This is a genomic window from Geodermatophilus sp. SMS 5-13 (assembly GCF_059428245.1).
Genome location: NZ_CP165729.1, coordinates 1,351,341 through 1,581,163, shown reverse-complemented (window position 1 = coordinate 1,581,163; position 229,823 = coordinate 1,351,341). Strand labels below are relative to the sequence as shown.

General features: G+C 74.5%; 205 protein-coding genes, 5 tRNA genes and 1 pseudogene (2 of these 211 cut by a window edge). 81 read left to right on the top strand and 130 right to left on the bottom strand.

What is annotated here, in order from left to right; genetic code table 11:
* The 6 genes from AB3388_RS07765 to lepA all read right to left on the bottom strand — a co-directional run.
* A protein-coding gene (locus AB3388_RS07765) for an FAD-binding oxidoreductase (RefSeq protein ID WP_495410185.1) crosses the window boundary here: on the bottom strand, nt 1-868 show its 5' portion. Its footprint begins 521 nt before the window's first position; the window shows 868 of its 1,389 coding nt (coding positions 1-868); it begins with the start codon at nt 866-868; its stop codon lies beyond the left edge, outside the window.
* A gap of 13 nt (nt 869-881) precedes the next feature.
* Entirely contained in the window at nt 882-4,451 is a 3,570-nt protein-coding gene (locus AB3388_RS07760) for an ATP-binding protein (RefSeq protein ID WP_495410184.1), read from the bottom strand.
* A gap of 322 nt (nt 4,452-4,773) precedes the next feature.
* The gene (locus tag AB3388_RS07755; RefSeq protein ID WP_495410183.1) at nt 4,774-6,513 is read right to left on the bottom strand and encodes an MFS transporter; all 1,740 of its coding nucleotides are present in this window, start codon (nt 6,511-6,513) and stop codon (nt 4,774-4,776) included.
* Complete coding sequence (locus AB3388_RS07750) at nt 6,482-7,168, bottom strand: LppX_LprAFG lipoprotein (RefSeq protein WP_495410182.1); 687 nt, start codon at nt 7,166-7,168, stop codon at nt 6,482-6,484. Before AB3388_RS07750 ends, AB3388_RS07755 begins: the two co-directional genes overlap by 32 nt.
* Before the next feature lie 65 nt (nt 7,169-7,233).
* Nucleotides 7,234-7,881 (bottom strand): MOSC domain-containing protein, encoded by a 648-nt coding sequence (locus tag AB3388_RS07745; protein ID WP_495410181.1) that lies wholly within the window; start codon nt 7,879-7,881, stop codon nt 7,234-7,236.
* Complete coding sequence (lepA, locus tag AB3388_RS07740) at nt 7,878-9,704, bottom strand: translation elongation factor 4 (RefSeq protein WP_495410180.1); 1,827 nt, start codon at nt 9,702-9,704, stop codon at nt 7,878-7,880. Before lepA ends, AB3388_RS07745 begins: the two co-directional genes overlap by 4 nt.
* Nucleotides 9,705-9,887: 183 nt before the next feature.
* Between lepA and rpsT the strand changes: the two genes are divergently transcribed.
* Nucleotides 9,888-10,154, top strand: coding sequence for a 30S ribosomal protein S20 (gene rpsT, locus AB3388_RS07735; protein ID WP_495410179.1), 267 nt, complete (start codon nt 9,888-9,890; stop codon nt 10,152-10,154).
* 88 nt (nt 10,155-10,242) lie between these two features.
* Here rpsT and holA read toward each other — a convergent pair whose 3' ends face one another.
* From holA to ndk, 22 genes and pseudogenes are all read right to left on the bottom strand, one after another.
* Nucleotides 10,243-11,244: a DNA polymerase III subunit delta gene (holA, locus tag AB3388_RS07730; protein WP_495410178.1), complete on the bottom strand. Its 1,002-nt coding sequence runs from the start codon at nt 11,242-11,244 to the stop codon at nt 10,243-10,245.
* A 361-nt stretch (nt 11,245-11,605) separates the two neighbouring features.
* Nucleotides 11,606-13,537: pseudogene (locus AB3388_RS07725) on the bottom strand (ComEC/Rec2 family competence protein); the annotation flags it as partial.
* A 110-nt stretch (nt 13,538-13,647) separates the two neighbouring features.
* Nucleotides 13,648-14,502 (bottom strand): helix-hairpin-helix domain-containing protein, encoded by an 855-nt coding sequence (locus AB3388_RS07720; protein WP_495410177.1) that lies wholly within the window; start codon nt 14,500-14,502, stop codon nt 13,648-13,650.
* A 138-nt stretch (nt 14,503-14,640) separates the two neighbouring features.
* Nucleotides 14,641-15,555, bottom strand: a complete 915-nt coding sequence (locus AB3388_RS07715; RefSeq protein ID WP_495410176.1) for a DegV family protein — start codon at nt 15,553-15,555, stop codon at nt 14,641-14,643.
* Nucleotides 15,556-15,622: 67 nt separating this feature from the next.
* Nucleotides 15,623-16,363 (bottom strand): histidine phosphatase family protein, encoded by a 741-nt coding sequence (locus tag AB3388_RS07710; RefSeq protein WP_495410175.1) that lies wholly within the window; start codon nt 16,361-16,363, stop codon nt 15,623-15,625.
* Nucleotides 16,360-16,872 (bottom strand): ribosome silencing factor, encoded by a 513-nt coding sequence (rsfS, locus tag AB3388_RS07705; RefSeq protein WP_495410174.1) that lies wholly within the window; start codon nt 16,870-16,872, stop codon nt 16,360-16,362. Before rsfS ends, AB3388_RS07710 begins: the two co-directional genes overlap by 4 nt.
* On the bottom strand, nt 16,869-17,636 hold the full coding sequence (nadD, locus tag AB3388_RS07700) for a nicotinate-nucleotide adenylyltransferase (RefSeq protein WP_495410173.1): 768 nt from the start codon (nt 17,634-17,636) through the stop codon (nt 16,869-16,871). Before nadD ends, rsfS begins: the two co-directional genes overlap by 4 nt.
* A 278-nt stretch (nt 17,637-17,914) precedes the next feature.
* Nucleotides 17,915-19,345, bottom strand: coding sequence for a vWA domain-containing protein (locus AB3388_RS07695; RefSeq protein WP_495410172.1), 1,431 nt, complete (start codon nt 19,343-19,345; stop codon nt 17,915-17,917).
* Nucleotides 19,345-20,232: an AAA family ATPase gene (locus tag AB3388_RS07690; protein ID WP_495410171.1), complete on the bottom strand. Its 888-nt coding sequence runs from the start codon at nt 20,230-20,232 to the stop codon at nt 19,345-19,347. Before AB3388_RS07690 ends, AB3388_RS07695 begins: the two co-directional genes overlap by 1 nt.
* 10 nt (nt 20,233-20,242) lie before the next feature.
* Nucleotides 20,243-21,496: a glutamate-5-semialdehyde dehydrogenase gene (locus AB3388_RS07685; RefSeq protein ID WP_495410170.1), complete on the bottom strand. Its 1,254-nt coding sequence runs from the start codon at nt 21,494-21,496 to the stop codon at nt 20,243-20,245.
* Nucleotides 21,497-21,527: 31 nt separating this feature from the next.
* Nucleotides 21,528-22,010 (bottom strand): peptide deformylase, encoded by a 483-nt coding sequence (gene def / locus AB3388_RS07680; RefSeq protein WP_495410169.1) that lies wholly within the window; start codon nt 22,008-22,010, stop codon nt 21,528-21,530.
* 13 nt (nt 22,011-22,023) lie between these two features.
* Complete coding sequence (gene proB / locus AB3388_RS07675; protein WP_495410168.1) at nt 22,024-23,145, bottom strand: glutamate 5-kinase; 1,122 nt, start codon at nt 23,143-23,145, stop codon at nt 22,024-22,026.
* Entirely contained in the window at nt 23,142-24,626 is a 1,485-nt protein-coding gene (gene obgE, locus AB3388_RS07670) for a GTPase ObgE (RefSeq protein ID WP_495410167.1), read from the bottom strand. Before obgE ends, proB begins: the two co-directional genes overlap by 4 nt.
* A gap of 81 nt (nt 24,627-24,707) precedes the next feature.
* The gene (rpmA, locus tag AB3388_RS07665) at nt 24,708-24,965 is read right to left on the bottom strand and encodes a 50S ribosomal protein L27 (RefSeq protein WP_179718686.1); all 258 of its coding nucleotides are present in this window, start codon (nt 24,963-24,965) and stop codon (nt 24,708-24,710) included.
* Nucleotides 24,966-24,972: 7 nt separating this feature from the next.
* A complete protein-coding gene (rplU, locus tag AB3388_RS07660; RefSeq protein ID WP_495410166.1) occupies nt 24,973-25,284 on the bottom strand; it encodes a 50S ribosomal protein L21 in 312 nt (103 codons plus the stop codon).
* Nucleotides 25,285-25,492: 208 nt separating this feature from the next.
* A complete protein-coding gene (locus AB3388_RS07655; protein ID WP_495410165.1) occupies nt 25,493-28,384 on the bottom strand; it encodes an Rne/Rng family ribonuclease in 2,892 nt (963 codons plus the stop codon).
* Nucleotides 28,385-28,672: 288 nt separating this feature from the next.
* Nucleotides 28,673-29,440, bottom strand: a complete 768-nt coding sequence (locus tag AB3388_RS07650) for a TIGR03936 family radical SAM-associated protein (RefSeq protein ID WP_495410164.1) — start codon at nt 29,438-29,440, stop codon at nt 28,673-28,675.
* On the bottom strand, nt 29,440-31,368 hold the full coding sequence (locus tag AB3388_RS07645; RefSeq protein ID WP_495410163.1) for a TIGR03960 family B12-binding radical SAM protein: 1,929 nt from the start codon (nt 31,366-31,368) through the stop codon (nt 29,440-29,442). Before AB3388_RS07645 ends, AB3388_RS07650 begins: the two co-directional genes overlap by 1 nt.
* A 164-nt stretch (nt 31,369-31,532) precedes the next feature.
* Entirely contained in the window at nt 31,533-32,366 is an 834-nt protein-coding gene (locus tag AB3388_RS07640) for an ABC transporter permease (RefSeq protein WP_495410162.1), read from the bottom strand.
* Nucleotides 32,363-33,142: an ABC transporter permease gene (locus AB3388_RS07635; RefSeq protein WP_495410161.1), complete on the bottom strand. Its 780-nt coding sequence runs from the start codon at nt 33,140-33,142 to the stop codon at nt 32,363-32,365. Before AB3388_RS07635 ends, AB3388_RS07640 begins: the two co-directional genes overlap by 4 nt.
* Nucleotide 33,143: 1 nt before the next feature.
* Entirely contained in the window at nt 33,144-34,103 is a 960-nt protein-coding gene (locus AB3388_RS07630; RefSeq protein WP_495410160.1) for an ABC transporter ATP-binding protein, read from the bottom strand.
* A gap of 58 nt (nt 34,104-34,161) precedes the next feature.
* Nucleotides 34,162-34,584 (bottom strand): nucleoside-diphosphate kinase, encoded by a 423-nt coding sequence (gene ndk, locus AB3388_RS07625; RefSeq protein ID WP_495410159.1) that lies wholly within the window; start codon nt 34,582-34,584, stop codon nt 34,162-34,164.
* A gap of 74 nt (nt 34,585-34,658) precedes the next feature.
* On the opposite strand from ndk, the gene AB3388_RS07620 reads away from it, so the two are divergent.
* Nucleotides 34,659-34,880 (top strand): helix-turn-helix domain-containing protein, encoded by a 222-nt coding sequence (locus AB3388_RS07620; RefSeq protein ID WP_495410158.1) that lies wholly within the window; start codon nt 34,659-34,661, stop codon nt 34,878-34,880.
* Nucleotide 34,881: 1 nt separating this feature from the next.
* A complete protein-coding gene (locus AB3388_RS07615; RefSeq protein WP_495410157.1) occupies nt 34,882-35,424 on the top strand; it encodes a Clp protease N-terminal domain-containing protein in 543 nt (180 codons plus the stop codon).
* 14 nt (nt 35,425-35,438) lie between these two features.
* On the opposite strand, the gene AB3388_RS07610 is transcribed toward AB3388_RS07615, so the two are convergent.
* The 3 genes from AB3388_RS07610 to folC form a co-directional block, all read right to left on the bottom strand.
* Nucleotides 35,439-36,506 carry a DUF3048 domain-containing protein gene (locus AB3388_RS07610; RefSeq protein ID WP_495410156.1) on the bottom strand — a complete coding sequence of 356 codons (1,068 nt, stop codon included), beginning with the start codon at nt 36,504-36,506 and terminating at the stop codon, nt 35,439-35,441.
* Between the two features lie 96 nt (nt 36,507-36,602).
* The gene (locus AB3388_RS07605) at nt 36,603-36,986 is read right to left on the bottom strand and encodes a DUF4233 domain-containing protein (RefSeq protein WP_495410155.1); all 384 of its coding nucleotides are present in this window, start codon (nt 36,984-36,986) and stop codon (nt 36,603-36,605) included.
* Nucleotides 36,983-38,338, bottom strand: coding sequence for a bifunctional tetrahydrofolate synthase/dihydrofolate synthase (gene folC, locus AB3388_RS07600; protein ID WP_495410154.1), 1,356 nt, complete (start codon nt 38,336-38,338; stop codon nt 36,983-36,985). Before folC ends, AB3388_RS07605 begins: the two co-directional genes overlap by 4 nt.
* 59 nt (nt 38,339-38,397) lie before the next feature.
* On the opposite strand from folC, the gene valS reads away from it, so the two are divergent.
* Both valS and AB3388_RS07590 read left to right on the top strand, forming a co-directional pair.
* Entirely contained in the window at nt 38,398-40,980 is a 2,583-nt protein-coding gene (gene valS, locus AB3388_RS07595) for a valine--tRNA ligase (RefSeq protein ID WP_495410153.1), read from the top strand.
* Nucleotides 40,981-41,139: 159 nt separating this feature from the next.
* A complete protein-coding gene (locus tag AB3388_RS07590; RefSeq protein WP_495410152.1) occupies nt 41,140-42,060 on the top strand; it encodes a DUF559 domain-containing protein in 921 nt (306 codons plus the stop codon).
* A 111-nt stretch (nt 42,061-42,171) separates the two neighbouring features.
* On the opposite strand, the gene clpX is transcribed toward AB3388_RS07590, so the two are convergent.
* The 5 genes from clpX to AB3388_RS07565 form a co-directional block, all read right to left on the bottom strand.
* Nucleotides 42,172-43,446 carry an ATP-dependent Clp protease ATP-binding subunit ClpX gene (gene clpX, locus AB3388_RS07585; protein WP_495410151.1) on the bottom strand — a complete coding sequence of 425 codons (1,275 nt, stop codon included), beginning with the start codon at nt 43,444-43,446 and terminating at the stop codon, nt 42,172-42,174.
* 288 nt (nt 43,447-43,734) lie between these two features.
* Complete coding sequence (locus tag AB3388_RS07580; RefSeq protein ID WP_495410150.1) at nt 43,735-44,361, bottom strand: ATP-dependent Clp protease proteolytic subunit; 627 nt, start codon at nt 44,359-44,361, stop codon at nt 43,735-43,737.
* A gap of 17 nt (nt 44,362-44,378) precedes the next feature.
* Nucleotides 44,379-45,014 (bottom strand): ATP-dependent Clp protease proteolytic subunit, encoded by a 636-nt coding sequence (locus tag AB3388_RS07575; RefSeq protein ID WP_495410149.1) that lies wholly within the window; start codon nt 45,012-45,014, stop codon nt 44,379-44,381.
* A gap of 264 nt (nt 45,015-45,278) precedes the next feature.
* Nucleotides 45,279-46,700, bottom strand: a complete 1,422-nt coding sequence (tig, locus tag AB3388_RS07570; protein ID WP_495410148.1) for a trigger factor — start codon at nt 46,698-46,700, stop codon at nt 45,279-45,281.
* A 137-nt stretch (nt 46,701-46,837) separates the two neighbouring features.
* A tRNA-Pro gene (locus AB3388_RS07565) sits at nt 46,838-46,911 on the bottom strand.
* A gap of 75 nt (nt 46,912-46,986) precedes the next feature.
* Between AB3388_RS07565 and AB3388_RS07560 the strand changes: the two genes are divergently transcribed.
* Together AB3388_RS07560 and AB3388_RS07555 are read left to right on the top strand one after the other, a co-directional pair.
* Nucleotides 46,987-48,630 (top strand): LuxR C-terminal-related transcriptional regulator, encoded by a 1,644-nt coding sequence (locus AB3388_RS07560; RefSeq protein WP_495410147.1) that lies wholly within the window; start codon nt 46,987-46,989, stop codon nt 48,628-48,630.
* 88 nt (nt 48,631-48,718) lie between these two features.
* The gene (locus tag AB3388_RS07555; protein WP_495410146.1) at nt 48,719-49,840 is read left to right on the top strand and encodes a flavin-containing monooxygenase; all 1,122 of its coding nucleotides are present in this window, start codon (nt 48,719-48,721) and stop codon (nt 49,838-49,840) included.
* A gap of 1 nt (nt 49,841) precedes the next feature.
* Here the strand turns inward: AB3388_RS07555 and AB3388_RS07550 are convergent, their stop codons facing one another.
* The gene (locus tag AB3388_RS07550) at nt 49,842-51,272 is read right to left on the bottom strand and encodes an amidase (protein WP_495410145.1); all 1,431 of its coding nucleotides are present in this window, start codon (nt 51,270-51,272) and stop codon (nt 49,842-49,844) included.
* A 55-nt stretch (nt 51,273-51,327) separates the two neighbouring features.
* Nucleotides 51,328-52,626 carry a nucleotide disphospho-sugar-binding domain-containing protein gene (locus tag AB3388_RS07545; protein ID WP_495410144.1) on the bottom strand — a complete coding sequence of 433 codons (1,299 nt, stop codon included), beginning with the start codon at nt 52,624-52,626 and terminating at the stop codon, nt 51,328-51,330.
* Nucleotides 52,627-52,744: 118 nt separating this feature from the next.
* On the opposite strand from AB3388_RS07545, the gene AB3388_RS07540 reads away from it, so the two are divergent.
* From AB3388_RS07540 to AB3388_RS07530, 3 genes are all read left to right on the top strand, one after another.
* On the top strand, nt 52,745-56,062 hold the full coding sequence (locus tag AB3388_RS07540) for an ATP-binding protein (protein WP_495410143.1): 3,318 nt from the start codon (nt 52,745-52,747) through the stop codon (nt 56,060-56,062).
* A 102-nt stretch (nt 56,063-56,164) separates the two neighbouring features.
* The gene (locus AB3388_RS07535; protein WP_495410142.1) at nt 56,165-56,758 is read left to right on the top strand and encodes a hypothetical protein; all 594 of its coding nucleotides are present in this window, start codon (nt 56,165-56,167) and stop codon (nt 56,756-56,758) included.
* Nucleotides 56,759-56,887: 129 nt separating this feature from the next.
* Nucleotides 56,888-56,961, top strand: a tRNA-Gly gene (locus tag AB3388_RS07530).
* Nucleotides 56,962-57,175: 214 nt separating this feature from the next.
* On the opposite strand, the gene AB3388_RS07525 is transcribed toward AB3388_RS07530, so the two are convergent.
* The gene (locus tag AB3388_RS07525) at nt 57,176-58,885 is read right to left on the bottom strand and encodes a putative bifunctional diguanylate cyclase/phosphodiesterase (RefSeq protein WP_495410141.1); all 1,710 of its coding nucleotides are present in this window, start codon (nt 58,883-58,885) and stop codon (nt 57,176-57,178) included.
* Between the two features lie 192 nt (nt 58,886-59,077).
* Between AB3388_RS07525 and AB3388_RS07520 the strand changes: the two genes are divergently transcribed.
* Complete coding sequence (locus AB3388_RS07520; RefSeq protein WP_495410140.1) at nt 59,078-60,442, top strand: aminotransferase class V-fold PLP-dependent enzyme; 1,365 nt, start codon at nt 59,078-59,080, stop codon at nt 60,440-60,442.
* A 316-nt stretch (nt 60,443-60,758) separates the two neighbouring features.
* On the opposite strand, the gene AB3388_RS07515 is transcribed toward AB3388_RS07520, so the two are convergent.
* Nucleotides 60,759-61,310 (bottom strand): response regulator, encoded by a 552-nt coding sequence (locus AB3388_RS07515; RefSeq protein WP_495410139.1) that lies wholly within the window; start codon nt 61,308-61,310, stop codon nt 60,759-60,761.
* Entirely contained in the window at nt 61,307-65,758 is a 4,452-nt protein-coding gene (locus tag AB3388_RS07510; RefSeq protein WP_495410138.1) for a HAMP domain-containing protein, read from the bottom strand. Before AB3388_RS07510 ends, AB3388_RS07515 begins: the two co-directional genes overlap by 4 nt.
* 88 nt (nt 65,759-65,846) lie before the next feature.
* On the opposite strand from AB3388_RS07510, the gene AB3388_RS07505 reads away from it, so the two are divergent.
* The gene (locus AB3388_RS07505) at nt 65,847-67,925 is read left to right on the top strand and encodes a SpoIIE family protein phosphatase (RefSeq protein WP_495410137.1); all 2,079 of its coding nucleotides are present in this window, start codon (nt 65,847-65,849) and stop codon (nt 67,923-67,925) included.
* An 84-nt stretch (nt 67,926-68,009) separates the two neighbouring features.
* On the opposite strand, the gene helR is transcribed toward AB3388_RS07505, so the two are convergent.
* From helR to ftsH, 9 genes are all read right to left on the bottom strand, one after another.
* Nucleotides 68,010-70,169 (bottom strand): RNA polymerase recycling motor ATPase HelR, encoded by a 2,160-nt coding sequence (helR, locus tag AB3388_RS07500; protein WP_495410136.1) that lies wholly within the window; start codon nt 70,167-70,169, stop codon nt 68,010-68,012.
* A 144-nt stretch (nt 70,170-70,313) separates the two neighbouring features.
* The gene (locus tag AB3388_RS07495) at nt 70,314-72,086 is read right to left on the bottom strand and encodes an AMP-binding protein (RefSeq protein ID WP_495410135.1); all 1,773 of its coding nucleotides are present in this window, start codon (nt 72,084-72,086) and stop codon (nt 70,314-70,316) included.
* A gap of 64 nt (nt 72,087-72,150) precedes the next feature.
* Nucleotides 72,151-74,922: a helix-turn-helix transcriptional regulator gene (locus tag AB3388_RS07490; RefSeq protein ID WP_495410134.1), complete on the bottom strand. Its 2,772-nt coding sequence runs from the start codon at nt 74,920-74,922 to the stop codon at nt 72,151-72,153.
* Between the two features lie 57 nt (nt 74,923-74,979).
* A complete protein-coding gene (locus AB3388_RS07485; RefSeq protein WP_495410133.1) occupies nt 74,980-75,966 on the bottom strand; it encodes a transaldolase family protein in 987 nt (328 codons plus the stop codon).
* A gap of 33 nt (nt 75,967-75,999) precedes the next feature.
* Nucleotides 76,000-76,512: a hypothetical protein gene (locus tag AB3388_RS07480; RefSeq protein ID WP_495410132.1), complete on the bottom strand. Its 513-nt coding sequence runs from the start codon at nt 76,510-76,512 to the stop codon at nt 76,000-76,002.
* Nucleotides 76,513-76,534: 22 nt separating this feature from the next.
* Nucleotides 76,535-77,788, bottom strand: a complete 1,254-nt coding sequence (locus tag AB3388_RS07475) for an epoxide hydrolase family protein (RefSeq protein WP_495410131.1) — start codon at nt 77,786-77,788, stop codon at nt 76,535-76,537.
* Nucleotides 77,789-77,827: 39 nt separating this feature from the next.
* Nucleotides 77,828-78,784, bottom strand: a complete 957-nt coding sequence (locus AB3388_RS07470; RefSeq protein ID WP_495410130.1) for a redoxin family protein — start codon at nt 78,782-78,784, stop codon at nt 77,828-77,830.
* Nucleotides 78,785-78,865: 81 nt separating this feature from the next.
* Nucleotides 78,866-79,912, bottom strand: coding sequence for a phosphogluconate dehydrogenase (NAD(+)-dependent, decarboxylating) (gnd, locus tag AB3388_RS07465; protein WP_495410129.1), 1,047 nt, complete (start codon nt 79,910-79,912; stop codon nt 78,866-78,868).
* A 15-nt stretch (nt 79,913-79,927) separates the two neighbouring features.
* Nucleotides 79,928-82,003, bottom strand: coding sequence for an ATP-dependent zinc metalloprotease FtsH (gene ftsH, locus AB3388_RS07460; protein WP_495410128.1), 2,076 nt, complete (start codon nt 82,001-82,003; stop codon nt 79,928-79,930).
* 169 nt (nt 82,004-82,172) lie between these two features.
* On the opposite strand from ftsH, the gene AB3388_RS07455 reads away from it, so the two are divergent.
* Complete coding sequence (locus AB3388_RS07455; protein ID WP_495410127.1) at nt 82,173-82,361, top strand: hypothetical protein; 189 nt, start codon at nt 82,173-82,175, stop codon at nt 82,359-82,361.
* A 42-nt stretch (nt 82,362-82,403) separates the two neighbouring features.
* Here the strand turns inward: AB3388_RS07455 and AB3388_RS07450 are convergent, their stop codons facing one another.
* Nucleotides 82,404-83,057, bottom strand: a complete 654-nt coding sequence (locus tag AB3388_RS07450; protein ID WP_495410126.1) for a TetR/AcrR family transcriptional regulator — start codon at nt 83,055-83,057, stop codon at nt 82,404-82,406.
* 116 nt (nt 83,058-83,173) lie between these two features.
* On the opposite strand from AB3388_RS07450, the gene AB3388_RS07445 reads away from it, so the two are divergent.
* From AB3388_RS07445 to AB3388_RS07425, 5 genes are all read left to right on the top strand, one after another.
* Nucleotides 83,174-84,625: an MFS transporter gene (locus tag AB3388_RS07445; RefSeq protein WP_495410125.1), complete on the top strand. Its 1,452-nt coding sequence runs from the start codon at nt 83,174-83,176 to the stop codon at nt 84,623-84,625.
* Between the two features lie 130 nt (nt 84,626-84,755).
* Nucleotides 84,756-84,995, top strand: a complete 240-nt coding sequence (locus AB3388_RS07440; protein WP_495410124.1) for a hypothetical protein — start codon at nt 84,756-84,758, stop codon at nt 84,993-84,995.
* A gap of 39 nt (nt 84,996-85,034) precedes the next feature.
* A complete protein-coding gene (locus AB3388_RS07435) occupies nt 85,035-85,889 on the top strand; it encodes an NAD(P)H-binding protein (RefSeq protein ID WP_495410123.1) in 855 nt (284 codons plus the stop codon).
* Nucleotides 85,890-86,028: 139 nt separating this feature from the next.
* Nucleotides 86,029-87,705 carry an FAD-dependent oxidoreductase gene (locus AB3388_RS07430; protein WP_495410122.1) on the top strand — a complete coding sequence of 559 codons (1,677 nt, stop codon included), beginning with the start codon at nt 86,029-86,031 and terminating at the stop codon, nt 87,703-87,705.
* A gap of 120 nt (nt 87,706-87,825) precedes the next feature.
* Nucleotides 87,826-88,011: a putative signal transducing protein gene (locus tag AB3388_RS07425; RefSeq protein WP_495410121.1), complete on the top strand. Its 186-nt coding sequence runs from the start codon at nt 87,826-87,828 to the stop codon at nt 88,009-88,011.
* Between the two features lie 230 nt (nt 88,012-88,241).
* On the opposite strand, the gene AB3388_RS07420 is transcribed toward AB3388_RS07425, so the two are convergent.
* On the bottom strand, nt 88,242-88,604 hold the full coding sequence (locus AB3388_RS07420; protein ID WP_495410120.1) for a hypothetical protein: 363 nt from the start codon (nt 88,602-88,604) through the stop codon (nt 88,242-88,244).
* Between the two features lie 183 nt (nt 88,605-88,787).
* On the opposite strand from AB3388_RS07420, the gene AB3388_RS07415 reads away from it, so the two are divergent.
* Nucleotides 88,788-89,207, top strand: coding sequence for a hypothetical protein (locus AB3388_RS07415; RefSeq protein ID WP_495410119.1), 420 nt, complete (start codon nt 88,788-88,790; stop codon nt 89,205-89,207).
* On the opposite strand, the gene AB3388_RS07410 is transcribed toward AB3388_RS07415, so the two are convergent.
* Nucleotides 89,191-90,201 (bottom strand): sigma-70 family RNA polymerase sigma factor, encoded by a 1,011-nt coding sequence (locus AB3388_RS07410; RefSeq protein WP_495410118.1) that lies wholly within the window; start codon nt 90,199-90,201, stop codon nt 89,191-89,193. The genes AB3388_RS07415 and AB3388_RS07410 overlap by 17 nt on opposite strands.
* Before the next feature lie 62 nt (nt 90,202-90,263).
* Nucleotides 90,264-91,877 carry a hypothetical protein gene (locus tag AB3388_RS07405; RefSeq protein ID WP_495410117.1) on the bottom strand — a complete coding sequence of 538 codons (1,614 nt, stop codon included), beginning with the start codon at nt 91,875-91,877 and terminating at the stop codon, nt 90,264-90,266.
* 252 nt (nt 91,878-92,129) lie between these two features.
* Between AB3388_RS07405 and AB3388_RS07400 the strand changes: the two genes are divergently transcribed.
* From AB3388_RS07400 to AB3388_RS07390, 3 genes are all read left to right on the top strand, one after another.
* A complete protein-coding gene (locus tag AB3388_RS07400; protein WP_495410116.1) occupies nt 92,130-93,443 on the top strand; it encodes a sensor histidine kinase in 1,314 nt (437 codons plus the stop codon).
* Complete coding sequence (locus AB3388_RS07395; protein ID WP_495410115.1) at nt 93,434-94,078, top strand: response regulator; 645 nt, start codon at nt 93,434-93,436, stop codon at nt 94,076-94,078. Before AB3388_RS07400 ends, AB3388_RS07395 begins: the two co-directional genes overlap by 10 nt.
* A gap of 154 nt (nt 94,079-94,232) precedes the next feature.
* Entirely contained in the window at nt 94,233-95,474 is a 1,242-nt protein-coding gene (locus AB3388_RS07390) for a GNAT family N-acetyltransferase (RefSeq protein WP_495410114.1), read from the top strand.
* A gap of 4 nt (nt 95,475-95,478) precedes the next feature.
* On the opposite strand, the gene AB3388_RS07385 is transcribed toward AB3388_RS07390, so the two are convergent.
* The 3 genes from AB3388_RS07385 to AB3388_RS07375 all read right to left on the bottom strand — a co-directional run bounded on the left by AB3388_RS07385 (nt 95,479) and on the right by AB3388_RS07375 (nt 98,454).
* Nucleotides 95,479-97,161 (bottom strand): S8 family serine peptidase, encoded by a 1,683-nt coding sequence (locus AB3388_RS07385; RefSeq protein WP_495410113.1) that lies wholly within the window; start codon nt 97,159-97,161, stop codon nt 95,479-95,481.
* A 217-nt stretch (nt 97,162-97,378) separates the two neighbouring features.
* Nucleotides 97,379-97,969 (bottom strand): DinB family protein, encoded by a 591-nt coding sequence (locus AB3388_RS07380; protein WP_495410112.1) that lies wholly within the window; start codon nt 97,967-97,969, stop codon nt 97,379-97,381.
* Nucleotides 97,966-98,454 carry a ribose-5-phosphate isomerase gene (locus tag AB3388_RS07375; RefSeq protein WP_495410111.1) on the bottom strand — a complete coding sequence of 163 codons (489 nt, stop codon included), beginning with the start codon at nt 98,452-98,454 and terminating at the stop codon, nt 97,966-97,968. Before AB3388_RS07375 ends, AB3388_RS07380 begins: the two co-directional genes overlap by 4 nt.
* Nucleotides 98,455-98,480: 26 nt before the next feature.
* Between AB3388_RS07375 and AB3388_RS07370 the strand changes: the two genes are divergently transcribed.
* A complete protein-coding gene (locus tag AB3388_RS07370; protein ID WP_495410110.1) occupies nt 98,481-99,146 on the top strand; it encodes a DUF429 domain-containing protein in 666 nt (221 codons plus the stop codon).
* A 35-nt stretch (nt 99,147-99,181) separates the two neighbouring features.
* On the opposite strand, the gene AB3388_RS07365 is transcribed toward AB3388_RS07370, so the two are convergent.
* Genes AB3388_RS07365 through AB3388_RS07355 form a run of 3 tightly spaced genes read right to left on the bottom strand, consistent with a single transcriptional unit; the run spans nt 99,182 to nt 101,400 of the window.
* Nucleotides 99,182-99,874, bottom strand: a complete 693-nt coding sequence (locus tag AB3388_RS07365) for a peptidoglycan-binding domain-containing protein (RefSeq protein WP_495410109.1) — start codon at nt 99,872-99,874, stop codon at nt 99,182-99,184.
* Nucleotides 99,875-99,927: 53 nt separating this feature from the next.
* Nucleotides 99,928-100,683, bottom strand: coding sequence for an SDR family oxidoreductase (locus AB3388_RS07360; protein ID WP_495410108.1), 756 nt, complete (start codon nt 100,681-100,683; stop codon nt 99,928-99,930).
* A gap of 54 nt (nt 100,684-100,737) precedes the next feature.
* A complete protein-coding gene (locus AB3388_RS07355; RefSeq protein WP_495410107.1) occupies nt 100,738-101,400 on the bottom strand; it encodes a mycothiol-dependent nitroreductase Rv2466c family protein in 663 nt (220 codons plus the stop codon).
* A 156-nt stretch (nt 101,401-101,556) separates the two neighbouring features.
* Between AB3388_RS07355 and pepN the strand changes: the two genes are divergently transcribed.
* The gene (gene pepN / locus AB3388_RS07350; RefSeq protein ID WP_495410106.1) at nt 101,557-104,106 is read left to right on the top strand and encodes an aminopeptidase N; all 2,550 of its coding nucleotides are present in this window, start codon (nt 101,557-101,559) and stop codon (nt 104,104-104,106) included.
* A 183-nt stretch (nt 104,107-104,289) separates the two neighbouring features.
* On the opposite strand, the gene AB3388_RS07345 is transcribed toward pepN, so the two are convergent.
* Together AB3388_RS07345 and ctaJ are read right to left on the bottom strand one after the other, a co-directional pair.
* The gene (locus AB3388_RS07345; RefSeq protein ID WP_495410105.1) at nt 104,290-104,748 is read right to left on the bottom strand and encodes a DUF5130 family protein; all 459 of its coding nucleotides are present in this window, start codon (nt 104,746-104,748) and stop codon (nt 104,290-104,292) included.
* A gap of 45 nt (nt 104,749-104,793) precedes the next feature.
* Nucleotides 104,794-105,105: an aa3-type cytochrome oxidase subunit CtaJ gene (gene ctaJ / locus AB3388_RS07340; RefSeq protein WP_495410104.1), complete on the bottom strand. Its 312-nt coding sequence runs from the start codon at nt 105,103-105,105 to the stop codon at nt 104,794-104,796.
* A gap of 101 nt (nt 105,106-105,206) precedes the next feature.
* Between ctaJ and kynU the strand changes: the two genes are divergently transcribed.
* Both kynU and AB3388_RS07330 read left to right on the top strand, forming a co-directional pair.
* Nucleotides 105,207-106,472, top strand: a complete 1,266-nt coding sequence (kynU, locus tag AB3388_RS07335) for a kynureninase (protein WP_495410103.1) — start codon at nt 105,207-105,209, stop codon at nt 106,470-106,472.
* A gap of 22 nt (nt 106,473-106,494) precedes the next feature.
* A complete protein-coding gene (locus tag AB3388_RS07330; RefSeq protein WP_495410102.1) occupies nt 106,495-107,733 on the top strand; it encodes an MFS transporter in 1,239 nt (412 codons plus the stop codon).
* A 1-nt stretch (nt 107,734) separates the two neighbouring features.
* On the opposite strand, the gene AB3388_RS07325 is transcribed toward AB3388_RS07330, so the two are convergent.
* Together AB3388_RS07325 and AB3388_RS07320 are read right to left on the bottom strand one after the other, a co-directional pair.
* Nucleotides 107,735-108,598, bottom strand: coding sequence for an SCO6745 family protein (locus AB3388_RS07325; RefSeq protein WP_495410101.1), 864 nt, complete (start codon nt 108,596-108,598; stop codon nt 107,735-107,737).
* A gap of 73 nt (nt 108,599-108,671) precedes the next feature.
* On the bottom strand, nt 108,672-109,163 hold the full coding sequence (locus tag AB3388_RS07320; protein WP_495411443.1) for an HNH endonuclease: 492 nt from the start codon (nt 109,161-109,163) through the stop codon (nt 108,672-108,674).
* A gap of 239 nt (nt 109,164-109,402) precedes the next feature.
* Between AB3388_RS07320 and AB3388_RS07315 the strand changes: the two genes are divergently transcribed.
* The 9 genes from AB3388_RS07315 (at nt 109,403) to AB3388_RS07275 (ending at nt 118,329) form a co-directional block, all read left to right on the top strand.
* Entirely contained in the window at nt 109,403-111,484 is a 2,082-nt protein-coding gene (locus AB3388_RS07315; RefSeq protein WP_495410100.1) for a prolyl oligopeptidase family serine peptidase, read from the top strand.
* 33 nt (nt 111,485-111,517) lie between these two features.
* Nucleotides 111,518-112,495 carry a mechanosensitive ion channel family protein gene (locus AB3388_RS07310; protein WP_495410099.1) on the top strand — a complete coding sequence of 326 codons (978 nt, stop codon included), beginning with the start codon at nt 111,518-111,520 and terminating at the stop codon, nt 112,493-112,495.
* Nucleotides 112,492-113,802, top strand: coding sequence for an MFS transporter (locus AB3388_RS07305; RefSeq protein ID WP_495410098.1), 1,311 nt, complete (start codon nt 112,492-112,494; stop codon nt 113,800-113,802). Before AB3388_RS07310 ends, AB3388_RS07305 begins: the two co-directional genes overlap by 4 nt.
* Nucleotides 113,799-114,233, top strand: a complete 435-nt coding sequence (locus AB3388_RS07300; RefSeq protein ID WP_495410097.1) for a globin — start codon at nt 113,799-113,801, stop codon at nt 114,231-114,233. Before AB3388_RS07305 ends, AB3388_RS07300 begins: the two co-directional genes overlap by 4 nt.
* The gene (locus AB3388_RS07295; RefSeq protein ID WP_495410096.1) at nt 114,234-115,793 is read left to right on the top strand and encodes a glycoside hydrolase family 13 protein; all 1,560 of its coding nucleotides are present in this window, start codon (nt 114,234-114,236) and stop codon (nt 115,791-115,793) included. It begins immediately after the preceding gene.
* 76 nt (nt 115,794-115,869) lie between these two features.
* The gene (locus tag AB3388_RS07290; RefSeq protein WP_495410095.1) at nt 115,870-116,436 is read left to right on the top strand and encodes a biotin transporter BioY; all 567 of its coding nucleotides are present in this window, start codon (nt 115,870-115,872) and stop codon (nt 116,434-116,436) included.
* Entirely contained in the window at nt 116,433-117,167 is a 735-nt protein-coding gene (locus AB3388_RS07285; protein WP_495410094.1) for an energy-coupling factor ABC transporter ATP-binding protein, read from the top strand. The genes AB3388_RS07290 and AB3388_RS07285 overlap by 4 nt, the downstream gene beginning before the upstream one ends.
* Entirely contained in the window at nt 117,164-117,805 is a 642-nt protein-coding gene (locus AB3388_RS07280) for an energy-coupling factor transporter transmembrane component T (protein ID WP_495410093.1), read from the top strand. Before AB3388_RS07285 ends, AB3388_RS07280 begins: the two co-directional genes overlap by 4 nt.
* Entirely contained in the window at nt 117,802-118,329 is a 528-nt protein-coding gene (locus AB3388_RS07275) for an MOSC domain-containing protein (RefSeq protein ID WP_495410092.1), read from the top strand. The genes AB3388_RS07280 and AB3388_RS07275 overlap by 4 nt, the downstream gene beginning before the upstream one ends.
* Here AB3388_RS07275 and AB3388_RS07270 read toward each other — a convergent pair.
* The 6 genes from AB3388_RS07270 to AB3388_RS07245 form a co-directional block, all read right to left on the bottom strand.
* On the bottom strand, nt 118,326-119,462 hold the full coding sequence (locus AB3388_RS07270) for a thiolase family protein (protein ID WP_495410091.1): 1,137 nt from the start codon (nt 119,460-119,462) through the stop codon (nt 118,326-118,328). The two genes, AB3388_RS07275 and AB3388_RS07270, sit on opposite strands and share 4 nt — an antisense overlap.
* Complete coding sequence (locus AB3388_RS07265; protein WP_495410090.1) at nt 119,459-120,478, bottom strand: AMP-binding protein; 1,020 nt, start codon at nt 120,476-120,478, stop codon at nt 119,459-119,461. The genes AB3388_RS07270 and AB3388_RS07265 overlap by 4 nt, the downstream gene beginning before the upstream one ends.
* 10 nt (nt 120,479-120,488) lie before the next feature.
* Nucleotides 120,489-120,905 (bottom strand): acyl-CoA thioesterase, encoded by a 417-nt coding sequence (locus AB3388_RS07260; RefSeq protein ID WP_495410089.1) that lies wholly within the window; start codon nt 120,903-120,905, stop codon nt 120,489-120,491.
* A gap of 128 nt (nt 120,906-121,033) precedes the next feature.
* Entirely contained in the window at nt 121,034-122,704 is a 1,671-nt protein-coding gene (gene ettA / locus AB3388_RS07255) for an energy-dependent translational throttle protein EttA (protein ID WP_495410088.1), read from the bottom strand.
* A 104-nt stretch (nt 122,705-122,808) separates the two neighbouring features.
* A complete protein-coding gene (gene ssb / locus AB3388_RS07250; protein ID WP_495410087.1) occupies nt 122,809-123,324 on the bottom strand; it encodes a single-stranded DNA-binding protein in 516 nt (171 codons plus the stop codon).
* Nucleotides 123,325-123,485: 161 nt separating this feature from the next.
* Nucleotides 123,486-124,310: a class I SAM-dependent methyltransferase gene (locus AB3388_RS07245; RefSeq protein WP_495410086.1), complete on the bottom strand. Its 825-nt coding sequence runs from the start codon at nt 124,308-124,310 to the stop codon at nt 123,486-123,488.
* 125 nt (nt 124,311-124,435) lie between these two features.
* On the opposite strand from AB3388_RS07245, the gene AB3388_RS07240 reads away from it, so the two are divergent.
* The 4 genes from AB3388_RS07240 (at nt 124,436) to AB3388_RS07225 (ending at nt 127,225) form a co-directional block, all read left to right on the top strand.
* Nucleotides 124,436-124,508, top strand: a tRNA-Arg gene (locus AB3388_RS07240).
* Nucleotides 124,509-124,631: 123 nt separating this feature from the next.
* Nucleotides 124,632-125,876 carry a glucose-1-phosphate adenylyltransferase gene (gene glgC / locus AB3388_RS07235; RefSeq protein WP_495410085.1) on the top strand — a complete coding sequence of 415 codons (1,245 nt, stop codon included), beginning with the start codon at nt 124,632-124,634 and terminating at the stop codon, nt 125,874-125,876.
* 118 nt (nt 125,877-125,994) lie between these two features.
* A complete protein-coding gene (locus AB3388_RS07230) occupies nt 125,995-126,675 on the top strand; it encodes a DUF4333 domain-containing protein (protein ID WP_495410084.1) in 681 nt (226 codons plus the stop codon).
* A 94-nt stretch (nt 126,676-126,769) separates the two neighbouring features.
* Nucleotides 126,770-127,225: a globin domain-containing protein gene (locus AB3388_RS07225; protein ID WP_495410083.1), complete on the top strand. Its 456-nt coding sequence runs from the start codon at nt 126,770-126,772 to the stop codon at nt 127,223-127,225.
* A 4-nt stretch (nt 127,226-127,229) separates the two neighbouring features.
* Here the strand turns inward: AB3388_RS07225 and AB3388_RS07220 are convergent, their stop codons facing one another.
* Complete coding sequence (locus tag AB3388_RS07220) at nt 127,230-128,264, bottom strand: LLM class flavin-dependent oxidoreductase (protein WP_495410082.1); 1,035 nt, start codon at nt 128,262-128,264, stop codon at nt 127,230-127,232.
* A gap of 211 nt (nt 128,265-128,475) precedes the next feature.
* On the opposite strand from AB3388_RS07220, the gene AB3388_RS07215 reads away from it, so the two are divergent.
* Nucleotides 128,476-130,509, top strand: coding sequence for a putative bifunctional diguanylate cyclase/phosphodiesterase (locus tag AB3388_RS07215; RefSeq protein ID WP_495410081.1), 2,034 nt, complete (start codon nt 128,476-128,478; stop codon nt 130,507-130,509).
* A gap of 6 nt (nt 130,510-130,515) precedes the next feature.
* On the opposite strand, the gene AB3388_RS07210 is transcribed toward AB3388_RS07215, so the two are convergent.
* Entirely contained in the window at nt 130,516-130,695 is a 180-nt protein-coding gene (locus AB3388_RS07210; RefSeq protein WP_495410080.1) for a DUF1272 domain-containing protein, read from the bottom strand.
* A gap of 11 nt (nt 130,696-130,706) precedes the next feature.
* On the bottom strand, nt 130,707-131,237 hold the full coding sequence (locus tag AB3388_RS07205; RefSeq protein WP_495410079.1) for a DinB family protein: 531 nt from the start codon (nt 131,235-131,237) through the stop codon (nt 130,707-130,709).
* Nucleotides 131,238-131,327: 90 nt separating this feature from the next.
* On the opposite strand from AB3388_RS07205, the gene AB3388_RS07200 reads away from it, so the two are divergent.
* The gene (locus AB3388_RS07200) at nt 131,328-131,987 is read left to right on the top strand and encodes a GNAT family N-acetyltransferase (RefSeq protein WP_495410078.1); all 660 of its coding nucleotides are present in this window, start codon (nt 131,328-131,330) and stop codon (nt 131,985-131,987) included.
* On the opposite strand, the gene AB3388_RS07195 is transcribed toward AB3388_RS07200, so the two are convergent.
* Entirely contained in the window at nt 131,984-132,784 is an 801-nt protein-coding gene (locus AB3388_RS07195) for an SGNH/GDSL hydrolase family protein (RefSeq protein WP_495410077.1), read from the bottom strand. The genes AB3388_RS07200 and AB3388_RS07195 overlap by 4 nt on opposite strands.
* Before the next feature lie 59 nt (nt 132,785-132,843).
* On the opposite strand from AB3388_RS07195, the gene AB3388_RS07190 reads away from it, so the two are divergent.
* The 4 genes from AB3388_RS07190 to AB3388_RS07175 all read left to right on the top strand — a co-directional run bounded on the left by AB3388_RS07190 (nt 132,844) and on the right by AB3388_RS07175 (nt 136,105).
* A complete protein-coding gene (locus tag AB3388_RS07190) occupies nt 132,844-133,629 on the top strand; it encodes a transglutaminase-like domain-containing protein (RefSeq protein WP_495410076.1) in 786 nt (261 codons plus the stop codon).
* Between the two features lie 402 nt (nt 133,630-134,031).
* On the top strand, nt 134,032-134,631 hold the full coding sequence (locus AB3388_RS07185) for a hypothetical protein (RefSeq protein ID WP_495410075.1): 600 nt from the start codon (nt 134,032-134,034) through the stop codon (nt 134,629-134,631).
* A gap of 333 nt (nt 134,632-134,964) precedes the next feature.
* Nucleotides 134,965-135,564, top strand: a complete 600-nt coding sequence (locus tag AB3388_RS07180) for a class I SAM-dependent methyltransferase (RefSeq protein WP_495410074.1) — start codon at nt 134,965-134,967, stop codon at nt 135,562-135,564.
* A 13-nt stretch (nt 135,565-135,577) separates the two neighbouring features.
* Entirely contained in the window at nt 135,578-136,105 is a 528-nt protein-coding gene (locus AB3388_RS07175; RefSeq protein WP_495410073.1) for an NUDIX domain-containing protein, read from the top strand.
* A gap of 3 nt (nt 136,106-136,108) precedes the next feature.
* On the opposite strand, the gene AB3388_RS07170 is transcribed toward AB3388_RS07175, so the two are convergent.
* Entirely contained in the window at nt 136,109-137,035 is a 927-nt protein-coding gene (locus tag AB3388_RS07170) for an NAD(+)/NADH kinase (RefSeq protein ID WP_495410072.1), read from the bottom strand.
* Between the two features lie 4 nt (nt 137,036-137,039).
* Nucleotides 137,040-138,464 carry a dihydrolipoyl dehydrogenase family protein gene (locus AB3388_RS07165; RefSeq protein ID WP_495410071.1) on the bottom strand — a complete coding sequence of 475 codons (1,425 nt, stop codon included), beginning with the start codon at nt 138,462-138,464 and terminating at the stop codon, nt 137,040-137,042.
* A gap of 35 nt (nt 138,465-138,499) precedes the next feature.
* Between AB3388_RS07165 and AB3388_RS07160 the strand changes: the two genes are divergently transcribed.
* The 9 genes from AB3388_RS07160 to AB3388_RS07120 all read left to right on the top strand — a co-directional run bounded on the left by AB3388_RS07160 (nt 138,500) and on the right by AB3388_RS07120 (nt 146,534).
* Entirely contained in the window at nt 138,500-139,009 is a 510-nt protein-coding gene (locus AB3388_RS07160; RefSeq protein WP_495410070.1) for a flavin reductase family protein, read from the top strand.
* 90 nt (nt 139,010-139,099) lie between these two features.
* A complete protein-coding gene (locus AB3388_RS07155; protein WP_495410069.1) occupies nt 139,100-139,612 on the top strand; it encodes a sigma-70 family RNA polymerase sigma factor in 513 nt (170 codons plus the stop codon).
* Nucleotides 139,596-140,681 (top strand): hypothetical protein, encoded by a 1,086-nt coding sequence (locus AB3388_RS07150; protein ID WP_495410068.1) that lies wholly within the window; start codon nt 139,596-139,598, stop codon nt 140,679-140,681. Before AB3388_RS07155 ends, AB3388_RS07150 begins: the two co-directional genes overlap by 17 nt.
* A gap of 2 nt (nt 140,682-140,683) precedes the next feature.
* Nucleotides 140,684-141,646 carry an ABC transporter ATP-binding protein gene (locus tag AB3388_RS07145; RefSeq protein WP_495410067.1) on the top strand — a complete coding sequence of 321 codons (963 nt, stop codon included), beginning with the start codon at nt 140,684-140,686 and terminating at the stop codon, nt 141,644-141,646.
* Between the two features lie 5 nt (nt 141,647-141,651).
* A complete protein-coding gene (locus tag AB3388_RS07140; protein ID WP_495411442.1) occupies nt 141,652-142,479 on the top strand; it encodes an ABC transporter permease subunit in 828 nt (275 codons plus the stop codon).
* Between the two features lie 16 nt (nt 142,480-142,495).
* Nucleotides 142,496-145,099: a bifunctional FO biosynthesis protein CofGH gene (locus AB3388_RS07135; protein WP_495410066.1), complete on the top strand. Its 2,604-nt coding sequence runs from the start codon at nt 142,496-142,498 to the stop codon at nt 145,097-145,099.
* Between the two features lie 147 nt (nt 145,100-145,246).
* On the top strand, nt 145,247-145,699 hold the full coding sequence (locus AB3388_RS07130) for a DUF7144 family membrane protein (protein WP_495410065.1): 453 nt from the start codon (nt 145,247-145,249) through the stop codon (nt 145,697-145,699).
* Nucleotides 145,696-146,103, top strand: a complete 408-nt coding sequence (locus AB3388_RS07125; RefSeq protein WP_495410064.1) for a nuclear transport factor 2 family protein — start codon at nt 145,696-145,698, stop codon at nt 146,101-146,103. Before AB3388_RS07130 ends, AB3388_RS07125 begins: the two co-directional genes overlap by 4 nt.
* An 8-nt stretch (nt 146,104-146,111) precedes the next feature.
* Nucleotides 146,112-146,534, top strand: a complete 423-nt coding sequence (locus AB3388_RS07120; RefSeq protein WP_495410063.1) for a cupin domain-containing protein — start codon at nt 146,112-146,114, stop codon at nt 146,532-146,534.
* 31 nt (nt 146,535-146,565) lie between these two features.
* On the opposite strand, the gene AB3388_RS07115 is transcribed toward AB3388_RS07120, so the two are convergent.
* The 4 genes from AB3388_RS07115 to AB3388_RS07100 form a co-directional block, all read right to left on the bottom strand.
* Entirely contained in the window at nt 146,566-147,111 is a 546-nt protein-coding gene (locus AB3388_RS07115; protein ID WP_495410062.1) for a hypothetical protein, read from the bottom strand.
* A gap of 4 nt (nt 147,112-147,115) precedes the next feature.
* Nucleotides 147,116-147,526 (bottom strand): hypothetical protein, encoded by a 411-nt coding sequence (locus AB3388_RS07110; protein WP_495410061.1) that lies wholly within the window; start codon nt 147,524-147,526, stop codon nt 147,116-147,118.
* Between the two features lie 375 nt (nt 147,527-147,901).
* Complete coding sequence (locus AB3388_RS07105; protein ID WP_495410060.1) at nt 147,902-148,477, bottom strand: cupredoxin domain-containing protein; 576 nt, start codon at nt 148,475-148,477, stop codon at nt 147,902-147,904.
* A 173-nt stretch (nt 148,478-148,650) separates the two neighbouring features.
* Complete coding sequence (locus AB3388_RS07100) at nt 148,651-149,499, bottom strand: formate/nitrite transporter family protein (protein ID WP_495410059.1); 849 nt, start codon at nt 149,497-149,499, stop codon at nt 148,651-148,653.
* 215 nt (nt 149,500-149,714) lie between these two features.
* Here AB3388_RS07100 and AB3388_RS07095 point away from each other — a divergent pair, with 215 nt between their 5' ends.
* Nucleotides 149,715-150,020, top strand: a complete 306-nt coding sequence (locus tag AB3388_RS07095; RefSeq protein ID WP_495410058.1) for a hypothetical protein — start codon at nt 149,715-149,717, stop codon at nt 150,018-150,020.
* A 45-nt stretch (nt 150,021-150,065) separates the two neighbouring features.
* Here the strand turns inward: AB3388_RS07095 and AB3388_RS07090 are convergent, their stop codons facing one another.
* Genes AB3388_RS07090 through AB3388_RS07060 form a run of 7 tightly spaced genes read right to left on the bottom strand, consistent with a single transcriptional unit; the run spans nt 150,066 to nt 159,071 of the window.
* Nucleotides 150,066-150,896 carry an HAD-IIA family hydrolase gene (locus AB3388_RS07090; RefSeq protein ID WP_495410057.1) on the bottom strand — a complete coding sequence of 277 codons (831 nt, stop codon included), beginning with the start codon at nt 150,894-150,896 and terminating at the stop codon, nt 150,066-150,068.
* On the bottom strand, nt 150,889-152,346 hold the full coding sequence (locus tag AB3388_RS07085; RefSeq protein ID WP_495410056.1) for a biotin carboxyl carrier protein: 1,458 nt from the start codon (nt 152,344-152,346) through the stop codon (nt 150,889-150,891). The genes AB3388_RS07090 and AB3388_RS07085 overlap by 8 nt, the downstream gene beginning before the upstream one ends.
* A complete protein-coding gene (locus AB3388_RS07080; RefSeq protein ID WP_495410055.1) occupies nt 152,346-153,695 on the bottom strand; it encodes an acetyl-CoA carboxylase biotin carboxylase subunit in 1,350 nt (449 codons plus the stop codon). Before AB3388_RS07080 ends, AB3388_RS07085 begins: the two co-directional genes overlap by 1 nt.
* On the bottom strand, nt 153,692-154,159 hold the full coding sequence (locus tag AB3388_RS07075) for an acetyl-CoA carboxylase biotin carboxyl carrier protein (protein ID WP_495410054.1): 468 nt from the start codon (nt 154,157-154,159) through the stop codon (nt 153,692-153,694). Before AB3388_RS07075 ends, AB3388_RS07080 begins: the two co-directional genes overlap by 4 nt.
* A gap of 1 nt (nt 154,160) precedes the next feature.
* Complete coding sequence (locus tag AB3388_RS07070; RefSeq protein ID WP_495410053.1) at nt 154,161-155,243, bottom strand: PEP/pyruvate-binding domain-containing protein; 1,083 nt, start codon at nt 155,241-155,243, stop codon at nt 154,161-154,163.
* On the bottom strand, nt 155,243-157,051 hold the full coding sequence (locus AB3388_RS07065; protein ID WP_495410052.1) for a PEP-utilizing enzyme: 1,809 nt from the start codon (nt 157,049-157,051) through the stop codon (nt 155,243-155,245). The genes AB3388_RS07070 and AB3388_RS07065 overlap by 1 nt, the downstream gene beginning before the upstream one ends.
* A gap of 19 nt (nt 157,052-157,070) precedes the next feature.
* A complete protein-coding gene (locus AB3388_RS07060; protein WP_495410051.1) occupies nt 157,071-159,071 on the bottom strand; it encodes an acetoacetate--CoA ligase in 2,001 nt (666 codons plus the stop codon).
* A 224-nt stretch (nt 159,072-159,295) separates the two neighbouring features.
* Here AB3388_RS07060 and AB3388_RS07055 point away from each other — a divergent pair, with 224 nt between their 5' ends.
* Together AB3388_RS07055 and AB3388_RS07050 are read left to right on the top strand one after the other, a co-directional pair.
* Nucleotides 159,296-161,296 carry a hypothetical protein gene (locus tag AB3388_RS07055; RefSeq protein WP_495410050.1) on the top strand — a complete coding sequence of 667 codons (2,001 nt, stop codon included), beginning with the start codon at nt 159,296-159,298 and terminating at the stop codon, nt 161,294-161,296.
* Nucleotides 161,297-161,414: 118 nt separating this feature from the next.
* Nucleotides 161,415-162,233: a helix-turn-helix domain-containing protein gene (locus AB3388_RS07050; RefSeq protein WP_495410049.1), complete on the top strand. Its 819-nt coding sequence runs from the start codon at nt 161,415-161,417 to the stop codon at nt 162,231-162,233.
* Nucleotides 162,234-162,240: 7 nt separating this feature from the next.
* Here the strand turns inward: AB3388_RS07050 and AB3388_RS07045 are convergent, their stop codons facing one another.
* Together AB3388_RS07045 and AB3388_RS07040 are read right to left on the bottom strand one after the other, a co-directional pair.
* Nucleotides 162,241-162,564: a DMT family transporter gene (locus AB3388_RS07045; RefSeq protein ID WP_495410048.1), complete on the bottom strand. Its 324-nt coding sequence runs from the start codon at nt 162,562-162,564 to the stop codon at nt 162,241-162,243.
* Between the two features lie 28 nt (nt 162,565-162,592).
* Entirely contained in the window at nt 162,593-163,924 is a 1,332-nt protein-coding gene (locus tag AB3388_RS07040; protein WP_495410047.1) for a hypothetical protein, read from the bottom strand.
* A gap of 82 nt (nt 163,925-164,006) precedes the next feature.
* On the opposite strand from AB3388_RS07040, the gene AB3388_RS07035 reads away from it, so the two are divergent.
* Nucleotides 164,007-164,654 carry an HAD family hydrolase gene (locus tag AB3388_RS07035; RefSeq protein WP_495410046.1) on the top strand — a complete coding sequence of 216 codons (648 nt, stop codon included), beginning with the start codon at nt 164,007-164,009 and terminating at the stop codon, nt 164,652-164,654.
* Between the two features lie 4 nt (nt 164,655-164,658).
* On the opposite strand, the gene AB3388_RS07030 is transcribed toward AB3388_RS07035, so the two are convergent.
* On the bottom strand, nt 164,659-165,144 hold the full coding sequence (locus AB3388_RS07030) for an SRPBCC family protein (RefSeq protein WP_495410045.1): 486 nt from the start codon (nt 165,142-165,144) through the stop codon (nt 164,659-164,661).
* Nucleotides 165,141-165,503 carry an ArsR/SmtB family transcription factor gene (locus AB3388_RS07025; protein WP_495410044.1) on the bottom strand — a complete coding sequence of 121 codons (363 nt, stop codon included), beginning with the start codon at nt 165,501-165,503 and terminating at the stop codon, nt 165,141-165,143. The genes AB3388_RS07030 and AB3388_RS07025 overlap by 4 nt, the downstream gene beginning before the upstream one ends.
* A gap of 102 nt (nt 165,504-165,605) precedes the next feature.
* Here AB3388_RS07025 and AB3388_RS07020 point away from each other — a divergent pair, with 102 nt between their 5' ends.
* The 4 genes from AB3388_RS07020 to AB3388_RS07005 are packed head-to-tail and all read left to right on the top strand — an operon-like array spanning nt 165,606 to nt 169,564.
* Nucleotides 165,606-167,291 carry a DUF885 domain-containing protein gene (locus AB3388_RS07020; RefSeq protein ID WP_495410043.1) on the top strand — a complete coding sequence of 562 codons (1,686 nt, stop codon included), beginning with the start codon at nt 165,606-165,608 and terminating at the stop codon, nt 167,289-167,291.
* A gap of 57 nt (nt 167,292-167,348) precedes the next feature.
* Nucleotides 167,349-168,200: a hypothetical protein gene (locus AB3388_RS07015; RefSeq protein ID WP_495410042.1), complete on the top strand. Its 852-nt coding sequence runs from the start codon at nt 167,349-167,351 to the stop codon at nt 168,198-168,200.
* Nucleotides 168,134-168,490 carry a hypothetical protein gene (locus AB3388_RS07010; protein WP_495410041.1) on the top strand — a complete coding sequence of 119 codons (357 nt, stop codon included), beginning with the start codon at nt 168,134-168,136 and terminating at the stop codon, nt 168,488-168,490. Before AB3388_RS07015 ends, AB3388_RS07010 begins: the two co-directional genes overlap by 67 nt.
* Nucleotides 168,491-168,550: 60 nt before the next feature.
* Entirely contained in the window at nt 168,551-169,564 is a 1,014-nt protein-coding gene (locus AB3388_RS07005) for an NADPH:quinone reductase (protein WP_495410040.1), read from the top strand.
* 32 nt (nt 169,565-169,596) lie between these two features.
* Here the strand turns inward: AB3388_RS07005 and AB3388_RS07000 are convergent, their stop codons facing one another.
* The 3 genes from AB3388_RS07000 to AB3388_RS06990 are packed head-to-tail and all read right to left on the bottom strand — an operon-like array spanning nt 169,597 to nt 174,401.
* The gene (locus AB3388_RS07000) at nt 169,597-170,754 is read right to left on the bottom strand and encodes an acyl-CoA dehydrogenase family protein (RefSeq protein WP_495410039.1); all 1,158 of its coding nucleotides are present in this window, start codon (nt 170,752-170,754) and stop codon (nt 169,597-169,599) included.
* Between the two features lie 4 nt (nt 170,755-170,758).
* Nucleotides 170,759-172,750 carry an acetyl/propionyl/methylcrotonyl-CoA carboxylase subunit alpha gene (locus tag AB3388_RS06995; protein ID WP_495410038.1) on the bottom strand — a complete coding sequence of 664 codons (1,992 nt, stop codon included), beginning with the start codon at nt 172,748-172,750 and terminating at the stop codon, nt 170,759-170,761.
* A gap of 49 nt (nt 172,751-172,799) precedes the next feature.
* Nucleotides 172,800-174,401 carry a carboxyl transferase domain-containing protein gene (locus tag AB3388_RS06990; protein WP_495410037.1) on the bottom strand — a complete coding sequence of 534 codons (1,602 nt, stop codon included), beginning with the start codon at nt 174,399-174,401 and terminating at the stop codon, nt 172,800-172,802.
* A gap of 100 nt (nt 174,402-174,501) precedes the next feature.
* On the opposite strand from AB3388_RS06990, the gene AB3388_RS06985 reads away from it, so the two are divergent.
* A complete protein-coding gene (locus AB3388_RS06985; protein ID WP_495410036.1) occupies nt 174,502-175,101 on the top strand; it encodes an SACE_7040 family transcriptional regulator in 600 nt (199 codons plus the stop codon).
* A gap of 76 nt (nt 175,102-175,177) precedes the next feature.
* Here the strand turns inward: AB3388_RS06985 and AB3388_RS06980 are convergent, their stop codons facing one another.
* Nucleotides 175,178-176,983, bottom strand: coding sequence for a hypothetical protein (locus AB3388_RS06980; RefSeq protein WP_495410035.1), 1,806 nt, complete (start codon nt 176,981-176,983; stop codon nt 175,178-175,180).
* A 140-nt stretch (nt 176,984-177,123) separates the two neighbouring features.
* Nucleotides 177,124-178,335 carry a hypothetical protein gene (locus tag AB3388_RS06975; RefSeq protein ID WP_495410034.1) on the bottom strand — a complete coding sequence of 404 codons (1,212 nt, stop codon included), beginning with the start codon at nt 178,333-178,335 and terminating at the stop codon, nt 177,124-177,126.
* 153 nt (nt 178,336-178,488) lie between these two features.
* On the opposite strand from AB3388_RS06975, the gene orn reads away from it, so the two are divergent.
* The gene (orn, locus tag AB3388_RS06970; RefSeq protein ID WP_495410033.1) at nt 178,489-179,157 is read left to right on the top strand and encodes an oligoribonuclease; all 669 of its coding nucleotides are present in this window, start codon (nt 178,489-178,491) and stop codon (nt 179,155-179,157) included.
* Nucleotides 179,158-179,216: 59 nt separating this feature from the next.
* Nucleotides 179,217-179,292, top strand: a tRNA-His gene (locus AB3388_RS06965).
* Between the two features lie 55 nt (nt 179,293-179,347).
* Here AB3388_RS06965 and AB3388_RS06960 read toward each other — a convergent pair.
* The 3 genes from AB3388_RS06960 to AB3388_RS06950 all read right to left on the bottom strand — a co-directional run bounded on the left by AB3388_RS06960 (nt 179,348) and on the right by AB3388_RS06950 (nt 181,697).
* The gene (locus AB3388_RS06960) at nt 179,348-180,700 is read right to left on the bottom strand and encodes an alpha/beta fold hydrolase (protein ID WP_495410032.1); all 1,353 of its coding nucleotides are present in this window, start codon (nt 180,698-180,700) and stop codon (nt 179,348-179,350) included.
* An 89-nt stretch (nt 180,701-180,789) separates the two neighbouring features.
* Nucleotides 180,790-181,230, bottom strand: coding sequence for a hypothetical protein (locus tag AB3388_RS06955; protein WP_495410031.1), 441 nt, complete (start codon nt 181,228-181,230; stop codon nt 180,790-180,792).
* 89 nt (nt 181,231-181,319) lie between these two features.
* Nucleotides 181,320-181,697: a hypothetical protein gene (locus AB3388_RS06950; protein ID WP_495410030.1), complete on the bottom strand. Its 378-nt coding sequence runs from the start codon at nt 181,695-181,697 to the stop codon at nt 181,320-181,322.
* Between the two features lie 129 nt (nt 181,698-181,826).
* Between AB3388_RS06950 and AB3388_RS06945 the strand changes: the two genes are divergently transcribed.
* From AB3388_RS06945 to AB3388_RS06930, 4 genes are all read left to right on the top strand, one after another.
* The gene (locus tag AB3388_RS06945) at nt 181,827-184,538 is read left to right on the top strand and encodes a helix-turn-helix transcriptional regulator (protein ID WP_495410029.1); all 2,712 of its coding nucleotides are present in this window, start codon (nt 181,827-181,829) and stop codon (nt 184,536-184,538) included.
* A 105-nt stretch (nt 184,539-184,643) separates the two neighbouring features.
* Nucleotides 184,644-185,306: a response regulator gene (locus AB3388_RS06940; protein ID WP_495410028.1), complete on the top strand. Its 663-nt coding sequence runs from the start codon at nt 184,644-184,646 to the stop codon at nt 185,304-185,306.
* Nucleotides 185,303-186,430 carry a sensor histidine kinase gene (locus AB3388_RS06935; RefSeq protein ID WP_495410027.1) on the top strand — a complete coding sequence of 376 codons (1,128 nt, stop codon included), beginning with the start codon at nt 185,303-185,305 and terminating at the stop codon, nt 186,428-186,430. The genes AB3388_RS06940 and AB3388_RS06935 overlap by 4 nt, the downstream gene beginning before the upstream one ends.
* A gap of 162 nt (nt 186,431-186,592) precedes the next feature.
* Nucleotides 186,593-187,111, top strand: a complete 519-nt coding sequence (locus tag AB3388_RS06930) for a hypothetical protein (RefSeq protein WP_495410026.1) — start codon at nt 186,593-186,595, stop codon at nt 187,109-187,111.
* Nucleotides 187,112-187,118: 7 nt separating this feature from the next.
* Here the strand turns inward: AB3388_RS06930 and AB3388_RS06925 are convergent, their stop codons facing one another.
* From AB3388_RS06925 to AB3388_RS06895, 7 genes are all read right to left on the bottom strand, one after another.
* Nucleotides 187,119-190,493, bottom strand: coding sequence for a pyruvate carboxylase (locus tag AB3388_RS06925; protein WP_495410025.1), 3,375 nt, complete (start codon nt 190,491-190,493; stop codon nt 187,119-187,121).
* Nucleotides 190,494-190,599: 106 nt separating this feature from the next.
* Nucleotides 190,600-191,361: an SDR family NAD(P)-dependent oxidoreductase gene (locus tag AB3388_RS06920; protein WP_495410024.1), complete on the bottom strand. Its 762-nt coding sequence runs from the start codon at nt 191,359-191,361 to the stop codon at nt 190,600-190,602.
* Between the two features lie 61 nt (nt 191,362-191,422).
* Nucleotides 191,423-192,424: a transketolase family protein gene (locus AB3388_RS06915; protein ID WP_495410023.1), complete on the bottom strand. Its 1,002-nt coding sequence runs from the start codon at nt 192,422-192,424 to the stop codon at nt 191,423-191,425.
* Complete coding sequence (locus AB3388_RS06910) at nt 192,421-193,296, bottom strand: transketolase (RefSeq protein WP_495410022.1); 876 nt, start codon at nt 193,294-193,296, stop codon at nt 192,421-192,423. Before AB3388_RS06910 ends, AB3388_RS06915 begins: the two co-directional genes overlap by 4 nt.
* A 20-nt stretch (nt 193,297-193,316) precedes the next feature.
* Entirely contained in the window at nt 193,317-194,747 is a 1,431-nt protein-coding gene (locus AB3388_RS06905; RefSeq protein ID WP_495410021.1) for an MFS transporter, read from the bottom strand.
* A gap of 169 nt (nt 194,748-194,916) precedes the next feature.
* The gene (locus AB3388_RS06900; RefSeq protein WP_495410020.1) at nt 194,917-195,579 is read right to left on the bottom strand and encodes a GntR family transcriptional regulator; all 663 of its coding nucleotides are present in this window, start codon (nt 195,577-195,579) and stop codon (nt 194,917-194,919) included.
* A 76-nt stretch (nt 195,580-195,655) separates the two neighbouring features.
* The gene (locus tag AB3388_RS06895) at nt 195,656-196,984 is read right to left on the bottom strand and encodes a methyl-accepting chemotaxis protein (protein ID WP_495410019.1); all 1,329 of its coding nucleotides are present in this window, start codon (nt 196,982-196,984) and stop codon (nt 195,656-195,658) included.
* Between the two features lie 202 nt (nt 196,985-197,186).
* Here AB3388_RS06895 and AB3388_RS06890 point away from each other — a divergent pair, with 202 nt between their 5' ends.
* Nucleotides 197,187-197,429 (top strand): hypothetical protein, encoded by a 243-nt coding sequence (locus tag AB3388_RS06890; protein WP_495410018.1) that lies wholly within the window; start codon nt 197,187-197,189, stop codon nt 197,427-197,429.
* A gap of 7 nt (nt 197,430-197,436) precedes the next feature.
* Here AB3388_RS06890 and AB3388_RS06885 read toward each other — a convergent pair whose 3' ends face one another.
* From AB3388_RS06885 to AB3388_RS06865, 5 genes are all read right to left on the bottom strand, one after another.
* The gene (locus AB3388_RS06885; protein WP_495410017.1) at nt 197,437-197,718 is read right to left on the bottom strand and encodes a ubiquitin-like small modifier protein 1; all 282 of its coding nucleotides are present in this window, start codon (nt 197,716-197,718) and stop codon (nt 197,437-197,439) included.
* Entirely contained in the window at nt 197,715-198,794 is a 1,080-nt protein-coding gene (locus AB3388_RS06880) for an exo-alpha-sialidase (RefSeq protein WP_495410016.1), read from the bottom strand. Before AB3388_RS06880 ends, AB3388_RS06885 begins: the two co-directional genes overlap by 4 nt.
* Nucleotides 198,795-198,912: 118 nt before the next feature.
* On the bottom strand, nt 198,913-199,431 hold the full coding sequence (locus AB3388_RS06875; protein WP_495410015.1) for a hypothetical protein: 519 nt from the start codon (nt 199,429-199,431) through the stop codon (nt 198,913-198,915).
* A gap of 57 nt (nt 199,432-199,488) precedes the next feature.
* Nucleotides 199,489-200,310: an N-acyl homoserine lactonase family protein gene (locus AB3388_RS06870; protein ID WP_495410014.1), complete on the bottom strand. Its 822-nt coding sequence runs from the start codon at nt 200,308-200,310 to the stop codon at nt 199,489-199,491.
* The gene (locus tag AB3388_RS06865; protein WP_495410013.1) at nt 200,307-201,506 is read right to left on the bottom strand and encodes a L,D-transpeptidase; all 1,200 of its coding nucleotides are present in this window, start codon (nt 201,504-201,506) and stop codon (nt 200,307-200,309) included. Before AB3388_RS06865 ends, AB3388_RS06870 begins: the two co-directional genes overlap by 4 nt.
* Before the next feature lie 181 nt (nt 201,507-201,687).
* On the opposite strand from AB3388_RS06865, the gene AB3388_RS06860 reads away from it, so the two are divergent.
* Nucleotides 201,688-201,763 (top strand) — tRNA-Lys (locus tag AB3388_RS06860).
* Nucleotides 201,764-201,909: 146 nt separating this feature from the next.
* Here AB3388_RS06860 and AB3388_RS06855 read toward each other — a convergent pair.
* The 5 genes from AB3388_RS06855 to AB3388_RS06835 all read right to left on the bottom strand — a co-directional run bounded on the left by AB3388_RS06855 (nt 201,910) and on the right by AB3388_RS06835 (nt 206,511).
* Nucleotides 201,910-202,455, bottom strand: coding sequence for a hypothetical protein (locus AB3388_RS06855; RefSeq protein ID WP_495410012.1), 546 nt, complete (start codon nt 202,453-202,455; stop codon nt 201,910-201,912).
* 318 nt (nt 202,456-202,773) lie between these two features.
* Complete coding sequence (locus AB3388_RS06850) at nt 202,774-204,237, bottom strand: ATP-binding protein (RefSeq protein WP_495410011.1); 1,464 nt, start codon at nt 204,235-204,237, stop codon at nt 202,774-202,776.
* 117 nt (nt 204,238-204,354) lie between these two features.
* Nucleotides 204,355-205,143, bottom strand: a complete 789-nt coding sequence (locus tag AB3388_RS06845) for a class I SAM-dependent methyltransferase (protein WP_495410010.1) — start codon at nt 205,141-205,143, stop codon at nt 204,355-204,357.
* A 19-nt stretch (nt 205,144-205,162) separates the two neighbouring features.
* Complete coding sequence (locus AB3388_RS06840) at nt 205,163-205,915, bottom strand: maleylpyruvate isomerase family mycothiol-dependent enzyme (protein WP_495410009.1); 753 nt, start codon at nt 205,913-205,915, stop codon at nt 205,163-205,165.
* Entirely contained in the window at nt 205,912-206,511 is a 600-nt protein-coding gene (locus AB3388_RS06835; protein WP_495410008.1) for a TetR/AcrR family transcriptional regulator, read from the bottom strand. The genes AB3388_RS06840 and AB3388_RS06835 overlap by 4 nt, the downstream gene beginning before the upstream one ends.
* Before the next feature lie 85 nt (nt 206,512-206,596).
* Here AB3388_RS06835 and AB3388_RS06830 point away from each other — a divergent pair, with 85 nt between their 5' ends.
* Complete coding sequence (locus tag AB3388_RS06830; protein WP_495410007.1) at nt 206,597-207,751, top strand: MFS transporter; 1,155 nt, start codon at nt 206,597-206,599, stop codon at nt 207,749-207,751.
* 58 nt (nt 207,752-207,809) lie between these two features.
* Here AB3388_RS06830 and AB3388_RS06825 read toward each other — a convergent pair whose 3' ends face one another.
* From AB3388_RS06825 to AB3388_RS06805, 5 genes are read right to left on the bottom strand one after another with little or no spacing between them, the layout of a single operon-like run.
* Entirely contained in the window at nt 207,810-209,066 is a 1,257-nt protein-coding gene (locus tag AB3388_RS06825; protein WP_495410006.1) for an ABC transporter substrate-binding protein, read from the bottom strand.
* A complete protein-coding gene (locus tag AB3388_RS06820) occupies nt 209,063-210,286 on the bottom strand; it encodes a branched-chain amino acid ABC transporter permease (protein ID WP_495410005.1) in 1,224 nt (407 codons plus the stop codon). Before AB3388_RS06820 ends, AB3388_RS06825 begins: the two co-directional genes overlap by 4 nt.
* Nucleotides 210,279-211,169, bottom strand: a complete 891-nt coding sequence (locus AB3388_RS06815) for a branched-chain amino acid ABC transporter permease (RefSeq protein ID WP_495410004.1) — start codon at nt 211,167-211,169, stop codon at nt 210,279-210,281. The genes AB3388_RS06820 and AB3388_RS06815 overlap by 8 nt, the downstream gene beginning before the upstream one ends.
* Nucleotides 211,166-212,095 carry an ABC transporter ATP-binding protein gene (locus AB3388_RS06810; protein WP_495410003.1) on the bottom strand — a complete coding sequence of 310 codons (930 nt, stop codon included), beginning with the start codon at nt 212,093-212,095 and terminating at the stop codon, nt 211,166-211,168. The genes AB3388_RS06815 and AB3388_RS06810 overlap by 4 nt, the downstream gene beginning before the upstream one ends.
* Entirely contained in the window at nt 212,092-212,880 is a 789-nt protein-coding gene (locus tag AB3388_RS06805) for an ABC transporter ATP-binding protein (protein WP_495410002.1), read from the bottom strand. Before AB3388_RS06805 ends, AB3388_RS06810 begins: the two co-directional genes overlap by 4 nt.
* 188 nt (nt 212,881-213,068) lie before the next feature.
* Here AB3388_RS06805 and AB3388_RS06800 point away from each other — a divergent pair, with 188 nt between their 5' ends.
* The gene (locus AB3388_RS06800) at nt 213,069-213,305 is read left to right on the top strand and encodes a hypothetical protein (protein ID WP_495410001.1); all 237 of its coding nucleotides are present in this window, start codon (nt 213,069-213,071) and stop codon (nt 213,303-213,305) included.
* 9 nt (nt 213,306-213,314) lie between these two features.
* On the opposite strand, the gene AB3388_RS06795 is transcribed toward AB3388_RS06800, so the two are convergent.
* A complete protein-coding gene (locus tag AB3388_RS06795) occupies nt 213,315-214,715 on the bottom strand; it encodes a L,D-transpeptidase family protein (protein ID WP_495410000.1) in 1,401 nt (466 codons plus the stop codon).
* Between the two features lie 162 nt (nt 214,716-214,877).
* Here AB3388_RS06795 and AB3388_RS06790 point away from each other — a divergent pair, with 162 nt between their 5' ends.
* Nucleotides 214,878-215,945, top strand: coding sequence for an NAD(P)-binding domain-containing protein (locus tag AB3388_RS06790; protein ID WP_495409999.1), 1,068 nt, complete (start codon nt 214,878-214,880; stop codon nt 215,943-215,945).
* Between the two features lie 7 nt (nt 215,946-215,952).
* Here the strand turns inward: AB3388_RS06790 and AB3388_RS06785 are convergent, their stop codons facing one another.
* On the bottom strand, nt 215,953-216,402 hold the full coding sequence (locus AB3388_RS06785) for a hypothetical protein (protein WP_495409998.1): 450 nt from the start codon (nt 216,400-216,402) through the stop codon (nt 215,953-215,955).
* Between the two features lies 1 nt (nt 216,403).
* Nucleotides 216,404-216,955: a DUF2231 domain-containing protein gene (locus AB3388_RS06780; RefSeq protein ID WP_495409997.1), complete on the bottom strand. Its 552-nt coding sequence runs from the start codon at nt 216,953-216,955 to the stop codon at nt 216,404-216,406.
* A 108-nt stretch (nt 216,956-217,063) separates the two neighbouring features.
* Between AB3388_RS06780 and AB3388_RS06775 the strand changes: the two genes are divergently transcribed.
* Both AB3388_RS06775 and AB3388_RS06770 read left to right on the top strand, forming a co-directional pair.
* Nucleotides 217,064-217,765, top strand: coding sequence for a helix-turn-helix transcriptional regulator (locus tag AB3388_RS06775; RefSeq protein WP_495409996.1), 702 nt, complete (start codon nt 217,064-217,066; stop codon nt 217,763-217,765).
* Between the two features lie 26 nt (nt 217,766-217,791).
* The gene (locus AB3388_RS06770; protein WP_495409995.1) at nt 217,792-218,136 is read left to right on the top strand and encodes a hypothetical protein; all 345 of its coding nucleotides are present in this window, start codon (nt 217,792-217,794) and stop codon (nt 218,134-218,136) included.
* A 29-nt stretch (nt 218,137-218,165) separates the two neighbouring features.
* On the opposite strand, the gene AB3388_RS06765 is transcribed toward AB3388_RS06770, so the two are convergent.
* Nucleotides 218,166-219,326: an MFS transporter gene (locus AB3388_RS06765; protein WP_495409994.1), complete on the bottom strand. Its 1,161-nt coding sequence runs from the start codon at nt 219,324-219,326 to the stop codon at nt 218,166-218,168.
* A gap of 22 nt (nt 219,327-219,348) precedes the next feature.
* On the opposite strand from AB3388_RS06765, the gene AB3388_RS06760 reads away from it, so the two are divergent.
* A complete protein-coding gene (locus AB3388_RS06760) occupies nt 219,349-219,873 on the top strand; it encodes a DUF488 domain-containing protein (protein ID WP_495409993.1) in 525 nt (174 codons plus the stop codon).
* A gap of 24 nt (nt 219,874-219,897) precedes the next feature.
* Here the strand turns inward: AB3388_RS06760 and pruA are convergent, their stop codons facing one another.
* Nucleotides 219,898-221,523 carry an L-glutamate gamma-semialdehyde dehydrogenase gene (gene pruA, locus AB3388_RS06755; RefSeq protein WP_495409992.1) on the bottom strand — a complete coding sequence of 542 codons (1,626 nt, stop codon included), beginning with the start codon at nt 221,521-221,523 and terminating at the stop codon, nt 219,898-219,900.
* Between the two features lie 6 nt (nt 221,524-221,529).
* Nucleotides 221,530-222,453 carry a proline dehydrogenase family protein gene (locus AB3388_RS06750; RefSeq protein ID WP_495411441.1) on the bottom strand — a complete coding sequence of 308 codons (924 nt, stop codon included), beginning with the start codon at nt 222,451-222,453 and terminating at the stop codon, nt 221,530-221,532.
* 127 nt (nt 222,454-222,580) lie between these two features.
* Here AB3388_RS06750 and AB3388_RS06745 point away from each other — a divergent pair, with 127 nt between their 5' ends.
* The 3 genes from AB3388_RS06745 to AB3388_RS06735 are packed head-to-tail and all read left to right on the top strand — an operon-like array spanning nt 222,581 to nt 226,661.
* Nucleotides 222,581-223,705 (top strand): helix-turn-helix domain-containing protein, encoded by a 1,125-nt coding sequence (locus AB3388_RS06745; RefSeq protein ID WP_495409991.1) that lies wholly within the window; start codon nt 222,581-222,583, stop codon nt 223,703-223,705.
* A gap of 26 nt (nt 223,706-223,731) precedes the next feature.
* Nucleotides 223,732-224,328, top strand: a complete 597-nt coding sequence (locus AB3388_RS06740) for a biliverdin-producing heme oxygenase (protein WP_495409990.1) — start codon at nt 223,732-223,734, stop codon at nt 224,326-224,328.
* A complete protein-coding gene (locus tag AB3388_RS06735) occupies nt 224,325-226,661 on the top strand; it encodes a SpoIIE family protein phosphatase (RefSeq protein WP_495409989.1) in 2,337 nt (778 codons plus the stop codon). The genes AB3388_RS06740 and AB3388_RS06735 overlap by 4 nt, the downstream gene beginning before the upstream one ends.
* Nucleotide 226,662: 1 nt before the next feature.
* Here AB3388_RS06735 and AB3388_RS06730 read toward each other — a convergent pair whose 3' ends face one another.
* The 3 genes from AB3388_RS06730 to AB3388_RS06720 form a co-directional block, all read right to left on the bottom strand.
* Nucleotides 226,663-226,941, bottom strand: coding sequence for a hypothetical protein (locus AB3388_RS06730; RefSeq protein WP_495409988.1), 279 nt, complete (start codon nt 226,939-226,941; stop codon nt 226,663-226,665).
* Between the two features lie 11 nt (nt 226,942-226,952).
* Nucleotides 226,953-227,732, bottom strand: coding sequence for an SDR family NAD(P)-dependent oxidoreductase (locus AB3388_RS06725; RefSeq protein ID WP_495409987.1), 780 nt, complete (start codon nt 227,730-227,732; stop codon nt 226,953-226,955).
* 78 nt (nt 227,733-227,810) lie between these two features.
* A complete protein-coding gene (locus AB3388_RS06720) occupies nt 227,811-228,662 on the bottom strand; it encodes a polysaccharide deacetylase family protein (protein WP_495409986.1) in 852 nt (283 codons plus the stop codon).
* Nucleotides 228,663-229,038: 376 nt separating this feature from the next.
* Between AB3388_RS06720 and AB3388_RS06715 the strand changes: the two genes are divergently transcribed.
* Nucleotides 229,039-229,823, top strand: partial view of a S8 family serine peptidase gene (locus AB3388_RS06715; RefSeq protein ID WP_495409985.1) — the 5' portion only. The gene runs 1,264 nt beyond the window's last position; only the first 785 of its 2,049 coding nucleotides appear in the window; it begins with the start codon at nt 229,039-229,041; the stop codon falls past the right edge of the window.

Here is a 229,823-nt window from a genome sequence, read left to right as displayed (position 1 = left end):
GCAGCTCCGCGGCGGACGCGTCCTCGCCCAGGACGGCGCCGTCGACCATGGCCAGCCGGCGGCCCTGCAGCTCGCGCGGGATGGGGTCGATCGCCGGGACCTGGAGCAGTCGGAAGGAAGTGGTGGCCTCCTCGGGGGCGCCGGCGCACCAGTCGACCCAGGCCGGCAGCACCCGCTCCACCTCGGCCAGGTCCCAGGCCAGGTAGCCCGCGACGACGGTGTCCAGCGGGACGAGCTCGAACTCCAGCGCTGTCACCACGCCGAGCGGCGCGGCGCCGCCGCGCAGCGCCCAGAACAGGTCCGCGTCGGCGTCGGCGGTGGCCCGCACGAACGTGCCGTCGGCCAGCACCAGCTCGACCGCCGTCACGGTGTTGCACTGCAGGCCGAACCGGCGCGCGTACCAGCCGATCCCGCCGCCCAGCGTGTAGCCGGCGACCCCGACGTCCGGGGACGACGGGTGCAGCCCGGCCAGCCGGTGCCGGCCGGCGGCCTCGGCCAGATCGCCCCACAGGACGCCCGCGCCGGCGCGCACCGTCCGCCGCTCGGGATCGATCGACAGCTCGGTCATCGCCGAGGTGCGCAGGAGCACCGCCTCGGTCAGCCGGCCCTGCAGCGGCGGCGCGCCGTGCCCTGTGCCCTGGACGGCGACGGCGAGGTCGGCGGACGCGGCCGCCCGCAGGACGTCGGCGACCTCGTCGGGGAACGCCGGGTAGGTGACGGCGGCCGGGAAGTCCGACATCTGCAGGTTCCACGGCGAGCGCGCCAGGTCGTAGGACGCGTCGCCGGGCAGGTGCACCGAGCCCCCGCACAGGCCGCGCAGGACCTCCGCCCGGGCCGGGGCGGGGATCTGGACCTGCTGCTCGGTCACGGGACTCCTCTGCTCACTGGCCCACAGCGTCCGTCGGGACACTTGAGAGGAACTTGAGACGCCCGCCGTCGGCCGCCTCGAGCACCGCGTGCACGGTGCCCGGCGTCATGAACAGCCGCTCGGCGACCTCGCGGACGCCGAGGCCGGTCGCGGTGAGGTCGAGCACCCGCCGCTCGCTGATCGACAGCCGCGGCCCGTCCCGGTGCGGCGCGTCGGCCTGACCGCGCGCCTCGAGCGCCGCGCAGACGGCGGCCTGGATCGCCTCGGCGCCCTGGGCGTGCGCGGTGTCGCTGGCGGCGCGCAGCAGCGGCAGGGCCTCGGCGTCGCCCACCTCGCGCCGCCGGCCGAGCGCGAGCCGGGCGCGGGCGAGCTCGATCGCGCACGAGGTCGGGGTGAGCAGGTCGACCGCCTCGCGCAGCGCGTCGACGTCGCGGGTGAGCTCGCCGAGGTGGCGCAGCGCGCTGCCCAGGTAGGACGGCGCCCCCCACCGGCGCAGCAGCCGGACGTCCTCCTCCAGCAGCTGCACTGCCTCCTCCGTGCGGCCGAGCCCGCGCAGCGCCAGCGCCCCCGTCGTCCGCCAGGGATGCCAGACGGGGTTGCGGATCGGCACCGGCGCCGGGATCCGCACGACCGCGGCCAGCGCCTCCTCGAACCGGCCCTCGACGACGAGCAACCGCGCCAGGGCGTGCTGCAGCAGCCGGTCGCCCTCCCCCGCGTGCGGGCCGGCGAGGCCGGCGTCGGCGGCCCTCCGCGCGGCCGCCAGGTCCCCGCGGTCGAGGTGGCAGCCGATCTCGAAGGTGCGGACGTAGGGCTCGCCGATCCCGGTGCCGCGCCACATGCGGTCCTGGTCCAGCGCCAGCCGCAGGCAGCCCAGCGCCTCGGTCAGCTCCCCCCGGCGCCACCGCCAGAAGGCCTCCCACGCGTTGACCGACAGTGCGGTGAACAGCGAGCCGCTGGCGTGGGCCATGGCGCGGGCGCGGTCCCAGAAGTCGCCGAGGTCGTCGTCGCTGAGCATGAGCGAGTTGGCCGCGATCACCCAGAACAGCCCGGTGTCGACCTCGAACAGCCGGTCGCCGGCCAGGGCGAACCGGCCCAGCCGGACGGCGCGCTCCCGGTCGGCGCCCTCGAGCGTGGTCTCGAACGCCAGCGCCGCGGCCAGCATCTGCGCGCCGGTCCCGGTCCCCTCCGGCTCCGGCTGCTCCGCCGTCCGCCAGACGTCGGGGTGCAGCCCGTGCATGTAGCCGCCCATCCGCTCGATGGCGACCAGGGCCTGCCGGGCGTCCGGGAGCTCCGCGGGCACGACCTCGGCCGCCTCCCGGGCGAACGCGGTGGCGACGCCGGGCGGGCTGGCGAACACGTGCGTCCGGGCGATCGCGATCGCCAGCTCCGTGCGGGTCCCGGGGTCCTCCTGCAGCGCGTAGGCCTGCAGCAGGTGGCCGGTGCTGGTGTCGCCCTCGAGGAGGGTCTCGGCCAGGCCCAGCTCGAGCAGCACGTCGGCCCGCGTGGCCGAGCTCGGCGGCTCGTCCAGCGCCCGGCGCAGGTAGGTGACCGCGCTGTCGGCCGCGCCGCGGTCGGCGGCGGTGCGGGCGGCGCGGCGCAGCACGGTCGCCGTCCCGTCGTCCCCGCGGGCCGGGGCGAGCAGCAGGTGGGCGGCGACCTGCTCGTCGGTGGCGCCGGCGGCCCGCAGCACGACCGCCGCCCGCTCGTGCCGCAGCCCGCGCTCCGCGGCGGGCAGGTCGCGGTACACGGCCTCGCGCACGAGCGGGTGGACGAACGCCAGCGGCTGCTCGTCCTTGACCACCTCGGCCCGGGCCAGCGCCGCGAGCGCGGCCGCGGTGTCGGACTCCGGCCGCCCGGCCAGCGCGGCCACGGCCGGCAGCGGGGCGCCGTCCCCCAGCACGGCGGCGGCGCGGGCGACGGCGGTCACGTCCGGCGGCATCCGGCGCAGCCGGACCAGCACCATGCTCGAGACGGCCCGCGAGCCGACGGCGACCACCGTGTCGGCGTGCGCCGCGTCCGGTTTCACCGCGTCGGCCTCCAGCGCCCGCAGCAGCTGGCGCAACAGCAGCGGGTTGCCCGAGGTCGTGCGGGAGCAGGCGCGGGCGAACAGCGGCGACACCGGGTCGCCGAGCCGGCGGCCGACGATGCCCGTGATCGCCTCCGGCGACAGCGGCGCCGGGCGGACGACGGCGGTCGCCGGCTCCAGCTCCAGCTCGGCGAGCAGCTCCTCCTCCTCGTGCGGCTCCCCGGTGCGGATCGTGCCGACGACGAGCACCGGGACGGCGTCGAGCCGGCGCACCAGGAAGGCCAGCCAGCGCAGCGACGCGCTGTCGCACCACTGCAGGTCGTCGACGGCGAGCAGCAGCGGCCCGGCCGCGCTCAGGTTCAGCGTCAGCCAGTACAGGCCGTGCAGGGCGGCGAACGACCCGTCCGGGGCGTCGCCGGGCGCGAGGTCGAACACGCCGCGGGCGGCCGCCGCCGCACCGCCGAGCAACCGCTCCCGGCTCTCGGCGTCGGTGAGCCGCGGCTCGAAGAGCTGGCGGACCGCGCCGAAGCCGAACGCCTTCTCCAGCTGGCTGCCGCGCGCCGAGAGCACCCGCACCGAGCGCTCCGCGGCCAGCCGCCGCGCCTCGGCGAGCAGCCGGGTCTTGCCGATGCCGGCCGGCCCCTCGACCAGCAGGAGGCCGGGCCGGCCGTCGGCGAGGTCGTCGAGGGCCGCGCGCACCGCGGCCAGCTCCCGGTCGCGGTCGACCAGGTCGTCGGCGGCGGCAGGGGCGGCCGGCCGCGGCGCGGGCGCGGGGGCCGGCCGCGCCGGAGCGCGCAGCGCCGGCGACTGGGCGAGGACCTGCTCCTCCAGCTCGCGCAGGGCCGGCCCCGGGTCGACCCCGAGCTCGTCGGCGAGGGTGCTGCGCGCCCGGCGCAGCGCGGCGAGCGCGTCGGCCTGCCGGTCGCACCGGTACAGCGCCAGGGCGAGCAGCCGCCACCGCTCCTCGCGCAGCGGCTCGTCGGCGACCATCGCCTCCATGTCCGGCACGAGCAGCCCCGACTCCCCCAGCTCGAGCCGCGCGGCCAAGAGCCGTTCGCGGGCGGTGCTGCGCAGCTCGGTCAGCCGGCTGATCTCCGCCGCGGCCCACGGCTCGTCGACGTAGTCGACCAGCGCCGGACCGCGCCACAGCCGCAGCGCCTCCGCCAGCAGCTCGGCCGCCCGCGCCGGGTCGGCGCCGGCCGCCAGCGTGAGCAGGTCCTCGAACCGCCACGCGTCCACGGCCGCGCGCGGCAGCCGCACGGCGTAGCCGGGGCCCTCGCGGACGATCACCGCCGAGCGCGTGCGCGCCGCACTGCCCGGCTCCAGCCGCCGGCGCAGGTGCGAGACGTAGGACTGCAGGGCGCCGGTGGTGTCGGCCGGGGGCCGCTCGCCCCACACCGACTCGACGATCCGGTCGGCCGGCACGATCTCGCCGCGCGCCAGCAGCAGGACGGCGAGGACGGCGCGCTGCCGGGGACCGCCCAGGTCGAGGGGTTCCCCGGCGCAGGTGGCCGTGAGCTCGCCCAGGAGGTTGATCCGCAGCCGGTCTCCGTCCACGCACCCTCCCCGTCGCGGGAAAGGTAGACGAGGGGAACCGCTTTGAGACAGGGGTTCAGCGGAGGACGTCGTAGACCAGGTGCGTGACCCGCTTGCCCTGCACGAGCGTCCGCGGGTCGCTGAAGCGCGATCGGCTGGGTGAGGCCGCCGGTGCCGAACAACGGCCGGCCGGCGCCGAGGACGGCGGGCACCAGGTTGAGCACGACCCGGTCGATCAGTTCCTGGCCGCCGATATCGCCGGCAGTCCCGGAGATGTCGCTGCCCTCTACACCGACGCGAACAGGATCGCTGTGCTCATGCGGGTGGGACGACCGGCGTCCGCTCAACTCATCGGTTCAGCACGCGGCACCCTCAGCAGGATCACCGCGGCGACCGCGGCCAGGCCGGCGGCGATCGCCGCCCCGGCGAAGACGGTGTGCAGCTGGGAGAGGATCGCCGCGTCGGTGGCCGCGTCGTAGGCGGGGCAGTCGGCCGGTGTCCGTGGGCAGAGCTCGACGGGCGAGCCGATCGCGGCGACCTCGGCGGTGAACCGGCGCAGCGCGACCGCCGTCAGCAGGGACAGGCCGACGAGCATGCCCACCGTCCGCGCGACGACGGCCAGCGCGCTGGCGCTGCCGTGCACCGCGGAGCCGGTGACCGCCAGCAGCACGGTGTTGACCGGGGCGATCGCCAGCCCGAAGCCGAGGCCCGCCGCCAGCAGCACGGCGTAGGAGGCGGCGCCGTCCAGGGACCGCTCCCCCCACTGGGTCATGACGGCGAGCGCGACCGCGGTCAGGACCATGCCGCCGGCGGCGACCAGCCGCGGCGGCACCCGCCGGCACAGCCAGCCGCCGGCCACCGCGCCCACCGGCACCGCGACCAGCAGCCGCAGCAGCACGAGCGCGGCGCCGAACTGGTCGCCCGGGGTCGTGGTGTTGCGCGCGAACAGCGGGACGTCGACCAGCGCCGCGACGAGGGCGACACCGACCAGCAGGTTGACCAGCAGCGCCCCCCAGGCGCCGGCCGGCCGCAGCGCGCGCAGGGGCAGGACCGGGTCGGGGGTGCGCCGCTCGTGCAGCACGAATCCGAGCGCGGCCAGCCCGGCGACCGGCAGGAGCAGCGGACCGTACGCGACCACCTGCGTGGCCGGGTCGGCCGCGGCGAAGGCCCACACCAGCGCGCCGAGGCCGATGACGACCAGGACGGAGCCGAGGACGTCGACCTCCCGGGCCAGCCGGGGCAGCCCGCGCAGCGGCAGGACGGCGCCCGCCGGCGCGGTGAGGCTGCGGACGACCGTCGCCGCGCCGGCGACGACAGCCACCAGCACCAGCGGGGTGGACGCCGGGACGGCGTCGACGAGCGGCACCCACAGCAGGCCGAGCGTGACGTCCTCCGCCAGAGCGGCCGGCTCGGCCAGCTGCAGCGCCAGCGCGAGCAGCGCGACGGCGGCGAGGACGAGCCCGACCGGCTCCGGCCGGCGCGCGCGGCCGGTGACCAGCGCGCCGGCGGCCAGCCCGAGCCCGAGCAGCAGGTTGAGCCAGAAGATCGCCCGCCAGTCGGCGACGGCGAGGACGGCGGCCCCGGCGAGCGGCCCGAGCACCGCACCGGCCTCCTGCACCGCGCCGACGACCCCCAGGGGCAGCGCCCGGCGCGCGGGCGGCCACCGGTCGGCGACCAGCGCGAGAGTGGCCGGCACCAGTCCCCCGGCGCCGATGCCCTGCAGGCCGCGGCCGGCGACGGCCGGGCCGAGCGTCTCGGCGGTCGCGGTCAGCAGCGAGCCGAAGGCGAACACCAGCAGGCAGCCGACCAGCACCGGCACCCTGCCGCGCAGGTCGGCCAGCCGGCCGAGCAGCGGCAGCGTGGCGGTGTAGCCGAGCAGGAAGCCGCCGATGATCGGCGTGGCCCGCTGCAGCTCGTCGATGCCCACCCCGACCCCGGTGAGGATGTCGGGCAGCGCCAGGACGACGACGTAGGTGTCGGCCGCGGTGACGAGGACGGCGAGGGTCCCGAGGACGACGACGGCGAGGCCGGGCGCCGCCGGCGCGGCCGGCTCAGCCGGTGGGCGGCGCGGTGATCTCGACATCGGCGCCGAAGTCGCTCAGGTCGAGGGTGTAGGTGCCGTCCTCGTCGGCGGTGAAGAACGGTCCGGTCAGCTCGGCCCGCCGCAGCTCGCCGCTGTCGGTGGCGATGAGGAACTGCGCCTTGACCGTCTGGCTCGGGTCCTGGCTGGTGAGCAGGTCGGCGACCAGTTGGCCGGGCAGGTCGGCGGTCACCTCCTGGACGACCTCGCCGTCCACCCGCTTGTCGTCGCCGTTCTCGGCGTTCTCGGCCTTCGCAAGCAGCTGGGAGATGCCGGTGTCGGGGTCGAGCAGGGCGCCGGGGTCGCCGAAGCCGAACGCCGCCGGGTCGATCTCGCTGTAGTTGGGCAGCAGGGGCAGCTGGGCGTAGACGGTGCCGTCGACGGAGATGACCTTGATGCCGGTCGTGCTGCCCGCGGCCTGCACCTGCAGGGTGCCCTGGAACGACGACGGCCGGAGGATGTCGCCCTCCCCGCCGACCAGCAGGGTGCCGGTGTCGGGGGCGCCGTCGCTGGTGAGGACGAAGTGCGCGCTCGGGGCGTCGTCGAGGGTCGTCTTGGCGCGGGCGAGCAGGTCCGGGGCCGACTCGTCGGACCCGCCACCGCAGGCGGTCAGGACCATCAGCGCGAGCAGCGGGGCGGCGGCACGACGCAGCAGCATGGCGACCTCCCCGTCGACCGGGGACCTCCCGGCGTACCGCGGCGGACAGTAGCGCGCGGCGCCGTTCAGACGCGGGCGCCGGACCGTGCCGCGATCCGCGCCGCGATCTTCGGCTGGTTCCTCAGCGGCAGGAACTCCAGCACCGGCGCCAGCTCGGGCAGCCGGTGCTGCTCGGTCGTGACGATGCGGAACGCCGTCCCGACGGTGACCCCGTGGTCGGGGCGCGCGACGACCTCGACGGTGTCGCCGGCACCGACGTCACCGGTCTCGAGCACGCGGAGGTAGGCGCCGGTGGCGCCGCGCGCGGTGAAGCGCTTCGCCAGGTCGGGGACGTCCCAGTACCGGGCGAAGGTCGCGCACGGCGTGCGCCAGCCGGTGACCTCGAACAGCGCCGTCCCGGCCCGCCACCGCTCGCCCAGGACCGCGCCGACCAGGTCCAGGCCGCGGGTGCGCAGGTTCTCACCGAACCGGCCGGGCGGCAGCGCGCGGTCGAGCTCGGCGGCCCACCAGTCGGCGTCCTCCTGGGCGTAGGCGTAGACCGCCTGGCCCTCGCCGCCGTGGTGCTTCCTGTTGATCTGGACGTCGCCGTCGAGGCCGAGCGGGTGGACGGCGACGCGGCCGGCGACCGGCTGCTTGTCGATGCCGCTGGGCCGGGTGGGCAGCCGGAAGAGATCGGCCCCGACGACGCAGACCGCGTCGATCCTGGCGGTCACTTCTTGGGAGGCTCGGAGGAGTTGGACAGCGCGGCGACGAACGCCTCCTGCGGGACCTCGACCCGGCCGACCATCTTCATCCGCTTCTTGCCCTCCTTCTGCTTCTCCAGCAGCTTGCGCTTGCGGGTGATGTCACCGCCGTAGCACTTGGCGAGCACGTCCTTGCGGATCGCGCGGATGGTCTCGCGGGCGATGACCCGCGAGCCGACGGCGGCCTGGATCGGCACCTCGAACTGCTGCCGCGGGATGAGCTCGCGCAGCTTGCCGGCCATCATGACGCCGTAGCTGTAGGCCTTGTCCTTGTGCACGATCGCGCTGAACGCGTCGACCGGCTCGCCCTGCAGCAGGATGTCGACCTTGACCAGCTGGGACTGCTGCTCGCCGGCCTCGGCGTAGTCCAGCGAGGCGTAGCCGCGGGTGCGGGACTTCAGCGCGTCGAAGAAGTCGAAGATGATCTCGCCGAGCGGCAGCGTGTAGCGCAGCTCGACCCGGGACTCGGACAGGTAGTCCATGCCGGACAGCGAGCCGCGGCGGCTCTGGCAGAGCTCCATGATCGTGCCGGTGTAGTCGCTGGGCGCGATGATCGTGGCGTTGACGACCGGCTCGTGGACCTCGGCGATCTTCCCGCTCGGCCAGTCGCTGGGGTTGGTCACGGTGATCTCCGTGCCGTCCTCCATGACCACCCGGTAGACGACGTTGGGCGCCGTGGAGATCAGCGAGAGCCCGCCCTCGCGCTCCAGCCGCTCGCGGACGATCTCCAGGTGCAGCAGGCCGAGGAAGCCGACGCGGAAGCCGAAGCCGAGGGCCGCCGACGTCTCCGGCTCGTAGACCAGGGCGGCGTCGTTGAGCAGCAGCTTGTCCAGGGCCTCGCGCAGCAGCGGGTACTCGCTGCCGTCGATCGGGTACAGGCCGGAGTAGACCATCGGCTTGGGGTCGCTGTAGCCGCCGATCGGCTCGGCGGCCGGCTTGCTCTGCAGGGTCACCGTGTCGCCGACGCGGGACTGGCGGACGTCCTTCACGCCGGTGATGAAGTAGCCGACCTCGCCGACGCCGAGGCTCTCGACCGGCTTGGGCTCCGGGGAGATGACGCCGATCTCGAGCAGCTCGTGCGTGGCGCCGGTGGACATCATCCTGATCCGGTCGCGGGCGGAGATCCGGCCGTCGACGACGCGGACGTAGGTGATGACGCCGCGGTAGATGTCGTAGACCGAGTCGAAGATCATCGCGCGGGCCGGGCCGGCGGCCTCGCCCGTCGGGGCGGGGATGTCGGCGACGATCTGGTCGAGCAGCTGGGGCACGCCCTCGCCGGTCTTGCCGCTGACCCGCAGGACCTCGGAGGGGTCGCAGCCGATGATGTGCGCGATCTCCTCGGCGTAGCGCTCGGGCTGCGCGGCGGGCAGGTCGATCTTGTTGAGGACCGGGATGATGTGCAGGTCGTTCTCGAGGGCCAGGTAGAGGTTGGCCAGCGTCTGCGCCTCGATGCCCTGGGCGGCGTCGACGAGCAGGACGGCGCCCTCGCACGCGGCCAGGCTTCGCGAGACCTCGTAGGTGAAGTCGACGTGCCCCGGGGTGTCGATCATGTCGAGGACGTACTCGGTGTCGCCGACCTTCCACGGCAGCCGCACGTTCTGCGCCTTGATCGTGATGCCGCGCTCGCGCTCGATGTCCATGCGGTCGAGGTACTGGGCGCGCATCTGCCGCGCCTCGATGATCCCGGTGACCTCGAGCATCCGGTCGGCCAGCGTCGACTTGCCGTGGTCGATGTGGGCGATGATGCAGAAGTTCCGGATGCGGGCCGGATCGGTGGCAGCGGGAGTCGTCACAGTGCCGCCATCGTCCCACGGCGACGGCCCGGCTTCAGCGACCGCCGTCCGGTGTGGGCCGCCGCATGATCGGCCGGGTTGGGGTCGGCCGCGCGACGCTGGTATCTTGGCAGGCCGGTCCGTGTGCGCACGTGCGCCCGGACGTTGGCAGAGGCATTCCCTTCCAGACACCGAGGCTTACGCGTGGCGAACATCAAGTCCCAGATCAAGCGGAACAAGACCAACGAGAAGGCGCGGCAGCGCAACGTCGCGGTCAAGTCCGCCCTCAAGACGGCGGTCCGGCGGTTCCGCACCGCTGCCGACGCCGGGGACGCGGCCGCGGCGGCCACCGCCCTCCAGACCGCCAGCAAGGCGCTCGACAAGGCCGCCAGCAAGGGTGTCATCCACAAGAACCAGGCCGCCAACCGCAAGTCGGGCATGGCGCAGCGGTTCGCCGGCCTGCAGGGCTGACCCCGCTCCAGATCGCAGGAGGCCCTCGTCCCGCCCGGGACGGGGGCTTCTTCGCGTTTCGGCCGGCGTTCCCCGGGATCGTCGGCGGCTACCGGCCGCGGACGGCGCGGTCCCGGCGGGTCTCGGCGCGGATCTCGACGATCCGGCGGACCGCCCGCTCCAGCGCGTAGTCGGCGCTGGCCGCGGCGCCCTTGACGTCGGCGTTGAGCTCGGCCGCGACGCCGATCGCCCGCTGCAGGCCCTCGATGCTCCAGCCCCGCGACTGCGCCTGCGCCTTCTTCACCTTCCAGGGGGGCATCTTCAGCGCCCGGGCGAGCTCGCCGGGGTTGGAGCTGCTCAGCGAGGCGACCCGGGCGGCGGTGCGGACGCCGTCGGCGATCGCGTCGGCGATGAGGACGTGCGCCACCCCGCGCTCCAGCGCCCAGCGCAGCATCTCCAGGGAGCCCTGCCGGTCGCCGACGAGCACCTTCTCGGCCACGGTGAAGCCGGTGACCTCCGCCTGGCCGCGGTGGAAGCGGGCCACGGCGTCGGCGTCGATGGCGCCGCCGAAGTCGGAGACCAGCTGGCTGGCCGCCGACGACAGCTGCCGCAGGTCGTTGCCGACCGCGTCGACCAGGGCGACCAGGGCATCGGGCGTGATCCGCCCGCCGACCCGGCGCACCTCGTTGCGGACGAACGCCGCCCGGTCGCCGGGTGAGGTGATCTTCGCGCACTCGTCGACCGCGGCGCCGGCCCCGATGAACGCCTTGAGCAGCGCCTCGTTGCGCTTGCCGCCCGCGTGGACGATCACCAGCGTCAGGTCCGGATCGGGGTCCTTGGCGTAGGCGGTGAGGGCGTCGGCCAGCGCGCCGGCCGCCTCGTGCACGCCGGTGACGACCACCAGCCGGTGCCCCCCGAACAGGGAGGGCGCGAGCACGTCGGCCAGCTGGCCGACCGGCAGTCCCGCCGCGACCAGGTCGTGCTCCTCGGCGTCGGGGTGGCGCTCGAGCACCGCGGCGCGGACGGCGGAGACCGCGCGGGCGCGCAGCAGCTCCTCCTCCCCCACCACGACCCGGAGCCGGGAGGTCGGTGCCGGAGGTGCCGCTGCCACGCCTGCATCGTGTCACGCGGGTGCGACGGTCCCCGGTCGGCGCGGGGGTCGTGGCGGGCAGACCGGGTGCCGGCGGGTGCGGGGGCGCGGCCGACGCGCCGCCCCGCGCCGCGACGCCCCACTCCTTCGCCGTCCCCGCGACCGCGAGGTCGCCCTCCCGGTCGGTGCGGTGGATCCGCATGCCGTCGCCGGCCAGCAGCCGCAGCGCCCGGGCGGTCGGGTGGCCGTAGTCGTTGTCCGCGCCGACCGAGACGAGGGCGACCCGCGCGCCGGTGGCGGCGAGGAAGTCGGGGTCGACGTCGGCGCTGCCGTGGTGCGGCACCTTGAGCACGTCGGCGTGCAGATCGACGCCGCGGGCGAGGATGCGCGCCTCCGCCTCGGCGCCGAGGTCACCGGTGAACAGCACCCGGACGCCGTGCACGGTGACGCGGGCGACCACCGAGAGGTCGTTGGCCGCCGCGTTCACCGAGGCGATGGCGGGCGGGGGCGCCAGGACCTCCAGGGCCGCGCCGCCGATCGTCCGCCGGTCCCCCGGCACGAGGGTCGTCCGCCGCGCACCGGCCCCGGCGGCGAGCCGGTCCACCGCGGCGCCCCGCTCGTCGGCGGGCGAGAGGGTCCCGGTGGCGACCACGTCGACGTTCCGCCCGGCGAGCGCGCCGGCCAGGCCCCCCGCGTGGTCGGCGTCGAGGTGCGACAGGAGCACCATCCGCAGGCGGTCGACCGCGAGCCGGTCGAGGCAGCGGTCCACCGCAGCGACGTCGGGCCCGGTGTCGACGAGCACGCCCTCCCCCGGGCCGGTCGGCACGACCAGCGCGTCGCCCTGCCCGACGTCGCAGGCGACGACGACGGTGTCCTCCGGCGGCCAGCCGCGGACCGCCTGACGCAGCGGCCAGCCGAGCGCGACGAGCCCCACGACGGCCGCCAGCGCCACCGGCCGGAGCCGGGGAAAGCGCCAGAGCAGGACGCCGAGGACCAGGAGCAGGACGCTGAGCTCGATCGCCCCGGCGGTGCCGACCGTCCACCCCGCGACGGCGTCGGGCAGCGCGGCGCCGCGTTCGGCCACGAGCACCAGCCAGCGGACCGGCCAGCCGGCCAGCCAGACGAGCACGTCGGCAGCGGGCGCACTCAGCGGCGACACCACCGCGGCCAGCAGGCCCAGCACCGTCGCGGGTGCCACCGCCGGCGCGGCGAGCAGGTTCGCCGGCAGCGAGACGAGGCTGATCTGGCCGCTGAGACCGGCGATCACCGGCGCGGTGGCCAGGCCTGCGGCCGCGCTGACCGCCAGTGCGTCGGCGACCGGGGTCGGGCACCCCCGCCGGCGCAGCGACCGCGACCACCGCGGAGCCAGCAGCACGATGGCGGCGGTCGCGGCCACGGAGAGGGCGAACCCGCCGTCGGCGGCGAGGGCGGGCTCGACGAGCAGCAGCACCAGCACGCTGGCGCACAGCGCCGGGACCGCGACCCGCTCCCGCCCCGACGCGAGCGCGACCAGCGTGACCGCACCCATGACGGCCGCACGCAGGACGCTCGCGCTCGGCCCCGCCAGCACCACGAAGCCGGCCAGCGCGCCCCCGGCCACCAGCGCCTGGACCCGGCGGTCGACCGCCCGCCGGCGCAGCGGCCACAGCACCCCGGCCACGACGATCGCCACGTTCGCACCGGAGACGGCGGTGAGATGGGACAGGCCCGTGCGCCGGAAGTCCTCGGTCAGCACCGGGTCCATCGCGCTGGTGTCGCCCACGACGAGCCCCGGCAGCAGCCCGCCGGCCCCCGGCCCGAGGACGCGGGACGCGGACCCGGCCAGCCCCTCCCGCAGTGCGTGCGCGACCCGCTGCGGCCACCCCGGCGCGCCCACCGGGGCCGGCGGGCCCCGAGCGGACAGGACCGCCACGAGGTGGCCGTCGAGCGGCATCGACACCGCCGCCCGGACGCGCACCGGCTGCCCCGGGGGGACCTCGCCCCAGGTGTCCGCGGGCGCGAAGAGCAGCACGTGGTCCCGCACCCGGATCTCGCCACCGCTGAGACTCGCTTCCGTCACCGTCGCGTCGGCGACGACCCGCGGCGGCCCGGCGCCGGTCAGCCGGCGCGGCAGGTCGCGCAGCTGCAGCTCCACCTCCACGGTGCGGCTGTGCTCCGCCGCCGCACGCAGGGGCGAGGCGTCGCGGGCCAGCCCCCGGACCGCCGCGGCCGCCGTCCCCAGGGCGAGGGCCGCGAGCACGCCGAACACGACGAGCACGGCCGCCGTCCGCCGCCGGACCAGGAACAGCGGCAGACCGGCCGAAGCCGCCGCCACGACGGCCAGCACGCCCGGCGGCAGGCCGGGAGCGGCGAGGGCGGTCAGCCAGGAGGTGATCGCGGCGGGCGCCAGGCGCAGGTCGATCCAGGTCCAGCGAGCCGGCGCGCTCACACGGTCACCAGGTCCTTGAGCTGCGCGTAGATGGACGGCCCGATCCCCGGGACGTCGTCCAGCTGCTCGACGGTGGTGAAGCTGCCCTGCTGGTCCCGGTAGGTGATGATCCGCTGGGCGAGGACCGGGCCGATGCCCGGAAGGGCGTCGAGGTCCGCCTCGGTGGCGGTGTTGAGGTTCAGCGGCCCACCGGCCGGCCCCGCGGCCGCCGAGCCCGTGGCCGCCGGGCCCGTGCCGGCCCCGGGCACGCCGACCGCGATCTGCTGGCCGTCGGTGACCGTGGCGGCCAGGTTCACCGACGCGGGATCCGCCTCAGGGAGGAAGCCGCCGGCCGCCTCCACGGCGTCGGCGACCCGCGCTCCGGTGGGCAGGGTGACCAGACCCGGGCGGGCGACGAGGCCGACGACGGAGACGACGACGGTCGAGGCGGTCTCGGCCGCCTCCCCGACCGCGGGGGACGCGGGCGAGGAGGTGACGGCCTCCGTCCCGGCGGGCTCCACCGGCTCCACCCGCGGCCGGTCCACCCACGTCCAGCCGACCAGCAGCAGCGCGGCGAGCACGCCGGCGATCCAGAGCGACCGGGCACCCCGGCGTCCGGGGTCCAGCCGCACCGCGGCGTCGGGGGCGCGGTGCCGCCCGAAGCCGTTCGGGAGCCCGACGTCGTCGGCGTCCTCGGGTTCCCGGTCACGGAAGGACGTCTCCTCCCGCGGGTCGTCGAAGCCGCCGGAGTCGTCGGGGTCGTCGGGGTCGTCGGGGACCCAGCCCCCTGCGCGCGGGCCCTCGTCCAGGAGGACGCGCAGCCGCGCACGGATCACATCGGCGTCGTCGGAGCGGCGGGAGGAGAGGCGCACCGGCGCGACGCTAGGGAGCCCCGTGGCGGGCGGAGGCGGTGACGGATCAGCTGTGGACGAGGCCCTGGGCTGTGGACGACGGACGACGCGACCACCGGGCCGGGGTGCAGGGTGCCCCGCATGCCCACCACCCCGACCTCACGCCGTCGGCGGCTCCGCGCCGGGCTCGCCGCCCTGATCAGGTGGTTCCGGCAGCCCGCGATCGGCGGGCGCCGGAACCACCACGACGCCCACGGCGCCCGGCCCCACGTGCGCGCCGATCGCGGCGCCGAGCTCGCTGACGTAGAGCTCGCGGAGCTTCGGCAGCCGCTCCCGCAGCTCCGCGGCCAGCCGCTCGGCCCGCTCGGGGGCCGCCAGGTGGTGCACGGCGACGGAGGCCGGACCGTCACCGGCCGCCTCCACGGCCCGCTGCACCAGCCGGTTGAACGCGCGCCCGGAGGTGCGCACCTTCTCCAGCGGCACCACTTTGCCGTCGACGACGTGCAGGACCGGCTTGACGGCGAGGGCGGAGCCGAGCACGGCCGCCGCGGCGCCGATCCGCCCACCCCGGCGCAGGTGCTCCAGCGTGTCGACGACGAACAGCGTGCGGGTCGCGGCGGCGGTCTCCCGGGCGGCGCCCGCGACCGCGCCGGCGTCGGCCCCCTCGGCCGCCGCCCGCGCCGCGGCCAGCACGGCGAACCCGCACGCCATCGCGGTGGCCCGGGAGTCGATCACGGTCACGATGTGCTCGCCGATCTGCGCGGCGGCCAGCCGGGCGGCGTCCGAGGTGCCGGAGAGCTCGGCGGAGAGGTGGATCGACACGATGCGCTCGGCGCCCTGGCTCAGGCAGTGCCGGTAGGCCGCGACGAAGTCACCCGGCGTGGGACGCGACGTCGAGACCTGCTGGCCGCGCGCGGCCATCACCTGGGCGACGTCCTGCGGGCCGATGTCGCGGCCCTCGCGGCCCGATCGCCCCGGCAGCACGACGTAGAGCGGCACGACCGCGATGCCGAACTCGTCGACCAGCGCGGCCGGCAGGTATGCCGTCGAGTCGGTGACGACGGCGACGGACACCGGCCGAGGCTAGCCCGCGCCGGCCGGATCCCCACACGCCCCGACCGCGGGAAGGCGCCCGTCCGGGTTACAGGACGGCGTCGGCGTCGGACCCGCCGGTCGGCGCCGCTTCCTCGGGGGTCGCCCCCACGCGCGGCTGCGCCGCCCCGTCCGGGAAGGGCGGCCCGCCCCCCTCGACCGGCTGCGGCACCCAGCTGTTGTGCCGGGTCACCCGCCACCCGCGGCCCTGGAACCGCAGCTCGCTCCACGCGCAGTTGGCGAGCGGGCCGAACACGCGGCGGTGCTCGGAGCCCAGCCCGAGCAGGGCCTCGATCGTGCGGCCGGCGGTGCCCCCGTGGGTCACCACGACGGCGACCGCCGCCTCGGGCAGGTCGGCGAGGGCGGCCAGCGCGCGCCCGGCCACCTGGGCGGCCTCCTCGCCGTTGCGCCCCTGGACCGGCCGGCCGGCCTGCCAGTCGGCGTACTGGTCGGGATAGCGCTCGGCCACCTCGTCGCGGGTCAGGCCCTCCCAGCAGCCCAGCCCGTGCTCCCGCAGCCGAGGGTCCAGCAGCAGGTGGACGCCGAGCAGCTCCACGAGCGGCCCGGCGGTCTCCACGGCCCGGCTGAGGTCGCTGGAGACGACGACCGTCTCGCCGGCCGGCAGCCCGGCGGCCAGATAGGGCGCGACGCGCGCGGCCTGCCGGCGGCCCTCGTCGTCGAGCGGCGGGTCGAGCTGGCCCTGGAAGCGCCCGGCCGCGTTCCACTCGGTCCGGCCGTGCCGCCAGAGGACCAGGCGGGGCACCGGCAGGGCGGTGGCGTCCGCGGTCACCGCTCGGTCGGGTCCGGGGACGGCGGCGGAGCAAGGGGCGTCGGGTCGGCGCTCGCGGGGTCGACGTCGTCGACGGAGAGCGTCTCGTGGGCGCCGTCGCCGCGGGGAGCCGTGCCGCCGGTCTCCTCGCCGGCGGCGTGCCGGGCGGCGTCGCGGTCGACGAAGGGGATGGTCGGGCAGTCCTTCCACAACCGCTCGAGGGCGTAGTAGGCGCGCTCCTCCGCGTGCTGGACATGCACGACCACGTCCACGAAGTCGAGCAGCACCCAGCGGGACTCGTTGACACCCTCGCGGCGGACCGGCTTGATGCCCTGCCGGCGCAGGCGGTCCTCCACCTCGTCGACGATGGCCTGCACCTGCCGCTCGTTGGGCGCCGAGGCGAGGACGAACGCGTCGGTGATGGCCAGCCGGTCGCTCACGTCGACGATGGAGACGTCGGTGGCGAGCTTGTCGGCGGCCGCCTGGGCGGCGACCAACGCGGTCTCACGCGCCTCGGTGGAGGCGGTCATCGGGGCACCTCGTGTACGTGGGAGGACGGTGGTTCGGCGGACGGCGGTCGGGACGAGCCTCCGTTGTCGGGTGCCCGGATCGGGGCGCCGGTGTCCGGCGGCGGGCGGTCGTAGGTGGGCCGGTCGCCGGCGGGCCGGCCGTCCGACGCGGGACCGCCGGACCGGCGGGGTCGCCGGTCCTCGCGGTACAGGCCGCGCTTCTCGATGTACTGGACCACGCCGTCGGGGACGAGGTACCAGACCGGCATCCCGCGGGCGACGCGGTCCCGGCAGTCGGTCGAGCTGATCGCCAGCGCCGGCACCTCCACCAGGCTGACCACGCCCTCGGGGAGGTGCGCGTCGGCGAGCGTGAAGCCGGGGCGGGTCACGCCGATGAAGTGCGCCAGCGCGAAGCACTTCTCGCTGTCCCGCCAGCTGAGGATCTGGGAGAGCGCGTCGGCGCCGGTGATGAAGAACAGCTCGGAGTCCGGCCGCTGGACCTTGAGGTCGGTGAGCGTGTCGATCGTGTACGTCGGACCGCCGCGGTCGATGTCGACCCGGCTGACGGAGAACCGGGGGTTGGAGGCCGTCGCGATGACCGTCATCAGGTACCGGTCCTCGGCCGGGGCGACCTCGCGCTCGCTCTTCTGCCACGGCTGGCCGGTCGGCACGAACACGACCTCGTCCAGTCCGAACAGGCCCGCGACCTCACTGGCGGCGACGAGGTGACCGTGATGGATGGGATCGAACGTCCCGCCCATGACGCCGACCCGCCTGCTGACCACCGATCGAGCGTATCGGGTGCCCGGCGGAGGCGGCCCGCTCGGGACCGGCCGGGGGCGGCCCCGGCGCCCCCGGCGGCCAGGGGGCGCCGGGTCGCCTGCGACCGGCTCCCCCGTGCCGCCGGTCGCCGCCGGCCCGGCGGGTGCCCGGACCGGACCCGGTGCCGCGCATGGAGCAACGGCGCCGCCCTGTCCAACGGCGACGGGGCCGTTCGGTTACGACCCGCCGTGCCCACCGGTGCTCGACGTCGCCGGGGAACGGGGCCGGTCGACGCCCCGGCTCAGAGGGTGGTGACGAACTCCGCCAGCTGGGCCGCGTTGCGGCACTCCACCATGTCGATGACCTCGCGGTACTGGTCGGCGGCGGAGTCGCCGCTCCCCCACAGCCGCTCCGGCTCGGGATTGAGCCAGTGCGCCGACCGGCAGCGCCTGACCATCTCGCCCAGCACCGGCAGCCCGGGCCGGCGGTAGTTCGTGCGCCCGTCCCCGAGCACCAGCAGCGACGACTTCGGTCCCAGCGCCGAGGGCCACCGGTCGGTGAACACCTCGAACGCGTTGCCGTAGTCGCTGTGCCCGTCGAAGGAGACGACGTCGGCCTCCCGGCCGATGCGCGCCACCGCGTCCGCGACGTCGGCGCCCGGCCGGAAGAAGCGGGTCACCTCGTCGGTGGAGTCCACGAACGCGAAGGCCCGGACGCCGGTGAAGTGCTCGCGCAGGGCCTGGGTGAGCATCAGCGTGAAGTGGCTGAACCCGGCCACCGACCCCGAGACGTCGCAGAGCACCACGAGTTCGGGCTTGTGCACCTTGCGCGGCCGGTGGTGGGTCACCACCGGCACGCCGCCGGTGCCGAGGGAGGCCCGCACCGTCTTGCGGAAGTCCAGCCGGCCCTCGCGGCCGTGCCGGCGGCGCGCGGAGAGGCGCACCGCCAGCCGCCGGGCCAGCGGCGCCACCGTGCGGCGCAGTTCCGCCAGGTCCGCGGCCTGGGCCCGCAGGAAGTCGACCTGGTCGGCCAGCGGCTTCACCGCGCTCTTGGCCACCCGGTCGCGGCCGCGCTGCTCCGCCGAGCGCCGCCGCACCTCCGCCTCCACCGCCGCCCGGAACGCGGCCAGCCGCTCGCGGATCGTCTGCCGGGCCACCTGCTCGGCCAGCCCGCCCTTCTCCCCGCCGCCCAGCAGGCCCGCGAGCAGCTGCGAGACGAGCGTGTCCGGCGAGAGCGCGCGCATCACCCGGTAGCTGAAGAACGACTGCCCCGACGGCGAGGCCTGCCCCTGCCCGAGGAGCTCCACCGCCTGGCGGGCGAACCGGCGCAGCGCCTCGTCGTCCCCGTCGAGCAGCAGCTGCAGCAGCTGCGCCCGCATCAGCTCGGCCAGCTGGCCCGGGTCCATGTCCGGCAGGTCGAGCGTGGACCCGCCGGCGCCGTCGCCGTCGTCGTCCTCACCGTCGGACGGCGCAGCCGGGCGGTCCCCCAGTGGCCACCACAGGTCGAACAGCACGTCGTAGGCCGGTCGCTGCGCGGCCCGCTGCAGCAGCACGGCCGCCAGGCCGTGGCGCAGCTGCTCGCGGTCGAGCAGGTCGACCACGGTGAGGATCTCCGCCGCGTCGACCGCCTGGCTGATCCCGACCGGGATCCCGGCCTCGCGCACGGCCCGGACGAAGCCGTCCAGGTGCCCGGCCAGGCCGCCCGGCTCCACGGCGGTGGACGGCGCGGTCATCAGTTCAGCCGCAGCTCGGCCGCGGCCCGCTCCTGGTCGCTGGCGTGCTTGAGCACCACGCCCAGCGTCGACTTCACCGCGCCCTCGTCGAGGGTGTCCAGCCCGAGCTCGAGCAGCGTCTGCGCCCAGTCGAGGGTCTCGGAGATCGACGGCGACTTCTTCAGCTCCAGCGCGCGCAGCGCCCGGATCGTCCGCACCAGCTGCTCGGCCAGGCCGGGCGCGAGGTCGGGCACCCGGGAGAGCACGATCTCGCGCTCCCGCTCGGCGGAGGGGTAGTCCAGCGCCAGGTACAGGCAGCGCCGCTTGAGCGCCTCCGACAGCTCGCGGGTCGCGTTCGAGGTGAGGACGACGGTCGGCCGGCGGGCCGCGGTCACGGTGCCGAGCTCCGGGATCGTCACCTGGAAGTCGCTGAGCACCTCGAGCAGCAGGCCCTCCACCTCGACGTCGGCCTTGTCGGTCTCGTCGATGAGCAGCACGGTCGGCTCGCTGCGCCGGATGGCGGTGAGCAACGGCCGGGAGAGCAGGAACTCCTCGCCGAAGATGTCGTCGTGGACGGTGTCCCAGTCCGCGCCGTCCGTGCCCTGCGCCGCCTGGATGCGCAGCAGCTGCTTCTTGTAGTTCCACTCGTACAGCGCCCGGGCCTCATCGAGGCCCTCGTAGCACTGCAGCCGGATCAGCTCCGAGCCGGTCGCCGTCGCCAGCGCCTTGGCCAGCTCTGTCTTGCCGGTGCCCGCGGGGCCCTCGACGAGCAGCGGCTTGCCCAGCCGGTCGGCGAGGAAGACCGTCGTGGCGATCTGCGCGTCGGGCAGGTAGCCGGCCGTCGACAGCCGCTTGCTGACGTCGGCGACCGAGGAGAACTGGGGCGACTGGGTGGGCGGGAGGGGCAAGACAGATCTCCTAGCGCACGTGGCCGTTGCCGGTCACGACGTACGTGGTCGAGGTGAGCTCCGGCAGCCCCAGCGGCCCCCGGGCGTGCAGCTTCTGCGTGGAGATGCCGATCTCGGCGCCGAACCCGAACTCGCCGCCGTCGGTGAACCGGGTGGACGCGTTCACCATCACCGCGGCGGAGTCGACCCCGGCGGTGAAGTCGGCGATGGCGCGTGCCGAGTCGGCCACGATCGCCTCGGTGTGCCCGCTGCTCCAGCGCGCGATGTGGTCCAGCGCGGCCGGCAGGTCGTCGACCACCCGCACGGCCATGTCCATCGACAGGTACTCGGTCGCCCAGTCCTCGTCGGTCGCGGGCAGGACGGCGGGGTGCGCGGCCCGGGCCGCGTCGTCGCCGTGCAGCGTCACGCCCGCGTCGGCCAGCGCCGAGAGCAGCCGCGGCAGGAACGGCACGTCGCGGTGCACCAGCAGCGTCTCGGCGGCGTTGCAGACGCTCACCCGGTGGGTCTTGGCGTTCAGCACGATCGCCTCGGCCACGCCTGCGTCGGCGGAGGCGTCGACGTAGACGTGGCAGTTGCCCTCGCCGGTCTCGATCACCGGCACCTTCGCCTCGTTCACCACCCGCTGGATCAGCGACCCGCCGCCGCGCGGGATGACGACGTCGACGAACCCGCGGGCGCCGAGCAGCTCGCCCACCGAGGCGCGGTCGGCCGGCAGCAGCTCGATCGAGCCCTCGGGCAGCCCCGCCTTCGCCGCCGCCTCGGTCATCACCGCCACCAGCACCGTGTTCGTGCGGAACGCCGACGCCGAGCCGCGCAGCAGCGCCGCGTTGCCGCTCTTGAGGCACAGCCCCGCGGCGTCGACCGTCACGTTGGGCCGGGCCTCGTACACGATCCCGACCACGCCCAGCGGCACGCGCACCTGCCGCAGCTGCAGCCCGTTGGGCAGCGTCGACCCGCGGACGACGTCGCCCACCGGGTCGGGCAGCGCGATCAGGGTGCGCAGCGCGTCGGCGACCCCGGCGATCCGGCCGGCGTCCAGGCGCAGCCGGTCGATGATCGCCTCGGGCGTCCCGTCGGCGCGGGCGGCGTCGACGTCGAGGGCGTTGGCGGCCAGGATCTCGTCGGTCCGCTCGACGAGCGCGTCGGCCATCGCGGCCAGTGCGCCGTCCTTGACGTCGGTGGGCAGCGTGCGCAGCACACGGGCGGCCGCCCGCGCACGCAGCGCGGCGGCACCGATCAGCGGCAGGTCGGTGGCGTCGGACACGCCCGCGAGGGTACGCGGCGGGTAAAGAGACTCAGCGGGACCGCAGCGCCCGCAGCGCGGTCTTGCGCGCGTCCCCGGTCAGCCGGTCGAGGAAGACCTTGCCGTCGAGGTGGTCGACCTCGTGCTGCAGGCAGCGGGCCATCAGCCCCTCCCCCTCCAGCCGCAGCGGCTTGCCGTCGACGTCGAAGCCCTCGGCCGCGCACCACATCGCCCGCTCCGTCGGCGCCCAGATGCCCGGCACCGACAGGCAGCCCTCGTCGCCGCCCTGCGTCTCCTCGGAGCGCTCGACGATCCGCGGGTTGACCAGGTGCCCGATCTCGCCCTCGATGTTGTACGAGAACACCCGCAGCCCGACGCCGATCTGCGGCGCGGCCAGCCCCGCCCGGCCCGGGTGGTCGACGGTCTCCTCGAGGTCGCGGACGAGGGCGGCCAGGTCCTTGTCGAACGCGCGCACCTCGTCGGCGGGGGTGCGCAGGACAGGGTCGCCGAGCTCGCGGATGGGACGGATGGTCACGGCAGGCAGTCTCTCAACCCAGTGACGGGCGCCGGACCAGCACCATCTCGTCGCGGTGCACGACCTCGCGCCGGTACTCCGGCTCCAGCTCGCTGGTCTTGCGGCCGAGCAGCGCCGGCAGCTCGCGGGCGTCGTAGGCGACCAGCCCGCGGGCGACGACGACGCCGTCCGGCCCCACGAGCTCCACCGGGTCGTCGGCGAGGAACTCCCCCACCAGCCCGGTTACGCCTGCGGCCAGCAGCGAGGCGTGCCGCTCCCGCACGGCGGTGACGGCGCCCGCGTCGAGCAGCACCCGGCCGCGCGGCCGGGTGGCGAAACGCAGCCAGAACTGCCGGGCCCGGGGCCGCGGCGCCATGACGGTGAAGTAGGTGCCGACCGCTTCGCCGGCCAGTGCCGCGGCCGCGTTCGGGGTCGAGGTGACGACGACGGGCACGCCGGCGTGCGCGGCGATCAGCGCCGCCTCCACCTTCGTGGCCATGCCGCCGGTGCCCACGCCGTTGCGCTTGGCGGTGCCGAGGGTGACCGCGTCGAGCTCCGCGGGGTCGCGGACGGTGTCGATCAGCTGCGCCGGGCCCTTGCGCGGGTCGCCGTCGTAGACGCCCTCGACGTCGGAGAGCAGCACCAGCGCGTCGGCCTGCGCGACGTGCGCCACCAGGGCGGCGAGCCGGTCGTTGTCGCCGAAGCGGATCTCCTCGGTGGCCACGGTGTCGTTCTCGTTGACGATCGGCAGCGCGCCGAGGGCCAGCAGCCGGTCGAGGGTCCGCTCGGCGTTGCGGTAATGGCTGCGCCGGGTGAGGTCGTCGGCGGTGAGCAGCACCTGCCCGACGGTGACGCCGTGGCGGGCGAAGGCGTCGGCGTAGGTCTGCACCAGCCGGAGCTGGCCGACGCCGGCCGCGGCCTGCGCCGTCGCCAGGTCCCGCGGGCGGCCGGCGATGCCGAGCGGCGCCAGCCCGGCCGCGATCGCGCCGGAGGAGACCAGCACGACCTCGCGCCCGGCCGTCCGCAGCGCCCCGAGGACGTCGACCAGCGCGGTCAGCCGCTCGGCGTCCAGGCCGCCGGGCAGCGTGGTGAGCGAGGACGAGCCGACCTTGACGACCACCCGCTGCGCCTTCGCGATCTCGGGGCGCGCGGTCATTCGAGGCCCTCCAGGTCCTCGTCGGTCCAGCCGTCCTCGGTGACCTCGTAGGGCACCCGCCGCGCCCGCTTGGCCGCCAGCCGCTCGGCGGCGCCGACCCGGTCCGTCGTCTCCAGCCGGTTGTCGGTGCCGCGGCCGCCGAGCCCGGCGGTCTCCTCCGCGGTGAGCGTGCCCGCCGGCAGGGTCGGCACCCAGTCGAAGGTGACGTCGCCGATGGTGACCGCGTCGCCCTCGTGCGCCCCGGCCCGCGCCAGCTCCTCCTCGACGCCGAGCCGGTTGAGCCGGTCGGCGAGGTAGCCCACGGCCTCGTCGTTGGTGAAGTCGGTCTGCCGGACCCAGCGCTCGGGCCGGGTGCCGCGCACCACGAAACCCTCCGGGTCGTCCGGGTCGCGCTCCACGGTGAACCCGGAGTCGTCGACCGCCCGCGGGGTGAGCGTGACCCGCACCGGCTCGGGCGGCGGCAGCGTCGCCCGGTGCTGCTCGACGGCGGCGGCCAGCGCGTAGCCGAGCTCGGTCAGCCCCTCGCCGGTCGCCGCGCTGACCGGGAAGACGCGCAGGCCCAGCTTCTCCAGCGAGTCCCGCACCAGGTCGACCAGGTCGCGGGCGTCCGGGACGTCGATCTTGTTGAGGACGGCGAAGCGCAGCCGGCCGACCAGGTCCAGCTCGTCGCCGCCGTACTCGCGCAGCTCGGCGGTGAGGACCTCGATGTCGGTCTCCGGGTCGCGGCCGGGCTCCATCGTCGCCATGTCGACGACGTGCACCAGGACGGCGCAGCGCTCGACGTGCCGCAGGAACTGCAGGCCGAGCCCCTTGCCGGTCGAGGCGCCCGGGATGAGCCCGGGGACGTCGGCCATGGTGAACGTGACGTCGCCGGCGCGGACCACGCCGAGGTTGGGCACCAGCGTGGTGAACGGGTAGTCGGCGATCTTCGGCCGTGCCGCGGACATGGCCGCGACCAGCGACGACTTGCCCGCCGACGGGTAACCGACCAGGCCGACGTCGGCGATGCTCTTCAGCTCGAGCACCGCGTCGAAGGCCTCCCCGGGCTCGCCGAGCAGGGCGAAGCCGGGGGCCTTGCGGCGCGGGTTGGCCAGCGCGGCGTTGCCGAGGCCGCCCTTGCCGCCGTGCGCGAGGACGACGCGGGTGCCCGCCCCGACGAGGTCGGCGATCGCCCGGCCGTCGGCGGTGCTGACGACGGTGCCCTCGGGGACCCGCAGGACGCGGTCCTCCCCGCGGGCGCCGTGCCGGTTGCTGCCGGCGCCGGGGCGGCCGTTGCCGGCCTTCTGGTGCGGCCGGTGGTGGAAGTCCAGCAGGGTGTGCGCGTTGGGGTCGACCTCGAGGACGACGTCCCCGCCGTCGCCCCCGTTGCCGCCGTCGGGGCCCCCGAGCGGCTTGAACTTCTCCCGGTGGACCGAGGCCACGCCGTGGCCACCGTTGCCGGCGGCGACGTGCACGGTCACCCGGTCGACGAACGCGGCCACGACTGCGGCCTCCTACCTGCTACAAGCACCGACACCCCGACGTCGAACGACGCCGGGGTGCCAGTGGGACGACTGTGTGGTTCAGACCTCGACGGCGGTGATGGACACCGTCTTGCGGCCCCGGCGGGTGCCGAAGGTCACTGCGCCCGGCTCGAGCGCGAACAGCGTGTCGTCGCCGCCACGGCCGACCCCGAGACCGGGGTGGAAGTGGGTGCCGCGCTGGCGGACGATGATCTCGCCGGCCTTGACGACCTGGCCGCCGAAGCGCTTGACGCCGAGCCGCTGGGCGTTGGAGTCGCGGCCGTTGCGGGAGGACGAGGCGCCCTTCTTGTGAGCCATGTCGGCGTCAGCCCTTCGTGATGTCGCGGACCACGACGTCGGTCAGGTGCTGACGGTGCCCCTGCCGCTTGTGGTAGCCGGTCTTGTTCTTGAACTTGTGGATGCGGATCTTCGGGCCCTTGCCGTGGCCGACGATCTCGCCGGTCACGGTGACCTTGGCCAGGTCCGCGGCGGCGCTGGTGACGGTCTCGCCGTCCACCAGCAGGATCGCCGGGAGGGTGACGGTGTCGCCCGCCTCACCGGCGAGGCGGTTCACCGTGAACCGGTCACCGACAGCCACCTTGTGCTGGCTGCCGCCGGCCTTCACGACTGCGTACACCACTGACTCCTCGTAACTCGCAACGCTTCATGTCCCGCGTGCACTGTCCGGTTCCGACGCCGGGTGCTGGACGGGTCGCGCCCGCCTGCGCGGCGCGCACCCGGAGGTGCGCAGCCCGTGGCGATGCAACCCGACCAGCGTACCTGAGGAGAAGGACCCCGTCCTCCTCGCCCCTCGCAAGCTCGGGGCGAGCCTCGGGACGGGGCCGTCAGGAGGGCGGGCCGGCGGGCCGGCTCGCCGCCCGGCGGCGGCGCGGCCGGGGAACCGTGCTGACCTCCGGGGAGATCTCGTCCTCGTCCGTGGATTCCTCGGGGGCGGGCGCCAGGGTCTCCGCGGACCCGGTCTCCGGGTCGAACTCCGCGTCGGCGGTCACCGCCGCGGTCTCGCCGGGGATCTCGGCCTCGGGCTCGGGGACCGCGACGGCCTCCTCGGCCGGCGTCTCGACGTCCTGAGGCTCCTCGGCGGGTGCCTCCACGACCGGCGCCTCCTCGGCGACCGTCGCCTCGGCGGGCGCCTCGTCGGCCACCGGCTCCTCGCGGATGGCGGTGAGGACGGCGGCGTCCTCGGCCGCGCGCTCCTCCCCCGACTGGCCGCGGTTGCGCCGGCCGCGGTTGCGCCGTCCGCCGCCGGTGCGGGCGACCTCGCCGTCCTCCTCGGGCTGCGCGCCGCCGTTCGGCGAGGCGGCCTCGACCTCGACGGTCTCCTTGGCCGGGGCGCGCTCGGGGCGACCGGAGTCGCGCCGGCCGTTGCCGCCACCGCCGCCGTTGCCACCGCCGCGGCGCCGCTCGTCCACCGGGTCGGTGTGCACGAGCACCCCGCGGCCGCGGCAGTGCTCGCACGGCTCGGAGAAGACCTCGAGCAGGCCCTGGCCGACCCGCTTGCGGGTCATCTGGACCAGACCCAGCGAGGTCACCTCGGCGACCTGGTGCTTGGTGCGGTCGCGGCCCAGGCACTCGGTGAGCCGCCGCAGCACGAGGTCGCGGTTGCTCTCGAGGACCATGTCGATGAAGTCGATGACGATGATCCCGCCGATGTCGCGCAGCCGGAGCTGGCGGACGATCTCCTCCGCCGCCTCCATGTTGTTGCGCGTGACGGTCTGCTCCAGGTTGCCGCCGGAGCCGACGAACTTGCCGGTGTTGACGTCGACGACGGTCATCGCCTCGGTGCGGTCGATCACCAGCGAGCCGCCCGAGGGCAGCCACACCTTGCGGTCGAGCGCCTTGGCCAGCTGCTCGTCGATGCGCAGGTCGGAGAAGACGTCGCCGGTGCCGGTGTAGCGGGTCAGCCGGCCGACCAGCTCCGGCGAGACGTGCGCGACGTAGGCCTCGACGGTGTCCCAGGCGTCGTCGCCGGAGACGACGAGCTCCTTGAAGTCCTCGTTGAAGACGTCGCGGATGACGCGGATCGCGAGGTCGGGCTCGCCGTAGAGCAGCGCCGGCGCGTTCGAGGAGGTCTCGGCCTTCTTCTCGATGACCTCCCACTGCGCCTTCAGCCGGTTGACGTCGCGGGTGAGCTCCTCCTCCGAGGCGCCCTCCGCGGCGGTCCGGATGATCACGCCGGCGTCCTCGGGGACGATCTTCTTGAGGATGTCCTTGAGCCGCTGGCGCTCGGTGTCGGGCAGCTTGCGGCTGATGCCGGTCATCGAGCCGCCGGGCACGTAGACCAGGAACCGGCCGGGCAGGTTGATCTGCTGGGTGAGCCGGGCGCCCTTGTGGCCGATCGGGTCCTTGGTGACCTGCACCAGCACCTTGTCGCCGGACTTCAGCGCCTGCTCGATCGAGCGCTGCTTGCCCGAGAGGCCGGCGGCGTCCCAGTTGACCTCGCCGGCGTACAGGACGGCGTTGCGGCCCTTGCCGATGTCGACGAACGCCGCCTCCATGCTGGGCAGCACGTTCTGCACCCTGCCGAGGTAGACGTTGCCGGCGAAGGACGTCGCCTGCGCCTGGGTCACGTAGTGCTCGACGAGGATGTCGTCCTCGAGGACGGCGATCTGCGTGCGCTCGCCGCGCTGGCGGATGACCATCTTCCGGTCGACCGCCTCGCGGCGGGCCAGGAACTCGGCCTCGCTGAGGATCGGCGCCCGCCGGCGGCCGCTGTCGCGCCCGTCGCGGCGGCGCTGCCGCTTGGCCTCGAGGCGGGTGGAGCCGGTGACCCCGCGGACGTCGTCGTCGCTGGTGGTGCGGCCGTCGCGGCCGGCCCGCTCGGGACGCTCGTCCTCGCCGGTCTCGCCGCGGTCCTCGCTGCTGCCCCGGCGGCGGCGCCGGCGCCGGCGGCGGGTGCTGGAGCCGGTCTCGGCCTCCTCGCCCTCGCCGTCCTCGTCGGGCTCCTCGCCGGTCTCGTCCTCGGCGTCCTCGTCGGCCTGCTCGTCGCGGGCCTCGTCGGCGTCCTCGTCGGTGTCGCCGTCGTCGCTGGTGCGGCCCCGGCCGCGGCCGCGGCGGCCGCGGCGGCGGCGGCGGCTGCCGGTGCTGGCGGTCTCGTCGCGGTCCTCGTCCTCGGACTCGTCGGTGTCCTCGGACTCCTCGACGTCCTCGCCGGCAGTGGTGTCGGCGTCCTCGGCCTCGGGACGGCGGCGGGAGCGGCTGCGGCGGGCGCGCGGCGGGGCCGACTCCTCGTCCTCCTCCGCCGGGGCCTCGACGTCCTCGGTCTCGGGGCTCTCGGCGACCGTGCGGCGGCTGCGGCGACGGGGCGGCGGCGCGACGTCCGCGTCGGGGGCGACGAAGCTGACGAAGGCCGGGATCGCCGGCGCCGGCGGCGTCACGGGCTCGACCGAGCCGGGGTCGGCCGCGGCGGCCGGGCGGGTGGCCCGGCGCCGGGGGCGCGCCACGACGGCGGTCGGCTCGGGCGAGCTGAACTGCGCCCCGAACGGGGACGCCTGCTCGGGCTCGGGCTCGGGCTCGGGCTCCGGTTCCGGTTCGAGCTCCGGTTCCGGCTCGGGCTCCTCCTCGGCTTCGGCCTCCTCGGCCTCCGCCGTCCCGGAGTCCTCGGGGGCGTCGGCCGTGGGTCCGGCGGTCGCCTCCTCGGGCGTGTCCTCCGGCGCGGCCGGGCTCAGCGCCTCCGGCGTTGCTGCGGTGCCGTCGTTGTCGTCGTTCTGGTCTGCCACGAGGGCTCGCCTCCTGTGCGGTGCTCCCGGGCGCCGATCGGATCGACTGGCGGCCGCGCAGGAGCACGGGTCGGTCGGGGCCGGGCGACCGCACAGGGTGCGGCGGGTCGCCCGACCCGCGGAAGTCTGTGGCCGGCCCCTGCGCGACGGTTGTCGCGGCCGAGCCGGTGGTGCCTTGCCGGTGGTGCGGTGGTGCAGGTCTGCGGAGTCCGGCGCCGGGTGGCGACGGGCGGTGCGGCACGTCTGGCAGCCGTGCGCGTGACGTCGGGGGCGCCGGTGCCGCACCGGTCAGACCGTCGCGTGCTCCCCCTGGCAGCGGGTGCGCGCCGCACGGTCGGGACCGAGCGGATCGGCCACGGTCCCGCTGCCGTCGAGCCGGCCCTGCGCCTCACGCACGGCCCTGGGGGGCGACGGCGGGCGCAGGTCGGCGACGGCAGCCAGAGCGGCCACCACGTCGTCGGGTCGTACGGCGGGCGTCACCTGCCGGACGACCACGTCCAGTATGGCACAACCTGCCTCCCCGCCCGCCGACGCGCGGGCCACCGCGGCGCGCGCGTCGACGTCCCGGAGGCCGTTCTTGGTGCGCCGCGGGACCAGGACGGCGTCGCGCGCGAGGAAGGCGGCGAGCGCCGCCTCGAGGTCGGCGGGCGCGACGCCGGGCAGCTCGATCCGCCAGGCCGCCGCGTCGATCCGGTCGGCCAGCGCCCCGGTCCCCTCGGCCGCCTCGACGCACTCGAGGACGGCGACGTCCGCGGGCAGCGCGGCGTCCAGGGCGGCCCGGACCTCCTCCGGATCGCGCCGCTCGGCGAGGCCGATCTCGACGTACTCGGCCTCGCTGGCCGCACCGGTCGGCGCGGCGCCGAGGTAGGAGATCTTGGGGTGCGGGGTGAACCCGGCGGAGAACGCCATCGGCACCTGCGCGCGGCGCAGCGCCCGCTCCAGGGCCCGCGCCAGGTCGCGGTGGGAGGCGAAGCGCAGCCGGCCCCGCTTGGCGTAGCGGATGCGCAGCTTCTGCACGGTCGGGGGCGGCGGCGGCCCCTCCGGCTGACGCGCCACTAGCGGCCGACCACCGTGAGCGGCAGCAGGCTGCGCCCGGTCGGGCCGATCTGGATCTCGGTGCCCATCGTCGGGCAGACGCCGCAGTCGTAGCAGCCGGTCCAGCGGCAGTCGCCGACCTCCTCCTCGGAGATCGCCTCCTGCCAGTCCTCCCAGAGCCACTCCTTGTCCAGGCCGGAGTCCAGGTGGTCCCAGGGCAGCACCTCGGACTCGGTGCGCTCGCGGGTGGTGAACCAGTCGAGGTCGACGCCGAAGGCCGCCAGCTCCTCGGCGGCGGCCGTCGTCCACCGCTCGTAGGAGAAGTGCTCGCTCCAGCCGTCGAACTTCCCGCCGTCCCGCCAGACCCGCTCGATGACCCGGCCGACGCGGCGGTCGCCGCGGGAGAGCAGGCCCTCGACGATGCCGGGCTTGCCGTCGTGGTAGCGCAGGCCGATCGAGCGGCCGACCCGGCGGTCGGCGTTGATCGCCTGGCGCAGCAGCCGCAGCCGGGAGTCGATCGTCTCGGCGCCGGCCTGCCCCGCCCACTGGAACGGGGTGTGCGGCTTGGGCACGAAGCCGCCGATCGAGACGGTGCAGCGGATGTCCTTGCGGCCGCTGGCCTCGCGGCCGGCGCGGATCACCTCGACCGCGAGGTCGGCGATCTCCAGCACGTCCTCGTCGGTCTCCGTCGGGAGACCGCACATGAAGTAGAGCTTCACCTGCTGCCAGCCGTTGGCGTAGGCGGTGGTGACGGTGCGGACGAGGTCCTCCTTGGACACCGTCTTGTTGATCACCCGGCGGATGCGCTCGCTGCCGCCCTCGGGGGCGAAGGTGAGGCCCGACCGCCGCCCGTTGCGGGACAGCTCGTTGGCGAGGGTGACGTTGAAGGCGTCGACGCGGGTCGACGGCAGCGACAGGCCGGTGTTGGTGCCCTCGTAGCGGTCGGCGAGCTCCTTGGCGATCTGCCCGATCTCGCTGTGGTCGGCGGACGACAGCGACAGCAGGCCGACCTCCTCGTAGCCGGTGGCGCGCAACCCCTGGTCGACCATCGAGCCGATGCCGGTGATCGTCCGCTCGCGGACCGGCCGGGTGATCATGCCGGCCTGGCAGAACCGGCAGCCGCGGGTGCAACCGCGGAAGATCTCCACGCTCATCCGCTCGTGCACGCTCTCGGCCATGGGCACCAGCGGCGTCTTCGGGTAGGGCCACTCGTCGAGGTCCATGACCGTGCGCTTGCCGACCCGCGCGGGGACGTCGTCCCGGGTGCGGGTGACCGTGGCGATCGTGCCGTCGGGGGCGTAGGAGACCGCGTAGAACCGCGGCACGTAGACGCCCTCGACGCGGGCCAGCCGGGCGAGCAGCTCGACCCGCCCGCCGGGCCGGCCCTGCTCCTTCCAGGCGCGGACGACGTCGGTGATGTCCCCGACGACCTGCTCGCCGTCCCCGAGGACGGCGCAGTCGACGAAGTCGGCGACCGGCTCGGGGTTGAACGCCGCGTGGCCGCCGGCGACGACGACCGGGTGGGTCTCGTCCCGGTCGACCGCGTGCAGCGGGACGCCGGCCAGGTCGAGCGCCTCGAGCAGGTTGGTGTAGCCCAGCTCGGTGGCGAAGCTGACGCCGAGCAGGTCGAAGTCGCGGACGGCGCGGTGGGCGTCGACGGTGAACTGGCCGACGCCGTGCTCGCGCATCAGCGCGGCGAGGTCGGGCCAGACGGCGTAGGTGCGCTCGGCCAGGGCGTCGGAGCGCTCGTTGAGCACCTCGTAGAGGATCATCAGGCCCTGGTTGGGCAGCCCCACCTCGTAGGCGTCGGGGTACATGAGCGCCCAGTGGACGGCGACGTCGTCCCACTCCTTGACCTGGGCGTTCAGCTCACCGCCCACGTACTGGATCGGCTTCTGGATCTGGGCCAGGAGCGGTTCGAGGCGGGGATACAGGGACTGTCCAGTCATGACCGATCCAGCGTAGACGGCCGCCCGGGCGCCGCTCCCCCGCCGAGTGAGCACTTCCGGTCGCCGGGCGCGGCATGTCCCCGCGTGTCGCCGTCCCCAACTGCTCACTCGGCACGACACGCCGGCAGCGGCAGCCACCCGCCGGTGATCAGCTGCGGGAGCGCTCACTTCAGCAGCAGACCGGAGAGGCGGCGGGCGCCGATCGCGAGGCCGGCCAGCCCGAGGACGGCGAGGTAGGCGACGTGACCGAGCAGCGACCAGTGCACGTCGCCGGTGACCAGGCCGCGCACCAGCTCGATCCCGTGGTAGAGCGGCGTGCACTGCACCACCACCTGCAGCGGGCCGGGGTAGACCGACAGCGGGTAGAAGGTCGTCGAGAACAGGAACAGCGGCAGCAGGGCCAGTTGCACGAACTCGAAGTCCTGCCAGCCGCGCAGGAACGTGGTGGCCGCCAGCCCGACCGAGGCGAAGGCGAACCCGATGAGCACCGCCGCAGGCAGCGCCAGCACCGCCCACCACGACCCGGTCAGCCCCAGGATCGCCATGATCACCAGGAAGGCCGCCGAGTAGGTGGCGCCGCGCAGCAGCGACCAGACCGTCTCCCCCACCGCGGCGTCGGGCGCCGACAGCGGCGTGGCCAGGATGGCGTCGTAGAGCTTCGAGTACCGCAGCTTGAAGAACAGGTTGAACACCGCGTCGTACACGGCGCCGTTCATCGCCGCCGAGGCGAGCAGGCCGGGGGCCACGAACTCCTGGTAGGTCAGCGCCGAGCCCGAGTCGGTGACGACGGAGCCCACCAGACCGCCGACGCCGATCCCGATCGAGAACAGGTAGAAGAACGGCTCGAACAGGCCCGAGACGAACAGCGGCCAGGTGCGGCGGGCGACCAGCAGGTTGCGGTGCACCAGGTACCCGGCCCGCCGCGCGGACAGCGGGTGCAGCGGCACGATCCGCAGCAGCAGCGACTGCCGCGGCGGCGCCAGCGCCTCGGCGGTCACGTGACCAGCCGCCGGCGGAAGGTGCGGGTGGCCAGGGCGACGCCGACCGCGATCCAGAGCAGCAGGTACGCGGTGGACAGCAACGCCTGGCCGGGCTCGAGCGTGCCGAGCGCCAGCCCGCGGGCGAGGGCCACGCCGTGCCAGAGCGGCGTCGCGTAGGCCACCCACTCGAAGAACGCCGGCAGCTGGCTGACCGGGAAGAACGTGCCGCTGAACAGGAACATCGGCACGATCAGGAACCGCTGCAGCGCGGCGAACCCGGTGTCGTTCTCCAGCCGCCCGGCCAGCGCGGTGACCGGCGCCGCGAAGGCCAGCCCGGTGAGCAGCGCGGCCGGGATCGCGAGCACCACCAGCGGGCTGTCGGCCGCCCCGAACAGCACGAGGACGGCGAGGAACAGCGCCGCCGCCGTCGTCACCCGGAACGCCACGTACAGCAGGTGACCGACCAAGAGGTCGCCGACCGCGGTCGGCGTGGCCAGGACCGCCTCGTAGGTCTTGTCCCACTTGATCGCGCCGAGCACCGGATACGTGGACTCGAAGGTGCCGGTCTGCATCGCCGCGGCGGCCAGCAGGCCCGGCGCCAAGAACGCGAGGTAGGTCAGCCCGCCCGGCAGGCCGGAGCCGCGGTCGACCAGCACGCCGAGGGTGAGGCCCATCGCCGCGAGGAACAGCGCCGGCTCCAGCACGCTGCTGATCAGGCTGCTGCGCCAGTAGTGCCGGTAGGCGGTGAGCCGGTGGGCGCAGAACGCCGTGGCGCCCGCGGTGACGACGGCCATGTCAGTCCACCAGCGTCCGGCCGGTCAGCCGGAGGAAGACGTCCTCCAGCGAGCTGCGGCGCACCAGGCTGGACAGCGGGTGCACCCCGGCCGCGGTGACGGCGGCGAGCGCGGCCTCGCCGTCCGGCGCGTAGAGCAGGAGCCGGTCGGGCAGCGCCTCGATCCGCTCCGCGGCGCCCTGCTGCAGGACCGGCGCCAGGGCGTCGACGTACTGCTCCGGGCCGTCGCCGCCCTCGACCATCGGGAAGCGCAGCTCGCAGACCTCGCGGGTCGACCACGTGCGGATCAGCTCCGCGGGCGAGCCCTCGGCGGCGATCCGCCCCTTGTCCATGACCACCAGCCGGTCGCAGAGCTGCTCGGCCTCGTCCATGTAGTGCGTGGTCAGGACGAGCGTCACGCCGCGCTGTTTGAGCCGGTAGAGCCGCTCCCACAGCACGTGCCGGGCCTGCGGGTCCAGCCCGGTGGTGGGCTCGTCGAGCAGGACGACGTCCGGCTCGTTGATCAGCGACCGCGCGATGGTCAGCCGCCGCTTCATGCCGCCCGACAGCGGCTCGACCTTGTCCCCGGCGCGGTCGCCGAGCTGGACGAAGTCGAGCAGCTCGGCCGCGCGGGCCCGCACCGTCGCCCGCGGCAGGCCGAAGTACCGGCCGTAGACCAGCAGGTTCTCCAGAACCGTCAGCTCGAGGTCGAGGTTGTCGGTCTGCGGCACCACGCCCAGGCGGGCGCGGATCGCCGGCCCGTCGGTGACCGGGTCGAGGCCGAGGATGCGCAGCTGACCCGCGGTCGGCGGCGAGACCGCGCCGATCATCCGCATGGTCGAGCTCTTGCCGGCCCCGTTCGGCCCGAGGAACCCGAAGGCCTCGCCCGGCGCCACGTCGACGTCGATGCCGTCGACGGCGGTGAAGTCGCCGAAGCGCTTGACCAGGCCGCGCGCGCTGATCAGGGGGCCGCCGATGCGCACTCCCCGACGGTAACCAGCGCCACCGACAGCCGACGACCGACGTCGCGCCGGCGCGATGTCAGCCCAGGTCGGGGAAGAAGAGCTTCACCTCGCGCGCGGCGGACTCCGGCGAGTCCGAGCCGTGCACGATGTTGGACTGCACCTCGAGCGCGAAGTCGCCGCGGATCGTGCCGGGGGTGGCCTTCACCGGGTCGGTCGCGCCGGCCAGGGCGCGGAACGCCTCGATGGCCCGCGGGCCCTCGACGACCAGCGCAAGCAGCGGGCCGCTGGTGATGAACTCGACCAGCGAGGGGAAGAACGGCCGCTCGCGGTGCTCGGCGTAGTGGGTCTCGGCGACGTCGGCGGTCAGGGTGCGCAGCTCGGCGGCCACCAGGCGCAGGCCCTTGGCCTCGAGCCGGGAGACGACCTCGCCGACCAGGCCGCGGGCGACGCCGTCGGGCTTGACCAGGACCAGGGTGCGCTCAGCAGTGGGTGCGGACACGAGGCGGCAGCGTACGGGACGCCGATCGTCAACCAGGGTTGACAGCGCTGAGTCGTCAACCTACGTTGACAGGCATGGCCTCACCCACCGACGTCACGACGGCCGCCGCCGCGGACGACCCGGACACCGGCCTGCGTGCGGTTCGCGCGATGCGCGAGCTCGCCGATCGGCTCGAGGTGCTCCAGGTCCGCAACGCGCGCGACCGCGGCTGGTCGTGGCAGCAGATCGCCGACGCCCTCGGCGTCACCCGGCAGGCCGTGCACAAGAAGCACGCCCGATCGAGAAGGGATCGCTGAGATGTTCGAACGGTTCACCGCCGAGGCCCGCGAGGTCGTCGTCCGCGCCCAGGAGGAGGCGCGGCACGCCGAGGAGCCGACGATCGACGGCGCGCACCTGCTCCTCGGCGTCGCGTCGGTCGACGGCCCCGGCGGCGCCGTCCTGCGGGCGAGCGGGGTGGACGCCGGCCGGGTGCGGCGGGCGCTCCGGGAGACCGGCGACGACCGGCTGGACGCCGCCGCGCTCGCCGCCCTCGGCATCGACCTCGAGCGGGTCCGCGCGACCGCCGAGGCCGCGTTCGGCGCCGGAGCGCTCGACGACCGCACCCGCGACCGGAAGCGCCGCTCAGGGGGCCACATCCCGTTCACGCCGACCGCCAAGAAATCCCTGGAGCTGTCGCTGAGGGCGGCGATCGGGCGCGGCGACCGGTCGATCGACAGCCGGCACGTGCTGCTCGGCGTGCTGGACGCCGGCGAGCGGCGCACCGACGCCGTCCTCGCCCGCCTCGGCGTCGACCCCGCCGACCTGCGCCGCCGCCTCGAGGCCGACTCGGACGCCGCGTAGGAACGCCGCGTCGGTCAGCCCGTCGCGACCGCGCCGCCCCGGTTGGGCACGAGCTCCACCCAGGTCGCGCCGGGGGCGAGCGCGACCGGGCCGCCGTCCGGACCGGTGAGCACGACCGGGTCGGTGACCGACGCCTTCGACCACCGGACGGCGAGCGTGCGGCCGTCCGCGGCGACGAGCGCGTCCCCGCTGCCGCCGGCGAGCAGCGTCTCGGGCACCGGGGTGCCGATCGCGTCGACGAACGGCGTGTTGACGACGTCGACCCGCAGCACGACGACGTTGGTCGCCCGCAGCTGCCGGCCGTCGGCCTCCACCGCCGGAGCGGCGCCCTCGGTGCGCAGCCAGGCGCCGTCGGGCTGGCTCCAGGTCCAGGTGGGATGGCCGATCGGGGACAGCGTGAGCCGCACCGAGCCGGTGGGGACGCCGACGGCGAGCGGGGTCGACGGCTTGCCCGGCGCGGCGACGGCGAACTGCGGCGCGGGCGGGGCCCGGTGCGCGTCGTCGGCCTGGTCGAGCAGCTGCTGCGGGTTCGCGTAGATGTTGTGCGGGGCGCGCCGGCTGCCGATGCGGTGGAAGCCGCCGGCGCCGGCGTCCTGGCTGATCACCTGGGTCCCCGCCTGGGCGACCGCGTCGATGAAGGGGCGCTGGCCGCCGGAGAACGCGAGCAGGCCGTGCATCGGCGCGACGATCGCCGGGTCCATCGGCCGGACCGAACGGACCGGGCCGATCTCCGGCGGCACGGCCGACTGGTAGACGGCGACGAACCGGGTGATGCCGCCCTCGACGACCTCCTCCCAGACGACGTCGGCGGCGCCGAGGCCGGTCTGCGGGCGCGCATCGACCGAGTTCTCGATCTTGACCGCCAAGGCGGGCCGCTCGACGAGCGCGTCGGTCTGCACCCCGGTCAGCGGCCACAGGACCGGCGGCGGGGGCGGCGGCGGCGGTGGGGTCGTCGTCGGGGCAACGGTGGTCCTGGTCGCGGCGGCGCTGCGCGGCTCCTCGGCGGCGCTGCAGGCGGCGGAGGCGAGGAGCAGCGTCGCGGCGAGCGCGATCACCCCGCGGGGTCGGGCGAGGTGCGGCACGCGGCGGTCCCCCGGTCGTGCGGCGGTCGGGGCCGCGGCGGTTGTGAGCCGCGCCAGACTAGGGCGGCGCGGCGGTCCGGGGCGCCCCGACGCGCGCTACCGCTGGTCCGGCTCGCCCGGGGGCGTCCTGGGCAGGATCGAGCCCAGCAGCTCCTTGCGGACCTGCAGCAGGTACAGCCAGATCAGCGCGAACACGCCGCCGAGCAGCCACATCACGCCGTTGAACAGTCCGGTGAGGACGACGGGCACCTGCAGCGCGGTGCCGATCAGCAGTCCCTGCGGACGGCGCTGCAGCCCGCTGGCCACGAACAGCAGGCCGGCGAGGACGAGCAGGACGGTCAGCCGGAACCCGGTCAGCCCCGGGCCGCTCTGCGCGATGCCGCGGGGCACGAACAGGACGACGATGCCCTCGAGCAGCAGGACCGCGGCGGCGCCGCCGTTGAGCGCCCGGCCGGCGCGGACGGGATCGGGGGCCGTCACGCCTTCGACCCACCCAGCAGGCTGCGGGTCTCCCCCGCCGTGATCACGCTGCCGGTGACCAGCACGCCCGAGCCGCCGAGCGCGTCGTCCGGGCCGGCCTCGGCCAGCTCGATCGCCGACTCCAGCGCCTCCGGCAGCAGCGGGTGCACGCTCACCCGGTCGGCGCCGAAGACGTCGACGGCCAGCGCGCCGAGCTCGTCGGCCGGCATCGCCCGCGGGGAGCTGTTCTGGGTGACCACCAGCTCGGCGCAGATGTCCTCGAGCGCGGCCAGCATGCCGCTGACGTCCTTGCCGTGGACGCAGCCGACCACGCCCACCAGCCGGGTGAAGTCGAAGGACTCCCGGATCGCGGCGACCGTGGCCGCCATGCCGGCCGGGTTGTGCGCCGCGTCGACCAGCACCGTGGGCGAGCTGCGGACCCGCTCCAGCCGGCCCGGCGAGCGGACGGCGGCGAACGCGGCGCGGACGGTCTCGACGTCGATCGGCCCGGTCGACGCCCCGGCGCCGAGGAACGCCTCGACGGCGGCCAGCGCGGTCGCCGCGTTCTGCGCCTGGTGCGCGCCGAACAGCGGCAGGAACAGCTCGTCGTACTGGCCGCCGAGGCCCTGCAGCCGCAGCTGCTGCCCGCCGACGGCGACCGTGCGCTCCAGCACGCCGAACTCGGTGCCCTCGCGGGCCAGGGTCGCCTCGACCTCGACCACCCGGCGGACCAGCGCGTCCAGCGCGGCCGGCTCCTGGTGGGCCACCACCGCGATGGCGTCGCGCTTGATGATCCCGGCCTTCTCGCCGGCGATCGTGCCGACGTCCGGCCCGAGGTACTCCGCGTGGTCCAGCGCCACCGGGGTGACGACGGCGACGCGGGCGTCGACGACGTTGGTCGCGTCCCAGGTGCCGCCCATGCCGACCTCGATGACGGCGACGTCCACCGGCGCGTCGGCGAACAGCGCGTAGGCCATGCCGACCATGACCTCGAAGAAGCTCATCGGGATCTCGCTGCCCGCGTCGACCAGGTCGATGTACGGGGCGATGTCCTGGTAGGTCTCGACGAAGCGCTCGGCGCTGACCGGCTCGCCGTCCAGCACGATGCGCTCGCGGATCGACTGCAGGTGTGGGCTGGTGAACCGGCCGACGCGCAGGCCGAACCCGCGCAGCAGCTCGTCGACCATCCGCGCCGTCGTCGTCTTGCCGTTGGTGCCGGCGACCTGGACGACGGGGTACGCGCGGTGCGGCCCACCGAGCAGGTCGACCAGCGCGTTGATGCGGGTGAGTGACGGCTCGAGCCGGTTCTCCGGCCACCGGGCCAGCAGGGCCTTCTCGACCCGCGCCATCTCGCCGTGCTCGGTCGTGCTCATCGGTGCCCAGGATGCCAGCCCCGGATAGACCGATCGAAGGCCTTCCTACGATGGAGCCCATGGACACCCGCATCGCGACCCCGGCCGGCACCGCCCCGGGAGCCGTGAGCGGCGTACCCGAGAAGCCGTCGCTGGACGGGCTCGAGGAGAAGTGGACGGCCCGCTGGGCGGCCGAGGACACCTACGCCTTCGACCGCGCCGCCGCGCTGGCCGCGCCCCGCGAGCAGACCTACTCGATCGACACCCCGCCGCCGACCGCCAGCGGCTCGCTGCACGTGGGGCACGTGTTCAGCTACACCCACACCGACTTCGTCGCCCGCTACCAGCGGATGCGCGGCAAGCACGTCTTCTACCCGATGGGCTGGGACGACAACGGCCTGCCGACCGAGCGGCGGGTGCAGAACTACTACGGCGTGCGCTGCGACCCGTCGCTGCACTACGACCCGTCGTTCACCCCGCCGGAGAAGCCCGGCAAGGACCAGCAGCCGATCTCGCGCGGCAACTTCGTCGAGCTGTGCATGCGCCTCACCGAGGAGGACGAGCGCGCCTTCGAGCAGCTGTGGCGCCGCGTCGGCCTGTCGGTGGACTGGTCGAACGTGTACCGGACGATCTCGGAGACCTCCCGCGCCACGGCGCAGCGGATGTTCCTGCACAACCTCGCCCGCGGTGAGGCCTACGCGCAGGAGGCGCCGACCCTCTGGGACGTCACCTTCCGCACCGCCGTCGCGCAGGCCGAGCTGGAGGACCGGGAGCGCCCGGGCGCCTACCACCGGATCTCCTTCCACGGCCCCGACGGCCCGGTGCACATCGAGACCACCCGGCCGGAGCTGCTGGCGGCCTGCGTCGCGCTGGTCGCCCACCCGGACGACGAGCGCTACCAGCCCCTGTTCGGGTCCACGGTCCGGACGCCGGTGTTCGGGGTCGAGGTCCCGGTGGTCGCGCACCGCTTGGCCGAGCCGGACAAGGGCTCGGGCATCGCGATGATCTGCACCTTCGGCGACCTCAACGACGTCACCTGGTGGCGCGAGCTGCAGCTGCCCACCCGGGCGATCGTGGGCTGGGACGGCCGGATCGTGGCCGAGGCGCCGGCCGACGTCCCGGCCGGGCCGTTCGCGGAGCTGGCCGGCAAGACCGCGCACGCGGCCCGCGAACGGATGGTCGAGCTGCTGCGCGAGTCCGGCGACCTCGAGGGCGAGCCGAAGCCGATCACGCACCCGGTCAAGTTCTTCGAGAAGGGCGACCGGCCGCTGGAGATCGTGACCACGCGGCAGTGGTACATCCGCAACGGCGGCCGCGACCCCGAGCTGCGGGAGGCGCTGCTGGCGCGGGGGCGGGAGATCCAGTGGATCCCCGAGCACATGAAGCACCGGTACGAGAACTGGGTCGAGGGCCTCAACGGCGACTGGCTGATCAGCCGGCAGCGGTTCTTCGGCGTCCCCTTCCCGGTCTGGTACGCACTCGACACCGAGGGCGAGCCGGACTACTCCGCGCCGATCCTGGCCGCCGAGGAGACGCTGCCGGTCGACCCGTCGTCCGACGTCCCGCCGGGGTTCGACGAGTCGCAGCGCGGCAAGCCGGGCGGGTTCATGGCCGACCCCGACGTCATGGACACCTGGGCGACGTCGTCGCTGTCCCCGCAGGTGGCCTCGGGCTGGGACACCGACCCGGAGCTGTTCGCGCACGTCTTCCCGATGGACCTGCGCCCGCAGGCGCACGACATCATCCGCACCTGGCTGTTCTCGACCGTGGTGCGCTCGCACTACGAGTTCGGCACGGTGCCGTGGTCGCACGCGGCGATCTCCGGCTTCGTCGTCGACCCCGACCGCAAGAAGATGTCGAAGTCGAAGGGCAACGTCGTCACGCCGATCGACGTCCTGGAGCGCTACGGCACCGACGCGGTGCGCTGGCGGGCCGCCGGTGCCCGGCCGGGCGCGGACTCGCCGTTCGACGAAGCGCAGATGAAGGTCGGCCGGCGGCTGGCCATGAAGATCCTCAACGTCGGCAACTTCGTGCTGGGGCTGGGCGCCTCGTCCGGGCTGACCGCCGACCAGGTCACCGAGCCGATCGACCTCGGGCTGCTGGCCGGGCTGGCGGACGTCGTCGACGAGGCGACCGCGGCGATGGAGGCCTACAACTACACCCGCGCGCTCGAGGTGGCGGAGACCTTCTTCTGGTCGTTCTGCGACGACTACGTCGAGCTGGTGAAGTCGCGGGCGTACGGGTCCGGTTCGGCGGCGGAGTCGGCGCAGGCCACGCTGGCGGTGGCGCTGTCGGTGCTGCTGCGGCTGTTCGCGCCGGTGCTGCCGTTCGTCACCGAGGAGGTCTGGTCCTGGTGGCAGAGCGGCTCGGTGCACCGGTCGGCGTGGCCGTCGGCGGGCGAGCTGCCGCGCGGCGGTGACCCGGCCGTGCTGGAGGTCGCCGGGGTGGCGCTGGCCGGTGTCCGCAAGGCCAAGTCCGACGCCAAGGTGTCGATGCGGGCCGACGTCGAGTCGGCGACGGTGACCGCCCCGGCCGCGCAGGTGCCGCTGGTCGAGGCCGCCCGCTCCGACCTGGTCGACGCGGGCCGGATCGCCTCGCTGTCGGTCGTCGCCGGCGAGGGCGAGCTCACCGTCGACGTCGTCCTCGCCCCCGTCGAGGGCTGACCGCGGCCCCTCGGGGCCGATCAGTATCCGTCGATGGCGCACTCCGTCGCGTGGAGTGCGCCATCGACGCACATCGTCGCCGGGTCCACAGCGGGCCGGCGCTTCCACAGATGCGTGCGGCCGCAAGATTCCGGCCGGCCACCGAGCCAGCGTGGCGTCGTGGCACACGACCTGGCGGCCCTCGTCGGCCGCGACGGCGCGATCGCGGTCCGCGATCTCCTGACCCACGTGGACCGGCACACCGTCGCCCGGTGGATCCGGACCGGGCGGTTGTTCCGGCCGCATCCCGGCATCGTCGCCCTCCCCGAGCGCTTCGACGACTGGCACACCCGAGCGCTCGCCGGCGTGCTGGCCACCCGCGGGGCGCTGAGCCACACGTCCGCCCTGGCCCTCTGGCGTCTCGCTCCCAGGTCGGGGCCGGTGCACATCTCGGTGCCCTTCGGTCGCCGGGCGGTGACGTCCGGAGGACTCGTCGTCCACCGAGTCCGCCAATTCCGTCCGGATCGGATCGGCGGCCTGCCGGTCACCGACATCCCGCGCGCACTGGTCGACACCTGGGGGCTCGCGTTCGGTGCCTCGGGCCGCCGTCGCGACGTCGAGCTGGCCCGCGGCGCGGTCATCGGCAGCCTGCGTGATGGACGGACGACGGCCGACCTGCTGCGCGAGGAGCTGGCCTTCCGGCCGACCCTCCCGGGACGCCGGCAGCTGGTGGCCCTCGCCGGCCTGGTGGAGAAGGGCTGCCACAGCGAGCTGGAGATCTGGGGGGTCCGCGACGTGCTGCGCGGACCGGGCATGCCGCGGTTCGTGCAGCAGCACCCCGTCGTCCTGCCGTTCGCGACCGTTCACCTCGATGCGGCGATCCCCGAGCTGAAGATCGCGATCGAGCTGGACGGTGCCGCGTTCCACGGCTCCCCCGAGGACCGGGAGCGGGACACCCGCCGGGACGTCGCACTGGCCGCGCTGGGCTGGGTCGTACTTCGATTCAGCTATCGGCGGCTGACGACGGAGCCGGACACCTGCCGGCGGGAGATCCTCCGGGTCTGCGCGGCGAGGCGGCAGGTGTTGTCCACCCGAGGATGATGTGCGGATCCGGCGCGCTCCCGACGAAGAAGTGCGCCGTCGACGCACACTGATCCAGAAGCGCGAGCGGCCCGCCCCCTGCCGGGGACGGGCCGCTCGATGCGTGACGGGTCAGGCGCTCTTCTCGCGGGGGGCGCGGGCGGGCTTGCGCGGCACGATCGTCGGGTTGACGTGCTCGAGCACGACCTCCTTGGTGATCACCACGGTGGCGACGTCGTCCCGGCTGGGGACGTCGTACATCACCGACTGGAGTACCTCCTCCATGATCGCGCGCAGCCCGCGGGCGCCGGTGCCGCGGAGGATGGCCTGGTCGGCGATCGCCTCGAGGGCGTCGTCGGTGAACTCCAGGTCCACCCCGTCGAGCTCGAAGAGCTTCCGGTACTGGCGCACCAGGGCGTTCTTCGGCTCGGTGAGGATGCTGATCAGCGCCGGCCGGTCCAGCGCCTGGACGCTGGTGATCACCGGCAGCCGGCCGATGAACTCGGGGATCATGCCGAACTTCAGCAGGTCCTCGGGCATGACCTCGGCGAAGGCGTTGGCCTCCTCGATCTCCTTCTTGCCGCGGATCTCGGCGCCGAAGCCGATGCCCTGCTTGCCGATCCGCTGCTCGATGACCTTCTCCAGGCCGGCGAACGCACCGCCCACGATGAACAGCACGTTCGTCGTGTCGATCTGGATGAACTCCTGGTGCGGGTGCTTGCGGCCGCCCTGCGGGGGCACCGACGCCGTCGTTCCCTCGAGGATCTTCAGCAGCGCCTGCTGCACGCCCTCACCGGAGACGTCGCGGGTGATCGACGGGTTCTCGCTCTTGCGGGCGATCTTGTCGACCTCGTCGATGTAGATGATCCCGGTCTCGGCGCGCTTGACGTCGTAGTCGGCCGCCTGGATCAGCTTGAGGAGGATGTTCTCGACGTCCTCACCGACGTAGCCGGCCTCGGTGAGCGCGGTGGCGTCGGCGATCGCGAACGGCACGTTGAGCATCCGGGCAAGGGTCTGCGCCAGGTGCGTCTTGCCGCAGCCGGTCGGGCCCATCAGCAGGATGTTGGACTTGGCCAGCTCGACCGAGTCGTCCCGGCTGCCGCGCTCACCGCCGGCCTGGATCCGCTTGTAGTGGTTGTAGACGGCGACCGAGAGCGTCCGCTTGGCCTTGTCCTGGCCGATCACGTACTGCTCGAGGAAGTCGTGGATCTCCTTCGGCTTCGGCAGCTCGTCGAACTTCAGGTCCGAGGACTCCGAGAGCTCTTCCTCGATGATCTCGTTGCAGAGGTCGATGCACTCGTCGCAGATGTAGACCCCGGGGCCCGCGATGAGCTTCTTGACCTGCTTCTGGCTCTTCCCGCAGAAAGAGCACTTGAGCAGGTCACCGCTCTCACCGATTCGTGCCACGTGATGACCTCCACCTCGGATTCAGGGCCTGGGAAGTGCCCCATCTGTGCATGTCGTGGTGCTGCGCCCCGTGCCCGGCCTCGCTCTGGCGGTCCGCCCCACGAGGCTCTCCTCCCGGCAGTTCCAACCGGGGATCGGGCGCTCGCCGACCGTACCTGTCGCCACGGACCCGAGAGGGCAATGACGCACCCGCTCGAACCACATCCGTCGCCTGTGCTCCCTGCGCCCCTGAACGGTACGGGCCGAGGGTGCGACACGCGCAAGCCTTCGGCCCGTCCCGTTTCGGAGCTACGCCGGAAGCGCGTTCAGCTTCCGGCTCTGGATGACCTCGTCGACGATGCCGTAGGCCTTCGCCTCCTCGGCCGTGAGGATCTTGTCGCGCTCGATGTCGGTGCGGACCTGCTCGACCGTCTGGCCGGTGTGCCGCGCCAGGATGTCCTCCATCTGCGACCGCACCCGCTGGATCTCCGCGGCGTGGATCTCCAGGTCGGACACCTGGCCGCCGGACTCGCCGGAGGGCTGGTGGATGAGCACCCGCGAGTACGGCAGCGCCAGCCGCTTGCCCGGCGTGCCGGCCGCGAGCAGGACGGCGGCGGCGGAGGCCGCCTGGCCCATGCAGACGGTCTGGATGTCCGGGCGGACGAACATCATCGTGTCGTAGATGGCCATGAGCGACGTGAACGAGCCGCCGGGCGAGTTGATGTAGATCGTGATGTCGCGGTCCGGGTCGGCGGACTCCAGCGTGATCAGCTGGGCCATGACGTCGTTGGCCGAGGCGTCGTCGATCTGCACCCCGAGGAAGATGATCCGCTCCTCGAAGAGCTTGTTGTACGGGTTGCTCTCCTTCATGCCGTAGCTCGTGCGCTCCACGAAGGAGGGCAGGATGTAGCGGCTGGAGGGCATCTGGAAGCTCATGTCGGTGTCCTCCGTGCTCAGTTGTCGGTGACCGGGTTGGCGCTGTCGGTCATGGCGGCGCGGCTGACCACGTGGTCGACGAAGCCGTACTCGAGGGCCTCCTGGGCGGTGAACCAGCGGTCGCGGTCGGAGTCCTTGTTGATCTGCTCCACCGTCTGGCCGGTGTGGAAGGCCTGCAGCTCGTTGAGCTCGCGCTTCGTCCGGCGGAACAGGTCGGCCTGGATGGCGATGTCGGACGCGGTGCCGCCGACGCCGGCCGAGGGCTGGTGCATCATGATCCGCGCGTGCGGCAGGGCGTAGCGCTTGCCCTTGGTGCCGGCGGTGAGCAGGAACTGTCCCATCGAGGCCGCCAGCCCCATGCCGTAGGTGGCCACGTCGCAGTCGATGAACTGCATCGTGTCGTAGATCGCCATGCCGGCCGTCACCGAGCCGCCGGGCGAGTTGATGTAGAGGTGGATGTCGCGCTTGGGGTCCTCGGCCGACAGCAGCAGCATCTGGGCCGCGAGCTGGTTGGCGATGACGTCGTCGACCTGGCTGCCGAGGAAGATGATCCGCTCGCGCAGCAGGCGCTCGTAGACCGAGTCGTTGAGATTCATCCCTCCGGCAGCGGCGCGCAGCAGGGGCGCGCCCGCCGGGTTCGGGTGGGTGCTCACGGGTGGAAAGACCTCCGTAGAACTGTGTGCGCAGTCGGTCTCGGTGGACGGATGGCTCGTCGGGATCGGCCCGGATCGGGCGCCCGCCGGGCGGTACCCGCCGGGATTCGCCTGAGTCCTGTCGACCCTAACGCGCGTCCGGACGGCGGCAGTCCTCCGCAGGCCGGTGTTCGCCGTGGGCGCAGCGATCCGCCCGCGAAAACGCCGACGCCGTCCCACCCGGGTCGGGGTGGGACGGCGTCGGCGTCACGTGCGGGGGCGGATCTACGCCTTGCCGGTCTCCTCGACCGACCCGTCCTCGTTGACCACGAGGTCGGCCTCGACGTCGTCGTCGACCTCCTCCATGATCACCTGCGGCTCCGCCGGCTGCGGGCGCAGCGCCTCGAGGTCGACGACGTTGCCGGACTCGTCCTTGATCGTCGTCTGCTCCAGCAGCTGGGCCAGCGCCTTGGTGCGGCGGACGTCGGCGACGAACTCGGCGATGTTGCCGCCCTGCTGCAGCTGCTGGGCGTACTGCTCCGGGCTCATCCGGTTGCGCTGCGCCTGGGCGATGATCTGCGCGGAGAGGTCGTCGTTGTCGACGGTGATCTCCCGGGCGTCGGCGATCGCGTCGAGGATGAACTGGGTGCGGACCGCCTGCTCCACGTTCTTCCGGACGTCGGCGTCGTAGGCCTCGCGGTCCTCGACGCCGGCGGCCTGGAAGTAGGCGTCCCAGTCCATGCCGGCCTGGGCCAGCTCGCGTTCCAGCGCCTGGCCGCGCCACTCGACCTCGCGCTCGACGAGGTTCTCCGGCACCGGCACCTCGATCGTCTCGATCAGGTGCTCGACCAGCTTGTCGCGGGCCTGCGCGCCCTGCTGCATCGTCTTGACCCGCTGCAGCCGGGTGCGGACGTCCTCGCGCAGCTCCTCGAGCGTGTCGAACTCGCTGGCGGTGGAGGCGAAGTCGTCGTCCAGCTCCGGCAGCTCCTTGGCCTTCACCGAGCGCACGGTGACGGTGACCTCGGCCTCTTCGCCGGCGTCCGGACCGCTGAGCAGCGGGGTGGTGAACGTCTTCGACTCGTCGGCCGACAGCCCGCGGACGGCGTCGTCCAGGCCGGCCATGAGCTGGCCGGAGCCGACCTCGTAGGACATGCCGGTCGTGGTGCCGTCCTCGAGGACCTCGCCGTTCAGCGTCGCCTCGAGGTCGAGGGAGACGTAGTCGCCGTCCTCGGCGGCGCGCTCGACGCCGGTGAGCATGGCGAAACGCTCGCGCATGACCGAGACCTGCTGGTCGATCTCCTCGTCGGCGACCTCGACGTCGTCGACGGTGACGGTCAGCTCCTCGAGGGAGGGCAGCTCGACCTGCGGGGCGACGTCGACCTCGGCGGTGAAGGCCAGGGTCTCGTTGTCGTCGAGGCGGGTGACCTCGATGTCGGGCTGGCCGAGCACCCGGACCTGGTTCTCGCGGACGACCTCGGAGTAGACCTCCGGGATCGCGTGCTGGACGACCTGCTCCAGCACGACGGGGCGGCCGATGCGCTGGTCGAGGATCCGGTTCGGCACCTTGCCGGGGCGGAAGCCGGGCACGCGCACCTGGCGACCGAGCTCCTTGTAGACCTCACCGAAGGCGTGGTTCAGGTCGCCCCACGGCACCTCGATCGCCATCCGGACCCGCGTGGGGCCGAGTTCCTCGATGGTGCTCTTCACAGCGGCAGTGCTCCTCGGTCGCAGCGGGGGTGGGCGCCTCGCGGGCATGGAGGCGCCGGGTCGGTCCACGAGTCTAGAGACGTCGCGGAGGTGGCCGGGGTGGCGGGATGTGAGCCCGCTGCACCCCCGCGATCACGTCGGGGTGGCGGGATTTGAACCCACGGCCCCCCGCTCCCAAAGCGGGTGCGCTACCAAGCTGCGCCACACCCCGTGGCCGCTGCGAGTGTAGGCGGGGACGGCGCCGCGCAGCCGTGACGGCCGGGGACGGCGCTCCTATCGTTGCCGGATGGCGCGCCTCGAGGTGGGCGGGCCGGTCCTCGCCGAGGCCCGGGAGCTGTTCGACGCCTACCGCTGGCGGGACTGCGTCGCGCTGCTGAGCGAGGCGGACGGGCAGATCCCGCTGGACGGCGACGCTCTGGTGCTGCTGGGCGAGGCCGCGTACCTGATCGGCGCCGACGAGCAGGCCGTGACGGCGCTCGGCCGGGGCTACCAGTGGTTCCTCCGCGCCGGCGACGTCCCCGCCGCGGCCCTCTGCGCGCTCTGGGACTGCTTCGCCCTGGAGAACGCGGGCGACCTGGTGCGCTCGCGCGCCTGGGGCGCCCGGGCGGAGCAGCTCGTCGAGGAGCACGGCCTCGCCGGCAGCGCGGCCGGGGGGTGGCTGCTCTCCCGCCGCAGTCACGAACTGCTCGTCGAGGAGCGGGTCGAGGAGGCGCTGGCCACCGCGCGCGAGGGCGAGCGGGTCGCGCTGGCGGTCGGCGTACCCGACGCGGCGGCGCTGTCCCGGCTGACCATCGGCTTCGCGCTGCTGTTGCAGGGCGAGCGCGCCGCGTCGATCCGCGTGTTCGACGAGGTCATGCTCTCGGTGTCGTCGGACGAGACCTCGCCGATCGTGGTGGGCATCTGCTATTGCGTCTCGGTCGCGGCATGCGTGCTGCAGCGCGACGTCGTCCGGGCCCGGTCGTGGACGGCGACGCTGGACCGCTGGGTCGCGGCCCGCCCCGACCTCGTCGCCTACCGCGGCACCTGTCTGGTCCACCGCGCGCAGCTGTCCACCCTCGGCGGCAACTGGGCGGGCGCGCTGGGCGAGGCGGCCACCGCCCTGGACCTGCTGGAGGGGACCCCCGCGGCCGGCTCGGCGGCCTACCAGCTCGGCGAGGTGCACCGGCTGATGGGGCGCGAGCGCGAGGCGGAGGACGCCTACCGCCGGGCCAACGCGCTCGGGGTCCAGCCGGAGCCGGGGTTGTCCCGGCTGCGCGTCGCCCAGGGCCGGGCGGAGGCGGCGTGCCGCACCCTGCGGCGCCTGTGCGACGAACCCCGGTCCCCCGAGGACCGGGCCGAGCTGCTCGCCGCCCGGGTGGAGGCCGAGCTCGCCCTGGACGACGTCCCGGCCGCGACCGCCACGGCCGCCGAGCTGCGCGCGATCACCGACCAGCTGGCCGCTCCCCTGCTCTCGGCGCTCGCCGACCAGGCCGAGGGGGCGGTGCTGCTCGCCGCCGGCCGTCCCGGCGACGCCCTGGGGGCGGTGCGCACCGCGCAACAGCGGTGGACCGAGCTCGACCTGCCGCACCCCTGCGCGCAGGTCCGCGTGCTGGCCGGGCGGTGCCTGCGGGCGCTGGGGGACGCGGAGTCGGCCGACCTGGAGTTCGAGGCCGCCCGGGAGTGCTTCGAGCGGCTGGGCGCCGCGCCGGACCTCGCCCGCGTGGACGGGCTCGCCGCCGCCGGCCGGCGGAGCCGACCGGGCGGGCTCACCGACCGGGAGGTGGAGGTGCTCCGGCTGGTCGCCGCGGGGCACACCAACCGCACGATCGCGAACCGGCTCTGCCTGAGCGAGAAGACCGTCGCCCGGCACCTGGCCAACATCTACGCCAAGCTCGGCGTCCCCTCCCGGGCCGCCGCGACCGCCTACGCGTACGACCACGGCTTGGTCTGAGTGCACAGTTCTACCCACGCGCCGACCAGCGCGGATGCACGGTTCGGTCGACGCGGCGGCACCCCCGCGCAGCCCAGGCTTCTCCTCCATGACGACCACCCAGCACTCCCCCGTCGAGCCGGCCGAGCAGCACCCCGAGCGGCTCGGCACCGTGATCATCGGCGCCGGCCAGACCGGCCTCGCCACCGCGTACTTCCTCGGTCGCGCCGGCGTTCCCTGCGTCGTCCTCGACGAGCACCGGCGCGTCGGCGACCAGTGGCGGCAGCGCTACGACTCGCTGCTGCTCAACACCCCGGCCCGGTACGACGGGCTGCCCGGCATGCCCTTCGCGGCGGCCCGGGGCAGCTACCCGAGCGGCGCCGAGATGGGCGACCACCTGGAGCGCTACGTCGCGCAGATCGGCATCGACGTGCACGGCGGCGTCGCCGTCCGGACCGTCGACCGGCAGGCCGACGGCACGTGGCGACTGACCACGAGCGACGGCGACCTCGTCGCCGAGAACGTCGTGGTCGCCTGCGGGGCCGAGCAGGTCCCGAACGTGCCGGACTGCGCCGCCGACCTCGACCCCGGCATCCGGCAGCTGCACTCGTCGGGCTACCGCAATCCCGGCCAGCTGCTGCCCGGGCCGGTGCTCGTCGTCGGGGCCGGCCAGTCCGGTGCCGACCTCGCGCTGGAGATCGTGCGGGCCGGCCACGAGACGTGGCTGGCCGGGCGGGCGATGCCGGAGGTGCCGGTGCCGTGGGGGTCGCGCCGGTTGCGGCTCGGCGCGCCGGTGCTGTTCTTCCTGGCCAAGCACGTGTTCACGGTCAGGACGCCGATCGGACGGCGGATGCAGCCGGAGATCCGCAGGGGCGGCGCTCCCCTGCTCCGGGTCCGCCGCGCCGACCTGTCCGCCGCCGGCGTGCACCTGGTCGAGGCGCGCGCGGCCGGGTCCGACGACGGACGGCCGGTGCTGGACGACGGCACCGTGCTCGACGTCGCCAACGTCGTCTGGTGCACCGGCTTCCGGCAGGAGTTCGGGCTCGTGCGGCCGGACCCCACCGGGGACGACGGCTACCCGCGCGGCGACTGCGGCATCGTCGAGGACCTGCCGGGCCTCTACTACGTCGGCCTGCTGTTCCAGACCGCGTTCGCGTCGATGCTCGTCGCCGGCGCGGGCCTGGACGCGAAGCGGATCGCGGCACACATCGCCGCCCGCGTCCGCCGCTGAGCTACGCGGACACGGGAGGACGGCGGTCCGCCCAGGGCGCGGCTTCTTCCAGCGCCGCTGCCACGCGCACCAGCACGTCCTCCCGGCCGTAGGCGGCGACCAGCTGCACGCCGACCGGCAGGCCGTCGTCGGTCCAGTGCAGCGGCAGGCTGATCGCCGGCTGCCCGGTGACGTTGAACTGCGCGGTGTACGGGATGAAGCTGTTGATCCGCCGGCCCTCCTGCTCGGGGCCCTCCGCGGTGAACCAGCCGAGCTCGGGCGGCGGCGCCCCGACCGTCGGCGTCACGAGCAGGTCGACGCCCCCGTCGTCCCAGAACGCGGCCATCCGGCGCACCCACTGCCCCAGCCAGGCCCGCGCGCCGAGGTAGTCGGTGGCCGGCATCTGGGCGCCGACCGAGCGGTAGACCTGGTTGCGCGGCTCGAGCTCGTCGTCGGTGATCGGGCGGCCGAGCGCACGCTCGAAGGCCGAGATCGTCAGCGCGGTGTCCCCGGCGATGGTGGCGACGAAGAAGCGGGAGAACAGCTCGTCGAACATGCCGTCGGGCGTGCCGGTCCCGACCGCGCAGCCGAGGTCCTCGAGCAGCCGGCCGGCGTGCTCCAGCGCGGCCCGGCAGTGCGGGGAGCTGAGGTAGGCCTCGGGCGGGTCGGTGTCGAGCAGCGCGACCTTCAGCCGGCCGACCGGGGCGCCGACCTCCTCGGCCAGCGGGCGGGGCAGCGGCGGGGCCCAGTAGGGGTCGCCGGGCATCGGCCGGCCGATCGCGTCGAGCGCGGCCGCGGTGTCGCGGACCGACCGCGTGACGACGCCGTCGATGGTCGCCCCGGCCCAGCCCTCGCCGATGTCCGGCCCCTGGCTGACCCGGGCGCGGGTCGGCTTGAGCCCGACCAGCCCGCACTCGCTGGCGGGGATGCGGATCGAGCCGCCGCCGTCGTTGGCGTGCGCGAGCGGCACCAGCCCGGCGGCCACCGCGGCCGCCGAGCCGCCGCTCGACCCGCCGGTGGAGTGCCGCGGGTTCCACGGGTTGCGGGCGGGCGGGTTGCACGCCGGCTCGGTGGTGACCGTCGTCCCGAGCTCGGGCACGTTGGTGCGGCCGAGCGCGACGAACCCGGCCTCCCGGAACAGCCGGCCCAGGTAGCTGTCGGTCGGCCAGCGGACGCCGGCGAGGAACGACGTCCCGTAGCGGGTCTCGTCGCCGGCGACGTGGCAGCCGAGGTCCTTGAGCAGCATCGGCACGCCGCGGAACGGCCCGTCCGGCAGGTCGCCGGCCGCCTCGGCGCGGGCCGCGTCGAACCGCTCGCGGATCACGGCGTCCAGCTGCGGGTTCACCTTCTCGATCCGCGCGATCGCCGCCTCGACCAGCTCGGCCGGGCTCGCCTCGCCGGTCCGCACCAGTTCCGCCTGCGCCGTCGCGTCCAGCCACGTGGTCTCCGTCACGGTGCGGACCGTATCGGCCGCCGTCCCCACCCTTGCCTGGCACCCGCCCGGCGGGTCAGCCGACCGGCTGGGCCGTGCGAGCCACCTCGAGGACCGCCTCCGCGGCGCGGCCCGCGCCCGGGTACTGCGCGTAGGCCTGCTGCAGTTCGCGGGCCCGGGTCCGGTAGGACGGCGCGGCGAGGACGTCGGCGACGCTGTCGCGGACCTGCGCGGCGGAGGGCGTGTCGGTGCGCACCGCGATCCCCACCCCGGCCCAGGTGACGCGGGCGGAGACCTCCATCTTGTCCTCGGTCATGCCGGCGACGACCAGCGGGACGCCGTTGGCCAGCGCCAGCTGCACGCCGCCGTACCCGCCGTTGGTGACCATCACGTCGACCAGCGGCAGCAGCTCGCCGAACGGCACGAAGGGCGTCATCCGCACGTTCGCCGGCCGGTCCGCGGGCGCCACCACGTCGTCCGGGTCGTGGCCGACCGTCGTCACGACGACCAGGGGCTCGCCGCCACCCAGCCCCTCGATCGCGGGCAGGATCAGGTTCGCCGGGTCGGTGGCGATCGTGCCCTGGGTGACCAGCACGACCGGGCGGCCGGCGGCCTTCGCGTCGAGGACGTCGTCCCACCAGGCCGGCGGCGTCCAGCCGGCGGCCGGCCCCGGCAGGAACGGACCGACGAACTCGACCGTCTCCGGCAGGTCCGACCGCGGGTACTCGAACTGCGGCACGCTGGGCACGAGGTACCGCGATGCGACCTCCGAGCCCCAGTCCATGAAGTAGGAGCTCCGCCGGGGCAGCCCGAGCCGCTCGAGCACCTGCTCGGCGGCGCGCTGGGGCGCGGCGAAGACGACGTTGCGCAGCGCCCAGTTCAGCGTCCGGTTGCGCAGCCGCGACCCGGGCAGCAGCCCGGTGCCGAACGGCGGGGCGTCCACGCTGGTGATGCCCAGCGGCGAGACGGAGAAGACGACGCTCGGGATGCCGCGCCGCGCCCCGGCCAGCGGGCCGGCCATGAACCCCTGCTCGGCGACGACGACGTCGGGCCGGAACTCGTCGAGGACGCGGTCGATCTCCTCGACCCACGCGGGGATCGGCTGGACGAAGATCTCCATGATCGCCCACTTGAGGGTGGACAGCCCGGGCTTGCGGCCGGCCTTGTTGGCGCGCTGGTCGATGGTGGTGTCGTCGAAGTCGAGGCCGGGGTCCATCCGGTAGATCCGCGCGCCGGTGCGGGCGACCTCGGCCTCGTAGTTGGCGCCGCTGTACCAGGCGACCTCGTGACCGGCCGCGATCAGCGCGGTCGCGATCGGCAGGCCGGGGCGCAGGTGGCCGGCCATCGGCATGGTGGTGAACAGGATGCGGGACATGGCGTGCTCCTCGGGTCGCTGCGGTGTGGTCGGCACCGTGCGCGGAGTCCCTTGACGCCCGCTCGACGCGCCGCGACCCTGACTCGACCCCCGCTGAACGCGCAGGTCAGGAGGTGCGGTGATCTTCGGCGTGCTCGGCGTCATCGAGGCGCGCCCGTTCCCGTCCAGCCCGCCGATCGACCTGGGCAGCCCGCTGCAGCGGGTGCTGCTGGGCCTGCTGCTCACCGAGGCCGACCGGTCGGTCTCCTTCGACCGGATCGTCGACGAGCTGTGGGGCGAGGCGCCGCCCACCGACCCCGAGGCGTCGCTGCACACCTACGTCTCCCGGCTGCGGCGGGCGCTCGAGCCGGGGCGCGCAGCGGGCGAGCCGCCGCGGCTGCTGCTGCGCACGCCGGCGGGCTACCGGCTGGCCGTGGCCCCGGACGCCGTGGACGCCGGCCGGTTCGCCGGGCTCGCCGCGCTGGCGCGCAGCAGGCTCGCGGCCGGGGACGCCGCCGGCGCGCTGGCCCCGGCCGACGAGGCGCTGGCGCTCTGGCGCGGCACCGTTCTCGAGGACGCCGGCGACCGCGAGTTCGCCGTCCGGGCGCGGGACCGGCTCGAGGAGCTGCGGCTGGCCTGCCGGGAGGACCGGCTGGCGGCGCTGCTCGCGCTGGGCCGTTCCGCCGAGGCGGCCGCCGACGCCGAGGCGCTGGTGGCCGAGACCCCGCTGCGGGAGCGGCCGTGGGTGCTGCTCGTCGACGCGCTCGTCGCGGCCGGCCGGACCGCGGACGCGCTGGCCCGCTACACCGACGTCCACCGGCTGATGGACGACGAGCTCGGGGTCGCGCCCGGCCCGGCGCTGCGAGCCGCGCAGGCGCGGGCGCTCGCGGCCGGTGACCAGCCGGCGCCGGAGCCGGAGGACGAGCGCCCGTCGCTGGTCGGCCGGACACGCGAGCTCGGCGTCCTGCGCGGGCTCGTGGCCGGGCTGCCGCGGTCGGGTCCGCGGTTCGTGCTGCTCGACGGCGAGCCCGGGATCGGCAAGAGCCGGCTGGCCGCGGAGCTGACCGCGGTCGCCGAGGGGGCCGCGGTCGCCTGGGGCCGCTGCCACGAGGACGACGACTCCCCCGCGCTGTGGCCGTGGCGCCAGATCGTGGCCGCGCTGGGTGGTGAGCTCACCGGACCCGAGGACGGCGCCTTCGCCGCCTTCGAGCGGGTGCTGACCGCGCTGGTGACGGCGTCGGCGCGGGCGAGCGTGGTGGTGGTCGTCGACGACCTGCACTGGGCCGACCCGGCGTCGCTGCGGCTGCTGTCGTTCCTGGCGGTGGAACTGCAGCACGGTCCGATCGCGGTGGTGTGCACCTGCCGGACCGACGTCCGCGACCCGGGGCTGGCGCAGGTGCGGGCGACGCTGGCCCGCACCGCCGGCTTCGCCTCGGTGACCCTCGGGCCGCTGGAGCCGGGCGAGACCGCGCGGCTGGTGCGGCGGGTCGCCGAGGGGCTCGACGAGCGGGCCGCGGCCGACCTGCACGAGCGCTCCGGAGGCAACCCGTTCTTCGCGGCCGAGCTCGCGCGGGTGGCGGGTGACGCCGTTCCCCCGGGTGTGCGCGACGTCGTCGACCGCCGGCTCGCCCGCCTGCCCGAGGGGGCGCGGGCGGTGCTGCGGCTGGCGGCGGCGGCCGGGCAGCGCTTCGACGTCGTCCTGCTGCAGCGGGCTACCGGCACGGACGACGACGATGAGCTGCTCGACGCGCTGGACGCGGCGCAGACCGCCGACCTGGTACGGCCGGCAGGACCGGGCCGGCTGGCGTTCGCGCACGCGCTGGTCCGCGACTCGCTGCTCGCGGAGGTGCCGGAGCTGCGCCGCAGCCGGCTGCACGCCCGGCTGGCCGCCGCCCTGCCGGCCACCGCGGACCCGTTCGAGCGGGCGCACCACCTGGTCGCCGGCCGCCCGTTCACCGACGCCCGGGAGACGGTGGCCGCCTGCGCCGCAGCCGCGACCCGCGCCGGGCTGGACCACGCGCACGAGACCGCGGCCCGCTGGTGGGAGCGGGCGCTGGAGGCGCTGGACGCCGATCCGGCGCCCGCCCAGCGGCAGGACCTGCTGCTGCGCGCCGGGACGTCGATGGCGCGGGCGGGCTCGTGGGCCGCTGCGCAGCGGCTGCTCGGCGACGCGATCGGCTCGGCGCTGGCCCGGGACGACGTGGCCAGTGCGGGGACCGCCGCGGATCAGCTCTCGACCATCGGCGGCCTGTGGTTCCCGGTGGAGTACGAGACGTATCCGGAGCGGCTGGTGGAGCGGCTGGAGTCCGTGGTCGCCGCGGCGGCCGACGACGACGCCGCCCGGGTCCGCGCCCTGGCCGCGCTGGCCACGTACTGCCACTACGGCCCGGACCGCGGCCGGGGGCTGCGCGAGGCGTCGCGCGCCCTGACCACTGCACGGAGGAGTGGGCGCGCCGACCTGCTGGCCACCGCGCTGCTCGGCAAGCTCGCGGCCGCCTGGCTGCCGGGGCACGAGCGGGCGCTGATCGACACGGCGACCGAGCTGCTGGGGCTGCTCGACGAGCGCGAGCGCCCGGAGTCCGTGGTGATCGCGCTGGCCCGGCGCGGCGTCGGCCGGCTGGTGCTGGGCGACGCGGAGGGCGACGAGGCCGACCTGTCCCGGGCGTGGGAGATCGCCGAGCAGCACGAGCTGCCGCTGGTCCAGTCGCAGCTGCTCAGCTTCCGGGCGGCGCGAGCGATGCTCGGCGGCGCCTACGACGTCGCGCTGGAGCTGATCGACCGCGCCTGGGCGCTCACCCAGCGGACCCAGCTGTACGCGCAGACGCGCACCGACGTCGTGACGCGCTCCTTCGTCTGGATCGACCAGGGCTGCCTGCCGGAGCGGCTGGCGGCACTGCCGCCGGAGGTCGCGGGCTTCGAGCCGACGGCGGGCTCGGCGCTGCTCACGGCGCTGGCCCTGCTGCAGGCCGGCCAGCCGGCCGCTGCGGCCGCGACCATGGCGTCGGTGAACGGGTTCGCGCCCTTCCCGCCGCAGTGGGACTCGCTGTCGCTGACCTGCTGGCAGGCGCTGATCGCGGCCGAGCTCGTGCCGTCGGTGGGGTTGGCCCCCGCGGTGCCCGCGGCCGTGGCGGACCGGCTGCTGCCCTTCGCCGGCCAGCTCGCCATCCAGGGCGGGATCGGCGCGCTCGGGCCGGTCGGCGTCTACCTGGGCATGGCGGAAGCGGCCGCCGGGCGCGCGGCTTCGGCCGAGGCGCACCTGCGGGAGGCGATCGACACCGCGGAGCGGCTCGGCCTGCGGCCGGCGGAGGCGCGGGGCCGGCTCGCGCTCGCCGAGCTGCTGGCGTCGCGTGGGGAGCGGACGGCGTCCGCCGGGGAGGCCGCGCTGGCTCTCGAGGTGGCGCGGGAGATCGGCATGCGGCTCGTCGCCCGCCGCGCGGAGCAGCTCGCCCACGAGTGAGCGTCGGTGCACGCGGATCCGGAACCCGGTCGCCGCTCGTACCGTTCTCGGGAGGGCCGCTGTGCCCGTCGCCCGTTCTGCTCGAAGCCCTGGGAGAGCCCGATGATGGAGTTCCTGGCCGTTCTCGCCAGTGGCGTCCTGCTGTTCGTCTGCCTGCTCGTCACGATCGTGTGGCTGACGGTGCGCCGGGTCCGGCGCAGCCGGCTGGTCGCGACGGCGACGCAGGCGATCGCCGACGGCACGCTCGCCCTCACCGCGGCCCGGCTGCGCCCCACGCCGAACCGCGCCGCGGCGCTGCAGGCGGTCCGCATCTCCCGCGAGCAGCGGCTGCTCCGGCTGCGGGTGGTCGAGGCGCAGCGGGCCGGCGTCCACCTCGGTGACGTCCCGGCGCTGCTCCCCCGGCTGGAGGCGGAAGGACGACGGCTGCGAGCCGGGCTGGGCCAGCTCGTCGGCTCGACCGCGGCCGGGCACGAGCTGCGGGCTCAGGCCGACCGTCACCTGGCCACCCTCGCCGACGTGAGTGAGGCCGTCGCGGCGGCATCGCGCGTGCCGACGGCGGACTCGGCCCTGGCCCGCGACGCCGAGGAGGCGGCCCTGGGCCTGCGGCTGCACGCTGCCGCCTACACCGAACTGATGGCGAACGGCGGCCAGCCGCATGCCGTGGGCCGCAAGGGATCCCCGGCCGATGCCTTGTAGCCATGGCGTCGCGCCCGTCGGCAGAGCCGCGACTGCCCGCGCTAACCTCTAACCGGACTGGCGTCCCGGCCGATCGCGATCGGTAGGGACGCTTCGGGCAGCGGACGTGCGCGTTCGCTGCCCGGTCTCGCGGGTGTAGCTCAATGGCAGAGCCCCAGCCTTCCAAGCTGGCCATGCCGGTTCGATCCCGGTCACCCGCTCCAGTGCGATGCCGCGGGACACCTGTTCACGGGCGCCTCGCGACATCGTGGTGTCGATCTCGCCCGCGGACCTCGACGTCGGCACGGACGTGACCGCGGTGGCCCGTCCGGCTCCTCCGTTCGCCGCCAGCACCTGCACCGCGCGCTGGAACCCGCCGGCGACACCGGCGACGCACAGCGCCTGCAGGGAAGGCCCGGGAGCGGGGAGGCCAGCCGGTCAGGCGGGGACGAGAGTCTCCGTGGACGGTCTGCCGCCGGTCAACAGCAGCTTGACGGCGTCCCCCGCCGCCAGCGGCTTCGAGAAGTGGTAGCCCTGACCGAGCGGACACGCGAGCGCGTCGAGCGCCTCCACCTGCTCCGACGTCTCCAGCCCCTCGGCGACGACCTCCATGTGCAGGGTCTGGCCGAGCTGGGTGATGGCCGCGACGACGGCGTGGCCCTCAGCGCTGGTGGTGACGCCGTCGATGAAGGACTTGTCGATCTTCAGTGTGTCGATGGGGAACCGGCGGAGGTAGCTCAGCGACGAGTAGCCGGTGCCGAAGTCGTCGAGCGCCAGGCGGACGCCGAGATCCTTGAGCCGGCCGATCTTGCGGATGGTCTCGTCGGTGTCCTTGGCGAACAGGGACTCCGTGATCTCGATCGTGAGCAGTGAGGCGTCCAGGCCCGACCGCTGCAGGGCCTCGGCGACGTCCCCGACGAGGTCCGGGTGCTGGAACTGGCGCACGGAGACGTTGACGCTCATGCGCAGCCGGCCGAGCGGGGAGCGGTTCTGCCACGCCGCTGCCTGGCGGGTGGCCTCCTGGATCACCCAGCGGCCGATCGGCACGATCAGGCCGGTCTCCTCGGCCAGCGGGATGAACTCCAGCGGGGAGATGAGGCCGCGCTCCGGGTGGCGCCACCGCAGGAGCGCCTCGAAGCCCACGATCTGCTGGCTCGAGACGTCGACGATGGGCTGGTAGTGCAACTCCAGCTGCTCGGCGTCGAGGGCGCCGGCGAGCTCGCCACGCACCGCGTCGCGCTCGACCTGCGCGGTGTGGTGGCTGGGCTGGAACACCTCGAGGCGGCCCTTCCCGCCGGTCTTGGCCGCGTACATGGCCAGGTCGGCGGCGCGCAGCATGCCGATGCCGCTGGCCGCGCACGTCGCGGAGGTGGCCAGACCGATGCTGAAGCCGGTCCGCACGAGGTGCTCGCCGATCTTGGTGGGCGCGCGCAGTGAGTTGATGAGGCGGTGCGCGACGCGCTCGGCCTGGTGCTCGCTCCCGGGGCCGATCAGCAGGACGGCGAACTCGTCGCCGGAGAGCCGGGCGACGGTGTCGTCGTCGCGGACGCTGGCGACCATGCGCTCGCTGAGCTGCCTGATCAGCGCATCGCCGCCGTCGTGCCCGAGGCTGTCGTTGACCGCCTTGAGGTTGTCCACGTCGAGGAAGAGCACGGCCGACGGCGTCCCCTCGGCGCGGAGCCGCTCGGCCTCCGCGATCCGGTCGATCATGTAGGCGCGGTTCGGCAACCCCGTGAGCTGGTCGTGGAAGGCCTGGTAGCGAAGCCGCTCCTCCAGCTCCTTCCGGCCCTCGACCGCACCGAGCAGGCTGTTGAACGCCAGGCCGGCCTCACCGATCTGGTCGTGCGAGTCGACGGTGATCCGCTCGAAGACAGCCTCCGACCAGTCGCCGGTCTGCGTCGCGGTGGTGATCGAGTCGGTCGCCGACCGCAGGTGACTGCCCAGGACCTCCATGCGCCCGCCGACGACTCCTTTGACCAGTGCGTAGTTCATCGCGCCGACCAGGAAGCCGGCGACGAGACAGGCGAAGCGGAACACCGTGCGTTCGGCGATGGACTCGGGCACGCCGAGGAGGATCACGAAGGGCGGGAAGATCACGCCCATCACCACGCCGAGACCCACCATGTAGATGGCCATGTCCCAGAACACGCGGGACGTCAGCCGAAACGTCCGGCGGCGAGAGGATCGGCTCTCGCGCTGAGGCAGTGGCATCGTCATGCCCCAGTCATCGGACCGGCGGTGGAGTCGCTTGAGCGACTACATCTGCCCAGTCACCCCAAGAGTGTGAAACGTAAAGGTTTCAGCGCTCAAGTTCCGGCGGCCACCGCTCGATGGGTTCGCATGGAGATGACCCCGGCGTTCACGGCCGGCCAGTTCGTCGGCGACGACCTCTGGGTGTCCGTCCTGGACGGCGGCCCGCGGCAGTACGTCGACCTCGACACCGCTGCCACCAGCTCCGCCTCGGTCGCCGTGACCCAGGCCGTGCAGGAGTTCCTCCCCTGGTACGCGAGCGTCCACCGCGGGGCCGGCATCCGGTCGCAGATCACCAGCGCCCGGTACGAGGAGGCGCGCGAGATCATGGCCCGTTTCGTGGGCGCCGACCCCGCGACGCACCTCGCGCTCTTCCCGCGCAACACGACGGAGGCCCTCAATCTTCTGGCCTACCGGCTGCGGCTGACCAAGGGCGACGTCGTCGTGACCACGGCCGCGGAGCACCACGCCAACATCCTTCCGTGGGCCCGGCACGCCCGGCTGCGCACCGTGGAGGTCGACGAGCGCGGCACCTTCGACGTCGCCGCGGTCGAGGCGGCCCTCGATCAGTACCCGCGGCCCAAGGTCCTCGCCGTGTCCGGTGGCTCCAACGTCACCGGCTGGCTGCCCGACCTGCGCGGCATCTGTGCTGCGGCCCGGCAGCGCGGCGTCCGCGTCGTCGTCGACGGCGCGCAGCTCGTGCCGCACCGTCCGGTCGACATCGCCGCGCTGGGGGTCGACGCCATCGCGTTCTCCGGCCACAAGATGTACGCGCCGTTCGGCGCGGGCTGCCTCGTGGCGCCGCGTGCGTGGTTCGCCACCGGTGAACCGTTCCTCGTCGGCGGTGGGGCGGTGCAGGCGGTCTCGTTCGACGACGTCGTCTGGGCCGACGGCCCCGACCGCGAGGATGCCGGCTCACCGAACGTGCTCGGGGTCGTGGCCCTGACCGCAGCGGCCGACGAGCTCCGCAGCGACGGCTGGTCCTCGGTCCTCGCCCACGAGGAGCACCTGGTTCGCGGCCTGGACTCGGAGCTGGCTTCCGTCCCGGGCCTGCAGCGGCTCGGCCCGGTGACCGGCGACCGGCTTCCGGTGGCGGCGTTCAACCTCGAGGGCGTGCCGCACGGCCTCCTGGCGGCCCGGCTGGCCAACGAGTTCGCCATCGGTACCCGCAGCGGCTGCTTCTGCGCCCACCCGTACATGGGCCGGCTGCTGGGGCTCTCGCCGGCGGAGGTCGACCAGTTCCACGCCGACGTCCGCGCCGGCTCCAAGCACCGGCTCCCCGGCGCCGTGCGGGTCAGCGCCAACCGGCAGACCTACCTCACCGACATCCCGCTGCTCGGACAGGCGCTGCGGCAGATCGCCGCCACGCCCGAAGGCGCCGACCGGTACGTCATCGACCAGCGCGGCGACTACGTACCCCGTGGCCGGATGCTCGTCGGCGCGTCCGCCGGCTGAGCTCCAAGGGCGCGGCCGGGAACCCGCGCCACAGGTCGAGGCCAGCGGGCTCAGACCGGGAGTTCTGCATGCCCCAGTCGCCCGGGCACCTACCGGGCGGCCAAGACCCGCCCACCGTCGGCCCGCGCGCAGCGCGACGCGGTCGTCCCCCAGCGGATCCGCGCCGGGCACAGCGACCGGAGATCGGTCGCGGCGCAGGCCGACCGTGTGCGGCCATCCCGGGGCGGTTCCCCTACAACGGTCCTTGCATCACAAGTCCCGTATGTCAGGAAACAAGGCGAGCCAGGTGCGGTCTCGCTCGTTCGAGAAGCAAGGGCTACCAGGATTGGTCGCGGCGCACCACGCCGAGGACAGCCCGCATGCGGTCTACGAGCGTGGAGGTGGCGGCGTCGGCGGGCTCGGCGGCGTCAAGCAGCTCCAACGCCTCGTCCACGCTCTTGCGTAGCGCGTCCCTCTCGGCGGCGCGTTCGGCGACCTCGGCGTGCAACAGGTAGAGGTCGACGAACACGGCCACCTTCGACCGCAGTACCCATGGGTCGAACGGCTTGGTGATGTAGTCCACCGCGCCCGCCTGGTAGCCACGGAAGGCCATGTGCGGGTCGTAGTCCGCTGCTGTCAGGAACAGGATCGGGATGTGCCGGGTCCGCTCCCGCTGCTTGACGTGCTTGGCGGTCTCGAAGCCGTCCATCCCGGGCATGCGGGCGTCCAGGAGGATGAGCGCGAAGTCCTTGACGAGCAGTTGCTTGAGCGCATCCTCACCGTTGATCACCGCCACGACCTCGATGGGCAGTCCCTCCAGGATCGCCTGCAGCGCGATCAGGTTCTCCCGCCGGTCGTCGACCGCGAGGACCCGGACCGGGGTGGTCATGCCGGAGCGCCGTCGTCCTGGGCGGTCGGATGACCGTTGCCGGTGACCCAGGACGCCATGATCGCGAGCAGTTCGTCGAGGTCGACGGGTTTGGTGACGTAGTCGGTGGCACCAGCGGCCAGGCTGGACTCCCGGTCCCCCGGCATCGCCTTCGCCGTCAGGAAGACGATCGGTAGGTCCTGCCACTGTGGGAGCGCCCGGATGCGGCGGGTGGTCGCGTTGCCGTCGAGGTCGGGCATCATCGCGTCCATCAGCACGATCCGGACCTCCGGGTGCTCGGTGAGCAGGGCGATGCCGTCGAGGCCGTTGTCGGCGTAGAGGACCTCGAGACCGTGCAGCTCCAGCGCGCTGGTGAGGGCGAAGACATTGCGCACGTCGTCGTCGACGATGAGCACCGTGGTTCCGGCGAGGTCCGGCGCCGGATGCACCGCCGACGGCGGCGCGGCCCGCAGGATGGGCTCGCCACGCTCGGCGACGTCCGGCAGCGGTCCGGCCGGTCGTCGGGCCGGGACGGCGGAGGCCGTCGCGGTGATCGCCGGGCTCTCGTCCGGCAGCAGCAGCGTGAACACGGACCCGACTCCCGGTTCGGACGACACGTCGATCTTGCCGCCCAGCAGCCTGGCCAGCTCCTTGGAGATCGACAGGCCCAGTCCGGTGCCGCCGTACTTGCGGCTGGTGGTGCCGTCGGCCTGCTGAAACGCTTCGAAGATCATCGCCAACTTGTCGCCCGGGATCCCGATCCCGGTGTCGCGCACCGCGAAGGTGACGACCGAGGGGGCGCTGTCGAGGGAGGGCACCCCGTGCAGCGTGCGCGAGGGAGCGAGACCGACCTCCAGGGTGACGCTGCCGGCCGCGGTGAACTTGATGGCGTTGGCCAGGAGGTTGCGCAGGATCTGCTGCAGTCGCTGGGCGTCGGTCGTGATCGACCCGGGCAGCTCCGGCGCCGCCTCGACGCGTAGCTCCAGCCCCTTGTCCTCGGCCTGGACGCCGAATGCCTGCTCCACGTCGGCGCACACGTCGGCGAGCAGCACCGGGGCGGGCTCGATGTCCACCCGGCCGGCCTCGATCTTGGAGAGGTCGAGGATGTCCTCGATCAGGTGCAGCAGGTCCAACGCGGAGGCGTGGATCGTGCTGGCGAACTCGATCTGCTTCGGCGTCAGGTTCGAGTCCTGGTTGTCGGCGAGCAGCCGCGACAGCAACAGCAGCGAGTTGAGCGGGGTGCGCAGCTCGTGGCTCATGTTGGCCAGGAACTCGGACTTGTACTGGTTGGCCAGCGCCAGCTGCTGCGCCTTCTCCTCGACGCCGCGCCGTGCCGCGTCGATCTCCATGTTCTTGAGCTCGACGTTGCGGTTCTGCTCGGACAGCTGGAGCGCCTTCTCCTCCAGCTCGGCGTTGGTGCGCTGGAGCTCGGCCGACTGGTCCTGCAGCTCCGTGGTCAGCCGCTGGGACTGGGCGAGCAGCTGCTCGGTGCGTCGGCCGGCCTGGATGGTCGCGAGGGCGACACCGATCGTCGTGACCAGCCGCTCCAGGAAGGTCAGGTGCAGGGCGGAGAACGGCGTGGTCGTACCCAGCTCGATCACCCCCAGCGACTCGCCCTCGAACAGGACGGGGAGGACGACGATCGCGCCGGGCGCGACGGCACCGGTCCCGGAGCGCACGTCCAGGTAGCCCGGGGGCAGGTCGGTGACGACGATGCTCTGCTTGCTCAGCGCGGCCTGTCCGACCAGGCCCTCCCCGAAGCGGGACTCCCGCGGCGGATCCTCGACCGGGATCGCGTACCCGGCGCACATCACCCAGCGGTCGGGGGCACTCGCCTCGGCGAGGTCACCGGGATCGGCGGCCAGGAAGAACGTGCCGACCTGCGCCCCGACCAGCGGCGCGACCTCCTCCATGATCATCTGGCCGACGTCGCGGAGGTCCCGCTGGCCCTGGAGCAGCCCCCCGATCCGCGCGAGGTTGGAGTCCAGCCAGCCCTGCTCGGCGTTCTCGGCGGTGGTCTCGCGCAGCGCCACGATCATCTGGTTGATGTTGTCCTTGAGCTCGGCGACCTCGCCGAGCGCCGCGACCTGGATCCGCTGGGTGAGGTCGCCGCGCGCCACCGCGGTCGACACCGCCGAGATCGCACGCAGCTGCGTGGTCAGCGTGCCGGCCAGTTGGTTGACGCTCTCGGTCAGGTCCCGCCAGGTGCCCGACACCCCACGCACCTGCGCCTGCCCGCCGAGCTTGCCCTCGGTGCCCACCTCGCGGGCCACCCGGGTGACCTCGTCGGCGAAGGAGGACAGCTGGTCGACCATGGTGTTCACGGTCGACTTCAGTTCGAGGATCTCCCCGCGCGCATCCACGGTGATCTTCTGGCTCAGGTCCCCGCGAGCGACCGCGGTGGTCACCTGCGCGATGTTGCGCACCTGCCCGGTCAGGTTCGACGCGAGCTGGTTGACGCTCTCGGTCAGGTCCCGCCAGGTCCCGGCGACACCCTTGACCTGGGCCTGCCCGCCGAGCTTGCCGTCGGTGCCCACCTCGCGGGCCACCCGGGTGACCTCGTCGGCGAAGGAGGACAGCTGGTCGACCATGGTGTTCACGGTCGACTTCAGTTCGAGGATCTCCCCGCGCGCGTCCACGGTGATCTTCTGGCTCAGGTCGCCGCGGGCCACCGCGGTGGTCACCTGCGCGATGTTGCGCACCTGCCCGGTCAGGTTCGACGCGAGCTGGTTGACGTTCTCGGTCAGGTCCCGCCAGGTGCCCGACACCCCACGCACCTGGGCCTGCCCGCCGAGCTTGCCGTCGGTGCCCACCTCGCGGGCCACCCGGGTCACCTCGTCGGCGAAGGAGGACAGCTGGTCGACCATGGTGTTCACGGTCGACTTCAGTTCGAGGATCTCCCCGCGCGCGTCCACGGTGATCTTCTGGCTCAGGTCGCCGCGGGCCACCGCGGTGGTCACCTGCGCGATGTTGCGCACCTGCCCGGTCAGGTTGAAGGCCATGTAGTTGACGTTGTCGGTGAGGTTGCGCCAGGTGCCCGAGACGTTGGGCACCTGCGCCTGCCCGCCGAGCTTGCCCTCGGTGCCCACCTCGCGGGCCACCCGGGTCACCTCGTCGGCGAACGAGGACAGCTGGTCGACCATGGTGTTCACGGTCGACTTCAGTTCGAGGATCTCCCCGCGCGCGTCCACGGTGATCTTCTGGCTCAGGTCGCCGCGGGCCACCGCGGTGGTCACCTGCGCGATGTTGCGCACCTGCCCGGTCAGGTTCGACGCGAGCTGGTTGACGTTCTCGGTCAGGTCCCGCCAGGTGCCCGAGACGTTGGGCACCTGCGCCTGCCCGCCGAGCTGGCCCTCGATGCCCACCTCGCGGGCCACCCGGGTCACCTCGTCGGCGAAGGAGGACAGCTGGTCGACCATGGTGTTCACGGTCGACTTGAGTTCGAGGATCTCGCCGCGGGCATCGACGGTGATCTTCTGGCTCAGGTCGCCGCGGGCCACCGCGGTGGCCACCTGCGCGATGCCGCGCACCTGCCCGGTGAGGTTGGCGGCCATCAGGTTCACCGCGTCGGTGAGGTTCTTCCAGGTGCCGGCCACGTCGGGGACGACGGCCTGCCCGCCCAGCCGGCCCTCGGTGCCCACCTCGCGGGCCACTCGCGTGACCTCGTCGGCGAACAGCCGCAGCGTGTCGGTCAGCGAGTTGATCGTCTCGGCCAGCTCGGCGACCTCGCCCCGCGCCGAGACGGTGATCTTGCGGGACAGGTCACCCTCGGCGATGGCGGTGGCCGCCGAGGAGATCGAGCGCACCTGGTTGGTGAGGTTGCTCGCCATCGTGTTCACCGAGTCGGTGAGCGCCCGCCAGGTGCCCGCGACGCCGCGGACGTCGGCCTGACCACCGAGTCGCCCCTCCGTGCCGACCTCGCGGGCCACGCGGGTCACCTCGTCGGCGAACGAGGACAGCTGGTCGACCATCCTGTTCACCGTGCGGCCGATGCGGCGGAACTCGCCACGGAGCCTGCGGCCCTCGATCTCCAGGGCCATGTGCTGCGACAGGTCGCCCTCGGCGACCGCGTCGAGCACCCGGGCGATCTCGGCGGTGGGCGCGGCCAGGTCGTCGATGAGGGCATTCACCGCTTGCACGCCCCCCGCCCACGCGCCGTCGTAGAACTCCTCGTCGAGCCGCTCGGACATGCGTCCCTCGCGGCCGACGACGCGACTGATCCGCAGCAGGTCGCGGCTGTGCCGCTCCTGCAGCGCCACCAGTTCGTTGAACTGCTCGACGACCTCGCTCGCCGGCCCCTCGCGGCGAGCCAGGCGGACGTCGAAGCGGCCGCGACGCACCTGTGCCAGCCCGTGGGCCAGCTCGGCCAGGAAAGGCTGGTCCTCGCCGGAGGTCCCTGCGCCGAGAGCGTCCTCGGGCGTCCCGGATTCGGCGGGGACGACCCCTGGTGCCTGCCGTGTCGCCGTCATCACTGCCTCCACCTGCCGCGTGATCAGGACCGACGGCCGACGGCCGCCCGCTTGGGCTCCACCGGAACGACTGCAGCAGACTGCACGCGTGCCCGTTCGACTCGAGCGGCGGATGCGGTTTCCGCCCGACATCCGCTCGATCAGACTCGTCCGGCGGATTATTCACGACATGCTGGCGGAGGTGGCGGACGCCGGCCCGGCCGGAGACGACACGGCGGCGCCGGAGTTCCTCGACGACGCGGTGCTGTTGGCCAGTGAATTGTGCGAGAACGCGGTGCTGCACGCCGGCACCGCGTTCGACGTGGCGGTGGTGGCCGGCGACGACGAGGTCACCGTGTCCGTCACCGACCGCAGCCCGGGCGTGCTGGAACTACACCTCGCCGAGCCGCGCCAGCGCTACGGGCGCGCCGCCACCCACGGTCGCGGCCTCCTGCTGGTCACTCGGCTGGCCACGACCTGGGGCACGCGGCACGACAGCGACGGCCGGCACACCGTGTGGTTCACCCTCGCCCGGCGACCAGCATCCGTCGCCGAGCCGGCGCCGGCCCCGGCACCCCAACACGAGCGCAGCTGGTCTGCGGCCGAGCAAGCCCGCTGGCTGCTGCACGTGCCGGCGTCCCTGGCTCGTCGCCTCGACCCCGTCGACCTCGTCCGGGAGCTGGTGGGCCGGCTGCGGGACATGGTCGACGCCGCGACCGTCGTCGTGGAGGTCGACCGCGGCGACGGCTCCGGGCCCAGCGAGCTGGCGCGCGCCGGTGCCCCCCGGCCCGACGGCCCTATCGCGCCCGAGAGCGTTCTCGACGTGCCGCTACCGACCACGACCGGCCTGCAGGGCGCCATCCGGCTCCTCCTGCACGAGGGCGCCGACGTCACACGCGCCCGCGAGCTGACCGAGCTGATCGCCGGGCGGGTCGCCATCACCGCCGAGTCGCAATGGCTCCACGAGGTTGACCAGCGCCGCCAGGCCTGGACGACCTACCTGGCCGAGGCCAGCGAACTGCTCAGCCAGTCCCTCGACCTCGACCTGACGGTCACGCTCCTGCCGCAACTGGTGGTGCCGCGGCTGGGCTCGTGGTGCGCCGTGCTGCTGCCCCAGCCGTCACGACGGTTGCGCCTGGCCGCGATCGCGCACGCCGACGAGGACCGGCTGCCTGAGCTGCGCGCGGTGGTCGACCCCGACGCCGTGCCAGGTCCGCCGCCGCAGCTGCGGGCCCGCCTCGCTGCGGCTCACCAGGGTGCCGCGCCGTCCTGGTTCTCCGACCCCGGGGAAGGTATCGCGGTCCCGCTGCGGGCCTCCGGCGCCTCGACCGGGGTGCTGCTGGTGGGGCGCCCCGCCGGCCGCGCGCACACCCCCGAGGATCTGCTGCTGATCGACGACATAGCCCGTCGCGCCGCGCTGGCGATCAACAACGCCCAGACCGTCGGTGAGCACGTGCGGGTGTCGCAGGCGCTGCAGGCCGCCCTGCTGCCCCGCGTCCTGCCGCAGGTGCCGCAGATCGAGTTCGCCGCGGAATACCTGCCCGCGAGTACCGGGGCGGACGTCGGCGGCGACTTCTACGATGTGGTCGAGGTGGCCCCCGATCGGTGGCTCGTCACCATCGGCGACGTGTGCGGCAAGGGCGCCCGGGCGGCGGCCCGCACCGGTCTGGTCCGCGATGTGCTGCGGGCGCTCGTGCGCGAGGGCCGCCCGCTGGTTCGGGCGATCGAGATGCTCAACGACGTCATGGTGCAGGCGGCCGACCCGCAGCAGTTCTGCACGCTCGCGGCGGTGATGCTGAGCCGGACGAGCAACCACGGGCGGTCCGCGGTCACCGTGGAGCTGGTGCTGGCCGGGCATGCCCAACCGGTCGTGGTCCGTGCCGACGGCACCACCGAGCTGATCGGCCGGTTCGGCACCGCACTGGGTCTGGTCGAGACCGTCGACCTGCACTGCACCCGGCACCAGCTGGACGCTGGCGATGCGCTGTTGCTCTACACCGACGGGATCACCGAGTGCCGGCGCGGCCCCGAGCAGTTCGACGAGAAACGGCTGCTCGAGGCGGCCGTCGCCGCATCCGGGACGGGTGCCGCGCGGCTCGTGGCGACCGTGCGCGAGGCCGTGCAGCGATTCGCCCCCGGCGTCCGCAGCGACGACATGGCCCTGCTCGCCGTCTGCGCTGATCGCTAGACAAGCCGAACGGCTCTCGCCACCACGATCGGCCGTCGCCCGCGGGCCTCGAGGCAGCGCAGCACAACCGGGTGCCGGCTGACGTCAGGAACTCGTGAGGACGACGAGTTGCTGGGTCGCCCGGGTCATCGCGACGTAGCGGTCGACCGCGCCTTCGATCCCCTCGCCGAACTCCTCGGGGTCGACGAGGACGACGAGGTCGAACTCGAGCCCCTTCACCGTCTCCGGGGTCAGCGACCGGACGCGCGACGTCGCCCGGAACGTCGGGTCGCCGATGACGCAGGCGATCCCCTCCCCCTCGGCGTGCTCGGCGAGCCAGGCGTCCAGGCCCGACTGCAGCTCCGACACGGATCCGTAGATCACGGGAATGCCGCTCGAACGGATCGACGTCGGCACGTTGGCGTCCGGCAGCACGGCCCGGATGACCGGCTCCGCCTCCGCCATCACCTCGGACGGCGTCCGGTAGTTGATGCTCAGCGAGGCCAGGCGCACGGAGGACAGCCCCACCCGCTCCAGCCGTTCCTGCCACGACTCCGTGAACCCGTGCCGCGCCTGCGCCCGGTCCCCCACGATCGTGAAGCTCCCCGACGGGCACCGGAGCAGCAGCATCTGCCACTCCGCGTCGGTCAGCTCCTGCGCCTCGTCCACCACGATGTGCGCGAACGGACCGGCGAGCAGGTCCGGGTCCGCGGTGGGCAGCGCGGCCTCGTCGATCAGGGCGTCCCGCAGGTCCTGATGGCGCAGGGTCGTCATCAGCAGCAGCTCGGAGTCGTCGGTCGCGATCAGCTCGTCGATCACGCTCGACATGCGCTCGTGCTCAGCAGCGACGACGGCCTCGTGCCGCCGGCGGCGCCGGGACGTCTCCGGGTCGCCCAGCCGCTGCCGCGCCGCGTCCAGCAGCGGCAGGTCGGACACCGTCCACGCGGATGGCTCGGTGCGCTGCAGCGCGAGCACGTCGGAAGAGCTCAGCCACGGCGCGCACTTCCGCAGGTAGGCCGGTACCGACCACAGGTCGCCCACGAGATCAACGGCCTCCAGCAGCGGCCACGCCCGGTTGAAGGCCGCCACGAGCTCCCGGTTCTGCGCCAGCGCCCGACGGAGCCGGCCGGGCGGGACGTCGTCGTCCGAATGCTGGTCGAGAAGGATCGTGAGCAGGTGCTCCCAGACCTGGTCGCGGGCCTCGTTGTGCGGCGTGCCGGGGTCCGCCGCCTCGAACGCCTCGGCCCAGTCGTCGGCGGTGAGCCGGAGCTCCGACCACGGCGTCTCCACCGTCATCCCGCGAGACGGCGGCTCCTCGTAGAACCGCACCGCCGCCTCGATCGCCCCCACCAGGTCGGCGGACGACTTCAGCCGCGCCACCTCCGGGTCGGTCTCGACCCCGGCGGCGGCGCCCTCGGGCACGAGATCCCGCAGGGTGACGGTCTGCACGCCCTCCTCGCCGAGGCTGGGCAGGACGTCGCCGACGTAGGACAGGTACGGCTGGTGCGGACCGACGAACAGCACGCCGCCCCGGTGGTGACCGATGCGCGAGTCGGCGTAGAGCAGGTACGCGGTGCGGTGCAGCGCCACGACGGTCTTCCCCGTCCCCGGACCGCCGTCGACGACGAGCGGACCGCCGGACTCCGCGCGGATGATCGCGTCCTGGTCGGCCGCGATCGTGCCGAGCACGTCGCGCATCCGCGCCGAACGGTTCCCACCGAGGCTCGCGATGAACGCGGACTGGTCGTCGAGCGCGGCGGCGTGCCCCGAGAAACCGTCGGGGGTGAACACCTCGTCCCAGTAGTCGGTGATCCGGCCGTGGGTCCAGCGGTACCGGCGGCGGCTGGCCAGGCCCATCGGGTTGCCGTGCGTCGCGCCGAAGAACGGCTCGGCCAGGGGTGAGCGCCAGTCCACGAGCAGCCGGCGACCGGTGCTGTCGGTGAGGCCGAGCCGGCCGATGTACACGGGCTCGCCGTCGTCCTCCCCGACCATCTGCCCCAGGCACAGGTCCAGCCCGTAGCGGCGCAGCAGGCGCAGCCGCGCGGTCAGCCGGTGGATCTCCAGGTCCCGGTCGAGTGCCTCCTGGCCGATGCCGCCGGGCGCCTTGCGCTCGGCGTCGAGACGGTCGGTCAGGTCGGCGATGGTCTGCCCGAGGCTCTCCGCGATGGCCGCGAAGTGCCGCTCGTCGTCGGCGATCAGCGCCGGGTCGGCCTTGGCGGCGAGGTTGTCGGGAAGGAGGAACGCGCTGGTGCTGAGGGAATTCACGTCGTCCGCTCTGATCTGAAGTGCGACATTGCCGGATCGGACGGCGATTCTGCGACCCCACCGGGGTCTTGCCGCAAGTCCCCCCACGCGCTATACGTTGAAGTGGGAAAGGAGATATCTCCTTTCCCACTTCTGTGTCCGGCCTCAGGTGCGGACGACGACCCGCGCCGGCGGCGGCTCGGCGGTGAGCAGCGCGACCAGGTCGGCGCGGCGGTCCCGGACGGCCCCCTGGTTGACGTAGCCCTTGTCGGTGATCTCGCCGGCGTCCAGGTGCGGCGGCTCGGTCAGGACCAGCAGCCGCTCGACGCACTGCGAGGAGCCGCCGCCCTCCGCTGCGAGGCGCTGCAGGGCGGCCACGAGGTCCGCGCGCAGGGAGTCCGACGGGACGCCGTCGGCGTCGATGCGCCCCGCGGCGTCGGGGTGCAGCCACACCATCGCCGTCACGCAGTCGCCGTCCTGGCCGCAGATCACCGCGTCGGTGAGCAGCCCCTGCGCGGCCGAGAGCAGCTTCGGTCGCAGCGTGCCGACGCTGACGAAGGTGCCCGTGGCCAGCTTGAAGTCCTCGGCGATGCGGCCGCGGAACAGCAGCCCGGCCGCCGGGTCCTCGGGGTCGGCCGGCACCACGGCGTCCCCGGTGCGGAAGAAGCCGTGCTCGTCGAAGGCGGCCGCGGTCAGGTCGGGACGGCGGTGGTAGCCCGGGGTCACGTTCGCGCCCCGGACCCTCACCTCGGTCTTGTCCCCCACCGGGACCAGCGCCAGCTCCACGCCGGGCAGCGGCACCCCGAGCACGTCGCTGCGGGTGATCGCGAAGTGCGCCGCGGTCGCGGCCGGTGACGTCTCGGTCAGCCCCCAGGCGGTGGTCATCTGCATGCGCGCGCCGGTGTCGGCGGTGAGCTTCTCGATCCGGTCCCACAGCTGCTGGGGCAGCGCCGCGCCGGCGAAGAAGCCGATCCGCAGCCGGTCGAAGAACGCCGCCGCGGCCGCCGGGTCGCGCTCGAGGTGCGGCACGAGCGTCGCCCAGCCGGCCGGCACGTTGAAGTAGACGGTCGGCGAGACGTCGGCGAGGTTGCGCACGGTCCGCCCGACCAGCGCCGGTGCGGGCCGCCCGTCGTCGATCCACAGCGAACCGCCGTGGGTGAGCACCATGCCGAGGCAGAAGTTGCCGCCGAACGTGTGGCTCCAGGGCAGCCAGTCCAGCAGCACCGGCGGCTCCTCGGCGAGGAACGGCCAGGCCTGCAGCATCTGCTGCTGGTTCGCGCTGAGCATCCCGTGCGTAGTGAGCACGCCCTTGGGGGCGGCGGTCGAGCCGGAGGTGAACAGGATCTTCGCGACGCCGGTGCGCTCCAGCGCGGCGCAGCGCCGGTCCACCTCGGCCGTCGGAGCGGACCCGAACCCGGCGAGCGGCACGGAGCCGGGGACGTCGCCGTCCCGGCTGAGCACCACCCGGTCGGCGCGCACGGCGTCGACCGCTGCGGCATGGGACGCGTCCTCGGCCACCACCACGCCGGGCTCGACCAGCTCCGCCATCGCCCGCAGCTTGGCGTGGTCGGCGCTCTGCAGCGAGTAGGCGACGCTGGTCGGCACGACCGGCGCCCCCACGGTCATCGCGGCCAGGGTGACGACCAGGTGCAGCCGGCTGTTGCCCGACAGCACCAGCACCGGACGGTCGGCCAGCCCGCGGTCGAGCAGCCCCTGCGCCAGCCGGTCGGCCTTCTCCCGGACCTCGCCCCAGGTGGAGCGAGCCCAGTCCCCACCCCGCTCGGCGACCAGCAGCCGGTCGGGATGCGCCTCGCTGCCCGCGCGGAACGAGTGGACGACGCCCACCGGGTGCTCGCCGAGTGGCTCGGCCGAGCGCAGCAGCAGCCGCCCGTCCGGACGCGACTCGGCCTCGATGCGCGGGACCGCAAACGTGGACATCGCCGGTCACCTCCTGGCTGAGGGGGCCCCAGTCTCACCCGCCGCGCACGGCGTGACCAGGCGGTCAGCGGTCGCGGACGTCGTGCAGCGCTCGCCGCAGCTGCCGACGCGTGCTGACCCCCCGCTTGGTGAAGACCTTGCGGAGGTGCCACTCGACGGTCCGCGGGCTGAGGTAGAGCCGGCCCGCGATCTCCGGGTTGGTGAGCCCGTCCGCGGCCAGCTGCGCGATGCGGGCCTCCTGCGGGGTCAGCTCGCCGAGCGCCTCCACGCTGCGCCTGCTGACCGTCTCCCCCGTGGCCAGCAGCTCGCGCCGCGCCCGGTCCGCGAACGCCTCGACCCCCATCGCGGTGAGCGACTCGTACGCGGCGCGCAGCCGGATCCGGGCGTCGACGCGGCGGCCCCGCCGGCGCAGCCACTCCCCGTAGCGGAGCTCGGCCCGGGCCAGCTCGACGCGCATCCCGGTGCGGGCGAGCCGGTCGATGCCCTCCCGGTGCAGGTCCTCGGCGCCGTCGTCCTCGCGGAGCAGCGCGCCCCGCGCGGCCGCCACCCCCAGCGCCCAGTCGGTGCCGCCGGCCCGGGTCATCGCGGCCAGCGGCTCGAACGCGGCCGCCGCCACGTCCGGCTGCCCGGCGTGCACGGCCGCCTCCACGAGCTCGGCGAGCGCCCACTTCGCCGGCCCGAGTTCGAGCGGATCCGCCGTCGCCTCGCGGGCCGCGGCCACGGCGTCCTCGTAGCGACCGCGGCCGTTGAAGAGCACGGCACGCGCGCACTGCATCATCGTCAGCGTCGTCCCGAAGCCGCGGACGGACGCCTCCTGCAGGGTGTCCCCGATCAGCGACTCGGCGAGGTCGTCCTGCCCCCGCACGGCGGCGAGCCACGCCTCGGGCATGGGGGTCAGCCGCGGTTCCCCCTCGGTCACCTCGGCCAGCCACTGCCGCTCCGCGATCAGGGCGGCGGCGCCGGCCAGGTCCCCGGTGTGGACGGCGAACACGGCCCGGTTGGTGAGCGCGAGGGGCAGCACGTTGAGGGCACCCGCCCGGCGCGCGACGTCGAGGTGCTGCCGGCTCAGCGCCGCCCAGAGCCCGTCGTCCCACAGGTCGGCGGCCACCGCCGTCGGGACCCAGCCGCTGCGCAGCGCCTGGTCCAGGGTCATCTGCTCACCGGCGAACGCCCGGACCGCGCCGCGCAGCGTGGGAGCGGCGGCCGCGTACCCGTCGGTGTAGAGCACGGCGAGCCCCTCCAGCAGCAGGTCCGCCTTGCCCGGGGACCCGGGCCTCGGCACGGCGCGCGCCGCCCGTGCCACCTGCCGCACCCCGCCACCGGGGGCCAGGCGCCCGGCGGACACGGCGGCGGACAGCGCGTCCAGGTAGGTCTCCCGGGAGAGCCGCCCGTCCAGCGGTGCCAGCCGGCGCGCGGCGGCCATCAGCAGCGCGACGGCCTCCTCGCCGTGGGTCGAGGTGTAGGCGATCTCGGCACGCAGCAGGTCGATCCGTGCCTGCTCGGCCTCGCCCAGCGGTCCCCCCTCCGCGACCGACAGCAGGGCCAGCGCGTCCTCGAACGCACCGGCCGTCGCCTTGGCCTGCGCGGCGTCGATGGAGCGGCGCACCCGCCGGGCCCGCGTCGGCGTCAGCGCGGCCGCCGCGCCGAGGAAGGCGGCCGCCGCGGCGAGGCCGCCCTGCGCGAGAGCGCGGTCCGCCGCCCGTTCCAGCTCGGCGGCGACCGTCTCGTCGGTGCCCACCACCGCCCGGGCGCGGTGCCAGACGCGGCGGTCCGGGTCGAGGGCGGGGTCGGTGACGTCGGCGATGGCCCGGTGCGCCTGCCGGCGCTCGGCCGGGGTCGCCGAGTGGTAGACCGCCGAGCGGACCAGCGGATGGCGGAAGCGGACCCCGTCGTCGAGCTCCACGAAGCCGGCGGTCTCGGCGGCCGTCGCGGCCTCGGTCCCGATGCCCAGCCGCTGCGCCGCGCGCCACAGCACGGTGACGTCGCCGACCGGTTCCGCGGCCGCCACCAGGAGCAGGGTCCGGGACTGCTCGGGGAGCAGCCGCAGCTGCCGCACGAAGCCCTGCTGGAGCCGGCCGATCAGGGACGTCGTGCCGCTCGCCTCGCTGCTCCCGAAGGCCAGCTCCGCCGCGGTCAGCCCCCGCGGCAGCTCCAGCAGCGCCAGCGGGTTGCCGTGGGCCTCGTCGAGGACGCGGTTGCGGACCCGCTGGTCGAGCGGCCAGGGCACCGCCGACTCGAGCAGCGCGGCGGCGTCGCCCCGGCTCAGCCCGCGTACCACGAGCTCCGGCAGGCCGGCCGCCGGCGCGGGCTCCTCCCCCGACCCGCGGACGGCGAACACCACGGCGACCGGCTCCGCGCCCAGCCGGCGGGCGACGAACTCCAGCGTCTGCGCCGACGCGCGGTCCAGCCACTGCGCGTCGTCCACCACGCAGATCAGCGGCTCGTCCTCGGCCACCGCGCGGAGCAGCGACAGCACCGCCAGCCCGAGCAGGAACCGGTCCGGGCCGCCGCCCGACTGCAGGCCGAACGCCGTGCCGAGCGCGGCGCGCTGCGGCTCGGGCAGGGCGCCCGCCCGGTCCAGGAAGGGGCTGCACAGCTGGTGCAGGCTCGCGTAGGCCAGCTCCATCTCCGACTCGACGCCCGCCGCGCGCGCGATCCGGCAGCCGGCCGCCAGGCCGACCAGGAACTCGAGCAGCGCCGTCTTGCCGATCCCGGCGTCGCCGCGCAGCACGAGCGCCTGGCTCCGGCCCGCGCGCACCCGGGCGACCACGTTGCTCAACGTGTCGCACTCCCGCCGCCGCCCCCGCAACTCCGGCCACGATCGCGGATCCGACATCGCTTGCCCGCCTGACGAGTTGGCGCGCCGCCAGGCTTCCACCGGCTGCGGACACCGTCAAAGAGCAGTTGTGCCCGCCGGGGCTCGTGGCGGATGGGCCGCCGCGGCCGTGCGGACGGCGTCCCGCTCGACGGACACCGCCAGCTCCTCCTCGTCGACGCCCGCCGCGGCCAGCCCGTCCAGCACCCCGCGGGCCGCCGCCTCGTCCAGCGCCCAACCGCTGGACGAGGCGGCCGCGAGATCACCCCAGGTCGCCGCCGGGAGGGCGAGGACCACGCCGTCGACGGTCAGCCTCCCGACGTACTCAGCCACCGGCAGCGAGCCGGCTCCGCCGGGCGTGAGCACCCAGACCAGCCGCTGCGGTCGTGCGCCGGCCGCGACCAGCCCCCACCACCGGGGCAGCCGCAGCGACAGCGCGAACAGGCCGTGGACGAGGCGCGCCTGCGCCACGCCGACCCGGCCGGCCAGGAGCGCGGCGGCGGGGTGGTCCGCGGTGCGCCGCGCCACCTCGGCGTCGACCGCGGCGATCGGCAGGGAGGCGACCGAGGCGACGCCGTGCACGTCGCCGCCGGCCAGGCGCAGGCTCTCCAGGCCGTCCATGAACGCGTCGACGACCTGGGCGTAGCGGCGCAGCCCGCAGACCGCGGCGGCGTGCACGCTGATCCCCTGGGCGAGGCAGGCCGTGAGCGCCCCGACCCCGCGGTCGGTGGCCGCGATCCCGACCATCACGTTGGGCCGGCCGACCAGTCCGATCAGGGAGCGGGCGGCCGCCACGGTGGCACCGACGTCGTCCGCGAGGCCTGCAGCCAGGCCGATCGACACGAACCCGTCGGCGCCACCGGTCGCGTCGAACACCGGACGCAGCTCGTCGCAGGCCGGCCGGACGTCGGCCGGCGACGCACCGACGGCCGGGCTCGCGATCGCCCCGGTGATCGACCGCTCCGCGATCAGACGGGTGAGCTCACCGCCGGCCGGCGAGCCCCGGTCGAGCCCGTCGAGCCACCGCGCGACGCCGGCCCCGGTCGGCCGCTGCAGCGCACTCACGAGCTCTCCTCGCGCGACGACGGAGGTGCGGCCTCACGCGGTGGGCTCGCTCGGCACGCCGGCGTCGAGCAGCGCCAGGAAGCGGTACTCGTCGCCGCCGGTGTCCACGACCCCCCGGACGACGGGCGACGGACCCCCCGCCTCCGCCAACAGGTGGACGAACGGGCTCGTGACCAGCAGCAGGAGCGCCTCCGTGCGCTCGTCCTGCGGCATCGCGGCCGGCGGCGCCGTGCCGAGCAGGATCGAGTCCTCGCCGGTGCGGAAGCCGGTCAGCGGATCGCTCCCCTGCCGGGTCGGCGTCCACGCGACGGTGAACACCTCCGCGGGGTCGCCGGGCTCCCGGGTCGACTCGGTCCAGCAGTCGTAGAGCAGCGCGTACGCGTCCAGCCGGAGCCGCTTGTTCGCCGCGAACGCCGACAGCCCCGACGCGGCGAACAGCGCGGCGAACGCGATCAGCGTGGGGTCGCGGCTCGGTTCGAACCGGACGGGCTGCCGGTGGCCGACCAGCCCGGCCAGCCACTCGTGCAGCGACTCGTGGGGGTGCATCGGGTCTCCGCTCCGCGGGCGGTCACGAGCGCAGTGGCCGGAACGCCGCGCGGACCTCGCTCGCGAACAGCTCCGGCTCCTCCCAGGCGGCGAAGTGGCCACCCCGGTCGACCTCGTTGAAGTAGCTGAGGGTGGGGTAGGACTTCTCGGCCCAGCTGCGCGGCGTCCGCCAGATCTCACCGGGGAACGTCGTGAAGCCGACCGGGACCGAGACCGGCGGACGCGCCTGGCCGGCCGCGAGAGCCTGCTCGCGCCCGCTCTCCCAGTACGACCGGGCGGCCGATGCACCGGTGCCGGTGAGCCAGTAGGTCGAGATGTTGTCGAGGACGTGGTCCCGGGTGAGGTTGCCCGACGGCTGCCCGTCGACGAAGGCGCGGGAGATCTTGTAGTACGCGTCGGTGTCGTGGTCGAGCATCCAGGCGGCCAGCGCGACCGGGGAGTCCAGCAGCGCGTAGCCGATCGTCTGCGGCCGCGTGGCCTGCTCCAGGAAGTAGCCGAAGCCACTGGTCCGGAACGTCTGGATGGCGGCGAGCGCCGCGCGTTCGGCCTCGGTGTCCGACGACTGTGGGCCGGCCAGCACCGTCACGAGCAGGTTGATGTGGATGCCGATCAGCCCCTCCGGCGCCTGGCGGCCCATGGCGTCGGTGATCGAGGCCCCGACGTCCCCGCCCTGGGCGACGTAGCGGTCGTGGCCGAGGCGCCGCATGAGCACCGCCCACGCCCGCGCGGTCCGGCCGGGCCCCCAGCCGATCTCCCCGGGCTCGCCCGAGAAGCCGTAGCCGGGAATGGACGGCAGCACGAGGTGGAACGCGTCCTCGGCACGGCCGCCGTGCGCCTCCGGGTCGGTCAGCGGCCCGACGGTCTCCAGCAGCTCGACCACCGAGCCGGGCCAGCCGTGGGTCATGATCAGCGGCAGCGCGTTCTCGTGCCGGGACCGCGCGTGGAGGAAGTGGACGTCCACCCCGTCGATCTCGGTGACGAACTGCGGCAGCGCGTTCAGCTTCGCCTCGCAGCGCCGCCAGTCGTAGTCGGTCGACCAGTAGCGGGCGAGCTCCTCGATCGTCGCCAGCTGCACGCCCTGCGACCGGTCGTCGACCAGCTCCTTGCCGGGCAGGCGCGCCGCGGCGACCCGGCGGCGCAGCTCGACGAGCTGCTCCTCGGGGACGTGCACCTCGAACGGGCGGATCGCCGTCCGCTCCGCCTCCGGGGCGGTGCGGGGCTCCGGCACCGCCCCGACGGTGGTGCCGGACGCCGTGGGCTGGGTCGGTACGGACATCGGATGCCTCCTGGCGGTCGGTCCGTGCGGGCAGCGGGGTCAGCCGAACGTGAAGACGTGAGCCCGCGCGCCGGGCTCGTGGAAGGTGATCTCGACGGTCCGTTCGCGGACGGGGTCGGTCTGGCGCACGAGCTGGTACATGCGGCCGTGCCGGAGCACGCCGTCGCCCTGCTCGTCGACGTCCACGCCGTGCGATCTCCCGGGGGCCTCGCCGTCGAGCAGGACGCGGAAGGGGACCGGCTCGCGCGTGCCCGGGGACAGCACGAGATGCGCGTCGCGCGCGGAGAAGCGGAAGGCGATGCTGCCGCCGGCCCGCTCGAGCGCGACGTCCTCGCCCTCGATCGTCCACTCCCCCGCGAGCGCCCAGGAGTTGCGGTGCAGGTGCTCCGGCAGCGTGTACGCGCGGGGTTCCTCGAAGGCGGCGCCCTCCGGGGACGAGAAGCGCTCGCTGCGCTCGTAGCCGAGATAGGTCTCCGGCGTCCCGAGGTGGTCCCAGTCGGCCTCCGCCTCCGGCCCGGCCCCGGTGACGGCGACGGGCTGCCGGTCGATCCCGAGCAGCCGCTGGAGCAGGCGTTCGGACTTCTCGTAGCGCCCCTCGCCGAAGTGCGAGTCGCGGATGACGCCCTCCCGGTCGACGAAGTACTCCGCCGGCCAGTAGTGGTTGTCGAAGGCGCGCCACACCCCGTAGTCGTTGTCGACCGCGACCGGGTAGTCGATCCCCCGCTCCGCCGTCGCCTCCCGCACGAGGTCGACGTCGTGCTCGAACGCGAACTCCGGCGTGTGCACCCCGATCACCACCAGGCCGTCGTCCCGGTAGGCCTGCGACCAGGCACGGACGTACGGCTCCGTGCGCAACCAGTTGATGCAGGTCAGCGTCCAGAAGTCCACGAGGACGACGCGGCCGCGCAGCCCCGCGGGATCGAGCGGCTCGGAGTTGAGCCACGCGGTCGCCCCGTCGAAGGGCGGCATGTGCACGTGCCGGAACAGGGTGGTCATGGCTCCGAACGCTCGTCCTCACCGCCGGGGGGTCGCACCCGTCGAACACCCTGGCCCGTCCCTGGACACCCGGGCCCGCGCTCAGGGGTGGACGGCGCCCGCGTCGTCGACCCGGTCCGGCTTCTCGGCGTGGCCGCCGAAGCCCTTGCGCATGGCCGAGAGCACCTGGTGGGCGAACAGGTCCAGGTCGCGCGAGCCGAACCGGGAGAACAGCGCGGAGGTGAGGGTGGGCGCCGGCACGCCGGCCTCCACGGCGGCGATCGCGGTCCACCGGCCCTCGCCGGAATCCGACACCCGCCCGGCGAACTCCTCCAGACCCGGGGACTGGAACAGCGCCGTCGCGGCCAGGTCGAGCAGCCAGGACTGGATCACGCTGCCGCGCCGCCAGACCTCGGCGACGTCCTCGATCGCCAGCCGGTAGCGGTAGAACTCGGGATGCTCGAGCGGCGCCGTCTCGGCGTCGGCCGCCCTGCCCCGCAGCCCGACGTCGGCGTTCTTCAGGATGTTCAGGCCCTCGGCGTAGGCGGCCATGAGCCCGTACTCGATGCCGTTGTGGACCATCTTCACGAAGTGGCCGGCCCCGGTCGGTCCGCAGTGCAGGAAGCCGAGCTCGGCGTCGGCGGGCTCCCCCTCCCGGCCGGGGGTGCGCTCCGCCGCGGCGAGGCCCGGCGCGATCGAGGCGAAGATCGGCCGCAGCCGCGCCACGACCGCGTCGTCGCCGCCGATCATCAGGCAGAACCCGCGTTCCAGGCCCCACACGCCCCCGCTGGTCCCGACGTCGACGTAGTGGATCCCCCGGCCGGCCAGGGCCCCGGCGCGGGCGATGTCGTCGCGGTAGTAGGAGTTGCCGCCGTCGATGACCACGTCGTCCGGCTCGAGGTGGTCGGCCAGCGCGGCGACCGCCGTCCCGGTGATCTCCCCGGCCGGCACCATGACCCACACCGCGCGCGGCCGGGCCAGCCCGGCGACCAGGTCGGCCAGGGACTCCGCCCCGGTGGCCCCCTCCCGCGCCAGCGCACGGACGGCGCCGGGGTCGACGTCGTGGACGACGCAGTCGTGCCCGTCGCGCATCAGCCGCCGCACGAGGTTGGCCCCCATGCGGCCCAGCCCCACCATGCCCAGCTGCACTGCGACCGCCCCCGTTCAGCGCGCCGGCACGGCGTCGGCCGGGGGCAGGCCGGGCGCACGGGTGCTGCCGGGCGTCTCCCCGCGGGCGACGGCAGCCGGGGCGGTCTCCCGGGGGATGCCGGCGGCGGCGTATGCCTCGTCCTCGCCGAGCGTCTCGCGTTCCAGCAGCGTGTGGGCCAGCCGGTCGAGCCGCTCGCGGTTGCCGCGCAGGGTCTCGACCGCCTGGGCGTAGCACTCGTCCACCAGGCGCCGGACCTCCGCGTCGACGAGCTCCTTGGTCGCCGGCGCGACGCCGTCGACGCCGAAGGGCTGCTCCTCCCCCGGCGGCGGCAGCACCGACACCGGCCCGACGGCCGGGGACATCCCCCACCGGCCGACCATCTGGCGGGCCAGCCGGGTGGCCTGGTCCAGGTCGCTCTCGGCACCGGTCGTGACGTCGCCGTAGACGATGTCCTCGGCGGCGCGCCCGCCGAGCGCCCCGGTGATGCGGCCGCGGAGGTACTTCTCCGAGTAGCCGTAACGGTCCATCTGCGGGGTCTGCAGGGTGACGCCCAGCGCCTGGCCGCGCGGGATGATCGTCACGCGCCGCACCGGGTCCGCCCCGGGGGTGAGCATGCCGAGCAGGGCGTGCCCGGACTCGTGGTAGGCGGTGCTCAGCTTCTCCTCGGGCGAGAGCACGATGCCCCGCACGGTGCCGAGCAGGATCTTCTCCAGCGCCTCGCCGAAGTCGGTGCCGGTGACCCGGTCGTGGCCGTGCTGGGCGGCCGCCAGCGCCGCCTCGTTGACCAGGTTGGCGAGGTCGGCCCCGACCATGCCGGGTGTCGCGGCAGCGATCGCGACGAGGTCCACCTCGGGCGCGAGCGGCACCGTCCGGGTGTGGACCTGCAGGATCTTCAGCCGGCCGTCGAGGTCGGGCGGGCTGACGCTGACCCGGCGGTCGAAGCGGCCCGGCCGCAGCAGGGCCGGGTCCAGGATCTCCGCCCGGTTGGTGGCGGCCAGGACGACGACGCCCTCGTTGCCCTCGAACCCGTCCATCTCGGTGAGGATCTGGTTGAGCGTCTGCTCCCGTTCGTCGACCCCGCCGGCGGAGAACGTGCCGCCGCGCGCCCGGCCGATGGCGTCGAGCTCGTCGATGAAGATGATCGACGGCGCGACCTTCTTGGCCTGATCGAACAGGTCGCGGACCCGGCTCGCGCCGACCCCGACGATCGCCTCGATGAACTCGGACGCGGCGATCGAGAAGAACGGCACCTCGGCCTCCCCGGCGACGGCCCGGGCGAGCAGCGTCTTGCCGGTGCCGGGCGGCCCGGAGAGCAGCACGCCGTGCGGGATCCGGGCGCCGAGCCGGGTGTAGCGCTGCGGGTCCCGGAGGAAGTCGACGATCTCCCGCACCTCGTGCTGCACCTCGTCGATGCCGGCGACGTCGGCGAACGTCGTCCGGGCTCCCGCGTCCGGCTGGTAGAGGGTGGCCTTGGACTTGCCGAACCCACCGAGCCCGCCGAGTCCCGACGCGCTCCGCCGGAGGAACAGGAACAGCAGGCCGATGAACAGCAGGGTCGGGCCGAAGCCGACGAGCAGTTGCCGCCACAGCGGAGGGGGCGCGTCCGGGTTCTCGGCGTTGACCGTGACGTTCCTGTCCTCCAGCGTCCCGAGCAGGTCGTCGGTCGCGAACGACGGCCGCTGCGTGGTGAACCGGTCGACGGCGGTCGGGTCCTGCGACCCCGGCGGGTAGTCCACCGACTTCTTGAACTCGCCCTGGATGGTGTCCGCCGTCGACGTGACCGTCTCGACGTTGCTCGCGTTCAGCTGGTCGGTGAAGAAGGTGTAGGAGACGTCGGTCCGCTCGGCCGGCCCCATGAAGATCGACGCGAGGACCCAGTTGATCGCCAGCGCGGCCAGCAACAGCCACCAGAAGCCGCCGCGGCGCGGCGGAGGGTTCGACGCGGCGGCTTTGTCCGGCATGCCCTCCACCCGCCACGGGGCCGGACGACGGTCGCGCTCGTCCCCCGTCCGGCCGCGCAACCGGTCCCAGAAGCCCGGTCGTGAGCTCCCACCGGTGTCCGGCGTGCGCCGGGGCTCGTCCACGTCCACGGTCAGGACTCCTCCGTGCGCGAGAGGGATCGGCACCGGCCGGCACCGGCACCGGTCACGCTCCCGCCTCCCCCGGCTCCTTCGCCCCAGGGAAAGACCCTGGTGCGACCCGGCATCGCCTGCGCGAGAGTGGTCGGCCACGGGGACGACGGCCCGAGGGGAACCGATCATGGACGTTCCGGAGCTGGCCGCCTTGCTGCGCGAGGCGGAGGAGCACCACGGCCAGTACGAGCCGACCGCGCCGCCGCACCACTGGTGGGACTTCTACGCCGCCTACATCGTGGCCCGCGAGCAGCAGCGCACCCCCGAGCAGGCGGCCGCCGATGCCCGGCAGCACATGGAGTCCGTGCTTCGCTGACGCGCGACGGCGGCGTCCTCGCGTTCGATGAGCGCGGGTGCGTCAGCGGCCGCGTGCAGCTCGCAGCTCCCGGCGGGACAACCCCTCCTCCAGCAGCACCTCCGGGTCGCTGCGCATCCCGGCCAGTGCCAGGTCGAGGTGGCGGTGCGCGAGCTGGTCGTCCAGCGCCGTCGGCACCCGGCCCGGGAGCGGACGGGACAGCCGTACCAGCAGCGTGCCGATGTCGGCGAAGCCCACCTGTCGCGGCAGGCTGCCGTCGTGGTGCGCGGCCTCGATGAGGCGCTCCATGGCCGCCGCCGACGCCTCCCGGACCGGCACGATCTCGGGGTCTTCCAGGTCGAGCCGGTCCAGGGCCAGCGGAACAACGGCCGACACCCGCAGATCGAGGACGGCGTGCATGTACCGCGCCAGCGCCTCGAGCCCGTCGGCGCCCTCGCCCGACGCCGCGAGGGCCGCCTCGGCCTCGGTCCGGGAGTCCTCGAGGGCGGCGAGCACCACTGCCCGGAGGAGGCCCTCGCGATCGCCGAACCGGCGGTACAGCGTCGCGATGCCGACGCCGGCCCGCCGCGCCACGTCCTCCAGCGCCACCCCGGGGCCGGCCTCCACGAACGCCTGTCGCGCGGCGGCCAGCACCTGCTCCTGATTGCGTCGGGCGTCGGCCCGGAGGCCGCCCTCGTTCACCACCGTGCGCGCCACCTCCCCACGCTAGCAAGAAACGGAGAGAATCTCTCCGATTCCCTTCCCTCCGCCACCCCTCGGGGTGCATGCTGGATCGGAGGACTTTCCTCCACTTGCTTCTCGCGAGGGGCGCCATGCCCATGCCGACGACCACGCCGCACGACGCGGCCCGCACCACCACCGACCTCCGCTGGCGGGCCCTGGCGGTCATCGCCGTCGCCCAGCTGATGGTCGCGCTCGACGCGACCATCGTGAACATGGCGCTGCCCTCGGCGCAGGCCGATCTCGGCTTCGCCGACGACGCCCGGCAGTGGGTCGTCACCGCCTACACCTGCACCCTCGCCGGCCTCCTGCTGCTCGGCGGCCGGATCGCCGACCGGGTCGGACGGCGCCGGGCCTTCCTCGGCGGCCTGGCCGGGTTCGCGCTCGCCTCCGCCCTCGCGGGGCTCGCCCCCGGCTTCGGCTGGCTCGTCGCCGGCCGGGCCGCGCAGGGCGCATTCGCCGCGGTGCTCACCCCGACGGCGCTCTCCCTGATCGCGGTCACGTTCACGACGCCGCGGGAGCGGGCCCGGGCCTTCGGCGTCTACGGCGCGGTGGCCTCCAGCGGCGCCGCGGTCGGGCTGCTGCTCGGCGGCGCGCTCACCGAGTTCGCCGGCTGGCGCTGGTGCCTGTTCGTGAACGTCGGCATCGCCGGGTCGGCCTTCCTGGCCGGCCGGGCGGTGCTCCCGGCCCGGGACGGCCAGCCGGCGACGCGCGTCGACGTCGCCTCCGGCCTGCTGGTCACCGTCGGCGTGGCCGCCGCCGTCCTGGCCTGCTCGCAGGCTGCCAGGGACGGCTGGTCGTCACCGCGGCTGCTCGTTCCCGCCGCGCTCGGCGTCCTCGCCGTCGCGGCCTTCCTGCGGCGGCAGGCCCGCTCGGCCCGGCCGCTGCTGCCGCTGTGGCTGCTCACCGACCGGTCGCGGGCCGGCGCCTACCTCTCGGCCGCCGTCGCCGTCGTCGGCGCCTTCGGCATGTTCCTGGTGCTGACCTACCACTTCCAGGTCGTCCTGGGCTGGAGCCCGGTGCGGGCCGGGGTGGCGTTCCTGCCGCTCTCCGTCGCCGTCTCGGCCAGCGCCTACGGCCTCGGCAGCCGGCTGCTCCCGCGGGTGGCCCCGCGCGCCCTCATCGTGCCCGGCCTCGTGCTCGCCGCGGCCGGACTCGCCGTCCTGACGACGCTCGCGCCGTCCTCCCGCTACCTGAGCGTCGTCCTCCCGGCCGAGCTGCTGCTCGGCACCGGCATGGGGTTGGTCATGACGCCGGCGATCAGCGTCGCGACCAGCGGCGTCGACCCGCGGCACGCGGGAGTCGCCGCGGCGGTCGTCAACACCGCCACGCAGGTCGGCGGCTCGGTCGGGACGGCGGTGCTCAACACCGTCGCCGTCGCGGCCACAGCCCGCTACGCGACGGCGCACGGCCCCTCCGCTGCCGCCCTCGTGCACGGGTTCACCACCGCGACCACCGTTTCGGCGGTCGCCCTGCTCACCGCGGCCGCCGTCGCTGCCGCGCTCATCCGCAGCCCCCGGCCCACCAGCGGGACCCTCCGGTGAGAGGCGACCCGGTGACCGACCGCGCAGCGCTGTCCGGGATCACCTCCGCGGTCACCTCCTCGCCGGCGTCATCGCGGGCAACGTCTGGTCCGACGCGCCCTGTCCGCGCCCCGGCTCCGCACCGGAACGGGTGCACGGGGTCGGCTACGGCCTCCTCGTCGGCGCCGTCGGGCCGGCCGGCCGCCGCCGCGGGCTGCTCGCCCCTGCGCTCGCCGATGCCGCGCTCGGCTCCGCGGCCGCCGGACTGCTCGCCCCGCTGTGCCTGGTCGCCGAGCCGGCAGCCTGGCTGATCCCGATCGGCCGGTTCTCCGGATTCCTCGTCGTCGGCCGGGCAGCGGCGCGGCTGGCCCGCCACCAGCCGCGTCCATGACCCGCCGACTTGGTTCCCCGCTCTGGAAGGGAGACGACCTTGGCGATTCTCGTCACCGGTGCCACCGGCCACGTCGGCGCCGAGCTGGTCGCCGAGCTCGCCGCGGCCGGCCACGACGTGCGGGCCATGACCCGCCGGCCGGACCGGTACGCCGCGCCGCCCGGGGTGCACGCCGTCGCCGGGGACGCCGACGACCCGGCCGGTCTGGCCGCCGCGGTCGACGGCGTCGACCGAGCCTTCCTCATGTCCGCACAAGCCATCGGCGCGGACTCGCCGCCCACGCACGTCCCGCGGCTGGTGCACGCGGCCGAGGGGGCCGGTGTCCGCCACGTCGTGCTGCTGTCGGTCCACAGCGGAGGCGAGGGCGGCGACGTCATCGCCGGCTGGTGGCGCCGCATCGAGGACGCCGTCACCGGCAGTGGCATGACGTGGACGTTGCTGCGGCCGGGCCGGTTCATGTCCAACGCCCTGCAGTGGGCTCCGCAGGTCCGCAGCAGCGACACGATCACCATCCCGTTCGCCTCCCGCCGTGCCGCCTCCATCGACCCGGCCGACATCGCCGCCGTGGCCGCCGCCGCGCTCACGGACGACGCGCACCGCGGCGCCGCGTACCGCCTGACCGGCCCGGGGGCGCTCACCCCCGCGCAGGAGCTCGCCGTGCTCGGCGCCCTGCTGCACCGCCCGCTGCACGCGGTGGAACCGGCGCCCGCCGACGTGCGGGCCGGGATGATCCGCGGCGGCATGCCCGACGCCCTGGTCGACGCCGTCCTCCGCCGGACCCTCGACGGCGACGAAGGCACCGACGTCCTTCCGACCGTCACCGAGGTCGTCGGCCGGCCGCCGGCGTCCTTCCGCGACTGGGCCACCCGCCATCTCGACCGCTTCACCGGATGAGCCGAACCGGCCGGGCTCCGGCGGTCACGGCGCCGGGACCAGGGATTCCGACGGGCGCGACGCGGCCTCACCGGGAGCGACGGTGGGTCCGAGGGGCGAGGCGGACGGATGACGACGTGCCCCCCGGAGGGCGGTCTCCATGGCGACGAACCTGCGCACCCCGCCGGACCCCGACGCACCTGCGCGCCCGCAGTTCCTCCGGCTGACCGGCGAGCAGCTCGCCGCGGTGGCACGGCGCGGGACGCGCCACGCCACGACCGCGGGTGAGGTGCTCTACCGCGCCGGCGACCGGGGCTTCGACTTCATCGTCATCGAGGACGGCGAGGTCGACGCCGTCCGCCCTGCGATGCCCGACGTCCCCGAAGCCCTCATCGCCACCTGGGGACCGGGGCACTTCCTGGGTGAGCTCAACCTGCTGACGGGGCAGACGGCGATCGTGACGGCCCGGGCCCGGACGGCCGGCGTCGTCCACCGGATCCCGCCGGACCGGTTCCGCGAGCTCATGGCCGAGGACGCCGACGTGTCCGACGTCGTGCTGCGCGCCCTGCTCGCCCGGCGGGAGACGCTGCGGAGCGGCGCCGGCGCCCGGAGCCTCGAGATCCTCGGCAGCCAGCTGTCGCCGGGGACGCACGCGCTGCGCACGTGGGCCTCGCGGCAGGAGCTCCCGCACACGTGGCTCGACGTCGACGACCCGGCCGGGCAGGCACTGGCCCGCGCCGCGGGCATCGCCGTGGCGGACCTGCCCGCGGTGATCACGCCGACCGCGATCCTGCGCCGCGCCACGGTGGGCGACGTCGCCGACCACCTCGGGCTGGCGCTCCGCGCGGGTGACCGGCACGACTTCGACGTCGTCGTCGTGGGCGGCGGGCCCGCCGGCCTGGCCGCCGCCGTCTACGGCGTGTCGGAGGGGCTGCGCACCATGCTCGTCGACAGGGTCGCGGTGGGCGGCCAGGCGGCCGCCAGCCCGCGCATCGAGAACTACCTGGGCTTCCCGGCTGGTGTGAGCGGGACCGAGCTGACCTCGCGCGCCCTCGCGCAGGCGAACAAGTTCGGCGCCCAGGTCTCCAGCCCGTGCGAGGCAGTCGCCCTGGACTGCGCGGACGGCCACCTGCACGTGACCCTGTCGAACGGCGAGGTGCTGCACACGCGCGCCGTCGTCATCGCCACCGGCGCCCGCTATCGCACCCTCCCGCTCGAGCGCTGGTCGGACTACGAGGGCGCCGGCATCTACTACGCCGCGACCGAGATCGAGGCGCGGGCCTGTGCCGGGCAGCGCGTCGCCGTCGTCGGCGGCGCCAACTCGGCGGGGCAGGCCTCGCTGTTCCTGGCCAACCACAGCCCGGTGGACCTCGTCGTCCGGGGGCCCGACCTGACGGCCGGGATGTCGCGCTATCTGGTCGACCGGGTGCTCGCCCACCCGGCGGTCGCGGTACACACGTCCACGCAGGTGACTGCCCTGCACGGCGACGACAGGCTGCGCGGGGTCACGTTGACGTCCTCGTCGGGGGTCGCGGTCGAGCGGGACTGTCACGGCTTGTTCTGCTTCATCGGCGCCCGGCCGGCGACCGACTGGCTCACCGGCGTCGCGGTCGACGAGGACGGGTTCATCCGGACCGACCGCGACCTCACCGGCGAGGATCTGGGCGCGGCGTGGGAGCTGCTCGGTCGCGCCCCGCTGACCTACGAGACCAGCGTGCCGGGCGTCTTCGCCGTCGGTGACGTGCGGTCGACCTCGATGAAGCGGGTCGCCGCCGCCGTGGGCGAGGGCGCCAGCGCGATCCGATCGGTGCACCTCGCGCTCGTACCTGTCGGGTAGCAGCGGACCGGTGACTTCCCCGGGTGCGAGCGACCGCCCGTCGGGCGACGCGACGGTTGCGTGCCCGGACCGAGACGAGGAGGTGTCCCTGTGGACGGCGCACCAGTGCCTGTGGCGGTCGTGCGAAGCCGCGCAGAGGCGGACCTGATCGTCGGGCTGCTGCGCAGCCACGGCCAGCGCGCGGCCAGCGCGACCGATGACGCCGGGGGCCAGGAGCCCCAGTTGCAGCAGGACGGCGTCCGGGTCCTCGTCCCCTCCTCCGACGCAGCCGCGGCTCGCGAGCTCCTCGCCACCGCCGAGGGCTGAGGCGGCTCCAGGGGACACTCCGAGCCCCGGAGCCGCCGCTCTCGTGATCAGCTCCGCGGCCCGGGAATCCGCGTCGCGGTGAGGCGGCGGCGCAGCTCGGCGAGCTCCCCCTCCGGGACCTGGAGCGAGAACGGGCGGATGGCTGCGGGCTTGTCGGTCGTGACTCGCTCAGCTCCGTGGCTGCGCGATCTGTGGTCGGCGCAGGGGGCAGGAAGGTCCCGCTGTCCGGCCTACCGGTGCAGCCGGGGGGTCTTCTCCGCCCAGGCGGCGACGGCCGCGGGCACCCGTCGCCACAGCGGCGCGGGCCGGCTCTCGAGGCGGGTCAGCCGCTCCTCCAGTTCGCGCAGCCGCGGGTGGTCGGCGACCGGCGCCTGCGGGGCGGCCGCAAGCTCGGCCAGCCCGTCGGACAGGCCGGTGATCAGCTTCGCGGCATCGGCGGGGGCGAGGCGGACGGTGCCCACGCACACGTCGTCCCGCCAGACGCTGACGTTGAGCAGGCCGACGTCGGCGTGCGTCGACACGCGGACCGCCCGGCCCTCGCCGCGGGTGTCCCAGGCCCAGCGGCCGTGGGTGGGGAGCGCGATCACCGTCATGGAGCGAGGTTTCCGCCCGCGGACCGGCACGTCAACACGGTGCGGAACCGTGTCGGCCCGCTCAGCCGCGGCGCAGCGTGCGGCCCGCTGTCCCGGCGCGGGTCGGGACGCGGCGACCCGGGCGGCCGGGACGCCGGGACCGCCACGGTGGGCGACGTCCACCCCTCCCGAACGGAGCCCGCCATGACCGCCGCGCTGACCACCCGCCGCTCTCCCACCGCCCGCCGGCTCGCCCTCGGCGCCGCCTCCCTGCTCGCCTGGAGCGGCGTCGGCGGCGCCGTCTCCGTCGCGCTGGGCGCCAACACCTGGTCCGACGCCTGGTCGTCGACGGCGACCCTCGCCGCACCGTGGCCGATGATCGCCGTCCAGGGCACCGCCGCCGTCCTCGCCGTGACCGCCCGCCGCCCGTGGGCGATCGCCGGCTCCGCCGTCCTGCTGCTCGCCGCCGGGCTGTCGGCGATGTCCGGCTTCTTCGACGGTCAGTACGCCAAGGCCGGCCTCTCCCCGGTCCACGTCGGGCTGCAGACCGCGCTGATCTCGACCGCCGCCGTCGTCGCCGTCCTCGCCGGACTCCGCCTGCGGGAACTCACCCGGCGGGGCTGAAGGCCTCCCCCGGCGCCAGCGCCGCGGGCAGGCCGAGCCGTGCGAACAGGCCGTTGCCCTCGTCGAGGAAGCTCGTGATGCCCGCGACCTTGCCGTCGACGACGTCGAGCACGTGCACCGCCCACGGCACGTGCCCGCCCGCGGCGACCGGCCGGTACTGCACGACCGCCGGCTGACCGTTGGCCTCGATCGGGAACACCCGGGAGCCGCGGCAGCCGGCGCCGGGCCCGAGCATCCAGGTGGCGATGTCGGCCGAGCCGCGCATCCACATCTCGTACGGCGGCATGTGCTGCGTGGCGTCGTCGTGCAGCAGCCGGACGAACGCGTCGATGTCGTAGCGCTCGAACGCGTCGACGTAGCGCTCGAGCAGTTCCTTGGCGTCGTCGTCCAGCGGCCGCGGCTCGCCCCGGCCGCCGACCTCGGCCAGCGTGGCCCGGGCCCGCTGCAGCGCGCTGTTGACCGAGGCCACGGTCGTGTCGAGCAGCTGGGCGACCTCGTCGGCCTTCCACCGCAGCACCTCGCGCAGCAGCAGGACCGCCCGCTGCCGCGGCGGCAGGTACTGCAGCGCCGAGACGAAGGCCAGCCGGATCGACTCCTTGGCCACGGCCCGCTCCGCGGGGTCGCCGTCCTCCGGCAGGACGGCGCGGTCGAGGACCGGCTCGACCCAGGCCGTGCCCGGCCGGCGGGCGGCGAGCGAGGACTCGACCGGCTGCCACGGATCGCCGGAGAGGTCCATCGGCAGCGCCCGGCGCTGACGACCGGACAGCTGGTCGAGGCAGACGTTGGTGGCGATCCGGTACAGCCACGACCGCAGCGCCGAGCGGCCCTCGAAGTCGGCCAGCCCCCGCCAGGCGCGGACCATGGTCTCCTGCACCGCGTCCTCGGCGTCGAACGACGAGCCGAGCATGCGGTAGCAGTAGCCGGTCAGTTCGCGGCGGTGCTCGAGCAGCCGGGGGTCGAGTTGGTCGAGCGGACCGATCGCCACGGTGGTCACTAGGACTCCTCTCGTCGAGGCGCCCAGCACACCACAGGGCGCCGACAGTTCGGGAGTCCTCGCTACTGGTAGGAGACGAGGTTCGGGACGGGGGCGACCTGGTCGATGGTCTGCTGCGGCGTGAGCATCGGGGCGTCCTCGTCGTAGAAGTTCTTCCACCCCCACCACAACGGTTTCGGCGGCAGGTTCTGGTGCAGCGCGTTCCAGGTGGCCTGCTTGTCGCCCTGCGCCCCCTGGCCGTCGGCGTGGATGACCACCGCCAGCTCGTCGCGCGAGGTGTCCAGCCGCTCGCGGCCGTCGATCATGTCGAGCCGGAACTGGTGCACCACGAACAGCTTCTGCGGCAGCCGCCGGTCGCGGGTCAGGTCGGCCAGCCAGGTGATCACGCCGTTGATCTCGTCGACGCCGACCGAGCCGATCTGGGTCAGGTGCTGCTGCCCCGGCTCCAGCCGCCACTCCGGGTCCAGCGCCAGCCCGACGTTCGGCAGCTCGAGCAGCGGCTCGTACGCCTTCGCCTGGGTGAGGAAGTCGGTGCGGCCGGGCTGCAGGTCGAGGAAGACGTAGAGGCCGGCGTCCGACGCGGCCTCGACCCAGGGCCGCACGGTCTCCAGGTCCAGCTCGGTCGAGTAGTTGCCGTCCGGCCCGGCGGCCGAGGAGGCCACGGTCACGATGATCTCGAACGCCGGGACGACGGGGACGTCGACCAGGTCCTCGTACGGCGCGGCGTGGTCGCGGGCCCGCTGCACGCTGGCGTCGGCGTCCTGCTCCCCCAGCACGCCGAGTGCCCCGGACCCGGGCGAGCCGTAGAGCGCGACGAGCATCCGCCCGGGGAACAGCGTCTGCCCACCCCCGGGCAGCTGCGTGCCCTCCCGCGCCGTCGCCAGCTTCCAGTCCAGCCCGTCCTCGCCGGCGAAGTCGGCGCCGAGCGCCACGACCTGGTCGGCGCCGTCGCCCAGCGCCTCGATCGCGTCCTCGGACGAGCGCGGGTCGGTCCCGCCGATCACCTGCACGCGGGCGCCGGCGGCGCGGGCGGTGGCCACCCCGGCGAGCGCCTCGGGGCTGCCGCTGGCCAGGACGACGACGCCGTCGAGGGCCTGCGTCCGGGCCACCTCGGGCAGCCGGCCGGGCTCCGCCTCCGGTGCCGGGTCGCCGCCGTCCGCGGGCTGCAGCGCGGCCGGCTGCTCCGCGTCCAGTGCGGCGACGGCCTCGATCGCGCCGCCGTCGTCCACCGGCTGCGTGTCGGCGAACCGCAGGCCGGTGGCCGCGGCCACCGCGTCGGGCGCCGCGGGGACGGCGACCGTCTCGGCGTCGCCCTCGCCGTCGGCCTCCCCGACCGCGAGGACGCTGCCCACCGCCAGCCGCTGCAGCTCGGCGGCGAGCGCGTCGTCGGCGGCGCCGTCCTCGGGCTCGAGCAGCAGCGGGACGCCGAGCCCGACGGCGGCCGAGGCGGCGAGCAGGGTGCCGGCCGGATCGCCGTCCCGCGCCAGCACGGCGACGTCGGAGGAGGCGAACAGGGCGCGGCTGGTGCTCACCGCGGAGGCCACCGGATCGGCGTCCGCGACCACGGTGAGCTGCTGGTCCGGCGCCCGGGTGGTCACCCCCGCGGCCTCCGGGTCGGTCCGCTGGTCCTCGGTGAAAGAGGTGCAGCCCGCCACCAGCAGCAGGGCACCGCACACCGCCACTCCCGCCCGAACCCGCACGTGCTCCCCCATCCTCGGACGCGCGGCGGCACAGGAGGGCGTCGGCGCGCTTCGGCTGCCCGACCCTAACGGCTCGGGTGATCCCCGGCCGGTCGCTGGACACCGGGAAGGCCGTCCGAGGAGCATCGCGGCCGAGATGACCAGCGCACCGCAGTCGGGCCAGCCCGACCCCCGATCGGCCAGCCAGCGGGCTGGGACGACGACCCCGCCGTCGGCAGGCTCGAGGCCATGACCAGCGACACCGCCGTCCTCACTGCTTCGTCGGACCAGGCATCCCCAGTGCGTCGGCGCGGCCTCCTGCCCCAGCTCGGCGCCGACTCCGCCTACAACCTGCTCCGCTTCCCGCTCGGCATCGTCGCCTTCGTGGCGATCGTGACCGGCCTGTCGGTCGGCGCCGGCCTGCTGGTGGTCTGGGTCGGCGTGGCCGTCCTGGCGGTCACGCTGCTGGTGGCCCGCGGCCTCGCCGGCGCCGAGCGGGCCATGATCCCCGCCGTCCTGGCGCACGACGTGCCGCAGCCGGCCTACCTGCAGCCCGACGGCAGCCGGATCCGCCGGATGCTGACGCCGCTGCGCGACCCGCAGACGTGGCTGGACGCGCTGCACGCGATCGTCGCCTTCCCGTTCGCGATCCTCGGCTTCGTGGTCACGGTGACCTTCTGGTCGGTGGCGCTCGGCGGGCTCACCTACGGCGCCTGGGACTGGGCGCTGCCCGACGCGAGCACCGACCCGGACAACACCGACCTGCTCGAGCTGCTCGGCTTCCAGAGCACGGCCGGCTCGCGGATCGCGCTCTACACGGCGCTCGGCGTCGTCCTCGCGCTGATCCTGCCGTTCGTCGTCCGCGGGACGGCGCTGCTGCAGGCGCAGATGAGCCGGGCGCTGCTGACCTCGCGGGCCGCGACCCAGGCCGAGATCGGCCGGCTGGCCGGCGGCCGCGACGCGGCGGTTGCCGCCGAGGCCGAGCAGCTGCGCCGGCTGGAGCGCGACATCCACGACGGCCCGCAGCAGCGGCTGGTCCGGCTGCAGATGGACCTCGCCCGCGCGCAGCGGCAGATGGAGCGCGATCCGGAGGCCGCCCGGACGACGCTCGGGGACGCCGCCGGCCTGGCCCGGGAGACCCTCGAGGAGCTGCGCGCGCTCTCCCGCGGCATCGCGCCGCCGGTGCTCGCCGACCGCGGCCTGGCCGCCGCGCTGGCCGCGCTGGCCGCCCGCTCGCCGGTCCCGGTCGAGCTCGACGTCGAGGCCCTGCCGGCCGAGCGGCTGGCCCCGGTCACCGAGAACACCGCGTACTTCGTGGTCAGCGAGGCGCTGGCCAACATCGCCAAGCACAGCGGCGCGACGACCTGCCGCGTCTCGGTGGCCCGGTTCGGCGGCCTGCTGCGGGTCGAGGCCGAGGACGACGGCACGGGCGGCGCGGTGCTCGCGCCCGGGCACGGGCTGGCCGGCCTGGCCGACCGGCTGCGCGCGGTCGACGGCGCGCTCACCGTCGACAGCCCGCGCGGCGGCCCGACCCGGCTGATCGCGGAGCTCCCGTGCGGGTAGTGCTCGCCGAGGACTCGGTGCTCCTCCGCGAAGGCCTCGTGCGACTGCTCGCCGAGGCCTCCGCGGAGGTCGTCGCGGCCGTGGCTGATGGCCCCTCGCTGGTCAAGGCGGTCGACGAGCACCGGCCGGACGTCGCGGTGGTCGACGTCCGGATGCCGCCGACGCACACCGACGAGGGGCTGCGGGCGGCCGTCGAGGCGCGGCGGACCGTGCCGGGCACCGCCGTCCTCGTGCTGTCGCAGTACGTGGAGGTCGCCTACGCCGACGAGCTGCTGGCCGACGGCGCCGGCGGCGTCGGCTACCTGCTCAAGGACCGCGTCGCCGACGTCGACACCTTCCTCGCCGCGCTGCAGGACGTCGTCGGTGGCGGGACCGTGCTCGATCCGCAGGTGGTCGCCCAGCTCTTCGCGCGCCGGCGGGCCGACGACCCGGTGCGCCGGCTGACCGCGCGCGAGCGGGAGGTGCTGGGCCTGATCGCCGAGGGGCACTCGAACACCGCGATCGCCCGTCTGCTCGTGGTCACACCGGGCGCGGTGGAGAAGCACACCCAGCACATCTTCGCCAAGCTCGGCCTGGCCCCGGACGAGGACCAGCACCGCCGCGTGATGGCCACCCTCGCCTACCTGCGCAGCTGAGTCGGCGCCACGATCAGCTGAGATCACCGCGGCGGGTCCTGGCTCACCGCACACCATGAGCCAGGACGCCGTGGGATCACGGTCAGCTGATCCCGGCCGCGCACCGCCGGTAACTCGTTGGCGCGGCGTCGTACCGGCCGAGTAGACACGTCGCGTGCCCGAATTCGACGCCCAGCTCCGCCCCGCCACCCGTGACGACTACCCGACGTTCTGGCGGGCCCTCTACGACGTCTTCGGCGAGGAGCCGACCGGCCCGTTCCTGGAGGAGCCGGCGCCGACCGCCGAGCTGGACCGCTCGCTCGGCCTCTGGGACGGCGATCGCATCGTCGCGACGTCGGGCATCTACAGCCTGCAGATGACCGTGCCGGGCGCGGTCGTCCCGATGGCCGGCATCACCTGGATCACCGTCTCCCCCACCCACCGCCGGCAGGGCGTGCTCACCTCGATCATGCGGCGCCAGCTCACCGAGCTGCACGAGCAGCAGCGCGAGCCGGTGGCCGCGCTGTGGGCCGCCGAGTACCCCATCTACGGCCGGTACGGGTACGCGCCGGCGACCTACCGCGGCGGCCTGTCCGGCTCCGTCCAGCGGCTGGCGCTGCGCCGCGACGTCGAGCTCGGCAAGGGCCGGGTCGACCTGGTGGGCGTCGAGGCCTACCGGGCCGCGGCGGTGCCCATCCACGACCAGCTGCGCCGGCTCGTGCCCGGCAACCTCGCCCGCGACGACCGGTGGTGGGACCGCGCCCTGCGCGACGTCCCCGAGAGCCGCAACGGCGCCACGGCGCTGCGCCACCTGCTGCACACCGAGCCCGACGGCACCGTCACCGGCTACGCCGCCTACCGGGTGAAGGCCAAGTGGACCGACACGAGCGAGCCCGACGGCACGCTGACCGTCGAGGAGATCCGGGCGACCAGCACCCCGGCCTACGCGGCGCTGTGGCAGTTCCTGCTGTCGGTCGACCTGGTCCGCCACGTGCGCTACCCCATGGCTTCGGACGACGATCCGCTGCGGTACCTGCTCGCCGACGCCCGGGCCCTGCACGCCCAGCCGGTCGACGCGCTCTGGGTCCGGCTGGTGGACGTCGACCGCGCGCTGGCCGCCCGCCGGTACCCGGCGCCGGTCAACCTGGTCCTCGAGGTGCGCGACCGGTTCTGCCCGTGGAACGACGGCCGCTGGCACCTGCGCGGCACCCCGGCCGGCGCGTTCTGTGCCCGCACCGACGCCGACGCCGACCTGGTCGTCGACGTCGAGGCGCTGGCCTCGGCCTACCTGGGCGGGGTCTCGCTGGCCACGCTCCAGGCGGCCGGGCGGGTGACCGAGGTCAGCCCCGGCGCGGTCATCCAGGCCTCGACCGCGTTCGGCTGGCCGGTCTCGCCCTGGTGCCCCGAGGAGTTCTGAAAGCTCACCGGCGGACGGCGGCCGCCGCGTTCAGGATGCCTTCGCCGTAGAGGCCGTTCTCGTCCGTCGTCCCCTCGCAGACGGCGTTGAACTCGGGCGGGCGGCCCTCGTCGGTGTAGATCTCGGTCCCGCCGGCGGGGCAGGCGTGGTCCGCGGCCGTGCGGGCGAGGATCCGGGCGACGGTGTCCGGGTCGAGGGCCCGCCCGCCGTGGCCGGTGGACCGGCCGAAGCGGTCGATGATCAGCGCGGCCGCCCCGGCGACGTGCGGCGAGGCCATGGAGGTGCCCTGCAGGTAGGTGTAGAACCCGCAGGTCCCGGCGGCGTCGCAGTACTGCACCGAGAACTCGTCGGCCGGGGTGCCGTCCGGGTTGGCCAGCTTCTCCGCGATGGCCACGTGCAGCGGGTAGGCCGAGAGGACCAGGTTGCCGGGCGCCTGGAAGGCGGGCGTGCCGACGTTGTCGCGGAACCAGCCGCCCGGCGCCGCGAGGTCGACCTCGCCGAGGCCGTAGTTGGAGTAGTCGGCCTTGGTGGTGGACGGGCCGACGGCGGAGACCGACAGCACGTCCGGCGCCTCCGTCGGCAGGTTCAGGCAGGTGTTCGCCACCTCGCGCGGCCGGGCGGTGTCCGGCGGGTAGTCCGGGCTGGTCGCGTCGACCCGCGTCGGCGCGTTCAGGTCCGTGACGTCGTTGCCGGCCGCCGCCACCATGGTGACCCCGCGCCGGTGGGCGTAGGCGGTCGCCGCCAGGAGGAGCCGGCGGGTGAGCTGCTGCTGCGCGAGCTCCTCGTCGGTGACGTCGCCGCTGACGTACTCGTCCCGCGAGCTGCAGTTGAACAGCCACGGGTCGGTGTAGAAGCTCATGTTCACGACGTCGAGCCGCTGGTCGGCCGCGTACACCAGGGCCTTCACGGTCTCGTAGAGGAAGAAGAAGCCGGAGTCCTGGCCGGCCCGGACGTTGACCAGCGTCGCCTGGGGGGCCACCCCGCCGATGCCGAAGCCGTTGTCGGCCGCGGCCACGATGCCGGCCACGTGGGTGCCGTGCCCGCCGTCGTCCACGTCGACCGGGTCGACGCAGCCGGCCGCCTCGCACGGCCCGTCGATGTCGGGGATGTCGGTGACGAAGTTCCGCGACCGCTCCCGGTCGAAGTTGGGCGCGATGTCCGGGTGGCCGGCGTCGATGCCCGTGTCGATGATCCCGACGTCGACCCCGCGCCCGGTGGCCCGGCGCTGGGCGTCCTCGGCGCCGATCATCGCCATGTCCCACTGCCGGTCGGCCAGCGGCTCGGCGCCCGGGGCGGTGCCGGGCACGCGCCCCGACCCCGAGGCGCCCCCGGCGCCCCGTGGCCGCTCGGTGACGTACCGGTGCGGCATGCCCGGCCGCGCGGTGCCGATCGACTGGTTGTGCGCCGCCCCGGTGATCCCGCCCTGGGCACGGACGTCGGCCAGGAAGCCGGCGTCGGCGGAGGAGACCCGGGCCAGCCCGACCTGCGCGGTCACGTCCTCGACCGCGCCGCCGGCGGCCTCGATCGCCGCCGTCGCCGCCTCGGGGCTGCCGGTGAAGGCGACCACGTACTCCGCGGTGCCGGTCGAGGGCGCCGCCTGCGCGCTCACCGCCGGCACCACGATCGTCGCGGCCACGGTCACGGCGACGACGCCGAGGGTTCTGGTCGTGCGGATGCGTCGGGTCACCGAAGTGCTCCAGGGCAGGTGCAGGCGGCCGCCGGTCGGCCGCGTCGTCCCCCGTTGCTGCCGCGCGGACCAGTACAGCCGACGCACAGGGACGCCGCCGGGTGGAACGCGACCTCCCCGCCGCGGGCGGCAGGGTCGGCCCAACCGCTTCCGGCGTTCGCGGGCGCCGCTCGGCAAGGTGTGCCACCGCCCGCGGACCGGACCGCAGGAATTGCCATCAGCGGGGCTGCGCGCCGTCCCACTCGTCGAGCGGGGCGCAGTGCCAGCGCCACGAGGTCACCTGTTCCCGGCCGGGCAGCGCGGCGCGGCCGGTGGCCCACCGCAGCGTGGCGCGCGGGTCGCCGTCGGCCTCCGCCCACGGGAACAGCCGGGCGAGGACGGCGTCGGCGAGGTCGGCCGGCGGCGCCCAGGGCAGGCCCAGCGCCTCGGCGACGTCGCCGGCGTGCACCAGCAGCTCGGCGCAGCCCATGCCGGCGAAGCCCGAGGCGTCGGCGAGGCCCCAGTCGTGCCAGCCGCGCTCGCCGGGCCCGGCGCCGTCGACGGTGCGGGCGAGGACGGTGGCGGCGGCGTCGAGCTGGCGCAGCAGCTCGGGCAGGCCGACGTCCGTCCGTGGGGTGAGCCGGAAGGCGCCGGTCTCGGCCGGTCCGGCCGCGAGGTCCTGGGCGTACCAGACCAGGACCGTGGTCAGGTGCGCGGCGACGCCGGCGACGTCGGTCGCCACGATCGGCACGGGGGCTCGCGCGTCCGGCGCCGTGTCGAAGACCTGCCGGGCGGCGACCGCCGCCCGCCGGAGCTCCTCCCCCCTCACGCCTCGGTGTGGGTGGGCAGCCCGCCGGCCGGGCGGTGCCGGTCCCGCTCGTAGTCGCTGACCAGGGCGATCCGGCGGATGTGCCGCTCGTCGCCGCTGAACGGCGTGTCGAGGAAGAGCAGCACGAGCTCGGCGGCCTCGTCGGCGCTGTGCTGCCGGCCCCCGACCGCGATCACGTTGGCGTCGTTGTGCTGGCGGGCCAGCGCGGCGGTGTCGCGGTTCCAGGCCAGCGCGGCGCGGATGCCGGGCACCTTGTTGGCGGCGATCTGCTCGCCGTTCCCGGAGCCGCCCAGGACGACGCCCAGGGTGCCGGGCTCCGCGACCACGCGCTCGCCGACCTCGAAGCAGAACGGCGGGTAGTCGTCCTCGGCGTCGTAGACGTGGGCTCCGCAGTCGACCGGCTCGTGCCCGGCCTCGGCGAGCACCTTCACCAGGTGTTCCTTGAGCTCGTAGGCGGCGTGGTCGGAACCGAGGAAGACGCGCATGGCGAGGAGTCTGTCAGGCTCCGGCCGTGGCGGTGCTGGGGGTGGACGGCTGGCGCGGGCAGTGGGTCGGGGCGCTGCTGGACGGCCGTTCGGTGACGCTGCTGGTGCTGCCCGACGCCGCCGCCGTGCTCGCCGTCGCCGGCGTCGAGGTGATCGGCATCGACATGCCGATCGGGCTCTCGGACGACGGCCCGCGGGCCTGCGACGTCGCCGCGCGCCGGCTGCTGGGGCGCGCCGGCAGCTCGGTGTTCCCCGCCCCCGTGCGCCCGGTGCTGGCGGCGGCGGACTACGCCGCGGCCTGCGCGGTCAGCCGGCGCGCCTCGGGCCGGGCGATCTCCGTGCAGACCTGGAGCCTGGTGCGCTCGATCGACGACGTCGACCGCGCGCTGGGCGACCCGCCCGACCCCCGGGTGCGCGAGGTCCACCCCGAGATGGCGTTCCGGACGCTGGACGAGGGGGTCACGTCGCCGAAGGCCACCGCCCGCGGGCTGGCCGAGCGGATCCGGGCGCTGGAGCCGGCGATGGACGTCCTCGACGCGCTCGCCGCCGCGCCGGCGCGGGTGCCGGCGGTCGACTGCCTCGACGCCTGCGCGGCGGCGTGGTCGGCGCGGCGCATCGCGGAGGGCACCGCGTCGTCCGTCGGCGACGACGAGCGCGACCCCCGCGGCCGACCCATGCGCATCTGGTGGTGACGACGTCCGCTTTCGGCACCGAGAGCGGGACAGGTCTAGAGACCGAGGGCGGTCACCATCGCCGCGCGGGTGCGGGGACCGACGACGCCGTCGACCGCCAGCCCCTGGCCCCGCTGGAAGTCGCGGGTCGCCCGGTCCGTGGCCGGTCCGAACTGCTCGTCGACGGCGATGGCACGGTCGAGGGCCTGGACCAGGCGCCACTGCCACGTCGCCACCGCCGCGCCGCGGTCGCCTTGGCGCAGCACCTGGTTGCCCGTGCCGGGTTCGGCGTGCCGGACGTCGACGGCGACCCGGCTGGGGCCGGTGAGAGTGAAGGCGCTCAGGCCCGTCCTGGCGGCCACGCCGATCCCCCAGGTGAGCACCGCCTCGAAGTCACCCGCATCGGCGACCTGGCGGAAGGCCGCGAAGTTGGCGAGGTCGGGAAGGGGACCGCTGAACGACGGGAGCCCGTCGTCCCGGTGCGCGGCGGCGGGCCGGATGACGATCTCGACGACGGCCCGGCCACGCACCGGGATCGGCTTCCCCGATCCGTCCTGGAGCAGTTCGTCCACGTACTGCAGGCGCATGCCGGGGGTCGGTCCCTCGAAGTCGAAGACCAGCCGGTCGAAGTCCTTGTTGCGGCCGGCGCGGACGCCGACCAGCACAGCCACGCCGTCTGCGTCCGTGGTCCACTCGATCGCGCCCTCGGTCGTGCTCGCCGACGCCGTCTCGCCGAGAAGATCGGTCATGCCGACACCGAACCGCCCGGCCGTCACGGGGACGTCACCGACCGAGCAGACTCCTAGGTGACGCGGCGGAGGACCGAGAGGGGCAGCACCCGCAGCAGCCGGGCGACGGGGCGCCACGGCCACTCGGGCACGTAGGCGCGCGCCGGCTCGCGCTCGATCGCGGCGGTCAGCGCGTCGACGCCCTTGTCGAGGTCGACGGTGAACGGGCCGCGGCGGCCGACGTTGATCTCGGTGGCGATGTAACCGGGCAGGATCGTCGTCACCACGATCCGGCTGCCGTAGACGTCGGAGCGGATGCCCTCGGCCAGTGCGTTCAGCGCCGCCTTGCTCGCGCCGTACGCCGTCCGGGTCTGGCGCATGCCGCGGATGCCGGCGACCGAGGAGATGACCACCAGGTGCCCGGCGCCCTGGGCGCGGAACAGCTCCATCGCCGCCTCGCAGGTGGCGTGCGTCCCGAGCACGTTGGTGGCGAGGACGGCGCGGTTGGCCGCCGCCTTGCCGGTGCCCACCGACGCGCCCTTGCCGATGCCGGCGTTGGCGATGACCCGGTCGAAGCCGCCGAGCCGGTCGGCCAGCGCCGGGATCACCGTGGCGACCGCGTCGGGGTCGTCGACGTCGAGTGCCGCGGTCTCGACCCGGATGCCGGGGTGCGCCGCGAGCAGCTCCTTGCGCAGCAGCTCCAGGCGGTCGGTGCGGCGGGCGACGAGGGCGAGGTCGCGGCCCAGGGCAGCGAACCGGCGGGCCATGCCCTCGCCGAGGCCGGCGCTGGCGCCGGTGATCAGGATGCGCTGGCGGAGGGGGTGCGGCACCGCGTCAGCATGCCGCACCCCCTCCGGCGGTGCTTTATCGCGATGAAGCGCGCGTCAGCGCTTGGTGACCGCCAGGGTGTCGGCGGGGACCGAGTCCATGTCGGGGCCCTCGGTGCGGGTGCGCTTGAGCTCCCAGAACGAGGGCAGGTTGGCCAGCAGGACGGCGCCGTCGAAGGCCTTGCCGGCGTCCTCACCGGTGGGCACCTTGCTGATCACCGGGCCGAAGAAGGCGACGCCGTCGATGTGCATGACCGGCGTGCCGACCTCCTCGCCGACCGGGTCCATGCCCGCGTGGTGGCTGACCTCGAGCGCCTCGTCGTAGTCGGTGGACGTCGCCGCCTCGGCCAGCTCGGCCGGCAGGCCGACCTTCTCCAGCGCCGGGACGACGATCTCGTCGAGTTCCAGCTTCTCGTGGTGCCGCAGCGTGCCCATGGCGGTGTAGAGGTCGCCCAGCACCTCGTCACCGAACTTCTGCGCGGCCGCGATGAGCACGCGGACCGGGCCGATCGCCTTGGTCATCATCTCCTGGTAGTCGGCCGGCAGGTCGCGGCCGCGGTTGAGGACCGACAGCGACATGACGTGCCAGTGGATGTCCAGGTCGCGCACCTTGGCGGCCTCCAGCACCCAGCGGCTGGTCAGCCAGGCCCACGGGCACAGCGGGTCGAACCAGAAGTCCACGCGGGCGGTGGTGGGGGCGCTCTGCACTGCCTCGGTCATCGTTGGGTGCTCCTCGCAGAAGTCGTGGGGCGGCGCGGGCCGCCGGTGGTACGTCGCTGGAAAGTCTCGCCGGGCAACGGTTGTTCCCTCAACGATCGGGTGGACGGCCGGACGGGCGGGGCCGATTCGTCGTCCCCGCATGGAAAGCTTCGTCGCGTGGCCGTACCCAACCTGACCCGCGATGACGCCGCCGCCCGCGCCGAGCTGCTGGCCGTGCAGTCCTACGACCTGTCCCTCGACGTCACCGACGGCGCCGGGCACCCCGGCGACAAGACCTTCCGGTCGACGACGACGGTGGAGTTCACCTGCCGCCGGCCGGGCGCGGACACCTTCATCGACCTCGTCGCCGAGCAGGTGCGTTCGGCGACGCTGAACGGCGTCGAGCTCGACGTCAGCACCTACACCGAGGAGGGCGGCCTGCCGCTGCCCGGCCTCGCCGAGCACAACACCCTCACGATCGACGCCGACTGCCGGTACTCCAACACCGGCGAGGGCCTGCACCGCTTCGAGGATCCCGAGGACGGCCAGGTCTACCTGTACAGCCACTTCGAGCCGGCCGAGGCCAAGCGGATGTTCGCCTGCTTCGACCAGCCCGACCTCAAGGGCGCCGTCACCGTCCACGTGACCGCCCCCTTCGACTGGCAGGTGGTCTCCAACACCGGCGGGCGCACCATCGAGGCCGGTCCGGGCGGATCGCAGCTGGTGCACTTCGCGCCGACCAAGCGGATCTCCACCTATCTGGTCGCGCTCATCGCCGGGCCGTACGCCCGGGTCACCGACTCGCACGACGGCATCCCGCTGGGGCTGTACTGCCGGGCGTCGCTGGCCAAGCACCTCGACCCCGACGAGCTGTTCCGGGTCACCAAGCAGGGCTTCGACTTCTACCACCGGGTCTTCGACTACCCGTACCCGTTCGACAAGTACGACCAGCTGTTCGTGCCGGAGTTCAACGCCGGCGCCATGGAGAACGCCGGGGCGGTCACGTTCCTCGAGGACTACGTCTTCCGCTCCAAGGTCAGCCGCGCGCGCTACGAGCGGCGCGCCGAGACGGTGCTGCACGAGCTGGCCCACATGTGGTTCGGCGACCTGGTGACCATGCGCTGGTGGGACGACCTGTGGCTCAACGAGTCCTTCGCCACCTACATCAGCACGCTGTGCCAGGCCGAGGCCACCGAGTACGAGACGGCGTGGACGACGTTCGCCAACACCGAGAAGGCGTGGGCGTACGCGCAGGACCAGCTGCCCTCGACGCACCCGATCGCGGCCGACATGGTCGACGTCGCCGCGGTCGAGGTGAACTTCGACGGCATCACCTACGCCAAGGGCGCCTCGGTGCTCAAGCAGTTCGTCGCCTACGTCGGGCGCGAGGAGTTCTTCGCCGGGATCCGGCGGTACTTCCGCAAGCACGAGTACGGCAACACGACGCTGGCCGACCTGCTCGGCCCGCTGTCGGAGAGCACCGGCCGGGACCTCTCGCAGTGGTCGGACCAGTGGCTGCGCACCAGCCAGGTCAACACCCTGCGGCCGGTCTACGAGCTGACGGACGACGGCCGGTACAAGAGCTTCGCGATCGAGCAGACCGCCGTCCCGGAGCACCCGGTGCTGCGCGACCACCGGCTGGCCGTGGGCCTGTACAACTCGGGCCCGCAGGGGCTGACCCGCAGCTCGCGGGTGGAGCTCGACGTCAGCGGCGCCCGCACCGAGGTGCCCGAGCTGGCCGGTCACCCGGCGGCGGACCTGGTGCTGGTCAACGACGACGACCTGACCTACGCCAAGCTGCGGCTCGACGAGCGCTCCCTGGCCACCCTGCGGGAGCGGATCGGCACGATGCCCGACTCGCTGGCGCGGGCGCTGTGCTGGTCGGCGGCGTGGGACATGACCCGCGACGCCGAGCTGCCCGCCCGCGAGTGGGTCGAGCTGGTCCTCTCCGGGGTGGACGCCGAGAGCGAGATCAGCGTCGTCCAGGCGCTCCTGGCCCGGGTGCAGTCCGCGCTGTCCTCCTACGCCGACCCGGCGTGGGCCCCGGAGGGGTGGACGGCGCTGGCGGACAAGTCGCTGGCCGCGCTGCACAAGGCGGCGCCGGGCAGCGACCAGCAGCTGCAGTGGTCGCGGACGTTCGCCGCCGCGGCCCGCACCGAGGAGCACGCCGAGGTCCTGCGCGGGCTGCTCGACGGGTCGGTGGCGTTCGACGGCCTGCCGGTCGACGCCGACGCCCGCTGGGCGTTCCTGCACGGCCTGGTCGCCATCGGCGCCGCCGGGCCGGCGGAGATCGACGCGGAGGCCGAGCGCGACGCCACCGCCACCGGCATCCGGCGCGCCGCCACCGCGCGGGCGCTGCTGCCGACCGCGGAGGCCAAGGAGGTGGCCTGGCAGCGGGCCTTCCACGACGACGAGATCCCGAACGCGGTCCACGAGGCGCTGCTGCTCGGCTTCTGGCACCCGGCGCAGCGCGAGCTCACCAGCGGCTACGTGGAGCGGTACTTCGCCGACATCCGGCCGCTGTGGGACCGCCGCCCGGGCGAGATCGCGAAGAACGCCGTCCAGTACCTGTTCCCGCCGGTCGTCGAGGAGCGGACGGTCGCCGCGGCCGACGCCTGGCTCTCCGCGCCGGACCACCCGCAGTCGCTGCGCCGACTGGTCTCCGAGGGCCGCGACGGCATCGCCCGGGCGCTGCGCTGCCGGGAGTGCGACGCCGCCGCGGGCTGAGGAAGGGCCCCTGCCGGGGCCGTGAACGTCGGCAGCGATGTGCGCGAACGGCGCCGTCCCGCGACGCGGGTGCGCCATCGGCGCACAGTGTTCGCGCCGGGGCTGCGCCCGGCGCCTGTGGCAGGTGTCGTCGAACGGCGAAGGGCCCGGTCCGCTACGGCGGACCGGGCCCTTCGCCGCGGTTCAGTGAGCGGTGCGGTGGCGCAGCCGGCCGGCCTGGTCGGACATCTGGCGCAGGCCGTTGACGATCCCGCCGACCAGGTCGCCGCCGGTGAAGGACGTCGTCATGGACAGCACGGCCAGCGCGCACGCGCGGTCGGGCACCCGGCGGGCGGCCGCGGCGCCGGTGACGACCTCGATCACCCGCTGGCCCGGCGACAGGGCCAGGAGCACCGAGTTGGCGGGGTCCTCACCGGAGGAGGCGTGCAGCTCCTCGGCGCGCAGGCGGGTGCGCTGGCCGAGGTCGCCGATGTAGAGGGTGAACCGCAGCCCGGTCTCGCGGGAGGCCATGGTCAGCGCCTCGTCGAGGCGGGCCAGCTCGTGCCACGTGAAGATCGAGTCCGGCGCCGCGTCCTCGTGGACGGTGGGGCCGGTCTCCTCGGTGGCCGTGTCGTGGGGCTCGGCCTCGAGCGCGCGGGTCATCGCCGGTCTCCGGAGGTCAGGGGGTCGATGGGGGTCATGGGCGGGTCACCACGTCCCGCGGGCGCCGCCGCGCGGGCCGCCGGGCACCGGGGTCGCGGAGCCGCTGGCGTCGCCGGACGTGAGCGCGGCCCGGGTGGCCCCGGCCTCCAGCGCGGCGTGGCCGTTGCCGTGTCCTCCCCCGTGCCCGCCGGTGGCCTCGGGGTGCGGCTCGTACCAGACGGGCTCGTGCTGCCAGGGCTGACCCGGCTTGTACCGGGGGCGCTTGCGCCGGCCCGGCACCAACGTCAGCAGCGCCAGCACCGCGATCACGGCCAGCGGTGCGACGACGTAGACGAGGATGGTCTCGACGACGGTCACGGCGACAACTTACCGGGGCACCTGGCGCTTCTCGTCACCAGATGGGGGCTGCGTCGCCGCGTCCCCGGCCGGACGGCCCGAGGCCGGGTAGACAGGCCGCCATGGACCTGAGCCGCTCGGCCGCGGAGGCCTGCGACGCCGCCGATCCCCTGGCCGGCTTCCGCGCCCGGTTCGCGGGCACGGAGGACGACGGCCCGGACCGGCTGCTCTACCTCGACGGCAACTCGCTGGGCCGGATGCCGCGGGAGACCCCGGCCGCGCTGGCGCGGGTGGTGGAGACCGAGTGGGCGGGCGGGCTCATCGGCTCCTGGTCGACCTGGATCGAGCAGGCGACGCGCATCGGCGACGTCCTGGCCGAGGGCGCCCTCGGCGCCGGGCCGGGTGAGGTGCTGGTCGCCGACTCCACGTCGGTGAACCTGTACAAGCTGCTGGTCGCCGGGGCCGACGCCCGCCCGGGGCGGGACGTGCTGGTCTGCTGCGCGGACGACTTCCCCACCGACCGCTACATCGTCGCGGGGGTGGCCGCGGCGCGCGGGATGACCGTGCGGGAGGTGCCGGCCGACATCGACGAGGGCCTCGACCCGGCGGTGCTCGCGGCGGCGCTGGACGAGCGGGTCGCCGTCGTCCTCCTGTCGTCGGTCGCCTACCGGTCGGGGGCGCTGCTCGACGTCCCGGCCGTCACGCGGCTGGTGCACGACGTCGGCGCCCTGGTGCTGTGGGACCTCTCGCACGCGGCCGGGGCGGTCGCCACCGACCTGGCGGGGTCCGGGGCGGACCTGGCGGTGGGCTGCACCTACAAGTACCTCAACGCCGGCCCCGGGGCGCCGGCCTTCCTCTACGTGCGCCGCGACCTCCAGGACGCGCTGCGCCAGCCGATCTGGGGCTGGTTCGGGCAGCAGGACCAGTTCGCGATGGGGCCGGTCTACGTCCCGGTGCCCGGCATCGAGCGGTTCGGCGTCGGCACCCCGCCGGTGGTCGCGATGGCGGCGGTCGAGGTCGGCGCCCGGCTGGTCGCCGAGGCCGGCATCGACCGGCTCGCCGCCAAGGGGCGGGCGATGACCGAGCTGATCGTCGCGCTCGCCGACGAGTGGCTCGTCCCGCAGGGCGTCGCCCTGGCCTCGCCGCGGGACGCCGACCGCCGCGGCTCGCACGTCACCCTCGCCCACCCCGCGGCCTGGCAGCTGACCCAGGCGCTGATCGACCGGCGGGTGGTGCCCGACTACCGCACCCCCGACCGCGTGCGGCTGGGACCGGCGCCGCTCTACACCCGCTTCGTCGACGTCTGGGACGCCATGGACCGGTTCCGCGACCTGCTCGCCAGCGGCGAGTACGCGCGCTACCCCGCCGAGCTCGGCCGCGTGACCTGAGGGCGCGGTACCTTCCCCGGTCGTGCGGCGGCTGCTGATCGATCTGCGCCCGCTGCGCGCCTCGGCGGACTTCCGGCGGCTCTGGCTGGGCTCGGCCGTCTCGCAGCTCGGCGGCCAGATGACCACCTTCGCGGTCATGCTGCAGATCTTCCGGATCACCGGCTCCTCGGCCGCGGTGGGCGGCGTCGGGCTGGCCGCGGCGATCCCGTCGCTCCTCGTCGGCCTGTTCGGCGGCCCGCTCATCGACTCGGTCGACCGGCGCCGCCTGGTGCTGGTCATGAGCAGCTGCCTCGCCCTGGTCTCGGTCGCCTTCGCCGTGCAGGCCTTCGCCGGCAACCGGAACGTCTGGCTGCTCTACGCCCTCGTCCTGGTGCAGAACGTCTTCACCTCGATCAACGGGCCGGCCCGGCGCACCTTCGTCCCGCGGCTGCTCGGCCCGTCGCTGCTCCCGGCCGGCGCGGCCCTGGCCATGCTCTCGATGCACGTCAGCCTGGTCCTCGGGCCGCCGCTGGCGGGGCTGATCACCGCCACCGCCGGGCTGCGGTTCTGCTATCTCGTCGACGCGCTGACCTTCCTGGCCTCGCTCTACGCCGTCCTGCGGCTGCCGGCCATGCGCCCGGAGGGAGCGGGCAGCGGCCGCGGCCCGCGCGCGGTCGCCGAGGGGCTGCGGTTCATCACCGGCTCGAAGCCGGTGCTCGGCGCGCTGCTCACCGATCTCTCCGCAACCGCCCTGGCCATGCCGCTCGCGCTGTTCCCCGCGATCAACGCCGAGCGCTTCGGCGGCTCGCCGCAGACGCTCGGGCTGCTGACCGCCGCGCTGGCCGCCGGCGGGATCCTCGGCTCGGCGCTGTCCGGGCCGGTCTCCCACGTGCACCGGCACGGCCGGGCGATGCTCCTCGCCACGGTCGTCTGGGGCATCGGGCTGATCGGCTTCGGCCTGGTCGAGGGGCTGGCCGCGTCGCTCGCCTGCCTGGTCGTCGCCGGGACGGCGGACGTCCTCAGCGTCGTCTTCCGGACGTCGCTGATCCAGATCGTGACGCCGGACCGCTACCGGGGCCGGGTCAGCGCGGTCGAGTACGTCGTCGGCGCCGGAGCCCCGGAGCTGGGCAACTTCCGGGCCGGCGTGCTCGGCTCGCTGGTCGGGCCCGGCCCCGCGGCGGCCATCGGCGGGCTCTCCTGCGTGGCCGGCACCGCGGCGATCACGCTGGCGCTCCCGGCGCTGTACCGCTTCCGCACCCCGCGCGAGCCGGCGGCGCCCTGACTCACTCCGGGTCGGGGACGCCGATCGGGTTGCCCGGCTCCCACGCGCCCCCGGCCACGATCGCCCGCCGGAGCGGCGCCAGCAGCTCGGCGAGCCGGTCGCAGCGGGCGTCGCCGAGCGCCCGCCACGGCCCCAGCGCCAGCCGGTCGGTGTCGGCCTCGATGGCGGCGACCATCGCGGCGCCCTCGGCGGACAGGTCGTCGCCGTCGAGCCAGCCGCGGTCGGCCAGGCGCGCGGCCGCGGCCTGCCACGCGGCGTCGTCCCACCCCCGGGCCTTCATCAGCCACTCGCGGTCGGCGCGGCCGGCCGCGGCGGCGAGGACGTGCGCCGCCGTCCCGTCGACCTCCCGCTCGAGCAGCGCGGCGTTGTGCCCGTCGCCGCGGTGCTCCCGCAGCGTGGTCAGGCCCTGCCAGAGGGCCAGGTGCGGCTCGTCCGGCGCGGGCAGCCCGGCGTTGGCCGCCGCCAGCGGCCGCCCGGACGGCTCCACCGCCTCCGCGGCGATCCGCACGAGCCCGGCGGTCTCCGCCGCCTCGGCCGAGGCGAGCCACTCCTCCCCCAGGACCCGCCGGACCGCGGCGTCGGCGCCGGAGAGCCGGGCGGCGAGCGCGGCGGCCGGCGTGGCCGCGTCCCACACCGCGGGCACCCGGCGGGCCACGAACGCCGGCGCGAAGTTGTAGAAGGTGGCGGTGACCACGGCCGCGCCGACGGCGCCGAGCGGCGCGGCGCGGAAGCCGAAGTAGCCGTTCCAGAAGCCGGTCAGCCCGGCGGCCTCGGCGGCGGACCTCGACTCGGCGGTGAAGTAGGTGAGGGCGTGGTACGGCTCCCCGAGCGCCCAGAGCCGGCGCGCGGTGGCGGGAGACGTCACGCGACCTCCTCGCCGGCGCTCGTCGGCCGCGTGCCGAGACGTGCTGTGTTCATGCGTGAGCTCGCAAGCTCGCTCACGCGCTGACGCTCTCGGGCACGCCCAGCCACTCCCGCCAGCGCGGGTCGACCGTGCGGGATCCGAGCAGCCGCCACGCCGCCCCGCTCGGCGTCCGCGGCGGGTGCGGCAGCTTCCAGCCGAGCTCGGCCAGCGACCGGTCGGCCTTGGTGTGGTTGCACCGGCGGCAGGCGGCGACGACGTTGTCCCAGGTGTGCGTGCCCCCGCGGCTCCGGGGGACGACGTGGTCGATGCTGGTGGCCGAGCTGCCGCAGTACACGCAGGTCTGCCCGTCGCGGGTGAAGACGGCGCGCCGCGACAGCGGCACCTGCGCCGGGTACGGCACGCGGACGTAGCGGGTCAGGCGGACGACGACCGGCACCTGGAGGCTGATGGTCTCGGCGTGGACGACGTCGGCCGCGGAGTCGACCGCCTCGGCCTTCTCGGCCAGGACGAGCACGATCGCCCGCCGGCTGGAGACGACGCACAGCGGCTCGTAGGTGGCATTCAGCAGCAGCGTCGCCGCTGTCGTGACGCGTGACGGGGCAGGCGTCAGTGGTCGAGGAGAGGGGTCGCGGCGAGAACCTGGATGGCTCTCCGTCGACGACCGGGACGCGACACGCGACACGGGGCACCTCCGACGCCCCGGACTGCCGGTGGCTCCGGGAACCCGGGGGCGGCTCCATTCTGACCTGCGACGGCGGGGTTGCGCTCCTGGTATCGCCCTGACCGTCCGATACCGTGCCTGCGATGCGCTATCCCGAGGCTGAACGGCTCGACCTCGTCGAGGACGTGCACGGACACCTGATCGCCGACCCGTACCGCTGGCTCGAGGACGCCGAGGACCCCCGCACCCGGGCGTGGGCGCGGGCCCAGGACGACCTCGCCGCCGAGCACCTCGCGGCTCTCCCGCTGCGGGAACGGTTCGCCGAGCGGCTGGCGCAGCTGGTGCACGCCGGCGCGGTCGGCGTGCCGGTGTGGCGGGCCGGCCGGGCGTTCTCCACGCGCCGCGACCCGGGCCAGGAGCACGCCGTCCTGCGGGTGCGCGAGCCCGACGGCAGCGAGCGGGTGCTGGTCGACCCGATGGCGCTCGACCCCGCCGGCACGACGACCCTCGACGCCTGGTCGCCGTCCTGGGAGGGCGAGCGGCTGGCCTACCAGGTGTCCGTCGGCGGCGACGAGGAGTCGCAGCTCTACGTCCTCGACGTCGCCAGCGGCAAGGTCGTCGACGGGCCGATCGACCGCTGCCGCTACTCCCCCGTCGCCTGGCTGCCCGGCGGCGACGAGCTGTTCTACGTGCGCCGGCTCGCCCCCGACCAGGTGCCGGCCGGCGAGGAGCAGTTCCACCGGCGGGTGTGGCGCCACCGCGTCGGCGGCGACCCGGACGACGACGTCCTCGTGCACGGCGAGGGCAGCGACCCGTCGACCTACTTCGGCGTCCGCACCAGCGCGGACGGCCGGTGGCTGGTCGTCTCCGCCTCGATCGGCACCGCGCCGCGCGACGACGTCTGGCTGGCCGACCTCGCCGGGGACGGCGCGCTGCGCGACCTGCAGGTCGGCGTCGACGCCCAGACCACCGCATGGGTGGCCCGCGACGGCCGGCTGTGGCTGATGAGCGACCGCGACGCCCCGCGCTGGCGGCTCGCGGTCGCCGACCCGGCCGACCCCGCGACGTGGGCCCCGGGCGCCTGGCGGGACGTCGTCCCGCAGGCCGAGGACGCCGTCCTCTCCGACGCGACCCTCGTCGACGGCCCGGACGGCGACCTGCGCGTCCTCGCCGTCCACTCCGTCGACGCGACCGACCGGCTCTCGGTCTGGGCCGCGGACGGGTCGGGGCGGCTGGCCGACGTGACCCCGCCCGGCGTCGGCAGCATCGCCGGCGTCGTCTCCCGGCCCGAGGGCGGCACGGAGGCGTGGGTGGGCTACACCGACTACGCCACCCCGCCGTCGGTCTACCGCTGGGACAGCGCCGGCGCCGACCTCGCCCAGTGGGAGAAGGCCGACGTCGCCGGCGACGTCCCGGGCGTGACCGTCGTCGAGACGCACGCGACGTCGAAGGACGGCACGCCGGTCCACCTGTTCGTCCTCTCGCGGGCCGGGACGCCGGACACGCCGCGACCGGCCGTCCTCTACGGCTACGGCGGCTTCGACGTGGCGCTGACCCCGGCCTACTCGGCGCAGGCGCTCGCCTGGGTCGAGGCGGGCGGCGTGTGGGCGGTGGCCAACCTGCGCGGCGGCTCCGAGCACGGCGAGGAGTGGCACCGCGCCGGCATGCGCGAGCGCAAGCAGAACGTGTTCGACGACTTCGCCGCCGCCGGGGAGCACCTCGTGGCGCAGGGCTGGACGACGCACGGACAGCTGGCCGTCATGGGCGGCTCGAACGGCGGGCTGCTGGTCGGCGCGACGCTGACCCAGCGGCCCGACCTCGCCGCGGGGGTGGTCTGCAGCGCGCCGCTGCTCGACATGGTCCGGTACGAGCGCTTCGGCCTCGGGCGGACGTGGAACGACGAGTACGGCACCGCCGAGGACCCCACCGAGCTCGGCTGGCTGCTCGGGTACTCGCCCTACCACGCCGTTCGCGATGGCACCGCGTACCCGGCGGTGCTGTTCACGACCTTCGAGTCCGACACCCGTGTCGACCCGCTGCACGCCCGCAAGCTGGCCGCCGCCCTGCAGCACGCCACCAGCGCCGAGGCGCCGATCGTGCTGCGGCGGGAGATCTCGGTCGGGCACGGCGCGCGCGCCGTCAGCCGCACCGTCGACCTCGCCGCCGACCAGCTCGCTTTCCTGGCCGCCGCGACGGGACTCGTGTCACACCGGTCAGCCCCCTGACAGACGGCTCCGCATTTGGGAGTATCGACGGTGATGAGCGCCTCACTGTCCGTGATCAAGACCGCTGACGATCTCGTGTCGGCGGTGCCCGGCCTGTTCACCCAGGAGTGGTGGGCCGCGCACGCGGACATCCTCATCGGGAAGCCGCTGAAGATCGCGCTGGTCGTCGTGCTGGCCGCGCTGGTCCGGATGATGATCAACCGCGGCATCCAGCGGCTCACCGACCGCACGGCCACCGGCGCGGTGCCGAGCGTCCTGCGGCCGTGGCGCCGGCGGGGCCGGCAGGCCGACCGGGACGGCGTCGAGCAGATCGCGGCCCGGCGGACCCAGCGCGCCGAGGCGATCGGCTCGGTGCTGCGCAGCTTCGCCTCGTTCGTCGTCCTGGGCATCGCCGTCGTCCTGGTGCTCGGCGAGCTGGGCGTGAACCTGGCGCCGATCATCGCCAGCGCGGGCGTGATCGGCGTGGCGCTCGGCTTCGGCGCGCAGAACCTGGTCAAGGACTTCATCGCCGGCATCGGGATCATCCTCGAGGACCAGTACGGCGTCGGTGACGTCGTGGACCTCGGGGAGGCCAGCGGCACCGTGGAGGCGGTGGGCCTGCGGATCACGCGGCTGCGCGACGCCCACGGCGTGGTCTGGTACGCCCGCAACGGCGAGATCCTGCGCGTCGGCAACAGGAGCCAGGGCTTCGCGCAGGTCGTCATCGACATGCCGGTCGCCCACGACACCGACCTCGAGCGCTGCCGCACGGTGATGCAGGAGGTCGGCGACGAGATGCACGCCGAGAAGGAGTGGGCGGAGGTGCTGCTCGCCGCGCCGGAGTCGCTCGGCGTCGAGTCCATCACCGCCGCGGGGGTGACCATGCGGCTGCAGGTGCGCACCACCAACGACGACCAGTGGCGGGTGGGCCGCGAGCTGCGCCAGCGGCTCGGCGAGCGGTTCGCCGCCGAGGGCTTCAAGGCACCGGGCCCGGTGCTGGCCGGTGCCGCGAGCGGGGCGGGCGCGCGGTGAGCGGCCGCGCCCCGGAGGGAGCCAGGACCGCCGGCGCACACACGGAGCGCCCGGCGACCTTCCGCGAGGTCTTCGCCGTCCGCGAGTTCCGGCCGCTGTTCGGGACGTTCCTGCTCTCCACCGCCGGCGACGAGCTGGCCCGGGTGGCGCTGACCGTCCTGGTCTACCAGCGGACCTCCTCGCCGCTGCTGTCGGCGATCACCTTCGCGATCAGCTACCTCCCCTGGCTGCTCGGCGGCCCGCTGCTCGCGACGCTGGCCGACCGGCTGCCGCGGCACCGGGTGCTGATCGCCACCGACGCCGGCCGCGCGCTGCTGGTCGCCGGCATGGCCATCCCCGGGACGCCGCTGCCGGTGCTGCTGGCGCTGCTGTTCCTGCTCTCCCTCTGCGCCCCGCCGTTCGAGTCCGCCCGGTCGGCGCTGGTCGCCGACGTGCTGGAGGGCGACCGGTACGCCGTCGCGAACTCGCTGACCAACGTCGGGCTGCAGGTGGCGCAGGTCGTCGGCTTCGTGCTCGCCGGCGCGCTGGTGACGGCGCTGAACCCCTCGGCCGCGCTGCTGATCGACGCGGTGACGTTCGCCGTCTCCGCGATCTGGCTCTACGCCGGCCTGACCCGCCGGCCCGCCCCGGTCGCCGAGGACGAGGCGAAGCCGTTCCTGCGCGACGCGCTGGAGGGGCTCACCTTCATCCGCTCCTCGCCGCGCCTGCTCGCGATCATCGCCGTCCTCTGGATCGGCACCGCGTTCACCTACGCGCCCGAGGGCATCGCCATCCCGCTGGTCGACGAGCTCGGCGAGGGCGCGACGGCGGTGGGCATCCTGCTGGCGGCCAACCCCGCCGGGGTCACGATCGGCGGCCTGGTCCTGGCCCGGCTGGTCGCGCCGCACCGCCGCGAGCAGCTGGTGCCGGCGCTGGTCGGGCTCTCGCTCGCGCCGATCCTGCTGGCCGGGCTGGTCGCGTCCTTCGCCGGTCCGGGCACGCTGAGCTTCGGCGTCGTGGTCGCGCTGCTGTTCGTCTCGGGCCTCGGCTCGGCATGGCTGATCCCGCTCAACGCGTCGTTCGTGCAGGCGGTGCCGTCGGCCTACCGCGGCCGGGCGTTCGGCGTCGCGGTCAGCGGTCTCTACGGCGTGCAGGGGCTCGGGGCGCTGGCCGCGGGGCTGGCGGCGGAGGGGCTGGCGCCCAGCGGCGTCGTCGTCCTCTGCGGGGCGCTCGGCCTGGCCGCGGTGGTGCTGCCGCTGCTCGCCTTCGTACGTACGCAGGGTCACGTGGCCGGGGAGCAGCCCGCCGCGGGACCATCGGTGTCATGAGCGAGTCGAGCCGCACGCTGCCCTCGGCCCGGACCTTCTACGACGAGGTCGGCGGCCACCCGACCTTCGTGCGGCTGGTGCACCGCTTCTACGAGGGCGTCCGCCGCGACCCGGTCCTGGCGCCGCTGTACCCGCAGGACGACTGGGACGGCGCCGAGACGCGGCTGCGGATGTTCCTGGAGCAGTACTGGGGTGGGCCCACGACCTACTCGCAGGAGCGCGGTCACCCGCGGCTGCGGATGCGGCACGCCCCCTTCGCGATCGGCCCGGCCGAGCGCGACGCGTGGCTGTCGCACATGCGCGACGCCGTGGACTCCCTGGAGCTCTCGCACGAGCACGACGCCACGCTCTGGGGCTACCTGGAGATGGCCGCCCGCAGCATGCAGAACCGCTGGCCCGACGATGCGTCCGGCACCCTCTCCCTCGCCTAGATGACGGACCTCCCTACCCCCGACTGGTGGCGGGACGCCGTCTTCTACCAGGTCTACATCCGCAGCTTCGCCGACGGCAGCGGTGACGGCGTCGGCGACCTCGCCGGGATCCGGTCGCGGCTGCGGTACCTGCGCGACCTCGGCGTCGACGCGCTGTGGATCACGCCGTTCTACCCCTCCCCCATGGCCGACCACGGCTACGACGTCGCCGATCCGCGCGACGTCGAGCCGGCGTTCGGCGACCTCGCCGGGTTCGACGCGATGCTCGCCGAGGCGCACCGGCTCGGGCTGCGGGTGACCATCGACCTGGTGCCCAACCACAGCTCGCACCTGCGCGACTGGTTCGTCGAGGCGCTGGCCTCGCTTCCCGGCTCGCCGGCGCGGGCGCGGTACCTCTTCCGGGACGGGCACGGCGACGCGCCACCCAACAACTGGCCGTCGGTCTTCGGCGGGCCGGCGTGGACCCGCGTGCCCGACGGGCAGTGGTACCTGCACCTGTTCGCCCCCGAGCAGCCGGACCTGGACTTCACCCACCCCGAGGTGCTGGCCGACCTCGAGACGACGATGCGGTTCTGGCTGGACCGGGGCGTCGACGGCTTCCGGATCGACGTCGGGCACGGGATGGCCAAGCCGGCCGGGCTGCCGGACATGGTGCCGGCCGAGGACACCGGCCTGCTCGACGACCACGGGCCCGGCGACCTGCGCTTCGACCAGGACGGCGTGCACGACGTGCACCGGCGGATCCGGCGGGTGCTGGACGAGTACCCGGGCGCGATGGCCGTCGGCGAAGTGTGGGTGCACGACGACGAGCGGCTGGCCCGCTACCTGCGCGCGGACGAGCTGCAGCTGGCGTTCAACTTCCGGCTGCTCATGGCCGACTGGACCCCGGCCGAGCTGCGCTCGGCGGTGGAGCACTCGCTGGCCACCGTCGCCGGCACGCCGGCTCCGGCCTGCTGGGTGCTGTCCAACCACGACCGGCCCCGGCACGTCACCCGCTACGGCGGCGGCGACGTGGGGACGGCGCGGGCGCGGGCGGCCGCGCTGCTGCAGCTGGCGCTGCCCGGGGTCGCCTACCTCTACAACGGCGACGAGCTCGGGATGCCCGACGTGGACCTCCCCGACGAGGTGCTGCAGGACCCGGTGTGGGAGCGCTCGGGGCACACGGTCCGCGGCCGCGACGCATGCCGTCTGCCGGTCCCGTGGTCCGGCGACGAGCCCCCGTACGGCTTCTCGACGGCGGCCTCGACCTGGCTCCCCATGCCGCCCGGCTGGGGCCGGCTGACCGTGGAGGCCCAGCAGGCCGATCCCGGTTCGATGCTGTCGCTGTACCGACGTGCGCTGGCGCTGCGGTCGTCGTCCCCGCTGTTCGCGGGCGAGGAGCTGCAGTGGGTACCGGCACCCGACGGTTGCGTCGCCTTCCGCCGCCCCGGCGGGCTGGTGTGCCTGCTCAACCTCTCGGGGGCGCCGGTGCCGCTGCCGGAGGGGCGCGTGCTGCTGGCGAGCGGGGACGTCGCCGCCGGGATCCTCCCGGACGACGCCGCGGTGTGGCTGCACGCCTGAGCCGGACGTGACGTCGGCCACGATCGGCCCTCGGGTACCTTGCGGCCGACGAGGGCACCGCCTGCGAGGAGTCGCCGTGAAGACCCGAGACCTGGCCTACGTCGCGCTGTTCGCCGCCATCACGGCCGCGCTCGGGCTGCTGCCGGCCATCCCGGTCCCCGCCGTCCCGGTCCCCATCACGGCGCAGACCCTGGGCGTGATGCTGGCCGGCGCGGTCCTCGGTGCGCGCCGCGGCGGCCTGGCGCTCCTGCTGTTCCTGGTGGTCGTCGCGATCGGCCTGCCCGTCCTGGCCGGCGGCCGGGGCGGGCTGTCGGTGTTCGCCGGCCCGAGCGCCGGCTTCCTCTACTCCTGGCCGATCGCCGCCTTCGTCACCGGCCTGATCACCGAGGCGCTGTGGCGCCGGTTCAACCTGGCCTGGGCGCTGGTCGCCACCCTCGTGGGCGGGATCGCCGTGATCTACGCGATCGGCATCCCCTTCATCAGCGTCTTCTCCGACACCCCGCTGTCGGTCGCGTTCACCGGCTCGCTGGTGTTCGTGCCGGGTGACGTCGTCAAGGCCGTCGTCGCCGCCGTGGTCGCGGTGGCGGTCCGCCGCGCCTACCCGGTGATCGAGCGACCGCGGCGGGCGCCCGTCGCGCCATGAGGCGCCGGCGTGGGCGGGCCGCGCCGGAGGCCGCCGCCGACCCCTCACGGGGGATCGAACTCGTCGGGGTCTCCCACGCCTACGGCGAGCGGACGGTCCTCGACGGGCTCGACCTGCACCTGACCGAGCACCGGATCGGGGTGATCGGCGCCAACGGCTCCGGCAAGAGCACGTTCGCGCGGCTGCTCAACGGGCTCGTCGTCCCGACCTCCGGGCGGGTGCTGGTCGACGGCCTGGACACGCGCTCGTCGGTGCGGGAGGTACGGCGTCGCGTGGGCTTCGTGTTCCAGGACCCCGACGCGCAGATCGTGCACCCGACGGTCGCCGAGGACGTCGCCTACGGCCTGGAGAACCAGGGCGTGCCGCCGGCCGAGCGGGCCGAGCGGGTGGCCGAGGTGCTGGAGCGCTACGACCTGGCCGGGCACGCCGACCACCCGGCCCACCTGCTCTCCGGCGGGCAGAAGCAGCTGCTGGCCATCGCCGGCGTGCTGGTCATGCGGCCGGCGCGGATCGTGTTCGACGAGCCGACCACGCTGCTGGACCTGGTCAACGCCCGGCGGATCGCGCGGGTGATCGGCGAGCTGCCGCAGTCGGTGGTCGTGGTGACGCACGACCTGGACCTGCTGGAGGGCTTCGACCGGGTGCTCGTCGTCGACGGCGGCCGGGTGGTCGAGGACGGGCCGGCCGAGCAGTCGGTCCGCGCCTACCGGAAGCTGATGGCCGACCGGTGACCCTCGCCCTCTACGTGCCGCGGGCCAGCCCGGTGCACCGGACGCCGGCCGGGATCAAGCTGCTCGTGCTCGTGGCGCTCGGCGTGCTGCTGTTCGCGGTGCCGACCCTGGCCGTGGCCGCCGGGACACTGGCCGGGGTCGTGCTGATCGGGCTGCTCGCGGCCCGGCTGCCCGCGGCGCTGCTGGCCCGGCAGGCACGGGCGGTCGCGGTCTGGGTGGTGGCGATCGTCGTCGTCCACGCCCTGGTCACCGACTGGCTCACCGGCCTGGAGACGGCGTTGCGGCTGCTGGCGCTGGTGCTGGCCGCGGCTGTGGTGACCGCCACGACGCGGGTGACGGCGATGGTCGCGGTCGTGGAGCGGGTCTGCGCGCCGCTGCGGTTCCTCGGCGTCCGGCCGGCCCGGATCGGGCTGGCGCTGGCCATGGTGCTGCGGTTCATCCCGCTGGTGGCCGAGCGCGCCGACCGGATCCGCGAGGCCCAGGCGGCGCGCGGCGGCTCCGTGCGCGGCGTGCGCGGTCTCACGACGATCGTCGTCCCGCTGCTGGTCCAGGTGCTGCAGCTCGCGCACACGGTCAGCGAGGCGCTGGACGCGCGCGGGGCGGACGACGTCCCTCGCGCCCGGGCGGCCGCCTCGTGACCGGGACGCTGCTCGAGATCTGGCGGACGCCGACGGCGGCGGCGCCGATGCAGCGGGTACCCGCGGCGACGCTCCTGGCGGGGATCGGGCTGGAGGGAGACCGGTACGCCCTCGGCGGCGGCACGTGGGCGCAGTACCCGGACCTCGAGAAGCAGCTGACGCTGATCGACGCCGGCGACGTCGCGGCGCTCGCGCGCGAGGTCGGCGCGGACCTCTCCCCCGGCGACACGCGGCGGAACCTGGTCACGACCGGGCTGGCGCTGCCCTCGCTCGTGGGCAGCTGGTTCGCGGTGGGCGACACGCTGATGTTCGGCATGAAGCGGTGTCCGCCCTGCACGCACCTGGAGCGGTTGACCGGGCTCAAGCTGGTCAAGGCGATGGTGCACCGGGGCGGGATCAACGCGGCGGTGTTCGCGGGCGGCCCGATCCGCGAGGGCGACGTCGTCCGGCCGGTGTCCGACGAGGAGGCCGCGGCTCGCGGTGCGCCGACCGGCGCCGACCGTCCGGTGCCGCGGATCGTCTAGACCAGCGCTTCCACCACCATCGCCACGCCCTGGCCTCCCCCGGCGGCGATGGCGGCGAGCCCGTAGCGGCCGGCCCGCTGCCGCACGAGCTGGGAGAACAGGCGGACGACGAGGACCGCCCCGGACGCGCCCCACGGGTGCCCGAGGGCCAGTGCCCCGCCCTGGGGGCAGACCCGGGTCGGGTCGAGGTCGAGGGCCCGGCAGCAGGCCAGGATCTGGCCGGCGAAGGCCTCGTTGAACTCGACGACGTCGATGTCGTCCAGCGTCAGACCGGCCCGCTCCAGCGCCGTGCGCACGGCGGGGACGAGGGAGAGCCCGAGGCGGTTGGGGTCGAGCCCGCAGGTCGCGGTGCCGAGCACGCGCAGGCCGGGGACGTCGAGCCGGCGGTGGGTGACGGCGTCGGCGACGGCCACGACCGCGGCCCCGTCGTTGATCCCGCAGGAACTGCCGGCCGTGTGGGTGCCGTCGGGGCCGAAGGCCGGACGCAGCCGGGCCAGCCGCTGCGCCGTGAGCCCGGCACGGGGCCGGTCGTCCCGGCCGACGCCCGCGACGGGCACGATCTCGGCCTCGAAGTCGTGTGCCTGCACGCTCGCGATCGCGCGGGCATGGGAGCGCGCGGCGTACGCGTCCTGGTCGGCACGGGAAACGCCGAACTCGCTGGCGAGGGCGTCGGCGGCGGGGCCCATGTCGGGGTCACCCGTGCTCGCCGGCGCGAAGGGGGCGCGCTCGTACCGGAGCGGGTCGGCGTCCCCCGTCGGGGGCCAGAACCGCCACGGCGCGGTCGACGCGGACTCCACACCTCCGGCGAGGACGACCCCGGGCTCGGCCGCCACGAGCGACCCGCCGAGCACGATCGCGGCCAGCCCGCTGGCGCACTGCCGGTCGACGGTCAGAGCCGGCAGCGTGTCCGGCAGGCCGGCGTGCAGGGCGGCGACCCGCGCGACGTCACCGCCCGGACCCATGCAGTTGCCCAGCAGGACCTCGCGCAGGTCCGCGCCGCCGGTCGCCCCTGCCACGGCCGCCAGGACCGGCGCGGCTAGCTCGGCCGCGGGTACCGCGGCGAGCGAGCGGCCCGCCGTGCCGATCGGGCTTCGGAGCGCCGCGACGATCACCGGCGCCGCATCGCCGGTCACGCCCGCACCCGGGAGCCGGTCCGAACCGGCGAAAGCCGGCCCGCGGCGGCGAGCTCGGCAACCGCGGCCCGGTCCACCTTGCCCGCTGCCGTGACCGGCCAACTGGACAGGGAGAACCACAGCCGCGGTCGCTGCGCCGGCGCCAGCTCCGCCTTCGCCGCGGCGCGGGCTGCGGGCACGGCCGCGGGGTCGGTGAGGACGGCGGCGACCAGCTGCCCGAGCCGTGCGTGCGCGACTCCGACGACGACCACGTCGGCGCCCGAGCCGTGGCGCAGCACCTGTTCGACCTCGTCGGCCAGGACGGTGACGCCCCCGGTGAGCACCACCGCGTCACCGCGACCGGCCACGGTGAGGACGCCGGCGGTGAGGCTGCCGCGGTCCCCCACCGAGGCGAAGCCGTCCGGGCCGGTCCGGAAGGGGCCGCCGGGAGCCAGGTAGCCCTCGGACAGGTAGCGCGAGCGCACCCAGATCACGCCGTCGCGGATCTGCACCTCGACCCCGGGAAAGGCATGCAGGTCCTCCTCGTGGCTGCCCCAGGCGACGAAGGACAGCTCGGCCGCGCCGTAGTAGTGGCTGACGCGGGCGCCGACCGCGGCGGCCCGGCGGGACAGGCCCCGCCCCAGCCGGTCGCCGGCGACGACGAGATGCATCCCTCCGACGTCGATCCCCTCGTCGAGCGCGCCGACCAGTGCGGAGGGTGTCAGGCACGCGTGCGTCGCTCCGTCGGGCGCCGGCACGACCGCTGCCCCGGCGAAGCGGGCGTGCGCCGCCGCGAACAGGTTCATCGAGGCCGCCAGCGGGCCCGGCAGCCACACCCGCGAGCCGGGCCCGATGTCGGTCAGCTCGGACACGGCGGGAAACGAGTCCACCCAGGACTCCGCGGTCCGCACGACCCACCTCGGCCGCGTCGTGGTTCCCGAGGTCCGGACCGAGATCCGCCGCCGCTCGGCGAACGCCGCCAGCACCGCCTCGACCGGGTCGGGGGTGCCCAGGACGTCGACGGGCTCCGCTGTCATGGCTGCGGTCTCACGGCTCGGCGGGCTCGTCGCACCAGCGGGCCAGGAACTCCTTCTCGTCGGTGGTCAGCCGCCGGGGGCGGTTGATCGAGAAGTCGAACGGCACCAGGAGCGTGCTGCCGGTGACGGCGAGCCGCTCGTGGTCGAAGGCCTCGTAGTGGCAGGTGAACGCGGCGGCGCGGATGCCCGACACCCAGATCTGCACGTCGAGCGGCCGCGGGGAGTAGACGACCGGGCGCTTGTACTGGATGTCGTGGGCGGCGACGACGGTGCCGCGGCGCAGGCCGGTCCGCTCCTCCAGCGACGCCCGCTCGAAGAACAGGTCCACACGGGCCATCTCGAAGTACTGCAGGAAGACGACGTTGTTGACGTGCCCGTAGGCGTCCATGTCCGACCAGCGCATCGGGACCTGCACCGTGTACCGCACGGTGCGACACCCTGCCCCATCCGGCGCGCCGGGCGTCGGCCGGGGCGTCGGCCGCGACTGCGGCCCCAGACGCCGCCGGCCGGCCGGAGTGGGAACTCCGGCCGGCCACGGAAGGGGACGCGGTCCTTCTAGTCGCGGGTGAGCTTGCGGTAGGTCGCGCGGTGCGGCCGGGCGGCGTCGGGGCCGAGCCGCTCCACCTTGTTCTTCTCGTAGTCGGCGAAGTTGCCCTCGAACCAGAACCACTTCGACTCACCCTCGTACGCGAGGATGTGCGTCGCGACGCGGTCGAGGAACCACCGGTCGTGGCTGACCACCACGGCGCAGCCGGGGAACTCCAGCAGCGCGCTCTCCAGGCTGGTCAGCGTCTCGACGTCGAGGTCGTTGGTGGGCTCGTCGAGCAGCAGCAGGTTGCCGCCCTGCTTGAGCGTCAAGGCGAGGTTGAGCCGGTTGCGCTCACCACCGGACAGGACGCCGGCCGGCTTCTGCTGGTCCGGGCCCTTGAAGCCGAAGGCGGCGACGTAGGCCCGCGACGGCATCTCGACGTTGCCGACCTTGATGTGGTCCAGGCCGTCGGACACGACCTCCCAGAGCGTCTTCTTCGGGTCGATGCCGCTGCGGTTCTGCTCGACGTAGGAGATCTTGACCGTCTCGCCGACCTTGATGTCGCCGTCGTCCGCCTTCTCCTCGCCGACCAGCATCTTGAACAGCGTGGTCTTGCCGGCGCCGTTCGGCCCGACGACGCCGACGATGCCGTTGCGCGGCAGCGTGAAGGACAGGTCGTCGATCAGCAGCCGGTCGCCGAAGCCCTTGGTGAGGTCCTGGCTCTCGATGACCACGCTGCCCAGGCGCGGGCCCGGCGGGATCTGGATCTCCTCGAAGTCCAGCTTGCGGTACTTGTCGGCCTCGGCGGCCATCTCCTCGTACCGGGCCAGCCGGGCCTTGCTCTTGGCCTGCCGGGCCTTGGCGCCCGAGCGGACCCACTCGAGCTCCTCCTTGAGCCGCTTCTGCCGCTTGGCGTCCTTGGCGCCCTCGACCTTGAGCCGGGCGGCCTTGGTCTCCAGGTAGGTGGAGTAGTTGCCCTCGTACGGGTAGGCGCGCCCGCGGTCGAGCTCGAGGATCCACTGGGCGACGTTGTCCAGGAAGTACCGGTCGTGGGTGACGGCCACGACGGTGCCGGCGTACTTCTCCAGGTGCTGCTCGAGCCAGGCCACGCTCTCGGCGTCGAGGTGGTTGGTGGGCTCGTCGAGCAGCAGCAGGTCCGGCGCCTCGAGCAGCAGCTTGCACAGCGCCACGCGGCGGCGCTCACCGCCGGAGAGCACGGTGACGTCGGCGTCGCCCGGCGGGCAGCGCAGCGCGTCCATGGCCTGCTCGATGCGGGCGTCGAGCTCCCAGCCGTCGTGGTTCTCGATGAACTCCATGAGCTCGCCCTGCTCGGCGAGCAGCGCGTCGAAGTCGGCGTCGGGCTCGCCCATCGCCGCGCTGACCTCCTCGAAGCGGGTCAGCGCGTCGCGGATCGGCTTGACCGCCTCCTCGACGTTGCCGCGCACGTCGAGCGCCTCGTTGAGCGGCGGCTCCTGCTGCAGCATCCCGACCGTCGCGTCGGGCGCCAGGACCGTGTCGCCGTTGGAGGCGGTCTCCAGCCCGGCCATGATGCGCAGGACCGTGGACTTGCCGGCGCCGTTCGGGCCGACGACGCCGATCTTGGCGCCGGGCAGGAACGCCAGGGTGACGTCGTCCAGGATCACCTTGTCGCCGTGCGACTTGCGCGCACGGACCATCGAATAGATGTACTGAGCCACTGGGCCTCGGAGCCTTCCGTTTGTCTCGCGAACGGGGGCGGGCCCGCCGTTCGCCGGCCCGGCCCCTCTGCGTCCTCGACTCCGATCCTCCCAGCTCCCGGTGGCTAGCGGAGAGCCGGTGCCGGGACCCTGTCGTCGGAGTTCATCTCGTCCAACGTCTCGGGGTCGGCCTCGTAGTCCCGGCCGGCGAGGAGCTCCGCTGTGGGGTCGAACTCGTCGTCGGCCGGCGGCTCGCCCGGCTCGGATGCGGCCGCCGACGACCGCGGCACCCGCTTGAAGTCGGCGGTGCCCCGGGTGAGGTCGGGGCCGACGACCTCCGCCCGGAGCTTCACCTTGCTGCGCCGGCCCTGGTCGGAGTCCCACTCGTCGGTGAACAGCGACCCCGACACGATCACCGGGTCGCCCTTGCTGACCGTCTGCGAGACGTTGCCGCCCAGCTCGCCCCAGCACTCGACGTCGAGGAAGAGGGTCTTGTTGTCGACCCAGCCCTGCACGTCCTTGTCGTAGCGGCGGGAGGTCGACGCGACGCGGAAGTTGGTGACGGCGCCGTTCGGCGTGCGGTTGCGCTGCGGCGGGTTGACGACGTTGCCGACGACGGTGATGACGGTTTCCTTGGACATGGCGTTCCTCGTTCCTCGCGGCGCCCGGGGGCGCGGCCGGCTCGGTGCCGGGCTGCGGATCACCCTGGGCGGCCGGGAGGGGCCGCAGGAGGGGCGGCGGCGATCTGTGGACGGGACGGGCGCCTGTGGACGGCGGGGCGCGGGCCGTCGTCCCGGCCTGGTCAGGTCGGGACGTGCGAGGAACCCGAGCGACCGCGAACCGTCCACGCCCGCGCGCTGAGCCGGATCGAGCCGTCGTCCTCGGTCGGCAGGCGGGCGCGGAGGATCTCCCGGAGGGCGTCGCGGTCGGCCTCGCTCAGGGACATCGCATGGGCCGGCGCCGGCCCGGTGCCGCCGAGGAACGGCGTCCAGAAGTCGTCGAAGTCGGCGAACACCGTGGGGACCACGATCTCGCCGGTCTCGACGTCGTCGAGCCCCGCGCCGGTGAACAGCTCCCGCAGCGGGCCGGGGCGGCACAGCGGGAACCGCACGCCCTCGTCCAGGGCGGCCGTCGCCGGGTCGCGCTCGGCCGCGGCGGCCCAGAAGTGCCGCATGAGCTGCATGCCTTCGGCGTAGTCCCAGACGTAGGCCGCCACCGTCCCGCCGGGCGTGACGACGCGGCGCATCTCGGCCAGCGCGGCCGCCGCGTCGGGGACGAAGTTGAGCACCAGACCGGAGACCACGACATCGACGGCGGCGTCGTCGACCGGCAACGCCTGGGCGCTGCCCGCCCGGAAGGTCGCGCGCGGATCGGTCACGTGCGCCGCGGCGTGCGCGACGAAGTCGGACGAGGGGTCCACACCCAGCACCGCCGCGGGCGCGGCGTCGGCCAGGACCGCGCCGCTCAGGGCGCCGGTGCCGCAGCCGACGTCGAGCCAGCGGCGCCCCGGTGGAACGCCGAGGCCGGCGACGAACCGGCGGGCCACCGGCCGGCTCCACCGGCCGACGTAGGACTCGTAGCGGTCGCCGCCCGCCCACGGGCTCGGCGGCGTCTGCACCTGGTCCACGACCGGCCTCCCGGTGTGCTGCGGCTGCTCGGCGCATCGTCGTGCCGACGCCGGGGCGGGTCAACGGCTCCCGGCCCCGCCGCAGCGTGGAACGGGTGCCGGGAGGTGCGATGATCGTGCGCCGAGCGCCCGTAGCTCAGTGGATAGAGCAGGTGCCTTCTAAGCACTTGGTCGCAGGTTCGAGTCCTGCCGGGCGCGCCGCTGCGGGGTCGAGGCGTGGCCAGGACCCCATGCCGGGCGGGGAACGCCCGGCGGGCCCTAGGCTCGCGTCGCGCGTGACGCAGCCCGCGTCCCGCCTCCCACGAGAGCGGAGGGAACGCCATGGCCGACACCCGGGTGATGGGCATCGTCCTCGCAGGCGGCGAGGGCAAGCGGCTCGCCCCGCTCACCGCCGACCGGGCCAAGCCCGCGGTCCCGTTCGGCGGGCTCTATCGCCTGGTCGACTTCGCGCTGTCCAACCTGGTCAACGCGTCGGTCCTGCGGATCGCCGTCCTGACGCAGTACAAGAGCCACAGCCTCGACCGCCACATCACCACGACGTGGCGGATGAGCGACCTGCTGGGCAACTACGTCACCCCGGTCCCGGCGCAGCAGCGCCTCGGCCCCCGCTGGTACACCGGCTCGGCGGACGCGATCTTCCAGTCGCTGAACCTCATCTACGACGAGCGGCCGGACGTGATCGTGGTGTTCGGCGCCGACCACGTCTACCGGATGGACCCGCGGCAGATGTGGGAGCAGCACGTCGACGGGGGCGCCGGGGTCACCGTCGCCGGCATCCCCGTCCCGCGGAAGGAGGCCACCGCGTTCGGGGTGATCCAGACGGGGACGGACGGACGGCGGATCGAGGCGTTCCTGGAGAAGCCCGCGGACCCGCCGGGCCTGCCCGGCCGGCCCGACGAGACGTTCGCCTCGATGGGCAACTACGTCTTCTCCACCGAGGCCCTGCTCGACGCCCTCCACACCGACGCCGCCGACGAGAACAGCAAGCACGACATGGGCGGCAACATCGTCCCGCTGCTCGTCGGCCAGGGTGCGGCGCAGGTCTACGACTTCCAGACCAACCGCGTCCCGGGCGAGGACCCGGAGGCGGAGCGGTACTGGCGCGACGTCGGCACGCTGGACTCCTACTTCGAGGCGCACATGGACCTGTGCGCCACCGTCCCGGCGTTCAACCTGTACAACGACCGCTGGCCGATCCTCACGCGCGTCCCGTCGCACCCGCCGGCCAAGTTCGTGCACGACGACGAGAAGCTCGACCGCATCGGCCGGGCCATCGACAGCGTCGTGGCCAACGGCGCCATCGTGTCCGGCGCAACGGTCCGCGAGTCGGTCCTCTCCCCCGGTGTGCGGGTGCACAGCTGGGCGTCGGTCGAGCGCTCGGTGGTCATGGACGGCACGGACATCGGCCGCCGCGCGGTGGTCCGGGACGCGATCCTCGACAAGAACGTGACGATCGCCGACGGCGTCCAGATCGGCGTGAACAAGGACGACGACCGCGCTCGCGGCTTCGCCGTCTCCGAGGGCGGCGTGACCGTCGTCGGCAAGGGCGAGCACGTGTCCAAGTGAGCTGAGCCGGGGCGACCGGCGCTGCAAGGTGCACCGCAAGTGCGGTCCCAGTGATCGTCAAGTGCGCCGAAAGCGCCCTCCTCCACCGTGGTGCCACACCACCTTGGAGGAGGACCCCGTGACCCAGTCGACCTTTCCCCCCGCCGGTCCCCCCGCCGGCGTCCAGCAGCCGTACGGCCAGCCCTACGGCCAGCCCGGCTTCGGCGGCCCCGGCGCGCCGTTCGGCCAGCCTGCCCCGCCCTTCGGCTACCAGCAGCCGCCCACGAAGAAGACCGGGCTGATCGTCGGCTCGATCGTCGGCGCCGTCGTGCTCATCGGCGGCCTCGTCGTCGGCGCGCTCCTCCTGTTCGGCAGCAAGACCCTCGACAGGGGCGACGCCGAGCAGCAGGTGAGCGCCGCGTCCGAGCAGCTGATCGGGGCGCCGGCCGAGGGCGTGAGCTGCCCGGCCGACGTCGAGGTCGCGCAGGGCGGCACCTTCGCCTGCACCGCCACCCTCGAGGGCCAGGACATCTCGTTCACCGTCACGCAGAAGGACGACCAGGGCAACGTCGAGATCACCGCGGACAACACGTTCGTGCCGGTGTCCGCCGTGGCCGACGAGGTCAACTCCCAGGTCGAGGCCGAGGCCGGCGTCGAGCTGAACACCAGCTGCGACAGCGACCGCACCGTCCTGGTCGACCCGGCCGGTGAGCGGCTCCCCTGCACGGTCAGCAACGCCGAGGACTCCTCGCTGAGCATCCAGGTGGACGCGATCGTCGAGGCCGACGGCACCGTCACCGTGGAGTACGAGGACGCCTGATCCGCACCCGCATCGCCCGAGGGGCGGTGGCACCGGCTCCCCGGTGCCACCGCCCCTCGCGCGTCGGACCCCGCCGGTGCCACACTCCCCCGCCATGCGGCCGACGCTGTACGAGTTCGCGGGTGGGGACGACGCCTTCCTGCGCCTGGCCGCCGCGCACCACGCGCGCTGCCTGGCCGATCCGGAGCTGAACCACCCCTTCTCGCACGCCGACCTCAACCCCGAGCACGTCGCGCGGCTGGCCGCGTACTGGGCCGAGGTGCTGGGCGGGCCGCCGCGCTACTCGAAGGAGTGCTCCGACCAGTCCTCGCTGCTGCGGATCCACGCCGGCAACGGCGAGATGGGCGACCTCGGCCGCCGGTTCGTCGACTGCTTCGTGGCGGCCGCGGACGACGCCGCCCTGCCGGCCGACCCCGAGTTCCGCGCCGCGCTGCGCGCGTACATGGAGTGGGCGGTCTCCGACGTCCTCGTCTACTCGCCGGTGGACGCCGTCGTCCCGGACGGCGAGCCGGTGCCGCACTGGACGTGGGACGGCCTCGTCGCCGGGTAGGAGGTCAGCGCCGGTCGGGGTGCACCCAGCCGATGGCCGGCGCCACGTGCTTCGTGATCGTCTCGAGCAGGTGCACGTTGTAGTCGACGCCGAGCATGTTCGGCACGGTGAGCAGCAGCGTGTCGGCCTCGCGCACGGCGGCGTCCTTGGCCAGCTCCTCGGCGAGCTCGTCGGGCTCGCCGACGTAGCTCTTGCCGAACCGCGCCCGCACGCCCTCGAGCAGCCCGACCTGGTCGGAGCTCTCCGAGCGGTCGCCGAAGTACATCCGGTCGGTGTCGGTGACCAGCGGCATGACGCTGCGGCTGACCGAGACGCGCGGCTCGCGCTCCCAGCCGGCGTCGGCCCAGGCGGACCGGAAGAGCGCGATCTGCTCGGCCTGCAGCTCGTCGAAGGGGACGCCGGTGTCCTCGCTCAGCAGCGTGGAGCTCATCAGGTTCATCCCCTGCTCCGCGGTCCACACCGCCGTGGCGCGGGTGCCGGAGCCCCACCAGATGCGGTCGGCGAGGCCTGGCGCCTGCGGCTGGATCGCCAGCCGGCCGGTCACGCCGCCGGTCATCCGCGGGTCGGCGTCCACCACGGATGCGCCGGCGATCGCGGCGCGGAACAGCGCGGTCTTCTCCCGGGCCAGCTCGCCGTCGTCGGACCTCGAAGGCGGCACGTAGCCGAAGGCCTCTGCCCCCCGCAGCGCCGTCTCGGGTGACCCGCGGCTGACGCCGAGCTGCAGCCGGCCGTCGCTGAGCAGGTCGGCGGCCGCGGCCTCCTCGGCCATGTACAGCGGGTTCTCGTAGCGCATGTCGATGACGCCGGTGCCGACCTCGATCCGCGACGTCCGCACGGCCATCGCGGTCAGCAGCGGGAACGGGGAGGCCAGCTGGCGGGCGAAGTGGTGCACGCGCACGAACGCGCCGTCGACGCCGAGCTCCTCCGCGGCGACCGCGAGCTCGACCGACTGCACCAGCGCGTCGCGCGCCGTCCGCACCGCAGAGCCCGGGATGGGCTGCCAGTGCCCGAAGCTGAGAAAACCGATCTTCTTGTCCATGGAGCTTCCCTCTCGTCACCGGGTGCCAGCGCCGGCGCCGGGCGCGGGATTCCCGAGGTGCAGGGCTGCCCATTCCGGGGCCCCGCCTTGGCGGACCTTGACGAGCCCCAGCAGACATGCCGGGCAGTCATCACCGTGTGTAGCGACTCGAACACGACTCTCCGTCAGCAGGTTCCGCCATTTCGGAGCGTGCATGCCCGACCCTGTTCGGGTGAGCCTCCCTGCACGCGGCATGCCGCGGAACCCGGCCGGGACGCCCGGCGCCGGCCAGCGGCTCCGGGCGATCGACACCCTGCTCGCCGACCGCGGCCAGCTGTTCCAGGCGCTCTTCCTCGGCGCGCCCATCGCCAAGGCGCTGGTCGACCTCGACGGGCACATCCTCGTGGCCAACCCGGTGATGTGCGGGCTGACCGGCCGCACCGTCGAGGAGCTCACCGGCCGGCACGTGGACCTGCTGGCCCACCCGGACGACCCGCCGGTGACCGAGCTCAACGTGCTCCCGGCGCCCGGCGAGGAGGGGCTCGACCCGAACCTGCTCCTGGACGGCGAGCGCCGGCTGCGCCGCTCCGACGGCACCGAGCTGTGGGTGGTCCAGGCGCACGACGTCGTCCGCCACACGACCGGGGAGCCGCAGTTCGTCGTCCTCTCGCTGGTCGACGTGACCGACCGGCGGCGGGCCGAGGAGGACCTCGTCCGCCGCGCGTTCACCGACCCGCTGACCGGGCTGCCCAACCGCCGCGCCCTCACCGACCGGCTGCGCCACGCGGTCGCGCTCTCCCGCCGCCGGGGCCTGCAGGTCGGCCTGGTCCACCTGAACATCGACCGGTTCAAGGCGGTCAACGAGGCGCTCGGCCACGAGGCCGGCGACCTGCTGCTCTCGCAGGTGGCCGACCGGCTGCGGTGGAGCACGCGGGTCGAGGACACCGCCGTCCGCCTGGGGGCCGACGAGTTCCTCGTCGTCGCCGAGGACGTCGAGGACCTCGAGGGGCTGCGCGCGCTCGCCGACCGGCTGCTGTCGGTGCTCGACGAGCCGTTCGTGGTGGGCGACCGCGAGATCACGCTGTCGGCGAGCGTCGGACTCACGCTCGGCAACGACATGACCCCCGACGACCTGCTGCGGCAGGCGCAGAGCGCGCTCACCCGCGCCAAGGCCGACGGCAGCCGGGCGCGGATCGAGGTGCACGAGGGCGCGCTGTCCAGCAGCGAGATCGACGCGCTGCAGCTGGAGACCGACCTGCGGCACGCGCTCGACAACGAGGAGCTGCGGCTGTTCTACCAGCCGATCGTGCACCTGGCCGACGAGACGCTGCTCGGCTACGAGGCGCTGATCCGCTGGCAGCACCCCAGCCGCGGGCTCCTGCCGCCCGGCGCCTTCCTCGACGCGGCGGAGAACAACCGGCTCACCTCCAAGCTGGGCGCCTGGGTGCTGCGGCAGGCCTGCCACGACGCGGCGACCTGGCCCTCGGAGCTGCGGGTGCACGTCAACATCTCCGCCCGCCACCTCGCCGAGGACGGCTTCAGCGAGCTGGTGTCGGAGGCGCTGGCGGAGTCCGGCCTGGCGCCGGAGCGGCTCGAGCTGGAGATCACCGAGTCCACCGCGCTGTTCGCCGCCGAGGCGACGCTGCACTCGGTGGCCGTGGTCACCGAGGCCGGCGTGACCCTGGCGCTCGACGACTTCGGCACCGGCTACTCGGCGATCACCGCGCTGCACCGGCTGCCGATCCACACCGTCAAGATCGACCGCTCCTTCGTCGCCGACGTCGTCCACGAGCCGTCGACCGCGGCGCTGGTGCACGGCCTGCTGCAGCTCGGCCGCGGCATGGGCCTGCAGGTCATCGCCGAGGGCATCGAGGACCTCGACCAGGCCGACTGGCTGCTGCGGCACGGCTGCGCGATGGCCCAGGGCTTCGCCTTCGGCCGCCCCGCGCCGCTGCCCAGCCCGGCCGAGGTGCTCATCGACGAGGTGACCGAGGCCCCGGCCGCGGAGACCGTCGAGGACACCCCGGAGCTGCTGGCCGGCGGGTACCCGGAGCTGCGGCCCGCCGCGCCGGTCGGCCACGAGACCGACGACCTGACCGGTGACCTCGCCGGCGTCTTCGGTGTCGAGGACGACGACGAGGACGACGGGGCGCCCGCCGACGTGCTGCCGTTCCCGGCGCCGCGCCGCGCGGAGCCGGCGGAGGAGCTGGTCGAGACCCCGACCGGGGAGCTCTTCGACGCCCAGCCCGACGAGACCGAGGACTGAGCCGCTTCAGGCGGGGCGCGGCACTGTGCCCGCGCGGGGACGGCGGACCAGCTCGCCCGAGCAGTTCGGGCAGACGCCGGCCATCGCCTCGGCGCAGGGGACGCAGAAGGTGCACTCGTAGACGCAGATGGTCGCCTCGGCGTCCGGCGGCAGCGGCCGGGCGCACCGCTCGCACTGCGCGCGCATCTCGAGCACGGTCAGCCCCGGCCGGTGAGGACTTCGAGCTGGGCGGCGTGGTCGGCCTGGTGCGCCGGCAGGAACCGCAGCAGCTCGGCGACCGCGACCGGCTCCCCGCCGTCCCGCCGGCCGGTCCGGCCGCGGTCGTCCGGGGTCACGGCCGCGACCGTGGAGTGCAGGGTCAGCTGCGCGTCGTGCAGCCCGCTGAGCAGCACCGCACGGGGCACGGCCGCGTAACCGGCGACTCGTGCGGACGCGAGGGGGTCGAAGTCGGCCAGGGGCGTGGGGTCGCCGGCCAGCAGCCGCCGGAGCCGGTCGGTGAAGACGCGGGCCGAGTCCCGCAGGTGGCCGGCGACCTGCAGCGGCGTCCAGTCGAGCTCGCCGGCGTACTCGGGAAAGTGGCCGGTGCGCACGAGGGCGCGGCGGGCCCGGCGGCCGAGCCGTGCCTGCCAGCCGGCGTCGGGCAGGTCGGTGAGGACGGCGGCCACCCGCCGCTGCTGGGCCAGCAACAACCGGGCCTCGGGCGCCGCGACCCGGACGATCGTGCTCATGGCGACGAGCCTGCCGCGCCGCCTCGCCGTCCACGAGTGGCAGGCATGACACCGACCGCGTCGTTCCTGCCATCGTGGTCTGCTGTCCCGGTGACCGCCGAGCGCTTCGCCGCCATCGCCGATCCGCGGCCCGGGGACGGTCCGTGGCCGGCCATGACCTGGCCGCCGGACGCGGACACCGCCCTGCGCGGGGGCGCCGTCGTCCTCACGCCCGTCGTCCCCGAGCGGGACGCCGCGGAGCTGTTCGCAGCGCTCGACGACGACACGGTCTGGCGGCACGTGGCGGGGCGGCCGACGGACGCCGACGACCTCGCGGGCGTGCTGACCGCGGCGATAGCCGGCGGCCGGCTGCCGTGGCTGGTGCGGCTGGCCCGGCCGGTGGGCGGGCTGCCGGAGGGCGCGGTCGCCGGGATGTCGTCCTACCTCGAGGTCTCCGTGCCCGATGCCCGCCTGGAGATCGGGTTCACCACCTACGCGCCGGCCGTGTGGGCCACCACCGTCAACCCGGAGACGAAGCTCCTGCTGCTCGGGCACGCCTTCGAGGTGCTCGGCGCGGGCCGGGTGCAGCTGAAGACCGACGTCCGCAACGTGCGCTCCCAGCAGGCGATCGCCCGGCTCGGCGCCCAATACGAGGGCACGCTGCGCCGCTACCAGCGGCGGGCCGACGGCAGCGTGCGCGACACCGTGCTGTTCAGCGTCGTCGCCGAGGAGTGGCCGACGGTCCGCGAGGGCCTCCGGGCGCGGCTCTAGGCGCGCGGCAGCGCGAGCGGCACCGGCCGCTTCGCCGCCCGCCCGTCGCCGGACGACGTGCCGCGCAGCCGCCGCCCGATCCACGGAGCGACGAAGCCGCGCACCCAGGCGGCCTCCTCGCCCACCGCGGCCCGGAACGGCCGCGGCGGCTGCGGCGGCAGCGGGACGGCCCAGTCGCCGTCGCCGGCGACGGGCACGCCGAGCGCGGCGGCGGCGGCCAGCGCCACGCGGCGGTGCCCCTCGGCGGTCAGGTGGATCCGGTCGGCGTCCCACAACCGCCAGTCCTGCAGCCAGGCCGCGCCCCACTGGTCGAGGACGACGGCGTCGTGGCGGGCGGCGATCGACCAGAGGTTGGCGTTGAAGACGGCGACCCGGCCGCGGATCCGACGGATGATCGGGGTCTGCCGGACGTCGACCCCGGTGGCCAGCAGCACGTCGGCGCCGGTCGCCCGGAGCTTCCCGACGGCGTCCTCGATCAGGGCCGCGAGCGCGTCCGGGTCGCCGCCGGGACGCAGCAGGTCGTTGCCGCCGGCCACCAGGCTGACCAGGTCGGGGTCGGCCGCCAGGGCGACGGGGAGCTGCTCGTCGATCACCTGCCGGACCAGCCGGCCGCGGATCGCCAGGTTCGCGTACTCCACGTCGTGCACGGGGGCGGCGGCCGCGAGGTGCTCGGCGAGCCGGTCGGCCCAGCCGCGGAACTCGCCGGGCCGCGCCTGGTCGGGGTCGGAGAGCCCCTCGGTGAAGGAGTCGCCGAGGGCGATGTAGCGCCGCCACGAACCGTTTCGCACGGCAACCACTTCACCACGGTGACCGAGCACACAGGGTGCGCGGGCCGGATCGCGGACACGATGCCCGCATGCGCATCGACGTCGCCGCCTCGCTGACCGTCGACTCCTCCGCCCCGGCGACGGCGCTGCTGCAGGTCGCCGTCGCCGCGCCGGTCGACGAGACGCTCACCGTGCTCACCGACGGCCGGCCGGTCGAGCCCTCGGAGTTCGCGGTGGACGGCGCCCGGGTGCACCGGCTGCATCTGCCGGCCGGCCACACGACGATCGCCTACACGGCCTCGGCGGCGTCCGTCGGCACCCCGCGTCCGGTGACGCCGGCCGAGTGGGCGACGGCCCTGCGCCCCAGCCGGTACTGCCCCTCCGACCAGCTGGAAGGGTTCGCGAGCTCGGAGTTCGACACGGGTCTCCCGCGCGGCGAACAGGTGCGCGCCGTCGCCGACTGGGTCCACGGCCGGCTGACCTACACCTCCGGCGCCAGCCGGCCGGTCGACACCGCCGTCGACACGCTGCTGGCCGGGCGGGGGGTGTGCCGCGACTACGCGCACCTCACGATCACGCTGCTGCGGGCGCTGGAGGTGCCGGCGCGGCTGGTCGCCGTCTACGCGCCGGGCCTGGACCCGATGGACTTCCACGCCGTCGTCGAGGCCGACGTCGACGGCACCTGGTGCGTCGTCGACGCCACCCGGCTCGCGCCGACGTCGTCCCTGGTGCGGATCTGCTCCGGCCGCGACGCGGCCGACACGGCGTTTCTCACCCTGCTCGGCGGCGTCGCCACGTTCGGGGAGATGACGGTGACGGCGACCGCCGACGGCGACCTGCCCACTCCGGACGACACCCCGTTCCCGCTGCCCTGAGTCCCCGGACCATTTCGGGGGACCTGCTGCTGCGCGCAACGGCTCCGGATTCGCGACCGCACCCGCCCCAGCCCTGACGGCGGCCGGCCGGGCCGACCACGACCACGCCGCGGCCAGCAGACCACCTGCGCCAACCTCGCCCGTTGTTAGGATGCCCCCCTGGTCGGCACTGTCCGCAGACACGGTTCTTGCCGAGCGACTGCATTTCGCCCGCGGGGTGACCTGCGAGTCAGCCACAACAGCGCCTTCCGAAGTCGAGGAGGGAGACAACCTTTGCTGGCGAGTCTCCTTCCGGGTTTGAGGGACGTGCGAACCCCACTGGCCGTGGGCTACTTGTGGCTACTTGTGGCGTGGTTGCTGTATGCCGACCGCGTGCCGAGGAGTCGACCCACAGGGGGTGGCTTGGTTGCCGCCCTCTTCGATCTGGGAACCGTCGTGGGAGAAGGGGCCCTCCTCGTGGCCATATCATTTGCGGCGTATCTGGTCGGCGCCCTTCTTTCATTTCCCTTGGAAGGACGGGTCGCCACCCGTCTCCTGGATGCCGTTCGCCCAGACATGCAAGCAAGGAGGGTCGCCCGGGACGAGTACCAGGAACTCCTGTCCAGGCTGCGGAGGCAGGTGAATGATCTCGAGTCGCGACTCGGTGAGGACCGGGCTCGCGAGCTGAGAGATGAGCTGGACCGATCCCCGAGCCGTGAATACCTGCGAACCAGGTTGTTGGTCGCCAGTCAGTCCCTGTATGGCGAATACGATCGCTTGTCCGCCGAAGCGGCGTTCAGAGTGAACATTGCTCCACCTCTGATAGCACTGTTCTGGATCGTGGGATCTCGCGCAGGTCTCGTGTGGGGACTGGTCGGCACGGCGCTGTCGCTCGCTCTTGCCGGTCAAGGAGTTCGCCGGGGAATCTTGTCGGGCGACATCTTGCGCCGCGCGGTCGTGGCGGGGGTCATAGAATTGCCCGCCGCCGCCGAGATAAAGCAAGCGATATCGGAACTCCGCTGAGCACCGTTGTGGCGAGCGCGAGGCCCCTCGGGCCCCGGACGCCAAGGAGCCGAAGGGATTCGGCCTGCCGCGGGAGATCTCCACTGGCGCAATTGCAAGGCGGAATCGGCCCCGGAACTCCATCGGGAAGTCCGACGAGTCGGGTGGCCGGCCGGCGGCAGTCCCCGACCTGGCGCTGCATGCCCCCTCCCCCCGCCTGACCATGAGAGGACATGTCGGCACATCGACATGTCCGCATACCGGCACGCCACACGCAGCAGGAAGGAGATGGCGGTGTCAGGAACCCGTGCCGACGATCGATCCGGTGACCGGCCTCCGACCAGTCACGAACGCATGACGGGGCTGCCCTGGGATGCGTCGTACGCCGAGGGCCCCGCGCCGTGGGACCTCGGCCGGCCGCAGCCGGCGGTCGTGCGGGTGGCATCCGCGGGCGGATTCACCGGATCGGTGCTCGACGCGGGCTGCGGGACCGGCGACAACGCGCTCCACGTCGCCTCACTGGGCGCCCCGGTGCTGGGCGTCGACGTCGCCGAGACGGCGCTGGCGATCGCCCGGCAGAAGGCGGACGAGCGCGGCATCGAGGTCGAGTTCGCCGCGGTTGACGCGCTGCACCTGGAGCGGCTGGGGCGCCGGTTCGAGACGGTGCTGGACTGCGGGCTGTTCCACACCTTCGACGCCGCCGAGCGCCCGCAGTACGTGGCGAGTCTGGCGTCGGTGACCGGGCAGGGCGGGACTCTCTACGTGCTGTGCTTCAGCGACGAGGGCACCGACACCGGCCCGCACCCCGTCAGTCGGGACGACCTGCGCGCGGCATTTCACCGCGGCACCGGCTGGCGGGTCGCCGCCATCGAACCCGAGCGCGTCGAGACGAGGTTCCACGACGACGGCGCGCCGGCCTGGCTGGCGACGATCACCCGGGTCCAGGCCGTCTGACAGGGTGGGCGGCGTGCGGACGACGAGCAGCCGGGAGGTCTACCGCAACCCGTGGATCCGGGTGCGCGAGGACGCGATCGAGCACGCCGACGGCTCGGCCGGCGTCTACGGCGTGGTCGAGAAGCCGCACTTCGCCCTGGTCCTGCCCTTCGAGCGGGACGGCTTCTGGGTGGTCGAGGAGTTCCGCCTGCCCGTCGGCCGCCGGGTGCCCGGCTTCCCGCAGGGCACGTGGACGCACGGCGCGAGCGGCACCCCGGAGGAGCTGGCCCGCGCCGAGCTCGCCGAGGAGACCGGGCTGCGCGCCGGCACGCTGCGCCGGCTCGGCCATCTCGACCTCGCACCGGGCCTGTCGACGCAGGAGTTCGACGTCTGGCTGGCCACCGACCTCACCCCCGGGCCGACCGCCCGGGAGGCCACCGAGGCGGACATGACCTGCACGTTCCTGGCCGAGGAGGAGCTGCGGGCGCGGATCCGCGACGGCCGGTTCCCCGACGGTCCCTCGGTCGCCGCCTACGCGTTGCTCCTGCTCGACCGGGAGTGAGCATCAGGTCGACGGGGCGTCGGGCTGACCGAGCCGCCGGCGGAGGTCGGCCGGGAGCAGCTCGAGCAGCTCCTGCGGCAGCACCGGCAGGTCCAGCAGCGACAGCTTCACCCGGCTGCGCGCCGCGGCCAGCGAGCCCTCGATGCGCACCAGCCGGCCGGCGTCCGGCCGCAGCGACACCTCGACCACGGCACCCGGCTCCAGCCGGCCGGTGAGCACCCCGTCGAGCTCGACGGCCGGCGGCCCCGCGGTCAGCTCGAGGGTCAGCCCCTCGGCCGGCCCGAGCAGCAGGCTGCGCGCGATCCCGTTCAGCGGCGCCGACGGCGTCACCAGCACCCCCGCCGCGCTGGGGCTGACCACCGGCCCGCCCGCCGCGTAGTTGTACGCCGTCGACCCCATGGGCGTGGCCAGGATCAGGGCGTCGCACGTGTAGTGCCCGTACGGCTGCCCCGCCACGGACATGGTCGCCCCGACCAGACCGGCGCCCGGGACGCGGGCCAGGACGGCGTCGTTGAACGCCAGCTGCTCGGCGGACCCGTGCCGCACCACCAGGCAGCTGCGGCTCTCGGTGGTCGCCCGCCCCTCGGCCATCGCCTCGAGCGCCGCGTCCAGCTCCGCTCCCTCGACCTCGGCGAGAAAGCCCAGCCGGCCGAAGTTGACCCCGAGCACCGGCACCGGCCGCTCGGCGACGAGCCGCATCGCGCCGAGCAGCGTGCCGTCGCCACCGAGCGCGATCAGCCCCTCGGTGGTCGCCGCGAGCTCGTCACGCGTCACCGCTGTGACACCGGCCAACCCGAGCCGGGCGACGTCGTCGGCGACGGCGAGGAGCTCGACCCCGTGGGTCGACGTCCAGGCCACCACCTGGCCGACCGCCCCCGCGCAGTCGCGGCGCGGGTGCAGGACCAGGCCCATCCGGGGCGCGAGCACCATGGCGTCAGCCGCGGTAGGTCTCGAGCAGCCGCAGCCAGATCTCGCTGATCGTCGGGAACGACGGGACGGCGTGCCACAGGCGGGCGATCGGCACCTCCCCGACGACCGCGACGGTCGCCGCGTGGATCAGCTCGCCGACCGCCGGCCCGATCAGCGTCACGCCGAGGAGCACCTGGCGCTCGGTGTCGACCACGGCGATCGCCCTGCCCTGGTAGCCGTCGGCGAACAGCGACGCCCCGGCGACGTGCCCGAGGTCGTACTCGACGACCCGGTGCGGCAGGCCGGCCCTCTCCGCCTCCGCGGCGGTCCGTCCGACGCTCGCCACCTGCGGATCGGTGAAGACGACGGACGGCGTCGCCACGTGGTCGGCCGTGGCCACGAACGGCGACCAGTCGGCCAGCGAGACCTCCTCGCCGCGGGCGCGGGCGACGATCGCGGCGCCGGCCTGCCGGGCCTGGTACTTGCCCATGTGGGTGAGCAGCCGGCGGCCGTTGACGTCGCCGACCCCGTAGAGCCACGGCACGCCCTCGACCTGCAGCGAGTCGTCGACGTCGAGGTACTTCCCGCCGTCTAGGCCCACGGCCTCCAGGCCGAGGTCCGCGGTGCGGGCCCGGCGGCCGACCGCGACCAGCACCTCGTCGCCGCGCACCTGGCCGGCCTCGGTGGTGATGACCACCTCGCCGTCCTCCCGCCGGGCGGCGATGACCTCGACCCCGGTCCGGACGTCGACGCCCGCGTCCTTGAGCGAGGCCGCCACCGCCTCCCCGGCGGCGGGCTCGAGCGTCGCCAGCAGGCGGTCGGCGAGCTCGATCACGGTCACCGTCGAGCCCAGCGCCCGCCACGCGGTGGCCATCTCGCAGCCGACCACTCCCCCGCCGATCACGATCAGCCGGCCGGGCACGTCCTGGGCGCTGGTCGCCTCGCGGGGCGTCCACGGCGAGATCTCGCGCAGCCCGTCGATCGGCGGGATGGCGGCCGACGAGCCGGTGCACAGCGCCACCGCGTGCCGGGCGGTCAGCCGTGTCTCGGCGCCGTCAGCGGCGGTGACCACGACGGTCCGCTCGCCGTCCAGCCGGCCGGTGCCGCGCAGCAGGGTGATCCCGGCGCCCTCCACCCAGCTGACCTGGCCGGTGTCGTCGCCGTCCCCGGTGAACGAGCTGCGCCGGGCCAAGGTCTCCGCCACGTCGAGCTGCCCGGTCACCGCGGCCGCCGCGCCGCGGACCGCGCGCGCCTCGCCGAGCACCTCCGGCCCGCGCAGCAGCGCCTTGCTCGGGATGCACGCCCAGTAGGAGCAGTCGCCGCCGACCAGCTCGGCCTCCACGAGCACGGCGGACAGCCCGCCCCTGACGACGACGTCGGCGACGTTCTCGCCGGTCGACCCACCGCCGACCACGACGACGTCGACGGTGTGCTCCCCTGCGCTGCTCACCCGGCCCATCCTGACGGTGTGGTCGACTGGCCGCCATGCCGGTCGATTCGGACGAGTTCGCCGCCGCCCTCCGGCAGTACGCCGCCGGGGTCTGCCTGCTGACGCTGCAGGACGACATCGACGACGTGGGGACGACGGTCAGCTCGGTCATGAGCGTGTCCGCCGCGCCGCCGCTGATCGCGGTCGGGCTCGCCGCCGACGGCTACCCGGCCGAGCTGCTCGGCGCGGTCGGCCGCTGCGCGGTGACCGTGCTGGCGGCCGAGCACGCCATCGTGGCCAGCCGGTTCTCCTCGGCCGGGCGGCCCAGCGCCCGGCACCTGCTGGAGTCGGTGCCGTGGACCCGCGCGGACGGCAGCGGCGCGATCGTGCTCCGCGACGGCCTGGCCGCCCTGGACTGCCGGGTGGACCGGCTGGTCGAGGCCGGCGACCACCTGCTCGCGCTGCTCGAGGTCGAGGCGGTCCCGGTGCTCAACCCGGGTGCCCGCCCGCTGGTGCGGCTGCGCGGCCGCTACGTCGACGAGAAGGGGGATCTCGCCGGTCGATGAGGCCCGGTGTCACATTCCGGGCGCCGGCGGTGCTGTAGAGATGTGGATGTCGTCGCCGCGGTGCGCACCCCCGCCCGCAGGAGCACGGCCGTGACCGCTCCCCGGAGCGCGGTGCGGGCCGATCTCGAACAGGTCTTCCGTACCGGCTACCCGGGGGTGGTCGGTGTCGCCGCCCGCGTTCTGGGCTCCCGCGACGAGGCCGAGGACGTCGCCCAGGAGGTCTTCCTGGCCTTCGGCCGCACCACGGTCCCGGCCGGCGAGGCGCCGCGCTGGCTGGCGGTCGCCGCGGCCCACACCGCCCTGAACCACCTCCGCTCGGGCCGCCGCCGCGCGGCCCGCGAGGAGGCCGCGATCGACGGCCACCCGATCACCCCCGACATCGCCGACGACGTCGTCGTCCGCGAGGAGCGCAGCCGCGTGCGCGCCGCGCTCGCCCGGCTGCCGCGCAAGCAGGCCGTCGCTCTCGTGCTGCGGCACAGCGGGCTGAGCTACGCCGACGTGGCGGCCGCCCTCGACCTCTCCCCCGGCAGCGTCGGCACCACCGTGCGGCGCGCCGAATCCGCCCTGCGCAAGGAGTTGAGCACCGATGCGTCGACTGACTGACCGACACCCGGCCGACGGCACGCTGCGCCGCCTGGTCGACGAGCCGGCCGGCGTCCCCGACGACGACCGCGCGCACGTCGCCGGCTGCCCCACCTGCCTGCTCGGCCTGGCCACCGCCCGGGAGGACGCCGCGGCCGCCACGGCCGCGCTGTCCTACGAGACGGCGCCCGACGTCGACCTGGCCTGGCGGCGGTTCTCCGCCGCCCAGGCGCCCGCCCGGGCCGCCGTCCCCGCACCGGCCCGCCGCCGGCGCTCGCCGCTGCGCAGCCCGCTCGTGGCCGCCCTCGGGGTCGCGGTGATCCTCGGCGGCGCCGGTGCCGCGGCGGCCGCGGACTGGCTGCAGATCTTCCGCACCGAGCAGGTGGCACCGGTCGAGGTGCAGACCACCGACCTCGTGGCGCTGCCGGACCTCTCCGACTACGGCGATCTGCAGGTCGTCGCCGAGCCCGATGTGCACGACGTGGCCGGCGCCGCGGCCGCCGAGGAGGCCTCCGGCCTCGACGTCCCGGAGGTCGACGCGCTGCCCGGCGGCGTGACCGGCGAGCCGCGGTACGCCGTGGGCGGCCAGCTCGTCGCCGAGTTCACCTTCTCCGCCGCCAAGGTCGCGCAGGCCGCCGCCGCGGCCGGCGAGGAGCTGCCGGCGGTCCCGGCGGGGCTGGACGGCAGCCGGTTCCGGCTCGTCGCCGGGCCGGGGGTGGCCGAAATCTGGCAGAGCTCCTCGGGCGCACCGGCGCTGGTCGTCGCCCGGGTCACCGCGCCCACGGCCTTCTCCTCCGGCGTTCCCTTCGAGACCGCGCGGGACTTCCTCCTCTCCCTGCCCGGTCTGCCCGAGGACATCGCCACCCAGCTGCGCAGCTTCACCGGTGACGGCACCACGCTCCCGCTGCCGATCCCGGCGCAGTTCGCGACGACGTCGCCCGCCGAGGTCGCCGGCCACCCGGCCACGGTCGTGGCCACGCGCGACGGCAGCATCACCGGCGTGGTCTGGGTGGAGGACGGCGTCGTCACCGGCGTCGCCGGCTCGCTGACCGAGGACGAGGTCCTCACCATCGCGCGGGACCTGCGCTGACGGTGGACAGCACCACCGTCGCGGCCGCCGAGCAGCTGCTGGCCGAGCTGCCGCCGTCCCCGGCGGTCTGGTGCTCGGGGCTGCGCAAGCGGTACGGACGGCGGACCGCGGTCGACGACGTCTCCTTCGCCGTCGGCCGCGGCGAGGTGGTCGGCCTGCTCGGCCCCAACGGCGCCGGGAAGACCAGCGTCATCAAGATGCTGCTCGGGCTGGTGCGCCCCGACGACGGCGAGGTGCTGCTGCTCGGCCGGCGGGCGCGGGAGCCGCGGGCCCGGGAGCGGGTCGGCTACCTGCCCGAGCTCTTCCGGTACCAGCCGTGGCTGACCGCGGCCGAGGTGCTCGCGCTGCACGTCCGGCTGGCCGGGGCGCGGGTGCCCGCCGCCGAGCAGCGGGCCGTCCTCGCCCTGGTCGGGCTGGCCGAGCGGGCCGGTGACCGCGTGGGCGGCTTCTCCAAGGGCATGCAGCAGCGGCTCGGCCTCGCCGTCGCGCTGGTCGCCCGCCCGGAGCTCGTCGTCCTCGACGAGCCGACCAGCGCGCTCGACCCGCTCGGGCGGGCCGACGTCCGCGACATCGTGCTCTCCCTCAAGGAGCGCGGGGTCGCGGTGCTGCTCAACTCGCACCTCATCGGCGAGGTGGAGCGGGTGTGCGACCGCGTGGTGATCCTCGACAAGGGCCGGGTCGCCGCGAGCGGCACGCTGGCCGAGCTGCTCGGCCAGCGGGAGCTCCGTCTGCGCCTCGGTGCGGTGACCGCCGCGGCCGAGGCCCGGATGGCCGCCACCGGGCGGATGTCGCGCAGCGGCGACGAGTTCACCGTCGCGCTCCCCGCGGAAGGCGATGCGACCGTGCCCGATCTGATCGCCGATCTGGTCGCTCTGGGCGTGCGGGTGCACGCCGTCGAGCCGGGCCGGATCAGCCTCGAGGAACGGCTCCTGGGCATCCTGCGGCACGAGGAGGACACCCCGTGACCGTCATGACCGTCGCGGCGCTGACGCTGCGCGAGGCGTCGCGGCGCAAGGTGCTGCGTGCGCTCGCCGTGCTCACCCTCGCCCTCCTGGGCCTCTCGGCCTGGGGCTTCGCCAAGCTCTCCGTCGAGCTCGGCGACCTGACCAGCGGTGAGTCCCGGCTGGTCGCGGCGCAGGTGCTCAACCTGGTGATGTTCGGTCTCAGCCTCATCGCGGCCCTCGGCACGGCCTTCCTGGCCGGGCCGACGCTCTCCGGCGAGGTGGAGTCGGGCATGGCCCTGGCGATCCTCGCGCGGCCGGTGCGGCGCAGCACCGTCCTGGCAGGCAAATGGCTCGGCCTGGTGGCGTTCGGCAGCGCGTTCGTCGCCGTCGCCGGGCTGGCGGAGTTCGTCGTCGTGCAGGTGACGATCGGCTACTGGCCGCCCGACCCGGTCATCGGCCTGCTGCTGCTCGCCGTCCAGACGGCGGTCCTGCTCACCCTGACCCTGCTGCTGGCCACCGTCATCTCGCCCATGGCGTCGGGGATCGTCGCCGTCGGCCTGTTCGGCGCGACCTGGATCGCGGGCGTCGTCGGCAGCGTCGGCGACGTGCTCGGCAACGAGGGCGTCGCGCGGGTCGGCACCATCTCGCGGGTGCTGCTGCCCACGGACGGGCTGTGGCACGGCGCGATGTACGCGTTCCAGGACTCCTCGCTGCTGCGCGTCGCCGGGCTCGACCGCGGTTCGCCGTTCTTCGGCACCGCCCCGTTGAGCGGCGCCTACCTCGCGTGGGTGGTCGTCTGGGTGCTGCTGATCGGCGGCCTCGCGGCGCTGTCGTTCACGCGCCGCGACGTCTGAACTAGCGTCGGGGGCGATGAACGCGCCGCTGACCCCCTCGGACTCCGCCCTGCGCCGTGCGCTGACCCGTGCCGAGCGCGGCGTGCGGCTGGACGCCACCGAGGCGGAGACCCTGCTGCACGCCCGCGGGCTGGGCGAAGGCGACCCGCTCGACCGGCTGCTGACCGCCGCCTCGCGGGTGCGCGACGCGGGCCTGGCCTCGGCCGGGCGGCCCGGCATCGTGACCTACAGCCGCAAGGTGTTCATCCCGCTGACCCACCTGTGCCGCGACCGTTGCCACTACTGCACGTTCGTGACGACGCCGGGGCAGCTGCGCAAGGCCGGCAAGGCGCCGTACCTGTCCCCCGACGAGGTGCTGGAGATCGCCCGCGCCGGCGCGGCCCTGGGCTGCAAGGAGGCGCTGTTCACCCTCGGTGACCGGCCCGAGGAGCGCTGGCCGGTCGCGGCCGAATGGCTGCACGCGCACGGCTTCGACTCCACGCTGGGCTACCTGCGGGCGATGGCGATCCGGGTGCTGGAGGAGACCGGCCTGCTGCCGCACCTCAACCCCGGCGTGCTGTCGTGGGAGGAGATCCAGCGGCTCAAGCCGGTCGCGGCGTCGATGGGCATGATGCTGGAGACGACGGCGACCCGGCTGTGGTCCGAGCCCGGCGGCCCGCACTTCGGGTCGCCCGACAAGGAGCCCGCCGTCCGGCTGCGGGTGCTGGAGGACGCCGGCCGCTCCGCCGTCCCCTTCACCACCGGCGTGCTGCTGGGCATCGGCGAGAACTACGCCGAACGGGTCGAGGCGATCGGCGCCATCCGGGCGGCGCACCAGCGGCACGGGCACGTGCAGGAGGTCATCGTCCAGAACTTCCGGGCCAAGCCCCGGACGGCGATGGCCGCGCACGACGACCTGGAGCTGCAGGAGTACGTCGCGTCGGTAGCCGTCAGCCGGCTGCTGCTGGGCCCGAAGGCGCGGGTGCAGGCGCCGCCGAACCTGTCCGACTCCACCGAGCTGGGCCTGCTGATCCGCGCCGGGGTCGACGACTGGGGCGGGGTCTCGCCGCTGACGCCGGACCACGTCAACCCTGAGCGGCCGTGGCCGAACATCGACAAGCTGGCCGCGCTCACCGCCGAGGCCGGCTACACGCTGCGCGAGCGGCTCGCCGCCCAGCCGCCGTACGTGACCCAGCCCGAGCCGTGGCTGGACCCGCGGGTGCGGCCGCACGTCTTCGCGCTGGCCGGGCCCGACGGGCTCGCGGTCGAGGGGCGGGTGCCGGCCGGGCTCCCGTGGCAGGAGCCGGACGAGGCGTGGACGTCGTCCGGGCGGACGGATCTGCACGTGGAGATCGACACCGTCGGCCGCACCGGCGACCGGCGCAGCGACTTCGACGCCGTCTACGGCGACTGGGCGGACCTCCGCTCACGCACCGAGTCGGCCCGGGACGGGCACTCCACCGCGCTCGCCGTCGGCGACCCCGAGGTGCGGGCGGCCCTGCGGCACGCCGAGGCCGACCCGGCCGGGCTGTCGGACGCCGAGTACCTCGCGCTGCTGGGCGCGGACGGCCCGGACCTCGACGCGCTGGCCGCGGTGGCCGACGCGCTGCGCCGGGAGGTCAACGGCGACGACGTCACCTACGTCGTGAACCGGAACATCAACTTCACCAACGTCTGCTACACCGGCTGCCGGTTCTGCGCGTTCGCCCAGCGGCGCACCGACGCCGACGCCTACACGCTGTCGATGCAGCAGGTCGGCGACCGCGTCGACCAGGCCTGGGCGGCAGGCGCGACCGAGATCTGCATGCAGGGCGGCATCCACCCCGACCTGCCCGGCACCGCCTACTTCGACCTGGCCCGCGAGGTGAAGCAGCGCCAGCCCGGCATCCACCTGCACGCCTTCTCCCCCATGGAGATCGTCAACGGCGCGGCCCGCACGGGGCTGTCGTTCACCGACTTCCTCACCGGGCTCAAGGAGGCCGGCCTCGGCTCGGTCCCGGGGACGGCGGCGGAGATCCTCGACGACGACGTCCGCTGGGTGCTCACCAAGGGCAAGCTGCCGACGGCGACCTGGCTGGAGATCATCGGCACCGCGCACCGGGTGGGCATCCCGACGACGTCGACGATGATGTACGGCCACGTCGACACCCCGGCGCACTGGGTCGCCCACCTGCGCACGCTGGCCCGCCAGCAGGACGAGACCGGCGGATTCACCGAATTCGTGCTGCTGCCGTTCGTGCACCACAACGCGCCGATCTACCTGGCCGGCGTCGCCCGGCCCGGCCCCACGGTGCGGGAGAACCGGGCACTGCACGCGGTCGCCCGGCTGCTGCTGCACGGGCGGATCCCCAACATCCAGACGAGCTGGGTCAAGCTCGCCGAGGCCGGCACGAAGGCGGTGCTCCAGGGCGGCGCCAACGACCTCGGCGGCACGCTGATGGAGGAGACGATCAGCCGGATGGCCGGCAGCGAGAACGGCTCGCTGAAGACCATCGCCGAGCTCGAGGCGCTGGCGGCATCCATCGGCCGGCCGGCGCGGCAGCGCACCACCGAGTACGGCACGCCGTCCGAGGAGCGGCTGCGCACCGCCCGGTCCGAGGAAGGCCGCCGCGCGCTCACCCTGTCCATCACCCCGGTCTGAGCCGTACTCATCCTGCCGGGGCGAGGCCGCCCCGGCGCCGCTTCGCGAGGCTGGCCGGAACCTGACAGGGGGATGGCCATGTCCGAGAGCAGACAACCCACCGAGCCGGCGCCGGGCACGTACGGCCCCGGATCCAGGGAACCCGCCGTGGGCGATGTGGTGCCACCGCCGGCGCCGCCTCCCTCGGCGTGGGCAGGCTGGGTCACCTTCGCCGGCATCATGATCGCCCTGGTCGGTGTCGTGCACGTGATCGAGGGCCTGGTCGCGATCACCGAGCCCGAGAAGTACCTCGTCGGGCCACGCGGCACGGTCCTGCACCTGGACTACTCGACCTGGGGCTGGATCCACCTGATCCTGGGGCTCGTGCTGATCGGCACCGGGGTCGGGGTCCTCAACCGCAACAAGCTCGCGCGCGTGATCGGCGTCGGTGCCGCGGGACTGAGCGCGGTGACGAACCTCGCGTTCCTGTCCGCCGCCCCGGTGTACGCCCTGACCGTGATCGTGCTGGACGTCGTCTTCATCTACGCGATCTGCGTGCACGGCGGTGAGGTGCCCGACAAGCGCGGCAACGACCGGACCACCGGGTTCACCGGCGCGTGACGCCGTCCCTCGAGCTGCGGACGCGGACCACCCGCGAGGTGCTCGACGACCACCTGCGCCTCGCCGACGAGGGCGCGGTCGAGGAGGACCTGGCCCGCAACGTCGCCGCGGACGTCGTCGTGCTGACCGGCCGCGGCGTGTTCCGCGGTCACGACGGCGTCCGCGAGCTCGCGCGCCAGCTCTACGAGGAGATCCCCAGCGGCCGCTGGACCTACCTGTCGACGCAGGTCGAGGGCCGCATGGCGTTCCTGGAGTGGACGGTGGACGCCGGGCCCTACCGGATCCCCGACGGTGCAGACTCCTACCTGATCGAGGACGGGTCGATCCGCGCGCAGACCATCCACTACACCGTCACCGATGCCGACGGCCGCGTCCTGATCCGCGCCGACGGCAGCCGAGCCTGAGGAGAACCGTGGCCGACGACTGGCACCAGCCCCTGCGGCACGTCGCGGCCACAGAGCTGTCGGGCGACACCGCGCAGACCGGTGGCATGGTCCGGCGCGAGGCCGTGTCGGGGAAGACCGTCGGCTCCGAGAAGCTGTGGATGGGACAGACGCACGTGGGCGCCGGTGCCAACTCCGGCAACCACCACCACGGCGACTCCGAGACGGCGATCTACGTCGTCTCCGGCCACCCGGTGTTCGTCTTCGCCCGGGACGGCCGCGAGGTCCGGCTGACCCCCGAGCCGGGCGACTACGTCTTCGTCCCGCCGTGGACGCCGCACCGCGAGGAGAACCCGGGCGACGAGGAGGCGGTCGTCGTCATCGCCCGCAGCAGCCAGGAAGCGATCGTCGTCAACCTCCCCGGAGGACTCGTCCCCGGGGACGACGGCTGACGCGACCGCCTCCTGCCTCCTGCCGTGCGGGTCAGCCGCGGGAGCCGGCGGTGTCGCCCTCCTCCAGCAGCTCGGCGAACAGCGTGCGGTAGTGCACCATCGCCTCCCGAAGCTGCTCGGTCGAGGCCTCGCCGCGACCGTTGAGCTCCGAGATCTCGTGCGCGGCGTGGTACTCCGACACCACCCCGGCGTGGTCGACCGAGACGTCCCGCGCCTGCTGGTCGAAGTCCCCGACCGGGTACCCGCGGTCGCGCATCACCTCCTGGACCAGCAGGTCGGCGTCCCCGACGGCCTGCGTCGGCGCGTCGACGAAGCGCTCCTGCGCGCTGCGCCAGCGCTGGGCGTAGGCGTTGCGGGCGCCGGGGTCCAGCGGCCGGATCTCGAGCTCCTTGCGGCGCTCCGTGCGGTCCTGGAGGTCGCGCTCGGCCTCCCGGCGGTCGCCGGTGGTGTCGACCGTGCGCTCGTACTCGGGGCCGAACGTCTGCTGCAACCGCTTGCTGCGCATGCGGGGCCACGCCACGGCGACCGCGACGCCCAGCAGGACCAGCACGACGAGAACGATGATCAGCGCGGTCATGGCGTCACGTCCTCAGCAGCCGGTCGAAGAACGACCGGTAGCGCTGCAGCGCCTGGCGCAGGTCCTCGGTGTCGGCGTCCCCGCCGCCCTGCCACTGGGACTCCAGCCGCCCCTTGTGCTCGCTGAAGCCCTGGGCCATCGACTGCATCAGCTCGGCCACCAGCCCGTCGGCGTTCTGGACGGCGTCCTTCGGGTCGTCGACGAAGCGGGCCTGGATGTCCCGCCACCGCTGGCGGAACCGGTCCTCGTCCGCGGGGTTCAGCAGCGCGACATCGGAGTCGCCGGCCCCCGTGTCCCCCGTCCGCTCGGTCGCCGCCCCCGTGCCCGCCGTCCGCTCGGTCGTCGCCGCCTGGCCGCCGGCCGACGTCTCCGGCTGGCCGCCGGCCGGCCTGTCCGGCTGGTCGCCGGCAGGCATCCCCCGTTGGTCGCCGGCAGGCATCCCCCGTTGGTCGCCGGGCGGCATCGACCCCTGGTCGCCGGGTTGCTGCTCCGACCGGCCGCCGGGCCCGGCTTCCGGACCTTCGCCGGCCGGGCCTCGGGCACCCGGCAGGCTCTCCTCCCCGGTCGCTGTGCCGCCCCCGGGAGCGGCGTCCTCGCGGTGTCGGGCGGTTCCGGGCTGCGCGAGATCTTCAGTGCTGAGGTCGCTCTGGCGTTCCATGCCGCACCTCCTGCGTCTGCGCCCTTCATGGGGCAGCGAGGCGACTTACCCGCGTGACCTGCGTCACAAACAGGCTGGCCAGCATGAAGAAGCGGGGCGGCCGCGACACGCGACCGCCCCGCCCGCTGCGGATCAGTGGTGATGCCCGCCGTGGTGGTGGTCACCCCGGACCACGACCACCGTCCTCATCCACGGGTGGATGAGGCACTCGAAGCGGTGCTTGCCCCGCGCCAGGTCGTCGAACGTCACAAGACCGCCCGGTGCCGCGGAGGTGTCATCGAGCAGCGCCTCGTCCTTGCACTCGGGAACGGTCGGCTCCGGGTGCTTGAGCGCGTCCTCCACCGGAGGCACGCAGCCGCCACCGAAGTGCCTCACCGGGGTGAAGGTGTGCTCCTCGCCGCCGACGTTCTTGGCCACGAGGACATCCCCCTCGTCGATGCGCAGGTACCGAGGGCTGAAGCGCCACGCGGGGGCCTCGTTGAGCCGCCCCAGCTGGTCGAGGAACTCCTGGAACGTGGTGTCGCCGTGGCCGACGCACGTGCCCGGCCCGATGGCCGCGTTGAACGTCCTGGGGTCGCAGTCGTCCTTCATCTTGACCACTTCCCGGTCGTGCCCCCTGCCACCGTCACCCGCCTGGGCCACCCCCGAGACCCCGAGCACGGTCAGGGCGACGACCGCCCCGATCAGCAGCTTCCCGTGCAGCCTCATTTCCCGCCCTCCCTGATGTGACCCAGATCACACGGACGGGCGCGAAGCTAGGGCCTTGCTGGCGGTCGCCGGGAGACTCGCTGGAGAGTTCATGCAGGCATGCTGGACACCGGGGAGCGCGCCGCCACCCTGCGTGCAGTGCGCCTGGACGCGTCGCTGCCCGGGCGCGCGCCTCAGGCCCGCTCGGCGGGCTCCGGCCGCGTGGCCGGCGCCTTGTCGGGCTGGTCTCGGAGGAACAGGTACCAGTAGGACGTCGCCACGAAGACGACGGCGCCGACCACGTTGCCCAGGCCCGCGAACAGCCAGTTCTCCAGGGTCGGCCCCCACCCGATGCCCGGGACGCCGGCGAACATCGCCGCCGGCAGGAAGAACATGTTCGCGACGACGTGGTCGAAGCCCATCGCGACGAACGCCATGATCGGGAAGAAGATCGCCAGGATCTTGCCCGACACCGACTGCGCCGCGAGCGACATCCAGACCGCGAGGCACACCAGCCAGTTGCAGCCGATCGCGCGCAGGAAGATCTGCCACCCCGACTCGTGCAGCGCCTTGCCCTCGGCGATGGCGGCCAGCCGGTCGTAGGTGAGGGCGGCGTTGCCGGAGGAGTGGGCGTCCCCGATCACCCCGGTCTGCACGGCCAGGAAGAAGGCCACGAACAGCGCACCCAGCAGGTTGCCGAGCAGCACCAGCGTCAGGTTGCGGACGACGTCGCTGCCGGTGATCTTGCCGCGCATCGCGCTGAGCGGGACCAGCATCATGTTGCCGGTCGCGAGGTCGGAGCCGGCGATCAGCACGAGCACCAGGCCGAGGGTGAAGGCGGCGCCCATGAAGAGGGTCGGCAGCGTGCCCCAGGTGCCGGGGTCCAGCCCGGAGGACACGGTGATCGCGACCAGCGCCCCGAAGGAGATGTACGCGCCGGCGAGGAAGGAGCTGACCAGCACGCGGTCCCACGTGCGGTGGACCTTCTTGGCCCCGACGTCGGTGGCGACCTGCGCCATCTCCTGCGGTTCCCGAGCGGTCATGAAGCCTCCCCGGCCTCGGCAGCAGCGCCAGTATGGGTGGGCGGTCCGGTTCCGGCTCGGCGGCGGCGACCGTGACGCCTTCACCGCGGCTGCATGACGCGGCCGTGCGGCCGATCCGGGGCGCGGGCGCCGCACCTGCGCCACGTCATCCCCGGCGCCGTCCGTCGTCTTCATCCCCGAAGGCCGGAGAACCCCCTGCGAAAGGGCACCCCACGGTGATTCCCACCCGCCTCGTCGAGCTCACGCCGCACGCGCGGAACGACGGCGCACCCCGCCTGCCCGTCGGTCCGTCCGCGAACCACCTCGGACCGGCGCGCCACGAGATCCTCGACAACCTGCGGCGCCTGGCCGTGCACCTCGAGACGGCGGCCCTGCTGGACCGCCGGGCGGACCGGTCGGACAACCCGGCACTGGCCGCGGTGTTCCACGAACGCGCGGACCGCCGCCGCAGGATCGCCGCGGAGCTGCGCGAGCACCTGGCCGGCAACGGCCTCCCGACGTCCCTCAGATCCGGGGACTGAGGCTGCGCCCGTGGCGCGCATCCCCCGACACCGCCACGGGCGCTCCTACCGGGCGCGGATCAGCTCGGCGAGGGCCCCCACGTCGGGCAGGTCGAGGTGCGGTCGCGCGTCCTCGGGCAGGTCGGCGAAGGACTCCGCGTGCCCGATCCCGGTGTGGACGGCAACGGCGAACGCCCCGCCCTCGCGCGCCATCGGCACCTCGAGCTCCGGGTCGTCACCGACCACGGCCAGCTCATCCACCGGCACACCGAGGTGCCGGGACGACGCGCGCAGCGCCTGCAGCGACGGCTTGCCGACGACGGTGACCCGCGCCCCGGTCAGGTCCTTGACCACCGCGCTGATCGCCCGGGACGAGCCGAGGCTGCGACCCTCCGACGTGGCGAAGTACGGCGACTGCGAGGCGCTGTAGTACGGCGCCCCGCCCTCGACGGCGTCGATGGCGGCCTCCAGCGCCTCCATCGTGAGCTCCTGGCGGTACCAGCCGGCGAACACGGCGTCGCACGCCGTCCCGCGCAGCGGCGGCAGGGCCTCGATCCCGGCCTGCTCCAGCACCTCGGTGATGCCCTTGACGCCGAGCACCATGACCCGCCGGTGTCCGCGCTCACGGAAGACCTCGACCGCCGACGACGCCGGGGTGAGCACCGCGTCCGACGGCACCGGCAGGCCTGCGTCCTGCAGCGCATCGGCGCACTGCGCCGGCGTCTTCACCGTGCCGTTGGTGAAGACGCAGAACGGGAGGCCGAGGTCGGTCAGCGTGGTGAGGAACTCCAGCGCCCCCGGCAGCGGGGTGAGCCCCGTGTTGTTGCGGTCGCCCAGCACCAACGTGCCGTCCATGTCGAGGACGAAGCCGCGCACCCGGGCCAGCGACTCAGCCACGGCGCACCGCCAGGGAGAACCCGTCCTTGGCCACCGCCAGGTCGTGCACCGACGTCCGCGAGCCCAGCTCCGACAGCAGCGACAGCACCGGCGCCAGCGACGGGTTGTAGTGCCGCGGCGCGGGGCCGGCGGCGACCATCGCGTCGACCTGCTCGGCCGGCATGTGCGCGCGCAGCAGCAGCTCCTCGTCGGAGACGCCGGGGAACCGGCGGCGCAGCTCCTCCGGTGACGGTGGCGGCGGTTCCGCCGCCAGCTCGCGGGCCCGCGGCCGGTCGAGGATGCGGTCCAGCACGCCGGGCTCGATCGGCGCGGTCGGGCGGCCGAAGCTGCCCAGCGCGTAGCGGATCACCTGGTCGGGCACGTTCGCGTACCGCTCCCCCATCACGTTGAACAGTGCCTGCGAGACCACCATCTGCGGGAACGGCGTGACCATGATCGGGTACCCCAGCTCCGCGCGGACCCGGCCGACCTCCTCGATGAGGCTCTCGAACCGGTCCTCCATGCCGATCTCGCGCAGCTGCCGCCGCGTCGTCGTCATGACCCCGCCGGCGATCTGGTGGTGCAGGAACGCCGCGTCGAAGTCCTGCGGCCCGCCCACCGGCAGCTGCTCGGCCGCCGCGTGCTCGTCGAAGAACCGGCAGGCCAGCTCCAGCGCCCGGTCGTCGATGTCGACCGTGTGCCCCATCTCGCGCAGGTTGGCCACCGTGCGCTGCGCCTCCGGCAGCGACGAGCCGTTGCCGAGCGCGCCGCAGCCGGTCTGCACCACCTCGACCCCCAGCGACGGCGCGATCGCGTAGGTCTGCGGCGAGAGCCCGATGGTGGCGTGCGAGTGCAGCTCCAGCGGGGTGTCGCCCAGCTGCGCCTTGATGGCGGGGAACAGCGTCCGGGCGCGGTCGGCCGAGAGGATCCCGGCCGGGTCCTTGACGTACACCCGGTCGATGTCGGGGCACTCGCGCATCTGCCGGGCCAGATCGGCGTAGAAGGCGTCGTCGTGCACCGCGCTGATCGTGAACGTCAGCGCGCCGACCACCTCGTCGATGCCGGCCTTCTTCAGCCGCCGGGCGGTCTCGCGGGCGGCGTCCATGTCGTGCATGGGGTCGAGGACGACGACCCGGTCGATGCCGTTGACCGCGAGCCGGTCGTAGACCAGCTGCATCGTCTCCGGGTGCGAGTTCTCCCAGGAGATGAACCGGAAGCCGGTGCCGATCAGCTGCAGCTTCGTCGTCGGCATGAGCGCGCGGGTCAGCCGGATCCGCTCCCACGGGTCCTGGCGGTGGTTGCGCACCGAGACGCCCATCGCGGTGCTCGACGTGAAGTCCAGCGCCCGGAAGCCGACCCGCTCCAGCACCGGGGCGATCTGCAGCACGTGCTCGGTGCGCAGCCCGGTCGCGCCCCACAGGCTCTGGTTGCCGTCGCGGATCGAGACGTCGACCAGCCCGATGTCTGCCATCACGCCACCCCCGCGAGGAACCGCTCGAAGTACGCCGTGTCCACCCCGCCGGCCCCGAACTCCGGGTCCGCGAGCAGCGCCCGGTGCACGGGCACCGTCGTCGTCACGCCGTCGATGCGCAGCAGCTCCAGTGCGGCGCGCGCCCGCGCCAGCGCGTCGGCGCGGTCGGCCCCGTGCACGATCAGCTTGGCCAGCAGGGAGTCGTAGTACGGCGGGACGACGGAGCCGCCCTGCACGTGGGTGTCGACGCGGATGCCGTCGCCGACCGGCAGCACCACGCGGTCGATCCGCCCCGGCGAGGGCCGGAAGCCGTGCGCCCAGTCCTCGGCGTTGATCCGGCACTCGACCGCGTGCCCGGTGAGGACGACGTCCTCCTGGCGCAGCCGCAGCGGCAGCCCCTCGGCGACGGCGAGCTGCTCGGCGACCAGGTCCAGGCCGGTGACCAGTTCGGTGACCGGGTGCTCGACCTGGATGCGGGCGTTCATCTCGAGGAAGTAGAAGCTCTCCCGCTCGCGGTCGTAGAGCAGCTCGACCGTGCCCAGCCCGCGGTAGCCGAGGTGGACGGCGAGGGCGAGCGCGGCGTCGGCCATCTCGGCCCGCACCCGCTCGGGGATCTGCGGCGCCGGGGCCTCCTCGAACAGCTTCTGGTAGCGGCGCTGCACCGAGCAGTCACGGTCGCCCAGGGCCACGGCGGACACCCCGTCGCCGAGCACCTGCACCTCGACGTGCCGGCCGGACTCCACGAACCGCTCCAGGTACACCCGCGGATCCCCGAAGGCGGCGGCCGCCTCGGCCACCGCGAGGTCGAGGGTGTGCGGCAGCTCGGCGGCGGAGTGCACCCGCTTCATGCCGCGCCCGCCGCCCCCGCCGACCGCCTTGACCAGCAGCGGGTAGCCGACCTCGGCCGCGACGGCCTGCGCCGCGGCCAGGTCGGCGGCCTCCCCGCCCGGCACGACCGGCAGCCCGGCGGCCAGCGCGTGCGTGCGGGCGGTCAGCTTGTCGCCCACCGCGTGCAGCGACTCGATGCTCGGCCCGACGAAGATCAGTTCCGCGTCGGCGCAGGCCCGCGCCAGCGCCGGGTTCTCGGAGAGGAACCCGTACCCGGGGTGGACGGCGTCGGCCCCCACCGAGAGCGCCGCGCGGACGACCGCGGCCGGGTCGAGGTAGGACTGCGCGGCCGGCGCCGGGCCGAGCCGTACGACCCGGTCGGCCAGCCGGGCCGGCAGCGAGTCGAGGTCGGCGTCGGAGGCGGCCAGCACCGACTCGATGCCCAGCCGGGCGCAGGTGCGGATCACCCGCGCGGCGATCTCGCCGCGGTTGGCGATCAGCAGGCGGTGGATCCGCCTCATGTCGGCTTCACCACCACGAGCACGGCGTCCTTCTCCGCGAACTCGCCGTTGCCCAGACGGAACTCCACGACCGACCCCCGGACGCCGGCGTGCACCGGCGTCATCATCTTCATGGTCTCGACGATGCCGACCACCGTGTCCTCGTCGACCTCGTCCCCGACGTCGACGAACGGCGGCGACCCCGGCTGCGGCGCCCGGTAGAAGGTGCCCAGCAGCGGCGGGTGGACGGCGACCAGCCCCTCGGGGACCTCCGCATCGGCCGAGGAGGTCTCGTCGACGTCCACCACCGGCTCGGTTCGCTCCACCGCCGGCGCCCGGCGGACCGTCTGCTCCGCCGTCCAGCCGGTCGCGCCCTCGCGGCGCACGGTCAGCGTCAGGTCCGCCGTCTCCAGGTGCAGCTCGGCCAGCCCGCTGGAGTCCAGCACCCGCAGGACGTCGCGCACGTCGTCCGGTGTCAGGTCCACGTCACGCTCCCGGCTTCTTGCCGCCGAGCAGGTTGAAGACGTGGTCGAACGGCCGCGCCGTCGGGGCGGTGACCTTCGCCGCGGCGTCCTTCTCCGCCCACACCGTCTCCGGCCGGCTCTGCAGCAGGTGGACCAGGCCGTCGGACTCCGCGACCGCCCACTCGATGTCCTGCGGGCGGCCGTAGTGCGCCTCGACCCGGCGGGCGGTCGCCACCAGCTCGGCGAGCTCCTCGTCGGAGATCGACGGGCGGTCCTGCAGCTCGGCCGGCACGTCGATCTCGACCACGCCGTGGCCGGAGGGGTCCGGCCGGTGCCAGCGGGTCTTGGTCGCGATCGTGCGCTTGGCGACCTCGCCGGTCACCTTGCTGACGACGAACGAGTCGGGGGTGACGTCGCCGCTGACCACGGCCGAGCCCAGCCCCCAGCTGGCGTCGACGGCGACGACCGACCGGTCGCCGGTGAGCGGGCTGCGGGTGAACATCACGCCGGAGCTGCGGGCGCCGACCATCCGCTGGACGACGACGGCCATGCCGAGGTCGGTCTCCGGGATGCCGCGCCGGCGGCGGTAGGTCACCGACTCGACGCTGTAGAGGCTGGCCCAGCAGCGGCGCACGTGCGCGACGACGGAGTCGGCGCCGCGGACCCACAGGTAGGTGTCCTGCAGGCCGGCGAAGCTGTCCTCGGCGCTGTCCTCGCTGGTCGCGCTGGAGCGGACGGCGACCGGCTGGTCGGGATCGCCGCACTCCTCGCCCAGCGCCGTGTAGGCGGCACCGATCGCCTCGGCGACCTCGGCCGGCAGCGGCGCGGACTCCACCACCGCGCGCACCCGGGCGGCGGTGGCGGCCAGCGCCTCGGGCTCGGCGGGGTCGAGCGCCGCGACGACGTCGGCGATCGGGACGCCGTCGAGCTCGAGGTGCTCGACGGTCCGGGCGAACGCCGCCGTCGTCACCGCGTAGCCGGTGGGCACCCGGATCCCGGCGCGCAGCAGCTCGCCGAGGCTGGCGCCCTTGCCGCCGACGCGCGGGACGTCGTCCTTGCCGAGCTCGGAGAAGTGCAGGACGGGACGGGTGTCGATCGTGATCATCAGCGCAGCACCGTCACGATGCCGCGGTCGCCGTCGACGCGGAGGCGGTCGCCGGTGCGGATCTTCGCGGTGGCGGTCCCGGTGCCGACGACCGCCGGCATGCCGTACTCGCGGGCGACGATCGCCGCGTGCGACATCGTGCCGCCGATGTCGGAGACCGCCGCGGCGATCTTGCCGAACACCGGGCCCCAGCTGGGCGCGGTCACCGGGCAGACGAGGACCTCGCCCTCGCGGATCGAGCCGATCTCGTTGACGTTCATCAGCACCCGGGCGACGCCCTCGACCACGCCGGGCGAGGCGGCGTAGCCGCGGACGACGTTCTCGTCGAGCTCCTCGTCGCCGAGCCAGGTCTCGATCGTCTCGTCGGTGATGCCCCAGAGCATCTTCACCGCGGGGTCGTTGAGCGCCGGGGGCACCGGGCCCAGCGCCGGTGGCGGCGACCAGGCCGACAGCGCCTCGACGATCTCCTTGCGCCGCGCCACGATCGGCTGCCAGTGGCGGGCGCCGAGCTCCGTGCCACCACCGGCCCAGGCCAGCTGCACGTCGGCGAGGGCGTCCTCGACCTCGACGTGCCGCAGGTGGAACACGTCGTCGGCCTCGCGCAGCACGCCCCGGTCGGCCAGCAGCTGCCCGAAAGCGCGGATCTTCTGGAAGAAGCGGGTCGTGAACCAGTGCTCGCAGTAGAACTTGTGGCTCTCGATGTAGGGGAACACCTGCCGGCACAGGCCCAGCATCTGGTCGAAGGCGGCCTTCTCCTCGTCGGAGCCGAGCAGCGCCCGGTACTCGTCGGCGATCCGGTCGCGCTCCTCGGCCAGCCGCTCGGTGGGCCGGGTGAGGTCCTCGCCGGCGCGGAGCTGCTCGACGTAGCGGGGCAGCGCCGCGAACGGGACGGTCAGGTCGTCGGCCCAGGACAGGTGGTGGTGGTAGAAGCCGTCACCGACCGAGACGTTGAACCACGGGTCCTTGGCCTCCTCGAACGCGGCCAGCCAGCGGGTGCCGTTCTGGCCGCGCTCCCCCAGGGCGGCGAGGACCTTGTTCGGCTCGGCGCCCTCGACGAACAGATCGGCGAGGTCGAGCTCGACGGCGAGGGCGGCCAGCTTCTTCAGCTCGTCGTCCGGCCGGTACATGGTGACGTCCATGCCGGCGACCATCCGGGCGACCATCTGGTCGCCCATCTCCGGGAAGGCCTGCTTGCAGAACTCGAAGAAGACGACGTAGGCGCCGTAGCCGAGCTGCAGCATCTCGGTGTGGTAGTGCCACATCGTCGAGTACAGGTCGATGCAGCGGTGGTAGTTCTCGCGCAGGTAGTGGTTGGACGCGATGCCCCGGCCGCCGGTGACCACCGCGAGGTCGTCGAGGTCGCCGAGCACGGGCACCTCGACCGCCTCGATCTCGGCGATCAGCGCGTCCATCCGCTGCTGCCACTCGCCGTAGATGCGGTCCCAGTTCTCGTAGTAGTGGCCGGCGCGCTCCTGGAAGTGCGGCAGCCGCTGCTCCACCTGCGCCGGGTCGAGCACCGGGTTGGCGGTGATGTAGACCCGGCCGTTGAGGATGCGGTACTCGATGCCGAGCGTCGTCGGGAAGGAGAACATCCGGGCGAGGTTGGCGCCGATCGCCGTGTACGGGATCTCCGAGGTGATGCCGTCGAACGCCGGGATCACCTCGGGGAAGTGCATGGAGTTGTAGAACCAGAACCGCTGGTCGTCCTCCGGCTGGAACCGCGAGAAGTAGGGGTACATCTGCTCCCAGCCCTCGGCGCCGGCGACGTCGGCGATCTGGGAGGGCAGCGGGAACGAGCGCTCGGTCATGGCTCTCTCGATCTCCTTGTCAGAGGGTGTAGTCCCGCTGCGTGCGGGCGTACTCGACGTAGTCGGCCAAGGCCTCGGGATCGGCCATGGCACTGGGGTCGGCGACGGTTGCTGCGTCGGCGCCGAGGAGGAGCCGGCGGACCGGGACCTCCATCTTCTTGCCGCTGCGGGTCAGTGGGACGGCGCGGACGGCGATGATCCGGTCCGGCACGTGCCGGGGGCTGTACTCCTGGCGCAGGCTGCGGCGCAGCCGCGCCGCCAGCTCCTCGGTCAGCTCCTGGCCCTCGGCCAGGACGACGAACAGCGGCATGAAGAACCCGCCGCCCGGCAGGTCGAGGTTGACCACGAGCGAGGTGCGGACGGCGGGATCGTCCTCGACCACGCGGTAGATCTCGGCGGTGCCGATCCGCACCCCCTGCCGGTTGAGGACGGCGTCGGAGCGGCCGCGGACGAAGCAGCCGCCGCGCTCGTTCACCTCGAAGAAGTCGCCGTGCCGCCAGATCCCGGGGAACGTCTCGAAGTAGCTGGCGCGGTAGCGGGCGCCGTCCTCGTCACCCCAGAAGAACAGCGGCATCGACGGCATCGGCGCGGTGATGACCAGCTCCCCCACCCGGCCGACGACCGGCTGCCCGGCGTCGTCCCACGCCTCGGCGGCCACGCCGAGCGAGCGGCCCTGGATCTCCCCGGCCCGCACCGGCAGCGTCGGCACGCCACCGACCAGGCCGCTGCAGACGTCGGTGCCGCCGCTGCCGGTGGCGATCCAGAGGTCGGCCTTGACGTCGCTGTAGAACCACGCGGTGATCGCGGGCGCCACCGGTGAGCCGGCGGGCATGATCGTCTCCAGGGCGGAGAGGTCGAAGCGCTCCCGCGGGACGACGCCGGCCTTCTGCATGAGCTCGACGAACGTGGGGCTGGCCCCGAACAGGCGGGCGCGGCTGTCCTGGGCGACCCGCCAGAGGACGTCGACGTCCGGGTGGCTGGGGTTGCCGTCGTAGAGCACCGGCGCCACTCCGGAGAGCAGGGTGGCGACCAGGAAGTTCCACATCATCCAGCCGGTGGTGGTGAAGAAGAACGCCCGGTCGCCGGCGCGCAGGTCCATGTGGAAGGCCTGCGCCTTGAGCTGCTCGAGCAGGATCCCGCCGTGGCCGTGCACGATCGCCTTGGGCAGCCCGGTCGTGCCCGAGGAGAACAGCACCCACAGCGGGTGGTCGAAGGGCACCTGCTCGCAGGCGAAGTCGTCGACGTCCGGGCCGGCCTGGATCTGCGCCCACGGCGTCCCGGTGCTCTCCAGGCCGAGGACGGGGACGGCGACGACGTCCCGCAGGCTCGGCAGGCCGGCGACGATCTCGGCCACCTCGGACCGCCGGTCGAAGTCGCGGCCGCCGTAGCGGTAGCCGTCGGCGGCGAGCAGCACGGTGGGGGCGAGCTGGCCGAGCCGGTCCAGGGCACCGCGGGCGCCGAAGTCGGGCGAGCAGGCCGCCCAGACCGCGCCGACGCTCGCGCTGGCCACCATCGCCACGATCGCCTCGGGCACGTTGGGCAGGTAGGCGACGACGCGGTCACCCGGGCGCACCCCGACCGCCCGCAGGTGGGCGGCGAACCGGCGGACCTGGCCGGCGAACTCCTCCCACGGCAGCTCGCGCACCGGCGACGTCTCGTCGACGAAGAGCAGCGCGGGCTCGCCCGGGCGCTCCTGCCGCAGCACGTGCTCGGCGAAGTTCAGCCGCGCCCCGGGGAACCACCGCGCGCCCGGCATGGCCCGCTCGGCCAGGACCGCGGTCGGCGGCTCCGAGGCCTGCACGTCGAAGAAGTCCCAGATCGCCGACCAGAACTCCTCGAGCTCGGTGGTCGACCACCGCCACAACGCCTCGTAGTCGTCGAAGGCGCGGCCGGTGCGCTCGGCGGCGAAGCGGGTGAACTCGGTCAGGCGGGTCCGCTCGACCCGCTCGGGCGAGGGCGTCCAGAGCAGTTCGCCCTCACGCACCGCGAGCCCGGTTCCCTGCGACGCCGTCGTCCCCATGGCCGGAAACCCTGACTTCCGGAGGGTGTGATCGGCAACACTCATCTGCCTGCTTTTCGCGCTGCGAAAAGACGCAGCCGGCGGCCAGGGACGTTGGTCTCGGCCCACATTGGGGAGTCCCAACTCCCCCAAGGCGGCTTTTAGCGTTCCCGCGCATCGAGCGCAACCCCTTCCCGCGTGGGGGTTCGTCGACCCGGAACTGCACAGCCATTGCGGAGGATTCGATGCGCAGGTACCTCGTTGCGGCAGGGGCGTTCGCCGCCCTGCTGGGGAGCGCGACAGCGGCTCACGCCGATCAAGGCCCGTCGAGTGGGAGAGGGGGTGAATCGAAGGTCGTCGCCGATCACCTGGACAACCCGCGCCAGCTCGCCTGGTCCGGGCGCACCCTGCTGGTCGCCGAGGCCGGCTCGGGCGGCGAGGACTGCGTGGCCGCGTCCCCGGCTGCCGCGGACGGCACCGGCGCGACAGCAGCCGGCAGTGACGACGGCACCGCCGACCAGGGCACCGGCGACGTCACCACCACCCCCACCGCCGGCAGTGACGACGGCACCGCCGACCAGGGCACCGGCGACGTCCCCACCGACACCACCACCCCGACCACCGGCAGCGACGACGGCACCGCCGACCAGGGCAGCGGCGACGTGCCGGCCGTCGACGGCTCGGCGTCCTCGTCGCAGGCGGGGACGGGCGACGAGCTCTGCAGCGGGGACACCGGCGCGATCACCGCGATCGGCCAGCGGAACCGCGGCTCCGACCGGGGTCCCCAGGAGATCGCGTCCCAGCTGGCCTCCGTCGCCGGACGCGACGGCAGCGACGCGAGCGGTCCCGCGGGCGTGGCGGCCACGTCCGGGTTCGTGATCATCGCGCAGGAGTCGGCGCCGTCCGACGCGAGCGCGGCTGAGGGCACCTCCTCGGCGGACACGCAGGGCGAGCTCCTGGTCAGCGCGGACGGTGTCACCGTGCCGTGGGTGGACCTCGACGCCGCCGCCAGTGACGACGGCACCGCCGACCAGGGCACCGGCGACGTCCCCGCCGACACCACCACCCCGACCACCGGCAGTGACGACGGCACCGCCGACCAGGGCAGCGGCGACGTGACCACCGACCCGGCGACCACCGGTTCCGACGACGGCACCGCCGACCAGGGCACCGGCGACGTGACCACCGACCCGGCGACCACCGGTTCCGACGACGGCACCCTCGACCAGGGCACCGGCGACGCCGCCACCACCACCGACCCGGCGACCACCGGTTCCGACGACGGCACCCTCGACCAGGGCACCGGCGACGCCGCCACCGACGTCACCGCCGCCGGGACCGCCGCCAGCAACCCGACCGCCGTCCTCGTGGTGAACCCCACGACGGACCAGGGGTCCGGCGCCGACGGGTACGTGCTCGTGGCCGACGCCGGCACCGGCACGGTGTGGAAGGTGACGCCGGACAGCTCCGCGGCGCTGCCGGAGAACTGCGCCGACGGCCAGCTGACCGCCGAGTGCCTGCCGCCGGCGACCGTGTCGGCCTTCGCGACCTTCCAGGCCGAGGCGGGCGACGCGCAGCCGGCGCCCAGCGCGCTGGCCGAGGACGGCGACGGCAACGTCTACGTGGCCGCCGGCACGTCGCTCGTGCGCTACGACGCGGCGACCGGCCAGGAGAACGGCCGGTGGGACGGCTTCACCGAGGTCCGCGGCCTGGCCGTGGACGGCGACGGCCGGTACGCCTACCTCTCCGAGGCCGACAGCAGCGACAGCAGCGACGGCAGCGTCGTCCGCGTCGATCTCGAGAAGAGCACCCGGACGGAGGTGGCGGTCCCCGCGCCCTCCGGCATCGCGGTCGGGCGCGACGGTCGGGTCTTCGCCTCCGCCTACAGCACCTCGCCGGCCGAGGGCCTCGCGGACGACCCGGCCACGGCCGACGTCGACGAGAGCACCCCGGGCGGCCAGGTGTGGCGGATCCGCTTCCCCCGCAACGCGGTGGAGGTCCCGCTCCCGGTGGCGGACTCGCCGACGGCGCCGTCCGCCGGTTCCGATGACGGCACGGTCGACCAGGGCACCGGCGACGCCGGCACCACCACCGACCCGGCGTCCACCGGGACCGACGACGGCACCGCCGACCAGGGCAGCGGCGACGTCACCACCGACCCGGCGGCCACCGACCCGGCGACCACCGGTTCCGACGACGGCACGGTCGACCAGGGCACGGGCGACGCGGTCACCCCGACCCCGTAACCGCTCGCCCGAGTGCGGTGCCGCCGGCGTGCCGGCGGCACCGCACAGCCGTCTTCGCGGCGCGGACGGTGTGGCAGCCTCGACGTCTACGGTTCATCGGAGCGCTCGGAGGTGGTCCGTGCGGGACTACCGGGTGAAGCCGATCGACGCCCTGTCGCGCGGCCTGCAGGTGCTGCAGGTGCTGCAGGAGGCGGGCGCCGCGAGCCTGCACGACCTGCACCTCGCGACCGGCATCCCCAAGCCCACGCTGACCCGGATCCTCAAGACCGCCCACCAGCACGGCCTGGTCTGGCAGCGGATGGTCGACGGCGCCTTCCTCCCGAGCCACACGCTGCAGCGCCGGGCCGCGAGCGACGACGACGCGTGGCTGGTGGAGATCGCCTCGCCGGTGCTGGAGGAGCTCACCTCGCGGGTGCGCTGGCCCTCGGTGCTCTCGGTGCCGCGGCTGGACCACATGGTGACGCTGGAGACCAACAGCTCGCGGACCTACTTCGACCTGCTCCCGCCGCGGCCGCACGGCTACCGGGTGAACATGCTCGGCTCGGCGTCCGGGCGCGCGTATCTCGCGTTCTGCCCCGAGCCGGAGCTCGAGGCGGTGCTGGCCCGGCTCCGGCACAAGGAGGGGCCGGCGTACCGGCTGGCGAGGGACGACGCCGCGGTCCGCAAGCTGGTCGCGACCACGCGGCGGCGCGGCTACGGCGTCCGCGCGCCCGACTTCGGCGGCGACCACGACCGTCCGCGCACGGAGGTGGACGACGGCCGCGAGTCGATCGCGATGCCGATCCGGCCGGGCGACCGCGTGGTCGGCTGCATCAACCTCACCTGGCGGCGGCAGATCATGTCGCTCACCGGGATGGTGCAGCTGCACCTGGCGGACCTGCAGACCGCCGTCCGCACCGTCGAGGAGCGCGTCCGGGCGGCCGGGTTCGCCGTCTGAGCGCCGGTCAGTGGACGGGGCCGCCGACGTTGATGAGGACGACGCCGGCGACGACCAGCGCCACCCCCACGAACTGCCACACCGTCAGCGGCTGGCCGAGCAGGGTGACGCCGATGCCGACGACGGCCAGCGTGCCCACCCCCGACCAGATCGCGTAGGCGATGCCCACCGGCATGGTCTTCACGACGATCGAGAGCAGGAAGAACGAGACCGCGTACCCGGCCAGCACGACGACGCTGGGCAGCAGGACGGTGAAGCCGTTCGTGCGCCCGAGCAGCGAGGTGGCCAGGACCTCGGCCGCGATGGCGCAGCCGAGCAGCAGGTAGGCCATCACCGCCGATCCTAGGAGTGGCCGACCCTCAGCCGCCCCTCCCCGGCCGCCGTCCGATCCGCGCGTCCGTCGTGCTCGTGCGCCACACGACGACGAAGAACAGCACCGCCACCGCGCCCGAGAGCAGGGCGACCCAGCCGCTGAGCCCGTGGAACGGGTCGAAGTTCTTCTGGGTGAAGTCCCAGACGGTGAGGACGAAGGTGGCCAGGCTCAGGCAGGTCACCCCGAGCACCACGCAGTTGAGGAACCGGGCCTGCCGGTCGGCCATGGCCGTGGCGAGGTGGCCGTACACGTGCTCGACGGCGGTCAGCTTGGTGTCCATCGCCGCGAGCTGCTTGTCCAGCTCCCACACGCCGCTGACGCACTCCCAGACCGCCTTGTCCGGCGCGCCGAGGTGCAACGGGAGGAGCTCGATACCGGCCCGGAACTGCTGGACGCGTTCGAACTCCGCGAGCAGGTCGATGGAGCGGCTCTGCAGCTTCTCCAGGGACAGGCGGCGCGCCTCCGTCCCGCCGTTCACCAGGAGTCCGCCGAGGTAGCGGTCCATGTCGATCGCCGCCGCCCAGGCCACCGACTGGGTGGCCAGCACGCGGCCCAGCGCCCCGGCCAGCTCCGCGTCCTCGGCCGTCGACACGACGCACGCCTCCCTGCCCAGGCGGGCCGCGTCCCGCGGCCAGTCACCCCGCGGCTGCAGCCTGTCCCCTCGGCGGGTGAGCTCGCACGCCACGGCGTCGACGTCGGTGGGCTGCGGCCCCTCGCCCGCCCGCACCATGAACAGCGCCTGGGCCCACAGCGGCCGGTGCGACCCGCTCGTCGGCACGGCGGCCGAGTCGAGCAGCCTCCGGGTCCGGGCGAGGACGGCGTCGGGCGTGTCCCTGCCCGTGTCGCTGTCGGTCCCGGTCACGCTGTCGCGGACCTCGGCCCACGTCACCGCGTCCGACTCGGTCAGCTCGTAGACCAGCGCGGCCAGCCCGACGCCCGCCGTCCAGATGTCGAGGACGGCGCCGACGGCCCGCCACCGTCCCTGTCCGGGGACCGGTAACGCCGGCTGCACCCGCGCGCCGAGCCGGTCCCGGCGCAGGCGGTGCGGGAGCGACTCGCGCAACGTCAGGTTGACCTGGTTCGAGTAGCCCCACAGCCGCAGCTCGCCGAGCACTCTGCGGTACCGGTAGAGCCCGGGGGCAGGGTCCTCCGGCAGCGGCGTCCCGGCCCGCGACGGCAGCCGCGGGCTCACGGCAGCGGCCGGCGCGGACGCGCCCGCCCCGTCGAGGAGGAAGGGGACGAGGACGACCACGGAGACCGCGCAGTCGCGGGGCGCGAGGACCGCCGACGGCGTCAGCACGGCAGCGCTGCTGCTCATGGCGGAACGGTGCCAGGGTCGCGGCCCGGGGTCCACCGTTCATGGAACGCATCGTTTCCTCCGTCGGCGGTATGTAGCTGCCATGCCGCCGACCGTCGTCTTCGACCTCGACAAGGTGCTGCTCGGCGGCGACGCCTCCACGCTGTTCCTGCACGGCCGGCTGCGCCGGGCACCGGGCCGCCTGCTGCCGCTGCTGCTCGCCGCGCCGCTGCTCCTGCCGGGCTCCGCGGTGCCGCAACTGCGCCCGCTGGCCGCGCGGGCGATGACCCGGCTGGCGGTCGGCGGCCGGGCGGAGTCCGACGTCGAGGTGGTCGCCGAGGCCTACGGCGAGGCCCTCACCGGCAAGCCGGAGGCCGCGGTCGCGGAGGCGATCGCCTGCGTGCGCCGGCACCGGGCCGAGGGCGACGAGGTCGTCGTCGCCACCGGCTGCGAGGAGGTGCTGGCCCGCGGGTTCCTGCGCGCCATCGGGCTGGGCGAGCTCGACGTGGTCGGCTCCACCGGCTCGGTCCGCCCGCCGCGGGTGCGCCGGGCGATGGGCGAGGAGAAGGTGCGGATGCTGGCCGAGCGCGGTCATCCCCCACCGTGGCGCGTCGTGTACAGCGACAGCACCTCCGACGTGCCGCTGTTCGCCGGCACGCCGCGGCCGGTGCTGGTGAACGCCGGCGAGAAGGACGCCCGGAAGGTCGAGCGGCTCCTCGGCCGGCGTCCCGAGACGGTCACCTGGCGCTGAGCGGTCAGGTCCCGGCCAGCACCTCGTCGAGCTGCTCGTAACCCTCGACCACGCCGGTCTCCATGCCGGTGGCGACGAAAGCGTCGCGGCCCTCGAACGAGTCGACCAGCGAGGTGGCGACCAGCCGGGTGCGGCCGTCGCCGAGGTCCTCGAAGGCGATCTTCTCCAGCGCGACCCCGTCCGGCATGCCCTCGAAGGTGAACGTCTGGACGATGAGCTCGTTCGGCCGCAGCTCGTGGAAGGTGCCGCGGAAGCGGTACTCCTCGTCGCCCCGCCGGTGGACGAAGCGGTACTCGCCGCCGGTGCGTGCGTCCCAGGTCTCGACCGTCATCTGCAGGTCGCGCGGGCCGTTCCAGCGGACGACCAGTTCCGGGTCGACGTGTGCGCGGTAGACCTTCTCCGGCGGGGCGTCGAACTCGCGGACGATGCGCACGAGTGGGACCTTCTGGTCGACCTCGATCTGCGTCTCGTGCGTGCGGGCGGCGGTCATGACGGTGCTCCTCTCCGGGGTGGTGCGCTGGTGGGCTCCTCGTCCGGCAGGGCGGCGAGGACGTCGTCGAGGCGGCGGTAGCGCTCCTCGGCCTCGCGGCGGTAGCGCTCGATCCACTTGGTCATCAGGTCGAACACCTCCGCCTCGAGGTGCACCGGGCGGCGCTGGGCCTCCCGGCTGCGGCTGACCAGGCCGGCGTCCTCGAGCACCTTGAGGTGCTTGGAGACCGCCTGGACGGTGACGTCGTAGGGCGCGGCGAGCTCGTTGACAGTGGCGTCGCCGGAGGCCAGCCGGGCGACCATGTCGCGCCGGATCGGATCGGCGAGAGCCGAGAAGACGCGGGACAGGGGGTCTGCCATCCCGTCTCCTTTCTCAACCGCTCGGTTGAGGAGGACCGTAGCCCCAGGACGTCGACGTTGTCAACCGTGCGGTTGAAGAAGGGCCGGGGTTACGTTGCGCCGGTGAACGCACCACAGGGCCGCCCGCCGTCCGAGCTCGACCGCCTCGCCGACCGGTTCGTCGAGGACTACGCCGCCGCGCAGCCGGTGGCCGCGACCTACATCGGCGTCCCCGGGCACGACGACCGCTGGCCGGACCTCTCCCCCGACGGGCACGCCGCCATGGCGGATCTGCTGCGCCGGACCCGGGCGGAGGTCACCGCCGTGACACCGGCCGACCGGCGGGAGGAGATCGCCCGAGCCGCGATGGTGGAGCGGATCGGCGCGGAGCTGGACCGCTACGAGGCGGGCCTGGCCCAGGCGGACCTCAACACCTCGGCCAGCCCCCTGCAGAACTTCCGGATGATCTTCGATCTGATGCCCACCGCGACGGCGGAGGACTGGGCCACCGTCGGGCGCCGGCTGGCGGCGATGCCGAAGGCCCTGGACGGCTACGCCACCGGGCTGGAGGCGGCCGCGGCGGGCGGGCACACCTCGGCCGCGCGGCAGGTGCGGCTGGCCGCGGGAGTGGCCCGGGAGTGGGCCGGGTCCCCCGACCGGCCCGGCTTCTTCGCCGGGCTCGCCGCCGGGTCGCCCGTCGAGGACGAGGCCCTGCGGCGGGACCTGGACCGGGCCGCCGGCCTGGCAGCCGGCGCGCTGGCCGCCTTCGCCGACCGCATCGAGCGGGAGCTGCTGCCGCGTGCCCCGGAGCGGGACGCGGCCGGCCGCGATCGCTACGCCGTCGAGTCCCGCTGGTTCACCGGGGTGGACCTCGACTTCGAGGAGACCTACGCCTGGGGCTGGGAGGAACTGGCCCGGATCGTCGCGGAGAAGGAGGCGGTGGCCGAGCGGATCGCGCCGGGCGACGGCGTCGCGGGCGCGATGGCGGCACTGGACGCCGAGCCCGCCCGCCTGGTCCGCGGCCGTGACGCGCTGCAGGCGTGGCTGCAGGAGACCGCCGACCGGGCGATCGCGGCGCTGGACGGCGTCCACTTCGACATCCCGGAGCCGGTGCGGCGGCTCGAGGGGCGGGTCATCGGCATCTCCGGGCTGGGCGTCTACTACAGCGGGCCGACCGAGGACTTCAGCCGGCCCGGCCGCATGTGGTGGTCGCTGCCCGACGGCGTCGACGACATGACGACCTGGCGGGAGACCACGACCGTCTACCACGAGGGCGCGCCCGGCCACCACCTGCAGATCGGGCAGACCGTCCACAACGCCGCCCTGCTCAACCGGTGGCAGCGGCTGCTCTGCGAATGCTCGGCGCACGCCGAGGGCTGGGCGCTCTACGCCGAGCGGCTGATGGACGAGCTCGGCTTCCTCGAGGACCCGGGCGACCGGCTGGGCATGCTCGACGCGCAGGAGCTGCGGGCCGCCCGCGTGGTCCTGGACATCGGCGTGCACCTGGACCTGCCGATCCCCCCGGCGGCCGGGTTCGGCCCCCGGTGGACCTACGAGGTGGCGGCGGCCTTCCTCCGGCGGCACGTGTCGATGGAGGACCGGATGCGCACCGACGAGCTGCACCGCTACCTCGGCTGGCCGGGCCAGGCGCCGGTGTACAAGGTCGGCGAGCGGGTCTTCCTCACCGGCCGCGAGGAGGCGCGGGCGCGGGCGGGCGCGGCCTTCGACCTCAAGGCCTGGCACCGGGCGGTGCTCGACCTCGGTCCGCTCGGCCTGGGTCCGCTGCGCGACGAGCTGGCGCGGCTGTAGCGGCGCGCCCCCGGGATACGACCCGGAATCGACCCGGATCTCCGTAGGGTCCTCGGCGTGCGACGTGGGTGGACCGGTGCGGCCGTCGCTTCGGTGCTCGCCGTCGTGGCGCTGGCCGGCTGCGCGGAGGCGGCGCCGCGCGGGCCGTTCTCCGCCCGGCCGGGCCCCGCAGCGCCGTTCGAGCACGCGTCCCTGCACGAGACCTCGGCGGCCGGACCGGTCGCGACCGGCGGCGAGGTGCAGCAGCTGGCGACCTCCCTGCAGGCCGCGGGCTTCTTCTGCGCCCAGGTCCGCGCCAACGACGCGGCGGTGCAGGTCTGGTGCCGGACCCCGGAACCGCGAGCCCCGGCCGAGCTCGACCGCCGGGCCACCGTGATCGACCTGGTCGGCGCCCCTGACGGCGCGCTGCAGTACGCCCACGTCGACCCGCCCGACCCGCCCCTCGCCCCCCAGTACCGCGAGGACGACCAGGACGACCGGCTGCTGGCCGTGCTGGCGGCGTGTTTCGACCGGCTGTGGCCGGAGGACGGCGAGGCCGTGCGGGCCCTGATCGCCGAGGTGCACGACCCCGAGCTGCGGCGGACGACGAACCTGTCCGATCCCCGGCCCCGTTCCCGCGACACGGTGCGGACGGCGCACGCCGCCTACACCGTGGCCGAGGGCGGGGACGTCGACCCGCCGGAGGAGGTCAGCGGCTACCCGGCGCTGACCCTGACGGTCACGACGGACGCCCTCCGGGACCGCACCTGGCCCTACGGCAGTGACCACTACGCGCGCACGCCGACGGAGGCCACGCCGGGGTTGGAGGCCGGTGGGTTCGACTGCTACGGGCCGCAGGGCCCGTGCACGCGGCCGAGGGCAACCAGCAGATCGACTACGCCCTCCAGCCGGGCACCGACCGCCCGCTGACCGTGCACTTCCGGGCCGGCGGCGGGGTGCTCGACCCGGCCGTCGGGGTCGCTCCGCTCGCCGCCGAGGGCTTCCCGGAGGGCCTGACCTTCCTGAGCGACGACGTCCGCGGCGCGGTCGAGGCGCGGCTCGACCTGACCCGGCGCACCGGCCGCAGCTTCGCGGGCGTCGTGGCGGGATCGGTCCTGCTGCTCGATGCGGAGAGCACCCCGCCCGATCCGGACGGCACCTACGGGGTCTCCGTCGAGGTCATGATCGGCGCGCCGCTGCCCGTCGTCCCGACCTCCTGACCGCTCCGGGAGGCGCCGTCACCGAGCGGCGGCGCCTCCGGCAGGAGTAGGAAAGGCCGCGTGCGAGCGATCTCCTACAGCCGCGCCGGCGGCGCCGACGTCCTCGAGCTGGTCGACCGCCCGGAGCCCGAGCCGGGGCCGGGCGAGGTGCGGGTCCGCGTCGCCTTCTCCGGGGTCAACCCGACCGACTGGAAGTCGCGCACCACCACCGAGCCGGGGCCGGACGGGCAGATCCCGAACCAGGACGGCAGCGGCACCGTCGAGGCGGTCGGCGCGGGGGTCGACCCGGTGCTCGTCGGCGAGCGGGTGTGGATCTGGGAGGCGGCCTGGCAGCGCCCGTGGGGGACGGCGGCCGAGTGCACCGTCGTCCCGGCCCGGCACGTCGTCCTGCTGGGGGCCGGGCCGTCGTTCGAGGTCGGCGCCGCGCTCGGGATCCCGTTCCTCACCGCGCACCGCTGCCTGACCGTCGCCGAGTCGCTGCCCGACCGGCTCGGCCCGGGCGCGCTGACCGGTCACGCCGTGCTGGTGCAGGGCGGCGCGGGCGCGGTCGGCAACGCCGCGATCCAGCTGGCCCGCTGGGCGGACGCCACCGTGATCGCCACGGTGAGCAGCGCTCGCAAGGCCCAGCTCGCCGCTGCCGCCGGGGCCACGCACGTGATCGACTACCGGCAGCAGGACGTCGCCGCCGAGGTGCGCAAGATCGCGCGCAAGGGCGTCGCCGCCGTGGTCGAGGTCGCCGCTGCCCAGAACGCCGCGGTCGACGCGCAGGTGCTCGCACCGCACGGCGCCGTCGCGATCTACGCCGGCACCGGGGACGAGACGGCGACCATCCCGATCCGCCCGCAGATGCAGGCCAACGCCCGCTGGCAGTTCGTGTTCGTCTACACCGAGCCGGAGCGGGCCAAGGCGATCGGCGTCGAGGACGTCAACGCCGCGGTGCTCGACGGCGCCGTCCGGGTGGGCGAGGAGGCGGGCCTGCCGCTGCATGTCTACCCGCTGGAGCGGACCGCCGAGGCGCACCGGGCCGTCCAGGACGGCGCCGTCGGCAGGGTCCTGATCGACGTCACCGCGTGAGCGGAGGCTGAGCGCGCAGGTCTCCTGCGCGCTCAGCCTCCGACGCCGAGGGAGCGGGCGATGAGGATCCGCTGCACCTCGCTGGTGCCCTCGCCGATCTCGAGGATCTTGGCGTCGCGGTAGAAGCGGGCGACCGGGAACTCGTTCATGAACCCGTAGCCGCCGTGCACCTGGGTGGCCCAGCGGGCGTTCTCCATCGCCGACTCGGAGCTGTGCAGCTTGGCGATCGAGGCCTCCCGCTTGAACGGCTCGCCGCGCAGCATCTTCTCGGCCGCCCGGTAGTAGGCCAGCCGGGAGGTCTCGGCCCGCATCTCCATGTCGGCGATCATGAACTGGATCGCCTGGTTCCGGCCGATGGTCTGCCCGAACGCCTCGCGCTGGCCGGCGTACTTCACCGACTCGTCGACGCAGCCCTGCGCCAGGCCGGTGGCCAGCGCCGAGATCGCGATCCGCCCCTCGTCGAGGATGGAGAGGAACTGCGCGTAGCCGCGCCCCTTCTCCCCCACCAGGTTCTCCTCGGGCACCCGGCAGTCGGCGAACGACAGCTCCCGGGTGTCGGAGGCGTTCCAGCCGACCTTCGAGTACCGCTGCCCGACCGTGAAGCCCGGGGTGCCGCTGGGCACGAGGATCGCCGAGATCTCCTTGCCGCCGTCGGGCCGGGTAGCGGTGACCGCGGTGACCGTGACCAGCTCGGTCAGCTCGGTGCCGGAGTTGGTGATGAAGGCCTTCGACCCGTTGATCACCCACTGGCCGTCCTCGAGCCGGGCCGTGGTCTTCGTCGCGCCGGCGTCGGAGCCGCCGCCGGGCTCGGTCAGGCCGAAGGCGCCGAGCGCCTCGCCGGCGCACAGCCGCGGCAGCCAGCGCTGCTTCTGCTCCTCGGTGCCGAACCGGTAGATCGGCATCGCGCCGAGGGACACCCCGGCCTCCAGCGTGATCGCGATCGAGGAGTCGACGCGGGCCAGCTCCTCCAGCGCCACGCACAGGTGGAAGTAGTCGCCGCCCGCGCCGCCGTACCCCTCGGGGAACGGCAGCCCGAACAGGCCGAGCTCGCCCATCTGCCGCACGATCGCGGCCGGGAACTCGTCGCGCTCGTAGAACTCGCCGATCTGCGGGGCGACCACTTCCAGGGCGAACTCCCGGACGGTCTTGCGCAGCGCCTCGGTCTCCTCGTCGAGCCGGTAGTCCAGCATCGGGTCACTCCCCCTCGGCGGCCGCTGGGGTCACCACGGCCACCTGCTCGTCCAGCCGGACCTGCTGGCCGGCGGTCACGGAGAGCGCGGCGACCGTCCCGTCGACCGGGGCGGTCAGCACGTGCTCCATCTTCATCGCCTCGACGACGAGCAGCGGGGTCCCCGCGCTCACCTGGTCGCCGACGGACACCTGCACCACGGTCACCGTGCCCGGCATGGGCGAGGTGACGACGCCGCCGCCCCCTGCTCCCTCGGCCGCGGAGTGCAGCCGCTCGTGCTCGCGCAGCGCGGTCACGGCGCCCTCGGCGGCCAGCCACAGCGTGCCGCCGGCGTGGACGACGGCGAAGCGGTGCGTGACGCCGCCCAGGGTCACGGTCAGCCGGTCGCCGTCGCGGTGCGCCGAGGCGGCCAGCGGGACGCCGTCCCCCACGCAGACCTGCGCGTCGGCCGCCCGGCCGCGCACCCGAACGGTCACCGGCTCGCCGCCGGCCGCCTGCAGCCGGCGCACGGTCCAGGCCGGCTCGCCGAGCCGCCAGCCGTCGGGCACGTCCCACGGGTCGACCACCGGGCCGGCCGGCTCGGCCTCGAACAGCTCGAACAGCGCGGCCGCCGCGTACACCGCCGCGGACGGCGGCGCGACCACGGTGAGCGCCTCGCCGCGGCGCTCGATGAGCCCGGTGTCCAGCCGCCCGGCGACGACGTCGGGATCGGCGAGCAGCGCCCGCAGGAACGGGGTGTTGGTCGTGATCCCGAGGACGGCCGTGTGCCCGAGCGCCCCGACCAGCCGGGCGCGGGCGGTGTCGCGGTCGCGGCCCCAGGCGATGACCTTGGCCAGCATCGGGTCGTAGTCGGTGCCGACGACGCTGCCGACGGCCAGCGAGCTGTCGACGCGGATGCCGGCGCCCTCCGGTTCGGCGAGCCCGAGGACGGTGCCCGCCTGGGGCAGGAAGCCGCGCGCCGGGTCCTCGGCGTAGACCCGCGCCTCGATGGCGTGCCCGTCGAGGACGACGTCGCTCTGCCGTATCGGCAGCGGCTCGCCGGCCGCGATGCGCACCTGCAGCTCGACCAGGTCGAGGCCGGTGACCAGCTCGGTGACCGGGTGCTCCACCTGCAGCCGGGTGTTCATCTCGAGGAAGAAGAAGTCGCTCGGCCGGTCGGCGTCCACGATGAACTCGACCGTGCCGGCGCCGGTGTACCCGACCGATCTCGCCGCCTCGACCGCCGCGGTGCCCATGGCCGCGCGCATCGCGGCGTCGAGCAGCGGCGAGGGCGCCTCCTCGATCACCTTCTGGTGTCGGCGCTGCAGGCTGCACTCGCGCTCGCCGAGGTGGACCACGGTGCCGTGGGTGTCGCCGAGCACCTGCACCTCGATGTGCCGGGAATTGCCGACGTAGCGCTCGACCAGCAGCGTGTCGTCGCCGAAGGAGCCCCGGGCCTCGCGGCGGGCGGCCGCGATCGCGTCGCGCAGCTCGGCCTCGCCGCGCACCACCCGCATGCCCTTGCCGCCGCCGCCGGCGCTGGGCTTGAGCAGCACAGGGAAGCCGGCCTCGACGGCGGCGGCGGCGACCTCGTCGTCGTCCATGCCGGGCTCGGTCCGGCCCGGGACGACGGGCACCCCGGCCGCGCTCACCGTCTGCTTGGCGCGGATCTTGTCGCCCATCGCCTCGATCGCGGCGACCGGCGGGCCGATGAACGTGATGCCCGCCTTCTCGCACGCCCGGGCGAACTCGACGTTCTCCGAGAGGAAGCCGTAGCCGGGGTGGATCGCCTGCGCGCCGGTGCGGGCGGCCGCGTCGAGCACCCGCTCGATCGACAGGTAGCTCTCGCCGGCGGGCGCCGGCCCGATGGGGACGGCGACGTCGGCGACGCGGGTGTGCAGCGCTCCGGCGTCCGCCGCGCTGTAGACGGCGACCGAGCGGATGCCCATCGCCCGCAGGGTGCGGATCACCCGGACGGCGATCTCGCCGCGGTTCGCGACCAGGACGGTGTCGAACATCAGCAGCCCCCTGGGTGCTTTGTCGCGATAAAGCGCACGGTCACTGCGCTCACATCCGGAAGACGCCGTAGCCGAGCTCGCCGAGCGGCGCATTGGCGCACGCCGAGAGGGCGAGACCGAGCACGGTGCGGGTCTGGGCGGGGTCGATCACGCCGTCGTCCCACAGGCGGGCGGTGGCGTAGTAAGGGTGGCCCTGGTGCTCGTACTGCTCGCGGATCGGCGCCTTGAACGCCTCCTCGTCCTCGGCCGGCCACTCCTCGCCGCGCGCCTCGAAGCCGTCGCGGCGGACCTGGGCGAGCACGCTGGCCGCCTGCTCACCGCCCATGACCGAGATGCGGGCGTTGGGCCAGGAGAACAGGAACCGCGGCGAGTACGCCCGGCCGCACATCGAGTAGTTGCCGGCCCCGAACGAGCCACCGATCACCACGGTCAGCTTCGGCACCCGGGCGCAGGCCACGGCGGTGACCATCTTGGCGCCGTGCTTGGCGATGCCGCCCGCCTCGTAGTCGCGGCCGACCATGAACCCGGAGATGTTCTGCAGGAACAGCAGCGGGATGCTGCGCCGGTCGCACAGCTCGATGAAGTGCGCGCCCTTGAGCGCCGACTCGGCGAACAGCACGCCGTTGTTGGCGATGATCCCGACCGGGTGGCCGTGCAGCCGGGCGAAGCCGGTCACCAGCGTCTGCCCGTACAGCGGCTTGAACTCGGCGAACCGGCTCCCGTCGACCAGCCGGGCGATCACCTCGCGGACGTCGTAGGGCGTGCGCGAGTCCGGCGGGACCACCTCGTAGATCGACTCGGGGTCGTAGCGCGGCTCCTCGGTCGGCTCGACGTCCCACGGGCGGGGGCCGCGCGGGCCCAGCGTGCCGACGATCTGGCGGACCAGCTGCAGCGCGTGGGCGTCGTCCTCGGCCAGGTGGTCGGTGACCCCGCTGACCCGGCTGTGCAGGTCGCCGCCGCCGAGCTCCTCGGCGGTGACCACCTCGCCGGTCGCCGCCTTCACCAGCGGCGGCCCGCCCAGGAAGATCGTGCCCTGCTCGCGGACGATGACCGCCTCGTCGCTCATCGCCGGCACGTACGCCCCGCCGGCGGTGCAGGACCCGAGGACGGCGGCGATCTGCGGGATGCCGGCCTTCGACATGGTCGCCTGGTTGTAGAAGATCCGGCCGAAGTGCTCGCGGTCGGGGAAGACGTCGTCCTGCATGGGCAGGAACGCGCCGCCGGAGTCGACCAGGTAGACGCAGGGCAGCCGGTTGTGCAGGGCCACCTCCTGCGCGCGCAGGTGCTTCTTCACCGTCATCGGGTAGTAGGTGCCGCCCTTGACGGTGGCGTCGTTGGCGACGACCACGCACTCGCGGCCGGAGACGCGGCCGACGCCGGTGATGATCCCGGCGGAGGGCGCGTCGCCGTCGTAGAGGCCGTGCGCGGCCAGCGGGGAGAGCTCGAGGAACCGGCTGCCCGGATCGAGCAGCGAGTCGACCCGCTCGCGGGGCAGCAGCTTGCCGCGCTCGACGTGCCGCCGGCGCGCCCGCTCGCCGCCGCCCTGGGCGACGCGCTGCAGCTGCCCGGTCAGGTCGGCGACCAGCTCGCGGTGCGCCGCGGCGTTGCGCGCGGCCGAATCGAGGTCGGGTGAGAGGGGTCGGGGAAGCACCGGTGCATCCACGGCGCACACGTTAACGGTCGTTCACTCGATGGTCCAGGGTCTGGCGGAACTTGTTAACGACGGTTCACCGTGGGCTAGCATGCGACGCATGGGCGAGAGCGTCAGGGACGCCGCGCTGCACGCCGACGCCGACAACCCGTCGCGCCGCGAGCAGATCCTGCGGGCCGCCGCCCAGCTGTTCGCCGAGCGCGGCTCCCGGTCGGTGGGCGTCGACGACATCGGCGCCGCCGTGGGCGTCACGGGACCGGCCATCTACCGGCACTTCGCGGGCAAGGACGCGATGCTCGCCGAGATGCTGCTGCGGATCAGCCAGCGGCTGCTCGCCGGCGGCAGCGCGTGCGTGGCCGCGGCCGGCGCCGACCCCGAGGCGCAGCTGCGCGCGCTCATCGACTTCCAGGTCGACTTCGCCCTCGACAACCCGGCACTGATCACCGTGCAGGACCGCGACCTCGGCTCGCTGCCCGACACCGACGCCGCCGAGGTGCGCCGGCTGCAGCGCCGCTACGTCGAGGTCTGGGTGACCGTGCTGGCCCGGCTGCACCCGGCCGCCGACCCGGCCACCTGCCGCGCCCGCGCGCACGCCGTCTTCGGGCTGATCAACTCCACCCCGCACAGCGCCGGCCGGCTCGGCCGCCCCGCGATGGCGGCGCTGCTCACCGAGATGGCCCGGGCCGCCGCGACCTCGTAGGGGCCAAAATGGCCATTTTGGCCCCGGGGGACGGCACGGGCGAACGTGCCGACGGCCAAAATGGCCATTTTGGCCGTCAGGCGGTCGGCGGGTCGGGCAGCTCGAGGACCAGGCCGCTGCTGGCCGCGGTGTTGAGCGCCGTCGCGTCGCCGCCGGCCTCGGGCACCGCCCAGGAGCTCTCGACGATGGTCACCGTCGACGCGCTCACCGCGCTGGCGTACTCCGCGTCGTGCAGCCCGTCGGGCGCCCCCTGGTAGGTGGCGCCGTCGCGCAGCAGGTCGTTGACGTTGCCGGTGCCGGTGGTGTCGGCCAGGGCCCGCAGCTTGCGCGCCGCCTCGCTGTCCGGCATCCGCACGTGCGACACCGCGAGCACGACCGGCCGGCCGCCGACCTGGGCCGAGTACAGCCCGCGGGAGAGCCCCACGCAGTCGGTCGTCCCGAAGGACGCGCCGACGTCGCCGTACCCGTGGCCGACGCAGGTGTCGTCGACGTCGACGGCCTCGAGCGTGAAGGTCACGCCGCCGACGGTCTGGACGGCGCCGGGCTGCGGACCGGCGGGAGTGCTCTGCGCGGCGGGGCGGGACGTGCCGGCGGGGGCGCCGCCGCTGTCGCCGTCGCCTCCGAGCAACAGCACGCCGCCGAGCGCGACCAGGGCCACGACCAGGACCGCGGCACCGATGAGCAGCGCCGTGCGGCGACGGGAGCCCGCGTTCTCGGCATCAGGTCGTGGCGACGCGGGGACGGCGGGCGGCGGCACCGGCGGCAGCGCGGGCGCCGGGGGCGGGTTCTCCGGCACACCGCCGCCGAACAGGCCGCCGATGCCCCCGGTCTCGTCGACGGGTGGCTCGGGCGGCGCGCCGACGGCGATGGTGTCGCGGAACGGGACGCCGGCATACGGATCCCGGGAGCCTGCCGGCGGCGCGAACGCCGGGGTGGTGGCCGTGACCGAGGTCGGCGGAACGGGGGGCGCAGCGGCCTGGGCGGCCGCCTGTGCGGCGATCGCCGCGGCGACCGGCGACGGCGCGGCCGGCAGCACCGAGGTCGACGCGGGCTGCGGCGGGACGGCGGCCGGTGTGGGCTGCGGCGGCGCGGGCTGCGGCGGCACGGGTACCGGTGCGGGCTGCGCGGCGCCGGCGGCCGCGGCCAGCGCGGCGGCGACCGGCGACGGCGCCGGCGGCGCGGTCGAGGCGGCGGTCATCGAGGCGGGCGCGAGCAGCTCCGGCCGGCGCAGCACGTAGGGCGAGTACGGGAAGCCCTCGCCGTTGAGCTCCTCGACGGTGGGCCCGCGGCCTTCCAGGCCGAGCGCCTCGAGGGCCGCCCGGACGTCGGCGGTGGTCCACAGCCGCGGGTTGTCGACGCCGGAGTAGCGGCCGGCGCGGGCGATGCCGAGCAGCAGCGACCGCGGCTCGAGCAGCGCGACCTGGTCGCCCTCGCCGAGGTCGCCGTCCTCCGGGACCAGACCGGAGATCTCGCCGACGAGCACGGTGAGCCGGGCGATCCGCCCCGGCTCCAGCCCGGCGCGGCGCAGCCGCATGGCGGCCTCCATGCCGGCGCGCATGAGCCCGTCGAGCGGGGTCGAGCCCCCGCCGGCGAGCTGCAGCACGTCGCCGGGGCCGGTACCGGGCCCGATCGTCCAGGCGCCGTCCGGGCGGGCGGTGACCACGCCGCTCTGGCGGACCACCTCGACGATGCGGACGACCGCCAGCCCCTCGGGGACGAGCAGGACGGCGTCGGAGAGCCGCCGGTCGAGCGCCCCGTCGGTGAACGGCACCGACGCCACGACCGCGGCGCGCACCGCGCCGCCGGTGTCCCAGCGGGCCAGTTCGGCGAAGAGCGCTCGCTCCCCCGCCGTCTGCAACGGCGTCGGGGTGAGTGCCAGCACGTGGTCCTCCGGCAGGTCGGGTCTGTGTGGGTGCGGAGGGCGCACGGGCGCCGGGCCGCTGCGCCCGGATCGCGAGGATCGACCCTCGCCAGGCGTCTGTGTTCCGTCGACGTTACGTCATGTGACGGGTCGGTCCGGCCCTACACGCCGGAGGAGGTCGCGCCGACCGGCTCCATCTCGGCGGTCCGCTCCGGCTCCACCGGCTGCCGCCAGCGCGCCAACCAGGCGCTGCGGGCGACGAGGTCGACGATCGTCCAGAGCACACCGAAGCCGATGGCGACCGGGATCACCGTCCACCAGTTCCACGGCGGCAGGAACCCCAGGGCCTCCTGCCCCGCGCCGGCGGCGTAGACCCCGCCGGTCACCAGCGGGCCGGCCAGCCAGCCCGGCACCCGGGTCAGGACGGCGAGGTCGATCAGCACCGCGCCGACGAGCAGCACGAACGGCACCGTCGAGGGCGGGAACCCGCCGCCGACCAGCGCCACCCAGGCGATGCAGCGGTAGCCGAGGTAGGCGGCGGCGAGGATCGTCGCCGTCCAGCGCAGGCCGACCACCTTGCGGGCCACGACCAGGGTGAGCAGCCCGGCGAGAACCAGCCAGGTCGGGTGCACCCACGAGGGCACCGGCAGCATGAACGTCGTCGGGGTCTGCCCCTGCGAGACGGCGAAGTCGAGCAGCGACGGCTCAGCCGTGGTGTGCCCCGCCAGGTAGTCGCGCAGCGAGAGGACGCCGTACTCCTGGTGCTGGTTGGGGAAGAGCACGTTCTCCAGGAAGAACAGCCACAGCCCCAGCGAGATCAGGTTCCGGGTGCGGCCGGGCTGCGCGTAGAGCCACCAGCCGCGGATGGCGCCGGCGAGCATGACCGCCGTCCCCAGGTAGAGGACGGCGTGCGTCGGGCTCCAGCTGGTGATGTCCAGGCCGTAGAGCCGGTGGTTGATGATGTCGAGCGGGATGGCGATGAGGAACAGCGCGATCCCCCACTGCATCAGCCGCAGCGCCCGCCGGTCGACGGCGTAGCCGCTGTAGCTGTGCGCCACGACCAGGGCGATGACGACCGCCGTCCCCACCGAGTTGAGCAGGTGCGGCGGGGCGAGGTCGTCGCGCAGCCACTTGAAGTGCCAGGAGACGTCCCAGGACGAGCCGAGCATCTTCAGCAGGAACGCGACCAGCCAGCCGGTGTACATCCAGCGCAGCTCGGTCTGGCTCACCGGCCGCCCCGGCCGGCCCGGGGTCATGTACGCCAGCCACAGCCAGCGGACCGTCGCGATCGGGTGCACCAGCGCCCGGCCGAGGGAGCCCGGCGCCGGCGGGACCACGCGCGCGGTCGCGCCAGGTGCGGATGGTGCGGGCACGGTGGAACTCCCTGAGCCGGGGGGACGAGATGACACCGACAGTAGCGTCGGATCGGCCCGATTCCGACACACTCGAGTCGCGCGGCGGCGGGTGATGCGCTAGGGGTGCGCCCGCGGGGCGGACGGGACGCCCGATGCGTACTGTCGGACCACGTGGCGGAGAGCGCGGGACACCTGGTCTGGATCGACTGCGAGATGACCGGGCTGGAGCTGACGAAGGACAAGCTGATCGAGGTCGCCGTCCTCGTCACCGACTCCGAGCTCAACGCGCTGGACCCGGGCCTGGACCTGGTGATCAACGCACCCGACGCGGCCCTGGACGCGATGACCCCCGTCGTGGCCGACATGCACGCCAAGTCCGGCCTCACCGACGCCGTCCGCGCGTCGACGCTCACCCTCGCCGAGGCCGAGCAGCAGCTGCTGGCCTACATCAAGCAGTTCGTGCCCGAGCGCCGCAGCGCCCCGCTGTGCGGCAACTCGATCGGCACCGACCGCGGCTTCCTCTCCCGGGACATGCCGGAGCTCGACGACCACCTGCACTACCGGATGGTCGACGTCTCCTCCCTCAAGGAGTTGGCCCGCCGCTGGTTCCCGCGGGTCTACTTCGCCCAGCCGCCCAAGGGCCTGGCGCACCGGGCGCTGGCCGACATCATCGAGTCGGTCCGCGAGCTGGCGTACTACCGGAAGACGTTGTTCCTCCCGCCGCCCGGGCCGAGCAGCGACCAGGCGCAGGCCGCCGCCGCCGAGGTGATCGACTCGTACGCGGACCTGCTCGCCGCCGGTGACGCCGGCGCCGACAGGACGGCCGCGTCGGAGGGCTGAACGGCTCCGGTATCGTTGTCCCGGTTCCCCGCACGGCCGACGGCCGGACGGCGGACACGGTGGGTGTAGCTCAGCTGGTAGAGCACCAGGTTGTGATCCTGGGTGTCGCGGGTTCGAGCCCCGTCACTCACCCCACGCGGAGAGGCCCTGGTCGGGGAACTGACCAGGGCCTCTCCCGTTTCCGGGGCCGTCAAGCCGGGAGGGGCGTGCCGGTGCGCGCGGCCCGGACGACGTCGTCGATGGCGCGCGCCGACAGGTCCGCGCCGTGCTCCTCGTCGAGCAGGCCGGCGTGGGTGGCGTCGCCGAAGCGGTGGCTGCTGTTGGTCGACAGCGCGGCCATCCGGTCCTGCGCGTCCGCCCAGTCCGGGTCGCCCTCGTGCCCGGTGGCGGTCAGCACCACCAGCGGTGTGCCGCCGAGGCCGGTCAGCGCCCGGGCCTGGGTGAGCAGCGTGGGCAGGGTGGCGGACTCGGCGGCGGTGTTGCGTGCGCCGCGCGGGCTGCCGGCGAACGACCGGTACGCGCCGGCGGCCGGCTCGGGGAGGGCGGACCAGAACGAGGCCGGCAGCAGCCGCCCGATGCCGAGGCGCGCCAGGCTGGGCAGCACGGCGACCGCGCCGGGCGGGCCGGCGTGGGACGGGTCAGCGGCGGTCCGGTAGGGGCTGGTGGCATCCAGCAGGACCATGCCGGCGACCTGCTCGGGATAGCGGGCGGCGTAGGTCATCGCGTGGTCCCCGCCGATCGAGTGCCCGACCAGCACGTACGGGCCCTGCTCGCCGGCGCGGGCGAGCAGGGTGTGCAGGTCGTCGGCCGCGGCCAGCCCGTCCTGCGCCTCGGGTGCGTTCTCGCTCCAGCCCTGCCCGGCGCGGTCGTAGGCGCAGACCCGGGTGCTGCCGGCGACCGCGGGGGCGATCCGCGCCCAGTTCGCCGAGAACTCGCCGAGCCCGCTGTGCAGAACGACCGTGGGGCTGCCGGAGCCGGCGCAGTCCAGGTGCAGCCGGTAGCCGCCGACGTCGTAGAGCTGACCGGGCATCGGGTAGGCCCGCTGATCGGCGGCGAGCCCGACGGTCTCGGCCGCGCCGCCGACGGCCGCGACGGCCATGACGGCCACCACTGCGTAGAGCAGCCAGCGGCCGGCGGCCAGCGAGCCGCGCACGCGGAGGGCGACCCACCCGGCCAGCGCCAGCAGCAGCGGCGGCCAGACCCAGCCGGCGGCGGTCAGCACCCGGTCCTCCGGCGCCAGGACAAGCAGCCCCAGCCCGGTCACGGCCAGGCCGGCGGCCGGGAGCCAGGCCCACCGCTGCGGCTGGTCGGTCATCCGGGCCGAGAGCACCGCCAGCAGCGCCCAGCCGGCCGCGAAGCCGAGCAGGGCCGCCCCGGTGATCACCGGCTCCGGTCCGCCGGCGAACACGACCAGGGGCAGGACGGCGGCCAGGACCGCCCCGGTCACCAGCGACCCGGCGACGATCAGCCGGATGGAGCCGCGGCGGGGTCCGCGGCCGGTAGCGGGCACGGCGGCCGCGGCGGTCGGTGCGGTGGTGGTCATGGTGCCGCCTCTCGGTGGGTGGGGAAACGGCTGGGGTCGAGCGTCGGCGGCGGTCGCGCCGCTCGACCCGGTGATTCCGCCGGGTCCGGTCAGGAGAGGACGGGGACGCCGGCGGTGATCGCGACGGCGAGGAGCCCAGCGGCCACGACGTCGACGGTGACGCAGAACGGCGGCCACCAGCGGGTGCCGCCCACGAAGCCGGTGCGGTGCTGCCACAGGTCCTTGACGCCGTGGCCGGCCAGACCGGCGACGATCAGCCACGCCGATCCGGTGACCGCGGCCGCGGCGACGACCACGAACACGGCCACGACGGCCGTCTCGACGGCGAGGACGTGCCGGCGCCCGTCGGCGACGGCGAAGCCGAGGTAGACCGCGGCGATCAGGACGAGCGAGAGCGCGTACACGGTCGCGGGGTCCAGCCAGGGGAAGGCGAACGGGGAGGCGGCCTGGAGGACGCCGACGACGGCGCCCCACGCCAGCGGCGTGCGCAGGCTGACGGAGCGGGCTCGGACGGCGGGGGTGCTGGTCATGGTGAGCTCCGGCTGGGGCGGCGGGTCTCCGGCGTAGGTGAGGGTCGTCGTGGACGGCACGTCCTCGGACCGGCGAAGTCGCCGGGTTCTCACCCGGCGGGCCGGAGCAGCAGGGCCAGCGCCATCGCCGGCACCGTCAGCAGCCGGCCCCAGCCGAGGACGGCGTACTCGCCGATCTCCCCGGCCCAGAACGGCACCAGCAGGGCGACGAAGGGCAGGTAGACCAGGGCGGACGCCTCCGCGACGTCCCGCCACCGGAGACCCCGGACCCGCATCCAGGCCGCCAGCCCGATCGACAGGTTCGTCGCCAGCACGAGGACGCCGACGTCGGCGCGCGCGGCGAGCTCGGGCCACACGAGGCGCTCGACCGGGGCGAGGGTGAGCATCCCGGCGAGCATCGCCGCGGCCATCCCGAGGCAGCGCCGGACGGGTGGCCAGGTCTGCCGGTGGAGGGTGTGCGTGCTCATGGCGCTGATCGTCTGTGGAGGCGACGGCGTGGAGATGTGCCGATGGTCATGGGCCCGGGTCACGTCGGGCACGAACCGTGGGCGCTCGCGAGCCGGGCGGGGGCGTCGGAGGCCGGTACGGTCGGCGCCGTGCTGGCCGGTCGCGACGCCGAGCGGGCGGCCATCGCGGCCCTGCTCGACGCCGCCCGCTCCTCGCGGGGAGGGGCGCTGGTGGTCCGCGGCGTGGCGGGCTCCGGGAAGTCCACGCTGCTGGCCCACGCGGTCGGATCCGCGGCGGGCATGACCGTGCTGCACACGCAGGGCGTGGAGTCGGAGTCGCCGCTGGCGTTCGCCGCCCTCCAGCGGCTGCTCCGGCCGCAGCGGGCCCGCCTTCAGGCACTGCCGGCGCCGCAGCGAACGGCGCTGCGGGCCGCGCTGGGCGAGGCCGAGGGCGACGGCGACCGGTTCCTGACCTTCCTCGGGACGCTGAGCCTGCTCGCCGACGCCGCCGAGGAGTCGCCCGTGCTCGCGGTGGTCGACGACGCCCACTGGCTGGACGACGCGTCGGCCGCGGCGCTGCTGTTCGCGGCCCGCCGGCTGCAGGACGAACGCGTGGCGCTGCTGTTCGCCGCCCGCGACCGCGACGTGCACGCCTTCGACGCCGGGGACCTGCCCACCGTCGTCCTCGGTGGTGTCACCGGCGAGGCCGCCGCCGCGCTGCTGGCCGCGAGCACCGGCGGCGCCGTCGACCCGGCCGTGCGCGACCAGCTGGTCACCGGGACCGGCGGCAATCCGCTCGCGCTGGTCGAGCTGGCCGCCGTCCTCACCGGCGACCAGCTGGCCGGGCGGGCGCCGCTGCCGGCGCCGCTCCCCCTGACCGGCGGTGTCGAGCGGGCGTTCCTGGACCGCTACCGGCGACTCGGCGAGCCGGCGCAGCGGCTGCTCCTCGTCGCGGCGGCCGACGACACCGGCCGGCTGTCCGTGGTGCGGTCGGCCGCCCTGCGGCTCGAGGCCGGCGACGACGCGCTGGACGCCGCCGAGCGGGCCGGGCTGCTGGCCGTCGACGGGGACGCCGTCGCCCTGGTCCACCCGCTCGTGCGCTCCGCGGTCTACCGCGCGGCGACCAGCGCGCAGCGGCGGGCCGCGCACCGCGCGCTGGCCGGCGTGCTGGCCGCCGACGACGACCGCCGCGCCTGGCATCGGGCCGCGGCCGCCGAGCGTCCCGACGAGGACGTCGTGGCCGCGCTGGACGCCGTCGCCGAGCGGGCCGCCGGCCGCGGGGGCCACGAGGCCGCCGCGGCCGCCTGGGCCCGCGCCGCCGAGCTCTCCACCGGCGCGGAGGCCCGGGGACGGCGGCTGTACCGGGCCGCCTCCTCGGCCTGGTCGGGTGCGCACCCGTCGCGGGCGGCGGCGCTGGCCACCGCCGCGGCGGCCGAGGTGACCGATCCGCTGCTGCGGGCACAGCTGGTGGCCCTGCAGGGCCAGGTCGAGTGGAACAGCGGGTCTCTGGACGACGGGTACGACCTCGTCGTGCAGGCCGCGCAGGTCGCCGCCGGCGTCGACCCCGCGCTGGCGCGGCAGCTCGCGGTGGTCGCGGCGACCCTGGCCGTGTTCGGCGCGCGCTCGCCGCGCGCGGTGGACCCGGCCGCTCTGGTGCCCGCGCCGGCGCCGGACGCCCCGCCCCGGACGCGGGCGGCGGCGGCCCTGCTGCGCGGGTTCGTCGCCGCCGCCGGCCGGGACTGGACCACGGCCGCCGGCGCCTTCCGCGACGCGTTCGCGCTGACCGACGGCGAGTTCGTCCTCGATCACGTGCAGCGCAACCTGGGCATCGCCGCGCTGGTGATCGGCGACGACGACCGCGGGCTGTGGCTGCACGAGCAGCTGCTGACGGCCGCCCGCCGCGCCGGAGCGCTGGCCGTGGTCGAGTACGCCCTGACCCGCCGCGTCCAGTTCCAGATCGCCGTGGGCGCCTGGCCGACGGCGGCGAGCGCCGCGGGCGAGGCGGTGCCGCTGGCGGCCAGTACCGGCCGTCCGGGGATGACGGCGCTGCCCACCGCACAGCTCGCCCTGCTGGCGGCGCTCCGCGGGGACGATGCCGCCGAGCGTCACCTCGCCGACGCGGCGACCATCCGGCAGGCGCACCCGGGCGGGGTCACCGACCTCGTCGTCGTCGACCTGCTGCACTGGGCGCGCGGCGTGCGGGCCGCGCGGCAGCCGGCGACCGCCCTGCACCACCTCGAGCAGATCACCGAGTCCGGGGGGCGCCGGCTCGCGGCGATCGACCGACTGGAGACCGCCGTCCGGGCCGGTCGGGACGACCTCGCCCGCGCGTGGCTGGAGGAGCTGGCGGCGTTCGCCGCCGGGACCGGCGCGCCGGCCGCGGTCGCCGTCGTCGAGCACGGCCACGCGCTGATCGCGCAGGGCAGCACCGCCGAGGAGCACTTCCGCCGCGCCCTGAAGGCCCACGCCGACTCGCCGCGCCGGCCCGACCGGGCGCGCACCGAGCTGGCGTTCGGTGAGTTCCTGCGCCGGGCCCGCCGCCGGGTCGACGCGCGCGAGCACCTGCGCGCGGCCCTGGCGCTGTTCGAGGACCTCGGCGCGACCGTGTGGGCCGAGCGCGCCGCGGCCGAGCTGCGGGCCTCCGGGGAGACCGCCCGCCGCCGGGACGTGTCCACCGCCACCGACCTGACCCCGCAGGAACGCCAGGTCGCCGCGCTGGTCCGGCAGGGGCTGTCCAACCGGGACGTCGCCGCGCAGCTGTTCGTCAGCCCGCGCACGGTGGACTTCCACCTGCGCGGCTGCTTCGCCAAGCTCGGCGTCACGTCCCGCGTCGAACTCGCCGCCCTCGCGCTGGACGTCTGACCGCCACATCCGCGTATCCCGCGCCGAGACCTCGGCAGACGCGCCGTCACGGGGTTACCTTGGCGGGCCTCGGAAGCGGTGCGCTGCCGTCGCGGGAGGAACCGCATGGTCCGGCTGATGATCGTCGACGACGAGGCGCTGATCCGCTCGGGCCTCACGCTGATCCTGGAGTCCGCCCCCGACATCGAGGTCGTCGCCACCTGCGACGGCGTCCGGGCCCTCGACGAGGCCCGGCGCCACCGGCCCGACGTCGTCCTGCTCGACCTGCGGATGCCGGAGGTCGACGGCCTCACGATCCTCCGCGAGCTGCGGACCTGGCCGGTGCGACCGGCCGTGGCGGTGCTCACCACCTTCGACGCCGACCAGTTCGTCGCCGATGCCCTGGGCGCCGGCGCGGTGGGCTTCCTGCTCAAGGACACCGAGCCCGAGCAGCTCATCCAGGCGGTGCGCTCGATCGCCGCCGGGGGCAGCGTGCTGTCGCCGACGGTCACCCGGACGGTCATCAACGGCTACCTCGGCGCCGCCTCCCGAGCCGACCTCGCGCTGGTGCGGGCGCTGAGCCCGCGGGAGCGGGAGGTGCTCGCGCTGCTCTGCGAGGGGCTGTCGAACGCCGACATCGGACGGCGGCTGCACCTGTCCACCGCCACGGTGAAGGACTACGTCAGCGCGGTGCTCGACCGCCTGGGCGTGGCCAACCGCGTGCAGGCCGCCGTCCTGGCCCGCGCGGCAGGGATCGCCGCCCCGGCCGAGACCGGGGGGACCCGGTGAGGGGCCGGGCGGCGGCGGTGCTGGTCGACGCCGCCGTCGTCGCCCTGGCCCTGGCCGACTCCTGGCTGCGGGCGATCCACGAGGACAACGGGCTCGTCGTCTCGGTGATCGCCGCCCTCGCCCTCATCCTCCGCCGGCGCTGGCCCTACGTCGCGTTCGCCCTCACCCTGCCGGCGCTGTACACCGCCGACGTGCTGCTGGCGCCCCTCGTCGCCCTGTACACCATCGCCGTCTCCTCGCGGTCGCGGGGCGCGGTGCTGCTGTGCGCGGTCGTCGCGGGGGTCGGCAAGTTCGTCCCCTGGCCGCCGTATCCGGCGGCTGTGCTCCACGACCTCGGGAACATCCCCAGCGTCATCTACGCCGGGCTCTACGCCGCCTCCCCGGTGGCGCTGGGATGGCTGGTCCAGGCCCGGCGCGAGCTGTCGGCCCGGCTGACCGAGCTCACCGCCGGCCGGGAGCGGGAGCAGCACCTCGTCACCGAGACCGTGCTGGCGCAGGAGCGGACGCACCTGGCGCGCGAGATGCACGACGTCGTCTCGCACAAGGTCAGCCTCATCGCCGTCCAGGCCGGCGCGCTGCGGGTCACCACCGCGGACCCCGCCGCGCGCGAGAGCGCGGAGGCGATCCGCTCGCTCAGCGTGCAGACCCTCGAGGAGCTGCGGCACATGGTCGCGGTGCTGCGTGCCGACGGCGGGCACGTGCCGGACCTCGCCCCGCAGCCGGGGCTCCGGGACCTCCCCCGGCTCGTCCAGGACAGCGGCCTCGACGCGTCGCTGACCTGGGAGGGGGTCGATGACCGTCGCTGGCCGGAGTCGGTCGAGCGCGCCGTCTACCGCACCGTGCAGGAGGCGCTGACCAACGTCAGCAAGCACGCGCCCGGCGCTCCGGTCACCGTGCTGGTCACGCCGTGGAAGGAGGGGCTGTCCGTGGCGGTGCGCAACGGGCGCCCGTCGGGCACGGGCTCGCCGTCGTCCGCCCTCCCCGGTGGGCGCCACGGTCTGCTCGGTCTGCAGGAGCGGGCGGAGCTGCTCGGCGGCGTGGTGCGTGCGGTCCCGACAGAGGACGGCGGCTTCCTCGTCGAGGCGCTCTTCCCGGATCCGTCCCGCCCCGTCGCGGCGCTCTGACCCGCCGGTCGGAGGGAGGAGAAGCAACCGGTCGGCGGGATGCGGCTCCTGCCGGCGCGGCGCATCGTCGCTGTCATGACCACCTCCGTGCGCCGGCAGCCCCCAAGAGCCACCGGACGCCGCCGTTGCGCCCCTCACGGGCAGCTCCGGGGCGGGGCGGTCGTGACCGTCACCGGCCCGCACCGGCCGGAGGTCGTCGAGCAGCTGTTCACCGCCCTCGCCGGATGCGACGGCACCGGCGCCGCCGGCGAGCTCACCGACGTCGCGCAGGCGATCCTCCGCGGACGCCTCGTGCTCGTCGCCGCCGTGCGCCCGCTGCAGAGCGGGCCGGACCACGAGGATGCGCTCCTGGCCCGGCTGGTCCGGATCGCGGCCGGGCTGTCAGCGGCCACGGGCTTGCAGGTGGACGTCGAGGACGCCGAGCCCGCCGAGCCGGCCCAGGGCGTGGACCGGGGACGGACCCGGGTGACCATCCTCGGTTCCCCGGTCCCGCTGGATGCGGTGGCGGGTGCCGTCCAGGCGGTGCGCGCGGCCGGCGGGTGGGTCGATGCCATCGCCACCTCGTCCGGCCACCCGATCACCGGCGTCGAGCTGGTCGCCCGCGGCGCGCCCCGAGCGGTCCTCTGCCCCGCCCTCGCCCGGGTGGCCGCGGCGACCGACGTCGACGTCGCGCTGAGCTAGCGCGGGGTCACCGCAGGACGACGAGCAGGTCGCCGCCCTCGACCTGCTGCACCGCACCGATGGCCAGCCGGGCGACCGTCCCGGCGACCGGGGCGGTGATGGCCGCCTCCATCTTCATGGCCTCGATCGTCGCCACGGTCTGCCCGGCCTCGACGGCATCGCCCTCGGCGACGGTGAGGGTCACCACGCCGGCGAACGGCGCCGCCACCTGGCCGGGATCGGCGCGGTCGGCCTTCTCGGCGGCCTTGACCTGCGCGTCGACGGTGCGGTCGCGGACCAGCACCGGACGCAGCTGGCCGTTGAGGGTGCACATGACGGTGCGCATGCCCCGCTCGTCCGGGTCGGAGATCGCCTCGATGCCCATCAGCAACCGCACCCCCGGCTCGAGGTCGACCGCGTGCTCCACGCCGGACCGCAGCCCGTAGAGGAACTCCTTGGTGGGCAGGACCGAGGTGTCGCCGAACTGTTCGCGGTGTGCGGCGAACTCCCGGGCCGGGGCGGGGAAGAGCAGCCGGTTCAGCGTGGGCCGCGGCTGCTCGGCCAGGCCGCGGACGTCGTCCCCGGTGAGCTCGGCGGGCGGCTCTGCCTCCCGGCGGCCCTCCAGCGCCCGGGTCCGGAACGGCTCGGGCCAGCCCCCGGGCGGGTCGCCGAGCTCGCCGCGCAGGAACCCGATCACCGAGTCGGGCAGGTCGTACTTGCCGGGGTCGCTGGCGAAGTCCTCCACGGTCACGCCGGAGCCGACCAGCTGCAGGGCCAGGTCGCCGACGACCTTGGACGACGGGGTCACCTTGACCAGCCGGCCGAGCAGCCGGTCGGCCGCGGCGTAGGCGTCCTCGACCTCCTCGAACCGCTGGCCGAGGCCCAGGGCGATCGCCTGCTGGCGCAGGTTGGACAGCTGACCGCCGGGGATCTCGTGGGTGTACACCCGGCCGGTCGGGGACGGCAGGCCGGACTCGAACGGGGCGTAGAGCCGCCGCACCGCCTCCCAGTAGGGCTCCAGCGCGTTGACCGCGGCCAGGTCGAGCCCGGTCGCGCGGTCCGTGGTGTCGGTGGCGGCGACGATCGCCGACAGCGGCGGCTGGCTGGTGGTGCCGGCCATGCTGGCGACCGCGCCGTCGACGGCGTCCACCCCGGCCTGCCAGGCGGCCATCAGGGTGGCGAGCTGGCCGCCGGCGGTGTCGTGGGTGTGCAGGTGCACGGGCAGGTCGAACCGCTCGCGCAGCGCGGGCACCAGCCGGGCGGCGGCGGGCGGCCGGAGCAGCCCGGCCATGTCCTTGATCGCGAGCACGTGCGCGCCGGCAGCCACGATCCGCTCGGCGAGGCGCAGGTAGTAGTCCAGCGTGTACAGCCGCTCGCCGGGGTCGGCCAGGTCGCCGGTGTAGCACAGCGCCACCTCGGCGACCGCGGTGCCGGTCGCCCGGACGGCGTCGATCGCCGGGCGCATCTGGTCGACGTCGTTGAGCGCGTCGAAGATCCGGAAGACGTCCAGCCCGGTCGCCGCGGCCTCCCGGACGAACGCGTCGGTCACCTCGACCGGGTAGGGCGTGTAGCCGACGGTGTTGCGGCCGCGCAGCAGCATCTGCAGGCAGACGTTGGGGACCGCCTCGCGCAGCGCGGCCAGCCGCTCCCAGGGGTCCTCGTGCAGGAACCGCAGCGCCACGTCGTAGGTCGCCCCGCCCCAGCACTCCAGCGACAGCAGCTGCGGCGTGGTGCGCGCGACGTGCCCGGCGACGGCGAGCAGGTCCTTGGTGCGCACCCGGGTGGCCAGCAGCGACTGGTGCGCGTCGCGGAAGGTGGTGTCGGTGACCGCCAGCGCCGGCTGCTGACGCAGCTGCGCCGCGAAGGCCTCGGGGCCGAGGGCGAGCAGCCGCTGCCGGGAGCCCTCCGGCGGCGCCGCGCCCGAGTCGACCGGCGGCAGCTTCTCGACCGGGTCGACCAGGTGCGGCCGGCCGCCGTGCGGCTCGTTCACCGTGACGTCGGCCAGGTAGGTCAGCAGCTTGGTGCCGCGGTCGGCCGAGGTGCGCGCGGTGAGCAGGTGCGGCCGCTCGTCGATGAACGACGTCGTCACCCGACCGCTCCGGAAGTCCGGGTCGTCGAGCAGGGCGGCCAGGAACGGGATGTTGGTGGCCACGCCGCGGATGCGGAACTCCGCGACCGCGCGCCGGGCCCGGGCGACGGCGATGTCGAAGGTGCGGCCCCGGCAGGTGAGCTTCACCAGCATGGAGTCGAAGTGCGCCTCGACCTCGGCGCCCAGCGACGCCCCGCCGTCCAGCCGGATGCCGGCCCCGCCCGGCGAGCGGTAGGTGGTGATCCGGCCGGTGTCCGGCCGGAATCCGTTGGCCGGGTCCTCGGTGGTGATCCGGCACTGCAGGGCGGCGCCGCGCAGCGCGATCGTCTCCTGCGCCAGGCCCAGGTCGGCCAGGGTCTCCCCCGCCGCGATCCGCAGCTGGGACTGCACCAGGTCGACGTCGGTGACCTCCTCGGTGACCGTGTGCTCGACCTGGATCCGCGGGTTCATCTCGATGAACACGTGCCGGCCGGCGGCGTCGAGGAGGAACTCGACGGTGCCGGCGTTGGCGTAGCCGATGGCCCGCGCGAAGCGGACGGCGTCGGCGCAGATCCGCTCCCGCAGCGCGGGGTCGAGGTTCGGGGCCGGCGCGAGCTCGACCACCTTCTGGTGCCGGCGCTGCACCGAGCAGTCCCGCTCGAAGAGGTGGATCACGTTCCCCTGCCCGTCGGCGAGGATCTGCACCTCGATGTGCCGCGGGTCCACCACCGCCTGCTCGAGGAACACCGTCGGGTCCCCGAACGCCGACTCCGCCTCCCGCATCGCCGCCTGCACCGCCGCGCGCAGCTCCGCCGGGTCCTCCACGCGGCGCATCCCCCGCCCGCCGCCGCCGGCGACCGCCTTGACGAACACCGGGAACGGGATCGCGTCCGCCGCGGCCAGCAGCGCGTCGACGTCGGCGCTCGGCTCGGTCGAGACCAGGACGGGCAGCCCGGCCTCGCGGGCGGCGGCGATCGCCCGCGCCTTGTTGCCGGTCAGCCGCAGGACCTCCGCAGAGGGGCCGACGAACGTGATGCCCGCCCGCGCGCACGCCTCGGCCAGCTCGGGGTTCTCCGAGAGGAAGCCGTAGCCGGGGTAGACCGCGTCGACCCCGGCCCGGCGGGCCGCCCCGACGATCTCCTCGACCGACAGGTAGGCCCGCACCGGGTGCCCGACCTCGCCGATCTGGTAGCTCTCGTCGGCCTTGAGCCGGTGCACCGAGTTGCGGTCCTCCCACGGGAAGACCGCCACCGTCCCGATGCCCAGTTCGTATGCGGCACGGAACGCCCGGACCGCGATCTCACCCCGGTTGGCCACCAGCACCTTGCGGAACATCACGCTTCCCCTTCGTCGATGGCGCAGCCTTGCACCCGGGCGTGGTCGACGCACACCCTCACCGGCCGCCCGCCCCCGGGAGGGACGAGCGGCCGGCCGGCCGTGGTCAGTGGATGTGGGAGCCGCCGTTCACGTCGTGGGTGGCGCCGGTGATGTAGCCGGTCTCCTCCCGGCACAGATAGGTGATCAGGTCGGCGACGTCGGCGACCGTGCCGTTGCGCCCCACGGGGATCCCGGCGACGAGCTGCGCCTTGCGCTCGCCCTCCAGCGCCCCGCCGGTGATGTCGGTGTCGATCAGCCCGGGCGCCACGGCGTTGACCGTCACGCCCTGCGGGCCCAGCTCGCGGGCGAGCGCGCGGGTGAAGCCGAGCTCGGCGGCCTTGGCCGCGGAGTACGCCACCCCGCCGAAGACGCCGCCGCCGCGCTCGGCGGAGACCGACGAGAGGAACACGATGCGGCCGAAGCCGCGCTCGGCCATGCCGGGTGCGAGCCGCCGGGTGACGTTGAAGGCGCCGCGCACGTTGACCGCGAAGATGCGGTCCCACTCCTCGCCGGTGACCTCGAGGAACGGCGTGGGCGAGGTGATGCCGGCGTTGTTGACGAGGGCGCCGACCGGGGGCAGCTCGGTGTCGAGCACCGCGAGCGCGTTCTCGACCGAGGCCTCGTCGGTGATGTCGCAGCGGATGCCGACGGCCCGCACGCCGTGCCGGTCGGCGATCTCCTGGGCGGCCTCCTTGGCGCTGGCCTCGTCCAGGTCGAGGACGGCGACGTTCCAGCCGGCGGAGGCGAGGGTGTGGGCAGTGGCACGGCCGATGCCGCGCGCGGACGCGGCGCCGGTGACGACGGCGGTCTTGTCGGTGACGGTCATGGGGTTCCTCCGGGGGTGTCTGGGCGGGCGTGGTCTGGTCGAGCGGAGCGGGACGGAGTGGTCAGGCCGAGGCGAGCTCGGCCCTGACCCGGGCGACGACGGCGTCGGTCGACAGGCCGTAGCGGTCGTGCAGCGTGGGGAGGGCGCCGGCCGCGAGGAACGCGTCGGGCAGCGCGATCGGCACCACCCGGGTGCCGACCCCGCCGAAGGCGAGCGTGGCGGCGACCGACTCGGCCAGCCCGCCGATCACGGTGTGGTTCTCCAGGGTGACGACGAGCCGGTCGGTCCGCGCGGCCCGGAGGATCGCCGCGGTGTCCAGCGGCTTGATCGTCGGGACGTGCAGGACGGCGACGTCGACGTGATCGGCCTCGAGCCGGGCCGCGGCCTGCAGCGCCCGCATCGTCATCAGCCCGGTGGAGATGAGGACGACGTCCCGGCCGGTGCGCAGCTCGGCGGCCTTGCCCAGCTCGAAGCGGTAGTCGTACTCGTCCAGCACCGTGGGCACCGCCCCCCGCAGCAGCCGCAGGTAGGTGGGCCCGGGCGCCGCCGCGAGCGCGGGGACGGCCTGCTCGATGTCGACGGCGTCGCAGGGGTCGACGATCGTCAGGTTCGGGCAGCCGCGGAGGATCGCGAGGTCCTCGGTGGCCTGGTGGCTGGGCCCGTACCCGGTGGTCAGGCCGGGCAGCGCACCGACGACGTTCACGTTGAGCCCCGGCTCGGCGATGTCGAGGCAGAGGAAGTCGTAGGCCCGCCGCGTGGCGAACACCGAGTAGGTGGAGGCGAAGGGCACCAGGCCGACCTCGGCCATGCCCGCCGCCGCGCCGAGCAGTGTCTGCTCCGCCATGCCCATCTGGAAGAACCGGTCGGGATGGGCGTCGCGGAAGACGTGCATGTCGGTGTACTTGGCGAGGTCGGCCGACAGCCCGACGATCTCCGGTCGCTCCTCGGCCAGGCGGACCAGCGCGTGCCCGAAGGGGGCGCTGGTGGTGCGCTGACCGGGGTCGGCGAACGAGGCGATCATCGCCGAGGTGGTGAGCTTCCTGGCGGGGGCGGTGCTGGTCATCGGGCCAGTCCTTCCTGGAGCTGGTCGCGGGCGATCTGCCATTCGTGGGCCTCGACCCGCATGAAGTGGGCCTTCTCCCGCGTCTCGAGCAGGGGCACGCCCCGGCCGATGCGGGTGTCGCAGATGAGCACCGTCGGGGAGCCGCGGTGCTCGCGGAGCTCGTCGAACGCGGTCACGAGCGCGGCCACGTCGTTGCCGTCGACCCGCCGGGCGTGCCAGCCGAAGGCCTGCCACTTCTCCGTGACCGGCTCGGTCCGCAGCACGCCGGCCGTGGGGCCGTCGGCCTGCAGGGCGTTGACGTCGACGATGGCGGTGACGTTGTCCAGGCCGTGGTGGGCGCAGGCCATCGCCGCCTCCCAGGTGGAGCCCTCGTCCAGCTCGCCGTCCGAGAGCAGGTTGACCACGCGGGCCGGGTTGCCGAGGTGGCGCAGTCCCAGCGCCATCCCGGTGGCCACACCCAGGCCGTGGCCGAGGGAGCCACCGGAGATCTCCATGCCGGGGGTGTAGGAGGCCATCCCGGACATGGGCAGCCGGGAGTCGTCGGAGCCGTAGGTCTGCAGCTCCTCGACGGGGATGGTCCCGGCCTCGGCCAGCGCCGCGTACAGCGCGATCGCGTAGTGGCCGATGGAGAGCAGGAACCGGTCCCGGCCGGGCCAGTGCGGGTCGTCGGGCCGGTGGCGCAGCTGGTCGGTGTAGACCACCGCGAGGACGTCGGCGATGCCGAGGGCCTGGCCGATGTAGCCCTGGCCCTGCACCTCCCCCATGTCGAGGGCGTTGCGGCGGATCCGGTACGCGGCCTGGCGGATGCGCTCGATCCGTTCGGTCCGGTCGGCGGTGCGCTCGCCCGCCGTCTGCGTCGTCAGTGCGGTCATGACGGTTGCTCCTCGTCGGGTCAGTCGGTGGTGGAGTCGGCGGTCGGCCGCTCGTGGACGGCGGTGCGCGGGGCCGGGAGCCCGCTCGGCGCGGCGGACCCGATGACGCTGCGCTCGAGCGCGGCGACGTCCTCCCGCTCGGCCGGGCCCCAGGTCTCGCGGGTGATCAGCGCGGCGAGCAGGCCGAGCAGGCCGTAGCCGCTGAACAGCAGCGCCGGGCCGATCCAGCCGAAGCCGGCGTACAGCGCGGTCGCCACCAGCGGCGTGAACCCGGAGACCACCGCCGACAGCTGGTAGGCCAGCGAGGCCCCGGTGGTGCGGGTCCGGGTCGCGAACAGCTCGGAGAACCAGGCGCCCTGCACGCCGGCCAGCGAGTTCTGGCAGACGGCGTAGCTGACGACGAAGGCCAGCACGATCGCCGCGGCCACCCCGGTGTTCAGGACGAGGAACAGCGGGACGCCCCACACCACGGTCAGCGCGGTGCCGAACAGGTAGACCGGGCGCCGGCCGATCCGGTCGGTCAGGGCACCCCAGCCGGTGGTGGCGAGGATGCCGATGCCGGCCGCGACCATGAGGGCGGTGAGGATGACCGGCCGGTCGGCGAGCTCCTCGCTGGCCAGGTACGAGAGCACGAAGGTCACGGACACCGCGTAGCCGGCGGTCTCGGCGATGCGCAGGCAGAAGGCCCGGAGCACGTTGCGCCAGTCGTCGCGGAGCACCTCGAGGAGCGGGTTCTTCGAGAGCTCGCCGTCCTCCTTGAGCTCCTCGAACTCCGGGGACTCGTCGACCTTGAGCCGGATGACGATGCCCACGGCGATGAGGACGGCGCTGAGCAGGAACGGCACCCGCCACGCCCACGTGCCACCGAGCGGCACGCTGATCAGGAAGGCCAGGTTGGCCAGCAGCAGGCCGACCGGGAACCCGGCCTGGGTGATGCCGGTGTAGAGGCCCTTCTTCCGCCAGGGGGCGTGCTCGAAGCACATCAGGATCGCCCCGCCCCATTCGGCGCCGAACGCCAGGCCCTGCACCACCCGGACGGCGACGAGCAGGATCCCGGCCCAGATGCCGACCTGCGCGTAGGTGGGGAGCAGGCCGATGAGCACGGTCGCGATCCCCATGAGCAGCAGCGAGCCGACGAGCACCGGCTTGCGGCCGATCCGGTCACCGAGGAAGCCGCCGATGATCCCGCCGAGCGGGCGCACGGCGAACCCGATGCCGAGCGTCGCGAAGGACAGCAGGGTGCCCGAGAGGGGGTCGTCGGCCGGGAAGAAGGCGTCGTTGAAGTACAGGGCCGCGGCGGTCCCGAAGCCGATGAAGTCGTAGGTCTCGATGGTCGCGCCGATGGAGCAGCCGATGGCGACCTTCTTCTTGGCCGGCGTACCGGACACGGGGTGCCACTCGGCGACCGCCTCGAGGGAGGGGTCGTGGAGCGGGGGGTGCCGTTCGGTCATGGTGACCTCCGGGAGCGGTGTGGGCGGGGGATCCAGTGGCCGCTGGCAGTTGACTGTTAACAGTCAACTGGCGACGAAGTCTGGATGGCCCGTGTCACAGTGTCAAGAGTCACCTCGTCGCCGCTGGTGAGCGCGACGTCCGCCCCCGACGACGGGCGCGGCGGGAGGCTCAGGCGGTGGCGGCCGACTCGGCGAAGTGCTCCGCGGCCGAGGCCATGTGCTCCTCGACGATCCGCACCGCCTCGGCCACGTCGGCGCGATCGATGGCGTCCACGATCGGGGCGTGCCGGTCGCGGGCCATCATCGGCACCTGCCACGTGGCGCCGTTGAGGATGGCCACGCGCATCCGGCCCTCGAGCCGCTGCCAGGCCTCGACGAGCATGGAGTTGCCGGAGAGCCGGCACAACTCCAGGTGGAAGGCCAGGTCGACGTCCATGCGGGCCGCCGGTTCCAGGCCCTCGTCGGCCATCTTCTCCAGCGCCGCGCGGAGCGACGCGACGGCGGCCGCGCGCCGCGGGGAGTCGATGAGCTCCCGGACGGCCAGCCCCTCGAGCGCCGCGCGGACCCGGAAGAGCTCGCGGACCTCGCCCGGGGTGAGGCTGTTGACCCGCAGCATCCCGCGATTCCCAGGGCTGACCAGGCCCTCCTGCTGGAGGTGCCGCAGCGCCTCGCGCACCGTTCCCCGGCTGACCCCGAGGGACGTCGCCAGCTCCACCTCGCCGAGGTGGTCACCGGGACGGTACTGGCCGGACAGGATCGCGGACCGGACCGCCTCGAGCGCCCGCTCGCGGAGCGTGCTGCGGTCCAGGCTGGCCAAGGGCTCGATGGTCATGCGCGCCTCCGGTTGATCCCTGCCCATGCTAGCCGGGCTGTCGACACCCGGATGACGACAGTCGACAGCTCCTGACTCAGTCGGCGGCGACGATGCGGCGCAGTTCCGCGGCCATCGCGGCCGCCTCGCGCGAGGCGCCGCTGATCGCGGCCTGGGCCTGGGCGGTCGATGCGCTCTGCTCCTCCACCGCCGCGGCGATGGTGCCCTGCGCCTCGACGACGCCCTCGATGATCTGCTGCACGCCGGAGAGCGCCTCGCCCGCGGCGCCGACGTCCCCGCGGACCGTCTCGACGACCCGGCGGATCCGCTCGGTGGCCCGGGCGGTCTCCGACGCGAGGTCCTTGACCTCGCCGGCGACGACGGCGAATCCCTTTCCGGCCTCCCCGGCGCGGGCCGACTCGATGGTCGCGTTGAGGGCCAGCAGGTTGGTCTGGTCGGCGATCGTCGAGATGCTGCCGGCGATCTGGTCGATCTCGATCATGGTGGCGGCGAGGCGCTCGACGGTCTCGGCACTGTTGCGAGACCGGTCGCTGGCCTCCGTCGCGGTGGCGCTGGCGACGCTCGCGGCCGAGGCGATCTCGCCGATCGCCGACCGCAGCGCCTCCATGACATCGGTCGCGGTGCCCACGTTCTCGTCGAGCCGCTGCCCGGCCTGCATCAGCTCGGCCAGCTGCGCCTCGAGGGCGGCCGCCCGCCGCTCGCGCTCCTCCAGCCGGGCCGCCGCCTCCTGCGCGGCGCGGGCCCGCTCGGCCGCCAGCTCCTCGACGGCCCGCGCCTGGGCGGCCGCCTGGGCCTCGGCCCGCCGCTGCTCGGCACGCCGGGCGCGGTCGGCCTGCTCGGTGAACTTCCAGCCGTAGGCCAGGAACGTCGCCTCCGCCAGCAGGAAGACCGCGTGCAGGAGGGCGAAGAGGATCGGGTGCTGCTGCGCCTGGTGGGTGGAGAACACCGAGTGCGGCATCCAGAGGCTCATCGCCGCGTGGTGGACGGCGACGAAGACGACGGCGAGCAGGAACGGCGTCCACGCCTGGTACAGGGCGACCAGCGCGAGCACCGCGTAGAACCAGATGTGCAGGTCGGTGAGCCCGCCGCCGACGTGCACCAGCACGTCGGCGCCGACCATCAGGCCGAGGCTGACCGCGCTGGCCCGCGCGACCTGACTGCGCAGCGACTGACCGGCGACGAGCAGGACCGCGATGACGGCGAGCTGACCCCACAGCAGGAAGCCGCCCACCCCGCTCGAGAGCCCGATCGCGGCCAGGACCGGGGGGTGCAGCGCCAGGACGGCGGAGATGATCCGGTGGCGGGTGAGGAAGCTCTTGTCGTCGAGCCGGGCGCCGCGCGGGATCGCGGCCCAGAATCCGGAGGCCGGCTGCGCCGCCGCCTGCACGGTGTCCGTCGTCGTCACAGCAGGGAGATCGGCCGTTCCGGCCAGTGGATGAAGTCCAACTTCGGGGTGATCGTCTCGCCGCCCCACGGGCGGCCGCGGGGTCACGCCCCGGTCACGGAGGGGCGTGCGCATGTGACCGGTGGGGCCGCTGAGCCGATCCCGTGGAACACGCCGGGCTCGGTACTGGCCCGACGCGCGCGGCGCTCGGACCCTGTCCGGTATGACGAGCACGTACGCCTACGGCACCGCCCACGCGGTGGTGATGGTCGGCTCCTTCGGCTCGGAAGGCTTGACCCCGCGGCAGATCGGCCCCGCCCACGCGACGATCGGCCGGGTCAACGGCCAGAGCCGCAAGGCGCTCTGCGGCGCCTACGTGGCCCGCGACGACCAGCTGCCCTGGCCGCCGGACGGCTACGAGCCCGACCAGCTCTGCCCGACCTGCGCCCAGCTGGCCGCCCTGTAGCCCGCCGTCAGCCGCCGGCGATCGACGGCAGCACGTGCACCTGGGTCCCGTCGCGCAGCACCGTCGCCAGCCCCTGGTCGAAGCGGACGTCGTCGCCGTCCACGTAGACGTTCACGAACCGGCGCAGCCGGCCGGCCTCGTCCCTGATCCGGCGGCCCAGCAGCGGGTGCTGCGCGGCGAGCGTGTCGAACAGGTCGGCCAGCGTGCGCCCGTCGGCGTCGACGTCGAGCTCCCGGCTGCCCCCGGCGAGGTCCGCGAGCACCCCGGGCAGCAGCACCTGCACCGTCACGGCAGCCGGGCCGCGCGGACGGTGAGGACGTCGGGCAGGTGCTCGGCCACGGTCGCGAAGGTCTCCCCCTCGTCGGCGCTGGCGTAGACGCAGCCGTCCCGTGTGCCGATGTAGATGCCGGTGGGATCGCCGGTGTCGGCGCAGAACGCGTCCCGCAGCACCGAGGTCCACGACCCGTCGGGCAGGCCGGAACCGCACTCGGTCCAGGTCTCCCCCGCGTCGCGGGTCCGGTGCACCCGAAGCCGGCCGTCCGGCGGGACCCGCTGCATGTCGGCGACCAGCGGGATCACCCACGCGGTGCCCGGCGTGGTCGGCGAGGACACGATGGGGAACCCGAAGTCGGCCGGCAGCCCCGCGGCGATCGACGTCCACTTCCGGCCGCCGTCGTCGCTGCGGTAGACGCCGCCGTGGTTCTGCGCGTACAGGCGCTCGGGGTCGCCGGCGTCGATCGCCACCTTGTGCACGCACTGCCCGTACTCGGGCTCCTCGGGCAGGAAGCCGGCGGCGATGCCGCGGTTGCGCGGCGCCCAGTCGCCGCCGCCGTCCTCGCTGACGTAGACGCCGCCGGCGCTCATCGCGACCACGACCCGGTCGGACGCCGGATCGGGCAGGACCGTGTGGATCGTCGCTCCCCCGCCGCCGGGCTCCCAGGTCGGGCGGTGCGGGTGGTCCCACAGGCCGCGGACCAGCTCGAAGCTGCAGCCGCCGTCGGTGCTGCGCCACAGCGAGTGCGGCTCGCAGCCGGCCCAGACGACGTCCGGCCGCCCCGGCGAGTCCGGCCGCAGCTGCCACACGCGGGCCAGCGCGGCGCCGGTGTCCTCCGGGAACCGGATCGCGCCGTGCTCGGTCTCCTGCCAGCTGCCGCCCAGGTCGTCGGACCACATGACCGTCGGGCCCCAGTGGCCGTACTGGATGCCGGCCAGCACCCGCGGCTGCGGACGGCGGGTGTCGAGCGACACCGCCGAGACCTCCTGCGCCAACAGGTGCGGCCCGTCGAGCGTCCAGCTGCGGCGGTCGTCGTCACTGCGCGCGAGCCACAGCCCCTTGCGCGTGCCGATGGCGAGCAGGTCGGTCATGGCGGCCTCCGAGTCGATGTCCTCGTCGTGGGCGCGACGCTAGCGCCGGGCACCGACAGCCGGTGCCGCGCGCGCGACGCGCCCCTACGAGAACTCCGACTCCCCGAGCCGCGGGAACTCAGCGGCGCGTCGAGCCGCCGTCGCTGCGCTGCTCCGGGGGCACCGTGCTCTCCGCCGTGCGCTGGTCGGCCGGCATCCGCTGGTCGGCCGGCACCTGCCCGTGGTCCGGCGCCCGCCCGCCGGCCGGCATCCGCTCGTCGGCCGGACCGGCGTGCCGGCCCCCCGCGCCGTCCGAGGACAGCCCCGGCGCGAGCTTCTCCGCCTTGGCGCGCAGCTGCTCGGCCGCGGTCCGGTCCTCCTGCGCCTGGGACCGGATCTCCTGCGCCTCCTGCTCGGCCCGCATGGCGCGCTCCTGCGCCTCGGCCTGCTCGCGGCGGGCGCGGGCGGCCTGCTCCTCGGCCAGGGCGTGCTGCTGGTCGGCACGCGCCTGCCGGACCTGGGCCTCCTGCAGGTGTTCGCGCGCCTGCTCGCGCTTCTTGGTCTGCGCGACCCGGTTGCGCTTCGAGGCCATCAGCGCGAGCAGCGCCAGCACCACGACGGCGACCACGACGATGAGCACGATCAGCCAGGTGTCCACGGCCGTCTCCTCCCTGAGCGGTACGCGTGGTGTTCCCCCTGGCGGACGCCGGAAAACTCAGCGTGCGGGCGCGCGGCCGAACCGGTCGGCCATCTCCCGGGTCAGCTCCGGCCACACCTCGGGATCGTGGCCGGGCACCAGCGGATAGCCGCGGGCGGCGGCGAGCGACTTCAGCCGGCGGACCTGCTGGACGCACTCCTCGGGGGTGGCGTGCACGCGGCCGCCGATCGGCAGCTCCTGCTCGATGTTCTCGGCCCGCAGGTCGGCCGCGTCGAACGCGAGCACCAGCCCGCCGCCGCCGACGCTCTCGTCGAAGTCGACGAGGAAGCTCTGGTGTCCGGGGGTGTGCCCGGCGGTGGGCACCGCGGTCACCCCCGGCGCGATCTCGACGTCGCCGTCGGCCAGCCGCCAGTCGTGCCGCGGGTCGTCGAAGTCGATGCGGTAGATCCCGTGCTGCTCGGCCTCGTCGGTCAGCCCGAACTCGAGCTCCCGGCGCTGGCAGTGCACCGGCCGGCCGGTGAAGTGCCGCAGCCCGCCGACGTGGTCCAGGTGCAGGTGGGACAGCCCGACCGCGTGGACGTCGGCCAGCTCGATGCCGGCGTGCGCCAGCGCCTCCTCGAGCGGCTCGCCGGGCCCCGGCAGGATCGCCCGCTCCGCCGGATCGCCGTGGAAGCGGCGGCGCAGCGCCGGGTCGTGCAGCAGGGCGGTGTTGAACCCGGTGTCCAGCAGCAGCCAGCCGCCGTCGGTGAGCAGCAGGACGCCGGGCACCGGCTCGCGCAGCCGCTCCTCCGGCGGGGCGCCCTCGACCGAGACGCCGCGCGGCAGGTCCTCCCACCCCAGGGTCAGCAGGACGACGTCGCGGACGCCCGCGCGGCTCACTTCAGCGCGCTGCCGGCCTGCCAGTCCTCCCAGCTCATCGTCCAGTCGTAGATGTCGCCGTCCTTGGCCGACAGCTGCGGGCCGATCGAGTTCTTCACCTCGACGACGTCGCCCGGCTGGGAGAAGTTGAAGAACCAGGCCGCCCGGTCGGTCGAGAGGTTGATGCAACCGTGCGAGACGTTGGTGTTGCCCTGCGAGGCGACCGACCACGGAGCGGCGTGCACGAACTCGCCGTTGTTGGAGATGCGGGTGGCGTACTCGACGTCGGAGCGGTAGCCGCCGGGCGCGTCGACGGCCAGGCCGAACGTGCTCGAGTCCATGACCATGCTGCGGTTCATCTCGGTGACCACGTGCACGCCGTTGCGCGTCGGGTTGACGTTGCTGCCGGCGCTCATCGGGAAGTTCTGCACGACCTGGTCGCCGTCGTAGACGGTCAGCGTGTGGGCGCCGGCGTCGGCGACCGAGACGTGCTTGTCGCCGACGTGGAAGGACACCGTGCGGTTCTTCTCGCCCCAGACGCCCTCGCCGAAGTCGACGCCGTAGAGGTTGGCGTTGAGCGTGACGTCGGTGTTCGCCGGCCAGTACGTCGACGGGCGGAAGTGCACCTCGGAGTCGTTCAGCCAGCTCCACACGCCATCGGTGGGCGTCGAGCTGACCACCTCGAGGTGGCTCTCGACGGCGGCCTTGTCGGCGACCGGGTCGTCGAAGTAGACACGGATCGGCAGGCCGACGCCGACGGTCATGCCGTCGAGCGGGCCGATGGACGGCGTCGACAGGGTGCCGGGGGTGACCGTCGTGAACGTGGCCTTCGTCGTCGTCTCGTCGTCGTCGGCGCCGGTGGCCGTGGCGGTCAGGGTGTAGGTGGTGCCGTACGCCAGCTGCGAGTCGGGGGTCCACACCTCGGTGGTGGGCTGACCGGCCGGGGCCGGCGCGGCCGGGGCGTCGCCCAGCGTGCCGGTGACCGGCGTGCCGGCGGCGTCGACGAGTCTCACGTCGCCGAGCTCGCCGTCGGTGACGCTGATCTCCAGGGGGACGATCGGCGAGACGTCGGCGGCGCCGTCGGCCGGGGAGACCGTCACCTGCGCGGGCGGGCCCTCGGGGGTGGAGGAGGCCGACGCACCGCTGCTCTCGGCACCCTCGTTGCACCCGGTGAGGAGCAGCAGAGCTCCGGCGATCACTGCGGCTGTGCGTCGCACTACCCGACCTCTCTCGTTCCGCCCTGTCCTGGGCATGCGGACGTGCTGGTCCGGACCCCAGTGTCCACGTTCGGGCGACAGGATGGGGATCACAGTGACCAGTCCCACCCGCCCGGCCGTTCTCCGGCCTGCACGCGCTGGTATCGTCGTCCCCTGGTCGCCCCGGCATGCCGGACGACACGCGCCATTAGCTCAATTGGCAGAGCAGCTGACTCTTAATCAGCGGGTTCGGGGTTCGAGTCCCTGATGGCGCACCACGATCGTGGGGACAGCAGGCGCGGCATGGGCCGCGGAGCGGCGGTCACGCCTTCGAGCCCCCACCCGCCCCACCGGAGTCTTCCGTTGGACGGCCCACCTGCCGGATCTCCGCGTGGCCATCAGGTGGCCCGAGGGTCGACGGGGTTCACGAGTCCGTCGAGCTCATCGCGCGCACGGTGTCGACGTAGGCGGCGTAGAGCCGCGTCATGAGCATCAGGAAGAGGACCACCAGGTAGCTGCTGAGCGCGATGACGATCGCGGCCATCACACCGACGAGCGCGCCCGTCGGGTCGCTGGTGATGTTCATGCCGATCACCAGGGCGACGGCGTCCAGCAGGCAGATCACGGCGGCGGCCAGCAGGTGGGACACGCTCTCGTCCAAGTGCTCCCTGGCGCGCCGCGATCCGCTGCTCTCGGGATGGAGGTCCCGGTACTGGAGGCGCAGGCGCACCGTCGCCAGGAAGCCGAACGCAGCCAGCAGCGCCCCCGCGAGGAGCGACACCCCCGCGAACATCGGCTCCGGCGCGCTCAGCTTCCAGTTCCAGTAGAGCGCCGGCACCCAGAGCAGCAGCGTGGCGACGACGACCGACCGCTCGCCCAGTTCCGCGGCGGACGTCCGCCGGTCCCCGCGTCCGAGTCCCCTCCAGTGGGCCCGCAGGATCGGCCAAGGGTTCAGTCGGGAATGCGTCAACCCGTCACCCCCGGGAAGCCAGGCACGTCGACGAGCCCGAACGGCGCAGTAGAAATCTACCCAGACCGACAACCATCTGGGGGCGCCGCGAGGCTGGGCCAACGAAGACACGGGTGCAGCGGCCACCCGCGAGGTCGACGGCCCAGAATCCGCCGGCAAGACGGAGGTTCCTACGCGGACTCGGGCCCGAAACATTCTCGTCGCCCGCTCGGGCTGAGGAGCCAGGACGGGACGACAGTCGCGGAGGACTGGTCACCCCCGGGACTTCTCGTCCCACGGCAGTCCGCGCGCGGCGCTGCCCGCCGCCCCCCCTGCCCGTCAGCCGACCGTCTCGACGGCGTGCCGCTGCGCGATCCGTGCGCCGTCGACCGGCAGCCGGACCCGCAGCACCGTCTCGCCGGGACGGAGGTCGACCCCGATGTCCCCGCCGTGCCGGTCGACGATGCGCCGGGTGATGTCCAGCCCGAGGCCGGTGCCGCCGCCCACGCCCTTGGTCGTGTAGAAGGGGTCGAAGGCGTGTTCCCGCGTCTCCTCCGACATCCCCGGCCCGGTGTCGCCGACCTCCACCACCACCGCGCGCTTGTCCAGCCGCGTCGACACGCGCAACGTCCCCCGGCCGTCGAGGGCGTCGAGCGCGTTGGCGATGAGGTTGGTCCACACCTGGTTGAGCTCGCCGGCGAGTGCCTCGATGCGGGGGACGTCGGGGCCGTAGTCCCGGACGACGGTCACGCCCCCGGGGATGCGGTGGGCCAGCATCACCAGGGTGCTCTCCAGCCCCTCGGTCACGTCGGTGACCTGCATCGAGGCCCGGTCGAGCTGCGAGTACGACTTCACCGCCGCGACGAGCCCGGAGATGCGCGAGGTGGACTCCTTCACCTCGTCGAGCAGGCCGCCCGCGGCGAGGGTGCTCGCGATCCACTCCAGCCCGGCCTCGAGCGGCGCCTCCCCCACCACGGCGGCCACGCGCTCGCACCAGTCGGCATCGGCGCCACCGGCGGCGAGCACCGGCGCGATCGCCCACTCCCGCCCGACGCCGTGGCCGGACAGCCAGTCCGACAGGACCTCCTCGCGGTCCGCGAGGGCCAGCGGATCGGCGACCTGCTGCCCCGAGCCGAGCTCCCGGCGCAGGGTGTCGAGCCGGGTGAACTCCTCGGCGGCGATCGGCACCGCCGCCAGCCGCCGCAGGGCGGACAGCATCTCCCCGTAGGCCTCGGCGAGGGCGTCGACGGCCCGGGTCGCCGCCGCGGCGGGGTTGTTCAGCTCGTGGGCGAAGCCGGCGGCCAGGGTGCCGAGAGCGGCCAGCGCCTCCTTCTGCCTCGCCATCCGCTCGTAGTTGCGCGCGGACCGCGAGACGCCCTCGGTGAGGGAGAGCCCGAGGGGGAAGCGGGAGATCCACAGCCGCCGGAGTTCCGCGGCGGGCACCCGCAGGATCCGCCCGCTGGTCGCGGCCCTGCCGGTCGCGAGGTACGCCCCGTGCTCGTCCCAGGCGCGGAATCCACCGGCCCACCGGCCGGGGACGTCGAGAGCGCCGAGCAGCGTCTCGTCCCGGCCCACGTGGCGCACCAGGTCGATGCTGCCGTCCAGCAGCACCCACCAGGAGTCGGCCGGGTGATCCTCCCGGAACAACACGTCGTCGGGCGCGAAGGCGACCACCTCCCCCGATGCCGCGAGCTCGCGCAGCTGTGCGTCGTCGGACCCGTCGAACAGGCCGATCCCGCGCAGCTCCGCCGTCGCCCGTTCCACCGGCATGGTGTGGTCGGTCGTCAGGTCGTCGGTCGTCATCGCAGTGTCGTCCTCACCGTGCCGCCGCTTCCCGGTGCCGCGGCTCCATCGTTGCCGGGTAGCGGCGCACGAGGAAGACCGCCGGCGCGATCCGCGAGCGGGCGTCCGCCCGCGGACTCAGGCGCGTCGGCCCCAGGCCGAGATCAGCGGCGGTGTGCCGACCGTGATCGTGCCGTCGGAGAGCGCGGCCACATGTGCGTCGATCGCCTCCGCGGTGGCGAGCCGCTGGTCGATCAGGGCGTCCCGGACCTGGGTGACGTTGGCGACGCTGAGCACGTTGCCGGCCGCCAGGGCCACCGCGAAGTAGGCATCGGCGCCCACCTGGGTCAGCCCGCCGCCGGCGAGCATCCGGGGCAGGCGGCGGGCGTACTCCATGTCGGCGCCCCGCTGGGCGAGGAGCGCGTTCACGCCGGCGTGCAGCTTGTTGGCGCGGTGGTGTGCAGGCAGGTGGGGGTCGATGCACCGCAGCGCGATCACCGTGTCGAAGTCCTCGACGAGCAGCCAGCCGCCCGGCCGGAGGGAGGCCACCATCCGGCTCAGGGCCTCGTCCCGGGCCGGGAGGTGGCACAGGACGAGCCGGGCGTGGACAAGGTCGAACCGGCCGGCCGGGGGATCGTCGAGCGTCACGTCGTGCCGGAGGACGTCGACCCGCGGATCGAGCCGATCGGAGACCCAGCTGGTGTTGATGTCCGTGGCGAGGACGTGCCCGCCGGCGCCGACCCGGTCGGCCAGCCAGTTGGCCACGGTGGGTCCACCCGCGCCGACCTCCCAGCACCGGCTCCCCGCGCCGATGCCCAGCGCCTCGACGTGCCGGAACGTCGTGGCGTCGAACAGCGCGGCGAGGGCGGCGAAGCGCTGCCCGGATTCCGAGGCCTCGTTGTCGAACAGGTAGGTGGTCTCGCTCATGACCCGGTCCCCTCCCCCGTCAGAACGGCACGCCGATGGCGAGCAGCGCGGTCGCGTCCTCCGGCGATCGGCCGGACAGGATCCGGCAGAACTCCACGGCTTCGAGCTCCAGCTCCGGGCCGCCGGAGCCGAAGCTCCAGCGGCCGCCCGCCGGGCCGGTCAGGCCGAGGGTGCAGGCGCCGCCGTGCCGGGTCGCCCACTCGGCGACGACGTCGGCGACGAGCACGCCGTCGTGGTCGGCGGTCAGCTGCAGGTCACGGCCCGTCGCCCGGGCGGTGTCGACGCGGTGCATCCACACGTCGCGGGTAAGGACGACGTCGACGAGGAAACCGACCGTCCACGTCTCGGCCGCCCCGTTCACGGTCTGCGGAACCGGCAGCGGGGCCGCGTGCGCCGCGGCGGGCAGGGCCGCACGGGCGCGCGCGGCCGCCGGGGCGACCTCGGCGTAGCGCTCGACCAGCTCGTCCGGCGTGCTCCCGACCCGCTCCCCGACCTGGAGGCCGGTCAGCGCGTCGATGAACACCCCGCCGCGGGCGGCGGCGGCGCGGACCTGGCGCTGCTGCTCCTCCGGCGAGGCCGCGTACTCGGCCATGCCGACGCTGTGCGCCGCGAGCGCGCGCACGTCCCAGGCGGGGCAGTCGGTGGTCCGGGCCCAGTCCTCGGCGCCGAGCGAGCGCAGCAGGGCGAGGTAGCGGGCGTACTCGGTCGCGGCCAGGCGCATCGCGGTGGCACGGTCCAGCCGCGGCGCGATCGCGGTGTCGGTCGTCATCATGACGGCTCCTTCGGAAGGTGGACGGCGTCGGCGAACATGTCCATGGCCCGGTCGACCAGGCGCTGCCAGCGCGTGCCGCCGGGGTCGTTGGCCCACTGCTGGTCGACGAGGCCGGCGAGCAGGGCCGTGTAGAGATCGACGTCCTCGTCGGGTGACAGGCCGATCGCCACGAAATGGGTGCGCAGGTGGGCGAGCACCCGCAGCGCCGGGGCGTAGCTCTCGGCGCTCGGGACGAAGCCGGGGACGGTGCGCAGGTTCATCAGCTGGTGGCGGGCGAGGTCGGCGGCGGCGAAGTCGACGTACAGGTGCGCCCGGCGCTTCAGCCCCGCGCGCGGTGCGGCCGGCAGGACGAGGGCGGCCTGCGCCGCCGCGTAGGCGCTCCAGGCCTGGCCGAACATCGCGTCGTAGATGGCGTGCTTGGAGTCGAAGTGCGAGTAGAGCGAGGGCGCGCGCATCCCGACGCGCTCGGCGACCTGCCGCAGCGTCAGCGCGGCGAGACCGTGCTCGCGCGCGACGTCCCACGCGGCGGCGAGGATCGACTCCCGCGTCGCCTCACGACGTTTGGCTTGCCAACTCGTGTTCGCTTCTCCGAACACGGTTAGCCACGGTCCTCCGGGGCGGTGCGGGCGTCAAGGGCACTTCGTCGCGCGTCCCGCGGCCCCGGCACCCTAGGTTGGGCCGGTGCCGTGGAAGCGGGGCGTCTTCGCGCTGTTCGCCGTCGCGGCCGGCACGAACGTCCCGACGCCGCTGCTCCTGCTCTACCGGGACCGCTTCGGGCTGTCCAACGAGGTGCTCACGGCGCTGTTCGGCTGTTACGCCGCCGGTCTGGTGCCGGCGCTCTTCGTCGCGGGCCCGCTGTCGGACCGGCTCGGCCGCCGGGCGGTGGCCCTGCCCGGCATCGCGCTGTCGGTGCTGGCCTCGCTCGCCTTCGCGTTCGCCGGCGACTCCGTCGCCCTGCTCTTCGCCGCGCGCTTCGTGCAGGGCGTGGTCAGCGGCGTCGTCTTCAGCGTGGGCAGCGCGTGGGTCGGTGAGCTGTCGGCAGCGTCGGGCGAGGCGGCCGGCGGACGGCGGGCGGCGTTCGCCATGACGGCGGGGTTCTCGCTGGGCCCGCTGACCAGCGGCCTGCTCGGCCAGTTCGCCCCCGCCCCGACCGTGCTGCCGTACCTGGTGCACGCGGTCCTGGCCACGACCGGGCTGGTCGTCGCCGCCGGGCTGCCCGAGACCGTGCCGCGGCGGGCCCACGACTCGGACGGCGCACCGGCGCCCGCCGTGCCGCTGATCCGGCCCGGTGACGGGCGCTTCGTCGCGACCGTGCTGGCGCCGATGGCGGTCTGCGTCTACGCGTTCCCGAGCGCCGTCGTCTCGGCCGTGCCGCTGCTGGGGACGCTGCCCGGCAGCGGCGTGGCCGTCACGGGACTGCTCGCCGGCGTGACGCTCGGGGCGGGCACGGTGGCCGCTCCCCTGCAGCACCGGCTCGGCCGCTGGACCGCCGTCGCCGGCGCAGTCCTGGGCACGGTCGGGTTCGCCGCGGCGGCCGCCTTCGTCGGCGCCGGCGGGCTGGCCTGGCTGGTCGTCGCCGCGCCGCTGCTGGGCGCGGGCGGCGGGCTGTGCCTGGCCGCCGGCCTGACGCTCACCGCCCGCCTGGCCGCGCCGACCCGGCGCGGCGCTCTGACGTCGGTGTTCCTGGCGCTGGCCTACGTGGGCTTCGCGGCGCCGTTCCTGCTGACCGCGGGGGCGCGGCTGGGCTCGGCGACCGCGGTGCTGGCGGTGGCCGCCGGCCTGAGCGGGCTACTGGCGGTGCGGCTCGTCCGCCCAGCCCGGCGCGGCGCACTGTAGAACGCACGGACGGCGTCCCCTCCCGGCGAGGAGGGGACGCCGTCCGTGCGGTGCGGGCTCAGCCCTGCGCGTCGGCGAGGTCCGCCGCGAACTCGCCCTCGAACGGCTCGGCGGCGACCGTGGCGCCACCGGGGACGTCGGCCGGCCGCTCGATGTAGCTCTGCAGGCTGGGCGACTTGCCGAGCTCGAACGCGTCGATCGGCACGATCACGCCGCCGGTGTCGATGTTCTTGAGCCCGTTGAACGCGTCGAGCACGCCCTGCCGGGTGAGGTCACCGTTGTCGCACGCGGCGTTCAGGACCTCGTTCATGACCTGCGCCATGCCGTAGCCGAGCAGCACGCCGCCGGCACTGGGGTTCTGCACGTCCGGGAACGCCTTCGTGTAGGCGTCGAGGATGTCCTCGTGGCCCTCGAACGTGGCCAGCGGGGCCGCGACGTACAGGTGGTCCTTCAGCCACTGCGCCGTCGGACCGGCCAGCAGGCCCGGCGCGTAGACCGGGTTGCTGCCCAGGATCGGGACGTCGAGGCCCTGGGCCTGGGCGGCCGCGGCGACCGACGCGGTCTGCGTCGGGGCGACGGTCAGCGCGATGAGCTTCACGCCGGCCGCGGCGAACTGGCTGACCTGGGCGCTCATGTCCTGGTCGGTGGCCTTGATCTGGGCCTCGATGACCTTGAGGCCCTTGGCCTCGGCGACGGCCTTGGTGCCGGCCAGGCCGGTGGCGCCGTACTCGCCCTCGAAGTAGATGTGGCCGACGGTGTCGCCCTCCTTCAGCAGGCCCTGCTTGAACAGGTAGTCGTAGCCGTTGGAGATCTCGACGTCGTACGTCGGGCCCAGCACACCGGTGCCGGGGATCTGGGTGAGCGTCTCGCCCCAGGCCGAGGGGAAGTTGACGATCTGGTCGGCCTCGTAGTCCTGCGCCAGCGCGGTGTTGATCGGCGAGCCGATCGTCTGCTGCATCGCCAGGATGCTGTCCTTGATCGAGCTGTACAGCTGCACGCCCTGCTGCGGCACGTAGCCGGTGTCCTGGACGTTGAGCTCGACGCTGTAGTTGTCGCAGACCTTGTTGTCCTGCCAGTACAGCGTGTTGGCGTTCGTGATGTCGTTGCCCAGGGCGGCGAAGACGCCGGTCAGGTCGGTGAGGACGCCGAGACTGATCGTGGTGCCCTCGACACCGACGTCGGTGGTGACGTCGCCGCCCGACCCTCCCCCGCCGCCGGAGCCGCTGTCGGGCGCCTTGGTGCTGCAGCCGGTCGCCGTGACGACGACGGCGGCGGCACAGAGCGCCGCCGCGCGCGAGTACTTCCCGATTCTCATCTCGTGGTGCTCCCTTGGGCTGGACTGTCGGACGGGGTGGTGCGGGGGGAAGCCTCGGGCGCTGACGACCGCGCCGCGGCGCCCGCCGCCGGAGGAGGTCGTCGCCGGCGGAAGCGGGTCGCGAGCCCGGCCAGGCCACCGGGCAGGAAGAGGATCACGAGGATGATCGCGGCGCCGTAGAGGTATCGGGCGGCCTCGCCTGCCGCCACACCGCCGCCACCCGCCCCGGTGACGAAGGGGATCGCCCCGGCGTAGCGCTGGAACACCAGGGGCAGCGCCGTGACGAACAGCGCCCCCAGCACCGATCCGCCCACGGACCCCAGGCCGCCCAGCACGATCATGGCCAGGTACTGGATCGAGACGAACAGGCCGAACGACTCCGGCGCGATGCTGCCGATCGACAGGGCGTAGAGAACGCCGGACAGGCCGGCGTACATCGAGCTGACCATGAAGATGCGCGCCTTGTAGGCCTGCACGTTCACGCCCATCACCGACGCGGCGACCTCGCTGTCGCGCAGGGTCTGCAGCGCCCGTCCGGGTCGGCTGTGCAGCAGAGCGCGCGCGAAGAGGTACGACGCGAGGGCGATGACCAGCCCGAGGTACCAGAGCCGCTCCGCCTCCCGGAACGGGATGCCCAGCACGAACAGCTGCGGGTCGGTGTTGCCGAAGCTGAACCCGAACAGCGAGAAGTCGGGGACCCGCCGCCCGTTGAAGCCGCCGGTGACCGACGTCCAGCTGTTGAGCACGTGCTGGCCGATGAAGACCAGCCCGAGCGAGGCGACGCCGAGGTAGATGCCGCGCAGCCGGGCCGCGACCGGGCTGAAGATCAGCCCGGCCAGACCGGCGAGGACCACCCCGAGCACCAGGCCGACCAGCGGTGGCCAGCCGAGCCCCTTGACGTCGGCGACGCCGAGCCCGCCGGACTCCCCCGAGACGAAGGTGTAGGTGACCGCGCCCACCGCGAGGAAGAACGAGTGGGCGAGCGAGAGCTGGCCGCTGGTGCCGACCAGCAGGTTCAGCCCGATGGCGCCCACCGCGGCGCCGAAGACGGCGAACCCGGTGCGCAGCCAGAACTCCTCCACGTAGAGCGGGAGGATCAGCAGCACCACGAGCAGCACGATCAGGACCACCGGGCGCAGCCACGACCGGCCCGGTCGGACTGTGGCGGCGCGGGCGCCGGCGGTCCGTGTGGCCCCGGCCGGCACGGTCAGTTCAGACACGGGTCAGCTCCTTGGTGCCGAAGAGCCCCGACGGCCGGACGAGCAGGACGACGAGCATCACGATGTACGGGATGACGGCGGAGAAGCCGCGGCCGAGGAAGAGCAGCTGGTCCTGGTAGCCCGCGGCCAGCGCCTCGGTGACCCCGATGAGCAGGCCACCGACGAGGGCGCCCCCGGTCGAGTCCAGGCCGCCGAGGATCGCCGCCGGGAACGCGCCGAGCGCGACCGTGTAGACCGCCGGGCTGACCCCCGGCGTGGGCGCGCCGACCAGGAAGAGCGCGGCCACCGCGGCCAGAGCGCCGGCCACGAGCCAGGCGACCATCGAGACCCGGCCCTGCCGGATGCCCATGAGGGCCGCGGCCTCGCCGTCCTCGGCCGAGGCGCGCATGGCCACGCCCCAGGTGGAGTACTTGAAGGCGAGGAAGAACCCGCCGATCAGGACGGCGGCCACCAGGATCGCGATGGCGCGGTTCAGGCTGATGCCGACCGAGCCGATCCGGAACACCTGGCCGCCCCAGGGGTGCGGCACGTTGAGGATGTCCGAGCCGATCCGCCGGATCAGGTCGGTGAGCAGGATGATGTCGACGCCGATCGTGACGATCGCCAGGCTGATCACCGGCGCCCCGCGCAGCGGGTTGATGATCAGCCGCTCGATGAGCAGGGCCACCAGCGCGGTCAGGACGACGCCGGCGAGGACGCCCAGCCAGAACCCGAAGGCGTCGGAGAACCGGACGATGGAGTAGGCGCCGAGCAGCAGCAGCGAGCCGTGCGTGAAGCTGACGACCTCGCTGGCCTTGAAGATGATCACGAAGCCGAGCGCGATGAGCGCGTACATCGCGCCCAGCGAGATGCCGTTGAGCAGCAGCGAGAGGAACTGGGTCACGAGCGGTCCCCCGGGATCTCGGTGGTGGCGTCGGACGAAGTGGTGGCCCCGGACGAGGCGGGAGCGTCGGACGAGGCGGGAGCGTCGGACGAGGCGGTGGCCGCCGCGGAGGGGTCGATCTCGTTGCCCGACCCGAGGTAGGCGCGGATGACCTCGGGGTCCTCCTGCACCTCGGCCGGGGTCCCGTCGGCGATCAGCCGCCCGAAGTCCAGGACGGTCACCCGGTCGGCCAGCGCCATGACCATGCCCATGTCGTGCTCGACCAGGATGATCGAGATCTCGAGGCCGGAGCTGATCTCCCGGATGGCGTCGGCCATCCGGCTGGTCTCCTCCGCGTTCATGCCGGCCACGGGCTCGTCCAGGAGCAGCAGCCGCGGTTCGGTGCACAGCGCGCGGGCCACCTCGACCCGCTTCTGGTCGCCGTAGGAGAGGACGCCGACCGGCGTCTGCAGCTTGTCGCCCAGGTCGAGGAACTCGGCGATCTCGGCGACCCGCTCCCCGTGCCGGCGGCCCTCCCTGGTGGCGCGCGGCAGCCGCAGCCCCGAGGACAGGAAGCCGGCCTTCGTCAGGTGGTGGCGGCCCAGCATGAGGTTCTCGGCGACCGACTGCGAGCCGGAGAGGGCGATGTTCTGGAAGGCGCGGGCCACGCCCACGCCGGCGATCTGGTACGGCCGCATCCGGTCCAGCCGGGCGTCGCCGAACCGGACCTCCCCCTCGGCGGCCTGGTAGACCCCCGAGAGGACGTTGAACATCGTCGACTTGCCCGCCCCGTTGGGGCCGATGACGGCGTGGATGGTGCCGGGGGCGACGGTGAAGGAGACGTCGGAGAGCGCCTTGATGGCGCCGAAGCGCACGCTGACGTGCTCCACCTCGAGCGTCGGGACGTCGGCCCGCGGCGCGGCGTCGCGGTCGAGGGTCTCGGTCATGGCGTCCACCTCGAGAGGGTGCGGCGCGGCCGGGCGGGACCGCGGGCCACGGATTCGTCGGTGTCGTGGCCGAGGTAGAGCCGGCGGACCTCGTCGGTGGCGGCCAGTTCCTGCGCCGCCCCGGACAGGGACACCTCCCCGACGTCCAGCACGTAGGCGAGGTCGGCCACGCCGAGGGCCATCGTGGCGTTCTGCTCGACGAGCAGCACCGACGTCCCCTGCCGGTTGATCTCGCCGATCACCTCGCCGATCTGCCCGATCACCCGCGGCGCGAGCCCCAGCGACGGCTCGTCGAGGAGCAGCACCTTGGGGCTGGCCATGAGCGCGCGGCCGATGGCGAGCATCTGCTGCTCACCGCCCGACAGCAGGACGCCGCGCTGGGCCGAGCGCTCGGCGAGGACCGGGAACAGGTCGTAGACCCGCTTCTGCGCCTCCTCCTTGGCCGCCCGGTCGCGGTTGCCCATCCCCCCGGCGCGGAGGTTCTCCTCGACGGTGAGCCGGCCGAAGATCCGCCGTCCCTCGGGCACCTGGACGACCCCGGCGCGGACGGTGCCACTGGGATCCCGGCGGGTGAGGTCGACGTCGCCGAATCGCACCGAGCCCGCGTCGACCTTGCCGCGGTGCAGGCCGAGCGTGCCCGAGATGGTGCGCAGCAGCGTCGTCTTGCCCGCCCCGTTGCTGCCGAGGACGGCGACGACGGCCCCGTCGGGGATCTCCAGGGTCACCCCGCGCAGGGCGCGCACCGCCCCGCCGTAGGTGACGTGCAGGTCCTCGACCTTCAACACGGTGCACCGGCCAACAGCTGTGACGTGGCCCACATGTCCGGGAACCATAGGGGCGGGGCCGCCGCTACGGCTCCCCGACGTCCGTTTTCTTTCCCAAGTCGTCACCCGGACGGGCGCACCGGCGGATCCGCGACCAGCCTTCCGGCGTGTCGCGTGTGCCGCCGCGGTCGCTCGGGCACACGCGTGCCATGACGACGCCGAGCGACTGGCGCACCCACCTCGACGGACTGCCCCTCGAGGCCCGTCTCCGGGCGCTGCTCGTGTACGAGCTCGCCGCCGACCGCGCGGCCGGCGCACCGCTGGAGGTCGCCGCGGCCACCGTGCGCGCCGCGGCGGAGGCCGAGGGCCTCGACGTCCACCAACCCTGGATCGACGCCGCCGCGGCGCGGATCAGCGCCGGGCAGGCCAGCTCGCTGGCCGGCTGAGGACGGCGGTCAGCCGACGCCGATGCTCATCACCGGGCGCGCGGCCGGGTTCAGCCAGCGCATCAGCGTCTGCAGGTCGGCCCGCGGGATCGCCACGCAGCCGGCGGTGGCCGAGCTGTTCGCGATGTGCAGGAAGAACGCCGACCCCGCGCCACGCACGCCGCGCCGGTTGACATCGATGACCACGGCGTTGTCGTAGACCGCGCCGGCAGAGGTCAGCCGCTCCCCCGCGCGCTCGTCGAACGGGCAGGTGCCGGGCACACAGCGGTAGTAGCGGTTGTACTGGGCGCTGGTGACGTCGGAGACCCACCAGTCGTTGCCGTCGATCACCCGGTACGGCAGCGCGGTCCCCGGGTTCGCCAGCCGGCCGAAGCCCTCGGTGAGGGTCCAGGTGCCGGCGGGTGTGCGCGACGTCGTCTCGCTGGGCACCCCGATCCCGGCCGACCCGACGCGGGCGGTCACCGGGCCGAGCACGGCCGTCCAGGTGGCGCCGCGCTTCTCCCAGGCGGTCAGCGTCGCGGTCGTCGAGCTCGCCGACGGCGCCACCACGGTGACCAGCTGCGTGCCGGGCGGCGTCACGCCCAGCGGGACCGTCCCGCCGCCGGCCTTCGGGGCCCCGGCCACGACGACCCCGCCGGACGCCGTCCAGGTGAGGCGGCCGTACTGGAAGTCCTGCGCCCGGCCACCCGTGATCGCGTACTCGTCGGACGTCGGGAACCCGAGCGCGCTGTTCTCCGACCCCATCGCGCCCCAGCGGGCCCAGATGGCGCCGTGGACGCTGTGCGCGCCGCTGGCCGGCGACCACACGATCGCCCCGCCCTGGAACAGGTTGTACCGGCCCTGCTGGTCGGGGGTGGTCAGCTCGTCGGTGGTGGGCAGCCCGAGCTCCGAGGCGTCCCCGCCGAGCGCCTTGTACCTCGCCCAGATCGCGCCGCCCACCCAGCGGGTCCCCGTGGCCGGCGACCAGAGCAGCGCGCCGCCCTGGAAGGTGGTGCTCCGGCCGACGCCGTCGGCGGTGGGCACCTCGTCGGAGGTCGGGAACCCGAGGGGTCCGTTCTCCCAGCCCAGCATGGCCCAGCGGTCCCGGATCGCGCCGATCACCTGGTGCGCGCCCGTCGCCGGTGACCAGTAGATGGAGCCGGACTGGAAGTGGTTGTAGCGGCCGTGGACGAGCGGCGTCGGCAGCTCGTCGGTCGTGGGGTAGCCCATGACGCCGCGCGGGCCGCCCAGGGCGAGGTACCGCTGGAGGATCGCGCCGACCACCGTGTGCCGGCCGGTCGCCGGCGAGGAGAACGTGTCGGCCAGCGCCGGGGGTGCGGCGACCGCCACGAGCGCCGTCAGCACCGCCCCGAGGACGGCGACCCGCCACAGCCGCCTGAACCGAACCTGTCCGTACCGGATCGCCCTCACCCGGCCAGGAAACAAGCTGCCCGGGCGCCCGGCCAAGCACCGCGCGGGCGGGCCGCCCCGGGCGCCCCACCCGCCCCAGGAGTGGTCAAGTCGCTCCGGTGGGAGTGCTTCCACCTGCCCGTCCCCGGGAAGCCTGCGTGCCGCGCCGCGGTTCTCCCTCCCGTGACCCGCCCGCGCCCTGTCGACGTCGCCGTCCTCGGCGCCGGGCAGGCCGGGCTGGCCACCGCCTACGGTCTGCTCCGCCAGGGCTTCACCCGCGAGACCGGGTTCGTCGTCCTCGACGCCGAACGTGCGGCGGGCGGCGCCTGGCAGCACCGCTGGCCCTCGCTCACCCTCGGGACGACGCACCGCGTGCACGACCTCCCCGGCCTGCCCTTCGACGCGGGTGCCGACGACGACCGGGCCGGCACGGTCGTGCCGGCCTACTTCGCCGCCTACGAGCGCGCGTTCGACCTGCCGGTGCACCGGCCCGTGCGGGTCACCGCGGTACGGCCGGGCGAGCGCCTGCTGGTCGAGACCTCCGCAGGCAGCTGGGCAGCGCGCGCGGTCGTCAACGCCACCGGCACCTGGACGCGGCCGTTCGTCCCCCGCTACCCCGGCCAGGACCGCTTCGCCGGCCGACAGCTGCACACTGCCGACTACCGCTCGGCCGAGGAGTTCGCCGGCCGGCACGTGGTGGTCGTCGGGGGCGGCGCCTCGGCGGTGCAGCTGCTCGGGGAGATCGCACGGGTCACCTCGACGACCTGGGTGACGCGGCGTCCGCCGGTCTGGCGCGCGGGCACGTTCGGGACCGACGAGGCCCGCGCCGCGGTCGCCCGGGTCGAGGAGGCCGTGCGGGCGGGCCGCTCCCCCGGCAGCGTCGTCGGCGTCACCGGGCTGGTCGTCACGCCGTGGGTCCGCGCCGCCCTCGACCGCGGCGCGCTGCGGCGGCTGCCGATGTTCGACCGCGTCACCCCGGATGGCGTGGCCTGGGACGACGGCCGGTTCGTGCCGGCCGACGTGATCCTCTGGGCCACCGGCTTCCGCGCCGCGCTCGCCCACCTCGCGCCGCTGCGCCTGCGCGAGCCCGGGGGTGGCATCCGGATGGTCGGTACGCGCACCGCCCGGGACCCGCGGGTGCACCTCGTCGGCTACGGCCCCTCGGCCAGCACGATCGGCGCCAACCGCGCCGGGCAGGCCGCCGCCCGGGAGCTGCGGGCGTTCCTGAGTCCGGCGTCGCAGGCCGCCTGAGCCGGCGTCAGCTGCCGCCGACCCCGATGGCGGTCAGGAACACGAGGACGACGGTCGCGACGGCGAACACGCCGTGCGCCCCCACCAGGCCGGCCGGGATGTGCCGCTCGGGCGCGGGGTCGGTCTCGGCGACCGCGCCGGCGGTCCCTCGGGCGGACCCGCCGGCCACCAGCTCGCCGCGGCGGGTCTTGTTCCAGCGCAGCACGAGCACGTCACCGAGGACCGCGACCAGGACGAGGACGACGAAGGCCACCCAGGTCAGCGCGTCGGCGTCCGCGACGAGGTAGACGATCCAGAGGACGAGTCCGGCGGCGGCGAGCAGGAAGTGGCTGAAGACCACCGGGGGCCGGAAGGCACCGCTGGTGGAGCGGGTGCCGCCGGCGCGCAGCCAGCGGCCGAGCATGGTGAAGCCCAACCCCGCCGTGACGATCCAGGTGATCAGCGCGGCAACGGCCATGTCAGTCTCCTCGTCTTCCAGGGGCTCGAACATCGACGGGTGCGCCGGGCCGGGCGAACCCTTCAGCCTGCTCCGCCTCGTCGGCCACACGGACCCCGTACCGGTAGGCGAGCTTGCCGCCGAGGGAGCCGGAGATGCCGAGAGCGGCGAGGCACACGGCGGAGAGCACCAGCGGCCCGATGCCGGTGGGCCCGTCGTCCGCGTTCAGCCGCCACAGGAAGCCGAGCGCGAAGCCGACGGTGATCGCCAGGTTCAGGCCCATGTGGAGCAGCGCCGTCCGGTGCGCGGGCGTCCCCGACGGGATGAGCAGGAAGTCGAGGAAGCCGACCGCCGCGGCCGCCAGCGCTCCGAGGACGCCGATCGCGATCAGCCACAGGGCGCCGGTCGCCAGCGCGGCGCCGTCCCCGACCACGTGCGAGCCGATGTCGAGGACGAGGCTCGAGACCCACGCGCCGATCGGGACGGTCACCAGGATCGGGTGGAAGGGATGCCCGTAGGGGCCGGCCAGCAGCGCCGAGGCCGGCCGCTTGGCGCGGGTGTCCACTGGCTCCATCGCGACCTCCGAGAGGGTCGATATTTGCCAATCGATGTTTGTCTTTTGATCCCGGAGCGTCAAGAGGAGGGGCATCGGCGCACCGACGTTGGCGATACGATGCCGCGCATGAGCACCCCGGGCCGGCAGCTCCCGGACGTCCAGGCCGTCGCCGCGCTCGCCGACCCTGTGCGCCGCGCGCTCTTCGAGCACCTGCGGGAGGCGGCCGGTCCGGTGACCCGCGAGGCGGCCGCCGAGGCGGTCGGGATCTCCCGCAAGCTGGCCGCGTTCCACCTGGACAAGCTGGTCGCGGCCGGCCTGCTCGCGGCCCGGACCGGGGACGTCGGCCGGGGCATCGGGCGCCGTCCGAAGGTCTACGCCCCCTCGGGCACGGAGGTCCGCGTCAGCATCCCGCCGCGCAGCCCCGACCTGCTCGCCGACCTGCTGGTCGAGGCGGTGCGCACCGAGCAGCCGACCGAGACGGCGGGCGAGGCGGCGCTGCGCGTGGCCCGAGCCCGCGGCGCCGCCGACGGCGCGGCCGAGCGGAGCGCGCGGCGCCTCGGCCGGCTCGGCGCGGAGCGGGCGCTCGCCCTGGCCGGCGCCGTCCTGTCGCGGCTGGGTTTCGAGCCGGTCCGGGACGCCGGCGCCACCCTGCGGCTGCGCAACTGCCCGTTCCACCCGCTCGCCGCCCGCGACCCCGAGCTGGTGTGCGGGATCAACCACGCGTTCGTGACCGGGCTGCTCGAGGGGCTGCAGGCGCGGACGGTCGACGCGGCGCTGGAGCCCACGCCGGGCCAGTGCTGCGTGCGGCTGCAGCCCGCGCGCCCCTGAGCCGGCGGTTTGGGACAGTGGGGGCGATGAGCACCTCCCCCGACGCCGCCGAGGGCCACGCCCGCGCCGGCGAGTACCTGCGCCTGCTCGACGCCGGCGACCCCGCCGCCGACGACCTGCTGGCCGGCGTGACCGCGATCCGCGAGCTGGCCTTCCTCGGCGCCGGGCTGACCGCCGTCGCCCGCACGCTGGGGCGGCAGCTGCCCCCGGCGCAGCGGGCCCAGGCCAGCACCCGGCAGCTGCGCCTCGGTCAGCTCCGGGACGCGAACCGCACCGACCCGGAGGGGCTGCGGACGTGGCTGCGCCGGTCCGGGGAGGAGATCCTGTTCCTCCGCTCGCTGCGCGCCGCCGCGGATCGCGCCGTCAGCTGACCCGCACCGGGGGTCGAGCCGGGCTGCGGTCAGCCGGCGCCGCGGGTGGCGGCGCGGGCCAGCGGCAGCACCGCCACCAGCACGGCGCCGATCAGCGCGTAGGTCCACGGCAGGCCGAGGCCGGCGGCCACCAGCCCCGGCAGCAGCGCGCCGACGCCGGTGCCGCCGTCGAACGCGGCGTTCCAGAACGCGCTCGCCGTCGTGGCCGCGCTGTCACCGGCCCGCCGGAACGCGGCCAGCAGCGTGAGGTTCTGCGTCGCGCCGTAGCCGAACCCGAACACCGTCGCGCCGGCCAGCACGGTCGCCGTCCCCTGTTCCACGCCGAGCGCGAGGACGACGAGACCGGCGGCGGCCAGCACCACCGACAGCGGCAGCAGCCCGCGCAGGCCGAGCCGGTCGGCCAGCACCCCGGCGCGCCAGCGGCTGACGGCGGCGGTGAGGTTCATCAGCAGCAGCGCCGTGGTCGCGATCGCGCCCTCCGGCCGCCCGATCGGCAGGAAGGTGACGACCGCCCCGCCGGCCAGGGTGACCACGAACAGCAGCACCGACGGGACCAGGGCGCTGCGGACGGCACGGCGGGACCCGCCCGGCTCCGTAGCCGCGGTCGGTGCCGACGGCGCCGCGCGGACCAGCCGGGGCACCAGCGGCAGGCCGAGCACGGGGACGGCGGCCAGCCAGGCCAGCCACTCGGCGCGCCCGCCCAGCACGAGCGCCACCCCCAGCGGGACGGCGATCAGCTGCGGCACCGCGATGCCCAGGCCGTACAGGCCGAAGGACTCCCCGCGCCGCTCCGGCGGGGCGAGCAGCCCGGCCAGCGTCGCGCCGACCACGGTGAGCACCGCGAAGCCCGCGCCCCGCACCGCCGAGATGCCGGCCAGCCAGCCGAGGGAGTCATCCACCGCGTACAGCGGGGACGGCGCCCCGAGCGCCAGCAGCCCGCCGGCCAGCACCGGCCCCAGGCCGAACCGCCGGGTCAGCGCGGGCACCGTCAGCTGGACCGCGATCGTGACCAGCAGGAACACGGTCGTGACGACGCCGGCGGCGGTGGCGCTCGTACCGCCGGCGACCGCGTAGGCCGGCAGCGAGGCCAGCGTGAGGCAGAAGCTGACGAACCCGAGCGAGGTCGCCGCGATCAGCGCCCGCATGGCCGGCAGCCGCCACAGCGACTGCCGCACCTCTGCCCCGCCCACGCCCCCACGGTATGCAGGTCGGATGCCCCTGCTGACGATCGGCCACGGTCCCGACGACCGCGCCCGCCTCGGCGACCGGCTGTCGGCCGCCTCGGTCGCGCTCCTGGTCGACGTCCGCCGGTTCCCCGGCAGCCGGTCGAACCCGGACGTCCGCCGCGAGGCGCTGGCCGAGTGGCTGCCCGCGGCCGGCATCGGCTACCGCTGGGAGGAGCGGCTCGGCGGCCGGCGCCGGCTGCCCCGGGGCGAGCCGGTTGCCGACGGGTGGTGGACCGACGCCGCGTTCGCCGCCTACGCCGCGCACACCCGCACGCCGGAGTTCGCCGCGGCCTTCGACGAGGTGCTCGCGGAGGCGGCCGGCGCCGCGGTCGCGGTGATGTGCAGCGAGAGCGTGTGGTGGCGCTGCCACCGGCGGCTGATCGCCGACGTCGCCGTCCTCGGGCGGGGCGTGCCGGTGAGCCACCTGATGCCCGACGGCCGGCTCGCCGCGCACCGCCCCTCGGACGGGGCCGTCCTCGCCCCCGACGGCCTCGTCCACTGGCCCGCGTGAGGGACTTTCGGCGCGGAAAGTCCCTCAGCCCTGGTGCGGGTAGCGGTGGTCGGTCGGGGGGACGAACGTCTCCTTGATCGAGCGGGTCGACGTCCAGCGCAGCAGGTTCTGCGCCGCCCCGGCCTTGTCGTTGGTGCCCGACGCGCGCCCGCCGCCGAACGGCTGCTGGCCCACGACGGCGCCGGTCGGTTTGTCGTTGACGTAGAAGTTGCCGGCCGCGAACCGCAGGAACCGCTCGGCGTGCGCGATCGCGGCGCGGTCCTGGGCGATGACCGCGCCGGTGAGCGCGTACGGCGCCACCGACTCCATCTGCGCCAGCACGCTGTCGTACTCGGCGTCGTCGTAGACGTGCACGGCGAGCACCGGCCCGAAGTACTCGGTCGCGAACACCTCGTGCGCGGGGTCGGTGCCCTCGACGATCGTCGGCCGGACGAAGAAGCCCTCGCTGTCGTCGACCGTTCCGCCGGCGACGACGCTGAGCGCCGGGTCGTTCTTCGCCCGGTCGATGACCCGCGCGAGCTTGTCGAACGACCGCCGGTCGATGACGGCGCCCAGGAAGTTCGAGAAATCGGTGACGTCGCCCATCGGCAGCGCCTCGGTCTCGCCGACCAGGTCGTCGCGCAGCCGCGCCCACACGCTGCGCGGCACGTAGGCGCGCGAGGCCGCCGAGCACTTCTGGCCCTGGTACTCGAAGGCGCCGCGGATCAGCGCGGTGCGCAGCACGTCGACGTCGGCCGAGGCGTGGGCGACGACGAAGTCCTTGCCGCCGGTCTCCCCCACGATCCGCGGATAGCCGCGGTAGCTGTCGAGGTTCTCGGCGACCCGCCGCCACAGGCTCCTGAAGACGGCGGTGGAGCCGGTGAAGTGGATGCCCGCCAGGTCGCGGTCGGCCAGGAGGACGTCGGAGACCTGGTGCCCGTCGCCGGGCAGCATGTTGATCACGCCGGGAGGCAGGCCGGCCTCCTCCAGCAGCCGCATCACGAAGTGCGCGGCGAACTGCTGGGTCGGCGCCGGCTTCCAGACCACGGTGTTGCCCATGAGCGCCGGCGCGGTCGGCAGGTTGCCGGCGATGGCGGTGAAGTTGAACGGCGTGATCGCGTAGACGAAGCCCTCGAGCGGGCGGTGGTCGGTGCGGTTCCAGACGCCGGGTGAGGACACCGGCTGCTCGGCGACGATCTCGCGGGCGAAGTGCACGTTCCAGCGCCAGAAGTCGATCAGCTCGCAGGCGCTGTCGATCTCGGCCTGGTAGGCGGTCTTGCTCTGCCCGAGCATCGTCGCGGCGTTGAGCGTCTGCCGCCACGGGCCGGCCAGCAGGTCGGCGGCCTTGAGGAAGACCGCGGCGCGGTCGTCGAAGGAGAGGGCCTGCCAGCCGGGAGCGGCGTCCCTGGCCGCACGCACCGCCTGCTCGGCGTCGGCAGCGTCGGCGACCGCCGAGCGCCCCAGGACGGCGGCGTGCCGGTGCGGCTGCACGACGTCGAACTCGGCGCCGCCGGGCATCCGCTGCTGCCCGCCGACGGTCGCGGTCAGCTCGAACGGAGCGTCGGCGAGCTCAGCCAGGCGCAGCTCGAGCGCCGCCCGCTCCGGCGAGCCGGGGGCGTAGGTGAGAACCGGCTCGTTGCCGGGAGCGGGCACCCGGGTGACGGCGTCCATGGGGGCTCAGCCTTTCGTCGCGAGGGAGCGCAGGAAGAAGCGCAGGTTGGCGGGGCGCTCGGCCAGCCGGCGCATGAAGTAGCCGTACCAGTCGACGCCGTAGGGCACGTAGGCGCGCACGCGGACGCCGGCGGCGGCCAGCCGGCGCTGCTCGTCGGGCCGGATGCCGTAGAGCATCTGGACCTCCCACGAGTCCGGCGTCCGCCCGTACTCGGCGGCCAGCCGCTGGGCGAGGCCGACCATCACCGGGTCGTGCGAGCCGACCATCGGGTAGCCGTCGCCGCGCATCAGGACGCCGAGGCAGCGGGCGTAGGCGGCGTCCACCTCCCGGCGGTGCGGGAAGGCGACCTCCGGCGGCTCCCGGTAGGCGCCCTTGACCAGCCGGACCCGGGAGCCGGCGGTGGCCAGCGCGCTGGCGTCGTCCTCGGTGCGCCGCAGCATCGCCTGCAGCACGGCGCCGACCCCCGGGGAGTCGCGGCGGAGCTCCGCCAGGGCGGCGAGGGTGGCGTCGACGGTGCGCGACTCCTCCATGTCGAGGGTGACCGTCGTCCCCAGCGCCTCGGCCGCCTCGACGACCGGGCGGACCAGTTCGAGGGCCAGGTCCTCACCCCCGGGCAGCGACTGCCCGAAGGCCGACAGCTTCACCGAGACCTCCGCGGCCGGGCCCAGGCCGAGCGGCGCGAGCCCGTCGAGGGCGGCGAGGTAGGCGTCCCGCGAGCGCTTGGCCTCCAGCCGGGAGGTGACGTCCTCGCCGAGGTGGTCGAGGGTCACCGCGATGCCGTCGCCGGACAGGGTGCGGACGACGGTCAGCGCGTCCGCCAGCGTCTCGCCGGCCACGAAGCGGTCGACCACCGCCCGGGTGGCCGGGGTGCCCACGACCAGCCGCCGCAGGGCGGGCCGGCGCGAGGCCGCGAGCAGCGCTCTCTGCATCAGCACGAGCCACCTCCACGCCGGTCGACGACGCCTCCGACGCTAAGCACCCGGGGGCCCCGGGACCAGCGACAGACGTACGACGTCGCCCGTACTGATTTCATACACCTGTACAGGAGGAGGCGGTGTGCGCGACGAGCTGCAGGAGCTGGTCGACCAGGTGTCCCGGCTGCTGGCCGCGCCGGTCACCCTGGAGGACGCCGAGTTCACCCTGCTGGCGTTCTGCGCGCACGACGGCGCGGCCGGCACCGGCATGGACGCCGTCCGGACCCGGTCGATCCTCACCCGCGGCTCCCCGCCGGAGACCCGCCGCTGGTTCGAGGAGTTCGGGATCGCCCGGGCCGACGGGCCGCTGCGGACGCCGGCCGACCCCGGCGCCGGCATCCTCACCCGGCTGGTGATCCCCGTGCGGCACGCCGGCCGCACGCACGGCTACCTGTGGCTGCTCGACGAGGGCCGCACCGACCCCGACGACGCGGACGACGAGGCCCTGGCCGCCGCGGTCGACCTCGCCGCCGAGGCCGGCCGGCTGCTGGCGGGCCGCGAGCCCGCGGAGGGCGCGCTGGACCGGGTGCTGCGCGCGGCGCTCACCGGGGGCGGCGCCGCCCGCGACCGCGCCGTCCGGACCCTGGGCGACCGGTTCGGGGCCGGCGCCGCGCAGCTCGTGGTCGCCCTGGCCCCGGCCGGCGGGGTGCTCCCGGCCGGCTGGCGGCCGCCGGGCGCCGGGGCGGTGAGCGCGGTCCTGGCCGAGGACGGCGAACGGGTCGCGGTGCTCGTGCCGCTGCGACGGGCCGGCGACCTGCGGCCGGCGACCGCGCTGACCGCCGCCGCACTGCCCGCGCTGCCGCCCGGCAGCAGCGCCGGGCTCTCGGCGGTGCGCTCCGGTGTCGCCGACCTCCCCGGCCAGTGGGCCGAGGCCGGCGCGGCCGCACGCGTGGCGGCCGCCGTCGAGGAGTTCGCGCCGGTCGCGCACTGGGCGGAGCTGGGCGCCTGGCGGGCGGTCACCGCGCTGCCCGGGCCCGATCCCGCCGTCGGCCCGCTGCTCGCCGAGCCGGCGCTCGCCCGGACGGCGGAGGTCTTCCTCGACTGCGCCGGCAGCGCGTCCCGGGCCGCGGCCGCGCTGCGCATCCACCGCCAGACGCTGTACTACCGGCTGGGCCGGGTGGCCGAGCTGAGCGGCCTCGACCTCGCCGACGGGGCGGACCGCCTGCTCCTGCACACCGCGCTCAAGGCCGCGCGGCTACGCCGCTGATCGATAGCTCGCCTAAGCTTGCCGGAATGGCTGCAGGAGAAGAGGCGTCACCTCGCCACGGCGCCGACGTCCTGCGGACGCTGCGGACGGCGACGGCGCGCGAGCACGAGCGGGTCGAGTCCACGCTGGACCTCATGAGCCCCGACCTGGACCGCGCCCGCCTGGCCGACGTCCTCGGCCGGCTGCACGGCTTCTGGCAGGCGGCCGAGGCGGGGCTGGACGACTGGGCCGAGCGCGAGCCGGAGCCCGCGGGCGCGGTGGAGTGGGGCCGCCGCCGTCGGGCGGCGCTGTTCGCCGCCGACCTCGCCGCGCTGGGGGCCGCGGCGGCCCCGGACCTCCCCGTGCTGCCCGGCGTCGAGCACACCGACGAGGCGCTCGGCCGGATGTACGTGCTCGAGGGCTCGACGCTGGGCGGCACGTTCATCGACCGCCACCTCACCGGCCTCCCCGGACTCGGCGTCCGGGTGACCGCCTTCTCCCCCTACGGCGCAGAGACCGGTGCCATGTGGCACGCCTTCCGGCGGTTCACCCGCGAGCGCGTGACCGACCCCGACCGCGTGGTCGCCGCCGCCGGGGCCACGTTCCGGGCGCTGGCCGCCTGGTGCGCACCGGTGGCCGCGTGACCGGGCCGGTGCCGGAGGTCGACTGGCTCGCCCCCGGCACCCCGGTCGACCTCGACAACTGCGCCCGGGAGCCGATCCACGTCCCCGGCAGCATCCAGCCGCGCGGCGTCCTGCTCGCGGTGAGCGAGCCGCACCTCGTCGTCCAGCAGGTGTCGGAGAACCTGTCCGAGCTGACCGGGGTGACGCCGGAGCAGGCGCTCGGCCGGTCGCTGCGAGACGCCCTCGGCGTCGTCCCCGCCGAGGCGGTGGCGCTGACCGCCAGCGCCTTCGGCGACCTGCGCGAGCGCAACCCGGTCGAGCTCACCCTCGACGTCGACGGGACGCCGGTGCCGGTCGACGCCATCCTGCACCGGGCGGTCATCCGGCCCGGCGACGCCCCGCTGCCCGGCCTGCCGGCGGACACCGGCGGCGAGGCGGTGACCAGCCTGGTGGTCGAGCTGGAGCCGGCCCGCGGCCCGCGGCCGTTCTCCTTCCCGAACACCTACCAGGCGGTGCGCGGCACGGTCGGCGAGCTCAACCGGGCCAGCACGCTGCAGGAGCTCTACGACATCACCGCCCAGGCGGTGCGCTCGCTGACCGGCTTCGACCGCGTGATGGTCTACCGCTACGACGCCGAGTACAACGGCGAGGTCGTCGCCGAGGCCCGGGCCGGGCACCTGAACTCCTTCCTCGGGCTGCACTACCCGGCCTCCGACATCCCGGCGCAGGCGCGGGCGCTGTACGAGAAGAACTGGATCCGGCTGATCTCCGACGTCGACTACGTGCCGGCGCGCCTGGTCCCGGCCGACCACCCCGGCAACGACCGGCCGCTGGACCTCACCTACTCGGCGCTGCGCAGCGTCTCCCCCATCCACATCGAGTACCTGAAGAACATGGGCGTGCGCGCCTCGATGTCGATCTCGCTGCTGCGCGACGACACGCTCTGGGGGCTCATCGCCTGCCACCACTACGAGGGCCCGCACGCCCCGCCGTACGCCACCCGCGCCGCGGCGGAGTTCCTCGGGTCCACGCTGTCGCTGCGGCTGGTCGACCGGGCGCTGGAGGAGGAGACCCAGCGGGCGCTGCGGGTCCGCTCGACGCTGGCGTGGCTGACCGCGGCCACCCTCGACGAGGACCGCCCGCTGGCCGACACCCTGCTCGGCTCGCCGGACCTGCTGGATCTGCTGCCCGCCGACGGCGTCGTCGTCCGGCTGCAGGGGCACACCGGCGCCCGCGGGTTGGCGCTGCCGGACGGCCTGGCCGAGGCCGTCGCCGGGTGGGCGGCCGGCCGCGGCGCCGACGTCGTGGCCACCGACGCCCTGCCCCAGCAGGCGCCCGAGCTCGGCGTGCCGGTCGAGCTGGCCTGCGGCGTGCTGGTGCTGCCGCTGCCGGAGGGGCAGTTCATCCTCTGGTTCCGCGGCGAGCAGGTGCAGACCGTCGACTGGGGCGGCGATCCGCACAACAAGGCGATCGCGCAGCGGGAGGGCGACGAGGTCCGGCTCTCCCCGCGCAAGTCCTTCGACCGCTGGCGGGAGACGGTGCGCGGCCGCTCGGAGCCCTGGACCGGCCGGCAGGTGGCCGAGGCGACCGAGCTGCGCACCCACCTGCTCGAGGCGCTCTACGCCCGCTCGCGCAGCATCGTGCGCGCCGCGGAGACGCTGCAGCGCAGCCTGCTCTCCGATCCCCCGCAGCCCGAGCACCTGCAGGTGGCCGTGCGGTACGTGCCCGCGGCGCGCGAGGCCCAGGTCGGCGGCGACTGGTACGACGTGTTCGGCCAGCCCGACGGGTCGACCATGCTGGTCATCGGGGACGTCGCCGGGCACGACACCGAGGCGGCGGCCTGCATGGCGCAGCTGCGCGGGCTGCTGCGCGGCATCGCCTACGACAGCGCCGACAGCCCGGCCGCCGTCCTGGCCCGGCTGGACGCCGCGATCGAGGGGCTCCGCCTCGGCGCGATGGCCACCGTGCTGGTCGCCCGGCTCGAGGAGACCGCCGCCGGCACCCGGCTGCGCTGGTCGAGCGCCGGCCACCTGCCGCCGGTGGTGGTGGGCCCGGACGGCGCACAGCAGGTGCTCACGGCGCCGGGGCTCATGCTCGGGGTCGCGCCCGCGATCACCCGCGCCGACAGCGAGGTCCTGCTGCAGCGCGGCGCCACCGTCGTCCTCTACACCGACGGGCTCGTGGAGCGCCGCGACCAGGTCTTCGACGAGGGCGTGGAGAACCTGCGGCGGGCGCTGGCGGGCCTGCGGGAGCAGCCGGTCGAGGAGCTGTGCGACGCGCTCCTCGCCCGACTGCTGCCGGGACGGGCCGAGGACGACGTCGCGCTGGTCGCCGTCCGTCTCCGGCCGAGGTAGGTCAGGCCTGCTCGGGATTGGAGAAGTGCGGGTTCAGCCCGTCGTCCTGAGCGCCGCCGGTCCCCGGCAGCGGGGTCTCGTCCTCGGCCGCCTCCGCGACCAGGTCGACCTCGTCGTCGGGGGTGCGGTCGACGTCGCTCTCGAGCGCCTGCAGCAGCCGCTGCTCGTCGGGCCCGAGATCGGCGGGGCCCAGGTGCTCGCCGGGCTCGCCGGCGTCGGAGCCGGAGGCCATCGCGCTGTCCGGGTACTCAGCGCTGTCGGGGAGGTCGTCGCGGTTCATCGCAGATCTCCTCAGCGGGGGAAGTTCGGCTCGAGCCGCGGCACGATCTGCATCTCGGGAACGTAGGCCGCCGGGTGCAGCAGGAGCAACGTGCGGACGGTCTCGGCCACGGCGGAGGGCGGCATCATCAGGTGGGACGGGATGCCCCACTGCTCCATCATCGGCGTGTCCATCGCCGCCGGGACGACGCTCTGGACGCGGCAGGGGAACGGCCGCTCGCTGCCGTCCGGCAGCCGGATCGCCTTCTCCCGCAGCTCCCGCTGGATGCACTTGGTCGCGTTGCGGAAGCCGGCCTTCGAGCCGTTGTAGGCGATCGCGCCGCTGCCGGAGGTGATCGCCGAGAGGGACACGATGTGGACGACGTCGGCGGTGCGCCCCTCCGGCAGGTGCTGCACGCGCTTCATGAACTCGCCGGTGAGGAAGATCGGGCCCTCGCAGTTGACCGCCTGCACCATCCGGTAGTCGGCGAGGTCGATGTCGGTGATGTAGCCCGGGCGGTCGATGCCCGCGACGTTGACCAGGATGTCGAACGCGTCCCCGTGCCGGTCGAAGAGCGCCTCGACCACGTCGCGCCGGCTCTCGTCGTCGGTGACGTCCAGCGGGAGGACGTCGGCCGAGCCGCCGGCCTCGGCCACCATCGCCCGGGTCTCCTCGCTCCCGGAGGCGTTGATGTCGCCGATGGCCACGTGGGCGCCGGCCTCGGCGAGGGCGACGCAGGTCGCCCGGCCCAGCCCGCTCGCCCCGCCCGTGACCAGGGCGACACGCCCCTTGAGCGACCCGGTGACGTCCATGCAGTTCTCCGTTCTCGGTGATCAGCGCCTGCCCGTGATCACTCTCGCGGACAACCGGGCGGCCCGCAGTTCGGGCCGTCAGCGGGTGGGTGCCTGCCCGGGCGCGGCCAGTCCGGGCAGCCGGTCGGCGGGGGTCGCCCAGACGTCGGCGAGGGTCACCGTGCGCAGCTTGCGCTCGCTGAGCAGGTCGAGCAGCTCGCCGTAGACCGTGGTGACCGCCGGGTGGTTGGCGTGGCCGATCACGATCGCCTGGGCGATGAACCACTCGCGGGCGAAGTCGAGCAGCTCCGGACCGGTGAGCAGGGTGGAGTCACCGAGAGTGCCGTTCCACATCGCGATCGTCGGGTGCCCCTGGTCGGCGGCGATGCCGTCCACCCGATCGTCGTGCGACCCGAACGGCGGCCGGAAGAACGGCGTGTCCCGGACGCCGAAGGTGTTCCGGAGGAAATCGCGGTTGCGGGAGATCTCCTCGGCGATCTCCGTGTCGGACAGCGTCACGAGATCCGGGTGCGACCAGGTGTGGTTGCCGATCGCCACCTGCCCGGAGTCGATCAGCGGCTGCAGCGCTGCGGCGTTGTCGGTCCAGGAGCTGTACCTGCCGTTGGGGAAGAAGGTCAGCCGGATCCCGGTGTCGGCCGCGAGCTTGGCGTAGGCGGCCACGACCTCGGTGCTGGTGCCGTCGTCGATGGTCAGCGCCAGCGCCGTCCCCTCCCCGGGCAGGGTGCTCACCTCCCCGAGCGGCGGATCGACCGGCACGAGGCCGACGACGTTCGCCGCGGGCTCCGTCGGCGGCCCGGCGGCGGCCGCCGTCCGTGCGGCCGGCCGGGGGGCTTCCGCTGCCCGGGCCGGCCGGATCTGTTCGGCGCCGTGGGCGACCGCCGCGCCCGAGACGCCCGCTGCCAGCAGGAGGAGGAACCGCCGTCGGTCCATGGCCGGGGACGCTAACGACGGCCGGACGAGGTCCCGGGCAGCGCGCGGGCGACGCGCCGCAGCCGTTCGCACGGTCAGAAGCAGTATACGGACAGTGACAGAGTCGGTGGCTTCGAGCACGTGTCCGACCACGCTGAGTGATGCAGCCGAAGTGCGCACGGTGTGGCCGCCCGCACGGCGAGGTCCGTCATACAGCCGTTGGCGGCGTTCCTACCCCCCGGAGGGGTGAACCTGCGGCCTTTTCCGGCTGGAGTCCATCCAGCTATCCCCCCGCTGAGCCGAAGCCCTTCGCGCAAGGCATCGCAACCAACACACGGAGGTGCACGTGATGCTCAGCAGTACCAGAGGGGGGGCACCCGCCCTCGCCTCACAGGGCGTGACATGGGGCGGGCTGCCCCTGCACGCACGCAGGGTCGCGACGGTCGCGACCGCGTTCCTCCTGGCCGCCGGCGTGGCCGGGCCCGCGATGGCATCGGCCGCCTCGGCCGCGACCCCGTCGTCGGCCGACCTCGTCCCGGTCATCGTCCAGGAGCAGGAGGGCACCGGTAACGGTCCCGAGCGCGCCGTCGAGACGTTCGGCGGCTCGGTCACCCAGCACTTCTCGGTCTTCCAGGGCTTCAGCGCGAAGCTGCCGGCCGACCGGTTCGACGCGCTGCGGGCCGTGCCCGGCGTCACCGCGGTGACGCAGGACGCGACGCTGACCCTCAACGGCCTCTCCGACACCCTCGGGGGTCTGGGCAAGGTCACCCAGCAGGTGACGTCGTCCACCACCCAGGTCACCAGCACCGTGACGGCCCCCGTCACGGACACCGTGACCCAGGTGGCCGAGGACACCACGACGGCGGTCGCCGACGTGGCGGAGGACACCACGGCGGCGGTCGCCGACGTTGCGGAGGACACCACCGCCGCGGTCGCCGAGGTCGCGGAGGACACCACCGCCGCGGTCGCCGACGTCGCGGCGGACGCCGTGGCGGCGGTCGGTGACGTGGCGACGCAGGCGGCCCAGGCCGGCTCGCTGTACACGCTCACCAACGACGTCACCGGCGCGAAGGCGATGTGGGACGCGGGCTACACCGGCCAGGGTGTGGACGTGGCGGTCATCGACTCGGGCACCGTCCCGGTCGAGGGCCTCGACGACCCGAGCCGGCTGGTCTACGGCCC

Excerpts from the sequence above, each read along its gene's own strand:
- AB3388_RS07755 (WP_495410183.1), bottom strand. The coding sequence starts at position 6,513 with ATGTCGAGATCACCGCGCCGCCCACCGGCTGAGCCGGCCGCGCCGGCG.
- AB3388_RS07750 (WP_495410182.1), bottom strand. The coding sequence starts at position 7,168 with ATGCTGCTGCGTCGTGCCGCCGCCCCGCTGCTCGCGCTGATGGTCCTG.
- rsfS (WP_495410174.1), bottom strand. The coding sequence starts at position 16,872 with ATGACCGCCTCCACCGAGGCGCGTGAGACCGCGTTGGTCGCCGCCCAG.
- AB3388_RS07695 (WP_495410172.1), bottom strand. The coding sequence starts at position 19,345 with ATGACCGCGCCGTCCACCGCCGTGGAGCCGGGCGGCCTGGCCGGGCAC.
- proB (WP_495410168.1), bottom strand. The coding sequence starts at position 23,145 with ATGACCGCGCGCCCCGAGATCGCGAAGGCGCAGCGGGTGGTCGTCAAG.
- rpmA (WP_179718686.1), bottom strand. The coding sequence starts at position 24,965 with ATGGCTCACAAGAAGGGCGCCTCGTCCTCCCGCAACGGCCGCGACTCC.
- AB3388_RS07645 (WP_495410163.1), bottom strand. The coding sequence starts at position 31,368 with ATGACTGGACAGTCCCTGTATCCCCGCCTCGAACCGCTCCTGGCCCAG.
- AB3388_RS07635 (WP_495410161.1), bottom strand. The coding sequence starts at position 33,142 with ATGGCCGTCGTCACCGCGGGCGCCACGGCGTTCTGCGCCCACCGGCTC.
- AB3388_RS07620 (WP_495410158.1), top strand. The coding sequence starts at position 34,659 with ATGGCCTCACCCACCGACGTCACGACGGCCGCCGCCGCGGACGACCCG.
- AB3388_RS07615 (WP_495410157.1), top strand. The coding sequence starts at position 34,882 with ATGTTCGAACGGTTCACCGCCGAGGCCCGCGAGGTCGTCGTCCGCGCC.
- folC (WP_495410154.1), bottom strand. The coding sequence starts at position 38,338 with ATGAGCACGACCGAGCACGGCGAGATGGCGCGGGTCGAGAAGGCCCTG.
- valS (WP_495410153.1), top strand. The coding sequence starts at position 38,398 with ATGGACACCCGCATCGCGACCCCGGCCGGCACCGCCCCGGGAGCCGTG.
- AB3388_RS07580 (WP_495410150.1), bottom strand. The coding sequence starts at position 44,361 with ATGAGCTTCCAGATGCCCTCCAGCCGCTACATCCTGCCCTCCTTCGTG.
- AB3388_RS07560 (WP_495410147.1), top strand. The coding sequence starts at position 46,987 with ATGGCGCGCCTCGAGGTGGGCGGGCCGGTCCTCGCCGAGGCCCGGGAG.
- AB3388_RS07555 (WP_495410146.1), top strand. The coding sequence starts at position 48,719 with ATGACGACCACCCAGCACTCCCCCGTCGAGCCGGCCGAGCAGCACCCC.
- AB3388_RS07545 (WP_495410144.1), bottom strand. The coding sequence starts at position 52,626 with ATGTCCCGCATCCTGTTCACCACCATGCCGATGGCCGGCCACCTGCGC.
- AB3388_RS07535 (WP_495410142.1), top strand. The coding sequence starts at position 56,165 with ATGATGGAGTTCCTGGCCGTTCTCGCCAGTGGCGTCCTGCTGTTCGTC.
- AB3388_RS07520 (WP_495410140.1), top strand. The coding sequence starts at position 59,078 with ATGGAGATGACCCCGGCGTTCACGGCCGGCCAGTTCGTCGGCGACGAC.
- AB3388_RS07515 (WP_495410139.1), bottom strand. The coding sequence starts at position 61,310 with ATGACCACCCCGGTCCGGGTCCTCGCGGTCGACGACCGGCGGGAGAAC.
- AB3388_RS07510 (WP_495410138.1), bottom strand. The coding sequence starts at position 65,758 with ATGACGGCGACACGGCAGGCACCAGGGGTCGTCCCCGCCGAATCCGGG.
- AB3388_RS07495 (WP_495410135.1), bottom strand. The coding sequence starts at position 72,086 with ATGTCCACGTTTGCGGTCCCGCGCATCGAGGCCGAGTCGCGTCCGGAC.
- AB3388_RS07490 (WP_495410134.1), bottom strand. The coding sequence starts at position 74,922 with ATGTCGGATCCGCGATCGTGGCCGGAGTTGCGGGGGCGGCGGCGGGAG.
- AB3388_RS07480 (WP_495410132.1), bottom strand. The coding sequence starts at position 76,512 with ATGCACCCCCACGAGTCGCTGCACGAGTGGCTGGCCGGGCTGGTCGGC.
- AB3388_RS07475 (WP_495410131.1), bottom strand. The coding sequence starts at position 77,788 with ATGTCCGTACCGACCCAGCCCACGGCGTCCGGCACCACCGTCGGGGCG.
- AB3388_RS07470 (WP_495410130.1), bottom strand. The coding sequence starts at position 78,784 with ATGACCACCCTGTTCCGGCACGTGCACATGCCGCCCTTCGACGGGGCG.
- AB3388_RS07455 (WP_495410127.1), top strand. The coding sequence starts at position 82,173 with ATGGACGTTCCGGAGCTGGCCGCCTTGCTGCGCGAGGCGGAGGAGCAC.
- AB3388_RS07445 (WP_495410125.1), top strand. The coding sequence starts at position 83,174 with ATGCCCATGCCGACGACCACGCCGCACGACGCGGCCCGCACCACCACC.
- AB3388_RS07430 (WP_495410122.1), top strand. The coding sequence starts at position 86,029 with ATGGCGACGAACCTGCGCACCCCGCCGGACCCCGACGCACCTGCGCGC.
- AB3388_RS07420 (WP_495410120.1), bottom strand. The coding sequence starts at position 88,604 with ATGACGGTGATCGCGCTCCCCACCCACGGCCGCTGGGCCTGGGACACC.
- AB3388_RS07415 (WP_495410119.1), top strand. The coding sequence starts at position 88,788 with ATGACCGCCGCGCTGACCACCCGCCGCTCTCCCACCGCCCGCCGGCTC.
- AB3388_RS07400 (WP_495410116.1), top strand. The coding sequence starts at position 92,130 with ATGACCAGCGACACCGCCGTCCTCACTGCTTCGTCGGACCAGGCATCC.
- AB3388_RS07375 (WP_495410111.1), bottom strand. The coding sequence starts at position 98,454 with ATGCGCGTCTTCCTCGGTTCCGACCACGCCGCCTACGAGCTCAAGGAA.
- AB3388_RS07365 (WP_495410109.1), bottom strand. The coding sequence starts at position 99,874 with ATGACCGATCTTCTCGGCGAGACGGCGTCGGCGAGCACGACCGAGGGC.
- AB3388_RS07355 (WP_495410107.1), bottom strand. The coding sequence starts at position 101,400 with ATGACCGAGGCAGTGCAGAGCGCCCCCACCACCGCCCGCGTGGACTTC.
- AB3388_RS07345 (WP_495410105.1), bottom strand. The coding sequence starts at position 104,748 with ATGACCCGCGCGCTCGAGGCCGAGCCCCACGACACGGCCACCGAGGAG.
- kynU (WP_495410103.1), top strand. The coding sequence starts at position 105,207 with ATGGACCTGAGCCGCTCGGCCGCGGAGGCCTGCGACGCCGCCGATCCC.
- AB3388_RS07315 (WP_495410100.1), top strand. The coding sequence starts at position 109,403 with ATGCGCTATCCCGAGGCTGAACGGCTCGACCTCGTCGAGGACGTGCAC.
- AB3388_RS07310 (WP_495410099.1), top strand. The coding sequence starts at position 111,518 with ATGAGCGCCTCACTGTCCGTGATCAAGACCGCTGACGATCTCGTGTCG.
- AB3388_RS07300 (WP_495410097.1), top strand. The coding sequence starts at position 113,799 with ATGAGCGAGTCGAGCCGCACGCTGCCCTCGGCCCGGACCTTCTACGAC.
- AB3388_RS07295 (WP_495410096.1), top strand. The coding sequence starts at position 114,234 with ATGACGGACCTCCCTACCCCCGACTGGTGGCGGGACGCCGTCTTCTAC.
- AB3388_RS07285 (WP_495410094.1), top strand. The coding sequence starts at position 116,433 with ATGAGGCGCCGGCGTGGGCGGGCCGCGCCGGAGGCCGCCGCCGACCCC.
- AB3388_RS07265 (WP_495410090.1), bottom strand. The coding sequence starts at position 120,478 with ATGACAGCGGAGCCCGTCGACGTCCTGGGCACCCCCGACCCGGTCGAG.
- ssb (WP_495410087.1), bottom strand. The coding sequence starts at position 123,324 with ATGTCCAAGGAAACCGTCATCACCGTCGTCGGCAACGTCGTCAACCCG.
- glgC (WP_495410085.1), top strand. The coding sequence starts at position 124,632 with ATGGCCGACACCCGGGTGATGGGCATCGTCCTCGCAGGCGGCGAGGGC.
- AB3388_RS07225 (WP_495410083.1), top strand. The coding sequence starts at position 126,770 with ATGCGGCCGACGCTGTACGAGTTCGCGGGTGGGGACGACGCCTTCCTG.
- AB3388_RS07220 (WP_495410082.1), bottom strand. The coding sequence starts at position 128,264 with ATGGACAAGAAGATCGGTTTTCTCAGCTTCGGGCACTGGCAGCCCATC.
- AB3388_RS07210 (WP_495410080.1), bottom strand. The coding sequence starts at position 130,695 with ATGCGCGCGCAGTGCGAGCGGTGCGCCCGGCCGCTGCCGCCGGACGCC.
- AB3388_RS07205 (WP_495410079.1), bottom strand. The coding sequence starts at position 131,237 with ATGAGCACGATCGTCCGGGTCGCGGCGCCCGAGGCCCGGTTGTTGCTG.
- AB3388_RS07190 (WP_495410076.1), top strand. The coding sequence starts at position 132,844 with ATGCGCATCGACGTCGCCGCCTCGCTGACCGTCGACTCCTCCGCCCCG.
- AB3388_RS07180 (WP_495410074.1), top strand. The coding sequence starts at position 134,965 with ATGACGGGGCTGCCCTGGGATGCGTCGTACGCCGAGGGCCCCGCGCCG.
- AB3388_RS07170 (WP_495410072.1), bottom strand. The coding sequence starts at position 137,035 with ATGGTGCTCGCGCCCCGGATGGGCCTGGTCCTGCACCCGCGCCGCGAC.
- AB3388_RS07160 (WP_495410070.1), top strand. The coding sequence starts at position 138,500 with ATGCCGGTCGATTCGGACGAGTTCGCCGCCGCCCTCCGGCAGTACGCC.
- AB3388_RS07150 (WP_495410068.1), top strand. The coding sequence starts at position 139,596 with ATGCGTCGACTGACTGACCGACACCCGGCCGACGGCACGCTGCGCCGC.
- AB3388_RS07140 (WP_495411442.1), top strand. The coding sequence starts at position 141,652 with ATGACCGTCGCGGCGCTGACGCTGCGCGAGGCGTCGCGGCGCAAGGTG.
- AB3388_RS07135 (WP_495410066.1), top strand. The coding sequence starts at position 142,496 with ATGAACGCGCCGCTGACCCCCTCGGACTCCGCCCTGCGCCGTGCGCTG.
- AB3388_RS07115 (WP_495410062.1), bottom strand. The coding sequence starts at position 147,111 with ATGACCGCGCTGATCATCGTTCTCGTCGTGCTGGTCCTGCTGGGCGTC.
- AB3388_RS07110 (WP_495410061.1), bottom strand. The coding sequence starts at position 147,526 with ATGCCTGCCGGCGACCAGCCGGACAGGCCGGCCGGCGGCCAGCCGGAG.
- AB3388_RS07105 (WP_495410060.1), bottom strand. The coding sequence starts at position 148,477 with ATGAGGCTGCACGGGAAGCTGCTGATCGGGGCGGTCGTCGCCCTGACC.
- AB3388_RS07100 (WP_495410059.1), bottom strand. The coding sequence starts at position 149,499 with ATGACCGCTCGGGAACCGCAGGAGATGGCGCAGGTCGCCACCGACGTC.
- AB3388_RS07085 (WP_495410056.1), bottom strand. The coding sequence starts at position 152,346 with ATGGCAGACATCGGGCTGGTCGACGTCTCGATCCGCGACGGCAACCAG.
- AB3388_RS07080 (WP_495410055.1), bottom strand. The coding sequence starts at position 153,695 with ATGAGGCGGATCCACCGCCTGCTGATCGCCAACCGCGGCGAGATCGCC.
- AB3388_RS07070 (WP_495410053.1), bottom strand. The coding sequence starts at position 155,243 with ATGATCACGATCGACACCCGTCCCGTCCTGCACTTCTCCGAGCTCGGC.
- AB3388_RS07065 (WP_495410052.1), bottom strand. The coding sequence starts at position 157,051 with ATGACCGAGCGCTCGTTCCCGCTGCCCTCCCAGATCGCCGACGTCGCC.
- AB3388_RS07060 (WP_495410051.1), bottom strand. The coding sequence starts at position 159,071 with ATGGGGACGACGGCGTCGCAGGGAACCGGGCTCGCGGTGCGTGAGGGC.
- AB3388_RS07055 (WP_495410050.1), top strand. The coding sequence starts at position 159,296 with ATGCGCAGGTACCTCGTTGCGGCAGGGGCGTTCGCCGCCCTGCTGGGG.
- AB3388_RS07045 (WP_495410048.1), bottom strand. The coding sequence starts at position 162,564 with ATGGCCTACCTGCTGCTCGGCTGCGCCATCGCGGCCGAGGTCCTGGCC.
- AB3388_RS07040 (WP_495410047.1), bottom strand. The coding sequence starts at position 163,924 with ATGAGCAGCAGCGCTGCCGTGCTGACGCCGTCGGCGGTCCTCGCGCCC.
- AB3388_RS07035 (WP_495410046.1), top strand. The coding sequence starts at position 164,007 with ATGCCGCCGACCGTCGTCTTCGACCTCGACAAGGTGCTGCTCGGCGGC.
- AB3388_RS07030 (WP_495410045.1), bottom strand. The coding sequence starts at position 165,144 with ATGACCGCCGCCCGCACGCACGAGACGCAGATCGAGGTCGACCAGAAG.
- AB3388_RS07025 (WP_495410044.1), bottom strand. The coding sequence starts at position 165,503 with ATGGCAGACCCCCTGTCCCGCGTCTTCTCGGCTCTCGCCGATCCGATC.
- AB3388_RS07000 (WP_495410039.1), bottom strand. The coding sequence starts at position 170,754 with ATGCTGGACTACCGGCTCGACGAGGAGACCGAGGCGCTGCGCAAGACC.
- AB3388_RS06995 (WP_495410038.1), bottom strand. The coding sequence starts at position 172,750 with ATGTTCGACACCGTCCTGGTCGCGAACCGCGGCGAGATCGCCGTCCGG.
- AB3388_RS06985 (WP_495410036.1), top strand. The coding sequence starts at position 174,502 with ATGGGCGAGAGCGTCAGGGACGCCGCGCTGCACGCCGACGCCGACAAC.
- AB3388_RS06960 (WP_495410032.1), bottom strand. The coding sequence starts at position 180,700 with ATGACCACCACCGCACCGACCGCCGCGGCCGCCGTGCCCGCTACCGGC.
- AB3388_RS06955 (WP_495410031.1), bottom strand. The coding sequence starts at position 181,230 with ATGACCAGCACCCCCGCCGTCCGAGCCCGCTCCGTCAGCCTGCGCACG.
- AB3388_RS06950 (WP_495410030.1), bottom strand. The coding sequence starts at position 181,697 with ATGAGCACGCACACCCTCCACCGGCAGACCTGGCCACCCGTCCGGCGC.
- AB3388_RS06940 (WP_495410028.1), top strand. The coding sequence starts at position 184,644 with ATGGTCCGGCTGATGATCGTCGACGACGAGGCGCTGATCCGCTCGGGC.
- AB3388_RS06925 (WP_495410025.1), bottom strand. The coding sequence starts at position 190,493 with ATGTTCCGCAAGGTGCTGGTGGCCAACCGGGGTGAGATCGCGGTCCGG.
- AB3388_RS06920 (WP_495410024.1), bottom strand. The coding sequence starts at position 191,361 with ATGACCGTCACCGACAAGACCGCCGTCGTCACCGGCGCCGCGTCCGCG.
- AB3388_RS06915 (WP_495410023.1), bottom strand. The coding sequence starts at position 192,424 with ATGACCAGCACCGCCCCCGCCAGGAAGCTCACCACCTCGGCGATGATC.
- AB3388_RS06910 (WP_495410022.1), bottom strand. The coding sequence starts at position 193,296 with ATGACCGCACTGACGACGCAGACGGCGGGCGAGCGCACCGCCGACCGG.
- AB3388_RS06905 (WP_495410021.1), bottom strand. The coding sequence starts at position 194,747 with ATGACCGAACGGCACCCCCCGCTCCACGACCCCTCCCTCGAGGCGGTC.
- AB3388_RS06900 (WP_495410020.1), bottom strand. The coding sequence starts at position 195,579 with ATGACCATCGAGCCCTTGGCCAGCCTGGACCGCAGCACGCTCCGCGAG.
- AB3388_RS06890 (WP_495410018.1), top strand. The coding sequence starts at position 197,187 with ATGACGAGCACGTACGCCTACGGCACCGCCCACGCGGTGGTGATGGTC.
- AB3388_RS06880 (WP_495410016.1), bottom strand. The coding sequence starts at position 198,794 with ATGACCGACCTGCTCGCCATCGGCACGCGCAAGGGGCTGTGGCTCGCG.
- AB3388_RS06850 (WP_495410011.1), bottom strand. The coding sequence starts at position 204,237 with ATGACGACCGACGACCTGACGACCGACCACACCATGCCGGTGGAACGG.
- AB3388_RS06845 (WP_495410010.1), bottom strand. The coding sequence starts at position 205,143 with ATGAGCGAGACCACCTACCTGTTCGACAACGAGGCCTCGGAATCCGGG.
- AB3388_RS06840 (WP_495410009.1), bottom strand. The coding sequence starts at position 205,915 with ATGATGACGACCGACACCGCGATCGCGCCGCGGCTGGACCGTGCCACC.
- AB3388_RS06825 (WP_495410006.1), bottom strand. The coding sequence starts at position 209,066 with ATGAGAATCGGGAAGTACTCGCGCGCGGCGGCGCTCTGTGCCGCCGCC.
- AB3388_RS06810 (WP_495410003.1), bottom strand. The coding sequence starts at position 212,095 with ATGACCGAGACCCTCGACCGCGACGCCGCGCCGCGGGCCGACGTCCCG.
- AB3388_RS06800 (WP_495410001.1), top strand. The coding sequence starts at position 213,069 with ATGACGACGCCGAGCGACTGGCGCACCCACCTCGACGGACTGCCCCTC.
- AB3388_RS06785 (WP_495409998.1), bottom strand. The coding sequence starts at position 216,402 with ATGGCCGTTGCCGCGCTGATCACCTGGATCGTCACGGCGGGGTTGGGC.
- AB3388_RS06780 (WP_495409997.1), bottom strand. The coding sequence starts at position 216,955 with ATGGAGCCAGTGGACACCCGCGCCAAGCGGCCGGCCTCGGCGCTGCTG.
- AB3388_RS06775 (WP_495409996.1), top strand. The coding sequence starts at position 217,064 with ATGAGCACCCCGGGCCGGCAGCTCCCGGACGTCCAGGCCGTCGCCGCG.
- AB3388_RS06770 (WP_495409995.1), top strand. The coding sequence starts at position 217,792 with ATGAGCACCTCCCCCGACGCCGCCGAGGGCCACGCCCGCGCCGGCGAG.
- AB3388_RS06760 (WP_495409993.1), top strand. The coding sequence starts at position 219,349 with ATGCCCCTGCTGACGATCGGCCACGGTCCCGACGACCGCGCCCGCCTC.
- pruA (WP_495409992.1), bottom strand. The coding sequence starts at position 221,523 with ATGGACGCCGTCACCCGGGTGCCCGCTCCCGGCAACGAGCCGGTTCTC.
- AB3388_RS06750 (WP_495411441.1), bottom strand. The coding sequence starts at position 222,453 with ATGCAGAGAGCGCTGCTCGCGGCCTCGCGCCGGCCCGCCCTGCGGCGG.
- AB3388_RS06740 (WP_495409990.1), top strand. The coding sequence starts at position 223,732 with ATGGCTGCAGGAGAAGAGGCGTCACCTCGCCACGGCGCCGACGTCCTG.
- AB3388_RS06730 (WP_495409988.1), bottom strand. The coding sequence starts at position 226,941 with ATGAACCGCGACGACCTCCCCGACAGCGCTGAGTACCCGGACAGCGCG.
- AB3388_RS06725 (WP_495409987.1), bottom strand. The coding sequence starts at position 227,732 with ATGGACGTCACCGGGTCGCTCAAGGGGCGTGTCGCCCTGGTCACGGGC.
- AB3388_RS06720 (WP_495409986.1), bottom strand. The coding sequence starts at position 228,662 with ATGGACCGACGGCGGTTCCTCCTCCTGCTGGCAGCGGGCGTCTCGGGC.